This is a genomic window from Stenotrophomonas sp. ATCM1_4, assembly GCF_004348115.1.
Classification (GTDB): domain Bacteria; phylum Pseudomonadota; class Gammaproteobacteria; order Xanthomonadales; family Xanthomonadaceae; genus Stenotrophomonas; species Stenotrophomonas capsici.
Map to the genome: position 1 here is coordinate 1628178 of NZ_QPFB01000001.1, position 216319 is coordinate 1844496.

Annotated in this window: 150 protein-coding genes, 1 rRNA gene, 1 pseudogene and 1 riboswitch (2 of these 153 only partly in view); of the genes and pseudogenes, 68 read left to right on the forward strand and 84 right to left on the reverse strand. The window is 68.0% G+C overall.

From position 1 onward, the window contains the following. From ATCM_RS07705 to ATCM_RS07730, 6 genes are all read left to right on the forward strand, one after another. Window positions 1-450 carry the 3' end of a serine hydrolase domain-containing protein gene (locus tag ATCM_RS07705; RefSeq protein ID WP_165931147.1) on the forward strand. It extends 807 nt beyond the left edge of the window, so 450 of the gene's 1257 nt are visible here — the last part of the coding sequence; the start codon falls outside the window, past its left edge; the stop codon is at window positions 448-450. Further along, the gene (locus ATCM_RS07710; RefSeq protein WP_132863922.1) at window positions 447-1388 is read left to right on the forward strand and encodes a ribokinase; all 942 of its coding nucleotides are present in this window, start codon (window positions 447-449) and stop codon (window positions 1386-1388) included. The genes ATCM_RS07705 and ATCM_RS07710 overlap by 4 nt, the downstream gene beginning before the upstream one ends. 36 nt (window positions 1389-1424) lie before the next feature. Then, on the forward strand, window positions 1425-3614 hold the full coding sequence (locus ATCM_RS07715) for a formylglycine-generating enzyme family protein (RefSeq protein ID WP_132863924.1): 2190 nt from the start codon (window positions 1425-1427) through the stop codon (window positions 3612-3614). Continuing rightward, on the forward strand, window positions 3611-5467 hold the full coding sequence (locus tag ATCM_RS07720; RefSeq protein WP_132863926.1) for a beta-L-arabinofuranosidase domain-containing protein: 1857 nt from the start codon (window positions 3611-3613) through the stop codon (window positions 5465-5467). Before ATCM_RS07715 ends, ATCM_RS07720 begins: the two co-directional genes overlap by 4 nt. Window positions 5468-5655: 188 nt before the next feature. Continuing rightward, the gene (locus ATCM_RS07725; RefSeq protein WP_132863928.1) at window positions 5656-6849 is read left to right on the forward strand and encodes a CoA transferase; all 1194 of its coding nucleotides are present in this window, start codon (window positions 5656-5658) and stop codon (window positions 6847-6849) included. 14 nt (window positions 6850-6863) lie between these two features. Beyond that, complete coding sequence (locus ATCM_RS07730) at window positions 6864-7826, forward strand: transaldolase (RefSeq protein WP_132863930.1); 963 nt, start codon at window positions 6864-6866, stop codon at window positions 7824-7826. A gap of 436 nt (window positions 7827-8262) precedes the next feature. Here the strand turns inward: ATCM_RS07730 and ATCM_RS07735 are convergent, their stop codons facing one another. Beyond that, window positions 8263-9678 carry a coniferyl aldehyde dehydrogenase gene (locus tag ATCM_RS07735; protein ID WP_165931148.1) on the reverse strand — a complete coding sequence of 472 codons (1416 nt, stop codon included), beginning with the start codon at window positions 9676-9678 and terminating at the stop codon, window positions 8263-8265. Between the two features lie 185 nt (window positions 9679-9863). Here ATCM_RS07735 and ATCM_RS07740 point away from each other — a divergent pair, with 185 nt between their 5' ends. After that, complete coding sequence (locus ATCM_RS07740; RefSeq protein ID WP_165931149.1) at window positions 9864-12647, forward strand: TonB-dependent receptor; 2784 nt, start codon at window positions 9864-9866, stop codon at window positions 12645-12647. A 510-nt stretch (window positions 12648-13157) separates the two neighbouring features. Here the strand turns inward: ATCM_RS07740 and ATCM_RS07745 are convergent. From ATCM_RS07745 to ATCM_RS07780, 8 genes are read right to left on the reverse strand one after another with little or no spacing between them, the layout of a single operon-like run. Then, complete coding sequence (locus tag ATCM_RS07745; protein WP_132863935.1) at window positions 13158-15497, reverse strand: DPP IV N-terminal domain-containing protein; 2340 nt, start codon at window positions 15495-15497, stop codon at window positions 13158-13160. 25 nt (window positions 15498-15522) lie between these two features. Further along, complete coding sequence (locus tag ATCM_RS07750; RefSeq protein ID WP_132863936.1) at window positions 15523-16725, reverse strand: Xaa-Pro peptidase family protein; 1203 nt, start codon at window positions 16723-16725, stop codon at window positions 15523-15525. Continuing rightward, window positions 16722-18314, reverse strand: a complete 1593-nt coding sequence (locus ATCM_RS07755) for an aldehyde dehydrogenase family protein (RefSeq protein ID WP_132863938.1) — start codon at window positions 18312-18314, stop codon at window positions 16722-16724. The genes ATCM_RS07750 and ATCM_RS07755 overlap by 4 nt, the downstream gene beginning before the upstream one ends. A gap of 1 nt (window position 18315) precedes the next feature. After that, the gene (locus ATCM_RS07760; RefSeq protein WP_132863939.1) at window positions 18316-19221 is read right to left on the reverse strand and encodes a dihydrodipicolinate synthase family protein; all 906 of its coding nucleotides are present in this window, start codon (window positions 19219-19221) and stop codon (window positions 18316-18318) included. After that, a complete protein-coding gene (locus ATCM_RS07765) occupies window positions 19221-20525 on the reverse strand; it encodes an FAD/NAD(P)-binding oxidoreductase (RefSeq protein ID WP_132863941.1) in 1305 nt (434 codons plus the stop codon). Before ATCM_RS07765 ends, ATCM_RS07760 begins: the two co-directional genes overlap by 1 nt. After that, window positions 20522-20764, reverse strand: coding sequence for a (2Fe-2S)-binding protein (locus ATCM_RS07770; protein ID WP_132863943.1), 243 nt, complete (start codon window positions 20762-20764; stop codon window positions 20522-20524). The genes ATCM_RS07765 and ATCM_RS07770 overlap by 4 nt, the downstream gene beginning before the upstream one ends. Beyond that, complete coding sequence (locus ATCM_RS07775; protein ID WP_165931237.1) at window positions 20761-21903, reverse strand: FAD-dependent oxidoreductase; 1143 nt, start codon at window positions 21901-21903, stop codon at window positions 20761-20763. The genes ATCM_RS07770 and ATCM_RS07775 overlap by 4 nt, the downstream gene beginning before the upstream one ends. Beyond that, complete coding sequence (locus ATCM_RS07780; RefSeq protein ID WP_132863947.1) at window positions 21876-22820, reverse strand: proline racemase family protein; 945 nt, start codon at window positions 22818-22820, stop codon at window positions 21876-21878. The genes ATCM_RS07775 and ATCM_RS07780 overlap by 28 nt, the downstream gene beginning before the upstream one ends. Window positions 22821-22969: 149 nt before the next feature. On the opposite strand from ATCM_RS07780, the gene ATCM_RS07785 reads away from it, so the two are divergent. Continuing rightward, window positions 22970-23737: an AraC family transcriptional regulator gene (locus tag ATCM_RS07785; RefSeq protein WP_132863948.1), complete on the forward strand. Its 768-nt coding sequence runs from the start codon at window positions 22970-22972 to the stop codon at window positions 23735-23737. A gap of 235 nt (window positions 23738-23972) precedes the next feature. Then, a complete protein-coding gene (locus ATCM_RS07790; protein WP_132863950.1) occupies window positions 23973-25049 on the forward strand; it encodes a helix-turn-helix transcriptional regulator in 1077 nt (358 codons plus the stop codon). Window positions 25050-25062: 13 nt separating this feature from the next. On the opposite strand, the gene bla is transcribed toward ATCM_RS07790, so the two are convergent. The 5 genes from bla to ATCM_RS07815 all read right to left on the reverse strand — a co-directional run bounded on the left by bla (window position 25063) and on the right by ATCM_RS07815 (window position 32685). Then, window positions 25063-26091, reverse strand: coding sequence for a class A beta-lactamase (bla, locus tag ATCM_RS07795; RefSeq protein WP_132863951.1), 1029 nt, complete (start codon window positions 26089-26091; stop codon window positions 25063-25065). 71 nt (window positions 26092-26162) lie between these two features. After that, the gene (locus tag ATCM_RS07800; RefSeq protein WP_132863953.1) at window positions 26163-28883 is read right to left on the reverse strand and encodes a TonB-dependent receptor; all 2721 of its coding nucleotides are present in this window, start codon (window positions 28881-28883) and stop codon (window positions 26163-26165) included. A gap of 176 nt (window positions 28884-29059) precedes the next feature. Continuing rightward, window positions 29060-30781, reverse strand: a complete 1722-nt coding sequence (locus ATCM_RS07805) for a cation acetate symporter (protein WP_132863955.1) — start codon at window positions 30779-30781, stop codon at window positions 29060-29062. Next, a complete protein-coding gene (locus ATCM_RS07810; RefSeq protein ID WP_132863956.1) occupies window positions 30778-31095 on the reverse strand; it encodes a DUF485 domain-containing protein in 318 nt (105 codons plus the stop codon). Before ATCM_RS07810 ends, ATCM_RS07805 begins: the two co-directional genes overlap by 4 nt. Before the next feature lie 150 nt (window positions 31096-31245). Next, entirely contained in the window at window positions 31246-32685 is a 1440-nt protein-coding gene (locus ATCM_RS07815) for a DcaP family trimeric outer membrane transporter (RefSeq protein ID WP_132863958.1), read from the reverse strand. Between the two features lie 239 nt (window positions 32686-32924). Here ATCM_RS07815 and acs point away from each other — a divergent pair, with 239 nt between their 5' ends. After that, window positions 32925-34868 carry an acetate--CoA ligase gene (acs, locus tag ATCM_RS07820; protein ID WP_132863959.1) on the forward strand — a complete coding sequence of 648 codons (1944 nt, stop codon included), beginning with the start codon at window positions 32925-32927 and terminating at the stop codon, window positions 34866-34868. A 174-nt stretch (window positions 34869-35042) separates the two neighbouring features. Beyond that, complete coding sequence (locus ATCM_RS07825; RefSeq protein WP_132863961.1) at window positions 35043-35708, forward strand: response regulator transcription factor; 666 nt, start codon at window positions 35043-35045, stop codon at window positions 35706-35708. 129 nt (window positions 35709-35837) lie between these two features. On the opposite strand, the gene ATCM_RS07830 is transcribed toward ATCM_RS07825, so the two are convergent. Beyond that, window positions 35838-38330, reverse strand: coding sequence for a methyl-accepting chemotaxis protein (locus tag ATCM_RS07830; protein ID WP_165931150.1), 2493 nt, complete (start codon window positions 38328-38330; stop codon window positions 35838-35840). A gap of 206 nt (window positions 38331-38536) precedes the next feature. Next, a riboswitch (yybP-ykoY riboswitch) is annotated at window positions 38537-38693 on the forward strand. Between the two features lie 11 nt (window positions 38694-38704). Between ATCM_RS07830 and ATCM_RS07835 the strand changes: the two genes are divergently transcribed. After that, entirely contained in the window at window positions 38705-39283 is a 579-nt protein-coding gene (locus tag ATCM_RS07835; protein WP_132863963.1) for a manganese efflux pump MntP family protein, read from the forward strand. A gap of 223 nt (window positions 39284-39506) precedes the next feature. Here the strand turns inward: ATCM_RS07835 and ATCM_RS07840 are convergent, their stop codons facing one another. The 6 genes from ATCM_RS07840 to ATCM_RS07860 all read right to left on the reverse strand — a co-directional run bounded on the left by ATCM_RS07840 (window position 39507) and on the right by ATCM_RS07860 (window position 59919). Continuing rightward, complete coding sequence (locus ATCM_RS07840; RefSeq protein ID WP_132863965.1) at window positions 39507-42956, reverse strand: PAS domain-containing hybrid sensor histidine kinase/response regulator; 3450 nt, start codon at window positions 42954-42956, stop codon at window positions 39507-39509. 338 nt (window positions 42957-43294) lie between these two features. Continuing rightward, window positions 43295-44320: an OmpA family protein gene (locus tag ATCM_RS07845; protein ID WP_165931151.1), complete on the reverse strand. Its 1026-nt coding sequence runs from the start codon at window positions 44318-44320 to the stop codon at window positions 43295-43297. 10 nt (window positions 44321-44330) lie between these two features. After that, window positions 44331-47711: a hypothetical protein gene (locus ATCM_RS19085; RefSeq protein WP_165931152.1), complete on the reverse strand. Its 3381-nt coding sequence runs from the start codon at window positions 47709-47711 to the stop codon at window positions 44331-44333. Continuing rightward, the gene (locus ATCM_RS07850) at window positions 47708-56560 is read right to left on the reverse strand and encodes an SdrD B-like domain-containing protein (protein WP_132863968.1); all 8853 of its coding nucleotides are present in this window, start codon (window positions 56558-56560) and stop codon (window positions 47708-47710) included. The genes ATCM_RS19085 and ATCM_RS07850 overlap by 4 nt, the downstream gene beginning before the upstream one ends. Window positions 56561-56890: 330 nt before the next feature. Next, a complete protein-coding gene (locus ATCM_RS07855; RefSeq protein WP_132863969.1) occupies window positions 56891-57625 on the reverse strand; it encodes a winged helix-turn-helix domain-containing protein in 735 nt (244 codons plus the stop codon). A 149-nt stretch (window positions 57626-57774) separates the two neighbouring features. Further along, a complete protein-coding gene (locus ATCM_RS07860; RefSeq protein WP_132863971.1) occupies window positions 57775-59919 on the reverse strand; it encodes a S46 family peptidase in 2145 nt (714 codons plus the stop codon). A 210-nt stretch (window positions 59920-60129) separates the two neighbouring features. On the opposite strand from ATCM_RS07860, the gene ATCM_RS07865 reads away from it, so the two are divergent. Together ATCM_RS07865 and ATCM_RS07870 are read left to right on the forward strand one after the other, a co-directional pair. Next, window positions 60130-61815, forward strand: a complete 1686-nt coding sequence (locus ATCM_RS07865) for an Hsp70 family protein (protein WP_132863972.1) — start codon at window positions 60130-60132, stop codon at window positions 61813-61815. After that, the gene (locus ATCM_RS07870; protein ID WP_132863974.1) at window positions 61812-63299 is read left to right on the forward strand and encodes a hypothetical protein; all 1488 of its coding nucleotides are present in this window, start codon (window positions 61812-61814) and stop codon (window positions 63297-63299) included. Before ATCM_RS07865 ends, ATCM_RS07870 begins: the two co-directional genes overlap by 4 nt. 93 nt (window positions 63300-63392) lie before the next feature. Here the strand turns inward: ATCM_RS07870 and ATCM_RS07875 are convergent, their stop codons facing one another. From ATCM_RS07875 to glyQ, 4 genes are all read right to left on the reverse strand, one after another. Next, window positions 63393-67172, reverse strand: coding sequence for a translocation/assembly module TamB domain-containing protein (locus ATCM_RS07875; protein ID WP_132866107.1), 3780 nt, complete (start codon window positions 67170-67172; stop codon window positions 63393-63395). A 77-nt stretch (window positions 67173-67249) separates the two neighbouring features. Beyond that, the gene (locus ATCM_RS07880) at window positions 67250-69049 is read right to left on the reverse strand and encodes an autotransporter assembly complex family protein (protein ID WP_132863976.1); all 1800 of its coding nucleotides are present in this window, start codon (window positions 69047-69049) and stop codon (window positions 67250-67252) included. A gap of 305 nt (window positions 69050-69354) precedes the next feature. Further along, window positions 69355-71448, reverse strand: coding sequence for a glycine--tRNA ligase subunit beta (gene glyS / locus ATCM_RS07885; protein ID WP_132863977.1), 2094 nt, complete (start codon window positions 71446-71448; stop codon window positions 69355-69357). Beyond that, entirely contained in the window at window positions 71445-72356 is a 912-nt protein-coding gene (gene glyQ, locus ATCM_RS07890) for a glycine--tRNA ligase subunit alpha (RefSeq protein WP_132863979.1), read from the reverse strand. The genes glyS and glyQ overlap by 4 nt, the downstream gene beginning before the upstream one ends. 107 nt (window positions 72357-72463) lie before the next feature. On the opposite strand from glyQ, the gene ATCM_RS07895 reads away from it, so the two are divergent. The 3 genes from ATCM_RS07895 to ATCM_RS07905 all read left to right on the forward strand — a co-directional run bounded on the left by ATCM_RS07895 (window position 72464) and on the right by ATCM_RS07905 (window position 76181). Beyond that, window positions 72464-74254, forward strand: coding sequence for a GspE/PulE family protein (locus ATCM_RS07895; RefSeq protein ID WP_132866108.1), 1791 nt, complete (start codon window positions 72464-72466; stop codon window positions 74252-74254). Continuing rightward, window positions 74251-74979 carry a glutamine amidotransferase gene (locus ATCM_RS07900; RefSeq protein WP_132863981.1) on the forward strand — a complete coding sequence of 243 codons (729 nt, stop codon included), beginning with the start codon at window positions 74251-74253 and terminating at the stop codon, window positions 74977-74979. Before ATCM_RS07895 ends, ATCM_RS07900 begins: the two co-directional genes overlap by 4 nt. Before the next feature lie 302 nt (window positions 74980-75281). Next, entirely contained in the window at window positions 75282-76181 is a 900-nt protein-coding gene (locus tag ATCM_RS07905) for a BPSS1780 family membrane protein (RefSeq protein ID WP_132863982.1), read from the forward strand. 73 nt (window positions 76182-76254) lie between these two features. On the opposite strand, the gene ATCM_RS07910 is transcribed toward ATCM_RS07905, so the two are convergent. The 8 genes from ATCM_RS07910 to ATCM_RS07945 all read right to left on the reverse strand — a co-directional run bounded on the left by ATCM_RS07910 (window position 76255) and on the right by ATCM_RS07945 (window position 84797). Next, a complete protein-coding gene (locus ATCM_RS07910; protein WP_243693976.1) occupies window positions 76255-77250 on the reverse strand; it encodes a diguanylate cyclase in 996 nt (331 codons plus the stop codon). Further along, on the reverse strand, window positions 77247-77828 hold the full coding sequence (locus ATCM_RS07915; RefSeq protein WP_132863985.1) for a chemotaxis protein CheB: 582 nt from the start codon (window positions 77826-77828) through the stop codon (window positions 77247-77249). Before ATCM_RS07915 ends, ATCM_RS07910 begins: the two co-directional genes overlap by 4 nt. Next, window positions 77825-78691, reverse strand: coding sequence for a CheR family methyltransferase (locus tag ATCM_RS07920; protein ID WP_132863987.1), 867 nt, complete (start codon window positions 78689-78691; stop codon window positions 77825-77827). The genes ATCM_RS07915 and ATCM_RS07920 overlap by 4 nt, the downstream gene beginning before the upstream one ends. Next, window positions 78676-82281 carry a response regulator gene (locus ATCM_RS07925; protein ID WP_132863988.1) on the reverse strand — a complete coding sequence of 1202 codons (3606 nt, stop codon included), beginning with the start codon at window positions 82279-82281 and terminating at the stop codon, window positions 78676-78678. The genes ATCM_RS07920 and ATCM_RS07925 overlap by 16 nt, the downstream gene beginning before the upstream one ends. A gap of 101 nt (window positions 82282-82382) precedes the next feature. Further along, entirely contained in the window at window positions 82383-83135 is a 753-nt protein-coding gene (tatC, locus tag ATCM_RS07930) for a twin-arginine translocase subunit TatC (protein ID WP_132863989.1), read from the reverse strand. Beyond that, window positions 83132-83581, reverse strand: a complete 450-nt coding sequence (gene tatB, locus ATCM_RS07935; RefSeq protein ID WP_132863991.1) for a Sec-independent protein translocase protein TatB — start codon at window positions 83579-83581, stop codon at window positions 83132-83134. Before tatB ends, tatC begins: the two co-directional genes overlap by 4 nt. A 15-nt stretch (window positions 83582-83596) precedes the next feature. After that, complete coding sequence (tatA, locus tag ATCM_RS07940; protein WP_132863992.1) at window positions 83597-83824, reverse strand: Sec-independent protein translocase subunit TatA; 228 nt, start codon at window positions 83822-83824, stop codon at window positions 83597-83599. 73 nt (window positions 83825-83897) lie between these two features. Then, a complete protein-coding gene (locus ATCM_RS07945) occupies window positions 83898-84797 on the reverse strand; it encodes a YSC84-related protein (RefSeq protein ID WP_132863993.1) in 900 nt (299 codons plus the stop codon). A 189-nt stretch (window positions 84798-84986) separates the two neighbouring features. Between ATCM_RS07945 and hemH the strand changes: the two genes are divergently transcribed. From hemH to ATCM_RS07960, 3 genes are all read left to right on the forward strand, one after another. Beyond that, a complete protein-coding gene (hemH, locus tag ATCM_RS07950) occupies window positions 84987-85949 on the forward strand; it encodes a ferrochelatase (RefSeq protein WP_132863995.1) in 963 nt (320 codons plus the stop codon). Further along, window positions 85946-86809: an alpha/beta hydrolase gene (locus ATCM_RS07955; protein ID WP_132863997.1), complete on the forward strand. Its 864-nt coding sequence runs from the start codon at window positions 85946-85948 to the stop codon at window positions 86807-86809. Before hemH ends, ATCM_RS07955 begins: the two co-directional genes overlap by 4 nt. 292 nt (window positions 86810-87101) lie before the next feature. Next, window positions 87102-88910 carry a methyl-accepting chemotaxis protein gene (locus ATCM_RS07960; protein ID WP_132863998.1) on the forward strand — a complete coding sequence of 603 codons (1809 nt, stop codon included), beginning with the start codon at window positions 87102-87104 and terminating at the stop codon, window positions 88908-88910. Window positions 88911-89124: 214 nt separating this feature from the next. Here ATCM_RS07960 and ATCM_RS07965 read toward each other — a convergent pair whose 3' ends face one another. From ATCM_RS07965 to ttcA, 3 genes are all read right to left on the reverse strand, one after another. Continuing rightward, a complete protein-coding gene (locus ATCM_RS07965) occupies window positions 89125-89919 on the reverse strand; it encodes a SprT family zinc-dependent metalloprotease (RefSeq protein WP_132864000.1) in 795 nt (264 codons plus the stop codon). Between the two features lie 54 nt (window positions 89920-89973). Further along, window positions 89974-90882 (reverse strand): recombination-associated protein RdgC, encoded by a 909-nt coding sequence (locus ATCM_RS07970; RefSeq protein WP_132864001.1) that lies wholly within the window; start codon window positions 90880-90882, stop codon window positions 89974-89976. A 92-nt stretch (window positions 90883-90974) separates the two neighbouring features. After that, complete coding sequence (ttcA, locus tag ATCM_RS07975; protein WP_207911795.1) at window positions 90975-91880, reverse strand: tRNA 2-thiocytidine(32) synthetase TtcA; 906 nt, start codon at window positions 91878-91880, stop codon at window positions 90975-90977. A 69-nt stretch (window positions 91881-91949) separates the two neighbouring features. Between ttcA and ATCM_RS07980 the strand changes: the two genes are divergently transcribed. Further along, window positions 91950-92153 (forward strand): YdcH family protein, encoded by a 204-nt coding sequence (locus ATCM_RS07980; protein ID WP_165931154.1) that lies wholly within the window; start codon window positions 91950-91952, stop codon window positions 92151-92153. A gap of 77 nt (window positions 92154-92230) precedes the next feature. Here ATCM_RS07980 and ATCM_RS07985 read toward each other — a convergent pair whose 3' ends face one another. The 5 genes from ATCM_RS07985 to ATCM_RS08005 form a co-directional block, all read right to left on the reverse strand. Beyond that, a complete protein-coding gene (locus tag ATCM_RS07985) occupies window positions 92231-92611 on the reverse strand; it encodes a hypothetical protein (protein ID WP_132864006.1) in 381 nt (126 codons plus the stop codon). Next, window positions 92608-95232, reverse strand: coding sequence for a glycerol-3-phosphate 1-O-acyltransferase PlsB (gene plsB / locus ATCM_RS07990; protein ID WP_132864007.1), 2625 nt, complete (start codon window positions 95230-95232; stop codon window positions 92608-92610). The genes ATCM_RS07985 and plsB overlap by 4 nt, the downstream gene beginning before the upstream one ends. A gap of 8 nt (window positions 95233-95240) precedes the next feature. Next, entirely contained in the window at window positions 95241-96227 is a 987-nt protein-coding gene (locus tag ATCM_RS07995; RefSeq protein WP_132864009.1) for a hypothetical protein, read from the reverse strand. 377 nt (window positions 96228-96604) lie between these two features. After that, window positions 96605-97324 (reverse strand): orotidine-5'-phosphate decarboxylase, encoded by a 720-nt coding sequence (gene pyrF / locus ATCM_RS08000; RefSeq protein WP_132864010.1) that lies wholly within the window; start codon window positions 97322-97324, stop codon window positions 96605-96607. Beyond that, window positions 97321-98223 carry an HAD family acid phosphatase gene (locus tag ATCM_RS08005; RefSeq protein WP_132864011.1) on the reverse strand — a complete coding sequence of 301 codons (903 nt, stop codon included), beginning with the start codon at window positions 98221-98223 and terminating at the stop codon, window positions 97321-97323. The genes pyrF and ATCM_RS08005 overlap by 4 nt, the downstream gene beginning before the upstream one ends. Before the next feature lie 145 nt (window positions 98224-98368). On the opposite strand from ATCM_RS08005, the gene ATCM_RS08010 reads away from it, so the two are divergent. After that, complete coding sequence (locus tag ATCM_RS08010; protein ID WP_132864013.1) at window positions 98369-99028, forward strand: DUF480 domain-containing protein; 660 nt, start codon at window positions 98369-98371, stop codon at window positions 99026-99028. Between the two features lie 197 nt (window positions 99029-99225). Here the strand turns inward: ATCM_RS08010 and ATCM_RS08015 are convergent, their stop codons facing one another. Beyond that, on the reverse strand, window positions 99226-99933 hold the full coding sequence (locus tag ATCM_RS08015) for a PIN domain-containing protein (protein ID WP_132864015.1): 708 nt from the start codon (window positions 99931-99933) through the stop codon (window positions 99226-99228). 240 nt (window positions 99934-100173) lie between these two features. Continuing rightward, window positions 100174-100458 (reverse strand): hypothetical protein, encoded by a 285-nt coding sequence (locus tag ATCM_RS08020; protein ID WP_132864016.1) that lies wholly within the window; start codon window positions 100456-100458, stop codon window positions 100174-100176. Between the two features lie 122 nt (window positions 100459-100580). Here ATCM_RS08020 and ATCM_RS08025 point away from each other — a divergent pair, with 122 nt between their 5' ends. Further along, window positions 100581-101024, forward strand: a complete 444-nt coding sequence (locus ATCM_RS08025; RefSeq protein ID WP_243693977.1) for a nuclear transport factor 2 family protein — start codon at window positions 100581-100583, stop codon at window positions 101022-101024. A gap of 106 nt (window positions 101025-101130) precedes the next feature. Then, complete coding sequence (locus ATCM_RS08030) at window positions 101131-102303, forward strand: DUF3667 domain-containing protein (protein ID WP_132864018.1); 1173 nt, start codon at window positions 101131-101133, stop codon at window positions 102301-102303. On the opposite strand, the gene rlmF is transcribed toward ATCM_RS08030, so the two are convergent. Beyond that, on the reverse strand, window positions 102304-103293 hold the full coding sequence (gene rlmF, locus ATCM_RS08035; protein ID WP_132864020.1) for a 23S rRNA (adenine(1618)-N(6))-methyltransferase RlmF: 990 nt from the start codon (window positions 103291-103293) through the stop codon (window positions 102304-102306). Between the two features lie 61 nt (window positions 103294-103354). Beyond that, window positions 103355-103813 carry a hypothetical protein gene (locus ATCM_RS08040; RefSeq protein WP_132866110.1) on the reverse strand — a complete coding sequence of 153 codons (459 nt, stop codon included), beginning with the start codon at window positions 103811-103813 and terminating at the stop codon, window positions 103355-103357. A gap of 397 nt (window positions 103814-104210) precedes the next feature. Between ATCM_RS08040 and ATCM_RS08045 the strand changes: the two genes are divergently transcribed. Together ATCM_RS08045 and ATCM_RS08050 are read left to right on the forward strand one after the other, a co-directional pair. Beyond that, window positions 104211-106694, forward strand: coding sequence for a DEAD/DEAH box helicase (locus ATCM_RS08045; RefSeq protein WP_165931155.1), 2484 nt, complete (start codon window positions 104211-104213; stop codon window positions 106692-106694). Further along, window positions 106691-107758: a ribonuclease H-like domain-containing protein gene (locus tag ATCM_RS08050; RefSeq protein ID WP_132864022.1), complete on the forward strand. Its 1068-nt coding sequence runs from the start codon at window positions 106691-106693 to the stop codon at window positions 107756-107758. Before ATCM_RS08045 ends, ATCM_RS08050 begins: the two co-directional genes overlap by 4 nt. A gap of 128 nt (window positions 107759-107886) precedes the next feature. Here ATCM_RS08050 and ATCM_RS08055 read toward each other — a convergent pair whose 3' ends face one another. The 3 genes from ATCM_RS08055 to ATCM_RS08065 form a co-directional block, all read right to left on the reverse strand. Next, window positions 107887-109737, reverse strand: coding sequence for a M56 family metallopeptidase (locus tag ATCM_RS08055; protein ID WP_132864024.1), 1851 nt, complete (start codon window positions 109735-109737; stop codon window positions 107887-107889). A gap of 2 nt (window positions 109738-109739) precedes the next feature. Further along, window positions 109740-110126, reverse strand: coding sequence for a BlaI/MecI/CopY family transcriptional regulator (locus tag ATCM_RS08060; RefSeq protein WP_132864026.1), 387 nt, complete (start codon window positions 110124-110126; stop codon window positions 109740-109742). Window positions 110127-110259: 133 nt separating this feature from the next. Continuing rightward, entirely contained in the window at window positions 110260-111372 is a 1113-nt protein-coding gene (locus ATCM_RS08065) for a saccharopine dehydrogenase NADP-binding domain-containing protein (RefSeq protein ID WP_132864027.1), read from the reverse strand. Between the two features lie 164 nt (window positions 111373-111536). Here ATCM_RS08065 and ATCM_RS08070 point away from each other — a divergent pair, with 164 nt between their 5' ends. From ATCM_RS08070 to ATCM_RS08090, 5 genes are all read left to right on the forward strand, one after another. Next, complete coding sequence (locus tag ATCM_RS08070; protein WP_132864028.1) at window positions 111537-111860, forward strand: hypothetical protein; 324 nt, start codon at window positions 111537-111539, stop codon at window positions 111858-111860. A 76-nt stretch (window positions 111861-111936) separates the two neighbouring features. Beyond that, window positions 111937-112326 carry an I78 family peptidase inhibitor gene (locus ATCM_RS08075; protein WP_132864030.1) on the forward strand — a complete coding sequence of 130 codons (390 nt, stop codon included), beginning with the start codon at window positions 111937-111939 and terminating at the stop codon, window positions 112324-112326. A gap of 320 nt (window positions 112327-112646) precedes the next feature. Next, entirely contained in the window at window positions 112647-117101 is a 4455-nt protein-coding gene (gene gltB, locus ATCM_RS08080) for a glutamate synthase large subunit (RefSeq protein WP_132864032.1), read from the forward strand. A gap of 133 nt (window positions 117102-117234) precedes the next feature. Beyond that, a complete protein-coding gene (locus tag ATCM_RS08085) occupies window positions 117235-118680 on the forward strand; it encodes an FAD-dependent oxidoreductase (protein WP_132864033.1) in 1446 nt (481 codons plus the stop codon). Between the two features lie 64 nt (window positions 118681-118744). Next, window positions 118745-119620 (forward strand): methylglyoxal synthase, encoded by an 876-nt coding sequence (locus tag ATCM_RS08090; RefSeq protein ID WP_132864034.1) that lies wholly within the window; start codon window positions 118745-118747, stop codon window positions 119618-119620. A 191-nt stretch (window positions 119621-119811) separates the two neighbouring features. Here the strand turns inward: ATCM_RS08090 and ATCM_RS08095 are convergent, their stop codons facing one another. Next, window positions 119812-123618 (reverse strand): LamG-like jellyroll fold domain-containing protein, encoded by a 3807-nt coding sequence (locus ATCM_RS08095; protein WP_132864035.1) that lies wholly within the window; start codon window positions 123616-123618, stop codon window positions 119812-119814. Between the two features lie 139 nt (window positions 123619-123757). Continuing rightward, complete coding sequence (locus tag ATCM_RS08100) at window positions 123758-126505, reverse strand: TonB-dependent receptor (RefSeq protein ID WP_132864036.1); 2748 nt, start codon at window positions 126503-126505, stop codon at window positions 123758-123760. 274 nt (window positions 126506-126779) lie between these two features. Between ATCM_RS08100 and ATCM_RS08105 the strand changes: the two genes are divergently transcribed. Together ATCM_RS08105 and eda are read left to right on the forward strand one after the other, a co-directional pair. Then, window positions 126780-127802: a sugar kinase gene (locus ATCM_RS08105; RefSeq protein ID WP_132864037.1), complete on the forward strand. Its 1023-nt coding sequence runs from the start codon at window positions 126780-126782 to the stop codon at window positions 127800-127802. Further along, complete coding sequence (gene eda / locus ATCM_RS08110) at window positions 127789-128427, forward strand: bifunctional 4-hydroxy-2-oxoglutarate aldolase/2-dehydro-3-deoxy-phosphogluconate aldolase (protein WP_132864038.1); 639 nt, start codon at window positions 127789-127791, stop codon at window positions 128425-128427. The genes ATCM_RS08105 and eda overlap by 14 nt, the downstream gene beginning before the upstream one ends. Before the next feature lie 230 nt (window positions 128428-128657). Here eda and ATCM_RS08115 read toward each other — a convergent pair whose 3' ends face one another. Then, the gene (locus ATCM_RS08115; RefSeq protein ID WP_132864039.1) at window positions 128658-130514 is read right to left on the reverse strand and encodes a sigma-54-dependent Fis family transcriptional regulator; all 1857 of its coding nucleotides are present in this window, start codon (window positions 130512-130514) and stop codon (window positions 128658-128660) included. Between the two features lie 243 nt (window positions 130515-130757). On the opposite strand from ATCM_RS08115, the gene adh reads away from it, so the two are divergent. Both adh and adhP read left to right on the forward strand, forming a co-directional pair. After that, a complete protein-coding gene (gene adh / locus ATCM_RS08120; RefSeq protein ID WP_132864040.1) occupies window positions 130758-132287 on the forward strand; it encodes an aldehyde dehydrogenase in 1530 nt (509 codons plus the stop codon). Window positions 132288-132390: 103 nt separating this feature from the next. Then, window positions 132391-133419, forward strand: coding sequence for an alcohol dehydrogenase AdhP (gene adhP / locus ATCM_RS08125; RefSeq protein WP_132864041.1), 1029 nt, complete (start codon window positions 132391-132393; stop codon window positions 133417-133419). Between the two features lie 113 nt (window positions 133420-133532). Here the strand turns inward: adhP and ATCM_RS08130 are convergent, their stop codons facing one another. Together ATCM_RS08130 and ATCM_RS08135 are read right to left on the reverse strand one after the other, a co-directional pair. Continuing rightward, the gene (locus ATCM_RS08130; RefSeq protein WP_243693978.1) at window positions 133533-133928 is read right to left on the reverse strand and encodes a hypothetical protein; all 396 of its coding nucleotides are present in this window, start codon (window positions 133926-133928) and stop codon (window positions 133533-133535) included. Between the two features lie 143 nt (window positions 133929-134071). Next, a complete protein-coding gene (locus ATCM_RS08135) occupies window positions 134072-136198 on the reverse strand; it encodes a TonB-dependent receptor (protein ID WP_132864042.1) in 2127 nt (708 codons plus the stop codon). Between the two features lie 174 nt (window positions 136199-136372). Between ATCM_RS08135 and ATCM_RS08140 the strand changes: the two genes are divergently transcribed. After that, complete coding sequence (locus ATCM_RS08140) at window positions 136373-137575, forward strand: amino acid aminotransferase (protein WP_132864043.1); 1203 nt, start codon at window positions 136373-136375, stop codon at window positions 137573-137575. A 172-nt stretch (window positions 137576-137747) separates the two neighbouring features. On the opposite strand, the gene ATCM_RS08145 is transcribed toward ATCM_RS08140, so the two are convergent. Beyond that, window positions 137748-138980 carry a DUF4010 domain-containing protein gene (locus tag ATCM_RS08145; protein WP_165931156.1) on the reverse strand — a complete coding sequence of 411 codons (1233 nt, stop codon included), beginning with the start codon at window positions 138978-138980 and terminating at the stop codon, window positions 137748-137750. Window positions 138981-139146: 166 nt separating this feature from the next. Here ATCM_RS08145 and ATCM_RS08150 point away from each other — a divergent pair, with 166 nt between their 5' ends. From ATCM_RS08150 to ATCM_RS08160, 3 genes are all read left to right on the forward strand, one after another. Beyond that, entirely contained in the window at window positions 139147-140157 is a 1011-nt protein-coding gene (locus tag ATCM_RS08150) for a class 1 fructose-bisphosphatase (protein WP_132864045.1), read from the forward strand. A gap of 129 nt (window positions 140158-140286) precedes the next feature. After that, on the forward strand, window positions 140287-140988 hold the full coding sequence (locus tag ATCM_RS08155; protein ID WP_132864046.1) for a 2OG-Fe(II) oxygenase: 702 nt from the start codon (window positions 140287-140289) through the stop codon (window positions 140986-140988). A gap of 79 nt (window positions 140989-141067) precedes the next feature. Further along, a complete protein-coding gene (locus ATCM_RS08160) occupies window positions 141068-141391 on the forward strand; it encodes a hypothetical protein (RefSeq protein ID WP_132864047.1) in 324 nt (107 codons plus the stop codon). A 21-nt stretch (window positions 141392-141412) separates the two neighbouring features. On the opposite strand, the gene ATCM_RS08165 is transcribed toward ATCM_RS08160, so the two are convergent. Continuing rightward, entirely contained in the window at window positions 141413-142510 is a 1098-nt protein-coding gene (locus ATCM_RS08165) for a PA0069 family radical SAM protein (RefSeq protein WP_132864048.1), read from the reverse strand. A gap of 150 nt (window positions 142511-142660) precedes the next feature. On the opposite strand from ATCM_RS08165, the gene cls reads away from it, so the two are divergent. From cls to ATCM_RS08180, 3 genes are all read left to right on the forward strand, one after another. Next, entirely contained in the window at window positions 142661-144121 is a 1461-nt protein-coding gene (gene cls, locus ATCM_RS08170) for a cardiolipin synthase (RefSeq protein WP_132864049.1), read from the forward strand. A gap of 155 nt (window positions 144122-144276) precedes the next feature. After that, window positions 144277-144591: a hypothetical protein gene (locus ATCM_RS08175; protein WP_243693979.1), complete on the forward strand. Its 315-nt coding sequence runs from the start codon at window positions 144277-144279 to the stop codon at window positions 144589-144591. Continuing rightward, window positions 144588-145361 carry a pyridoxine 5'-phosphate synthase gene (locus ATCM_RS08180; RefSeq protein WP_132864050.1) on the forward strand — a complete coding sequence of 258 codons (774 nt, stop codon included), beginning with the start codon at window positions 144588-144590 and terminating at the stop codon, window positions 145359-145361. The genes ATCM_RS08175 and ATCM_RS08180 overlap by 4 nt, the downstream gene beginning before the upstream one ends. Before the next feature lie 1618 nt (window positions 145362-146979). Here ATCM_RS08180 and ATCM_RS08185 read toward each other — a convergent pair. The 12 genes from ATCM_RS08185 to dnaA all read right to left on the reverse strand — a co-directional run bounded on the left by ATCM_RS08185 (window position 146980) and on the right by dnaA (window position 160265). Continuing rightward, window positions 146980-147390: a biopolymer transporter ExbD gene (locus ATCM_RS08185; RefSeq protein WP_132864051.1), complete on the reverse strand. Its 411-nt coding sequence runs from the start codon at window positions 147388-147390 to the stop codon at window positions 146980-146982. Window positions 147391-147393: 3 nt separating this feature from the next. After that, window positions 147394-147819 carry a biopolymer transporter ExbD gene (locus ATCM_RS08190; RefSeq protein WP_132864052.1) on the reverse strand — a complete coding sequence of 142 codons (426 nt, stop codon included), beginning with the start codon at window positions 147817-147819 and terminating at the stop codon, window positions 147394-147396. Between the two features lie 46 nt (window positions 147820-147865). Continuing rightward, window positions 147866-148609, reverse strand: a complete 744-nt coding sequence (gene exbB, locus ATCM_RS08195) for a TonB-system energizer ExbB (protein WP_132864053.1) — start codon at window positions 148607-148609, stop codon at window positions 147866-147868. Window positions 148610-148696: 87 nt separating this feature from the next. Further along, complete coding sequence (locus ATCM_RS08200) at window positions 148697-149254, reverse strand: energy transducer TonB (protein ID WP_225591644.1); 558 nt, start codon at window positions 149252-149254, stop codon at window positions 148697-148699. 263 nt (window positions 149255-149517) lie between these two features. Next, a complete protein-coding gene (locus tag ATCM_RS08205; protein ID WP_132864055.1) occupies window positions 149518-150711 on the reverse strand; it encodes a DUF4032 domain-containing protein in 1194 nt (397 codons plus the stop codon). A 129-nt stretch (window positions 150712-150840) separates the two neighbouring features. Continuing rightward, complete coding sequence (locus tag ATCM_RS08210) at window positions 150841-151647, reverse strand: M48 family metallopeptidase (RefSeq protein ID WP_132864056.1); 807 nt, start codon at window positions 151645-151647, stop codon at window positions 150841-150843. A gap of 72 nt (window positions 151648-151719) precedes the next feature. Then, window positions 151720-152541: a type II CAAX endopeptidase family protein gene (locus ATCM_RS08215; RefSeq protein ID WP_243693980.1), complete on the reverse strand. Its 822-nt coding sequence runs from the start codon at window positions 152539-152541 to the stop codon at window positions 151720-151722. A gap of 80 nt (window positions 152542-152621) precedes the next feature. After that, window positions 152622-155081, reverse strand: a complete 2460-nt coding sequence (gene gyrB, locus ATCM_RS08220; protein WP_132864058.1) for a DNA topoisomerase (ATP-hydrolyzing) subunit B — start codon at window positions 155079-155081, stop codon at window positions 152622-152624. Between the two features lie 109 nt (window positions 155082-155190). After that, window positions 155191-156291, reverse strand: coding sequence for a DNA replication/repair protein RecF (recF, locus tag ATCM_RS08225; RefSeq protein WP_132864059.1), 1101 nt, complete (start codon window positions 156289-156291; stop codon window positions 155191-155193). Window positions 156292-156756: 465 nt separating this feature from the next. Beyond that, window positions 156757-157158 (reverse strand): hypothetical protein, encoded by a 402-nt coding sequence (locus ATCM_RS08230; RefSeq protein WP_132864060.1) that lies wholly within the window; start codon window positions 157156-157158, stop codon window positions 156757-156759. A 353-nt stretch (window positions 157159-157511) separates the two neighbouring features. Then, entirely contained in the window at window positions 157512-158609 is a 1098-nt protein-coding gene (gene dnaN / locus ATCM_RS08235) for a DNA polymerase III subunit beta (protein WP_132864061.1), read from the reverse strand. A gap of 324 nt (window positions 158610-158933) precedes the next feature. After that, entirely contained in the window at window positions 158934-160265 is a 1332-nt protein-coding gene (dnaA, locus tag ATCM_RS08240; RefSeq protein ID WP_132864062.1) for a chromosomal replication initiator protein DnaA, read from the reverse strand. A gap of 254 nt (window positions 160266-160519) precedes the next feature. Between dnaA and rpmH the strand changes: the two genes are divergently transcribed. From rpmH to ATCM_RS08280, 8 genes are all read left to right on the forward strand, one after another. Next, the gene (rpmH, locus tag ATCM_RS08245; protein WP_132864063.1) at window positions 160520-160660 is read left to right on the forward strand and encodes a 50S ribosomal protein L34; all 141 of its coding nucleotides are present in this window, start codon (window positions 160520-160522) and stop codon (window positions 160658-160660) included. A 38-nt stretch (window positions 160661-160698) separates the two neighbouring features. After that, a complete protein-coding gene (rnpA, locus tag ATCM_RS08250; RefSeq protein WP_192287192.1) occupies window positions 160699-161157 on the forward strand; it encodes a ribonuclease P protein component in 459 nt (152 codons plus the stop codon). After that, window positions 161157-162869 (forward strand): membrane protein insertase YidC, encoded by a 1713-nt coding sequence (yidC, locus tag ATCM_RS08255; RefSeq protein WP_132864064.1) that lies wholly within the window; start codon window positions 161157-161159, stop codon window positions 162867-162869. The genes rnpA and yidC overlap by 1 nt, the downstream gene beginning before the upstream one ends. Before the next feature lie 96 nt (window positions 162870-162965). Continuing rightward, entirely contained in the window at window positions 162966-165647 is a 2682-nt protein-coding gene (locus ATCM_RS08260; RefSeq protein WP_132864065.1) for a polysaccharide deacetylase family protein, read from the forward strand. A gap of 3 nt (window positions 165648-165650) precedes the next feature. Next, window positions 165651-167000 (forward strand): tRNA uridine-5-carboxymethylaminomethyl(34) synthesis GTPase MnmE, encoded by a 1350-nt coding sequence (gene mnmE, locus ATCM_RS08265; RefSeq protein ID WP_132864066.1) that lies wholly within the window; start codon window positions 165651-165653, stop codon window positions 166998-167000. Window positions 167001-167176: 176 nt separating this feature from the next. Beyond that, complete coding sequence (locus tag ATCM_RS08270) at window positions 167177-168790, forward strand: ATP-binding cassette domain-containing protein (protein WP_243693981.1); 1614 nt, start codon at window positions 167177-167179, stop codon at window positions 168788-168790. Window positions 168791-168915: 125 nt separating this feature from the next. Beyond that, complete coding sequence (locus ATCM_RS08275; RefSeq protein ID WP_243693982.1) at window positions 168916-169950, forward strand: glycerophosphodiester phosphodiesterase; 1035 nt, start codon at window positions 168916-168918, stop codon at window positions 169948-169950. 181 nt (window positions 169951-170131) lie between these two features. Then, entirely contained in the window at window positions 170132-171052 is a 921-nt protein-coding gene (locus tag ATCM_RS08280; protein WP_132864069.1) for a hypothetical protein, read from the forward strand. A 21-nt stretch (window positions 171053-171073) separates the two neighbouring features. Here the strand turns inward: ATCM_RS08280 and ATCM_RS08285 are convergent, their stop codons facing one another. Both ATCM_RS08285 and ATCM_RS08290 read right to left on the reverse strand, forming a co-directional pair. Beyond that, complete coding sequence (locus ATCM_RS08285) at window positions 171074-171856, reverse strand: rhomboid family intramembrane serine protease (RefSeq protein WP_132864070.1); 783 nt, start codon at window positions 171854-171856, stop codon at window positions 171074-171076. Window positions 171857-171950: 94 nt separating this feature from the next. Continuing rightward, complete coding sequence (locus ATCM_RS08290) at window positions 171951-172907, reverse strand: TerC family protein (protein ID WP_132866114.1); 957 nt, start codon at window positions 172905-172907, stop codon at window positions 171951-171953. Window positions 172908-173188: 281 nt separating this feature from the next. Between ATCM_RS08290 and ATCM_RS08295 the strand changes: the two genes are divergently transcribed. Both ATCM_RS08295 and ATCM_RS08300 read left to right on the forward strand, forming a co-directional pair. Continuing rightward, window positions 173189-174358 (forward strand): class I SAM-dependent rRNA methyltransferase, encoded by a 1170-nt coding sequence (locus ATCM_RS08295; RefSeq protein WP_132864071.1) that lies wholly within the window; start codon window positions 173189-173191, stop codon window positions 174356-174358. Window positions 174359-174527: 169 nt separating this feature from the next. After that, the gene (locus ATCM_RS08300; protein WP_132864072.1) at window positions 174528-175766 is read left to right on the forward strand and encodes a dipeptidase; all 1239 of its coding nucleotides are present in this window, start codon (window positions 174528-174530) and stop codon (window positions 175764-175766) included. 79 nt (window positions 175767-175845) lie between these two features. Here the strand turns inward: ATCM_RS08300 and ATCM_RS08305 are convergent, their stop codons facing one another. The 4 genes from ATCM_RS08305 to ATCM_RS08320 all read right to left on the reverse strand — a co-directional run bounded on the left by ATCM_RS08305 (window position 175846) and on the right by ATCM_RS08320 (window position 179028). Continuing rightward, window positions 175846-177276 (reverse strand): amino acid permease, encoded by a 1431-nt coding sequence (locus ATCM_RS08305; RefSeq protein WP_132864073.1) that lies wholly within the window; start codon window positions 177274-177276, stop codon window positions 175846-175848. A 152-nt stretch (window positions 177277-177428) separates the two neighbouring features. Continuing rightward, window positions 177429-177785 (reverse strand): DUF488 family protein, encoded by a 357-nt coding sequence (locus ATCM_RS08310; RefSeq protein ID WP_132864074.1) that lies wholly within the window; start codon window positions 177783-177785, stop codon window positions 177429-177431. A 58-nt stretch (window positions 177786-177843) separates the two neighbouring features. Beyond that, window positions 177844-178467: a leucine efflux protein LeuE gene (leuE, locus tag ATCM_RS08315; protein ID WP_132864075.1), complete on the reverse strand. Its 624-nt coding sequence runs from the start codon at window positions 178465-178467 to the stop codon at window positions 177844-177846. A 3-nt stretch (window positions 178468-178470) separates the two neighbouring features. Beyond that, window positions 178471-179028 (reverse strand): nucleoside 2-deoxyribosyltransferase domain-containing protein, encoded by a 558-nt coding sequence (locus tag ATCM_RS08320; protein ID WP_132864076.1) that lies wholly within the window; start codon window positions 179026-179028, stop codon window positions 178471-178473. Between the two features lie 80 nt (window positions 179029-179108). Between ATCM_RS08320 and rmuC the strand changes: the two genes are divergently transcribed. Beyond that, on the forward strand, window positions 179109-180650 hold the full coding sequence (gene rmuC / locus ATCM_RS08325; RefSeq protein WP_132864077.1) for a DNA recombination protein RmuC: 1542 nt from the start codon (window positions 179109-179111) through the stop codon (window positions 180648-180650). Window positions 180651-180772: 122 nt separating this feature from the next. Beyond that, on the forward strand, window positions 180773-181318 hold the full coding sequence (locus ATCM_RS08330) for a glutathione peroxidase (RefSeq protein ID WP_132864078.1): 546 nt from the start codon (window positions 180773-180775) through the stop codon (window positions 181316-181318). 105 nt (window positions 181319-181423) lie between these two features. Here ATCM_RS08330 and ATCM_RS08335 read toward each other — a convergent pair whose 3' ends face one another. The 6 genes from ATCM_RS08335 to ATCM_RS08360 all read right to left on the reverse strand — a co-directional run bounded on the left by ATCM_RS08335 (window position 181424) and on the right by ATCM_RS08360 (window position 185749). Next, on the reverse strand, window positions 181424-182437 hold the full coding sequence (locus ATCM_RS08335; protein ID WP_132864079.1) for a VacJ family lipoprotein: 1014 nt from the start codon (window positions 182435-182437) through the stop codon (window positions 181424-181426). A gap of 1 nt (window position 182438) precedes the next feature. Continuing rightward, a complete protein-coding gene (locus ATCM_RS08340; RefSeq protein ID WP_132864080.1) occupies window positions 182439-182747 on the reverse strand; it encodes an STAS domain-containing protein in 309 nt (102 codons plus the stop codon). Then, on the reverse strand, window positions 182737-183405 hold the full coding sequence (locus ATCM_RS08345) for an ABC transporter substrate-binding protein (RefSeq protein WP_132864081.1): 669 nt from the start codon (window positions 183403-183405) through the stop codon (window positions 182737-182739). Before ATCM_RS08345 ends, ATCM_RS08340 begins: the two co-directional genes overlap by 11 nt. Continuing rightward, the gene (mlaD, locus tag ATCM_RS08350) at window positions 183402-183929 is read right to left on the reverse strand and encodes an outer membrane lipid asymmetry maintenance protein MlaD (RefSeq protein WP_132864082.1); all 528 of its coding nucleotides are present in this window, start codon (window positions 183927-183929) and stop codon (window positions 183402-183404) included. The genes ATCM_RS08345 and mlaD overlap by 4 nt, the downstream gene beginning before the upstream one ends. Before the next feature lie 91 nt (window positions 183930-184020). Beyond that, entirely contained in the window at window positions 184021-184770 is a 750-nt protein-coding gene (locus ATCM_RS08355; protein WP_132864083.1) for an MlaE family lipid ABC transporter permease subunit, read from the reverse strand. Window positions 184771-184951: 181 nt separating this feature from the next. Continuing rightward, the gene (locus ATCM_RS08360) at window positions 184952-185749 is read right to left on the reverse strand and encodes an ABC transporter ATP-binding protein (protein ID WP_132864084.1); all 798 of its coding nucleotides are present in this window, start codon (window positions 185747-185749) and stop codon (window positions 184952-184954) included. 358 nt (window positions 185750-186107) lie between these two features. Here ATCM_RS08360 and ATCM_RS08365 point away from each other — a divergent pair, with 358 nt between their 5' ends. From ATCM_RS08365 to ATCM_RS08415, 11 genes and pseudogenes are all read left to right on the forward strand, one after another. Then, the gene (locus tag ATCM_RS08365) at window positions 186108-187199 is read left to right on the forward strand and encodes a PAAR domain-containing protein (protein ID WP_243693983.1); all 1092 of its coding nucleotides are present in this window, start codon (window positions 186108-186110) and stop codon (window positions 187197-187199) included. Further along, window positions 187196-187687 (forward strand): hypothetical protein, encoded by a 492-nt coding sequence (locus ATCM_RS08370; RefSeq protein WP_132864086.1) that lies wholly within the window; start codon window positions 187196-187198, stop codon window positions 187685-187687. Before ATCM_RS08365 ends, ATCM_RS08370 begins: the two co-directional genes overlap by 4 nt. An 82-nt stretch (window positions 187688-187769) precedes the next feature. Beyond that, entirely contained in the window at window positions 187770-191126 is a 3357-nt protein-coding gene (gene recC / locus ATCM_RS08375) for an exodeoxyribonuclease V subunit gamma (protein WP_132864087.1), read from the forward strand. Continuing rightward, complete coding sequence (gene recB / locus ATCM_RS08380; protein ID WP_132864088.1) at window positions 191123-194749, forward strand: exodeoxyribonuclease V subunit beta; 3627 nt, start codon at window positions 191123-191125, stop codon at window positions 194747-194749. The genes recC and recB overlap by 4 nt, the downstream gene beginning before the upstream one ends. After that, on the forward strand, window positions 194746-196767 hold the full coding sequence (gene recD, locus ATCM_RS08385) for an exodeoxyribonuclease V subunit alpha (protein WP_132864089.1): 2022 nt from the start codon (window positions 194746-194748) through the stop codon (window positions 196765-196767). The genes recB and recD overlap by 4 nt, the downstream gene beginning before the upstream one ends. Window positions 196768-196872: 105 nt before the next feature. Then, window positions 196873-197400 (forward strand): DUF3828 domain-containing protein, encoded by a 528-nt coding sequence (locus tag ATCM_RS08390; protein WP_132864090.1) that lies wholly within the window; start codon window positions 196873-196875, stop codon window positions 197398-197400. A 123-nt stretch (window positions 197401-197523) separates the two neighbouring features. Further along, a complete protein-coding gene (gene folE, locus ATCM_RS08395; RefSeq protein WP_132864091.1) occupies window positions 197524-198123 on the forward strand; it encodes a GTP cyclohydrolase I FolE in 600 nt (199 codons plus the stop codon). 23 nt (window positions 198124-198146) lie between these two features. After that, window positions 198147-199616, forward strand: a complete 1470-nt coding sequence (locus ATCM_RS08400; RefSeq protein WP_132864092.1) for a DUF3375 domain-containing protein — start codon at window positions 198147-198149, stop codon at window positions 199614-199616. Continuing rightward, window positions 199603-200319 (forward strand): DUF4194 domain-containing protein, encoded by a 717-nt coding sequence (locus ATCM_RS08405; RefSeq protein WP_132864093.1) that lies wholly within the window; start codon window positions 199603-199605, stop codon window positions 200317-200319. Before ATCM_RS08400 ends, ATCM_RS08405 begins: the two co-directional genes overlap by 14 nt. A 70-nt stretch (window positions 200320-200389) precedes the next feature. Beyond that, window positions 200390-203755 (forward strand): annotated as a pseudogene (locus ATCM_RS08410) (SbcC/MukB-like Walker B domain-containing protein); the annotation flags it as partial. A 253-nt stretch (window positions 203756-204008) separates the two neighbouring features. Further along, a complete protein-coding gene (locus ATCM_RS08415) occupies window positions 204009-204386 on the forward strand; it encodes an MAPEG family protein (protein ID WP_132864095.1) in 378 nt (125 codons plus the stop codon). Between the two features lie 149 nt (window positions 204387-204535). Here ATCM_RS08415 and ATCM_RS08420 read toward each other — a convergent pair whose 3' ends face one another. The 4 genes from ATCM_RS08420 to ATCM_RS08435 all read right to left on the reverse strand — a co-directional run bounded on the left by ATCM_RS08420 (window position 204536) and on the right by ATCM_RS08435 (window position 210963). Beyond that, window positions 204536-207406: a TonB-dependent receptor gene (locus ATCM_RS08420; protein ID WP_132864096.1), complete on the reverse strand. Its 2871-nt coding sequence runs from the start codon at window positions 207404-207406 to the stop codon at window positions 204536-204538. A 220-nt stretch (window positions 207407-207626) separates the two neighbouring features. Next, window positions 207627-208370 carry an SDR family NAD(P)-dependent oxidoreductase gene (locus tag ATCM_RS08425; RefSeq protein WP_132864097.1) on the reverse strand — a complete coding sequence of 248 codons (744 nt, stop codon included), beginning with the start codon at window positions 208368-208370 and terminating at the stop codon, window positions 207627-207629. Window positions 208371-208447: 77 nt separating this feature from the next. After that, window positions 208448-210082, reverse strand: coding sequence for an EAL domain-containing protein (locus ATCM_RS08430; protein ID WP_132864098.1), 1635 nt, complete (start codon window positions 210080-210082; stop codon window positions 208448-208450). 101 nt (window positions 210083-210183) lie between these two features. Beyond that, window positions 210184-210963, reverse strand: a complete 780-nt coding sequence (locus tag ATCM_RS08435) for a TSUP family transporter (RefSeq protein ID WP_132864099.1) — start codon at window positions 210961-210963, stop codon at window positions 210184-210186. 85 nt (window positions 210964-211048) lie between these two features. Between ATCM_RS08435 and ATCM_RS08440 the strand changes: the two genes are divergently transcribed. After that, on the forward strand, window positions 211049-211441 hold the full coding sequence (locus ATCM_RS08440) for a YchJ family metal-binding protein (RefSeq protein ID WP_132864100.1): 393 nt from the start codon (window positions 211049-211051) through the stop codon (window positions 211439-211441). 286 nt (window positions 211442-211727) lie between these two features. Next, window positions 211728-213887 carry a lytic murein transglycosylase gene (locus ATCM_RS08445; protein WP_343145182.1) on the forward strand — a complete coding sequence of 720 codons (2160 nt, stop codon included), beginning with the start codon at window positions 211728-211730 and terminating at the stop codon, window positions 213885-213887. Between the two features lie 152 nt (window positions 213888-214039). On the opposite strand, the gene ATCM_RS08450 is transcribed toward ATCM_RS08445, so the two are convergent. Then, entirely contained in the window at window positions 214040-215215 is a 1176-nt protein-coding gene (locus tag ATCM_RS08450) for a benzoate/H(+) symporter BenE family transporter (protein ID WP_132866116.1), read from the reverse strand. 742 nt (window positions 215216-215957) lie between these two features. Between ATCM_RS08450 and ATCM_RS08455 the strand changes: the two genes are divergently transcribed. Next, window positions 215958-216319, forward strand: a 16S ribosomal RNA gene (locus ATCM_RS08455); it runs 1261 nt beyond the window's last position.

The window sequence follows — 216319 nt, forward strand, 5'->3', positions numbered from 1 at the left end:
GACACGCTCAGCGCGCGCAATCCGGGCGTGCGCCTGAAAGGCTATGACAGCGGCGCCGGCGGTCTGTATTCCACCGCTGCCGACTACCTGAAGTTTGCCCACATGCTGCTCGACGATGGCCGCAGCGGGAAGCAACAGCTGCTCTCGCGCAAGACCGTCGAGCTGATGATGAGCGACCAGCTCGCTGGCTTCGAGCCGGCCATCAGCAGCTATGGCGCGGGCGAGGGCTTCGGCCTGGGCGGCTATGTCATCACCAACCCGGCTTACCGCGGCAAGCTCGGCAGCGTCGGCCAGTTCGGCTGGTCGGGCGCGGCGTCCACCTATTTCACCATCGACCGCAAGGAAAAGCTGGTGGCCATCCTGCTGATGCAGTACCTGCCCAGCGGTGACAAGGCGCTCGCCTCACCTTCCACCCGTTTCTACAACCTCGTTTACCAGGCCATTCCATGAGTTCCACCGTACTTGTCGCCGGCTCGGCCAACCTCGACTTCGTGGTCCGCGCCGCGCACGTGCCGGCGCCCGGCGAAACCGTGCTGGGCCGCGAGTTCCGCACCTTCCCCGGTGGCAAGGGTGCCAACCAGGCCGTGGCCTGCGCGCGTGCCGGTGGCGCCCGCACCCGGATGCTGCTCGCATTGGGCCAGGATGATTTCGCCACGCCGATCGAAACCTCGTTGCGCGATGCCGGCGTGCAGTTGCACGCGGTGCGCGATGCGCAGCTGCCGACCGGCACCGCCTTCATCTGCCTGTCCGACGATGCCGAGAACGCCATCACCGTCGCGCCCGGCGCCAACATGGCATTGAAGCCCGAACACCTGCCTGCGCTGGATGGGGTGCAATGGCTGCTGCTGCAGCTGGAAACCCCGCTCGACACCGTGCTGGCCTATGCACTGGCCGCACGTGCGGCCGGGGTCAAGGTCGCGCTCAACGCCGCACCGGCGCAGGTGCTGCCGGCCGAGCTGCTGGCGCAACTGGACATGCTGATCGTCAACGAGGGCGAACTGGACGTGGTCGCCGGCAACCCGCCGGACCTGGCCAGCGGCCTGGCGCGGCTGGACGTGCCGTGCGTGATCGTCACCCTCGGTGCGCGCGGCTGCCTGGCGCGGCACGAAGGCCGTACCCTGCTGCAGCCGGAGTTCGCCATTTCGCCGGTGGATACCACCGCCGCCGGCGATACGTTCTGCGGCACGCTGGTAGCGGCCTTGGCGCGTGGCGATGCGCTGCAGCAGGCGCTGCTGGCGGCCAGTGCCGCCTCCGCGCTGGCCTGCACGCGGCTGGGCGCACAATCCAGCATTCCCGACCACGCCGAGGTCACCGCGTTGCTGGCCGATGCCCGCCGTGTCCCCGGCACCGACGCCCATGCCGCGCTCGCGGCCTGGTGCGCGCTTTGACCGCTTGCTCCCCCTGTTTTTCGTTGGATGAATGCCATGACCACGCCGTACCCCACGCCTGATTACGACAACGACAGCCCCGACTACGGGCGCGAGGCGATCACCACCGAGTACAAGTTCTCGCACGTCACCACCGGCCGCTACCTGCCCACCCCGGGCAAGGCACCGGCCTGGCCGTTCGCCGACATCGGCAACTGGATGATCGATGCCAACGCCAGTGCCGGCGACTGGCTGACCGAGCTGAAGGACTGGCGGCGCGAGCACCTGGTGCGGATCGGCTACACCGACGTGAACTATCGTCGCCCCGAGCTGCAGTGGGCACAGCGCAACTTCGTGCACGCACAGATGATGGTCGAGGACCGCTACTTCTTCGACGTGGAGACCGCGCAGTACACCGTGGACAAATACCTGGACGACCTGGTCGCGCGCTTCGGCGGGCTGGACTCGGTGCTGATCTGGTACATCTACCCGAACATCGGCATCGACGACCGCAACCAGTTCGACCTGGCGCACACGCTGCCCGGCGGCCTGGAAGGGCTGACCGCTGCCGTGAAGGCCTTCCAGAAGCGCGGCGTGCGCGTGTTCCTGCCGGCCAAGCCGTGGGACCACGGTACCCGCGACCCGGGCGTGACCCACTGGGACGGCATGGCCGAGATCATCAAGGCCACCGGCGCCGATGGCATCAACGGTGACACCTTCAACGGCGTGCCGCGCGCGTTCTTCGATGCCTGCGACGCCAACGGCAACCCGGTGGTAGTGCAGCCCGAATCCACCATCAGCTCCGAAGAACAGCTGATCTGGAACGTGCAGAGCTGGGGCAAGAAGGCACCCGACGGCCCCGTGCCGCCGGTGTCCAAGTGGAAGTGGCTGGAGCCGCGCCACATGGTCAATTACGAAAACCGTTGGGGCCGCAACCGCAACCACGACCTGCAGTACTGCTTCTTCAACGGCATCGGCTACAACGCCTGGGAAAACATCTGGGGCATCTGGAACCAGTTCACCGCGCGCGATGGCGAAACCCTGCGCCGCATCGCCGCGATCTACCGCCAGTTCCCGCAGCTGGTGGTATCGCAGGACTGGGAGCCGTACCAGGTCTGCTACCAGGGCGGCATCTTCGCCAGCAAGTTCCCGGTCGATGGGCTGAGCCTGCACACCTTCATCAACCGCAACGAATACGCGGTCAACGGCGAGCAGATCGGCCTGCCGCACGTGGACGGCACCCGCTACTACGATGTGTGGCACGGCGTGGAACTGTCGCCGTCGATCCGCGATGGCGTGGCGGTGATCGAACTGCCGATGGAAGCACGTGGTTTCGGCGCGGTGCTGAGCGTGCAGCCGGGCGTGGTGCTTGAGGGCTTTGACGCCTTCATGGCCGACGCCGCCACGCGCGCCGCGCAGCCGCTCAACAGCCATTCCGGTGCATGGAAGGCGCTGGGCCAGCAGCTGCGCGAGATCCCGGCCACGCTGCCGCAGGCCAGTGCACCGGAAGGCATGGTCACCGTCCCCGCCGGTGAGTTCGTGTTCGCCGTCGGCGGCGTCGAGATCGAAGGCTTCAACTGGGCCGGACAGGACGTGCAGTTCCCGTGGGAAGACTGCCCGCGCCGCCACCATCGCAAACACATGCAGATGGCGTCCTTCCACATCGACCGCTTCCCGGTCACCAATGCGCAGTTCAAGGCGTTCATCGATGCCACCGGCTACCACCCGGCCGATGACATCAACTTCCTCGCCCATTGGGTGGACGGCGCGCCGCGCGCCGGCTGGGACAACAAGCCGGTGATCTGGGTCTCGCTGGAAGACGCGCGTGCCTATGCCGCGTGGGCCGGCAAGCGCCTGCCGCACGAATGGGAGTGGCAGTACGCCGCGCAGGGCAGCGACGGCCGCGCCTATCCGTGGGGCAACGACTGGGACGCCGCGCGCGTGCCGCGCGTCAACCGCGGCCGCCGCGTGCTGGCCCCGGCCGACGTCGACGCACACCCGCAGGGCGCCAGCCCGTTCGGCGTGCAGGACCTGGTCGGCAACGTGTGGCAATGGACCGACGAATTCGTCGACGAGCACACCCGCGCGGCGATCCTGCGTGGTGGCTCCAGCTACCAGCCGCAGACCTCGCACTGGTACTTCCCGCAGGCCTACCGCCTGGACCAGCACGGCAAGTACCTGCTGATGGCACCGGCCAAGGACCGCAGCGGCATGCTGGGCTTCCGTTGCGTGGTGGACGCGGCATGAGCGCAACCATCCACAACGGCCAGCAGCTAGTGACACCGGCGGCGGTGCAGCTCGATGGCCTGTTCGGGCAGATGCTGGCCGCCAACCGCAGCGGCCGGCTGAGCCACTTCATCGTCGACGAGGACAGCCCGTCGATCAGCATCTTCGGCCAGGCCCACAAGCAGCAGAACCAGGAAGGCGACTGGTACGGCGAGCATGCCGGCAAGTGGCTCTCGGCCACCGCCCGCGCGGTGGCGCAGGGCGGCCAACCGCAGCTGGAGGCGAACCTGCGCCGCGTCGCCGACTGGTTGATCAGCCAGCAGGATGCCGACGGCTACCTCGGCAACTATGCCGCCGACCGCCGCTTCACCGTGCCGCAGCCGCCCAAACCGGAAAGCTGGAACGGCGAGCCGGCGCTGCGCACCTGGGACATCTGGACCCACAGCTACCTGATCCTGGGCTTCCTGGAAACCTGGCGTGCATTGGGCGATGACAGCTACCTGCAGGCCGCGCGGCGCATTGCCGACCTGTGCTGGCAGGCTCTGGAATCGGGCATCGACATCACCACGCTGGGCAATCACCACGGCATGTCGGCCACGGTGCTGCTGGACCCGGCCGCCGACCTGTACCTGGTCACCGGCGAGCCGCGTTATCTGGCGCTGGCCGAGAAGATCCTGAAGCAGGCCAATGCCAACCCGCGCCTGGCCCTGCTCGACAAGGGCATCGCCGGCGAGGACGCGGCGTTCATCGCCACCGGCAAGGCCTACCAGCTGTCGTGGAACCTGGTCGGCCTGGCCAAGCTGTACAAGGCCACCGGCAAGCACGATTACCGCATCGCCATCGACAACCTGTGGCACAACATCCGCGCGCAGCACCTCACGCTGGGCGGTGGTCCGTGGGGCGGCGTGGCGCACCGCTCGCGCGAAGTGTTCAATGCCCCGCGCACGTTCTTCCCGCAGGCCTACGTGGAAACCTGCTCGGTGCTGGCCTGGATGCAGCTCAACCGCGAGCTGCTGGCCATCACCGGCCATGCGCGCTACGCCGAGGAACTGGAGCGTACCGCCTACAACGACCTGCTCGCGGCGATGGCGCCCAACGGCGAGGACTGGTGCTACTACACCTTCCCCAACGGCAAGCGCGTGCACACCACGTATTGGCGCTGCTGCAAGTCCTCCGGCGCGATGGCGGTGGAGGAACTGCCGCAGGTCGCCTATGGCGTCGCCGCCGATGGCGGCCTGCGGGTAAACCTGTACGGACCCGGCCAGGCCACGCTGTCGCAGGCCGAGGCCGGCGCGGTAACGCTGCAGCAGCACACCCGCTACCCGTTCGACGGCCAGGTCACGCTGCGCGTCTCGCCCGAGCGCAACGCGACCTTCAGCGTCGGCCTGCGCATCCCGGCCTGGGCCGAGGACGCACGCATCCAGGTCAATGGCATCACCGTGCCGGTGCAGCCCGGCGATGACGGCTTCGTGCAGATCCTGCGCGAATGGAAGGCCGGTGACCTGGTCAACCTGCGCCTGCCGATGCAGCCGCAGCTGCAGCGCGCGGCCAACATCAACGTGCAGGAATCGCGCGCACCCGACGGCTCGCCGGTGGCGCAGGAAGTGCTGCGCTGGGAGTACGTTGGCCTGACCTATGGCCCACTGGTCTACGCCACCGGGCTGATCGATGGCTTCAAGACCGACGAGACGGTGCGGTTGCCGCACGGCGACCCGTCGAAGTGGCTGCAGGTCGGTGAGGACCGGGGCGAAGGCGCCACGGTGACGATGCAGCTGGACTGCCGCGCGCCGCTGGTGTTCGAGCCCTACTACCGCTGCGGTGGCCGTGAGCACGGTGCATGGCGCCTGAGCTGGCTGTCGCTGGCGCCTTCGTGATCCACCCGCCGGTGCCGGCCACGCCAGGTGCGTTGCCGGCATCGGCAGGACGATGCGTCCCGTTCCATCACGGTGTCAGGGGCGCTCGATGGGCTGTGGAAGGTTTTTGTCCTCGCTGAAAATACCCGCACGATCTGTTTCTTCCGGTGGCACGGGAGGAAACTGCAAGCAAGGAATCGAGTAACCCCATGTCTGCAAGCCACACCCCTTCTCCCTTTGATGTCGCCACGCGCGAAGGTGCCACCGGTCCGCTCAGCGGCATCCGCGTGCTCGACCTGAGCGCCTACATCGCCGGCCCCTACGGCTGCACGCTGCTGGCCGACCAGGGCGCGGAAGTGATCAAGGTTGAACCGCCGGTGGGCGACAACCTGCGCAAGTACCCCTCCACGCTGGAAGCGGAAAGCCGGGCGTTCCTTGGCGTGAACCGCTCCAAGCGCGGCGTGGTGCTGGACCTGAAGGAACCGGACCAGCGCGCGGTGCTGATGCGGCTGGTGCGCGAGGCCGACGTGCTGGTGCACAACTTCCGCCCGAGCGTGCCGGCGCGGCTGGGCATCGACTTCGAGAGCCTGAACCGGATCAACCCGCGCCTGGTGTACTGCGCGGTCACCGGGTACGGCGAAGGTGGCCCGCTGAAGGACAAGGCCGGCTACGACCAGGTGCTGCAGACCATGACCGGCATGTGCGCGATGCAGGGCAAGCCCGGCGGCGCACCGGAGATCCTGTATGGCTCGGTGGTGGACTACTACGCCGCCGCGCTGGTCGCCGCCGGCGTGTCCTCGGCGCTGTACGAGCGCGAGCGCAGTGGTGAAGGCCAGTACGTGGGCGTGTCGCTGCTGCGCAGCGCGCTGACCATGCAATCGGCACGCATGATCTGGGCCGAGGGCGAGCCCGAGGGCGTGGGCCGCGACATGCGCTCGGGCGGCGTCACCGGCATCCATCCGACCGCGCAGGGCCACCTGTACATCTCGGCCAACACGCCGCGCTTCTGGCAGGCCTTGTGCGAGAAGACCGGCCTACCGGAACTGGCCACCGACCCGCGCTACGACAGCGTGCGCAAGCGCGCCGAGCATTCCGATGAACTGCTGGCCAAGCTGCATGCCGCGCTGGCCACGCGCAGTGCACTGGAGTGGGAAGCCCTGTTCGGCGAGGAAGTGCCGTGCGCGGCCGCGCGCAAGGTCGAGGACATGTTCGAGCACCCGCAGGTGCTGGCCGAGGAAATGATCACCACCCTGCCGCACCCGCTGCTGGGCAGCTACCGTGGCATCACCCGTCCCATCGTGTTCGGGCGCACCCCGGGCCCGCAGCCGTTTGCCGCGCCGGTGTTCGACCAGGACACCGCGGCTGTCATCGCGCGCATCGATGATGACGGCGCCACCGACTGACCTGGAGTACCCGCATGACCGCTGCATCCAAGCTCGCCCAGCTGCGTGAACTGTCCGTCGTCGTCGCCGACACCGGTGACTACGAGGCCATCAAGCGCCTGCGTCCGGTGGACTGCACCACCAACCCGACCCTGGTGAAGAAAGCCCTCGACCTGCCGGTCTATGCCGCGTTGATCGAGCGCGAGCTGCAGTGGGGCCGCGGCCAGCCCGGCGACGTGCAGGACGTGGCCAAGGCCGTGGTCGACCGCCTGACCGTGGGCGTGGGCACGATGCTGGCCGAGCTGGTGCCCGGCCGCGTCTCCACCGAAGTGGACGCCGACCAGGCGCATGACACCGCCGCCACCATCGCCAAGGCGCGCGAATTCATCGCCATGTACGAAGCGGCCGGCGTGCCGCGTAGCAAGGTGCTGATCAAGATCGCCGCCACCTGGGCCGGCGTGGAAGCGGCGCGCGTACTGCAGGCCGAAGGCATCGACTGCAACCTGACCCTGATCTTCAACCCGACCCAGGCGCTGGCCTGCTCGGAAGCCGGTGCGTTCCTGATCTCGCCGTTCGTCGGCCGCATCCTGGACTGGTACGTGGCCAACGGCCAGGCGCCGGCCAGCATCGACGAAGACCCGGGCGTGCAGTTCGTGCGCGGCGTGTACGCCGAGTTCAAGCGCCGTGGCTCGCCGACGGTGGTGATGGGTGCCTCGTTCCGCTCGACCGCGCAGATCGAAGCGCTGGCCGGCTGCGACCGCCTGACCATCTCGCCGGACCTGCTGGAGAAGCTGGACGCCGACTTCGGCGAGCTGCCGCGCAAGCTGGTGGCCGGTGCGGCCGAAGCCGTCAACGTGGCCGCCATCGATGAAGCCATGTTCGACGCCGACCTGGCCGCCGACCCGATGGCCACCGAGAAGCTGGCCACCGGCATCGACGCGTTCGCCCAGGACCTGCAGACGCTGCGCCAACGCATTGCCGACGAACTGGCGAAGTAAGCAGACCCACACGCAGCGCCAGCGAACCTCCCTTCTCCCCTGCAGGGGAGAAGGTGCCCCGAAGGTGCGGATGAGGGCGTTTTTGCCTTGCCGTAGCGTTTACATGCTTTCAAGGCGCCCTCACCCCAACCCCTCTCCCGTTCACGGGAGAGGGGCTTGAGCGGAAAGCCAGGGCACGCAATGCCCGAGAGCCTCCTTCCCCCGCCTTGCGAGAGAGGGGCTTTGGACACCACTTTTCGACACCGGCTCCCTCTCCCTTTGTGCCGGGTCATCCGTAACCGGCCGGTCCCCGGTCCGGTTACGGCTTTTCCTTTTCAGCAGCAGCGGCGGGAATGCAGCCAAGCCCCATCCGGGCACGCAATGTCGCAGGCCCTCCCTTCTCCCATGCAACGGGAGAAGGTGCCCCGAAGGGGCGGATGAGGGCGCTCGGGCAGCGTCAGCGCGAAATGAAGTCGATGAACTTCGCGACCTTGCTGTAGGGCGGCCGCAGCAGGTCACTGCCCGCACGCTTGGTCTGCCACAGCACCGGCAGACGCTTGCTCATCGCATCGAACCCGGCACGGCCGTGATACGCCCCCATGCCACTGGCACCGATGCCGCCGAATGGCAGGCCGTTGATCGCGAAGTGCAGCAGCGTGTCGTTGACGGTGACGCCGCCGGACACGGTACGGCCCAGGATCTTCTCCACCGTCGCCGCATCGTGGCTGAAGGGGTACAGCGCCAACGGCCGGTCGCGCCCGTTGATGGTGGCGATGGCGTCGTCCAGCGTGCGGTAGCCGCGAACCGGCAGGATCGGGCCGAAGATCTCCTCCTGCATCACCGTGGCGTCGTCGCCGGGCTGCAGGATCACCGTCGGCGGGAACAGGCGCTCGCGGCGCTGGCGCTCGGCATCGATCTGCGCCAGCTCGACCACCTGCAGGCCGCGCGCGCGCGCATCGCTCACGTAGCCCTTCAGGCGCGCGAACTGTGCGTCGTTGATGATGCGGCTGTAGTCGCTGGCATCGTCGAAGTTGCCATAGCGCGCGCCCACCTGTTCGCGCAGGGCCTGCACCAGGGCATCCACGCGGCCGGCGTCGACCAGCACGTAGTCCGGGGCGATGCAGGTCTGCCCGGCGTTGAACCACTTGCCCGTCGCCAGCCGCGCGGCGGCGGCCTCCAGCGGGTAATCGGTGGCCACCACCGCCGGCGACTTGCCGCCCAGCTCCAGCGTCAGCGGCGTCAGGTGCTGCGCGGCCGCGGCCATCACCTTGCGGCCCACGGTGGTGGAGCCGGTGAACACCAGGTGGTCCAGCGGCAACGCGGAGAATGCCGCCGCCACGCCCGCATCGCCCTGTACCACGCTCACGCGCTCGGGCGGGAACACCTCGGCCAGCAATGACTGCAGGAAGGCAGATGTCTGCGGCGTGTGTTCGGAAGGCTTGAGCAGCACGTGGTTGCCGGCCGCGATCGCGGTGGCCAGCGGCACCAGCGCGAGGTTGACCGGATAGTTCCACGGCGAGATCACGCCGACCACGCCCACCGGCACCGCGCGCACCTGTGCCCGCGCCGGCCAGAACCGCCAGCCCACGCCCACGCGCTCGGGTTTCATCCAGCCGCGCAGGTGCGCGAGCAGGTGGTCGATCTCGCCGGTGACGGTCATGCCATCGGCGATCACCGATTCATGCCGGGAGCGATGGCCGAAGTCGGCGGCGATGGCATCGCTCATCTGGCCGATGCGCGCCTTGAACGCGGCGCGCAGGCGCTGCAGGTCGTCACGGCGCTGGGCATGGTCCGGGCGCTTGTCCATCCACGCCTGGCGCAGCCGCGCCAGCGTCACCTGCAGGTCCTGATCCGGCGACCCCACTGCATTCATCGGCATCTCTCCCTTGGGACGGGAGGGGCCAGTGCGCGTTCCGGGCTGTGCGGAGTTCCGCATCGGTCACCGGCGTTTCGTGCTATCGGCCCTGCCCCGCCATCAACACCATGAAAAAAGGCGCATTGGGCGCCAGCGCACGGCGGCATCAGACCGCCAACCAGACACCACGCTCGGGAGGGAGTATGAGGGGTTTGCCACAACGCTGCACCATCGCCACGGCCATCGGCCTGGCATTGTTACCCGGACTGTCGCTGGCCCAGCAGGCCGCGAACGAGGCCGGGGCCAGGACCCTGGACAAGGTGGAAGTGACCGGGTCACGGATCAAGCGCACCGAGATCGAGGGGATCGATCCGGTGCAGATGATCACTGCCGAGGACCTGGAGCACCAGGGCTTCGCCAACGTCTATGACGCACTGTCCAACATCACCGCCAACACCGGTGTGTTCGTCGGCGAGGAGAACACCAACAACTTCAACGCCAACGCGCAGGCACTGAACCTGCGCGGCTTCGGCCCCGGCTACACGCTGGTGCTGCTCAATGGCCGCCGCATCCCCATGCTGCCCAAGCCGGCCGGCACGGTCAGCGGCAACGTCACCAACCTGGCGATGATCCCGACCTCGGCGGTGGACCGGGTCGAGATCCTGACCAGCGGTGCCTCGGCGATCTATGGTTCCGATGCGGTGGCCGGCGTGGTCAACGTGATCCTGAAGGACAAGGTCGAGGGCACCACGCTGTCCTACCGCCACGGTGACACCGTGCACGGCGGCGGCCGGTCCGAGCGGGTGTCGGTGACCACCGGCTTCGAGTTCGGCGACACCCAGGTGACCGCCGGCCTGGAATGGGACCGGCGCTGGCCGATCCAGGGCAACCAGCGCCGCTGGTTCGCCTCGCCAGACCGCTCGCCCGACCCGGACTACCGCGACCCCACCCAGGTCATGTCGTTCTGGGACCGCGAGAGCGGCTGGGACCTGCTGGACATCAGTGGCCGCTGCGACCCGCTCGGCTACGTGCCGGCCAAGCCCGGCAGCGCCACCGGCCCGGAGCGCTACTGCGGTGACAACGACTTCGACAGCTACACCGTGCGCAACGGCCGCAAGCGCCTGTTCGGCTTCCTCAACGCCACCCATGCACTGGGCGAGCACGAGCTGTACGCCACCGCGCTGAGCACGCGCTCGCGCGCCGATGCCGGCATGTACCGCTACGGCTACGCGGTCGACTACGAGGTGGTGGACGACATGCAGGCCGCGCAGCCCAACGCGGTGGCCTGGCGCCATGCCTATCGCACCTTCCGCAACAACGAGTTCCCGGGCAGCAACCAGAAGTTCAAGGAGAACAACGACGTCATCATCGCCGGCATCCGCGGTGCGGTGGGCCGCTTCGATTACAGCCTGAACTACAACTACGGCCGCTATCGCTACCGCGACACGGTCGAGCGCTTCAACGACAAGGCGATGATGGGCCTGCTGTTCGGCGAGGAAGGCCGCGACTGGTCGCTGCCGTGGGCCGGCAGCCGTTGGGTGCGCGTGGGCGCCGGCAGCCTGGACGCCAACCTGATGCCCAACGGCAACATCGACTTCTTCGGCCAGCTGTCGCCGGAAGTGTTCCGCGACGTCATGCACACCTCGGTGGGCGACGGGCGCTCCACCTCGCAGTCGTTCACCGCCGACCTGTCCGGCAACCTGTTCGACCTGCCGGCCGGGCCGCTGGCGTTCGCCGCGGTGGCCGAAGCCACCCGCGACAGCTACCGCTTCATCACCGACCAACCCACCGTCGATGGCGACATCTACGGCTGGAGCGGCATCCGTGGCAGCGGCAAGCGCAACCACTACGCGGTGGGCACGGAGTTCTCGGTGCCGCTGCTGGCGGCCGGCTCGGGCTTTGGCCAGTGGGATGCCAAGCTGGCCGCACGCTACGACCACTACGACGACGCCTCTGACGTCGGCGGCGCCTTCACCTGGCAGGCCGGGCTGAGCTGGCGCCCCAGCGACTGGCTGCTGCTGCGTGCCTCGCACGCGACCTCGTTCCGCGCGCCGGACATGCACGTGATGTTCGCCGAACGCAGCTCAGCCTATACCAGCGGCGTGGACTACCTGAGCTGCGTGCAGCAGGAAGGCCTGCAGCGCGGCCAGAGCTGGCAGGGCTGCGGTGACGACTATGGCACCGGCTCGATCCGCCAGTACTCCGAGGGTGACCCGGGGCTGCACGAGGAAAAGGGCAGCAGCGACACCCTCGGCATGGTCGCGCAGATCGGCCAGAACCACTCCTTCACCCTGGACTGGTACCGCATCAAGCTGGAGGAGCAGGTCGGCCTGATCGGCGCCGACGCGGTGCTGCGCTATGCCGCCGAATGCGCGCTGGGCTTCGATGCACAGGGCCTGGACGTGGACCCGAACTCGCCCAAGTGCCAGACCATGCTGGCGCGCGTGCAGCGCGGTGGCCGCAACGACAGCGTGCTGTCGGTGATCACCAGCCCGTTCAACACCGGCATGTACCAGCAGAACGGCATCGACGCGAGCTGGAGTTCCACCCTGCCCACCGACCATTGGGGCCGTTTCTCGGCACGCATCAGCTATACGCACATCCTCAAGACGCTCAGCCGCTACCTGCCCGAGGACGCCGTGGAGAACATCCGCGACCGGCAGTGGAACAGCGAGTTCCGCACCCGCTCGAACATGACCCTAGGCTGGGACTACAAGCGCTTCTCCAGCTACCTGCACTTCAACCGCCTAGGGTCCTCGCCGGTGCGCTGGGCCGACAGCTACGAGCGCTTCAGGCCGTGGATGACGGTGAACCTGTCGCTGGCCTACCGCGCCACCGAGCAGCTGTCCTTCAACCTGGCGGTGGTCAACCTGTTCGACAAGACACCGTACCGGCATGCCTCGGAGAAGTGGTGGCCGTACGCGGACATCACCAAGTACAACCCGGTGGGGACGGAGTACTTCATGACCGTGGAATACAAGCTGTAACAAGCGGTCCGCGTTTCCCTTCCGCCACCGCGGTGCGTTCTCGCCGCGGTGGTTCTTTTTTTGCACGTGGAACGCCCCAGATAGGACGCGGACATGCCTGGCTCGGCGCCGCCGCAGCACGGCCTGCACGCCGGTCTTCTGCGCCGGCGTGCAGGGACCTTCCCCGGCGGTGCAAGACGCCGACTACCGCAACGACAGCCCTTGCCCGCCTGCGCGCAAGGCCGGCTGGTACGATGCACGACGCCACCGGACCGCGTTGCGCAGCATATCGGCGGTGTTTCCCGTGAGGTGCATGGCGTGGCGTGCAGGCAACCGATCCGCGCCATCCTCCACTGCCGCGTGTGTCGGCTCGGCAGCGACCGCTGCGCGGTCGATCGCCGCGCAGCGGCGTGCACGCCGGCAAGCCTGCAATCCGGTGCTTCAATGCAGATCGCCGCCGGACTGCACCCAGTGCAGCCGGCGACGATGTGTCGGACAGGCGATCGCGACCGCGCAGTCGCGAGGGGCGCGTCAGCGCGTGCCCTGCTGGTTCCAGTCCGGCGTGGACAGCCCGCGCAGGTGGCGCACGAAGAAATCGAACTTGCGGCGCTGGATGTAGTCCACCGGCTCCTGCGAACGGCCCACGCCATGCCCGGTGCCCGGCACCGTGAGCAGGTCGAAGTCCTTGCCGGCACGGATCAGCGCATCGGCCACCTGGTAGGTCGAGGCCGGGTCCACGTTCTCGTCCTGTTCGCCCACGATCAGCAGCAGCTTGCCCTGCATCCGGTGCGCGTTGTCCACGCCCGAGGCGCGGCTGTAGCTGGCATCCACCGGCCAGCCCAGCCATTGCTCGTTCCAGCTGAGCTTGTCCATGCGGTTGTCGTAGCAGCCGTTGTAGGCCACCGCCACGGTGTAGAACTCCGGGTGGAACTGCAGCGCGTTGAGCGCGTTCTGGCCACCGGCCGATGCGCCGTAGATGCCGACGCCGCCACTGATGTCGTAGGAAGGATCACGCGCGGCCATGGCCTTGTGCCAGGCGATGCGGTCCGGGAAGCCGGCATCGCCCAGGTTCTTCCAGGCCACGTCGTGGAAGGCCTTGGAACGGTTCATGGTGCCCATGCCGTCGATCTCGACCACGATGAAGCCCAGGTCAGCCAAGGCCTGCAGGCCGATCAACCGCTCGTTGCTGGACTGCGAATCGAACGGCCAGAACTTCTTCTGCACCGAGGAATCGTGCGGGCCGGCATAGATGCTCTCGATCACCGGGTAACGCCGCGTCGGGTCATGCCGGGTGGGCCGCACCACCAGCCCGAAGATCGGCGTGCTGCCATCGCGGCCGGGCGCGGAGAAGGTTTCCGGCGCGCGGTAGCCAGCGGCGAACAGCGCGCTGGCGTCGCCGCGTTCCACGGTGTCCAGCAGGTGCCCGTCACGGGCGTCGCGCAGCTCGGTGATGTTGGGCTGGTCCAGCCGTGACCAGGTGTCCACGTAATGGTTCATGTCCGGCGACAGGCTGATCTCGTGCCAGCCATCGCCGGGCGTCATGTGCTGCAGGTTGCGGCCGTCGAAATCGACACGGTAGAAGTGCTGCAGGTAGGGGTCGCCCGGCTCGCGGCCGTTGGCGGCGAACCAGACCTGGCGGCGGGCTTCGTCGACCTTGACGATCTGCCGCACCACCCACGGGCCACGGGTCAGCTGCTGCAGCCGGCCAGTGCGGCCGTCGACCATGTACAGGTGGTTCCAGCCATCGCGCTCGGACATCCACACGATCTGCTCGCCGCGATTGCCCACGTCGTGGAACTCGGCGCGGTACCACCAGCTGTTGACGAAGGTCTTGCTGGCTTCCTCGACCACGCTGCGCGCCGCGCCGCTATGCGCGTCCACCTCGATCAGGCGCACGCGCTGGTGGCCACGCGCGGTGTAGCGGAATACCAGGGTGCGGCCGTCGGCGCGGAACTGCGGCGGGGTGATCTCGTAGGCGTTGTCGAACAGGGCGGTCGGCACGTCGATGCGACGGCCACCGGTCACCTCGAAGATCACCGGGCGATCGATGTCCACCGGGTCGCCGGGCTTGGGGTAGAGCTGGGTGCGCACCCGCGGCTGCACCTGGTCGCGCGGTGCGGTTTCCACCCGCGTCACCTGGCGTGCGAAGCCGGGCACCACGCGCAGTACCACGAAGCGCGAGGAGTCCGGCGACCAGACGATGCTCTCCGGGTCGTAGAAATCGGTGGCCGCGCCGTCGCGCGCCAACACCCGGGTCTGGCCGTCGGCGAGCTGGCGCAGCACCACGCTGCCCTCGCGCACCTGCGCCTCGTAGCGCCCGTCGGGCGAGCGCTGCGGCGTGTCGTCGGCGGGCACCGACAGGTCACGCACCACGCCCCAGCCACGCGGGCGCGGTTCCCGCTCCGGCGCGCTCCAGCGCGCGCAGCGGTAGGCATCGCCCAGCTCGCACCGCATCCAGCCGCCGTCGATCCAGGCACGCAGGGCACGGCCGTCCGCTTCCAGCGTGTAGTCGGAGAACGGCAGGCGCAGGGCCTGGACGCTGCGGCCCAGCAGCGGCGACAGCGCCGTGGCCAGCCGTGCCTGGTCGAACGCCGGCACCGCGCCGGCCTGGCCCACGCTGCGGCTGACGAACTCGAAGCCGCCCGGCGCGGTGCGCCGGTAGCGGTACTGCCGTGCATCGGTCCAGGTCGCCGGCCCGGCCAGGCCCTGGGTCAGGTACATCCACTGTTCGCGCAACTGCAGCGAGCGGTTGAACGCCGCCGCATCCGGTGCCGGCGGCGCATCGGCCCGGGCCAGCAGCGGTGCACCGGCGCAGGCCAGGCCCAACGCCAGGCTGCGGGCGTAATGGTGGATTCCCCTGGATCGAAGCATGCAGCGTGTCTCCTTGCGTATCAGGTCAGGCAAAAGGCCGGTCGATGGCCGGCGATGGCGGCGTGAACCATTGCGCGCCGTCGGCGGTGACATGGAAGTGGTCCTCCAGGCGCACGCCGAAGCGGCCCGGCACCACGATCATCGGTTCGTTGCTGCAGCACATGCCCGGTGCCAGCGGCAGGGTGTTGCCACGCACCAGGTACGGCGCCTCATGGATGGCCAGGCCGCAGCCGTGGCCGGTGCGGTGCGGCAGACCCGGCAAGCGGTAGTCCGGACCCAGCCCGGCCGCTTCGAGCACGTCGCGCGCGGCCTGGTCGACCACCTCGCACGGCACGCCGGGGCGCACCGCGTCGAAGGCGGCCTGCTGCGCGGCGCGCTCCAGTTCCCAGATGCGGCGCTGCTCGGCATCCGGCTCGCCGAAGATCCAGGTGCGGGTGATGTCCGAGTTGTAGCCCTGCACGGCGCAGCCGGTGTCGATCAGCACCAGTTCGCCGCGGCGCAGGTTCTGCACGCCGGGAATGCCGTGCGGGAAGGCGGTGGCATGCCCGAACTGCACGATGCAGAAGGTCGAGCCGCCGTCGGCGCCCAGCGCACGGTGTGCCTCGTCGATGAAACGCACCAGCGTGTCGGTGCCGATGCCCTCGTGGGCGATGCCGGCGGCCAGCTGCTGCACGAACAGCGTCATGTCGCAGGCCTGCTGCATCAGTGCCAGTTCGGCCGGCGACTTGCACATCCGGCAGCCATCGATGAGGGAGGCCGCCGACTGGATCGCATCGGCGCCCAGGTGCGCGGCCAGGCCGACCTGCACGCGGAACGGTGCCTCCGGGTCCAGCGCCAGCGTGCGCGCGCCGCGTTCGGCCATGGCCTCGGCCACCCGCGCGTACGGGTCCTGATGTTCCTCCCACAGGCGCTTGCCGGCCGGGATGCGCAGCACCGCGTCGAGCGAGCCTTCCTCGAACACCGGGCACACCAGCAGCGGCTCCCCTTCCAGGGTCAGCAGCATCGCCACCAGCCGTTCGCTGCCACCCCACGGCACGCCGCAGAACCAGCGCAGCGAGGTTCCGGCGGTGACCAGCAATGCGTCCACGCCCTGCGCCCGCATCAGCGCACGGGCCCGCTGCAGGCGTTGCGCATGCTCCTCGGCGCTGATGGCCGGTGCGCGCTGTGGCCACGGTGCCAGGCGTGTGCGTGCCTGTTCCAGGGTGAGGTGTCCGATCTGTGCATTCATGGCTGTGCTCCGATGTCATCGGTGGTCCAACGCCGGTCGATCCAGCGCGGCAATCCACCCGGGTTGCGGTCGCGCAGCTCCGGCGGGAGCAGCGCATCGGGCACATTGTCGTATGCCTGCAGCGCACTGAAGCGCAGGATCGCGGCCGGCAGGCCGACGGCGGTGAATCCCGGCTGCGTCGAGGCCGGGTATGGCCCGCCATGTTGCTGCGCCGGGCTGACCGCCACGCCGGTGGGCATGCGGTCGCAGATCAGCCGCCCCACGCGCGGCCGCAGCACGCCGGCCACGGCCTGCCACGCGGCATCGTCGCTGCCGTCGCCGGCGCGGTACAGCGTGCCGGTGAGCTGGCCCTCGAGCGTGGCCGCCACCGCCTGCATCTGGGCGACATCGCTGACCCGCAGCAGCAGGCTGCTCGGGCCGAACGCCTCGCCCTGGAACCGCGCGGGCGCGGCGAGGAACGCCTCGGCATCCACCTCGAACAGGGTCGGGGCATGGGTGATGCCCACGCTGCCCGGCGTACCGCCACACAGCAGGCGCGCACCGGCCTGGCGCAACGCTCCGATCGCGTGCTGCAGCGTGGCCAGCACCGCCGGCGACAGCAGCAGCTGCGGCGCGGTGTCGGCGAAACGGCCGGCCACCGCCGCGACGAACGCATCGCCAACGGCACCGCGCGGCACCAGTACCAGCCCCGGGTTGGTGCAGAACTGGCCACTGCCGAGCAGGCACGACGCGCTGAACGCCTCGGCCAGCGCTTCCCCGCGTTCGGCCAGCGCACCGGGCAGCAGGAACACCGGGTTCAAGCTGGACAGCTCGCCGAAGAACGGGATGCCCGCGGCATCGGCCGCCTGCTTCAAAGCCAACCCGGCGCCGCGGCTGCCGGTGAAGGCGATCGCGCCCAAACGCGTATCGCCGGCCAGCGCCCGCCCCAGTGGCGCGGGCATGTCGTACAGCAGCTGCACCGTGCCGGCGGGCAGGCCGGCCGCGTCCGCGGCGCGTTGCGCGTGTTCGGCCAGGCGCTGGCTGGTGCCCGGGTGCGCCGGGTGCGCCTTGGCGATCACCGGGTTGCGTGCGGCGATGGCGGCGGCGAAGTCGCCACCGGACACCGCGTTGAACGCGAACGGGAAATTGTTGGGGCCGAACACCAGGACCGGCTTGCCCAATGGCGCGTGGCACGAACGCAGGCCGGCGCCGGTGTCGATCACCGGCCGGGTCCAGCTGGCGCTGCGTGCGGCGCTGGCGGCCTGGCGCAACTGGTTGCAGGTGCGCGGCAGTTCATTGCCGCGCAGGCGGGTGGCGGCCGGCAACCCGGTCTCGGCATGCGCCAGCGCCACCAGCGCTTCGGCATCGGCTTCCAATGCATCGGCGTAGCCTTCCAGGAACGCGGCGATGCGTTCCGGGGCGAGCGCCGCCAACATCGGCGCGGCGGCGCTTGCCGCCGCCAGCGCCTGTTCCACCTCGGCCGCACCGCTTCGCGGGAACGCATCCCCGATGGCCTGCGCGGTGGACGGGTCCACCGCGCGGAAGCTGTCCGTGCCTTCCGCTGCCGGACGCCAGTGGCCGGCAATCAACAACGGCGCGACCGTGGCCATCTCAGCGCTTCCCGCGGGTGGCGATGGCGTGGTCGATCAGCTGCAGCGCCTGCGCGCGCTCACCGCCTTCCACCACCAGCCGCGGCGCGCGCACGCGCTCGCTGCCCAGGCCCACGCGCTCCTGCATCAGCTTGATCAGCTGCACGAACTTGGGAACGGTGTCCATGCGCAGCAGCGGCAACGACCACTCGTACAACTCGCGGGCCGCCGCGTAACCACCGCGCCGTGCCTGCTCGAACAACTGCACCGCTTCTTCCGGGAACGCGTTGACGGTACCGGCGATCCAGCCTTCGGCGCCCATCGCGATGCCTTCCACGATCAGGTCGTCCACGCCGACCAGCAGCACCAGGCGATCACCGAGCAGGGCCTTGATCGCGGCCAGGCGGCGGATGTCGCCGGAGGACTCCTTGATCGCCTGCACGTGCGGGAACTCGGCGGCGAACGCGGCCACCTGTTCCGGGCTGAAGTCGGTCTTGTAGGCGATCGGGTTGTTGTACAGCAGCACCGGCAGATCGGTGGAGGCGATGACTGCGCGGATGTACGCATCCATCTCGTGGCGGTCGCTGGAGTACACGTACGGCGGCAGCACCATCAGGCCACCGGCGCCGGCCTGCTTCACCGCCGCGGCCAGCGCGATGCCTTCCTGCGTCGACAGCGCGGCGATGCCGGCCACGATCGGCACGCGGGCACCCACCGCATCGACCAGGGTGCGCACGATGGCCACCTTTTCCTCGAAGCTCAGGGTGGCGCTTTCGCCCAGCGAGCCCAGCGGCACCAGGCCGCTGCAGCCGGCATCGACCAGGCGGCGTGCGTGCTCGGCCAGGAAGGCATGGTCCACCGTCCCGTTGACGGTGAAGGGAGTGGTGATGGCCGGCAGTACGCCGCGCCAGAAGTCTGCATTGCTCATCAAGGCTTACCTGGTTCGTATGGGTCGAAGGATGCATCTGCCAATGCAGCCAGGCTGACCGGGGTCATTGGCGGCCGCACGGCCGTGGGGGAGGTGGAAGGGGAGGTCAATCGCAGTTCGCGCAGCGCGGCGCCGCAGATGCGGCCCTGGCAGGCACCCATGCCGCAACGGGTGACCAGCCGCAGCTGGCGCGGGTCCGGGTGCGCGTGCACGTCGGCCATCGGCACGTCTTCGCAGCGGCAGACCAGGGTGTCGGGGTCGGCCAGCGTGCGGGCCTGTTCGCCGGGCTGGAAGCTCCGTGCCAGCAGCGCGGCATAGGCACGCTCATGTTCGCGCCGGTGGCGCAGTGCCTCGCCGCCGCGCACGTCGCCCAGGGCGAAGCACGCCGCCATCGCGCCTTCGATGCGGGCACAGTCGCGGCCGCCGATGCCGAGGCTTTCGCCGGCCACGTGGATGTCGGGATGGCTGCTGCGCAGTTGCAGGTCCACGCGCACCACCGGGTGCGTGCAGGAGGTGTCCAGTTCACAGCCCAGCAGCCGCGCCAGCTCCACGTTCGGCACCAGGCCCCAGCCGACCGCCAGCAGGTCGCAGGCCACGCGCGTGCGCGGGCCACCGGCAGTGACGATGTCCACGCCCTGCAGGCGCTGGTCGCCATGCGCGGCCACGACCGTGCTTTGCCGGTGCCATGGCACCGGCGCCAGGCCGGCGCGCAGTGCCACCGCCTGCGCCAGCTTGCCCGGCCAACGCCACAGCTGGCGGGCGAAGCCGTGCAGCTGCGCGGTGCTGGCCTGTTCATGGATGCCGACCAGCGTCGCGCCATGGCGCTTGAGCGTAGCGGCGGCCGCCAGCAGCAGTGGGCCGGTACCGGCCACCACCACCCGCTTGCCGGCCACTGGCAGGCCCTGCTTGGCCAGCGCCTGCAGGCCACCGGCGCCGGTGACGCCGGGCAAGGTCCAGCCCGGGAAGGGCAGCAGCAGCTCGCGTGCGCCCGTGGCGATCACCAGCTTGCGCCAGTGCAGCGCCACTGCGCCGTGCGCATGGACGGCGAGCAGCCGGTGCGGGTCGGCCAGGGTCACTTCGTGCCCGGCCAGCAGCGCGATGCCCGCGGCCTCCAGGCCTTCGATCTGCGCCCGCGCCATCGCCGGCACGCCGAAGCGCAGGTCGTGCCGCCATACCTGGCCGCCGGCGCGCGGCTGTGCATCGACCAACCCCACCCGCGCACCACGGCGGGCACCGGCATGGGCCGCGGCCAGGCCCGCAGGGCCGGCCCCGACCACCAGCAGGTCGTAATGATGCTGTTTCATCGCTGTGTCTCCACCCGCATGCCCGGGCGTGCCACCACCATGCAGGCGCGCAGCTGCTCGATCGCATCGATGCGGACCCGGCATTCGAAGCACAGGCCCATGCCGCACAGCGGCGCGCGCGGCTCGCCGCCGGGCGAACGCCGGAAGCTGCTGCGCACCTGCGCGATGGCGGCGGCGACGGTGGCGCCCTCCTCCACTTCCACGCGCAGGCCGTCCACACTCAGTACGACGCGGCTCATGCCACCTCCTGCTGCAGCCGATCCGGCCGATAGGGGTCCAGCGCAAGCGCCGGACTGCGACCGAGGAAGGCATCGACCAGCAGCCGCGCACTGCCCGGTGCGGCGGTGATGCCCAACCCTTCATGGCCGGCCGCCACCCATACCCGGTGACGGCCCGGCACCGCGCCCAGGTACGGCAAGCCGTCCGGCGTGGCCGGGCGGAAACCGCACCAGCTGCGCAGCGCACGCAACTCCTGCAGCACCGGGACGAAGTCGAACGCGCGGCGCAGCATGCGTTGCAGCAGCGCCATCGAGATACCGTTGTCCGCGGCGTCGTATTCGCGCGAGGACCCGATCAGCAGTTGGCCGTTCGGCCGCGGCTGCACGTTGAACGACACGCTGGCGGCATCGGCCCCATGCGCGGCGGCGGCATAGCCCATCTCGATCAGCTGGTGGCGCAGCAACGGCCGGTGCCGGTCGGTGATGACCAACTGCCCCTTGCGCGCGCGCATCGGCAGTTCCGGCAGCAACTCCGGCAATGCGCTGCCGGTGGCCACCAGCACCGGCCCACGCAGCACACGGCCATCGGCCAGCAGCACGCCGTCCTCGACCAGCTGCGTGGCACGGGCGCCGGCAAACAACTGCATGCCCTGCCGGCAGGCATCTTCGATCAGCCGCCAGGCCACCCGCGGCGGGTAGACCACCGCGTCGCCCGGTACGTGCATGCCACCGCACAGGCCCGCGGCAAGCTGCGGTTCGCGCTGGTACAGCCCCGCCGCATCCACCGCCACGGCCTGCACGCCGACCGCCGCCAACGCATCCACGCGGGCGGCCACGGTATCCAGTTCGTCGCCGTTGCGTGCCACCCACAGGGTGCCGCAGCGTTGGTATTCGGCCTGTGGCCAATCGGCCCAACGCTGCCACAGGCGCAGCGAATAGCTGCACAGCGCCAGCTCATGCGCATCGCCATCCATCGCCACCAGGTGGCCCATCGCGGCCGCGCTCGCGCCGCCGCCCACCGCGCCGCATTCCACCACCGCCACGCGCAGGCCGGCGGCCACCGCGGCTTCGGCGCAGGCGGCGCCGACGATGCCGGCGCCGATGATGATCAGCTCGAACGTACCGCCTGCACTCACGGCCGCGGACCGCCAATGCCCCAGGCGAACGGGTCGGCCGGGTCGATCCGCACGGTGGCACGCGCGGTGATCCACGCCTGGCCGATGATGCGCGGCAGAATGCCGCGCGTACCGGGCTGGTAGGACGCTTCGAACGCGGTACCCAGCACGCCCTGCTGCGTCCAGTGCTCACCCGCGCCGAGCTTGCCGTCGGCGGCCAGGCAGGCCAGTTTGGCGCTGGTGCCGGTGCCACACGGCGAACGGTCGTAGGCCAGCCCCGGGCACAACACGAAATTGCGCATCTGCCCGCTGCCGTCCGGTGCGGTGGCGTTGACTTCGATGTGGTCGATCTCGCCGTCCTGGCCGCGGATGCCGGCCTGTTCCAGCGCCACGCGGATGGCCTCGGTATAGGCGGTGAGCGTGCGCTGGTTGGCCAGCTCCACCGTGCACGGCGCCTGCGCGGTGATGAAGAACCAGTTGCCGCCCCAGGCGACGTCGCCGCGCACCGGGCCATGCCCGGCCACCTCGACCACGACATCGGCCTGGTACCGCCAGCTCTCGACGTTGTCGACCGCGACCCGGCCATCGGCGAACAGTTCCACGCACACCGTGCCCACCGGCGTCTCGATGCGATGCCGGCCCGCGCCGATGCGGCCCAGCTCGGCCAGCGTGCGGACCACGCCGATGGTGCCGTGGCCACACATGCCCAGGTAGCCGACGTTGTTGAAGAAGATCACCCCGGTGCACGCGGCCGGATCCTGCGCCGGCAGCAGCAGTGCGCCGACCATCGTGTCCGAGCCACGCGGCTCGCACGCCAGCGCCGCGCGCCAATGGTCGAACTGCCCGGCAAAACGCTCGCGGCGCTGCTGCAGGCTGCCTTGGCCAAGATCGGGAAATCCGCCAAGCACGACCCGGGTGGGCTCGCCTGCGGTATGCGAATCGATGATGTCTATCCGGTGCATGCGGCCATGCTCCCATTCGCCGCGCAGGCCCGAATAGCAGGCGATTGGGCGTGCTCATGCGGAATTCGGCACAGCCACCTGAACACGCGCAAACGCCTTCCGGCATGCGCTAGGATCGGCCGCACGCCACCCTGAAGGCCGCCACCGTGATGACGACGCCCCTGGATGCACGCCACTCCTCAAGCGATGTGCAGGACCTGTTCGATGCACTTCCCGACACCGTGTTCTTCATCAAGGACCGGCAGGGGCGCTATACGCACTGCAACCTCACCTTGGTGCAGCGGCTGGGCAGGAAGAAGCGTGGCGAAGTGATCGGGCGCTCGCCGCTGGAGGTGTTCCCCGCGCCGCTGGGCAACCGTTACCTGTTGCAGGACCAGCAGGTCCTCGGCGGCGACCCGATCGCCGACCGCCTGGAAGTGCACCTGTACCCGAACCGGCGCCCGGGCTGGTGCCTCACCCTGAAACGGCCGATGTACACCGATGGCGCCATCACCGGGTTGATGGGCGTCTCGCGCGACCTCGGCCGCCCCAACAGCCGCCACTCGGCGTTCGCCCAGCTCGACAAGGTGGTGGCGCACATGCAGCTGCATTTCGAGACCAACCTGCGCACGCCGCAGCTGGCCGAACGCGCGGGCATGTCGCTGGCGCAGCTGGAGCGCCACTTCCGCCACGTGTTCCAGCTCACCCCGCAGCAGTACATGATCAAGCTGCGCATCGAGATGGCGATGCGGCTGCTGCGCGGGGAGGGCAGCATCGCCGGCATCGGCCAGCGTTGCGGCTTCAGTGACCAGAGCGCCTTCGCGCGGCAGTTCAAGGCCACCGTCGGCATGACGCCCAGCGAGTATCGGGCACTGGACGAACGCTTCGGCATGACCGAACCGGCACCGGACAGCCGCATGGCCGAGCTCACCGACTGAGGCGCACCCACCGGCCCGGCAGCTGCACGCACGAGCGCATCGCGCTGCCGCACCCTGCCATCCCCGCCCTCAGCGTCGCCACGCCCGCCCGGGCGAGGCTTGCCTGCCCGCGCGACGGGGTGCTAGAAGGGTCCATGCCGGCCCCTGTCCGGGCCGGGCATCTGGCGCGGCACGACGTACGGGGATCACAGCGGTCACGGCCGCTGCGTTTTATGGCTCGGGGACATGCAACACCATGGTCGGACGTGAACATGACATCGCGGTGAATCCCGATGCCTGCCCGGTACAAGCCAAGCAGGACATGCTCCGGGCGCTGGACATGCATGCCCTGTGGCGCGCCTGCGTGGACCTGGTCAGCCAACGCCTGCCCTGCCATTCGTGCACGCTGATGTACGACATCACCTGCGGCTACCAGCCGCAGCGCAGCCTGCACTTCCTCGGCGAGACGCCTTCCGGCCTGCCACCGCCCCTGCGCAGCCTGGACGTGGCCGCGCCCTACCTGCAGCAGCATCCGCGCATCCATTGGTACACGCTGTCGCAGATCGCCTCCGGCGACGCACAGGCGCGGCAACGACTGCGCGCGCAGAACCCGGCGCCGGGCTGGCACGAGTTCATCCACATGGCGTTCTGGGGCGAGGACGGCCTGGAAGCGGTGCTGAGCATCCGCATGCGCGAAGGCCACGAACAGATCACCGACGGCCACCAGCAGTTCCTGGACGAGCTGCACCCGCTGATGTCCGCCGGACTGCAGCGCCTGCGCTCACTGCGCGACGAACGCCGCAGCGTCTACCAGGCACTGCTCGACCGGCAGAGCCTGCCGGAGCTGATCCTCGACCACGAGCTGCACCCGATCAGCCTGTCCCCCGCGGCGCAGCGGCTGTGCGCCGACTGGCTGGAACCGGACCGGTCCGGGCTGCCGGTTGTCATCGCCGCGGAACTGCGCCGCTGGCTCGGCCACCCCGGCGCAGTCGCCCCCGGCAGCAGCACGACGGTCAGCCACCCGCGATGTCCGGGCAAGGCGCTGCACATCCGCCTGGAAGCACAGCTGCCGGCCCATCCACTGCAACCGCTGTACCTGCTGTGCCTGGCCACGGCCGCGCCGGCGGGCAGCCAGCGGCCGGTATGGTCCAAGCTCTCGCCTACCGAACAACGCGTGGCCGAGCTGGTCGTCGATGGCCTGCGCAACGACGAGATCGCCCATCACCTGAGCCGCTCGCGCAAGACCATCGAAAGCCAGATCAGCGCGATCTACCGCAAGCTCGACGTCGGCCACCGCGCCCAGCTGGTGCGCCTGCTGAGCACCGCCTGCTGAGCACCACGCGCGCTCAGGGCACGAACAGGAAGTAGTCATGCGCCGCCCGCGCCAGCTGGGCGATGGCCGCGTCGCGCTCCTGGCTGCTGGCGCGCGACTGCACGAACACGCTGATCACCGCATGGCCGCGTCCGCCCGGCAGGGTGATCACGCCGACATCGTTGATCACGTCGCCCACCGTGCCGGTCTTGTGCGCCACCGGCGTGTCGCGCGGCAGCATGCCGGGCAGGCGCGCGGTGCCGGTGCGGGTATCGCGCATGATCGCCTGCAGCACGTCCAGGCTGGCCGGGCTCAGCACCTGCCCCTTCCATGTCTTTTCCAGCAGCAACGTCATCGCGCGCGCGGTACTGGTGTCGCGCGGGTCGGCGTTCCAGGCGTTGGTGTGGCTGCGCCGCTGCTCCTCGCTGCGCTCGCCGCGCGAGAGTTCGGCGTAGGCGGCCGGGCCCATCGGCTGGGCCTGCGAGGCAGCGTTGCCACGGTAGTTGGCCAGCAGCTCCCAGATGTAGCGGTCCACGCGCAGGCCGTCGATGCCCAGCGCGCGCATGCGTGCGTCCACCGCGGCAGTGCCGCCGCCGAGCCGGATCAGGATGTCGGTGGCGTTGTTGTCGCTGACGGTGATCATCATGTGCAGCAGGTCGCGCACGGTGATCGCCGAACCGGCGCTCAGGTGCAGGTCCATCGGCCCGCCCATCTCCGGATAGATGTCATCGGCCTTCAACGTGACCTGCTGCTGCAGCGACAGCGTGCCTTCATCGACCAGCGCGAGGATATGTACCGCCACCGGCACCTTCATCGTGCTGGCCATCGGGAACGGCCGATCACCGTTGATGTAGACGCTGCGCCCGCTTTCCAGGTGCACGATGGCCGCACCCAGCTCGCCCCCGGGCAGCAGGCTGGCCAGGCGTTGCGCCTCGGCCTGCAGCGGCGCCGCCGGTGCGCTGCGCGCCAGCAGCGTGCCGGGCAGCCACAGGCTGGCCAGCAACGCGGCGGCCAGCAGCGGACGGCGCGGATGCAGGCGGCGAGGAGAAGCGGAACGGGTCATGTTCAAGGGGGTTTCCTCCAGGGACGGGAAGCGCCGCGGCGGGACTGACGATCATCCCGCCGCGACCAGGCTCAGAAACGCATGCGGGCGCCCAGCGTGTAGTAGCGGCCGACCACGTCGTAGTACGGCGAGCCTACCGCGCCCAGCGGCGATTTCTTGTCGAACAGGTTGCTGATGTCGGCGTAGATCTCGAACTCGCGGTCCGCGGACATCGGCAGGCGCATGCGTCCACCCACGTCCCAGTACACGTAGGAACCGATGTCGCCGTTGGTCAGCTGCAACTGGTTGTTGTAGACGCCGGCGGACAGGTAACGCGCGCGCGCCTGCGCCGAATAGCGGTCGCCACGCCAGCCGAAGGTGGCGTTGCCGCGCCAGCGCGGCACGCCCGAGCCGCCGGTCAGGCCCTGCGAGGTGACGTACTCGAAGCTGTTCTTGCCGTCGTAGGTGGTCAGGCTGTCCACCCAGGTCGCCAGCACGCGGGCGTGGAACTGGCCCGGCATCGCGGCGAACAGCGTGGCCGCCGGCAGGCTGTACATCAGATCCACGTCCACGCCGTTGGTGCGGTACTCGGCCAGGTTGACGTAGTTGGAGTTGATCCGCTCGATCTCGCCGTTGCCGTCGCGCACCACGCGGCCACACATGGCCTGGTTGCCGGCGATGCAGCGCAGGACGGTTTCCTGCGCCGACACCTGGGTGATCACGTCCTTGATCTCGATGTCGAAGTAGTCCACCGACATGATCAGGCCCGGGGCGCGGGCCGGCGCCCAGGTGAAGCCGACGGTCAGCGTATCGGCCTTCTCCGGGTCCAGCCGCGGGTTGCCACCGCCGATCACCAGTGCGCTGAGCGAGGTACCGGTGAGCGGGTCGCTGATGGTCGACCAGCCGGTGGTGCTGGTGGTGTACATCTCCGACAGGTTGGCCGAACGGATGTCGCGCGAGCGGGTGAAGCGGCCGCGGAAGCCATCGAAGAACTCATTGGTCATGCCGTACTTCCACGACCAGATCGCACCGGAGCTGTTGTAGTCGCTGAAGCGCGCGGCGGCATTGACCTGCAGGTCGCGCAGCGCCGGCACGTCGCGCAGCAGCGGCGCGGCCACCTCGGCGAAGGCCTCGCGCACGGTGAAGCTGCCGGCCATCGGCGAGGAGCTCCAGGTGCTGAACGCCTTGGCCAGGTCCTGCGCCCCCACCTTCTGATCGATCTGCTCCTTGCGCGCCTCCAGGCCCACCGCCACCGATACCTCGCCGGCCGGCAGCGAGAACGGCTCGCCGCGCAGGTCCAGGCCGGCGGTGTCCAACCGGGTGTTGGTCATGCGCCGCGGCGTGCCGGTCACGTAGGCGGCCGCCTCGGCCGAGGGCGCGCCGTGGCCGAACAGGTTGATCGGCACGCAGCCGGAGCCGGGGTTGGTCAAGGTCACCCGGCAGACCACCTTGCCGCTGACCGGATCGATCACCGCGTCCACCGCGTCGCGGTAGTTGCTGGTCAGCAGGAAGCCCGGCGCGGCCAGGTCGGACTGGTTGTCGCCGTGGCTGTAGTAGCCGCCCCAGCGCCAGTTGTCGCCCACCACGCCATCCAGCGCGACGGTGAACTGGGTGGTGCGACGGTCGTAGTCGATGTCGGGGAAGGCGAAGTCGCTGTTGAAGCGGCCCAGGGTGAAACTGGTCTCTCCGGCCGCTTCCATCGCATCGCGCACCGCCGCCGGCAGGAACGCGTTGTCCACGCCAAGGCGCAGCCCGGTGCCGCGGTTGTGGTCGCCGAACCACGGGAAGCGGTTCCAGCTGCGCGAATGGCGCACGTCCACGGTCAGGCCGACGTTGTCGGTGAGGTTCCATGACAGCCGCCCCAGCACGTTGTAGCGCCGCTGCGGCGTCATCAGCGAGCTGATGTCATCGTTGCTCGGGCTCTCGCCACCCTGGATCAGCGATGCGCCGGTATAGCCGGGGAAGGGACGCAGGCTGCCGTCCGGGTTGAAGGCCATGCCGGCCAGTACGCCGCTGGTGATCAGGCCACCGATGGCGGCGTTGCCGTAGCCCACGTCGCCGACCATCGTGTAGGTGCCGTCGCCATTGGACAGTTGCGCGGTGCGGCCCAGCCAGCGGCGCGAGGTCTTGGGAATCACGCCGTCGTTGTTGAGCGCCTCCGCGCCGATCACCACATGGCCACGGCCCTGGGCGACCTCGAAGCCGGTGGCCGCCGAGACGTACTGCTTCTGGTTGTCCGAACGCGAGGACACCCCGCCCTGCACGTCGACCTTGGTCCCGACCAGCTGGCTGTCCAGCTGCACGTTGACCACGCCGCTGACCGCGCCCGAGCCCCAGGCCGCCGAGGCGCCGCCGGTGACCACGTCCACGCCACTGATCAGGATCGAGGGGATCGCGGCCAGGTCGTTGTCGCTGGAGAAGCGTCGCCCGTCCAGCAGCACCAGCGTGCGGCTGGTGCCCAGGCCACGCAGGTCGACCGGCGCGCGTGCCGCGTCCACGCCGGTGGTGTGGGTCTGCGGCGACACCGTGCCGCGGAACTGCGGCAGGTCGTTGAGCGCGGCGGCGATGTTGGTGTGGGTGGAGAGCTGCAGTTCCTCCGGCGTCACCTTCACCGTCGGCGTGGGCGCGTTGAAGCCGGGGCGGTCGATGCGCGAGCCCGAGGCGGTGACCTTGACGCTGGCGATGTCCACCACCTTGCCGTCGGCCGGTGCCGGTGGCGTGTCTGCGTTCTGGGCCGATACGGCGGGGATCGTTCCGACAAGGATCAGGGCGATGCCCGTGGACAACGCGGTTCTGGCGATACGAGACGACATACGGTTCCTCGCAGACGGCTGGAAGTGGATACGACGGACCTGTGATGCGGAACTCCCCTTGTCCGCATCTTAGGAAGCCGTCTTCCGACCCCGCATCAGGGAAAACCCCCATAGCCGACCCATAAACGACAACGGCCGGCGCAAGCGCCGGCCGTTGTTTCAAACGTTACCAATTATCAGTGCTCGGCCGCCTTGCTGGCACCGATGCCGGTCTCGGCACGCACTTCCTGCGCCGGATAGGCCGCACGTTCCTGCTGTGCGTTGCGGCTCTTGTCCAGCACCGAGAACAGCCAGATGCCGACGAAGGCGATGGTCATGGAGAACAGCGCCGGGCTGGTGTACGGGAACGGCGCGCTGCCGGCCGGGTTGCCCAGCGTGTCCACCCACACCGACGGCGACAGCAGGGTCAGCAGCAGCGACGAGGCCAGGCCCAGGAAGCCGCCGATCACCGCGCCACGGGTGGTGCAGTCCTTCCACAGCAGCGACAGGATCAGCACCGGGAAGTTGGCCGAGGCGGCGATGGCGAAGGCCAGCGACACCATGAAGGCCACGTTCTGCTTCTCGAACACGATGCCCAGCAGCACCGCGACCACGCCCAGTACCAGGGTGGTGATGCGCGAGACACGCAGCTCCGAACCCGGCGGCGGGTTGCCCTGCTTGAACACGGTGGCGTACAGGTCATGCGACACCGCCGAGGCACCGGACAACGTCAGGCCGGCCACCACCGCCAGGATGGTGGCGAAGGCCACCGCCGAGATGAAGCCCATGAACAGGTTGCCGCCCACCGCCTTGCCGACCAGCACGGCCGCCATGTTCGGGCCGCCCTGGATGGTGCCGGTCACCGGGTCGGCGTACTCGGGGTTGGTCAGCACCAGTGCGATCGCACCGAAACCGATGATGAAGATCAGGATGTAGAAGTAGCCGATCCAGGTGGTGGCCCACAGCACCGACTTGCGTGCCTGCTTCGCATCCGGGACGGTGAAGAAGCGCATCAGGATGTGCGGCAGGCCGGCGGTGCCGAACATCAGCGCCATGCCGAACGAGATCGCCGAGATCGGGTCCTTCACAAAGCCACCCGGGCCCATGATCGCCAGGCCGGCGCTGGCCGCTTCCTCGGCGCTCTTGCCGCCATTGGCCGCGATCTGGGTCTTCACCCGCACCGCTTCGCTGAACAACGCCTCGAAGCTGAAGTTGAACTTCCACATCACCATCAGCGCCATGAAGGTCACGCCGAACAGCAGCAGGCAGGCCTTGATGATCTGCACCCAGGTGGTGGCGGTCATGCCGCCGAACAGCACGTAGACCATCATCAGCACGCCGACCAGCGCCACGGCCACCCAGTAGTCCAGGCCGAACAGCAGCTTGATCAGCGCACCGGCGCCGACCATCTGCGCGATCAGGTAGAACAGCACCACCACCAGCGTGCCGGAGGCGGCGAACATGCGGATCGGCTTCTGCTGGAAGCGGTAGCCGGCCACGTCGGCGAAGGTGAAGCGGCCCAGGTTGCGCAGGCGTTCGGCCATCAGGAAGGTCAGGATCGGCCAGCCGACCAGGAAGCCCAGCGCGTAGATCAGGCCGTCGTAGCCATTGGCCATGACCGCCGCGGTGATGCCCAGGAACGAGGCGGCGGACATGTAGTCGCCGGCGATGGCCAGGCCATTCTGGAAGCCGGTGATGCCGCCGCCGGCGGTGTAGAAGTCCGATGCCGAACGGGTGCGCTTGGCCGCCCACTTGGTGATGCCGAGCGTGGCCAGCACGAACACGGCGAACATGGTGATCGCCGTCCAGTTGGTCGGCTGGCGCACGGTCTGGCCGATGTCGCCGCCGGCGGCCAGGGCTGCGCCGCTGGCTGCCATCAGCGCGAGCAGCGCGCCGGATCGCAGGAAGGAATGGCTCATCGGGTTTCCTCCACGATCTGCTGGGTCAGCTGGTCGAATTCCTTGTTGGCGCGGCGCACGTAGAAGCCGGTGATCAGGATGGTGAACACCATCAGGCCCAGCGCGATCGGGATGCCCACGGTGGTGATCTTGCCCGCGGCGATCGGCGTGGCCAGGAACGCCTTGTCGAAGGCGATCAGGCCGATGTAGCCGTAGTAGGCCAGCAGCATGAGCACGGTCAGGGTCCAGCCAAGCCGGTTGCGCATCTTGCGCAGGCGTTGGTAGAGCGGATTGGAGGCGATCCGCTCAACACGGGGATCGACGGAAGCATTCATCGGGATTCTCCAGACGTGGGAATACGAGCGCCTCGGCGCGGGGTACGCGCCTCGGCGGTGACATGAGTGCTCCCCGTGGGGGTAGGGAGATGGTACGGACTACATTCCTGCAGACGGTGCCGGCATGGCCTGCATGCCGGCACCGCGGGATCAGAAGCTGTACTTGGTGGTGAACTGCAGGCGGCTGATGTCGCCCTTCTGGCCGTTCTCGATCTCGCGCACGCCGTACATCAGCTCGGCGCCGATATCGACCTTGGGCATCGGGGTGTAGAACACGTTGCCGCGGATGGACTGCACGCTCTTGGTCACCAGGTTACCGGTGATCGAGGCGTCGTTGTCGTAGTCGCTGCGCGCGTAGATCAGGTTGGTGCGCAGCTTGGGCGAGAACGCATGGCGCCAGCCCACGTAGGCGGCGACCACGCCGGTCGGGTCGATCTCGTCGCGGATCGCGTCGTAGCCGCTGTCGGCGGTGATGCCCAGGCCGATGTAGCGCGAGATGCCTTCGCCACCGGTGAGCTGGTAGTGCAGGCTGTCGCTGTCGCCCATCACCCACTTGCCGCCCAGCGTCACGCCACCGGCGACCTTGGTGGCATCGGCACCGGTGGCCTGGTTGTCGACCTTGAGCTGGCGCACCAGGCCAGCCACGCCGAACGTGCCCCAGTCACCCTTCCAGCCGTAGCGGGCGGTGAGGTCCGGCAGCGAACCACGGTCGGAGTTGACCACCGACGGTACGTTCCACTTGCCGGTACCCGGGTTGTAGGTGCCGGTGAGGGTGGTGGTCTCCGGGTTTTCCAGGGCCACGCTGAAGCCGCCGTTGGTGTAGCGGACCTGGGCCTGGCGCACGAACACCACGCCGTCGGTCGGGCCGACGAAGTCCACCGCCTCGGGGATGGAGGCGGCATCCATGAAGTTGGACCAGGTCTGGCCGGCCAGCCAGTTGTTCCAGTACATGTAGGCATGGCGCAGGGTCACGCCGTAGGTGTTGGTCGCGGTCTGGTTGCCCAGCGAGTTGCCGAAGAAGTCCATCTCGACCATGGCGCCGGCTTTGTCGCCGTTCTCGGCCACGTGGTCCACGCCCAGGTTGAAGCGCGAGAACTTGGCGTGCGCGTTGTAGTCCACGTCCGAGGCCCTGCCCGAGCCGCCGGCACCGTGCACTGGCGTCTGCCCCGGCAGGTACAGCGCGCGGCCGGTGGCGTCGTCGGCGAGCTGGCCGTCGCCGGTGCGCGTGGCCAGGAAGTCGGCCTTGATGAAGCCGCCGAACTTGAACGTGGTGCCCGGCGTCGCGCCCGGTGTGATGCTGGTGACCTGGATCGGCTGCTTGCCGGCCGGCACCGTCGCCGCCGGCCGTGCGGCCAGGTCGGCCTGCGCGGCACGCACCTGGCCGACGTCGGTCTGGGTCTGCGTGATCACGCCCTGCTGTTGCTGTTGGGTGGACACCAGCAACTGCACCTGCCGTTCCAGTTCGGCCACGCGCGCTTCGAGCGCTTTCTCCCTGGCCGTCTCGGCCCACGCCATGCCCGGCGCGACCAGCGCAACCAGCAGCGCGGCGGCGAGCGGACGGCGGGCCGTCTTCAACACGGATGTATTCATTTTCAGTCTCTCTCCCGACTGGCGTTTGCGGCCGCACCAGCTGCACGGTCGCGGCCAGCGTGCGGTCGGCCGGCACGGGGCGGCTATTCGCCATTAGTCGTAAGTCGGCGTGCATTCGACCATCGTCTAATCCGGGGGGCAGCGCGCGGGGGGGTGGATACGGCACACTTGGGTTGTCCGGCCCTGTCGCGCAGACAAGGCCTTTTCATTGGTTACAAGTGCAAAGGTGAGGGGTTGCCATGACTGATGTTTATCCCGTTGATGCCGGGTTCGCCGCGAAGGCACGGATCAACAAGACCACGTACCAGCAGCAGTACCGCGAATCGGTGGAAAACCCCGACGCGTTCTGGGCCAAGGCCGCCGAGCGGCTGGACTGGTACGTCAAGCCCAGCAGGATCCGCAACGTCAGCTACCAGCTCGACGATTTCCGCATCAAGTGGTTCGAGGACGGCGAGCTCAACGTCAGCGTGAACTGCCTGGACCGCCAGCTGGCCACGCGCGGCGACAAGACCGCCATCCTGTTCGAGGCCGACAGCCCAGACAGCCCGGCGCAGAAGGTCACCTACCGCGAGCTGTACGAGCGCGTCTGCCGCCTGGGCAATGCGCTGCGCAACCTCGGCGTCAAGAAGGGCGACCGCGTCACCATCTACCTGCCGATGATCGTCGACGCCGCCGTGGCGATGCTGGCCTGTGCCCGCGTCGGTGCGATCCACTCGGTGGTGTTCGGTGGCTTCGCCGCCAACTCCATCGCCGACCGCGTCGGCGACTGCGGCAGCAAGCTGATCATCACCGCCGACGAAGGCCTGCGCGGTGGCAAGAAGGTGCCGCTGAAGGCCAACGTCGACGCCGCGCTGAAGCTGCCGGGCACCAACACCGTGGAAACCGTGCTGGTGGTGCGCCACACCGGCGGCGCGGTGGACATGCAGGCCCCGCGCGACCGCTGGTTCCACGACGTGGTGGACACCCAGCCGGCCGAGTGCGAACCCGAGCGCATGAACGCCGAGGACCCGCTGTTCATCCTGTACACCTCCGGATCGACCGGCAAGCCCAAGGGCGTGCTGCACACCAGCGGCGGCTACCTGCTGTACGCGGCGTACACGCACGAGGCAGTGTTCGACCTGCGCGAGGACGACATCTACTGGTGCACCGCCGACGTGGGCTGGGTCACCGGCCACAGCTACATCGTCTACGGCCCGCTGGCCAACGGCGCCACCTCGGTGATGTTCGAGGGCGTGCCCAACTACCCCAACACCTCGCGTTTCTGGGAGGTGATCGACAAGCACCAGGTCACCATCTTCTACACCGCGCCCACCGCCATCCGCGCGTTGATGCGCGAGGGCGAGGCGCCGGTCAAGCGCACCTCGCGCACGAGCCTGCGCCTGCTCGGCAGCGTCGGCGAGCCGATCAACCCGGAAGCCTGGCGCTGGTACTACGACGTGGTCGGCGATGCGCGCTGCCCGATCGTGGACACCTGGTGGCAGACCGAGACCGGCGGCATCCTGATCTCGCCGCTGCCCGGTGCCATCGACCTGAAGCCGGGCTCGGCCACGCTGCCGTTCTTCGGCGTGCAGCCGGCCCTGGTCAGCGCCGACGGCGAACTGCTGGAAGGCGCGGCCGAGGGCAACCTGGTGATCCGCGACTCCTGGCCGGGCCAGATGCGCACCGTCTACGGCGACCACCAGCGTTTCATCGACACCTACTTCCGCACCTACCCGGGCAACTACTTCACCGGTGACGGTTGCCGCCGCGACGAGGACGGCTACTACTGGATCACCGGCCGCGTCGACGACGTGATCAACGTCTCCGGCCACCGCATCGGCACCGCCGAGGTGGAAAGCGCGCTGGTCTCGCACCCGAAGGTGGCCGAAGCGGCCGTGGTCGGCTTCCCGCACGACATCAAGGGCCAGGGCATCTACGCCTACGTCACCCTGGTGGCCGGCGAGCCGCAGACCGACGAGCTGCTCAAGGAGCTGGTGACCTGGGTGCGCAAGGAGATCGGCCCGATCGCCGCGCCGGATCACCTGCAGTGGGCACCGGGCCTGCCCAAGACCCGCTCGGGCAAGATCATGCGCCGCATCCTGCGCAAGATCGCCGAGAACGCCCCGGACCAGTTGGGCGACACCTCCACGCTGGCCGACCCCTCGGTGGTCGCCTCGCTGGTGGAAGAGCGCAAGGTGCGGTAACCGCGGGTACGGCAAGCTGCGTGGCTTCACCTTCTCCCTCTGGGAGAAGGTGCCCCGAAGGGGCGGATGAGGGGAGGCGCGCAGCGCACAACGGGCTTGGCCTGTGTACCCTCTCCCCTACCCCTCTCCCGCAAGGAGAGGGGTTTCACTACTCCGCCAACTCCGATTTCCGCCATGCCTACCCTGCTGATCGCCGATGACCACCCGCTTTTCCGCGAAGCCCTGAAGGGCGCGGTGCAACGCGTCATCCCCGGTGTGCAGCTGCTGGAGGCGGACAGTGTCGAGGCCCTGTACACCCTGGCCGAACAGCATCCCGACGCCGACCTGGTGTTGATGGACCTGAACATGCCCGGCGCGCAGGGTTTCAACGCGCTGGTGCACCTGCGCTCGCTGCACCCGCAGCTGCCGGTGGTGGTGGTCTCCGCACGCGAGGAGCCCAAGGTGATGCGCCGCGCGCTCGACCACGGTGCCTGCGGCTTCATTCCCAAGTCTGCCGATTCGGACACCATCGGCCATGCCCTGGGCACCATCCTCGACGGCGAGCGCTGGGCCCCGGCCGAAGCGCACAACGTGCCACCCACCGACCATGAGGAATGCGAGGTCGGGCAGCGCCTGCGCGAGCTGACCCCGCAACAGTTCCGCGTCCTGCAGATGCTCGGTGCCGGCCGCCTGAACAAGCAGATCGCCTATGACCTGGGCGTCTCCGAGGCCACCATCAAGGCCCATGTCACCGCCATCCTGCGCAAGCTTGGCGTAACCAACCGCACCCAGGCGGTGCTGATGGCCGGCAAGCTGGCCATCGATGACGACGCCATCGTCGTCCCGCCGGAAGAAGACTGAGCCGCAACGCCGGTTCGGGGGCATTGCTGCGTTTGTGATCTGTGGCAGGTGATGCTGGGTTTGGGTGTGGAGCAAGAGCAAGAGCAAGAGCGCCCCCTCCCCGGCCCTCCCACTCAACCGCTCAACTCTTCACGCTGACCGTCGCAGCCCCCCGTTCCCCGCGACAGTCTTCGCAGCCTCCGACTCGGCCGCCACCACGAAGCGCTCCGCCGCCGCGGCCAGTTCCTGCGCCTGCACGCGCATTTCCGCCGCTGCCTGTGAGGAAGCGCGTGCGACATTGCCACTCTGTCGGGTGCCTTCGCCGATACGGCGCAGCAACCGTTCCACGTCATCGACCGCGCTCACCTGGCGCTCCGAGCCGGCGTCGATACGCGCCATCGCCGTCACCACCTGCTGCACCCGGCCGCTGATGTCGTGCATCACTTCACCGCTGGTATCCACCAACCGCGCACCGGCCTCCACCTGCTGCAGCGACGCATCGACCAGCACCCGGATCTGCTGCGAGGCCTCGGCCGAGCGCTGCGCCAGCATCCGTACCTCACCGGCCACCACCGCGAAGCCGCGCCCGTGGCTGCCGGCACGCGCGGCCTCCACCGCGGCATTGAGCGCCAGCAGGTTGGTCTGGAACGACAGGCTGTCGACGGTGGCGACGATCTCGCGGATGTGCCGCGATGACGCGCGCAGCTGTTCCATGCCGCTGATCGCCGCGGCGGTGGCCTCGCTGCCACGCGTGGCGGCCTCGCTGGCCGCTTCGGATACCGCCGCGCTGTGCCGCGCACTGCCGGCATTCTCGCGGGCCTCGCTGGCCACCGAGCGTACCCGCGCCAGCGCGTCATGCACGTCACTGACCTGCTGCTCGACCCGCCCGGACAGGTCGGCGGTGCCGCTGGCCATGTCGTCCACCGCGTCCTGCACGCTGCCGGCCGAGTGCTGGATGCTGGAGACGATGCCGCCCACCTGCCGCATCGCCACTTCCAGCCCCTGCCGCAGCTGCGCGTAGATGCCGCGGCCGTCATCGCGCATGCGCGCACTCAGGTCGCCGCGGGCGAAATGGCCGATCACGCGGGTGGCGTCGCCCAGCTGGGCCTGCACGCTGTCGAGCAAGGCATTGATGCGCTCGCCGAGCTGGTGGACGAAACCCTGCTTGTCGTCCAGCACGATCCGTCCCTGCAGCTCACCGGCAGCGGCCGCTTCGACCACCGCCGCCACCTCGTTGACGATCACCCGCTCCAGCCGGCGGTCCTGCCATTCCATCACCAGCCCCAGCACGCGCGACTGCTCCAGCACCGGGCTGACCCGCAACAGGAAGCCGGTGTTGCCCAGCGCCACGTCGGCGTTGACGCTGATGCCCTCCTCCAGTGCCTGCCGGGCCAGCACCTCCACCTGCACACCCAGTGCCTGCAGTTCGCACCCAGCCTCGACCACCCACCCGACGTCGGCCAGCGCGAACGAGTGCGCCAGCGCCGGATTGGCATAGACCACCCTGCCCTGCGCGTCGGTGACCAGTACCGCGGCGCTGGCCACGTCCAGGGCCTGGCGCACGCGCTGGTTGGCCTGCGCGGCCAGCCGCTCGCTGGCGATGCGTTCGCGCAGGCTGGACTGCATCTGCATCAGCGCGGTGGCCAGGCGTCCGATCTCATCGTGCGAATTGCGGACCACCAGCCGCCCGTCCAGGTCATCGTCGGCAATGGCGCGGGCGAACGCGGCGGCATCGGCCAGCGGTCGCTCCACCGCGCGCAGCAGCAGCACCAGCAGGCTCACCAGCAGCAGGCCGACCACCAGCACGGTGGCGGCGAAGGCGGCGTCCATCCAGCGGCGTGCCGCGGCCTGCTCGTCGCGCTGCCGGGCCAGGCTGCTGCGCTGTGCCTGCTGCAGGCCAGCGATCACCGGCACCACCTGTGCGGCGAGGTCGTCCATGGCCTGGGTTTCACTGTCCGCGCCATACCGCGCGGCGGCATAGGACAGGAATGCACCTTGATACCGCTGCATCGCCTCGCGCACCTGCCCGCGCACGTCCTCGGGCATGCGCGTGGACTGCAGCAACAGTTCGAACGGCATCACCTGCGCGCTGAGTTCATCGGCGTATTTCTGCTCGCGGCGCAGGATGAAATCCTTCTCGTAGCGGCGCATGGTCAGCATCGACACCTGCAACGCCGGTGCCTGGTAGTCGGCGATCAGGTTCTCCACCTCATGCACGGCACCGCGCAGCTCGCCCTGCATGCCGCTGTCGGCGTCGTGGCCGAGTTCGGTGATGCGTTCGTCCAGCGCCTGCCCGGATTCGACGTAGGCACGCAGCGGCTTGGCCAGCGCCTCGCTCCAGCCCGGACCGCCCTTGGCCGGCACCAGCGCGGCCTGCAGGCGGTTGTTGGCAGCGACAAAGGCCTGGCCGGCGGCAGTGGAAAACGACATGGCATATTCGGCCTGCGCGCGCCGTGCCTCGGCAAACGCAGCAGCCAGCGCTTCCAGTTGCGCGGCATCCTGCTGGTAACGTTGCAGGCGCTGGTCGGCGTTGCGCATGCCGACGCTGAGCCAGGCATAGGCCGAGCCGATCACGATCAGGCCGATCACCAGCGCCAACAGGCTCAGGCGCAGTTTCTGGGCGATACCGAGGGGGAACTTCATGGGCCGGTACTCCGGGCGTGGGGATGCCTCGAAATCGGCCAGCAAACGGGTTTCTTGAGCACCCGATGCCGCGGGGCAACCGGGCCGGCGCGCGGCACAGGGCCGGGCGCCCATCAGGCCACACGGCGGTTACAGGGGTATTGCATTGGCCTGTTCGGCCTCGCCTCACGGGCCCAGACGGTGGCCATGCTAGAATCCGCGCTCCCTTGGGGAGTAGCCTGCTTCCAGCGTTGGAAGCGCTCACGTCAACATACTCGGCCAGTGCGCCGTGGCGTGGGCAGCCAGACCCGGTTGGCGAGACCAGCGGCACGCGTGCGCAACGAATGGTTGGGCGCGCCGTGTGCCGTTTGAGTCCGCCCGGCCCGGTACTGAAGATGTCCCCACTTTCCATCCTGCTCGTTGGCTTTGCCATGTCCACCGATGCCTTCGCCGCTGCGGTCGGCAAGGGCGCGGCGATGAACAAACCCCGCCTTCCCGATGCGCTGCGCGCCGGCCTGATCTTCGGCGTGATCGAGGCAATCACCCCGATCATCGGCTGGCTGCTCGGCCGCGCCGCCTCGCAGTACGTGGAAGCATTCGATCACTGGATCGCATTCGTGCTGCTGGGCGCGCTTGGCATCCACATGATCGTCGCCGGCCTGAAGCCGGAGGAGGCCGAAGGCGAGGATTCCGCGGAAAAACCACGCCACGGCTTCTGGGCGCTGGCGGTCACCGGCTTTGCCACCAGCATCGACGCGATGGCCATCGGCGTGGGCCTGGCCTTCCTGGACGTGCACATCGGCGTGGTCGCACTGGTGATCGGCCTGTGCACGATGACGATGGTCACCGCAGGCATCATGCTCGGCCGCGTGCTCGGCAACCTGGCCGGCAAGCGCGCGGAGATCGTGGGCGGCGTGATCCTGATCATCATCGGCTGCACGATCCTGTACGAGCACCTGACCGCGGTGGGTTGAGTCCGGTGCCGGTGCCGTGGCAGCAGCAACTGCAGGGCCCTGCCCTTGCCTGCGGCAAACGGAAGCAGCTGGAGCGGCATTGCCGTGGTCTGACCGATCGCATGAAACACCTCCTCCCTTTGCCACAGGCAAGGGGAGGGCCGGGTAGGGGTTGCTGTTCGCCGCCACGCGCCGGCACCGAGCACGGCACGGCGCATTCCGCGCTTCGCGGCCGAGGCCGGTGCTACGGCTGCTGGCGCTGGCGCGGGGCGTTCATCGCCATCAGGAAGGCGCGCAGCGAGGCCGGCTTCACCGGCTTGGTCAGTACGCGGTAGCCACGCTCGCGCGCCAGCCGCTTGAGCTCGTCGCGGCCGTCGGCGGTGAGCAGTGCGCCATGCAACGGCCGGCCGGCGGCCTCGCGCAGCGCAACCAGTGCATCCAGGCCGTCCATGCGGTCGTGCAGGTGGTAGTCCACCAGCATCACGTCCGGCCGTTCGGCCAGCTTTTCCAGCGCCATGTCCACCGTGCTGGCGGCGATCACCTCGACCTTCCAGCGCCCCAGCAGGGCGCGCATGCCGTCGAGGATTTCCTGGTCGTTGTCCACGCACAGCACGCGCAGGCCGGCCAATGAATCATCCCCGCCGAACGCCGTGGCCTGGCGCGCCTCCACCAGCGGTGCGGCGGGCGCTGCCACGCGCGGCAAGGTGATCGAGAACATGCTGCCGTGGCCGGGCTGGCTGCGGGCATTCAGGCCATGGTCGAGCAGGCGCGAGATGCGCTGGCAGATCGACAGGCCCAGGCCCAGCCCCTGCTCGCCCCAGTCGAACGGCTGCTGGTAGCGGTGGAACTCGTTGAAGATCTGCTGCATGTGGTGCTCGGGAATGCCCGGGCCGGTATCCCACACCTGCAGCTCGACCTGCTCGCCGCGCACGCGCAGGCCCAGCACGATGCGGCCGGTACGCGTGTAGCGCAGCGCGTTGGCCATGAAGTTCTGCAGCACGCGGCGCAGCAGCCGGCGATCACTGCGCACCCACGCCGCGCGCGCGAACACATGCAGGCGCAGGCCGCGACCGGCCGCGACCGGCGTGTACTGCGCGGCCAGCTCGCGCACCAGCACGCTGGCGTCGAACTCGGTGATGGTCGGGCGCAGCCCGCCGGCATCCAGCCGCGAGACATCGAGCAGGCCGTCCAACAGCTCCTCGGCGGCGCGCAGCGAAGCATCCACGCGTTCGGCCAGGTGCCGTTGCTCGTCGGTCTCGGGCAGGCTGTCGCGCAGCGCCGAGGCGAACAGCCGCGCGGCGTTGAGCGGTTGCAGCACGTCATGGCTGATCGCGGCCAGGAAGCGGGTCTTGGACTGCTGCGCGGCCTCGGCTTCCTGCGAGCGTTCGGCCACGCGCTGTTCCAGCGTTTCGTTGGCTTCCAGCAGCGCCTGCTCGGCCTGCTTGAAGTCGGTGATGTCGTTGTAGCTGGTGACGTAGCCGCCACCGGGCAGGGCCTGGCCACGCAGCTCGATCACCTTGCCATCGGCGCCGGTGCGCTCGAACACATGCGGCGAACCGGCGCGCATGTAACCGATGCGGCGGTTGATCTGGATCTCGATGTCGCCCTCCCCCAGCTCGCCGCGCTCGGCGTTGTAGCGGATCAGGTCGGCCACCGGGCGGCCCACGTAGAGCATGCCGTCGGGGTAGCCGAACATCTGCTGGTAGCGGCGGTTCCACGCGGTCAGGCGCATCTCCGGGTCGACCACGCTGACCCCGGCGCTGATGTTCTCCAGCGTGGTGGACAGGATCTCGCGGTTGAAGCGCAGCTCCTGCCCGGCTTCGTCGAGCACGGCCACCACTTCGCCCAGGTCCATGCCCGAGCCACGCAGCAGGCTGGTCAGCAGCAGGCGCGCCGACGCCGCACCGATGGACGCGGCCAGCAGGCGTTCGGTGAACTGCACCCAGATCCGGTCGGCGGCCGCGGACGGCAGCAGTTCGCGCTGCAACACGATCGCCTGCTCGTTGAAGGCGCGCCGGGCGCGTGCATCACCGATCACGCGCGTGGCCAGCGCCAGCAGGTCGCGCACCTTGACGTGCGCCGGCCAATCGCCGGAGACCACCGGGCGCTTGGCGTAAGGATCCAGGAACGGCGCCGCACGCAGGCGTTCGGCCACGTCCGGGCGCCAGCGCACCGAGATCAGCAGCATGACGCCGGTGTTGAGCAGCAGCGACCAGAAGGTGCCGTGGGTGAGCGGATCCCAGCCCTCCAGCCCGAACAGCTGCTGCGGGCGCAGCCAGCCGATGCCGAACGGGCCACGCTGCAACAGCGAATCGTCCAGCCAGCCGCCGTGGCTCAATGCCGGCACCAGCAGCGTGTACACCCACACCGCGAAGCCGACCACCATGCCGATCTCCACGCCGCGCCGGCTGGCGCCGCGCCAGTACAGGCCACCGATCAGGCCCGGCGCGAACTGCGCCACCGCGGCGAACGCCATCAGCCCGTAGGTGGCCAGCATGGTGTCGTTGTTGCTGACGCGGTAGTAGCCGTAGGCGACCAGCGCCAGCAACACGATCGCCAGGCGGCGGATCCACAGCACGCTGGAGGCCACGTCGGCAGCCTCTCGGTGGTCGCCACTGCGGCGCAACAGCACCGGCATCACCAGGTCGTTGCTGATCATCGTGGCCAGGGCGATCGAGGAGACGATCACCATGCCGGTCGCCGCCGAGAAGCCGCCCACGTAGGCGACCAGCGCCAGCGCCACGCTGCCCTCGGACATCGGCAGGGCCAGCACCAGGGTGTCGTCGGAGGCCAGCCCGGTGCCGAACAGCGTCGCCCCGGCGCTGGCGATGGGGATGATCATCAGCGAGATCAGCACCAGGTAGCCGCCGAACATCCAGCGCGCACGGCGCACGTCGGCGGCGCTGCCGCATTCCACCACCGCCACGTGGAACTGGCGCGGCAGGCAGATCAGCGCCAGGAAGCTGAGCAGGGTCTGCGAGACGAAGCCCACCGGCGGCATGCCTTCGAACAGCGTGCGCGCGGACTGCACCACCGACTCGCCGCGGTCGGCGATCAGCAGGTAGGCGAACAGGCCCACCGAGATCATCGCCACCAGCTTGATCATCGATTCCAGCGCGATGGCCAGCATCATGCCGTGGTGGTGCTCGGTGGCATCGACCTGGCGGGTACCGAACAGGATGGCGAACAGCGCCATCAGCAGCGCCACGTACAGCGCCGGGTCGGTCAACAGGCTGCCGCCGCTGCTGTCGCCGCTGAGTACCTGCAGGCTCATCGCCACGGCCTTGTACTGCAACGCCAGGTACGGCACCACGCCGATCAGGGCGATCAATGCCACCAGCGCCGCCAGCCGCCGCGAGCGGCCGAAGCGCGAGGAGATGAAGTCGGCGATGGAGACCACGTTCTCGCTGCGCGCGATCAGCGCCAGCCGCTCGATGATGCGCCAGCCGAAGGCCAGCATCAGCAACGGGCCAAGATAAATGGGCAGGTAGCCGATGCCGTAGCGCACCGCCGTGCCGACGCCGCCGTAGAAGGTCCACGAGGAGCAGTACACCGCCAGCGCCAGGCTGTAGACCACCGGGCGCAGCCACAGGCGGTCCGGGTACAGCGGGCGGCGGTCGCCCCACCAGGCCACGCCGAACAGCAGCGCGGCGTAGCCGAGCGATACCAGGAGCAGGATCCAGCTGGAGACCAAGGGCGTACCCGTTTGGAGAAGCCGGTCGAGTGTAGCGATTTCCGTGGGGGATGGTTTTTCAGGTCATGCCGGAAGGGTTGCTGCGGGCATGGAGGCTACCCTCCCCAGCCCTCCCCTTGCCTGCGGCAAAGGGAGGGAGCAACAGCGGTGCTGCGACGACCTGACCGTTCACGGGAGCCGCCCCCTCCCTTGCGCAGCAGGGGAGAGTTGGGGAGGGGTGCCGTCGCTCTGCCCGGCCCTGCCCCGTCCAATGCCGCAGCCGGCCAGGTACCTCGTCCAGAAAGCAGAACGCCCCGGCATGGCCGGGGCGTTCCACGTCACCTCGTCCGCGCGGGCGCTTACCGGCCCAGCTCGAAGCGTACTTCCACGCGGCGGTTGGGCAGCAGGCATTCCAGCAGCGCGGCGCGCGGCTTGACGCCGTCGCACTGCTGCACCTGCTGGGTATCACCGCGGTACTCGTAGCGGATCTTGTCGGCGGCCACGCCACGACCGATCAGCAGCTCGCGCACGGTCTTGGCACGACGCTCGGACAATGCCTGGTTGTAGTCGAAGCCGTTGCCCTGCATGCGGTCGGCATGCCCGACCAGGGTGACGCCGGCCAGCTCGCGCTGCTCGCTGCTGATCGTGGCCAGTGCACGGTCCACGCTTTCCAGCGAGTAGGTGCGGATGTCCTTGTAGCCGTCGCGGTCGAACTCAAACAGCACGTTGGCGATCAGCGGGCCCGGCGCCGGGGTCGGCGCAACCGCGCCGGTCGGGTCGGCGACGCCACACAGGCGCGCGGCGGTCTCCGCCTCGTTGACCAGGTCCTCGGCGATCTGGATGTACGGCTTGGAGTGACGCCACTGCTGCTGGTTGAACTCGTTGCCGGCGTGCACCAGCTCCACTTCACCGCAGGCCACCTTCTGCGCGGCGCAGGCAAAGCCCGGGGTGCCGTGGATGACCTTCAGGCGCTGCCACAGGTCGGCACGCAGGTACTTGGCGTTGTTGACCAACGCGGTGTCGGTGGGGATCGGCGAGACGCCGTTCTCCATGTCCACGATCAGCTTCTCCGACTCGGTCAGTGCTTCCTGCGGGAAGGCGCTGCGGTCGTTGCGGGTGTACTCGTGGAAGGACACGTCCAGCCAGCACTGCGCCTTGGACAGGTGGTAGTCGCGGATCGGGCGACCGCCGTCGTTGAGCGCCTGGATGCGGCCCTGGGTGGCCTCGTAGGACTCCAGGTCGGCATGGATGGCCTCGTCGGTGATGCGCTTGGCCTGCGGGTTGAGCTGGGTCTGCTGCGCGGTGGCCACGCCACTGACAGCGGTCAGGACAGCGGCGGCCAGCAGGGTGCGGAACGAGCGGGTTTTCATAGGCGAAAGGGTCATGGTGTCATCCTCAGCGGGCCGGATCGCGGTAACGAACCGGGTCCCGACGGAAAAGATCTTCATCGAACTTGAAGCGCAGGCGCAGGAACGCACCCTGCTGCGTGTACTCGTAACCGTTGAGGTCGCTGTCGCCTTCGAAGCCGGTCCAGTTGTAACCGGCCGACAACCACAGGTTCTGGCGCAACAAGCGGCCCACTTCCAGACCGTAGGCGTACTGGTTGGCACCGTACTGCCCACGGAAGGTGGAACCCAGCACACCGATGTCCCAGTTCTCGGTGATGTCGTAGACCACGCGGCCGGACACCAGCACGGCATTGAAGCTGCTGTTGACGCGGCCACCGTCGCTGTAGGCGAACTGGTCGCGCTGCCACTTGCCGGCGATGCGGCCGGTCAGCCACCACGGACGCGACGGGTGCCAGTCGGCATGCGCCGAGACGATATGCGCGCGGGTGCGCACGTCCTGGCTGGTGCCATCCACCACCTCACCGTCGAGCAGGGTCAGGCCGCTTTCGTCGCGCTCGAGCTTGTACTCGTAGCGCATCAGCGCGTTGACCCGGTTGCGGTCGGTGTCGCGGTAGGCCAGGCCAAGCTGGAAGCGATCCTGCAGCACGTCACCACGGTCTTCGTAGTTGGTGGCCAGCAGGTAGTTGCGACCCAGCAGCGTCCAGTCGCGGCTCAACTTGCGCGCCACCATGAACTGCAGCAGCGTGGTGTTGAAGGCCTCGTTGGCAGTGGTGCCCGGCACGTCCTCGGAGATGCGGTGTTCACCACGGATGGCGCCGCGCCACAGCGGATTGGCGGTGTAGTCCAACGCCAGCGCCAGGCCGGTGCTGTCGCCGGTATCACCGGCCACCACGTTCACCCGTTCGATCGAGCTGCTCAGGCGCAGGCCCTGGGCGATGTCCCAGTTGTTGCGGATGCCCGAGGCCGCCTGCACGTCACGGCCGCTGATCGAGTCACGCATGCGGTACTCGGAGAAGGCCTGCGTGTCGCGGATGTAACTGCTGTCGATACCGAACACCAGCGCATCGGCCTCGCGGTCGGTGGTGGTGATGCCATAGGCGCTGGTCAGGCCGGTCTGCTTTTCGTAGCGACCGTACAGGCGGCTGCGCTCGAACACCTGGTAGTCCACGCCCGCGGCAACGCGGTTGCGGTCTTCACCGCTGACGCTCTGTTCGTACTCGGCACCGCCACTGAACTTGTCGCTGAAGCGGTAACCCAGGCCGATGCGTGCGCTGTCCGATTCCAGCTTGGTACCCACCGGCAGGTCGCTGGTGATCGGGCTGCCGCTCGAGGAACCGTTGATGACCATCAGGCCGGTGGCCGGGTCCAGTGCCTGCTGGCCGTAGCCCAGCGCACCGCCGCCGCCACCCGTGGCGAAGCCACCGGTCAGTCCGCCGGTCTGCCCGAACGGCGCACCGGACGACCACGGCGAGGTGACGCCGATGGTCTCGCGGATGCTGCGCAGGCCAAAGTCCACGGTCAGACGCTCGGTGGCACCGATGCGCACGCCTGCACCGCCAGCGTCACGCTTACCGCCATCCGGATTGCGGTCTTCGCTACGCATCCCTTCGACGTACAGCTCCAGGCGCGGGCCCACGGCGTAGGCCATGCGGGCGCTGTACTCGCCACGGCCGCCGTACAACGGCGAGGCGGCGTTGTTGAACTCCGGATCGGTGCGTGCGGCGAACAGGCGGGCGTCGAACTTGCCGCCGTCATGGGCGAATTCCACGCGCCATGCATCGCCTTCCACCTCGCCCACCACGTCCTTCAACCCCTGCGAGGTGACCTGGTTGAGCGAGTTGGTGTTGACCTCGCTGCGGGTGCGGGCGAACTCGGCGACCAGCATCGTGTTCTCACCGAAGCGGTAACCGGCGTTGACGCTGCCCATCTTGAACTCGGCGTACGGGTTGCGGTCTTCCACCGCCGAGGCGCCCACTTCGAGCTTGTCGGTCAGCTTGAACTGGCCATCGGCGCCCACCACCCAGAACTTCTCGGTCTGCTGGTCCAGTTCATAGGTGATGCGCAGCGACACCGGGTTGAGGTCGCTGTCGAACGAGGGCAGGAACTGGTTGAGCAGGATGCGGCCGGAGAACGGCTCGAAGCTGTAGTCCACCAGCCGCGCCAGCGGCTTCACCGAAACGATGCGCGTGGGCTGGTTGCGGTCGCGCACGATCATTTCCACGCGCTCGCTGCCTTCCAGCACGGCGTTGTTGCGCAACGCGTACGGGCCGCTGCCCTGGCTGCGGAACTCCTCGATGATCTGTCGCAGCGAATCTTCGATGGCGAATACGTTGGTACGCACGCGCTCGCTTTCGAAGTGCCAGCCCAGGCCGGTGGCGGTACGGTTGTAGGTGCTCAGGCTGCGCTGCGGGATCGGGCCGCTGCCACCGATGCCACTGGTGGTGGCCAGCGTGTCGCCGGTCTGGAAATCGCCGTACAGCAGGTAGCTGCGCTTGTTGTCGATGCGCACGTACAGGCGTTCGGCCGAACGTGCATCGAAGCCGCGCAGCGACGAGTCGCCGTACACCGGGTAGAACTCTTCCGGCTGGATGTCACGCAGCAGACGGCCCCGCACATCCTTGTCCGAATCGTAGGCGGCGGTGAGCAGGTACTCACCCTTGATCTGGCCCTTGACGAAGAACGCGGTGCGCGCGGCGGCATTGGCCTTGCCGTTGTTGAACGTCTTCTCCCAGCGACGGATGTCACGGTCGAAGGCGTCGTTGTACTGCACCGGCGAGATCAGGCTGGCGTTGGACTTGTTGCGGAAATTGACGATGCCTTCAATCAGGCCGGTCGCCAGCAGCTCGCGCATTTCCGGCAGGAAGCCGATGGTGCCTTCGGCGGTCTGGCCGCCGGCGGTGATGCGCAACAGCACATCCTGCGGATCATGCGGCGCGACCAGGTCGAACTCGGCCACGCCGTTTTCCACTTCCACCTGTACGCCCGGCATCACTTTGTCGGCATCGGCCGCGCCCGGACCGAATTCATCGGTGCGCGAGCCCGGCAGACGCAGGCGGCCACCGCTGTTTTCGATGGTGGCGTAGCTCTTGCCGGCCAACGGCTTGCCGTCGGCACCGAGCAGGCGCACGGTGATATGCACCGGCGTCTGGCCATCGGCCGGGATGCCGTCGCGGTCCACTTCCACCGACACGCGGTCCACGCCGACGTTGCCGCTGTAGTCGGCCTGGCCCGAACGGGCAGCCACGACTTCCGGCGGCGTATCGGTGGTGACCAGCGAGCGCGGATACAACGTGGTGGCATCACCCAACACCGGCGTGAAGCGCGAGCTAGTACCCACGTTCTGTGCCATGACCGGCAGTGCGGCGGTGGCCAGCGCGCAGGCCAGCAGACTCATGCGCGGCATCTTGCGCAGGCAATGACGGCTCATGGCTGCACCTCCTGCGAAGCGGATGCCGAGGGCGGGTTGGGTCGCGGATGCACGATCGGTCTCTGGTTGGCCGAGTCCGTGGCCTGCTGCGGCGCACGGGCGGGCTTGCTTTCAAAACGCAGCGGCGACTGGCCGGTTTCGGTTTCCGGCGCACGCACCTCGCCCTGGGTACGACGGGCCTTGACCTGTTCCAGCAGCGGGTTGGAGCAGCTGCCTTCGATGAAGTCGGCGCGATGCAGCTCGCCGTTCTTCAGGTCCAGGAACAGGCTGTCGGCATCGCCTAGGTTGCGGTTGCTGCTGGTGGTCAGGCGCGAGCCGGCCGGCAGGGTGGACGGATCCACCTTCAGCGTGTGGCTCTGCGGGGTCAGGCCGCAGTAGCTGTACTTGCCTTCCGAATCGGAGATCACCCAGGTGCCGTTGGAGAAGTACAGACGCACGCCCGGGATGCCCAGCTCTTCGTTGTCCTGCACGTGGTTGTTGTTGCAGTCCACGAACACCTTGCCCAGCACGCAGGCTTCCTCGGTGAACACACCACCGGTGACGCGCACGCGGTACTGCGCCTGGTTGGACGGCACCGAGCCCGGCACCGGCGTCATCGAACCCGGATCGATACAGCCACCGGTGATCGAGCAGCCATGGGCCTGCGCGCGGTTGATGCCATCGCCCTGCTGCGCACCGACGCCGACGCGCACGCGGTAGGTCAGCACCAACTGCTGGCCGACGTTGATCGGGCCCAGGTTGAAGCCCAGGCGCGGGCCCGGCTTGCCGAACGGCTCATCCAGCGCGCGGCCGCCGACACGGGCGGTGCCATCGATGTAGGTGAAGCCACGCGGCAGCGTATCGACGATGTTCACCGTCGCCATCGCACTGCCGGAGGTCTGGCGCACGGTGATGCTGTACTGCACGGTGTCACCGATCTCGGCGGTCTGGCGGTCACCGGTCTTGGTGATGACCAGTCCGGTACCGGCGGAGGTGTCCAACGGCAGGTGGTTGTGGACGATGCCGGCGGTTGCCGAACCGGCAAACACGGTCAGCCAGTACTGGGTGGGCGTGCCCACCGCACCGGTCGGCGCATCAGCCTGCGGCTGCACCAGGTGGCTGGTGCCGGCTGCGCCCAGCGGCGACAGCGAACCTTCCTGCGGCGGAATCAGCGACGACACGAACTGGTAGCCACCCGGCGGCGTCACCGTCAGCTGGAACTCGCAACGTGCCGGCGCGGCAGGGCCGAACATGAACTGGTAGTAGCCGCTCGTACCCACGGTCATCGACACCGCGTTGCCTTCCACGCGGTAGCCACCGGCACCGGCGTTGAGGATGGCGGTCTTCGGGTCGTAGCCGTTGCACACGCCCACCGGGGTCAGGGTCACGATGGAGCCCGGCACCGGATCACGGGTGATGGCGTCGTAGACCACGCCCGACGGATCCACCGGCAGGCTCTGCTGCGGCAGATGCTGGCCGGCTTCGAGCACGACCTGCAGCTGGCTGGTGCCGTTCTCGGTGATACGGCAGGCGCTGCTGCTGCCATCGCTGATGGCACGCGTGGCGTCACAGGACACGCCCATGCCACCGGCGGTTTCCTGGTTCACCGGCCACGCCCACAACACGCCCGACGCAGGGTCACGGAACTGGATGTTCCACTTTATGCCCGGCACCACGTCGCCGAAGCGGTAGCTCCCGTCCACGGCGGTGGTGGTGGTCTTGGCAACCTGGCCGGTCGCCGCATCCAGCAGTTCCACGATCCACGACTGCAGGCGCGTATCGCCGCTGTCGAGGAAGGCATCGTCGCTGCCGATGTCGTACCACACGGTACCGCCGACCGATGCGGACAGCTGTACCTGGTTGGGCACGCGGCACACGTTCTGGGTGATGGCCGCATCGCACACCGGCAACTGGGTCACGTCGCCTTCGAACGTGTTGCGCTCGGTGGTGGTCGGGGTGCGGAACTCGTTCTCACCGCCGCCTTCCACCAGCACGGCGTTGTTGACGGTGCCGGCCTGCGCGGCCTCGGCGGTGACGTTCACCTTGACGGTGATGTCCGAGGTGGAGGTTGCACCGGCGTTGACCACTTCCGAACTGCGGCATTCAAAGCGGGCATCGCCCACCGCGCCGGAGCAGGTCCAACCATTGCCGGACGGAACTTCCGCCAGGTTCAGGCCAGCCGGCAGGCGGTCCTTGACGATGTACTCGCCCGTGGATGCCTGCTGCCCGCCATTGCGCACGCGGATGGTGTACGTGGCGACGTTGTTGACGGTGAACTTCACCGTGTTGGACGACTTGCTCACCAGCATGTCCGGCGAATCGCCGATCTCGCCGAAGTTGTTGTCCACCGACTTGTCGCCCGGCTTGAGCACGATGCCGGTGATCTCCGAGGTGGTCGTCGACGGATTGCCGCCCGTGCCGCCCGTGCTGCCGGCGGTGGTCTTGCCGTTGAGCGTTTCAGCCGGCTGGTTCGGTTCGGTCACCACATAGGTGCCCGGACGCAGGTTTTCGAAGGTGTACTTGCCGTTGGCGTCGGTGGTGGTGGTCAGCGTGACCGGGTTGCCCAGGTCGTCGGTGCCGGTCAACTCGACGGTGACGTTGGCAAAGCCGCCTTCCTCAGGCTGGCGGATACCGTCGTCGTTGCTGTCGTTGTAGACGTTGCCGGAAATGCTGGCCGCCGGCACTTCGCCGAAGTTGTTCTCGACCGACACCTGGCCCACGCCAACGGTGATCGTGCCGATGAACGACGGGTTCTGCGCGGTGGCGCTGCCTTCGGCCGAGCCGTTGCCCATCGGCGTGCCGCCGATGTTGCCCGGCTTGGTCTTGCCGTCATTGGTGCCGGCCGGCTGCTGCTTCTCCACCACCTTGTATTCGCCCGGGGGCAGGTTGAGGAAGCTGTAGCTGCCATCGGCACCGGTGGTGACGGTGATCGGGGTGATCGGGTTGCCGTTGATGTCGGTGCCGGTCAGTTCCATTTCGACGCCGGCAATACCGTCCTCGCCCGGATCGACCACGCCGTCATTGTTGGCATCCATCCACACCTTGCCGGTGATGCCGCTGTTGGTCGGCACCTCGGCGAACAGGTTGTCGCTGGAGAAATCACCCGGGCGGGTCAGGTCGATGTTGGTGATCTTGCTCGACTCCGGTGCCGCACCATTGCTGGCGGTACCGCTGTTGCCCTTGGTGCTGTCCAGCTGGCCTGCCGTGGTCTTGCCCTGCGCGGTGCCGGCCGGCTGGGTCGGCTCGATCAGGGTATAGGTGCCCGGACGCAGGCCTTCGAAGCTGAAGGTTCCGTCGGCGTTGGTCTGCAACGGCAAGTCAACCGGGTTGCCCAGGTCGTCGGTACCGGTCAGACGGATATCCACGCCACCGATGCCAGCGTCGCCCGCTTCCTTCACGCCATTGTTGTTGAGGTCGAAGAACACCACGCCCGAGGCGGACACCGGCAGGATCTCGCCGAAGTGGTTGTCCACCGACTTGCCGCCGGCATTCAACACCACGCCGGTGATGGCACTGGGGGTGGCGCGCACGGTCGTGGCCACACCGGCGACGCCGTCGATGACGGTACCGGCGGTAGTGATGCCATTGAGCGTGGTGACCGGGGTGCCGCCGGCCGGGGTGTAAACCGGCTGCGCCACCTGCTGGGTGACGATGTAGTCACCGGCCGGCAGGTCGATGAAGGCATAGCTGCCGTCGGCGGCGGTATTCAGCACCGACACGGTGTTGCCCAGCACATCGACCACCGGCTGGCCGTCACGACGGCTCAGGGTGACCTGCACGTTGCCCAGGCCGGGATCGCTGACGGTGTGACCGTCATTGGCCTGGTCCAGGTACACGCGACCGGACAGCGAGGCGGCCAGTTCGCCGAAGTTGTTGCCGGCCGAACCGGTCGGCGGCAGCTGCGGGATATGAATGACGTTGGAGGGGTTCTCCTTGCCATCCTTCAGGCCGGTCGGCTGGGTCTCGGTGATGGTGTACTCGTGGCCGGCGATCAGGCCCGGCACGCTGTAGTCGCCATTGGCGTCGGTGGTGCCGGTCCACACCACGGCGCCACTGGAATCGGTGACGGTGATGGTCACGCCCGGAATGCCCGGTTCGTTGCCGTTCTGGAGGCCGCTGTCGTCACGGTCCAGGTAGACCTTGCCGGACAGCACGGTGGTCAGGTTCTCACCGAAGTTGAACTCGGTGCCGTTGCCGGCGACCAGCTTGATGCCGCTGATGCGGTCCTCGCTGCCGGTGGTGCTTGCCGTGCAGGCGGCGGCGCACAGCACGCCACCGATCTTGCCCGGGTTGACCGCCAGCGGCTGGTTCACCAGGCCGGCCGGCGTGGCCGGCAGTGGCTCGCTCAACTCGTAGGTCTTGCCGGCGGTCAGGCCGGTGAACTGGTAGAAGCCCTGGGCATCGGTGGTCGCGGTCAGGGTACGGCCGGTCTCCACTTCCAGCAGGTTGACGGTGGCCTGGCCGATGCGGGCATCGGCGCTGCCCAGGACGTTGTTGTTGTCCTGGTCGATGTACACGTAGCCGGACAGGGTGCGCTCGGCCGGCTCCGGGAAGTCGAACTGCACGCCCGTACCGCCAGCGCCCAGCACCACGCCGCCGATCACGCTGGTGGTGGCGGTGTTGCTGGTGGTGTAGCTGCCGCTGACATTGTTGCTGGTGCCGTTGCGCACCGTACGCGGGGTGTTCGGCTGCGGCGCGCCATTGGCGGCATAGCCGCTCGGCTGGGTCTGGGTGATGGTGTAGCCGGCCGCGTCGGACGGCGCCAGGTGAGTGAACTGGTAGTCACCGGCGGCATCGGTGGTGGCCTCCAGCAGCACGGTGTTGCCGTACAGGTCCACGCCGCTCAGGGTCACCTTGACCCCGGCGATGCCGGTGTCGCCGCTGTCCTGGTCACCGTTGTCGTTGTCATCGGCGAACACACGCCCGCCCAGGCTGGCGTTCTGCACCTGCGTGGTCGAGGTCTTCTCGTTGTTGGTTGGCACCAGGTCCACCGAGGTCGGTTCGTCGTTGTCGTCACGACCCGGTTCGATGCTGGCCTTGTTGGTGTGGTTGGTCGGCGCATAGGCACCGGTGAACACGCCCGGCACGGTGCGCGCCCACAGGGTCAGCATCAGCGTGTTCGCGCTGCCCGACGGGAAGCTGCCGCCCAGGTCGCAGGTCACGGCCTGCTGTTGGGTCATCGCGGTGATCGACGCCGGGCCTGCGGACAGGTAGCAGACGTTGTCGGTGCCGGCGGCCGGCTTGCTGGCCACGGTGTTCACGCTGCCCGACAGCGTGGCGGCGCTGCCGCTGTTGACGGTGACGGTCAGCGGATGGGCGGCGTCATGCACCCACTCGAAGCCGGCCGGCAGGGTGTCGGTGACGCGCATCTTCTCCACGCGGCTGCCCAGCGCGTTGCGCACCACGATGTCGTAGCGGATCGGCTGGCCCACATCGACCGGACCAGCGGTCACGGTGGTCTTGCTTGCCACTTCCAGATCGGCCGACGGGAAGAGCACGTCGTTGACCTGCTCCAGGTTGTTGCCGGCATCGCCTGCGTCGGCGCTGCACTTGCCCTGGCTTTCGTAATTGGTGGTCTCGTCGCCGCACACGTAGGCGATGTTGTTGAACAGCACCGGCTGGCTGGAATCACCGGCGATGGTGAACAGCACATCGAACGCCACCATGTGTTCCTTGTCCAGGCGGTTCAGCGCCGGCACGGAATTCAGCAGGCAGACCAGTTCCGCGCCCTGCTGGCTGCAGGTCACATCGACGTCGGTCTTGTAGACATAGCCACTCACCGGCGCACCGGTGTTGACGTTCTCGATGCGGTCGAAGGTAGCGGTGAAGCCCGCCGGTGCGGTAATCCGGTCACGGACCTCCACATTCTCGGCCTGCGACGGCCCCAGGTTGAAGGTGCTCAGGCGGTAGCGCAGCTGGTCGCCGACCACGAAGGTGTTGCGGCCGTTCGGATAGACCTGGGTCTTCTTCTGCTGCAGGTCGATGGTCGGCACGCGGACCTCGAAGGTCACGTCGGCACTGTTGTTGCTGTTGGAAGCGGCGTCGTCGCAGCTGGTCGAGGCGCCCGGCAGCCACTGGCAGACAGCGCCGAGGCTGGCGACCGACGCCTGGTTGGTGACCGACGGATAGACCACGCCACCGGCAGCGACCTGCAGGTTGGCCGGCTTCTTGACGCGTGCGCTGATCGTCACCGTCTCGGTGGTCTGCGCGGCGATCGCGCCGCGGCTGTTGACGCAGGAGATGGCGCCGGTGGCCTTGTTGCTGGCCGAGCAGTCCAGCATGCTGCCGGACGGCACGGTCACGTCGATGATCTCGTAGGTGGCACCGGCCATCGTCGCCGTCCCGGTCGGGAGGGCGTCGGTGATGTGGAAGTCGTTCTGCGGCGCCTCGTCCGGGCCGTGGTTGCGCGCGGTCAGGGTGAAGGAGATCGGCTCGCCGATCAGCACCGTGCCGCTCGGGGTGACGGTCTTGCTGGTCATCCGGTAGTCGGTGCGCGGCAGGACCTTCACCGCCGCCGAGTCGGAGTACAGGCCATCGGCGCGCAGGCTCGACAGCACCGCGTTGGGCGAGGTCAGCGTTGCGGTGTTGGTCAGATCGCTGCCGCCGCTGGTGGACTGCAGCGGACGATCCACCGCCAGCACCACTTCGATCTCGGTGCCCGGTGCCACATTGCTGAACGTACAGGTCTGGTTGCGCGCACCGGACCCCAGCGCGGGACAGCTGACGGCACCTGCGCTACCGCTGATCGCGGCCGCCGACAGCACCCGCACCTGGCCCTTGAACACCGAGGTGTTGAGCACGCCCGGCACGTTGTCGGTGAGGTTCAGGGTCGGGATGGTCTTCTGGTTGGGCTTGTCCGTGGTGCTCGGGGTGGACACCAGGATCTTCCAGTACACCGTCTCGGCGGCGCCGGACAGGGTCGGGGCGTCGGCCACGTCGTCGTGCCAGGTGATCTGGTCGACCGAGGAGTCCTTGCGGATGTTGACCCAGGCCGTGTCATTGATGACGTCGGTCAGGTTCAGGCCGGTGCCGGCGGTGGCGCAGTCATTGGTGGCACTGCGGTCGGCCGGCTGCGCGGCGTCGGCCGCGTTGACACCCAGCTGGCCCAGCGCGGTGATGCCGGTGCAGGCACGGTTGGACAGGTTCAACTGGCCGACGATCGCGGTGGCGCGGGTCTGGAACGACAACGGCAGGCTGCCGCCGCGCGCGACCGTGCCGGTACCGGTGGTCTTGCAGGTCACCTGGGTGGTGAAGGCAGCAGAGATGCCGGTCGGCGGGCTCACGTTGCGCTGGACCGTGCACTCCCAGCCCGGGGTGACGTTCGCCAACCCGTTCACACCGTAGCTGGCGTCCATTTCCTCCGGGCGCATGTAATCAACCACGTACAGCGGCTGCGCCGGCGTGTAGCTGGCCGCGCTGGTGCTGTTCATGCCATTGCTGACCGAGAACGAGGAGGTGATCGGCGCGCCGGGGCTGACCGGGCCACTGGACGGGTTCTTCGTCTTGGTCAGGCCGATGTCGGTGTAGGGCTCGTTGATCTGGTACGGCGCGAGCACGCTGTTGTTGGCTTCGTTCCAGTCCTTCAGCGCGGCCGGCGGCGTGGCCACGACCGGGAAGCGCCCGTCGGTGCCGGTCTGCGGCATCGTCAGCGGAATGGTGAAGGGCTTGCTGCTGCCGGAAGCGACCACGCCGGCATCGCAGGTCACCAGCGTGCCGGGATACACGGTGCCGGAGACGGTCAGCTGCTGGCCGGCCTCCAGGCTGCAGCCCGCCGGCAGGGTGCCGATGACGAAGCCGTCGGGAACGATGGTGCTCACGGTGCCACCGGCCGTGCTGGTCTGCGGGCCGTTGTTCTTGTAGGTCAGCACCAGGTTCTGCGCGGTGCCCACTTCCAGCGGCTGCGACGGGAAGCTCACCAGCGCTTCGATGTCCGTGCCCAGCACGATGTTGTAGCTGGCGCTGTCGGAGTTGTCGTTCGGGTCCGCGTCGAAGTAGTTGTCGTTCGCGGTGGCGATGGTCGCGTTGTTGGTGTGCGTGCCCAGGCCGTTGGTACGCAGGGTTACCGTGACCTTGGCGGCGTCGAGCTGGGCCAGGCTCATGGGGCCGTTGTAGGTACAGCTGAACGCACGGGCGCTGTTGGCCTGGGCCACGGTCTCGCACACGGCGCTGTTGGCCGGTGAGGGGGTGATGGCGGTGACCACGTTGGCGGTGTCGGTCGGCAGCTGGTCGGTGATGACGATGCGCGCGCCGCTGGGCAGTGCGCTGCCACCGGAGGCGATGCGCGGATGCAGCTCGAACGTGGCGGTGCCGCCGGTCGCGCCCTGGCCGTTGTCCGGCGTGATCAGGGTCTTCTCGACCTGCAGGTTGCCGGTCTCACGGACGGTGGTGGTGCCGGTCGCAGGCGTCGCGCTGTTACTCGAGGTCGCGGTCAGGTTGAAGCTGCCCAGCTGGCGCGCGCGGATGCTGAAACCCACCGAACCGCTCGGGGCAGTGGCGGTGTTGCCCGGGGCGACCGGGCACGACACGGTACGGGTGGCAGCCGTGTACACGCAGTCGCTGGCGCTGGGCGATGCCGGCGGCACGAAGTCCACGGTGGGCGGCAGCACTACCGAGATGTTGGTCTGGGTCGCGTCGGTGGCGGTGCGCAGCCAGCTGATGGTCAGCGGTGTGTCGATGCTCTCGCCCATGTTCGGCGGCAGATTCACGTTCTGCGGCACGACCGTGGCAAATGCGGCCGCAGGCAGCAGGCCCAGCACCAGTGCCGCTGTGGCACGGGCGATGGGCGCGTACCACGGCGAGCGGCCATGTCCATGATGACTACCGGCGGTATCACCCGCACGGACCGTGTACTGCTGAAGTTGTTTTTTCACCGGAGAGCCTCTGCAAGCGCGCGCTCGGGCTGCCCGTCCAGGCAGTCCGTTTGGTTTCGTTGAGCTTCGAAACAGCGACCCGCCCCAAAACGGGTCGCAATTCAGCACCGTGAGGTGCGTGTGACGGCGCGGATTCTCACTGCGCTCTTACGCGGAAACAGTGCCGCCGCATGACGGATACTTTCACTTCCTCACATCACACAAATAATGTGATCTGGCTCACATCACCATCATCTTGTTTTCACAGGGAAATCACGGTGCATCCGCGGAACTCGGCTGAATGCGCGAAATTTCAAATTCGTGAATTTATTCTGAACGAAATTTATACATTCAGACCGTCAAGCGGTAGCCACTTCCCCGTACTGCGCGGATCGGCAGGGTATGGCCGGTGGCCATCCGCACGCGGTTGCGCAGCCGGTGCACGAGCACTTCGATGCGGTGCGGGTCGAAGCTCCAGGGCTGGTCGGTCAGGGCTTCGATCAGGCGCTCACGCGCCACCGTCTCAGAGGGAGACGAGAACAACAGGGACAGAAACGCCCGTTCTGCTTCGGTCAGGGCCAGCAGGCTGCCCCCCGGCGCGCGCAGGTCCCAGGCATCGGATTCCAGCATCCAGCCCTGTTCCGGCAGGCGGGCGGCACTGGCCTCCACCACCTGCGCCGGCTCGCCGGGCAGGCGACGACGCAGGCTGTACAGCTTGGCCGCCAGCACGTTGGACGAGGGCCGCTGCGGCAGGCAGGCGTCGGCGCCGGCCCACAGGCCTTCGGCCACCGCCTCGGGGGTGGCCGGGTCGACCAGCAGGACCACGCCGAGGTCATCGCGACGGCGCAGGTGGGCGACGGTGCTGGCCACGTCCTCGCGGATCTGCGAGGTGTCGATCAGCACGATGTCGCACGGCACGATGGCCAGCTCGCGGTACAGCGCGTCGATGCTGTCCAGCGCATGCACCTGCGCGCCATGCCAGACCAGCGGCTGCACCACATCCAGGCTGCCGACGATCCATATCCGCAGTGGCGCCAGGGCCAGCTCCCGCTCGACGCCCACCATGATGTTGTCCTGTTGCTGCACCGATCACTCCTGTTCGAAGGCATACCATTGCCTACGTATGTCGGATTCTAGCCCAGCGTAATACCAGTTACGGGAGGGTACATGTGTCAGAAGATTAAACAGTAACGGGGCCCGTAGGCCCCGTTACAGTTCTGCCGGTGCGGCCGGGCTTACTGCGCCGGCACGCCCATCTCCTGCAGCAGCGCCGGTGCCGGGTAGACCTTGGCCAGCAGCCAGCGCAGGTAGCGCATGTCCACGTGCACGGCACGCTTGTAGCGCGGGTCGAACCACCAGCTGGCGCTGACCGACTCCCAGTTGGAATCGAAGTTCAGGCCGATCAGCTCGCCCTTGGCATTGAGCACCGGCGAACCGGAGTTGCCGCCGGTGGTGTCCAGGTTGGTCAGGAAGTTGACCGTCTGCGTCTTCAGCGCCGGGTCCGCGGTACTGCCGAAGTCACCCTTGGCGATGGCCGCCAGCAGCGGCTTGGGCGCATCGAACGGCACCGTGTTGGTGTTCTTCTCGACGATGCCGGCCACCGTGGTCACCGGCGAATAGCTGACCGCGTCGCGCGGGTGCAGCGCCTCGACCTTGCCGTAGCTGATGCGCAGCGTGCTGTTGGCATCCGGGTAAACCGCCCGGCCCTGCTTTGCACGCCAATCGAACAGGGCCTGCATGTACGAAGGCCGCAGGCGCAGCTGCTCACCCTCGCGCTCCTTGCTTTCACGCTCGGCATTGAGCTGCGCCATCACCAGCGCCGACGCCACCGACACCAGCGCGTCGCCCTCGATGAATCCCCCCTTGCGCGCCGATTCAAAGCGCGACAGGCGCTGCGCCTCGTCGCCCAGGCGGGTCTGCGCATAGATCTCGTCCAGGTGCCGGGCCAGCTCTGCCGGGGTGCGGCCGAACAGGTTGTCGTAGTGCGCGTCGCGCTGTGCATCGGGCAGCTGCTGGTAACGGGTCAACAGCGCGGTGAGGATGGCCTTCTCCACCGTCGGGTCGTAGCGACGCTGCACCTGCTTGAGCACGCCTTCGATCAGCGCCTGGTCGCGCTGCTGGTAACCGCTCTCGCGCTCGGCGTCGGGCTTGGCCGACTCGATGCGCAGGCGCTCGAGCAGCATGGCCGAGCGCAGCAGCTGGGTCTGGCTGGACATCAGCGTCACCAGGAACTCGCTGGCACCGGCCTGCTCACCGGCCGCCAGCGAGGCGAACAGCGCATCGATGTCGGCGTTGTACTTGCGGTCGGTGGCGGCCAGCATCGCCTGCTCGTCCTGCGCACGCTGGGTCTTGGCATCGCTGCGCAGCAGCCCTTCCAGCTCGCCGGCGGCGCGCTTGCGGTTGTTCTTCAGCGACTGCAGCTGCGAGGCGTAGCGCGTGCGTGCATCGGCATTGTCCTTGCCGATCGCCTCGATGGTGTCGATCAGCTGCTGGAACACCGCCACGCGGCGCGGCAGCACCGTATCGATCTGGTTGGCGAACTCGGCGGCGGTGCGCAGCCGGTAGGTGGTGCCCGGGTAACCGGCCAGCATCGCGTAGTCGCCTTCCTTCGGCCCGTCCAGCGACATCGTCAGGTGTGCCGGCGGGTGGTACGGCACGTTGTCCTTGCTGTACGGCGCCGGCTTGCCGTCCTTGCCCACGTAGGCACGCAGCAGGGTGAAGTCACCGGTATGGCGCGGCCACATGAAGTTGTCGATCTCGTCGCCGTAGTTGCCGATCGCGCGCGGCGGCGCATAGACCAGGCGGATGTCGGTCAGCTCCAGCTGGCGGATGCGGTAGAAGTCGCTGCCGTAGTACATGTTGGCCACCGAGCAGCGCACGCCGCTTTCGGCCTCGCAGTCGGCGACGATGCGCTTGCGCGCATTCTCCACCGCATCGTAGTAGGCGCGGCCGGTCTTGCCGCGTGCGTCCTTGAGCACGTCATCGGTGACCTTGTCGAAGCCCACCGTCACCAGCACGCGGTAATCCGGGTTGGCGGCGCGCTCATCGGCACGGCCCTGGGCGATGAAGCCCTCGTCGATGATGTTGTGTTCCTTGCTGGCGTTGTACTGGATCACGCCATAAGCCACGTGGTGGTTGGTCAGCAGCAGGCCGTCGCCGGAGACGAACGAGCCGGTGCCGCCACCGACCCGCACCACCGCGCTCAGCGGCGGCGCGGTGACGTCGGCCAGTTCGGCCGGATTGCCCTTGAACCCCGCGTCCTTCAGCGTGTCGGCCAGGTCAGGCAGCTGCGTCGGCATCCACATGCCTTCGTTGGCATGGGCGGCGGTGGCCAGGGACATGCCCAGCGCCAGGGCGGCGGCAAGCGGTTTGCGGGTCATGGGTACTCCAGCGGAATGCAGAACAGGGCCAGACAGTAGCCGTGCCAGCCAACAGCGGCAACCGCCAGCGGTCATGGTCGGCGCCCCGATGCCAGCGCCGGCATGCAGGCCCGTGCTGCATGCCGATCCATCACCCGGTTGCACGGCGTGTTTCCGCATCGCGGTGGCTTGCCTACAATCGCAATGACAACTTGAACAGGGGCATCAGGGATGATCGTCGGCATTGATCTGGGCACAACGCACTCGTTGATCGGCATGCACGGTGCCGACGGCCCGGTCCTTTTTCCAAACCCGCACGGCCAGGTGTTGACGCCTTCGGCGGTCAGCGTCGCCGATGGCGCGGTGCTGGTCGGCCAGGCCGCACGCGACCGGCTGGTCAGCCATCCCGGCGACAGCGTGGCCCACTTCAAGCGCTGGATGGGCACCGACCGCGAGACCCGGCTGGGCAGCCACCGCTTCCGCCCGGAGGAGCTGTCCGCACTGGTGCTGCGCGCACTGCTGGCCGACGCCGAGGCCGCGCTCGGCCACAAGGTCGAGGAGGCCGTCATCAGCGTGCCGGCCTATTTTTCCGACGCACAGCGCAAGGCAACCCGCACCGCCGGCGAATTGGCCGGCATCCGCGTCGAGCGCCTGATCAACGAGCCGACCGCCGCGGCCCTGGCCTATGGGCTGCAGGAACGCGAGCGCGAGGGCCGCATCCTGGTGCTGGACCTGGGCGGTGGCACCTTCGACGTATCGATCCTCGAGCTGTTCGACGGCATCGTCGAGGTCCATGCCAGCGCCGGCGACAACTTCCTCGGCGGCGAGGACTTTCTGCAGGTACTGGCGCACGCCTTCCGGCAGGACATGAAACTCGACCCGGCGACGCTCGATGCCAGCGAGCAGGCGCAACTGCTGCACCGCCTGGAGCAGCTCAAGCGCGAGCTCAGCGCGCGCAGCGCGGTTGACCTGCAACTCACGCTGGGTGGCCGCGAGCTGCACTGGCACATGGATGAAGCCCGCTATGCGCAGCTGTGCGAACCGCTGCTGCAACGGATGCGCACGCCCATCGAACGCGCCATCCGCGACGCGCGGCTCAAGCCCGAGGCACTGGACGACATCATCCTGGTCGGCGGCGCGGCGCGCATGCCGATGGTCGTGCGCCTTGCCACGCGCATGTTCGGGCGCCTGCCACTGCGCCATATCCACCCGGACCAGGCCATCGCCCTCGGCGCGGCCGTCGCCGCCGGCATGAAGGCGCGCGACAGCGCGCTGCGGGAAGTGGTGTTGACCGATGTCTGCCCGTACACGCTGGGCACGCAGGTGTCGCGGATGGGCCCGGACGGCAAGGAGCGCACCGGCTACTTCCATCCCATCATCCAGCGCAACAGCGTGGTGCCGGTCAGCCGCGAGGACGTGTTCCATCCGGTGCATGCCGAGCAGAAAGTCCTGCGCTTCGATGTCTACCAGGGCGAAAGCCCCACGGTGGACAGGAACATCAAGCTCGGCGAACTGCAGATTCCGCTGACCAACCACGGCAATGAGGACCGCTCGGTCACCACCCGCTTCACCTACGACGTGGATGGCATCCTGCAGGTCGAGGTCACCGAGAACGCCACCGGCAAGCGCCACGAGCTGGTGCTGGAGCAGAACCCCGGCGTGCTGGCCCCGGACCAGATCCAGCAACGCCTGCAGGCACTGCAGGCGTTGAAGGTGCACCCGCGTGACCATCAACCCAACATTGCGCTGATCGCGCGCACCGAACGCCTGTACTCCGAACACGTGGACCAGCGCGAGCAGTTGCAGGGCTGGCTGCTGCAGTTCCGCGAGGCGCTGGAAAGCCAGGACACGCAGCGCGTGGAGCGCCACCGGCGCGAACTCGGCCGGGCGCTGGACGAGCTGGAGGGGCTGCAGTGAGCTGGGCGCTGGAAGTACTCGAGCTCGACGCCAGCGCCGACGAGCGCGCAATCAAGCGCGCCTATGCCCGGTTGTTGCGCAGCAACCGCCCGGACGATGACGCCGCGGCCTTCCAGCGCCTGCACGAGGCCTACCAGACCGCCCTGCACTGGCAGCGCCATCAACAGGCGTTGGCGACCACCGACGCCGAAGCACCGGACGATGGCCAGGACCCATGGCCGACGGCGCAGCCGGATGCACTGGAGATCATCATCGAGCCGCAGTCGTTGGCCGACGTGCTGGCCGGTGCCGCACCCGCGGCCGTCGCGCCCACCCACCCGTACGCCGAACCGACCTGGCTGGCACAGGACAGTCTGGTCCTGCCGCCGGCCATCGACCTCGACGCGCTGGTCGCGCGCATCATCGACGCCGCCGGCACGCAGCCACCGGACCGCTTCCAGGTTTGGCTGGACACGTGCCCGGAGCTCTGGTCGTTGAGCGGCAAGGCCGATGCCGGTGGCGAGCTTCTCGGCCGCCTGTACCACGGTGGCGACGCCATCGGCGGCGCCAATTTCGATCTGCTCGCCACGGCGTTCGGTTGGGACCAGGTGGGCACGCATGTCGACCCGGACACGTTGGCCGGCATGCGCGAGACGCTGCGCCAGCGTTGGATCTGGCAGGCGGGCAACGAAGCGGCATTGGCACTGGAACTGCAGACCGACCAGGACGCACCGGCGACACTGCCCGACACACGGCGGTGCCGCACGCTGCTGACCCGTCCGTGGCGCCACCTGCAGGCACTGCTGAGCGCGGCAAACCCGGCCCGCCTGCACATGATGCGCAATGCGCTGCGGCACCTCGGTGACGCGGCCGCTTTCCTGCCCTGCCCGCCGCTGCACGAGATGCAGGTCAGGTTCTGGCGCGCGGTCACCGACGACGGGCGGCTCAGCCAGGATCGTGTGCTGCTGGGGCTGATCCGCGGCATCGGCCTGTCCGCATTGTGGTTGCTGCTGCCCGTCGCGGTGTACGTGACGAAAGCCAGCGCCGACCTGGATGCAGGCCTGGGCTGGCCGTCGCCAGGTGAGCTGATGCCCTTGGCCCTGACCGGTACGGCGGTCGCGCTGCTGCTGGGCATGGGCGTGCTGCCGTGGAAGTTGCTGATGCATTGGCTGCCCACGCCTGCAGCGATGCGGCTGTGGCTTCCGCTGCTTGCCGTGGCCGCCATCGCGCTCAGCTCCACGCCGCTGGGATTCCTGGGCATGCTGTTGGGCGGTGCCGCGCTGTGGCTCGCCGTGCGGCGTGCGCTGCGCGCCTCGGCGCGGCTCAACCAGATGCTGCCCCTGCTGGCGATCGGCCTGTTCTTCGCCGCGCCATTCGTCATGCGCGGCTTGAACCTGTCCTACGGCGCGCTGAGCGGCGGCCTGGCGCTGGGCCTGTGCCTGTTCGACCTGGGCCGCCTGCATCGCACGCGCGGCGAGCGGATACCAACGGAAGACGCCCCGTAGTGCCGAGCCACGCCCGGCACGCATTTCCCCGGTAACGCCGCGCGCGGCATGGCTGCGCGACCGGCCCATCCCCGGCGTTGCACGGCCGGGGGCTTACTTCTCGGTACGCCAGTTCACCGAACCACGGTTTTCCACCGTGGACGATTCCACTTCGATGTCGAAGCCACGGCGCAGCAGGTACTTGAGCGTGATCACCGAGCCGCTGCCGACCAGCGAGACGCCGTAGCCAACGTAGAGCTTGGGCGTGATGTACTTGCCCACGCCGATCACCGAACCGCCCAGCGCACGCGACTGGCTCACGCCGGCGTCGTCCAGGCCCAGCTTGGCACCCACCTGCGCGGCCAGCAGGCCGCTGCCCGCCGACAGCGCCGCCGAGGCCGCGTTGACCTGCTGCGCCTGGTCGCTGCTGGCCATGCTCAGGCTGCGGCCCAGCACCAGGTAGGCCAGGGCTTCGGACTGGGACATGGCCGGCTCCGACCACACGTCCACCTTCGGCGCCTGCGCGCGGCCGGTGACGTGGATGCCGGCGGTGACGTCGCCGATCTCGCGCTGCGCCTTGATGTTGATGCGCGGGTCCGAGACGATGCCGTAGTTCCACAGCAGCGTGCCGTCGGTGATGGTCAGGTCCTGGCCGTAGGCCTTGTAGCGACCGCTCACTTCCAGCCCGCCGTTGGCGGTCATCTCGCGGCCCGGGCGCGCGCGCACCTGCATGCGTCCGGTCAGCGCGCCCTTGAGGCCGAAGCCGTTCATCCGGACCTTGTCGCCGAGGCTGACGGTCAGGTCCATGTCCAGCGGCGAGGACGGCGCTTCCTCCGGGTCCACCGGGTCCAGCACCACGATGTCCTCCGACACCGAGGTGCCGCGGTCCAGGCGCTCCAGGTCCAGGTCAGCCTCCGGCACGTGCACGCTGCCCCGCAGTTCCATCGCGGTGCCGGCCAAGGTGAAGTTCAGGTCCGGGTTGGCCACCACGCGCATCTCGCTGGTGTTGGCGAGCAGCACGTTGTCACCGTGGATATGCAGCTGCAACGGCTGGGCATCGCCGAACCACGACAGCCCGCCGTCGATCTTCAGCGCGCCTTCGCCGCCGGTCTTGGCCGAGGCGCTGATGCGCGCCGAGCCATCGGGCTGCGCGGTGAAGTTGCCCACGCCTTCGCTCAGGGTCAGGCCAAGCGCGGGGAACTCGCCGGTGAAATCGCTCAGCTTGGCCTCACCGCCCAGCGTGGGCTGCGAGCGCGTGCCGCGCAGGCTCACGTGGCCTTCGACCAGGCCCTTGGGCCGCACCAGGTCCGGCGAGAACAGCTCCATCCAGTACAGCCGCGACATGTTCAGGTACAGCTCGCCGTTGAGCGCGGCGTTCGGCTCCCAGCCGGTCTGCACCTTGGCGTCGATGAAGCCATCGCCCTGGAAGCCTACACCGAGGTAGCCCTTGATGCTGTTGGGCTGCATGTCCACGTTGATCGAGAAGTGGTCGTAGCGCACCAGTTCACCGCGGGCGTTGTCGCCCAGGCGGATGCCACCCTCGGCCGAGGCCACCTTGAAGCTGCCTTCCCAGGCATTGCCACGCGGGCGGATGTTGCCGTCCAGGGTGATGTCGCCACGCAGATGGATGCGACGGCCCGAGTTCGGCGGCAGCCACGGCTGCACCAACGCCAGCGGCAGTGCATCACCGCGCAGCAGCAGGCCCTCGCGCGGCCAGTTGGCGGCCACGCACAACGCGCCACCGGTGTCCGAGCCCAGGCAGGCATCGCCCAGGGTGAAGGCGCTGCCCTGCACGCTGAACGCCGCGGGCTGGCGCAGCTGCCACGGTGCGCCCTTGATCGGCGCGATCCGCAATGCCCCCAGTTCGCCACGCCACGCCTGACCGGCCTGGCGCAAGCTGCCACTGAGTGCGAGCGCGCCCAGGTCGTTGCGCGTCTCCGCGTCCAGCCGCAGGTTCTGCAGGCTGCCGCGTGCGTCCACGCGCACGTGGTCGAGCAGCATGCCCACCTCCAGCGCGCTGCCCTGCACCTGCAGGTTGCCGTTGTCGCCGGCCCACGGCAGGCGGCCGTTGATGCTGACCTGGCCGGCCTTCCAGTCGTCCCATTGCAGGCTGCTGCCCTGCAGGTTGGCGGTGATGTCCGGCTGGCTGGGCGTGCCGCGCAGCTGCACGGTGCCGGCCAGGCTGCCGCTGCCGCCGGGCAGCAGGTCGGACAGGTGCAGCGGCTCCAGCCGTGCATCCACGTCGATGCGGTCGCCGACCTTGCCCTTGGCCTCGATGCGGCTCTGGCCCAGCACCAGCCGCACGTCGCCCTCGCCCTGCGTCCCCTGCACGGCCAGCTTGGCGCGTGCGTCGACGCTGCGGCCACGCAGCCGGCCGCTGATCTTCGGCGCATCCAGCGTGGCCTCGAAACGCAGGTCGTCGGTGCCGGCCGGCGGCGGCAACTGCTTGCCGCGGGACGCCAGCGTGCCGGACAGGTCGCCGTCCCAGCCCGGTGCGAAATAGCCCGGGTCGAAGTTGGCCAGCCGCGCATCCACGTCCCACGCCAATGCGGGGGCCCAGGCGGCCGAGCCGACCAGCTCCAGTGCACCGCCCGGCGTGGTCGCCTTCAGGTGTTCGATCTGCGCCTGCTGGTCATTGCCGCGCACGTCGAAATCCAGGCTGGCGTCCTGCTGGTCGCGGGCCACGTCGGCCTTGCCGATCGCCGCCCATTGCTTGAGGTTGCCGGCCACGCCCAGCCGCGCTTCCTTCAGGTGCATCGGCACCGGCGTGCTGTCCGGTGCGGTCGGGTCCGGCGCGGGCGTCCAGGTCAACTGGTTGGCCACCACCGCGAAGCGGAAGCCGGGGTTCTGCGCATCGGTGAAATCGGCCTTGCCCTGCAGGCGCACGGTGCCGCCGAAGGCCTCGGCCACCAGCGGCGCGACGGTCAGCACCTGGTTGTCGATGCTGACATTGGACGGCGCCAGCACCAGTTCCTGTTCGCCCTGGCGCACGCGCCCCTGCAGCTGCGCGTTGCCGCCACGGCCCCGCGCGGTGAAGTCCAGCGCCAGCGGTGCGGGCGCTTCGGCCATGAACTGCGCGGGCACCAGTTGGCCCAGGTCCAGCTCCTCGCTGCGCGCGGCCAGCTTCCAGACCGGGTCGTTGCGACCGTCCAGCACCAGGCTGGCGTGCAACGGCTTGGGCGCGTAACCGGCCAGCGCCACTTCCATGTGCGCCAGGTCGCCGCGTGCCACCAGCCCCAGCCGCGCCGCGGCCTGGCCCGGTCGCGGCGGCATCAATGCACGCACGGTCAGGTCGGTCCGGTAGTCCTTGCGCGGCAGGTAATGGCCGTCGATGCGGAAGTCACCCAGGTTGCTGTTGACCTTGAGCTGGGTGGCGGTGAATTCGCCGTCGGCCGCCTCGATGCCACCGCGGACGCGGGTGATGTCGATGATCGGTTCCTGCAGCTGGGTGATGCGCAGGCCATCGACCACGATGGTGTCCGCCTGCAGCGCGAGCGGCAGCTCGATGGCCGGCAGCACGTCCGGCCAGCGCGGCAGTTCGAATGGCTTGTCCTCCGACGGGCCCAGCTCCAGGTGCGCGTCGCGGATGCGCAGCGCGTCCAGGCGCAGCTTGCGGCCCAGCAGCGGACGGATGTCCGGGTCCAGGTAGGCTTCGGCGGCGCTGAAATGCAGGTCGTCGTAGCGGAAATCCAGGTCGTGCAGGATCAGCGGGCCGGCCAGCGGGCCCTCGGCCTTGCTCCAGGTCAGCGACGAGCCGGCCGGCAGGCGTGCCACCACCTGCGCCAGCAGCACTTCGCGGCCGGCCACGGTCTGCAGCAGCCAGTACAGGCCGAACAACCCCAGCAGCACCAGCACGGTGAGGGTGATGCCGCTGCGCACGGCCAGCGTGCGCATGCGCGCCCTGCGCCGCGCCCGCAGCTCGGCGATGCGCGCCTCGCGCTCTTCCGGGCTCACCTCTTCCGGACGCCGGCTCACAGGTCCGCTCCGATGTTGAGGTACAGCTGGAACTGCGAGTCAGGGCTGTTCAGGCCGTGCGCGATGTCGATGCGCACCGGGCCCACCGGGGATTTCCAGCGCACGCCCAGGCCCACGCCGGTATGCAGGTCGATGGTGTTGTCGAAGGCGCTGCCGGTATCGACGAACACCGCCGCGCCCCACGGGCCGCCGCCGAAGTAATGCTCGTACTCGGCCGAACCGACCACCAGGTTCTTGGCACCTAGGGCGAACTTGTCCGGGGCCGGCGTGCGCGGGCCCACTTCACGGTAGGCGTAACCGCGGATGGAGCGGTCACCACCGGCGAAGTAGCGCAGGCTGGGCGGCATCGCCACCAGGTCGCTGGTCCAGGTGGTGCCGGCCTGGCCGCGCAGGATCAGGCGGTCACTCTCTCCCACCGGCACGTACCAGCGCACGGTCGCATCGGCCTGGACGAAGCTGGTGTCCGAGCCGACGCCCTCGATGCCGGCGCGCATGGTCGCGTTGCCGCTCAGGCCCCGGCGCGGGAAGCTCTTGTCGTCCACGTCCACGTAATCGGCGGTCAACTGCGGGTAGACCAGCGTGGAGTACTGGTACACGGCGCTGTTGAACTGGTTGCCGGAGCTGTAGCGCCAGCGCTCGCGCAGGGCGTTCATCGAGACGATGGCATTCCAGTGCTCGTTGATCTCGCCGCTGCGGCTGGCGATCAGCTTGAAGTTGCGCAGGTCGATGTAGTCGGTCTGCTCGTCATAGACGCTCACCGCGTAGGTGTACCAGCCATCGAGCCAGCGGAAGCCCGGCACGCGGTAGCTGGTGATCAGGCTCTTGCGCTTCTGCGCGTAGTCGACCTGGGTGTTGAGCTTGTGGCCGCGGCGGTTGACGTAGCGACGCTCCACGCCACCGCGTACACCGGCACCGCTCTCGCTGCCGTAGCTCAGGCCCGCGGTGTAGATGGTGCGCTTGGCGCGGGTCAGCTTCACGTCCACCGGCACCTCGCCGCTCTCGTCAGCCTGCTCCGGGTGCGGCTGGATGTCGATGACGCTGAAGTAATCCAGCTTGGTCAGCGACTCGCGCAGGCGGTCCAGCTTGCCTTCGTGCCAGTAGCTGCCCTGCTCCCAGTACACCAGCGGCTCGAACAGGTCCTGGCGGAAGTAGTCCTGCTGGAAGTTGATCGGCCCCATGTTGTAGCGGCGGCCGCTGTCCCAGGTGAGGAAGATGTCGGCGGCGTTCTCGGCACGGGTGACTTCCACCTTGCGCTGGGTGAAGTCGGCGTCGAAGTAGCCACGTTCGGCCAGGCGGCGGGTGATGGTGATCTTGCTGGCTTCGTAGTTGACCGAGTCGAAGGGCTGGCCGCGCTTGGGCTGGAACGCCTCCAGGTCCTCCATCAGGTAGCGGTCGCGGCCGGCCGGGCCGGTGATGGCCAGTTCTTCCTGGCGGACCCGGATCTGCTCGCCCTTCTCCACGCGCACGACCACGCGCACGTTGTCGCCCTCGCGCGGGCTTTCGATGGTGATGTTGGGGTTGTAGAACCCGAACGGCTCCAGCGCCTTGCGGGTCTGGCTCTCGGCCTGGGAGAGCAGGTATTCCAGCCGGGACTCGCCCTGCTGCTTGCCGATGACGTCATAGAGCGAGAGCGAGGCCTCGATGTTCTCGATCATCTCGGCGTCGTCGCCCTTGTCCAGGCCCTTGATTTCGACTTTCTGGATGGTGCCGCGGGCATGGGCGAGGGGCGCCGCCAGAAACAACGCGGCAGACAGGAGAAAAAGGGTGATTCGGGAAGGCTGCATGCACGCCAGCATACCGGGCTGGAGATGACTGGCAAAATCACAATGTGGCGGTTTTGCCACATGTGAAAGCGATGTAAATCCCAGGCGCGCTTGTGCCGGACGTCGCCGGTGGGCCTGCACTGCCGATCAGGCCGGAGCTGCCTCGGCCGCGAAGTCAGCAGCCCCTGCAACACCGACAACGGCCGCAACTTCATCGGCACACCGGCCCTTGCATGGACCGCCTTCGTGCGTGCTTCGCGGCCGGGGCCGCTCCTGCCGGAAGAAGAACGACGAAGGCCCGCTCGTGCGGGCCTTCGTCTGCGGCATGTCGCCCGCGATCAGTTGGACAGGTGCTCGATCGCCGCGACGCTGCCCAGGCGGTCACCCAGCGTGCGCAGCAACGCCAGGCGGTTGCCGCGCAGCGCCGGGTCCTCGGCGTTGACCATCACCGCATCGAAGAACGCATCCACCTGCGGGCGCAGGCGAGCCAGGCGGCCGAGCACGGCCACGTAGTCCTTGTGGTGCAGGCTGGTGCCGGTGTCGTCGATGGCCGCGGTCACCGCCTCGGCCAGCTCGCTCTCGGCCGGCTCGCGCAGCAACGCCGGGTCGATCATGCCCGGGATGTCGCCCTCGGCCTTGCGCAGGATGTTGCGGATGCGCTTGTTGGCCGCGGCCAGCGCCTCGGCTTCGGGCAGCTGGGCGAAGGTGCCGATGGCATCGATGCGGCGGTCGAAGTCGTACAGCGAGGCCGGCTTCAGTTCGGCCACGGCGTTGAAGTGGGTGGCCGGCACGCCCTTGTCGGCGTAGTAGCCCTTCAGGCGGTCGATGATGAAGTCGTACAGATCAAGCCCAAGCGTCTCGGTATTGAGATCGGCACTGGGCTGTACCGCAGCGGGCAGCCCCTTGATCGCGGTAGCCAACAGCGTACGCAGGTCCAGATCAAAGCCCGACTCGATGACCGTGCGCGCCAACCCCAGCGCATTGCGGCGCAGTGCGAACGGGTCCTTGTTGCCGGTCGGCTTCAGGCCCGCGGCAAAGCCGCCGGCCAGCGTGTCCAGGCGCTCGGCGATGGCCAGCACCTTGCCCAGCGGGCTCAGCGCGATGTCGTCACCGCCGAAGCGCGGCTGGTAGGCCTCGTCGATGGCCAGCGCCACGGCGGGCGACTCGCCACCGGCCACGGCGTAATGGCGGCCGGCGATGCCCTGCAGCTCCGGGAACTCGTTGACCATGCGCGACTGCAGGTCGTTCTTGGCCAGCTCGGCGGCACGCCGTGCCTGCGCCAGGTCCACCTCGACCTGGGCGGCGATGTGCTGGGCCAGCGTCGACACGCGCTGCACCTTGTCGGCCACCGTGCCCAGCTTGGCCTGGTAGGTCACGCTCTTCAGGCCCTCGCCCATCGCGGCCAGGCCCTGCTTGAGGTCCTCGTCGAAGAAGAACTTGGCATCGGAGAAACGCGGACGGATCACGCGCTCGTAGCCCTTGGCCACCTCGGCCACGTCCCTGGACTCGATGTTGGCGATGCCGATGAACTTCTCGGTCAGCTTGCCGCCGTCATCCAGCACCGGGAAGAACTTCTGGTTGATCTCCATCGTCTCGATCAGCGCTTCCTGCGGCACCGCCAGGAACTCGCGCTCGAAGCTGCACAGCACCGCCGACGGCCACTCGACCAGGTTCACGACCTGCTCCAGGTTGTCCTCGGTGATGCGCGCCACGCCGCCGGCCTGCGCGGCCGCGGCATTGACCTCGGCGACGATGCGCTCGCGGCGCGCGTCGGCATCGACCAGCACGCTGGCGGCCTTCAGCGACTCGACGTAGTCGTTCGGGTGGCTCAGCCACACCTGCTTGTCGGCCATGAAGCGGTGGCCACGGCTGAAACGGTCCGATTTCAGGCCCAGCAGTTCAGCCGGCACCACGTCATTGCCATGCAGCACCACCAGCCAGTGCACCGGGCGGGCAAAGGCGTACTCGTGGTTGCCCCAGCGCATCGGCTTGGGGATCGGCATCGCGGCGATGGCCTCGCGCACGATCTCCGGCAGCAGCGCGGCGGTCTGTGCGCCCGGGCTGACCGAGCGCAGCACGAAGCGCTCGCCCTTGGCGTCGGTGGTGCGCTCCAGCGCGGTCCAGTCGATGCCGGCCTTGGCGGCGAAGCCCTGCAGCGCCTTGGTCGGCGCGCCGTTGGCATCCAGCGCGATGTTCAGGTACGGGCCGAACACCTCCGAATGCTGCTCGGGTTGTTCGGTTTCCACGCCCGGCAGCAGCACCGCCAGGCGACGCGGGGTGGACAGCGGCTTGGCGCCCTCACGGTCAAACGCGATGCCGCGCTTGGCCAGCCCGTCGATCACGCCATCGAAGAATGCCTGCGCCAGGCCCGGCAGCGCCTTGACCGGCAGCTCTTCCACGCCCAGTTCGATCAGCAACGGCTGCATGCTCATGCCTGCACCTCCTTGGCGGCCACCGCTTCGATGCGCTTGGCCTCGTACAGCTTGGCCACGGCCTGGGCCAGCGCGCGCACGCGCAGGATGTAACGCTGGCGCTCGGTCACCGAGATGGCGCGGCGGGCGTCCAGCAGGTTGAACGAATGCGAGGCCTTGCAGACCTGTTCATAGGCCGGCAGCGGCAGGCCGGCCTCGACCAGCTTCTGCGCTTCCTTCTCGCAGGCGTCGAAGCGATGGAACATCTCCTCCACGTCGGCGTACTCGAAGTTGTAGGTGCTCTGCTCCACCTCGTTCTGGTGGTAGACGTCGCCGTAGCTGACCGGCGTGCCGTCCGGGCCGTAGGTCCAGACCAGGTCGTAGACGTTGTCGCAGTTCTGCAGGTACATGCACAGCCGCTCCAGGCCGTAGGTGATCTCGCCCAGCACCGGCTTGCACTCCAGGCCACCGGCCTGCTGGAAGTAGGTGAACTGGGTGACCTCCATGCCGTTGAGCCAGACTTCCCAGCCCAGGCCCCAGGCGCCGAGGGTCGGCGATTCCCAGTTGTCCTCGACGAAGCGCAGGTCGTGCACCAGCGGGTCGATGCCCAGCGCCTTGAGCGAATCCAGGTACAGCTGCTGGATGTTGTCCGGGCTCGGCTTCATCGCCACCTGGTACTGGTAGTAGCGCTGCAGGCGGTTGGGGTTCTCGCCATAGCGGCCGTCGGTGGGACGGCGGCTGGGCTGCACGTAGGCCGCGTTCCAGCTTTCCGGGCCGATCGAGCGCAGGAAGGTGGCCGGGTGAAAGGTGCCGGCGCCCACTTCCAGGTCCAGCGGCTGGATCAGCACGCAGCCCTGTTTTGCCCAGAAATCGTTGAGGGTCTGGATCAGGCCCTGGAAGGTGATTGGAACGGTGGGGGTCGCGGACATGCTGCCTGAGCCATGCGAAAGGGGTGCGCTAGTATAGCGAGCGGCCGCTCTTTGGCCGCGCCAGCAAGGGGTTCGGGGTGGAGCAACAGGCTGCAGGCAGCGCGCAGATAACACCGGTTCCGGTGCCGATCACGCCCGGTAAGCTGCAATTCTCCAACGTCGCCGCCGCCCTGCTGGGCGATGGCCTGGTGGCCGCGCACGACCAGGAGCGGATCCGCTTCTCGGCCCAGGGCGCGCGCAATCCCAGCGAGATCCATCCGCTGGTGCTGCTGGCCAACCTGAAGCTGGCCGCCGCGCCACCGGCCCGGGGCGAGCTGGCGCTGGAGCGGCTGACCGAATGGCTGGCCGGCCGCACCCACACCCGCTACCTGCGCATCGACCCGACCCGTGTGGACGTGGCCGCCGCCACCTCCGTGGTCTCCCACGCCTATGCCCGCCGCCACCGCATCCTGCCGCTGGGCGTGGACAGCGAGCGCGTGCTGGTGGCCACCAGCGAGCCTCTGGCACGCGACTGGGTGCCGGACCTGCAACACCTGAGCCGGCGCCGCATCGAGGTGGTGCTGGTCAACCCGCTGGACCTGCATCGCTACACGATGGAGTTCTTCGGCGTCACCCGCTCGATCCGCAATGCCCGCAACGATTCACGGGACGGCGGCAACGCCACCACCCTGCCCAGCTTCGAGCAGCTGGTCGAGCTGGGCAGCTCCGGCGACGTCAACGCCGACGACCACCACGTGGTCAGCATCGTCGACTGGCTGCTGCAGTACGCCTACGAGCAGCGCGCCAGCGACATCCACATGGAACCACGGCGCGACATGGGCCGGGTGCGGTTCCGCATCGACGGCGTGCTGCACAAGGTGTTCGAGATGCCGCCCTCGGTGATGACCGCGGTGGTCAGCCGGGTCAAGGTGCTCGGCCGCATGGACCTGGCCGAGCGCCGGCGCCCGCAGGATGGCCGCATCAAGACCCGCTCGCCGGGCGGGCGCGAGGTGGAGATGCGCCTGTCCACCATGCCCACCGCGTTCGGCGAGAAGTGCGTGATGCGCATCTTCGACCCGGACTCGGCCTTCAAGAGCATTGAGCAGCTGGGCTTCAGCCCGGAGGAAGCGGCCGGCTGGAATGAACTGGTCGCCCGCCCGCACGGCATCGTGCTGGTCACCGGCCCGACCGGCTCGGGCAAGACCACCACGCTGTATTCCACGCTCAAGCGGCTGGCCACCCCGGACGTGAACGTGTGCACGGTGGAAGACCCGATCGAGATGATCGCGCCGGAATTCAACCAGATGCAGGTGCAGGCCAACATCGACCTGGACTTCGCCGCCGGCGTGCGCACCCTGCTGCGCCAGGACCCGGACATCATCATGATCGGCGAGATCCGCGACCTGGAGACCGCGCAGATGGCGGTGCAGGCCTCGCTGACCGGCCACCTGGTGCTGTCCACCCTGCACACCAACGACGCGCCCTCGGCGATCACCCGCCTGCTCGACCTGGGCGTGCCGCACTACCTGATCGGCTCCACCGTCAACGGCGTGCTCGCCCAGCGCCTGGTGCGCACCCTGTGCCCGCACTGCAAGGTGCCCGACACGCTGGAAGCGGCCGATTGGGCCCCGCTGCGTGATGCCCATGACGCATTACCTGATGTCATCACCGCATATGCGCCGGTCGGCTGCCTGGAGTGCCGGCGCACCGGCTACATGGGCCGGATCGGCCTGTATGAGCTGCTGCCACTGGGTTCGCGGCTGCGCGCCCTGATCACCCGCGACATGGACCTGGCCGGATTCAGCCGCGCCGCACGCGCCGAAGGGCTGCGTACCCTGCGCCGCACCGGGCTTGAAAAGGTGGCGCAGGGGCTGACTACAATCGAGGAAGTCCTGTCAGTACTGCCTCCCGCGGAATGAAGTCCCAGCCGTTCCTGATCGTTGAAACCGGGCAACCGTTCCCGACCCTGCGCCGTTACGGGCGCTTCCCGCACTGGATCCGCGTCGCCGCCGGGCTGGAGGAAGCCGAGACCGTGGTGGTCAACGTCGAGCACGGCGAGGCGCTGCCGGACCGCGGCGGGTTCGCCGCCACCATCGTCACCGGTTCGGCCGCCTTCGTCACCGACCGCGCCGACTGGAGCGAGCGCAGCGCCGACTGGCTGCGCGATGCCGCCCATGCCGGCATGCCGCTGCTGGGCATCTGCTATGGCCACCAGCTGCTGGCCCACGCACTGGGCGGCGAGGTGGCCTACAACCCGGCCGGGCGCGAGTCCGGCACGATCCGCCTGGAGCTGGAAGCACCGGCCGCGGCCGATCCGCTGTTCGCCGGCCTGCCGGCCACCTTCCCGGCCCACGCCACCCACCTGCAGACGGTGCTGCGCGCCCCCGAAGGCGCCACCGTGCTGGCGCGCTCGGTGCAGGACAACTGCCACGCCTTCCGCTGGGGCGAGCAGGCCTGGGGCCTGCAGTTCCACCCCGAATTCGCGACCCATCACATGCGCGGCTACGTGCGCGCACGCGCCGACTGCATCGCCCGCCATGGCGGCTGCGCACGCAGCGTTGCCCGCGAGGTCAGCGCCGCGCCGCTGGCCCGCCAGCTGCTGCGCCGTTTCGTGCGCCACGTGCGGCGCAGCGAGCACCACTAAGCAGGGGATACGCGACCGGGGCGGTTCCCCGGCGTGGCACGTTCCCTGCTGCCATCAGAAGCCCCCTCCCCAACCCTCCCCTTGCCTGCGGCAAAGGGAGGGGCAGGAGCGAGGCGTTGCCACGACCTGTAAAGCGCGCGCAAAGCCACTCCCTCCCTTTGCCGCAGGCAAGGGGAGGGTTGGGGAGGGGTGCCTGGCTCCGGCGCCGCACCGTCCCATCCGCTCATAACGCCACGACACGTTTCAAGCGATAATCCGCATACGTCGGCATGACCGACGCTCCCCCCTGTTTCGGAACTGCAATGAGCGAGATTCGCAAGGTGTCGGCCTCCGCCGGCGCGGAATGGCTGCTGACCGGCTTTGGCCTGCTCAAGCGCGCGCCGCTGGCGCTGGGCTCGCTGGGCATCCTGTGGGGTCTGGGGACCTCGCTGGTGCTGTCGCTGTCGCTGCTGGTGCCCGCGCTGGGCACGCTGCTGCAGTTCCTGCTGCTGCTGGCCGGCCCGTTGTTCATGGGCGGCCTGCTGTGGGCCGTGCGCGAAGTCGACCAGGGCCGCCCGGCCCGTCCGGCACACCTGCTGCAGGGCGTGCAGGAAGGCCGCGCGCCGCACCTGCTGGTCGCCCTGCTGCCGCAGCTGGTGGGCGCGTTGCTGCTGGGCACACTGCTGCTGGTGCTGGTCGGCGGACCGTCCGGCTTCCAGCACCTGTCCGAGGTGATGCTCAAGCTCAACGAGCTCAGCCAGTCCGGCACGCAGCCGGACCCGGCGCAGATCGAGGCGCTGGTCGCCACCTTGCCGGCCGGTCGCATCCTGTTGTGGCTGCTGCTGATGCTGGCCACCTTCGCCGCGTTGACCCTGGCCCTGTTCGTGATGCCGCCGCAGGTGATGTTCCAGCGCGCCACCGGCGTGCATGCACTGCGCCAGAGCCTGCGCGCCAGCATCCACAACCTGCCGGCGATGCTGGTGTTCTTCGTGCTGGCCTTCATCGCCATCTTCGCGATCTATTTCGCGGTGATGATCGTGGCGCTGGTCATCGGCCTGATCGCCGGCCAGGCCGCGGCGATGGCCGTGGCCCAGCTGTTGTTGATGGCGGTGCTGATGCCGGTGTTCGCCGGCGCGGTCTACGCCGCCTGGAAGCAGATGCTGGCCCCGGCCGATGCCGGCAGCACGCCGCCGCCGTCCAGCGGCCACGTGTTCGAGGCCTGAGTTTGGACCCGCCTCCCGGCCCGGCAACGGCGGGAGGCATCGGCGGCGCCGGGGGAACCCCGGCCCGGCACGATCACGCCGTGTCGCGGCTGCGCTTGGTCAGGTACATGGCCTGGTCGGCGGCATGCAGCAGGGCATTCACCTCCGCGCCATCGGCCGGGTAGGCGGCCAGCCCGATGCTGGCGGCAATGGTCAGGGCCACGTCCTCGCCATCCCGCAGGCGATAGCACATCGGCACCTCCAGCGCCTTGCCCAGCCGTTCGAGCAGGCGGTGCGCGTCGCTGATGTCGTCCAGTTCCTCCAGCACCAGCGCGAACTCGTCGCCGCCGAGGCGGGCCACGGTGTCGTTCTCGCGCAGCGTGCCGCGCAGGCGCGCGGCCAGCTCCACCAGCATCGCGTCGCCGGCGCCATGGCCCCAGGTGTCGTTGACGTCCTTGAAACGGTCCACGTCCACGTAGACCAGCGCGAACATGCCGTTGTGGCGCGAGGCGCGGTGGTGTGCGCTCTCCAGGCGGTCCATGAACAACGCGCGGTTGGGCAGGCCAGTGAGCATGTCGTGCATGGCCAGGTGGCGCATCTCCTGCTCCATCTGCTTGCGCTGCTCGACCTCGATCTCCAGCTGCCGGTTGCGCTCGGACAGCTCGCTCAGGGCATCGCGCAACGCCACCCGGTGCCGGTACAGCTCCAGGAACACCTGCACCTTGGACAACAGGATGGTCGCCTCCAGCGGCTTGGCCATGTAGTCCACCGCGCCGAAGCCGTAGCCCTTGAGGCGGTGCACGTCATCGGCGTAGGTGGCGGTGACGAAGATGATCGGGGTCTGCCGGGTGGTCTCCTCCTGGGACAGGATCTCGGCCACTTCGAAGCCGTTGATGTCCGGCATGTAGACGTCCAGCAGCACCAGCGCGAACTCGTCGTCCAGCGTGGCCTTGAGTGCTTCGTTGCCGGAGGACGCCTCGATCACGTCCACGTCCAGCTTGGCCAGCACGCGGCGGATCACCAGCAGGTTGGCGGGGTTGTCATCCACCGCCAGGATCTTCGGGCGCTGCGGGGCAGGCGGCTTGGTCACGAACATAGGGTTTCCAGCAATTTGGGAATTCCGGGCAGCGGCAGGCAATGGTCGGCCCCCGCCAGTTCCAGCGCGGCGGCCGGCATCACCGGTACCTGCGCGGTATGTGGATCCTGCACGATCACCGTACCGCCTTGGCCGCGGACGCGCAGGCAGCCCTCGGCGCCATCGGAATTGGCCCCGGTGAGCAGCACGGCAAGCAGGTGTTCACGCCAGACGCCGGCAGCAGATTCGAACAGGACATCGATGGAGGGGCGGGAGAACGACACCCTCGGATCGACACTCAAAGCGAAACGGCCGTCACGTTCCAGCAGCAGATGATAGCCCGAGGGCGCGACATAAACCGTGCCGGGCCGGGGCTGTTGGCGTTCCTCGGCCTCCACCACGGTCTGGCCGCTGCGGCCGGCGAGCAGTTCACAGAACAGCCGCATGTCCTCCGAACCGCTGTGGCAGACCACCACCATCGGCACCGGCAGCGGCCCGGACAGCCCGCCCAGCAGGACGTGCAGGGCCTGCAGCCCGCCCGCCGAGCAGCCCACCACCACGGCCTGCGGCTGCGGGCCGGCGGGGCGGTTCACAGCGTGCCCCCGGCATTGCGGTAGAGCCGCAGCTCGGCGTCCAGCGGCACGAAGTCGCGGGCGCTGGGCGCGAACCGGATCGACTCGCGGTTGCCCAGGCACAGGAACCCGCCGCGGCTGAGGCTGCTGCGGAACAGCCCCAGCACCCGGTCCTGCAGGGCGTCGGAGAAATAGATCAGCACGTTGCGGCACAGGATCAGCTGCGCCTCGCAGAACACCCCGTCGCAGACCAGGTTGTGGTTGGCGAAGGTGACCCGCTCGCGCAGCCGCGCGTCGAGCTTCATGAAGTCGTAGCGGGCGTGGTAGTAGTCCGACAGCGTCTGCCGGCCACCGGCGGCCAGGTAGTTCTCCGAGTACAGGCGTGCGTCGCGGATCGGGAAGATGCCCTCCTGCGCGCGCGCCAGCGCCTCGTCGCTGAAATCGGTGGCGTAGATCTGGCAACGGTCGTACAGCCCGGCCTCCTTGAGCAGGATGGCCAGCGAGTACACCTCCTGCCCGTGCGCGCAGCCGGCCTGCCAGATGTTGATCTGCGGGTAGGAGGCCAGCACCGGGAACACTTCGTCGCGCAGCTTCCGGAACACCGCCGGGTTGCGGAACATCTCCGACACCGGCACCGACAGGCGCGAGATCACCTGCGAGACCATCTCGTCGTCGCGCAGCACGCGCGCGGTCAACTCGCCGATGTGCGGCATCTCCAGCGTCTGCACCAGCGCCTGCACCCGGCGCTTCAGCGAAGCCGGGGCGTAACCGGAGAAATCGTAGCCGTGCCGCCGCGCCATCGCCTGGATGAAGGCATCGACTTCGATGTCGTCGATCTCATCGCGACTGGCAAGGGGAGCATCGGGGCCTACTTTTGCAGCCATACGCGCATCATCGACAACAGCTTGTCCAGGTCCACCGGCTTGGTCAGGTAATCGTTGGCACCGGCATCCAGGCACTTGTCGCGGTCACCGTGCATCGCCTTGGCGGTGACCGCGATGATCGGCAGGTTGGCCCATTCCGGCCGCTTGCGGATCTCGCGGGTGGTCTCGTAGCCGTCCATGCCCGGCATCATGATGTCCATCAGCACCAGCTCGATGGACGGGTTTTCCTGCAGCTGCTGCAGCGCCTTGTAGCCGTCCTGGGCCATGATCACGTTCATGCCGCGCGCGCGCAGCGACTTGGACAGGGCGAACAGGTTGCGCATGTCGTCGTCGACCAGCAGCACCTGGCGGCCGCCCAGGTTCTGGTCGTCCGAAGGGGTGGCGTTGGCGCCGCGCGAACCAATGCTGTGCAGGAACAGGCTCACCTCGTCGAGCAGGCGCTCGGGCGAGCGCTGGCCCTTGATGACGATGCTGTCGGTGTACTGGCGCAGCTTCAGGCTTTCCTCGCGGCTGAGGTCCTGGCCGGAATAGATCACCACCGGCGGCACCGCCACCAGGGTGGCGGCCTTCTCCAGGAATTCCACGCCCGAGATCCCGCCCAGGTTGAGGTCCAGCACGATGCAGTCGTAGCTGTGGGTGGCGATGCGCTCCAGCGCTTCCTCGCCGGAGGCCACCTGGTCGATCTCGACGTTGTCGGCCTGCAGCAGGCGGGTCAGCGCCAGCCGTGAATCGGCATCGTCATCGACCAGCAGCAGCTTGCGCACGATCTTGCCGGCCACGTCGAGCAGGTGGTCGAAGGCGGCGATCAGCGCCGGGCGGTCCACCGGCTTGGTCAGGTAGCCGACCGCGCCCAGCGCCACGCCCTTGGCCGCTTCGTCCACGGCCGAGATGAAGTGGACCGGGATCGCCGCGGTGACCGGGTCGTGCTTGAGGTGCTGCAGCACCGACCAGCCGTCCATGCCCGGCAGCATCACGTCCAGCAGGATGCCGGTGGGACGGTAGCGACGGGCCAGCTCCAGGCCGCTCTCGCCGTCGGCGGCGGCCAGCGCGCGGTGGCCCTTGCGGCGGATCAGGTCGACCAGGATCCGCGCGAACGCCGGGTCATCCTCGACGGTGAGGATCACCGTCTCGCCGGCGGCGATGTTGTGGCGGTCGTCCGGGATCCAGTCGATCAGCTGCGCGGTGGCCGCACGCGCCGGCGTCGCCGCCGGGCGTCGCTCGAGCGGTGCCGGCGCCGCGTCGCCGGTGGCGGCGGTGCTGCTGACCGCGGCCGACAGCAGCGGCAGCACCAGGGTGAAGCAGCTGCCCTTGTCCGGCTCGCTCTCCACCACCAGGTGGCCGCCGAGCAGCTGCGCCAGGCGGCGGGCGATGGCCAGGCCCAGGCCGCTGCCACCGTAATGGCGGCTGGTGCTCGAGTCGACCTGCTCGAAGGCCTCGAAGATCGAATCCAGGCGCTCCGGCGGAATGCCGATGCCGGTGTCCTGCACCGACAGCGCCATGTACTGCTCGCCGGCGGCCACGCCGATGCGGGTCAGCATCGCGTGGTCGGCCAGCGCCAGGCGCAGCGTCACCTTGCCCTCGCGGGTGAACTTGAAGGCGTTGCCGAGCAGGTTGTTGAGCACCTGCTGCAACTTGGAGCGGTCGGTGACCAGCACTTCCGGCACCGACGGGTCCAGGTCGATGGCGAATTCGAGCCGGTTCTCCACCGCCATGTGGCGGAAATGGCGCAGCACCTCGCGGGTGACGCCCTCGATGCGCACCTCCTCGCGGTGCACGTCCATCTTGCCGGCTTCGATCTTGGACAGGTCCAGGATGTCGTTGATCAGGCGCAGCAGGTTGGAGCCGGAGTCGTGGATGACCGCGGCGGCCTCCACCTCCTCCACGTCCAGATGGCCGCTCTCGTTCTCGGCCAGCTCCTTGGACAGGATCAGCAGGCTGTTGAGCGGGGTGCGCAGCTCGTGCGACATGTTGGCCAGGAAGTCGGTCTTGTACTGGCTGGCGCGTGCCAGTTCCTGCGCCTTGAACTCGGTCTCGCGCTGCAGCACCTGCAGCACGTCCTTCTGCTCGTTGAGCACCTCGGTCTTCTGCCGCAGCTCTTCGTTGGAGGCCTGCAGTTCCTCGGCCTGCACGCGCAGCTCCTCCTCCGAGGCGGACAGGCGCTGTGCCTGCTCCTCCAGCTCGACGGTCTTGCCCTGCAGTTCCTCGTTGGTGGCGCGCAGTTCCTCTTCCTGGGCCTGCAGGGCCACCTGCGAGCGCTGCAGTTCCTCGGCCTGGGCGCGGGTGCGTTCGAGCAGGGTGCGGGTGCGCTCGGAGGCGCGGATGTTCTCCAGGCCGAGCGCCGCCTGCGGCAGCACCGCGTCCAGGAAGGCTTCCTGGGTGTGCGTGAACTGGCCGAAGGTGCCGAACTCCAGCACGCCGAGCAGGCGCCCCTGCAACAGCAGCGGCACCGCCACCAGCTGGCGCGGCTGCGCTTCGCCCAGCGCCGAATGCACGCCGAAGAAATCATCCGGCACCTGCTGCACGCTGATGCGCTTGCGCTCCAGCGCGGCCTGGCCGATCAGGCCATCGCCCATGGCATACCGCAGGCCCAGGTGCTTGCGCCGCTGGAAGCCATAGCTGCCCTGCAGGCGCAGTTCCTGTTCGTCCTCGTCCCAGAGGAAGAACACGCCGATCGGCGCGTCGATGCGCGGCGCGATCTGCGACACCAGCGCCTGGCCGTAGGTCTCGGCCTCCTGCATGGCCTGCAGCTCGGCGCCGACCTCGCCCACGCTGAGCTTGACCCAGTTGGCATCGCGCGAGGCCACCGAATTGCGCCGGAACACCTCCAGCGCGCGGGCGATGGCGCCGATTTCGTCGCCCCGCTCCAGCCCGCCGATCTCCACCTCCAGGTCGTCGTCGGCCAGCCGCGTCATCTTGCCGGTCAGGCTGTTGATCGGGGCGACCACCACCCGCGCGATCATCCACAGCGTGCCGACGATCACCGCGAAGCCGATCACCAGCAGCAGCAGCGATACCTTCTGCGCGCGGTCGATCCACTTGCTCATCTCCTCGCGCTCGGCCAGCAGCGTGCGGATCTCGCTGTCGTAGATGTTGCCCAGCATCACCACCAGCGCATTGGCCTGCCCGGTGTTGACCCGCTCCAGCTTGCGCCGCGCCTGTTCGAAGGCGTCCGCACCGGTGGCCGGCTCGGCCAGCACCGACTCCACCATCTGGTCCCAGTTGTTGGCGGCCTGGGTCGCAGTGCGGATCTGCTCCACGTGCGCGGCGTTGCCGGCCTTGCTGGCCGCCTCCAGCGCCGCGTCGCGCCGGTCCCCCTGCTCGCGCAGCGCGACCCGCTCGTCCTCGCCCTGCCCCAGCAGGTAGTTGCGCAGGGCCAGCTGCTGCAGGCGCACCGCCTGCATGGCGTCCTCGACGTGGCGGATGACCTCGATCTGCTGGCTTTCACGTTTCCGCGCCAAGTCATCCTCGCTGGCGGTCCGGTAGCTGATGCCACCGGCGACGAGGAAACACAGGAACACCAGCGCAAACGCCGCGACCATCTTCCCGAGTAGCGGCAAGTTATTGATCCAGCTTTCTTTTTTGTCCGTCACTCTCAATTCCCCCGGCGCCGTCCCGGCCACTGTAACCGGACCTGGCCTGTATTCATCGGGAAAGGTATCTCAGAACCTGTGCCAGCGCGGTGAGGCAGGACTTAGGAGGCCGCGCGCTTGCTGTCCTGGTCACGTGGCTGCAGCCAGCGCGCGGCATGGATGCCCAGCTCGTAGAGGAAGCACATCGGGATGGCCAGCATCAGCTGCGACACCACATCCGGCGGGGTCAGGATCGCGGCCAGCACGAAGATGCCGACCACCGCGTAACCGCGCCCTTCGCGCAGCTGCTGCGGGGTCACCCAGCCCAGCAGCACCAGGATCACCATCGCCACCGGCAGCTCGAAGCTGGCCCCGAAGGCGAAGAAGATCGCCAGCACGAAGTCCAGGTAGGCATTGGCATCGGGGGTGATGGCGATGACTTCCGGGCGGAACGTGGTCAGGAAGTGGAACACCGCCGGCAGCACCAGGAAATAGGCGAAGGCGCAGCCGATGTAGAACAGTGCCACCGCCGAGGCCAGCAGCGGCACCGCCAGCCGCTTTTCGCGGGCGTACAGGCCCGGGGCCACGAACGCCCAGGCCTGGTAGAGCAGCCACGGCACGGCCACGAACACCGCGGTGAAGAAGGTCAGCTTCAGCGGCGCGAAGAAGGCGCCGGCCGGGTTGGTGGCGATCATCGTCTGCCCGGCCGGCAGCTGCGAGATCAGCGGCGTGGCCAGGTGGCTGTACAACGTGCGCGAGAACGGCAGCAGCGCCAGCAGCACCACGCCCAACCCCAGCAGGCCGCGCACCAGCCGCGCGCGCAGCTCGATCAGGTGCTCGATCAGGGGGCTTTCGTTGAAGTCGGCCCCGCTCATCGCGACGGCTCCTGCGCGGGCGACGCCGGGCCTTCCTGCGTCAGGGCACGGTCGGCCGGTTCCTGCGCCGGTGCTTCAGCGGTGGTTTCTGCGGCAACCGGGCGCGGCGTGACCGGCCGCGGCTCGATGAACGTTTCCGTTTCCGTACCTGGCACCTGTTCGACCTCGCGGCCGAGCGCATCGGCGCCGTCCTGCACCTGTCGGGCCTGATCGCGCAGCCCGCTCTCGGCCTGCTGCATCGACTGCCGCACGTCCTGCAGGTTGCGCTTGAGTTCCTCGGCGTGCAGTTCGCGCTCGAGCTCCTGCTTGACCGAATCCCACTGGTTGCGGGCGCGGCGCACCCACAGCCCAGCGAACCGCGCGGCCTTGGGCAAGCGCTCGGGACCGAGCACCACCAGGGCCACCACGGCGATCAGCAACAGCTCGCCAAAACCGATATCGAACACGCCCGGAACTCCGGATCAGCGCGCTTCGCGGTCGTGCTCGGCCTGCGTTTCGGCGCTCTTCTCGGCCTTGCGCGAGTCATCGCCCAGCTGTGCGGCGGGCTTGTCCTCCTCGCGCATGCCTTTCTTGAATTCCTTGACCGCGCTGCCCAGATCCTTGGCGCCGCTCGTCAGCCGCTTGGTGCCGAACACCAGCAGGACGATGACCAGCACGACCAACCAGTGCCAGATGCTGAAACTGCCCATGATCCGCTCGCGTTATGTGTGGAAGGTTGTTGAGCATAGCGCACCGGGCATGACCCGATCGCTATGCCGAAGGTCAGTTGCCACCGTCCAGCGATTCGGTGCGGATCTCGCCCTCATTCACCGGCTGGAAGCCCTGCTGCGGCGCGGTTTGAGCCGGTGCCGGCTGGATCGGGGCGGTGGTGGCGGTATCGCTGCCCGCTGCGACCGGTGCCGGCACGCTGACCGCATCGGCGCGCGGCGCGGTGGACGCCACCGGTGCCACCGTGCCCTGGGTGCCGCGCTTTTCGCGGGCGGCATAGGTGGATTCCTCCAGCCGGTCGCGGAAGGCGACCACGTCGCTGGACGGCGCGCTGGCCAAGCGGCCTTCGATGATCATGCGCGGGGTGGTGCCCTGCCCGTAGGCATCGAGGTTGGCGGCATCGTCGATCTGCAGCGCCGCGCCATCCAGCGCCACACCCGCGAACAGGCCGCGCGCGCGCGACCACGACCAGATCTCGGCCTTGAGCTGGCCATCGGTGGCGGCGGCGGCATTGCGGCCGACCGGGCCGGCGGCCACGCCGGCGTCGGCGCCGAGGGTGAACTTGCCGTTGACGATGTTGTCCAGGCTGCGGTCGTTGCGGAACACCAGGATCACGTCGGAGGACTGCACGCCGGCCTGGAAGCCGATGCTGCCGCCGGTGAGCTTGATGAACACCGGGTTGGACCAGCTGCCATCGGGCGTCTTGACCGACATCAGGCCGTGGCCACGACGGCCACCCAGCACCAGGCCGGCCTTGATCGTGTCGGGGATGACGATGATCGCGCGACCTTCGTCGAGCAGCTTGTCCGGGATCGCCTGTTCGGGGATGTCCTGGATTTCACTGAGCACGCGCACGGCATTGCGTGCGCGCTGGTCTTCCTGTGGGCCGGCAACGGCGTTGGCGGACAGGAGGCTGGCGGACAGCAACAGGGCGAGGCACGGCAGGCGGCGCATGGTGAACTCCGTAGGTCGGTGCACAGAAAGATAACGCAAGTGCCTGAAATTAGGCGCGGCGGGATGAATCGGTGGTGAGCGGAAGCCTGTGGCGGGTGCGTGCAAGCCGATGCCACGGTTTCCCCCTCCCAACCCTCCCCGGCCACCGCGCGTCGTCCCCAACCGCCCAAGACCTGCGAAAATACCCGGATGTCCAACGCCCCCACCACCGCGTTGCTCGCGGTCAACCTAGGCACGCCCGACACCCCTACCGCGCCGGCGGTGCGCCGTTACCTGGCCGAGTTCCTCGGTGACCGGCGCGTGGTGTCCATTCCCCCCCTGCTGTGGAAGCCGCTGCTGCATGGCCTGATCCTGCCGCTGCGCGGGGGCCGTTCGGCGCACAAGTACGCGCAGGTATGGCTGCCGGAAGGTTCGCCGCTGGCCGTGCATACCCGCCGTTTGGCGCAGGGCATCCAGCAGCTGCTGCCGGACTGGCGCGTGCGCGATGCGATGCGCTACGGCAACCCGGCGCTGCGTCCGGCACTGGATGCGCTGGCCGCCGAAGGCGCGCGCCGCATCGTGGTGCTGCCGCTGTACCCGCAGTACTCCACCACCACCACCGCCTCGGTCGAAGACGTGGTGCTGCAGTGGCAGCAGCGCCACCCGAAGGTGAAGGTGCAACTGGTCCGCGACTACGCCGAAGACCCGCAATGGGTCGCCGCCGTGGCCGCGTCCATCACCGCCTACTGGCAGCAGCACGGCCGCGCCGAAAAGCTGGTGTTCTCCTTCCACGGCATCCCGCAGCGCCTGGCCGACGCCGGCGACCCCTACCCGCAGCGCTGCGAAGCCAGCGCCCGTGCCATCGCCGCCGCGCTGGGCCTGTCCGACGAGGCCTGGACGCTGGCCTACCAGTCACGCTTCGGCCGCGAACGCTGGCTGCAGCCGTATGCCGAGCCCACCCTGTGGGCCATGGCCGAGCGCGGCGTCCGCCAGATCGACGTGGTCTGCCCGGGCTTCGCCACCGACTGCCTGGAAACGCTGGAGGAAGTCGCGCTCGGCTTCACCGCCACCCTGGCCGAACGCGGCGCGACCATGCGCTACATCCCCTGCCTCAACGACAGTGCCGCCCATGCCCGTGCCCTGGCGGCACTGGCCACGGCGCAGACGGCATGAGTGCCACCGCGTTCGAACTGCGGGTCGACGGGCAACGCCTGGCCGGCCTGCGCAGCGGCACCCCGGGCGGGCTGAAGGTGCTGGCCCTGCATGGCTGGCTCGACAACGCCGCCAGCTTCCTGCCCCTGGCCGCCCACCTGCCGACGCTGGACCTGGTGATGATCGACCTGCCCGGCCACGGCTTCAGCGAGCACCTGCCGCTGACCACGCCGTACACCACGCCGCAGGCCATCGTGCACACCCTGGCCATCGCCGATGCGTTGGGCTGGGACCGTTGCGTGCTGCTCGGCCACTCGATGGGCGCGGCCATCGCCAGTCTGGTCGCGGCGGTGGCCGGTGAGCGCGTGCAGGCGCTGGTATCGATCGAGGCACTGGGCGGGTTGGCCGCGCCGGCCACCGAGACCGTGCAGCGCCTGCGCACCTTCGTCACCGCCGCGTCCAGGCTCGATGACAAACAGCTGCGCGTGTTCCCCGACCTGGCCACGCCGGTGCGGGCGCGGATGATGGTCAACCAGCTCAGCGAGACCTCGGCGCGGCTGCTGGTCGAGCGCGGGGTCAAGCCGGTCGATGGCGGCTGGAGCTGGCGCAGCGACCCGCGCCTGATGCTGCCCACCGCCGTGCGCATGACCGAGGACCAGGTACGGGACGTGGTCAGCGCCATCAGCTGCCCGGTGCAGGTGATCTATGCCACGCCGGCGCAGGACTACTTCCCCGAACCGCAGCGCAGCCAGCGCGCCGCGCTGTTGCCCGACGGTCGCCTGCACAGCCTGCCTGGCCACCACCACGTGCACATGGACCAGCCGGCCGCGGTGGCGGCGATCATCGAGCGCTTCATCGCCGGTTTGCCCGACGCCAGCTGAATCCCGGCACCGCAATACGGCCTTGGTCTGGTTCAGAGGCCCGTGGCGCCGCCGCTAACGGGGTTACGACCGTTACAGGGAATGAAGTAACGCAGGCCCGCGATGGGCCCTGCGCGTCCGATCGCAGCATGCTTTCCCGCCTTTCCCGCCGCGGCCCCCTGTTCCCGGGCCGGATCCTCCCGCGCACCGCTGCCGGCCACGCCGGCCGCGCGCCTGCGCGTGCGGGCCGGCAACGGCCGCTGTGATCGTCCATCCCGTCGTCCTTCCCCCGATTGCCTGACCCGGAGTTGCCATGCATCCACGTCCCCACCCCGTCGCCCAGCCCCCCGATCCGTCCGCACTGCAGCTGGCCTGGGCAGGCCAGCGCGGCACGCTGTTGGCGGCGCTGGTCCTGTGCGTGGCCACCGTCGCGATCGCGGCGTGGTCGCGGCAATGGCTGCTGCTGGTGCTCTGCCTGTGCGGGTTGCCGTTGCTGACGGTCACCTTGCTGCGCCCGCTGCGGGCCCTGGGCGATACACCAGCCAGCCTGCGCGCGCAGCTGGATGCGGTTGCCGGCGACGGCACTGGCATTGGCACCACACGCACGCTGGCCGCCAGCGTGGCGGCGCTGCAGGCACGCGTGCAGCAGCGCTGGCAGCAGGAGCAGGCCATGCACCAGGAGAACGCGCAGATCCGCGCGTCGCTGGACACCTCGCGCACCGGCATGATGATCGCCGACAACGACCACATCATCCGCTACGTGAACCGCTCGGTGGTGGCGCTGCTGCGCAACCAGCAGGACACCCTGCGCAAGGCCTTCCCGGATTTCGACGTGGACACGCTGGTGGGCAGCAGCATCCACCGCTTCCACGCCAACCCGGCGCGCATCCGCGGCATCCTCGACCAGCTGCGGCAGCCCCACAACGGCCGCATCCAGATCGGCGGCGTGCATTTCAGCCAGGTGGTCACGCCGGTGTTCAACGCCGACGGCAGCCGCAGCGGCTTCGCGGTGGAGTGGCACGACCGCACCCAGGAGCTGCAGCTGGAGAACAGCGTGGCCGGCATCGTCGCCGCGGCCAACGCCGGCGACCTGGGCAAGCGCCTGCAGCCGGTGGCCGAGGCCGGCTTCATCCAGACCCTGACGCTGGGCATCAACCAGCTGCTGGACACGCTGGCCGGCACCACCGGCCAGGTCCGCGCGATGCTGGCCGCCCTGGCCGAAGGCGACCTGGACCACCGCATCACCGGCGAGCATGCCGGTGACTTCGAGGCGATGAAGAACGATGCCAACCTGACCGCCGAGCGGCTGGCGGCGATCATCGACCAGATCAAGCACTGCTCGCAGGCCATCACCGTCGCCGCCGGCGAGATCGCCAGCGGCAACGACGACCTGTCCCGGCGCACCGAGCAACAGGCGGCCAGCCTGGAGGAAACCGCCGCCTCGATGGAGGAGCTGACCTCGACCGTGCGCGAGAACGCCGAATCCGCCCGCGATGCCAACCGGCTGGCGATCGGCGCGGCCGGCGTGGCCGAGCGCGGCGGCCAGGTGGTCGGCCAGGTGGTCAGCACCATGCAGGCCATCGAGCAGGCTTCGCATCGGATCGCCGAGATCATCTCGGTGATCGACGGCATTGCCTTCCAGACCAACATCCTGGCGCTGAACGCCGCGGTGGAAGCGGCGCGCGCCGGCGACCAGGGCCGTGGTTTCGCCGTGGTCGCTTCGGAGGTGCGCTCGCTGGCACAGCGCTCGGCCACCGCCGCGCGCGAGATCAAGGGCCTGATCGAGGATTCGATGGGCAAGGTGGACGACGGCGCCCGCCTGGTCACCCAGGCCGGCAGCACGATGGACGAGATCGTCACCGCGGTGAAGGAGGTCACCGACCTGATGGCGCGCATCGCCGCCGCATCGCAGGAGCAGAGCGTGGGCATCGAACAGGTCAACCACACCGTGACCCAGATGGACGAGACCACCCAGCAGAACGCGGCGCTGGTGGAGGAAGCCAGCGCGGCGGCGCGTTCGATGGAGCAGCAGGCCGAGGCATTGGCCGGCGCGGTGTCGGTGTTCCGTTATGCCGGTGCCAATGACGTGCGCGAGCGGTCGTCGCGGCGACGGATCGGCTGACGCGCGCCGGTCCAGCCACTGGGGCGAGGCATGGCGTCCTGGCGCTTGGCTTTATCGGGCAAGCCCGGAAGCACCCCTCCCCAGCCCTCCCCTTGCCTACGGCAAAGGGAGGGGACGGTTCACGCGATGTGTCGGATGGCAGCCATGCCGCTTTTGCCCCCTCCCTTGCGCAGCAGGGGAGGGTTGGGGAGGGGTAAGCCCTTCGTCTTCGCCCCTACGCCCGCACCTGCAGCAACTGGTGCAGCGTGCCCTTCAAGCGCCGCCCTTCCAGCCGCAGGTAATCACGTTCCTGTTCCCAGTACGGGAAGCGCGCCTGGACCTCGGCCCAGAACGCCGGCGAGTGGTTGGCCTGAAGCAGGTGGCAGAGCTCGTGCACCAGCACGTACTCGAAGGCCGAGGGCCGGCCCAGCACCAGCGCCAGGTCCAGCGCCATCGAACCGTCCGGCGCCAGCGAGCCCCATTGCGAGGACATCACCTTCAGCCGCAGCCGTGCCGGCGCGCGCGCCAGCCCCGGCAGGTACTTCGGCAGCCACTGGCCGACGTCGGCGCGGGTCTGGGCTTCGTAGAACTCGCGCAATGCACGACGCAAGGCCGCTTCCCCGGCACGCGCGGACAGCTGGATATGCGCCCCGGCCTCGTCCACTTCGATACGGGTGAAGCGCCCGTCTTCCCAATGCACCGGCAGCAATGCACCACGCAGCGGCAGCACGCCGGGCTCGCGCAGCAACAGTGGCGGCGCCAGCAGGCCATCGTCGCTGAAACGCGCCAACTGCTGCTGCAGCCATTGCCGGTTGGCCTGCAGGAAACGCTCGCCGGAGACCAGGCTCGCGCGCGTGGGCAAGGTCAAGCGCGCGCCACGTTCATCCACGCTGAGCTTGAGCCGGCGCGCACGCGGGTCGCGCACGCGCAGCACCTCGATCTCGGCCGCGTCATCCAGGCGCAGGCGCACCGTGTCGCGCTGGATACCCGGCGCGGTGGGGGCGATCAGACGGCGAAGCAGGCGGGCCATGGCCACAGCATAGACCCGGCCGGGTTACCGCGCCGGGACGACGCCGGTTCCGGTTCAGCTGTCGGCCTTGCTCAGCTTGAACGCCTTTTCCAGCAGCAGGAACAGGCGGCGGATTTCACCGCTCTGCAGCGCGAAGCGCGCATCCAGCTCGGCCCGGCGGCCGTCCTCGTCGATGTGCTCGAGCTGGTCCAGCGCACCGTCCAGGAACTTGAGCTTGCGCACGATCAGGTCGTCGCCGAGCACGAAGGACAGGTTGTCCTCGAACACCAGCGCCAGCTTGGTGACCTGCTTGCCGGCGTCCAGGTGCTTGTCGATCTCGTCGCAGCGCAGTTCCTGGTGCTGGCACTTGACCACCGCGCCCCCCTCCACCGGGTCCTTCATCTCGCACTCTTCGCCCAGGCTCAGGCCCTCGGGCAGCGGCTCACCGGCGATCCACGCGGTCAGGATCGAACGCGGCGCCACTTCGGCGTTCAGCGGCATCGCCGGGAAGCTGCCGAGCATGCCGCGGATGTCGCTCATCACGTTCTCGCCGGTCTTGCGGCTGGAGCTGTCCACCGCGACGTAGCCGTGCTCCAGGTCCAGCAAGGCATCGGTGCGCGAGCTCTTGACGAAGGCACGCGGCAGCAGCTCGTGCAGCAGGTCGTCCTTCATGCGCTTGCGCTCGCGGCCACCGGGCTTGCGGCCTTCCTTCTCCTCGATTTCCTCCAGCTTGCGGGCCAGCAGGTCGTTGACCACCACGCTCGGCAGGATCTTCTCCTCGCCGCCAACGGTCAGCCACAGCGCGTCGCCGATGCGGTGCGAGAACACGTTCTTCTCGTCGCGGCCGAACGGCGAGATGAAGCCGCGCGAGGTCATTTCCAGCGCGCCGACCGGCTTGAGCACCACGTGCGGCAACAGCGTGTCGACTTCGGAGAAATCAATGGAAGTGGGGAAGCGGAACAGCGTCAGGTTCTTGAAAAACATGAATTGGAAGCCGGAAAAGGAAAGAGGGAAAACGGGAATGCAACAGACGGCGGCGGGGCCGGACCAGGCCCGACCTGCGGGGCATCAGGGGATCAGGGGTCCGCGGGCTCCGGACCCTGCTCGCCGCCGGCAAGCCACGCATGCGCGTCCGGCAGCGGGGCTTCGTCGCGGCGCCCCAGCGCCATGAAGTCGAACAGCCGCGGGTCGGCCAGCTGCGAGGGCCGGACATCGCCCAGCGCGCGCGCGATCTGCTCGATGCGGCCGGGGTGGTCCTTCTCCCATTGTTTCATCATCAGCCCGACCTGCTTGCGCTGCAGGTTCTCCTGGCTGCCGCACAGGTTGCACGGGATGATCGGGAACTGCCGTGCCACGGCGTAGTCGATGATGTCGCTTTCGCGCACGTAGGCCAGCGGCCGGATCACCACGTGCTTGCCGTCATCGCTGAGCAGCTTGGGCGGCATGCCGGCGGCCTTGGCATGATTGAACAGGTTCATGAAGAACGTGGCCACGATGTCGTCGCGGTGGTGGCCCAGCGCGATCTTGGTGAAGCCGTTCGCCTCGGCGTAGTTGTACAGCGCGCCACGACGCATGCGCGAGCACAGCGAACACATGGTCTTGCCTTCCGGGATCACCCGGCTGACCACCGAATAGGTGTCCTGCTCGATGATGTGGTACGCCACGCCGAGGCCGGCCAGGTACTCCGGCAGCACGTGCTCGGGAAAGCCCGGCTGCTTCTGGTCCAGGTTCACCGCGACCAGCTCGAACGGCACCGGCGCCTTCTTCTGCAGCTGCAGCAGGATGTCCAGCAGGGTGTAGCTGTCCTTGCCGCCGGACAGGCAGACCATCACCTTGTCGCCGGCCTCGATCATGCCGAAATCGGCGATGGCCTGGCCCACCTGGCGGCGCAGGCGCTTGGCCAGCTTGTGGTGTTCACGTTCGGCCAGGCGCGGGTCGCGGGCACGCGGGGCGGGATCGGGCAGGGGGATGACGGCACTCATTGCCGGCATTCTACCGGCTCGGCGGCGCCCCTCCTCACCGGACACGGCAACCGGTTATGCTCAGCCCCCGTGGAGACCATGACGCCCGCCGAGATCAGCCAGCGCATCGCCGTCCTGCGGAGTGAACACCGCAGCCTGGACGATCGCATCACCCGCCTTGCCGCCAACCCGGACGACGAGCTGGAGGCCAAACGGCTGAAGCGGCGCAAGCTGCAGCTCAAGGACTGCATCACCAAGCTGGAAAGCATGTTGATCCCGGACGAGCCGGCGTAGGCCTGCCCCCCGTCACTCCGCGCCACCCAAGCATATGCATCACCGGCGATGATGTCGGCGCTCCCGCACGGCCGGCGTCAATCGGCGACCGGCACTCCGGGGTGCTCCGGCAGCTGTCCTTTCCAGGCATCGCGCTCGTCCACGCGGATCTCGCAGGTCAGGCCGTCTTCGCTGCACTGCAGGCCCAGCGCGTGCCCGGCCCAGTCGGCGACCGCGCCGCTGCGCACGCTGGCGATGTCCGCCTGCAGGCGCTCGACGCCGGCGATGGACAACACGTAATGGCGCTGTTCGCCTTCGCCGGCCACGCACAACCGCAGCGGCGCACCGGTGAAGCGGCCGGGCAGTTCGTCCTCAGCACAGCGCCCCGCCTGCGTTGCTGCCTGCAGCGCAGGCAACAATGGCAACAGCGCCGCGAAAAGCGGCACACCCACGAACGCGTGGATGCACCGGCGGCTCATTTGCCGACCGGGGCTTCCGGCTTCACCGCTTCCGGGCTGACCCGTTCGATGGTGTGGCGCAGCTCGCGGCCGAGGATGAACTTGGCGTCCTTGGCCCAGGCGTCCAGGCGCTCGTCGAACAGCAGCTTGCTGTTTTCGTCCGGCCACACCAGGCGCAGTTCGCGCATCTTCTGGATGAAGCCACGGAACAACGACTTGTCGAAGAACTCCGGCGCGGCCGGTGCGTACAACAGGCTCAGGCGCTGCGCGGCCTGCTGGCACAGGCTCTCCAGCTCGGCGGCGCCAAGCGTGCCGGGGCCGTTCTTCACCAGCACCGCGATGGCGATGTAGTAACGCTCGAACGCCTGTTGCAGCGAATGGCCGATCGCACGCAGGCGGAACACCTCGTCGGTCTGGCCGGTGCTGCGCGCCAGCATGCCGCCGTCGTCCTCGCCCACGTGCTGCAGCAGGCCCTCGCGCACGAACACGCTGATGGTCTGGTCGATGCGCGCGGCGAACTCGTCCTCGCTCCACGGCAGGAACAGCTCGGCCTGCAGGAACGGATACAGCCCGCGGCCCAACCGCAGCAGGCCGCCACGGCTCATGCGGCGGTTGTTCTGGAAGCAGCAGGCCACCCACGAGGAGGCGGTGAACAGATGCAGCACGTTGTTGCGGAAGTAGCTCAGCAGCACCGCGGTGTCGCCGCTCACGCTCAGCACGTCGCCCAGCGGGTGCTTGATGCGGGTGAGGACGTTGATTTCCTCGGCATGGGCGATGATGCGCTCGGGCGAGTGCGGGGTGACCGTGACGCGGTCGGAGTACGGCATCTCGACCAGCAGCTTCTTGCTCAGCTCGATCTGCGCGATCAGGTCGGCCTCGCCCATCGCGTGCTTGGGCGTGGACAGCAGCGCCAGCGCCAGCAGGTTGATCGGGTTGACGTCGGCGGCGCCGTTGATGCGCACCTGGATCTGCTCGGCCAGGGTATCGACCGCGCTGGACAGCCAGCTCGGCTTCTCGTCCTCGCCGACCGGCTGGCCGTTCCAGTCCGGTGCCTTCTGCGCCAGCACGTCGTTCAGCGCGATCGGCTCGCCGAAGTTCACCACCACCTGGCCGAAGTTCTGCTTGAGCACCTTGGGGATGCCCCACAGCAGCGCCCAGATCGATTCCTTCTCCTTCGGCCGGCCGGACAGCTCGTCCAGGTAGCTGCCGCCCTCCATCAGCTTTTCATAGCCGATGTAGATGGGCTGGAACAGCACCGGCTTGCGCGGCTGGCGCAGGAAGGCACGCAGCGTCATCGAGATCATGCCGCCCTTGGGTTGCAGCAGGCGGCCGGTACGCGAGCGCCCGCCCTCGACGAAGTACTCGATTGAATAGCCGCCGGCCACCAGCTGGGCGACGTATTCGCTGAGCACGGCCGAGTACAGCGCGTTGCCCTTGATCGAGCGGCGGATGAAGAACGCGCCGCCCTTGCGCAGCAGCGTGCCGACCACCGGCAGGTTGAGGTTGATGCCGGCCACGATGTGCGGCGGCACGATGCCGCGGTCGTACAGCAGGTAGCTCAGCAGCAGGTAGTCCATGTGGCTGCGGTGGCTGGGCACGTAGACGATCTCGTGCCCGGGCGCGGCTTCCTTGAACTTGTCCAGGTGGTGCACCAGCACGCCGGCGTAGATGCGGTTCCACACGTGGCTGAGCATGAAGCTGGCCGAACGCACCACCGGGGTGGAGTAGTCGGCGGCGATCTCCCAGGCGTAGCCCTGTGCCTTCTTCCAGGCGTCGGTGGTCTTGGAGTTGTCGCGCTTGGCCTGGGCGGCGATGGCTTCGCGCACCGGGTCGGCGGCCAGCACCTTGTCCACCAGCAGGCGGCGGGTGGACAGGTCCGGGCCGATGATCGATTCACGGATGCGGCGGAAGTGCGTGCGCAGCACGCGCTGCAGCTTGCGCACGGTGCGCTCGGGCTCCAGCCCTTCGTCCACGGTTTCGCGCAGCGATACCGGCGGGGCGAAGCGGACGATGGTGTCGCGGCCGTTCAGCAGCACCGCCAGCAGGCGGCGGAAGCGGCCGACCAGCGCCCAGTTTTCCGAGAACAGCACCGCGAACCAGCCGCTCTGCTTGTCCGGCGCGCGGCCGACGAAGATCGACACCGGCACCAGGTGCACGTCCAGCGCCGGGTTGGCGCGGTGCGCCTGCAGCAGCTTGGCCAGCGAATCGGAGTGGGTCTTGGCACCGCGCTGCTCGGGGATCAGCGCGTTGTTGCTGGAACGCCGCGACAGCGCCACGTAGGCACGCTTGCGGCCGAGCAGGTCACCGGCCAGCGGCACCAGCGGCGAAGGCAAGCCGGCGTCGCGGCAGGCCTTGTCCAGGATCAGCGCGTTGGACAGGCCGTAGTCCTCCAGCACGTAGACCACCGGGCGGCCGTCGTCGTACTCGCCGGCCTGTTCGGGTTCGATCTTCAGGCCCAGCCAGGGCTCGACCAGCTTGCCCAGCAGGCGCGCCCAGAGCGGGCGACGGCCGGCGGGCCGGGCGGGTACGGCACGGCTGGGGGTGCCCGGCACGATGGCGGCAGGCGGGGCGGGCGGCGCCGCGTGGGCATCGTCCGGCGGAAGCAGGTCGCCCTGTTCGGGTTGGGATTTCTGTTTCGACATCTGGACCATTATGGCTTAGCCGCCGTTTTGGCGGTGTCTGGCCGATCGCTGCCCGGCGCCGTGGCCGGGTCCGTTGCGGTCGCGGCGGCCTGTGCGGCTTCCACCCGGGCCTGTTCGGCGGCCTGGGCCGCGGCGATCACCTGGTCGGCTTCGGCCACGGTACGGGCCAGGTACCAATGCCCGTCGCGGCGCACCAGCGCGACCTGCAGGTCCACGTCCTTGCCGGCCAGCGGGTACTGCACGCGGACCAGCGCGTTGTCGCCGTCCTGCGAGACCAGGCCGGTACGCATCTGCGCCACGCTTTCGTCCAGGGCCAGCCCGTAGCTGGCCAGCACCTGCTTGAGCGCCGCCGCGAACGGCACCAGCCGCTGCAGGCTGCCGCTCATGCCGGCGTCCTGGAAGGCTTGCGCGCTGCCCAGCCCGGTGGCGCGCGCGGCGGTGGTCAGCGTGCCGATGTTGGTCCGCGCCAGCTTGGCATCGGACAGCGGTGCCGATTGCGCCCAGCCGCTGAGCACGTTGACCAGCTGCACGTAGTGATCCCGCTCGGCCGGGGTGTAGTCGCCCTGGTGGGTGATGTACTGCACCCCGAACAGGCCCAGTGAATGCGCGGCCTGGCGGACGCTGGCGGCCTGGCCCTCGAACTGCGCGCGGAAGGCGCGCTGCAGCTTCTGCTCGGCACCGGGTTCGGACAGGGCCCCGAGCAGGTCGGGCAGCTTCTCGTCCAGCGGCAGGTCGGTCAGTGGCCAACGGCTGTGCCCCTGCGCCCAGGCGGTTTCCAGCGCGGCGTACTGGGCCGGGGTGACCGAGGCCCTGGCGTAGCCGGGCAGGTCGTTGTCATGCAGGTACTGGGCGAGCTGGCGCACGGTGGCCGCCGGCTCGGTGGCCGCACCGGGCAGCGGCGCGCTGTCGCGCTTGCAGGCAGCCCCCAGCAGCGCCACCGCGCAGACGGACAGGAACGCGAGCTGCTGGCAGGTACGTAAAGAACGGCGTTGCATGGCGTCGTTGGTCCTCTCCCCCGTGAGCGGGCTGATCTTGAAGCCTGCCCGGTGACAGCGGCAAGCACGGCCGTCACGGCTGGGTGGATGGGGCTGGAGCGGAGGCGGGGTGCCGCTGATGGCAGAAGCCTCCCCTCCCCGGCTCTCCCCGTGCCTTCGGCAAAGGCAGGGGCGGAGCGGCGCCCTTGCACGGTGCATCGCCGCTGGAAACGCACATAAAAAAAGAGGCCGCCCCGTTGCCGGTGGCGAACCTCCTCAAGCCGGCGTGAGCCGGTAGACATGTTTGACACATCGACCGGCAGGGCCGGACGACGCGTAGCCTACGCGCCCACTTCAGTTAAAGCAATACTTTATTAATCATCAAATAAGTTATTGATTTATTTGAATACATCTGCGATTTCGCGCTGCATCGCCAAGGCCGCGGCACGCGGATCGGCGGCCAGCCGGATGGGGCGGCCGACCACGATGGCATCGGCGCCGTCGGCAAAGGCCTGGGCCACGCCCACGGTGCGCTGCTGGTCATCGCCCACCGGGCCACCGGGGCGGATGCCCGGGCAGACGATGGAGAAACCGGCGCCGGTGGCCGCGCGGATCGGCGCAGCTTCCTGGCCGGAGGCGATCACCCCGTCGATGCCGGCGCGCTGGGCGGCCAGCGCGCGCTCGACCACCACGTCCACCGGCTCGCGGTCGATGCCCATCTGGGCCAGGTCCGGGCGCCCCATCGAGGTCAGCACGGTCACCGCCAGCAGGCGCATGTCCGAACGGTTGGCGGCCGCGGCGGCGGCCATCATCTCCGGGTGCCAGCCATGGATGGTGCAGTAGCTGACCGGCCACTGCGACAGGCGGCCGATGACACCGGCGATGGTGGCCGGGATGTCGAAGAACTTCAGGTCGACGAACACGCGCTTGTCGCGCGCGGCCAGTGCATCAAGCACGTCGAAATACTCGCCGGAGGCCAGCAGTTCCATGCCGATCTTGTAGAAGGACACCGCATCACCCAGCCGCTCCACCCACTCCAGCGCCTGCACCTTGCCCGGTACGTCCAGCGCGAAGATCAGCCGTTCATCGGTGCGCAGCGGCAGCGGGGCACGGCTCATCGGGCCACCTCCAGCGCGGCGCGCTTGGCGGCGTTGCGCTGCTCGGCCGGCAGCGACCAGGCGTTGTTGAACGCGGCGCTTTCCCAGCCGCCGTAGGTCGGGTTGGGCAGGATCCACCAGCGCGAGCCGATCCAGCCCTGGTACTTGTCCAGCAGCGCGTCGCGCGCGTCCAGGGTGTTGTCCTGGACCTGCAGGAAATCGGTGAACTGGTCGCCGACCTGCATCAGCACCCGGTACTGCTGCGCCACCAGCAGACGCCGGCAGCCCTTCTCGCTGCCCACCTGGCGGCAACCCGGCACCTCGGTGCCCAGGCCCAGGTAGACGCTGTCGTCGGCCACCGGGAAGCCCAACTTGCGCAGGTTGGCCAGGGTGGCGTCCTTCATCGCCGAGGTGCGGTTGCTGATGTAGATCATGGTCACGCCCTTGGACGCGGCCAGCTGTGCGAACCGCACCGCGCCCGGCACCGGCTCGGCCTTCTGCTCGTCGACCCAGGCCGCCCAGCCAGCGTCGCTGTAGCTGCCTTCGTCGTGCACCAGGCGCGCCTGGAACGGCGAGTTGTCCAGCACGGTCTCGTCCACGTCCACCACCACGGCCGGCTTCAGCCGGGCCGACTGGTGGGTGCCCCCTTCCTCCGGCAGCAGCGCGGTCCAGGTCGGGTCGGCCAGGGCGCGGTCCAGCTGTTCACCGGCCAGCTTCCAGGTCTGCAGGGCGCTGGCGCGGTACTCCTGCGAGCGCTGCACCCACAGCACGGCGTTGAGGTTGTCATTGGCCACCAGGGCCTGGACCACCGCGGCCGGGGCGACCGGCGCCGACGGGCGCTGCAGGCGATCAGGGGCGGTGCAGGCGGCCAGCGACAACGCGGTGCCGGCCAGCAGGACGAGGGCGGGGAATCGGGACATGAAGACTACCGGGATCAGCGAAAACCGGCCAAGTTTACCGGCTCCCCGGTTTGCCCGCCCCGGCGGCAGCCGCGCCGGACCGGGCCTGACTCCGGTTTTGCCGCCTCGGCTATCCTTGCGCCCCCGCGTGACCGGAACACCCACCATGACCGACGACAGCCCGCAGACCCCCAGCTTCCCGATCCTCGACCCCGTGCAGGCCCGCACCCTGGGCTGCCTGATCGAGAAGGAAGCCACCACCCCGGACGCCTACCCGCTGACCGTCAACGCCACCCAGGTGGCGGCCAACCAGAAGACCGCGCGCGAGCCGGTGATGAACCTGGACGCGGGCAAGGTGCAGCACGCGCTGCGCCAGCTCGAGGGGCTGGGCCTGGCCCGCCAGCATTTCTCCTCGCGTGCCGAGCGCTATGAGCACCTGGCCGGCACCAAGCTGGACCTGCCGCGCCAGCAGGTTGCCCTGCTCGGCCTGTTGCTGCTGCGTGGCCCGCAGACCGTCGGTGAACTGAGCACCCGCAGCGAGCGCATGGCCCGGTTCGCCGACGCCACCGACCTGCGCCACCAGCTCGACCGCCTGCAGCAGCGCGGCCTGGTCGTGCAGTTGCCGCGCGCCGGTGGCCAGCGCGAGGACCGCTTCATGCACCTGATGGGCGGCCCGCTGGACCTGGACGCCCTGGCCGAGACCTACAAGGCTGCACCGGCGGCGGTCAGCGACAGCGCGCTGGAAGCCCGCGTGCAGCAGCTGGAAGCCACCGTGGCCGAACTGCAGGAGCAACTGGCCGAACTGAAGGCCGCCATCGGCGGCTGACCCGTCGCCCTCGGTAGGAACGGCCCAGGCCGCGAAGCTCATGGCCGTTCAGCGGTACCGGCTTCGCGCCCAAGGCCGCTCCTACGGGGGCCACTGCTTGTGAGGGTGCCTTGCTGCGTATGTGCCGCAGTGTTTCCCGGCATTCCCAGCATTGCATGAGCACCGTACGCCTCACATCACGAAGAAAACCTTGCGCTTCATCTGTAGTGCACCTTCGTACCTTGGAGTTTGAGCGCACCTGCTTTCTCCAGGCTAGCAATGAGGGCGTCCAAATCATCGGCCTTCAGTTTGTTCTGAAACTGGGCAGACACGTGCTTTTTCAGCGCGGTCAATGTGGCCGGTTTGCTTCCGTCCATTTTTTTCAGCAATTGCTTCATCCGAGCCAACCGTTGCGCGGCGGTTGTCAGTGTGGAGGCTGTCGCCTGCCCATCGCCTTTTGCCTTCCCAGGTGCCTTTGCCACGGTTGGAATAGCGGCTGGCTTGGCGGCGGCCGGCACCTCCGCCGTTCTGAACAACGGCATCAGGCTGATGGATGCTGACCGACAAGCAAACACCTTCCTCGTTTTCAGATGCTCCACCAGCGGATCAAACCCAGTGTCCCTGGAGATGATGTGGAAGAATCCCCGCGCGTCATCCTTCACCAATTGCCCGATATAAAAAGCAACGTGGAAATCCAGCGCATTGCTGCCATTTCCTGAAATACGCACGTAGGCAGCGCGCTCATGCATTGCCTGCATCTGGATGGCGAGTTCGGAGGAGATTCTCACCTGTCCGGCACCGACGAAAACCCAGAGGCGCACATCCTCTCGGTCAAGCAAGGCCAGATCGGTTGGCTGGACATTCTCATGGTCAATGAGAACGTAGTTGATACGCCGATTTTCCAGCGGGGCTACCTTCGATTCCATTGCGGTAAACGCTTCCTGCGCTTCCTGTTCGAGCCGATCATCACCCAGTAGCAGGGGTGTGCCAAGTGGAGAAATGCTTGGATTCGCTCTTACGATGCCAATGTCGATGACCCGGCACGCAGGGGCATGGGATCCCCTGGATTCCATCCCAGCCTATGGCGCGGATCTCAACCGGTAGGAGCGGCCTTGGCCGCGAAACACGCAGGCTTCCAGCCCTACCGATCGCGGCCAAGGCCGCTCCTACAGCGAGGCCACCAGCAGCCCCAGCAGCGGCAGGCCGTTGAAGAACAGCGCGGTATAGCCCAGCCAGGCATTGGATTCACGGCGCCAGCGCGAGACCAGGGCCAGCAGGCACCCCATCACGCAACCACCGATGCCGACGATCAGCATGGCAGCCAGTTCCTCCAGCCCCCCGTGGATCACCGCCACCGCGATGCTGCCGACCAGCAGGCTGACCAGCGGCATCAGCAGCGCGGCCAGGCCGAAACGATAGGACGGGTTGGCGGAGCGGGGGGCGGCTTCCATCGGCAGTGATCTCCCTGCAGGCATTGGCCACACGGTAAGGCATGGCCTCCGGGGTGACCACCGGCCCATGGCACCGGCCACGACCACTGGCAGGCTGGGCCATCAACCATCGGGAGTGGGCCATGCGAACGGGTGCGATGCGGGTAGTGCTGCTGGGCATGCTGTGGGTGACCGGCGCGGCATCGGCGGCGCCGGACGCGGCGACCCTGCAGGCCATCGAGGCCACTGCCCATGACTACATGGACGGCCAGCTGGAAGGCGACGTGGCGCGGGTGACACGCGCCCTGCACCCGGACCTGGCCAAGCGCAACGTGGTGGCCCACCCGAACGAAACACTGGGGCTGGGACGGATGAGCTCGGACGAGCTGATCCGCTACACCCGCGAAGGCGCGTTGAAAACACCACGCGACCAATGGCAGCGCAGCATCACCGTGCTGGCGGTGGATGAGGACATCGCCACCGTGCGGCTGGAAAGCCCCTGGTTCATCGACCATCTGCAGCTGGGGCGGTTCGACGGGCGCTGGGTGATCGTCAACGCGCTGTGGCACCGCAAGAAGCGCGGCTGACGCGGTACCGGCGACCGGCGCACGGCCGATTTCGATGACTGGCAACTGAACAGGAGAGGCAAACCCCGCTATCGTATGCAGCTTCTGTTCGCTGCCTGCCCCGCCCATGAACCCACCCGACGCCCTGCCAGACGCCCCGCACGCCCACGGTGCCTGCGAGAACTGCGACACCTCGCTGCAGGGGCACTATTGCCACACCTGCGGGCAATCCGCGCACAACCCGCTCAAGCACGTCGGGCATGCGATCGAGGAAGTGTTCGAGTCGTTCTGGCACCTGGACGGGCGCATCTTCCGCACCCTGCGCGACCTGCTGGTCCCGGGCCGGGTGGCGCTCAACTACCTCCGCGGCAAGCGGGTGGGTTACGTACAGCCCCTGCGGTTGTTCGTGATCCTCACCCTGTTCACCTTCTTCGTCGGCAAGTTGACCCTGCATGCCGATGACTTTGGCGGGCACGTCAAGGGCACCACGCTGTTCGATACGGCGCAGACCGCCGACGAGGTGGAGGCGCGACGCGATGCCGAGCTGACCCGGCTGGGCCAGCAGTTCAACGACGGTGCCACCGGTGGCCCTGCGCTGGGCATCGGCATCGGTGCGATCAACGCCGCCGCCGAGCAACGCCTGGCCGAACTGGCGAAGACTGCGCCGCAGGGCGCGGCGGGCACCGCCGTGCAGCGTGCCACGGCGGTGGCCGGGCGCACCGCCCAGGGCAGGGGCGGCAGCTTCTTCAACCACCAGGTCGGTGGCAAGCCCTGGGATCCGGAGACCAACCCGATCGTGATCGACAGTTGGCCGGGGTTCGCCAACAAGTGGCTCAACCATCGCCTGGACAACGCCAACGCCAACGTCGCGCGCATGGGCGGCAAGACCGACCTGTACGTGCAGGCCGTGCTCACCGCCCTGCCCGGCGCGCTGTTCTTTCTGATGCCGGTGTTCGCGCTGGTGCTGCGCGTGGCCTACCTGGGCCGCGGCATCGGCTACCTGGAGCACCTGGTGGTGGCGCTGTACAGCCATGCCTGGCTGATGCTGGTGCTGCTGGCCACCTTCCTGGTCGCCGGGCTGGGCAACGCGCTGGCCGGCCCGGTCGTCAACGCCACCACCGACGTGGTGTACGTGCTGTTGTGGCTGTCGGTGCCGGTGTACCTGATCTGGATGCAGCAGCGGGTGTACGGTGGCAACGTCGTGCTGACGCTGCTGCGTTACCTGTTCATCGGCAGCATCTACACCGTGCTGGTGTCGCTGGTGGTCACCTATGCGGTGCTGGCCGGCATCTCGTCCTGATCAATCGCCCCGCAACGCGGCCCGGCGCTGCCCGGCCGCGTGGAAGCTCCATGCCAGGAAGCGGCTCTGCTTGTTGCCCTGGGCCATGCCGACCTCGCGCACCTCGACCGCGCCGGCCTTGGCCAGCTGCCGGTGCAGGTCGGCCAGGTGCTCGCGCTTGGCCACCAGCGAGCTGAACCAAAGCACCTGCGCCTGCACATCGACGCTTTCGCGCACCATCCGGCGCAGGAACGAAGCCTCGCCGCCGGTGCACCACAACTCGTTGGCCTGGCCCCCGAAGTTCAGCGCCGGCGCCTTGCCACGGGGGCTGGCCGCCCCGCCCAGGTTGCGCACCTTGCGCTGGCTGCCCTGCGCGGCTTCCTTGGCCGAGGTGTGGAAGGGCGGGTTGCACAGGGTCAGGTGGAAGTGGTCGTCCGGACGCAGCACGCCCTCGAACAGCTGGCCACGCGCGTGCTGCTGGCGCAGTTCGATCACGCCCTGCAGGCCATTGGCGCGCACGTTGGCGCCCGCCGACTGCAGCGCGCCGGCATCGATGTCGCTGCCGACGAACGACCAACCGTATTCGGCCTGGCCCAGCAGCGGGTAGATGCAGTTCGCGCCCACCCCGACATCCAGCACGCGCAGCGCCGGGCCGCGCGGGACGCTGCCACCGGCATCGGCAGCCAGCAGGTCGGCCAACCCGTGCAGGTAGTCCACGCGACCGGGCACCGGCGGGCACAGGTAACCCTCGGGGATATCCCAGTGCGCGATGCCGTAGTCGCTGGCCAACAGTGCGCGGTTGAGCTCACGCACCGCGACGGGGTTACTGAAGTCGATGCTCTGGCTGCCGGCCGGCGTGCGGACCAGGTGGGGGCGCAACGCCGGGTTGACGGCCACCAGCCGCGCCAGGTCATAACGGCCCTGGTGACGATTGCGCGGGTGCAGGGGGCTGGCGGGCGCCGACTTGGCAGCCGCCTGCCGCTGCGGCGGACGTTGGTGCGGGGGATTCATGCGCGTATTAGACGCCAGGAGGACAGCGATGCGCACCGCGGCCAGCGGCCGGCATCCTGCGTCAGCGGCCCTCGGCCGGCTGCACGCAGTCCTGCTGCGCGCAGAAGGTGGCCGCACGCCGTTGCTGCTCCGGCGTCAGTTCCGGCGGGGGACGGGCAATGGCCGACTGGATCTGCGCCGGTGCATGGGTCAGCTTGTTGAAGCCCTGCGCCGCCTTGGCCAGGCCGTAGTAGATGCCCATCATCACGTAGCCGCCGCTCAGGCTGACCTCCTCCACCGTGGGCGGCTCGCTCCAGTTCTTGCTGAAGCGGTTGGGCTCGACCTGCACGGGGTTCTTGAACCGGTACAGGTCCAGCGGCTGGTCGTCCTCGGGCTTGATCGCGCGGACCTCGCCCAGCGTGGTGACATTGCCACCGGCGGTAGTCGGCGGCGGCGATGGCAACGCCGTTCCATCCACGGACGGCGGGCTGAGCGCCGGCTGGGCCGCCTGCTGCGCCGATGCCACGCCGGCCAGCATCATGCCGACCACCACGGTTGCTCCCTGCCATCCACCTGTTGCCACCACAGCATCCTCATGCGCGTTACCGGTCATGCGCAGGATACGGATGCGAGCTTCAGAATTCGTTGCGACGGGCCAGCCGGCACCTTCAAAGCCATCGCCGCGGCCCATGCCGTGCAATGGGTGCGGTCCGAGCAGGGGTCCCTCCAGCGGAACCCGTTCAGCCTGCAGGCGCGAATCGTGCCGGCCCGGCATCGCCAGGCGGCCCCCACCCGGACAACCCTGGCGCTTCTGACGCCACTCGCCGGCGCGGCAACCTGAGATCACGCCGTGCATCGCCAAGCCAACGCACAGCGGCGTCTCACAACATGAGACGCCGCTGTGCTTTGATGCCGTCCTTTGATCGGCAGTTGCGTGCATGGCGTTCTCCCTCGCTCCCCGCACCGAAGCCAGCGAACGGGCGCTGGCAACCACCGACGGCCTGCCCTCGCGTGATGGCTCGCTGCTCGGCAAGCGGTTGGCCAAGCGCTACAGCGACCGGGTCACCGGCAGTTTCACGATCCCGGGCCGCGAAGGCAGTTACGCGCCGATTCCCGATGACGTCCCCGAGGCGCTGAAAGCCGCGCTCAAGGCGCGCGGCATCGAGCAGCTGTATTCGCACCAGGCCGAGGCCTGGGACGCCAGCCAGCGCGGTGAGCACGTCGCCATCGTCACCCCCACCGCGTCGGGCAAGTCGCTGTGCTACACGCTGCCGGTGGTGAGCGCGGCGATGCAGGGCAACGCCAAGGCGCTGTACCTGTTCCCGACCAAGGCGTTGGCGCAGGACCAGGTGGCCGAGCTGCTGGAGCTCAACCGCGCCGGCGACCTCGGCGTGAAGGCCTTCACCTTCGACGGCGACACCCCCGGTGATGCGCGCCAGGCGATCCGCCTGCACGGCGACATCGTGGTCAGCAACCCGGACATGCTGCACCAGGCGATCCTGCCGCATCACACCAAGTGGGCGCAGTTCTTCGAGAACCTGCGCTACGTGGTGATCGACGAGATCCACACCTACCGCGGCGTGTTCGGCAGCCACGTCACCAACGTGATCCGCCGGCTCAAGCGCATCTGCGCGTTCTACGGCGTGCAACCGCAGTTCATCCTGTGCTCGGCCACCATCGGTAACCCGCATGCGCATGCCGAGGCACTGGTGGAGGAACAGGTGCATGCGATCACCGAGAGCGGCGCACCGGCCGGGCCCAAGCACGTGCTGCTGTGGAACCCGCCGGTGATCAACCCTGACCTGGGCCTGCGCGCCTCGGCGCGTTCGCAGGCCAACCGCATCGCCCGCATCGCGATCAAGAGCGGCCTGAAGACGCTGGTGTTCGCGCAGACGCGGTTGATGGTGGAAGTGCTGACCAAGTACCTGAAGGACATCTTCGACAACGACCCGCGCAAGCCGGCGCGCATCCGCGCCTATCGCGGCGGCTACCTGCCCACCGAGCGCCGCGAGGTGGAGCGCGCGATGCGCGCCGGCGACATCGACGGCATCGTCAGCACCTCGGCACTGGAGCTGGGCGTGGATATCGGCGCGCTGGACGTGGTGGTACTCAACGGCTACCCCGGCAGCGTGGCGGCGACCTGGCAGCGCTTCGGCCGCGCCGGCCGTCGCCAGCAGGCGGCGCTGGGCGTGATGGTGGCCAGCAGCCAACCCCTGGACCAGTACGTGGTGCGGCACCCGGACTTCTTCGCCAACGCCACGCCCGAGCACGCGCGGATCGCGCCGGACCAACCGCTGATCCTGTTCGACCACATTCGCTGCGCGGCGTTCGAACTGCCGTTCCTGGCCGGTGAGCCGTTCGGTCCGATCGACCCGCTGGTGTTCCTGCAGGCGCTGGCCGAAACCGAGGTGATCCACCAGGAAGGCGACCGCTGGGAGTGGATCGCCGACAGCTACCCGGCCAACGCGGTGAGCCTGCGCGCGGTGGCCGACGGCAACTTCGTGGTGGTGGACCGCAGCGACGGCAAGCAGCAGATCATCGCCGAGGTGGACTACTCCGCCGCCGCGCTGACCCTGTACGAAGGCGCGATCCACATGGTGCAGAGCACGCCCTACCAGGTCGAGCGGCTGGACTGGGACGGGCGCAAGGCCTACGTCACCCGCACGCACGTGGACTACTACACCGACAGCATCGACTACACCAAGCTCAAGGTACTGGACCGCTTCGACGGCAACGTGGCCGGGCGCGGTGATTCACACCACGGTGAGGTGCACGTGGTGCGGCGCGTGGCCGGCTACAAGAAGATCCGCTACTACACGCACGAGAACATCGGCTACGGCCCGGTCAACCTGCCCGACCAGGAGCTGCACACCACCTCGGTGTGGTGGCAGTTGCCGCAGGCCACGCTGCTGCGCAGCTTCGCGCAGAAGCAGGACGCGCTCGATGGCTTCCTCGGCGCGGCCTACGCGCTGCACATCGTCGCCACCGTGGCGGTGATGGCCGATGCGCGCGACCTGCAGAAGGCGGTGGGCAACGGCGACGGCGCGTGGTTCGCGGTGGCCGACCAGACCGGTCGCGGCCAGCTGCGTGGCGTGGAAGACGGCGAAGGCGCGGTGGAGCTGATGCAGAGCTTCGTGCCGACCGTGTACCTGTACGACAACTTCCCCGGCGGCGTCGGCCTGAGCGAGCCGCTGTGGCTGCGCCAGGGCGAGCTAGTGCAGCGCGCGCTGGAACTGGTCGAGCGTTGCGACTGCACCGCCGGCTGCCCGGCCTGCGTGGGCCCGGTGCTGGCCGCGCAGGAAGAAGGCAACGGCGTCACCCCGCGCGCGCTGGCGTTGCGGGTGCTGTCGCTGCTGTCGGACGAACGTTGTGAGCAGGTGCAGGCCGTCGTGATGGATGAGGCGCTCGACTTGCTGCCATGAGCATCAGCCTGGACAAGCTCAGGGCACTGCGCAGGCAGGCCGGCCATGCAGCGCAGGCCCCTGCGGTGAAAACGCCCTTGGGCGCGAAACCGGCGCCGGTCGAAGCCGCGGCCACACCGGCGGTTGCACCAGGCACTTCGTTGGCTGCGGATGCACCTACGGCGTCATTGCCAACGCCGCCCCAGCGACAGGCGGACCAAGGCGGTTCGGTGTTCGGCTGGGTCGATGCGATCCAGCACAAACCCAGCCCGCCGCGCGCGCAGGACGGTGATGCGCTGCGCAGGCTGCTGGCCTCACGCAACCGCGCGATCACGCCCACCCCACGCGCCGAGCGCAGCGGGCCGGTCGACCGCAGCCTGCCCGGCACCGAGGTCGCGCCCGGCCTGCACCTGATCGAAGCCTTCATTCCGCAGGCCATTCCCGCCCAGCCGTTGTCACTGGCCTTCAGCAAGCGGCCGGATGAAACGGTCGCCGCGCAGGACCTGTTGTTCTTCGATACCGAGACCACCGGCCTGGCCGGTGGCACCGGCACCCGTGCTTTCATGATCGGTGCCGCCGACTGGTACCGCGACGCACTGCGCGGCGAAGGCCTGCGCGTGCGCCAGTTGTTGATGTCCACGATGGCGGCCGAAGGCGCGATGCTGGAGCGGTTCGCCAGCTGGTTGTCGCCGTCCACCGTGTTGTCCAGCTACAACGGCCGCAGCTACGACGCCCCGTTGTTGAAGACCCGCTACCGCCTGGCGCGGCGCGGAGACCCGATCTCGGCGCTCGACCACGTGGACCTGCTCTACCCGACACGGCGTCGCTATCGCGGCACCTGGGAGAACTGCCGGCTGGCGACCATCGAACGCCAGCTGTTGCGCATCGCGCGCGAGGACGACCTGCCCGGTTCCGAGGCACCGGCGGCGTGGCTCAACTACCTGCGCGGCGGCAGCGCGCGCAACCTGCGCCGCGTCGGCGAGCACAACCACCAGGACGTGGTGACGCTGGCGCAGCTGTTCCTGCGGCTGGTGCAGGCCGAGGCCGACGAGCGCGCGGCGCTGGCGTTGACCGGGCAAGGCTGACCCGCAGGCATCGGCAGGCGGCGTTACCGCGTGCTGCCGTCCTGCCGGTGGATGGGATGGATGCCGGGCATGCGGCGGCGGCACGACGCAATGGGCCGGCACCGCAACGCGGGCCGGCCCATGCACCCTCAACCGTTGATCGGCCGCGCGATGCCGTTACGGATGACCTGGTCGATCAGGCGCTCGACTTCCTGGCGGGCGCGCTGGCTCGCCGCAGCCTGCTGCCGGCCGAGTTCACTCTGCTGGCGGCCCAGCTCAGCTTGTTGGCGCGCCAGCGATCGCATCTCCTCGCGCATCGCCGGGTTGTCCATTTCCGCACGCGCCTTCTCCGCTTCGCGGCGCGCGTCTTCCATCGCCCGGCGCGCCGATGCGTCGTCCCGGCGCGCCAGCGCGAGCTCGGCCTGGCGCGCGGCGATCTCACCGATACGCTCGCCGATCTCCCCCATGCGCTCGCCGATTTCACCCTGACGCTCACCCAACGCGCCCTGGCGGTCACCCAGCTTGCCCTGTTCGTCGGCGATGCGCTGCGTCTCCTGGTGGATCTGCTGGAAGCGCGACAGCGTGTCGGCATCGTGCACCACGTAACGCTTGCCGTCGCGGCGCAGCAGGATCACGCCATTGCCATCGTTGAGCCGCTGCGCCTGGTGCAGGTCGGCGAGCGTGCCGTTCATGATGCTTTGGTTGCCTTTGACCAGCACGTAGCTGTTGCGGCCGCCGTCATCACTGAGGTGGATCACGCCTTGCGTGCTCAGCGATCGCGCCGGTGCAACCGGTGCAGCCGGCGCTGCAGGAGCGGCCGGTGGCTTGGCCGCGCGGGGTGCGGGCGGAGCGGGCGGTGCCGGGGGCACCGGCAGGTCATCCAGGTCACCGTTGGTACGGATCACGGTGTGCTCCACCGACGCGCCGGCTGCCGGTGCAGGCGGTACCGGCGGCGGCGGCGGCGCCAGCGGGGCTGCAGGCGGCGCCGGGGGTGCGGGCGGGCCCGGCATGGCGACCAGGCGCATCGGCAGCACTCCCGCCAGCGCGACCGCGGCCAGGATGAGGCCCGCGCCGACGCGCGGGAACGAAGAGGTGTTCTGCAGCATGAGCAATCTCCGCTTGAGGCTGAGGAAGGTCGGCGAAGCACTGGCAAGGCCAGCACCGGGCCGGGGTGCGACGCCCAGCTGCAGCAGCAGGCGCCCGTAGTGCTGGCGGCAATGGCGGTCGCCGGCGACCACCGCTGCATCCACCGCGGCTTCGCGGGCGATGGCGTATTCGCGCGCCGCCAGATGCACCAGCGGGTGGAAGAAGAACAGGTGTTGGGCCAGGGCCGGCATCAAGCCCAGCCACAGGTCGTGGCGCTGCAGGTGCACCAGCTCATGGGTCAACGCCATGTCCAGATCGTCGTCACGCATGCGCGGCAGGCCACGCGCCGGCAACAGCAGCACCGGCCGCCAGGGGCCGATCAACTGCGGCGAGTCGATGGCATTGCTGAGCATCAGCCGCGGTGCACGCGACAGGCCATGGGCCTCGGCGGCCAGCTTCAGGGCCGCGTTGAGCTTGTGGTCCTGGCACGGCTGGGCGTGGCGCAGCAGCGCGCGGCTGGCACGCCAGGCCACCCAGGTGCGCAGCGCCATCACCAGCACGCCGGCCAACCACACCGCCATCACCACCTGCAGCCAGGACCAGCCGCTCTCCAACGGCAGTGGCTGCATCACGATCACCGGTGCGGCGTTGGCCTGCGGCGGTGCGGCAGCGGCGGCCTGTTGCACCACGTTGACGGTGCTGTCCATCGCCGGCAGCACCGGCAGCTGCAGCGGTGCGCTCCAGACCAGGCCGACCACCGCCTGCAGCGCGACCAGCCACCACAGCGCGCATTGGGTGCTGGCCGGCAGGCGCCGCACGAAGCGGCACAATGCCCAGACCAGCGCGGTGAGCACGACGGTCTGCACGCTGGTGGCGAGCAGGCGGTTGCCCAGCAGTTCGAACAGGCTGTCCATGATCAATCCTCCCGGCGCTGCGACTGCAGCTTGCTGACCAGCGCTTCCAGTTCGGCCAGCTCGTTGTCGCTGACGGCGGCCTTTTCCGACATCCACGCCACGAACGGCGAGATCGACCCCTGCAGGGTCTTCTCCACGAAGCTGCCGACCGCGCTGTTGACCACGTCCTGCTGCTCGGCGGTGGTGTGGTAGCGGTACACGCCGTCCTGCTGGGCGCGCTGCAGGTACCCCTTGGTGCGCAGCCGCTCCATCATGGTCAGCACGGTCGAGCGGGCCAACCCGCGCGCCTCGCCGAACGCCGTGGCGACCTCACCGACACTGGTGGGTTCGTTCTCTCCGATGTACTGCAGCAGGGCCAGTTCCTGGTCCCCGATGGTCTTGCGGCGCATGGCCAGCTCCGGTGACTACACGTGTCGTCACGGTAGGCCTGACTACAAATGTAGTCAATAGCCCGGTCGGCACCCTGCCGCATGGCCACATGAACGCTTCAGCCAAACCGTGGGCGGCATAAGCTCCGCCGGTTCAGGAGGCTGCGCTTTCGATCTGCCAGCGCACGAACTCGCTCTCGAACTCGGCCAGGGTGAGCAGGCCGACGCAGGCGTGGGCGCCGGTTGGCAGAGGCTCGCCGCGGGCGAAGCGGCGCGCCAGCAGCACCGCGGCGAAGGTCGGGATCTCCGGGCCGTGCAGCATCGGTGCGGTCAGGTCCCAATGCGCGGTGTGGGTAACACCGCCGCGCAGCCCGCGCAGGGTCACGCGCATGCCGCCCAGGTCGGTGCCAAAGCGGTCGAACCAGCGTCCTGCACGGGCGAAGACGCCGGCCATGGCCTCCATCGGCAGTGGCAACCCGCAACGACGCAGCCAGGCGATGCCGGCCAGGCAGCGCGACAGGAACGGCAACTCCAGCGCGGCGCGGAAGCGCACTGTCAGCACGCCCGGATAGCGCTGCACCAGCAGGTCGTGGTCGGGCACGTCGCAGGCCGCGGCCAGGCGCGGTGCAATCTGGGCGAAGCACACCGGCTGCGGGTCGGCCCAACCGATCACCGGCTGCCAGCGGCCATCGATCCAGCAATCGAACGGCTTGCCGCAGTACGACAGCACCGCGCGCACGGTGGCCATGCCCAACGGCGTGGCCTGGGCGGGCGCGATGACCATGTCGATGCCCTGCAGCCGCTCGAACTGCGGTGCCAGCGCATCGACCACCGCACTGGACAGCGCCGGCAGCGTGCTGGCGCCGCTGATCGCACTGCGGCCGGCGGCATGTGCCGGCGCATCCACCTTCAAGGGGAAATCACGGACGAATTCCCGCCCGTCGGCAAGATCGATGTAGTGCATGCCGGCCTGCAGGCACGCGAGCGCAACGTCATAGCCCTGTCCCTGGAATGGCCCGGCGGTGTGGATCACCAGCTGCGCGCCGGTGGCGGCCAGTTGGTCGGCAAATGCAGGATCGGCGGTATCCAACCGGCACAGCTCGATACGCGACAGATCCACCCCCGGCAGGTTGGCCGGTGCCTGCGCGGGATTGCGGCCGGCGGCGATGACGGTGATGCCCGGCGTGGTGGCCAGCGCACGCACGATGCGTGCACCGAAGTGGCCGTACCCGCCGAGGACCAGAACACGACAGCTTTCCTGCTGCATCAAGACGTCCTGCGAGGTTGGATGCGGGGATTATCCGGGAAGTGGACGTTGGGTTTGTCGCCGGAGGCACCCTTCCCCAGCCCTGCCCGGGAACCGCTCCCTTTCACCCGCTGCTTACCCCCGCCATCGCAGGCTGGACCTCCCCCATCGAAGCCGAGCGCGCCATGCACCGCATTGTTCTTCTGGCTGGTCTCTCCTTGGCCTGCGCCGCCTGCAGCACCGCACGGGTCACCCAGGTGCAACCCATCGACGGCGTCATCTCGGGCCAATGCCACACCGACAGGGTGCGCGGCGCGGTCGGCCTGGCCGCCGGCCCTGGCACGGTGGAGCGCGCGCGGGTGGACAGCGACAGCCTGCACGTCAGCGTGGTGCGGGGTTCCGATGGCACCACCACCGCCTCCGAACCGGCACCGGCCAGCAGCGGTGGCGACCACCTGACCATCGAAGTCGGCCGCACCAACAACATCACCGCACTGCGCTGCGGCTGAATCCGTTCACCGGAAGCGGCACAGGTACGGATGCAAGCGATATGCTTGCTCCGTCTTCACATGCCTTGGAGTACCGATGCAATTCCCGTCGACGCCGCGCGCCCTGCGCCGCCCCGCCGCCCTGATTGCCACCACCGCACTCGTGTTGCTGCTGGGCGCCTGCAAGGGCCCACCCCCGGAGGAGCAGGACCAGGTCCTGGACCAGGCCCAGCAGGCCGCCCAGGCCGCTGCCGCCGATGCCGATCCCACCCCGCCGCCGCCGGGCAGCTGCGACGCCAGCCAGGTGCAGGGTCTGGTCGGCCAGACCTATTCCGACGCCATGCAGGCGCAGGCCAAGGAAGACGCCGGCGCCAACGATGTTCGCCTGCTCAAGCCCAACCAGCCCATCACCATGGAGTTCATCGGCGAACGCCTGAACATCGAAGTGGATGACAAGGGCGTCATCAGCGGCGTCCGCTGCGGCTGAACAGGAAACCGCCAAAGCCTTGTCCTGCAAGGCTTTGGTTGCGCAAGCAACGATGTATTGCGGCGTCGCAACATGTGTGATCTAGTCGATCGCATCCGGTGACCTTCAGGTGCGCTCCAGGAAGAGCACATCGTGTGCACTGGGTGAGCGCGAGGGCGCCTGCGCTGGTAACGAACGCCGTGACGGCGACCACCTCCAGCCTTTCCCCAGACAAGCCGAGCGATTGCAGTACGTGCGGCGCGCCTCACCCCCGTGTGCATGGCGTGCTTGGCGAGCGGGCGGAAGTGTCGCCGCTCACCTGACATCGCTACGAGGCACAGATGGCCGCCGGTACCCCGCAAGGGCTTTACGACCCGCAAGACGAACGCGACGCCTGTGGTTTCGGCATGGTCGCCCAGCTCGATGACCAGCCGTCCCGCCTGTTGGTCGACACCGCCATCGCCGCGCTCTCGCGCATGACCCACCGCGGCGGCGTGGCCGCCGACGGGCTCACCGGCGACGGCTGCGGCCTGCTGCTGCGCAAGCCCACGGTGTTCCTGCGCCAGCTGGCCGAGGAAGCCGGCATCCGCATCGGCCCGAACTTCGCCGCCGGCGTGGTGTTCCTGCCGCACGACGCCGACGCCGCGCAGCGCTGTCGCGACGAACTGGATGCCCAACTGCGCAGCGCCGGCTGCCACCCGCGTGGCTGGCGCGAGGTACCCACCGATGCCAGCGTCTGCGGTGAACTGGCCCGCGATACGCTGCCGAAGATCGAGCAGGTATTCGTTGATGCCGATGCCAGCCAGGGCGCCGAGCAGTTCGCGCTGGCGCTGTTCCTGGCGCGCCGCCGCAGCGAGCAGCAGCTGCGCGAGGTGGCCGACTACTACGTCACCACGCTCAGCGCCGACGCCATCAGCTACAAGGGCATGGTGCTGCCGGACAAGCTGAGCAGCTTCTACCCGGACCTGCAGCGCCACGAACTGGCCGCCAGCGTGGTGGTGTTCCACCAGCGCTTCTCCACCAACACGATGCCGCGCTGGCCGCTGGCGCACCCGTTCCGCATGCTCGCCCACAACGGCGAGATCAACACCATCGAAGGCAACCGCCACTGGGCGCAGGCGCGCAGCAAGGTGTGGAAGACCCCGAAGTTCGACATCGCCCAGTTCGACCCGGTGATCTCGATGCACGGCTCGGACTCGCAGAGCATGGACAACATGCTCGAGCTGATGGTCGCCGGTGGCATGGAGCTGATCCAGGCGCTGCGCATCCTGGTACCGCCGGCGACCCAGTCGCTGGAGTTCAAGGACGCCGACCTGGCCGCGTTCTACGAGTTCTACGGGCTCAACACCGAGCCGTGGGACGGCCCGGCCGGCATCGTCGCCTGCGATGGCCGCTATGCCGCCTGCACGCTGGACCGCAACGGCCTGCGCCCGGCGCGCTGGCTGCTAACCTCCGACCGCCACTTCCTGGTCGCCTCCGAAGCCGGCGTGTGGGAAGTGCCCACCGAGCGGGTGGTGCGCAAGGGCAAGCTGGGCCCGGGCCAGATGATGGCCATCGACCTCAAGCGCGGCGACCTGCTCGACTCCGACGCGATCGACCGCATCAACCGGGCGCGCGCGCCCTACAAGCAGTGGCTGCACCAGGGCGTGACCTACCTGCAGACCGAGCTGATCGACCCATCGCTGGCCGAGGAGCCGTTCGACGAGCCGACCCTGCGCAGCTACCACAAGCTGTTCCAGCTCACGTCCGAGGAAGTGGAGCAGGTGCTGCGCCCGTTGGCCGAGACCGGCCAGGAAGCCACCGGCTCGATGGGCGATGACACCCCCATCGCCGTGCTCAGCCGCAACACCCGGCCGCTGTACGACTACTTCCGCCAGGCCTTCGCACAGGTTACCAACCCGCCGATCGACCCGCTGCGCGAAGACTGCGCGATGTCGCTGAGCACCCAGCTGGGCAAGGAGACCAACATCTTCCATGCCGGCCCGGAGACGGTGAACCACGTCATCCTCAACTCGCCGGTGCTCAGCCAGCGCAAGCTGCGCCAGCTGGTGAAGATGCCGCAGTACGTCGACCGCAACCGGTTGATCGACCTGTCCTACAGCGTCGAGGAAGGCATCAAGGCCGGCATCGAGCGGATCTGCGCGCAGTGCGAGCAGGCCGCGCGCGACGGCATCGTGGTGCTGCTGCTGTCCGACCGCTACCCGGTGCCGGACCGCCCGATGGTGCATGCGTTGCTGGCCACCAGCGCGGTGCACCACCACCTGTCCAAGGTGGGCCTGCGCTGCGACGTCAACCTGATCGTGGAGACCGGTACCGCGCGCGACGCGCACCACATGGCCTGCCTGCTCGGCTACGGTGCCACCGCGGTGTACCCGTACCTGGCCTACCAGACGCTGTTCGACATGGGCCGGCGCGGCATCCTGCAGCTGAAGAAGGGCGGTGAGGTCTCGCAGATCGGCCGCAGCTACCGCAAGGGCATCTACAAGGGCCTGAGCAAGATCATCTCCAAGATGGGCATCTGCACCGTGGCCAGTTACCGCGGCGCGCAGTTGTTCGAGATCATCGGCCTTGATCCGGATGTGGTGCAGCTGTGCTTCCCGGATGCCACCGCGCGCATCGGCGGCGTCAACCTGGCGCGGCTGGATACCGAGGCGCGTGAACTCACCGCGCGTGCGTGGAACGAACTGGCGCCGGCCGAAGTGGGCGGCCTGCTCAAGTACGTGCATGGCGGCGAATACCACATGTACAACCCGGACGTGGTGCTGACCCTGCAGCGCGCCGCGCGCACCGGCAAGGCCGAGGACTGGCGCAGGTACATGGACGCGGTGCATTCGCGCCCGACCTCGGCGCTGCGCGATCTGTTGCAGCTCAAGCCGGCGGCCACGCCGGTGCCGCTGGAGGAAGTGGAACCGGCCGAGGCGCTGTTCAAGCGCTTCGACACCGCCGCCATTTCGCTGGGTGCGCTGTCGCCCGAAGCGCATGAGGCGTTGGCAATCGCGATGAACCGCCTCGGTGGCCGTTCCAACTCCGGCGAAGGCGGTGAAGACCCGGTGCGTTACGGCACCGAGAAGCGTTCCAAGATCAAGCAGGTGGCCTCGGGCCGCTTCGGCGTCACCGCCGAGTACCTGGTCAACGCCGAAGTGCTGCAGATCAAGGTCGCCCAGGGCGCCAAGCCCGGCGAAGGCGGCCAGCTGCCCGGCCACAAGGTCAACGAACTGATCGCGCGGCTGCGTTACGCCAAGCCGGGCATCGGCCTGATCTCGCCGCCGCCGCACCACGACATCTATTCGATCGAGGACCTGGCGCAGCTGATCTACGACCTGAAGCAGGTCAATCCGGACGCACTGGTATCGGTGAAGCTGGTCAGCCATGCCGGCGTCGGCACGATTGCCGCCGGCGTGGTCAAGGCCGGCGCCGACCTGATCACCGTGTCCGGCCATGATGGCGGCACCGGTGCCTCGCCGATCAGCTCGATCCGCTATGCCGGCGTGCCGTGGGAACTGGGCCTGGCCGAGTCGCACCAGGCATTGATCGGCAACGACCTGCGCAGCCGCACCATCCTGCAGACCGATGGCGGCTTGAAGACCGGCTTGGACGTGATCAAGGCCGCACTGCTCGGCGCCGACAGCTTCGGCTTCGGCACCGGCCCGATGATCGTGCTGGGCTGCAAGTACCTGCGCATCTGCCACCTCAACAACTGCGCCACCGGCGTGGCCACCCAGGACGAGCGCCTGCGCGAGGGCTACTTCACCGGCCTGCCCGAGCGCGTGGAGAACTTCTTCCGGCTGCTGGCAGAGGAAGTGCGCGAGTGGCTGGCGCTGCTGGGCGCGCGTTCGCTGGACGAGATCGTCGGCCGCACCGACCTGCTGGAGCAGTTGGAAGTCTCGCCGCGCGAAGGCGTCAAGGTCGACCTGTCGCGCCTGCTCGCGCCGGCGCAGTACGCAGGCTCGCACTGTGCCGCACAGCGCCTGTACCAGTCACCGGACAGCCTGGCCACGCAGATGGACGACCTGCTGGCCGACGCCATCGCGCACAAGCGCGGCGGCGAGCATCGCTTCCTGATCCACAACACCGACCGCTCGGTGGGCACGCGCCTGGCCGGCGCCATCGCCCGCGCGCATGGCAACCACGGCATGGCCGAGGCACCGCTGAACCTGCGCTTCCGCGGCACCGCCGGGCAGAGCCTGGGCGCGTTCAACGTCGATGGCCTGAACCTGGAGGTGGAAGGCGAAGCCAATGACTACGTCGGCAAGGGCATGGCCGGTGGCCGGCTGGTGGTGCGTCCGCCGCGTGGTGCGCGCTTCGAGGCCCGCAACACGGCGATCATCGGCAACACCTGCCTGTACGGCGCCACCGGCGGCGAGCTGTTTGCCGCAGGCCGTGCTGGCGAACGCTTCGGCGTGCGCAACTCCGGCGCGCTGGCGGTGATCGAAGGTGCTGGTGACCATTGCTGCGAGTACATGACCGACGGCATCGTCGCCGTGCTCGGCAAGGTCGGCCTGAACTTCGGTGCCGGCTTCACCGGCGGCCTGGCCTACGTGCTGGATATCGACCGCGATTTCGTGGACCGCTACAACCACGAGCTGATCGACATCCACCGCATCTCGGCCGAGGGCTTCGAAAGCTACCGCCAGCACCTGCACACCTTGATCGGCCGTCATCGCGAGATGACCGGCAGCATCTGGGCGCAGCAGATCCTGGACGAGTTCCGCGACTACGTCGGCAAGTTCTGGCTGGTGAAGCCCAAGGCGGCCAGCATCGAATCGCTGGCTGCCGCGCTGCGCAACGCTGCCTGATGCACTGTCCCCCTCTCCCGTCTACGGGAGAGGGCCGGGGTGAGGGCGCTTTGAAAGCCTCCCTCATCCGCCCCTTCGGGGCACCTTCTGCCGCACGCGGGAGAAGGGAGCCTCCCAGACGCAATGAGTTCCCATGAGCCGCAAGCAAGCCTTCCAGTTCCTCGACCTCCCCCGCACCATGCCGCAGCGCATCCCGGTGGAACTGCGCACGTCCGGCGATTGGGGCGAGTTGTACGGCAAGTTCGACAAGGCCGACGCGCAGTATCAGGCCGGCCGTTGCCTGGACTGCGGCAACCCGTACTGCAGCTGGAAGTGCCCGGTGCACAACGCCATCCCGCAGTGGCTGCAGCTGGTGCAGGAAGACCGCATCCACGAAGCCGCGACACTGTGCCACTCAACCAATCCGCTGCCCGAAGTGTGCGGCCGCGTCTGCCCGCAGGACCGCCTGTGCGAAGGCAGCTGCACATTGGAGGAGTTCGGTGCGGTCACCATCGGTGCGGTGGAGAAGTACATCGTCGATACCGCACTGGCCACCGGCTGGAAGCCGGACCTGCACGCGGTGCAGTCCACCGGCAAGCGCGTGGCCATCGTCGGCGCCGGCCCGGCCGGGCTGGCCTGTGCCGACCGCCTGGCGCGCGCCGGCATCCAGGCGGTGGTGTTCGACCGCTATGAACAGATCGGTGGCCTGCTGCAATTCGGCATCCCCAGCTTCAAGCTCGACAAGAGCGTGATTGGCCGCCGCCGCGAGATCCTCGAAGGCATGGGCGTGGAATTCCGGCTGGGCGTGGAGATCGGCCGCGACATCACCGTCGATCAACTGCAGGCCGACTACGACGCGGTGTTCCTCGGCACCGGTGCGTACCGCTACACCGATGGCGGGCTGATCGGCCAGGACCTGAAGAACGTGCTGCCGGCGTTGCCGTTCCTGGTGCAGAACAGCCGCATCGTCGGCGGCGACGATCCGCATGGCCGACCGATTGCCGGCTGGGAGGACCAGATCGCCCTGCCCGACCTCAACGGCAAGCGCGTGGTGGTGCTCGGCGGTGGCGACACCGGCATGGACTGCGTGCGCAGCGCGATCCGCCTGGGCGCGGCGCGCGTCACCTGTGCCTACCGCCGCGACGAGGCCAACATGCCGGGCTCGGCGCGCGAAGTGGCCAACGCGCGCGAGGAAGGCGTGCGCTTCCTGTTCAACCGCCAACCGCTCGCCATCGAAGCCGGTGCCGACGACGAAGTGATCGGCGTGACCGTGGTCGAGACGCAACTGGGCGCGCCCGATGCCAATGGCCGCCGCAACGCCGAGCCGATCGAGGGCAGTGAATCGCTGCTGGAGGCGGACGTGGTGATCATTGCGTTCGGCTTCTCGCCGACCTTGCCCGAGTGGCTGGGTTCGCAGGGCGTGGAAGCCACCGGCAATGGCCGCATCATCGCCGGGGGTGCCGGCCGCCTGCCCTACCAGACCCACAACCCCAAGCTGTTCGCCGGCGGCGATGCGGTACGCGGTGCGGACCTGGTGGTGACCGCGGTGGCCGAAGGCCGCGACGCAGCCGAAAGCATCGTCACGCTGCTGCAGGCCTGAGCCGCTTCGCGGTAACGGAGCACGCCGTACACTAGCGGCGTCTCCCTTCCGGATGTTTCCCGTCATGCGTATCGGCCTGGCCGCCAACCGACTGCACCATGAAAGCACCGACGCGGCGCTGTTCCGTTGGCTGCGTGCCTGCGAGGGCGGCATCCGCGAACTGGGCCTGGAACTGCATGCGGTGGGCCGCACCCATGACGCCATCGTCGGCGCCGGCCCGCTGGCCGACTACCCTGCCCTGCACCGCTACCCGTATGGCCGCGAGGGCGGGTTGATGAAGCTGGTCGCCGAGGTGGTCGGCATGGGCTCGCCGGAGCGCACGCTCGATGGCGCGATCTACTTCATTGATCCGGTGGACCCGTCGTCGATCTTTCCCGAGGCCATCGCGCTCAAGCGCCAGTGCGTGATCCACGGCAAGCCCTTCATCTCGACGGTGGCCACCGCGCGTGACTGGATCGAGATGGAGCGCATCCACGCCGGCCTGGCGCCGGACCCCGGCGCGGACGACCTCAATGACTTCGGCAACCAGTGCCTGGCGTTGATCGCGCACGACGCGCGCAAGCCGCAGATGCTGGCCTTCGCCGCCGAGCACTTCGACGTGCTCTCGCAGTTCGCCGAACGCGTGGGTACCGGCACCACTGGCCAGCGCTTGAACGAGATGGCGTGGAGCCGCGGCTGGCCGCGCGAGAAGGAATGGGTGCAGCGTTTCCAGAGCGGTCCGCTCGGCGGCGATGCACAGATCGCCGACCGCGTGCTGGAGCACCGCTGCCAGCGCGCGATCTTCTTCGAGGACCCGCACGTGGCGCGCCAGCATGAGGCCGACATCCAGTTGCTGGAGCGTGCGGTAACCACCGTGACCGACGAGGCGGTGTGCATCACCGCGCCGAACATCGCCGCGCGTTGGGCCCAGGCCGCGGTGCTGCGTCGCTGGCGGGGGTGAGCGTCCCGACGGGCCGGGCTTCTCGCTGAAGCCCCTTCAAGCGACCTCTCCCCAGCCCTCCCCTTGCCTGCGGCAAAGGGAGGGGGCGGTTCTGCTTAGTGCTGTCAGTTCGCGATGAAGCCTGCTCTTGCCCCCTCCCTTTGCCATCGGCAAGGGGAGGGATTGGGGAGGGGTGCTCTTCGCGATTCTCCTCAGTTCAGCAGCAAACTGTTGTTACGCAGCGTCACTTCGCTGCCCTGCCCGTCCTGCATCACCCGCACCCGCGCGCCGCTACGGTTGAAACCTGCCGGCAACGGCAACGCCACCTGCACGGTGCGCGGCACCAGGTCCAGCGGCGCTTCCAGTGCCGGAATCGCCACCCGCGCCACTTCACGCCCGCGCGCATCCTCCAGCAGCGCATGCCCGGTGCGCGTGGCCACGTGGCCCAGGCTGTGCACGGTCAACAGCACGCGCTCGCCTTCCACGCGCAGGTCGCCGCGGCCGATGCCCAGGTCCGCACGCGTCTCCACCGGCTCGCCCGGCGTGACCAGGGTGAATTCGAACACCTGGGTCTGCTTCGGCAGGAAGCGCAGGCCGGTGCCGACGCTCTTCTCCAGCAGCACCTCGCGCACCTGTGCGGTGCCATCGATGACGCCATCCCCGTCACGATCCACGCCACTGCGGATCCGCCAGGTGCCCGGCGCGATGTTCCAACCGGTCAACGTCGCATCCTGCGGCGTGCTGCTCACGTTGTAGGCAATCACCTTGAAGGCCTCACGCGACGGCGCATGCACCGCCAGCGCCACCTGCTCCGCGCCGTCGGGCTGCGCGAACGACCAGCTCAGGGTGTGGCCCGGCCAGCTCTGGTTGCGCTTGAGCGCGATGCCGCCCAGGCGCACGCGCTGCAGGAACTCGCTGGGTGCTTCCACGCGATCACTCCACCAGTGGCCCTCGGTGTTCATGTACTCGCGCTGCGCCTTGGCCTGGATGCCATCGGCGTGCAGTTGCTGCAGGTACTTCATGTCGCCGGTCAGCTGCCAGGCGGTGATGTTGGCAAAGCCGCCGGCCCCCTTGTCGGCCTCGGCCAGCAGTTGCCTGCCCCAGTCCTGCTGGCGGCCGAGCACATCGATGTAGTTCTCGCCGAGGTTGGACAGCACGCCCGGGCCGCCACGCGCCACGCGGTAGTCCAGCCCCTTGAGGTAGCGGTCATCGCCGCTCCAGCGCCAGGCCGCCCAGAACAGGTGCATGACATCGCCACTGCCCGAGCCCTGGTTCAACTCGCCGCCGCGGGTCTTGCCGGTCGCCCAGTGGATTTCGTTGGGCAAGGCCCAGCGTCCCTTGTCGTCGGTGTAGGCATGGGCCAGGTAGCTGTCGGCCAGGCCGGTGACCAGCTTGCGACCGGTCGGGTCGGCGTTGTACTCGCCGACCAGGAACGCCGGGTGCAGCGCGGGGAACGAGTACGGCTTCTGCCACTGCCAGTTCGGCTCGCGGTAGACCTTGTTGCCGCCGTACCAGTTGCTGGAGAACAACAGGTGGCCCTGCGGATTGGGCAGGATGATGCGTTCATCGAAGGCCTTCACCGTCTCCATCAGGCGCTCCACGGTGAGCGGGTCGCCCCAGTTGAGGTACAGCATCGCGCTGTTGGTGTTGATGCCCTCCTCGTAGGCATGCAGCTCGTCGGTCTCGATCGTGCTCAGGCCATGGGAGAACATGCCGTTGCGGTACACCGCGTCGGACAACGCGGTCAGCGAGGCGTTGAGCTTGTCCGGCTGCACGCCCATCAGGGCCAGCCCCGGCCACTGCTGGGTCAGGTCGGAATCGTCGGAGATGCCACCGCCGAAATCGCCGTACGCCACCTGCCGTTCGTCGATCCACCAGTCGACGAAGCGGCGCACGTGCTTGAGGTCCTCGAGCTGGTTGAACGCCCACGCCGGCACGCCCTTCGGCGCTTGCGGTGTGGTGAACGGCGGCCTGCCCTGGCTGTTGTAGCTGATGTAGTTCCAGTACAGGCGGCCGAGCGCATGGTCCGGGTCCACCCGCAGCAGGTCACTGAGGTCGGCGTAGACGCGCGCGTAAAGGCGCTGCCGCTTGGAGGTGGTGTGCTCCTCGACCAGGAAGCCCCAGTTGTCGCGCACCTGGTTGAAGCGGTCGGCGACGTGCTCCTTGATCGCCTCCTTGCGGTCCTTGAAGACCAGGCGCACTTCGGCCCCGTCCAGCGAGGTGGCGTTGAAGCCCGGTGCGGCCGAGGCGATCGACAGCCACAGGCTGTCGGCGGTGAGGATGCGATCACGCAGGTCCAGCCACAGCGTGCGGGCCTGGCCCGGCTTCACCGACACCGAGACGTCGATCATGTCGCGCGCCGGCCAGATCGGGTCCTTGATGCGGATGTTGAGCGGGATCACCTTCCCGTCCGGGCCGTCATGCGTGGCCGGCAGGTCGAGCGCGGGGATGTCGATGGCCACGCCATCCAGGCCGTCGTGCATGTTCTCCCAGCTGTAGGCCCAGCTGCGGATCAGCGGCTGCGCCGCCGGCGCATCGCCCACCCCGGAGGGGATCAGCACGTGCACGATCGGTGCCGGCGTGGATGGCAACGTGTCGGCGCCACGCTTGCGTGCGCCCGCCCCTTTGGGCAGCGCCATCACCGTGCTGCGCTCATCGGCGGCGAAGCGGCCGTCGATGTAGTCGCGCAGGGTGGCGATGTTGGTGTAGTCCGGCAGCACGCTGCTGTCGATCAGGTAGCGCTGCTTGACCGTGCCTTCCGGCTCGGCTGCGTCGCTGACGTGGTAGCCCCAGAGTTCCTGGATCGGCGTCTCCTGCTCCAGGTTGCTGAAGTGCAGCACCCCGCCGCGCTGCTCGGCGAAACCGTCCACGCTGCGCACCACGCCCTTGGGGCGGGTTAACAGGGTGCCGGCGGTGCCGGCCAGCGTGCCGAACGCCGCGCCGCGGATCTCCACGCGGTTGATGCGTTCGCCTTCGGGTACGGTCAGGTCCAGCCGCTGCCCGCCTTCGACGTAGGTGTTCCAGTCCGGCAGCTGGAAGTAGTCATTGCGCCCGGGCAGGCGCGAGCGGTTGTAGACGCCGGGCCAGGTCGTCTCGGCGATGCCGTCGGTGCCCTTCCACATCCACTGCTGCTTGTCCTTGACGTCGGCGAACTCGACCTTGCGGACCGTGGTCACCGGCGTGGACAGCAACGGCGGTGGCGCGCCATCCCAACCGTGGCGGTGCCACCACGCGCGTTGCGAACCGGTCCCCTCCCCGGCGATGCGCGGCTCGGCATTGCGGGCCAATGCAGCGACGGCGGTGACATCGAGCAGGCGGTCGTAGACGCGGATCTCGTCGACGTCGCTGCCGCGCAGGAAGTTGTAGCGACTCTGTACCTGGTAGGGCGCCATCACCCGCCCGGCCAGGCCGAACTGGTCCAGCGCCGCGTCATAGTCACCGGTGGTTTCGGCGCGCGCCACTTCGCGGCCATCCACGAACAGCCTCACGCCGTGGTCCTCGTCCCAGCCGAAGGCGATGTGCTGCCACTGCTCGGGACGGGGGATGTGGTCGAGCTTGAACGAGACACGGGTACGCGCCAAGTTGGCGTCGGTGACGAAGGCGTCGAAGCCCTGCCCGTTCCAGTCGATGCGCAGCCAGGCCATGTCCCAGCTGCTGTGGTCGGCGTAGCCGACGCGGAAGATCACGAACGGCGCCTCACCCACCGCGTAGCGCGCGCGCCAGAAGAACGACAAGGTGCCGCGCGCGGCCTGGATGTTGCCCGGCGCGTTCCAGGACAGCACGCCGTCGTCCTGCCATTGGATGGCGCGTCCGTGCGCGCCGTCATCGACCAGGCTCACCTTGTCCTGGAAGTTCGGTACCGGGTCGCCCTGGGCGCTGTCGGCGACGAAACCGTTGTCGGCCGATACGCGGAACAGCATGCCCGGCGAAGAAGCCCGCGCTACCACCGGGAGAGCAGCAAGCAGCGCGGAAGCCAGGAGCAACGGGGGCAGTACGGAAACAATGGAGCGTGGGGACATCGGGCGTCTCTTGGAAGCATGCAGCGGCGGAACGGTTCCGCATGCGGGGGGCCAAGTTAGCGACGCCAACGCGTCTTCACATCCTGCGTCGCACCATCATTGCCCCGCCCCGGTCTTGCACCGGGGCGGGTTTGCAGCATCAGAACTTGTAGCGCAGGCCCAGTGTGTACTGGCGCCCGGTCTCGCTGTACTCCAGCGGCAGCGACACCGAGGGGTTGGACACCCACGACTCCTGTGCCTCGTTGGTCAGATTGGCGCCTTCCAGGCTGATCTCCAGCTGGTCGCTGATGCGGTAACGGATCGAGGCATCGAGGAAGGTGGTGCCGCTCTGGCCGTGCACGCCTTGGGCAGCGCTGTTGAAGCCGGCCTCGGTGCCCGGTACCTGGATCAGGTAGTCGTCACGGTTGGTGGCCGAGACACGCCCGGACCAGCGCTCGCCTTCGTAGAACAGCGTGGCATTCCACGCGTTCTTCGACAGGCCGGTGAGGTCGGTCTTCTGCGCCGCGGCGCCGGAGCTGGTCAGGTACTGGATCTTGGATTCGACGTAGGTGTAGTTGAGCTGCATGCCCAGGTTCGACCACTTGCCCGGCAGGAAGGTGAACGGCTGGGTGTAGTTGAACTCCACGCCGGTCAGGTCACCGCCCGGGGTGTTGATCGGCACGGTGAACACGAACTCGTCGGTGACGCTGGCGGTGGTGCCATCGAGCAGGTTGGCCGGCAGGCCGCTCTGCGAATAGATGCGGCTTTCGCGGGTGTTCTGGATGAAGCTCTCGATGTCCTTGTAGAACACCGCCACGCCCAGCATCGCACCGGCGTTGAAGTACCACTCGAAGCCCAGGTCGGCGGTCTTGGCACGGATCGGGTCGAGCATCGGGTTACCGCCGCTCACCGTGCGGGCACTGCCGCTGACATTGACCGTCACGCCGGGAGTCAGGCTGCCCAGGCCCGGACGCGACATCACCTTGGCCGCGCCGAAGCGGACCAGGAAGTCCGGGGTGATCTCCGCCACCAGGTTCAGCGACGGCAGGAAGTCGTTGTACTCGCGGCCGACCGTGGTGCTGATCGGCGTGCCGCTCGCGGTGGCCACGCCTGTGGAGCTCTGCTTGGTCTTCACGTAACGGGCACCGATGTTGCCCGATACCGGCACCGAGCCGATGTCGAAGCCGAACGTGCCCATCAACCAGGCGCCGCGGTCCTGCTCGGTGACGCTGCGCATGCTGGCCGCGTAATCGACCAGGGCGTAGTCGCCGGTGCCGTTGAGGATGCCGTAGGCATTGACGATGGCGTCGAAGTTGGGGACCACCCACTTGCCCGGCGAGCCGCTCATGCCCTGCAGGCTGGCCTGCTCGGTCATGTCAGCCGGCACGATCTTGCTGCCGTTGAAGGTCGGCACGTTGGTCTCGGTGGCGGCACGGCGGCGTTCGATCGAATCGAAGCGGAAATTCTTGGCCTGGATGCCGCCTTCCAGCGTGAACGACGGCGCGATGGCCCAGGAGAATTCAAGCTGGCCGTTGTCGAAGTCGTTGGAAACGTAGTTCTGGCGCAGGCGCACGGTGGACAGCGTCCAGCCGTTCGGGTCGGTCGGATCGATACCGTAGTTGAACACCGGCTTGTTGGCGTTGCCACGGTAGTCGTAGCTGTAGCCCTTGACGTTGAGCTTGTCCATCATGATCGTGGCCTGGATCGGGTTCTCGTGCTTGGAGCGCGAGGTGCCGACCTTGCCGGTGATCGTGAAGTTGTCGCTCAGGCGGTGCTCGCCGTCCAGGCTGACCTGGTAGAACTCGGTGCTCCACTCGTCGTGGCGGTTCTCGGCGCGGATGTCGACGTTGTCCATCTGCGCATAGACCAGCGCGCCGTTGCGCACCTCGCCATCATTGACCAGGATTTCCTTCTTGCCGTCGTTGCTGGACTTGCTCAGGCCATTGGCCTCGATGTACTTCTCGTCGCGCTTGGCGTCGATCTTGGAGTACAGCGCATCCAGGCTGAAAGTGGTGCGGTCACTGGGCTTGAACTGCAGCGCGCCGGTCACGCCCAGGCGTTTCTGGTCATGCTCCATCAGCGTGTAGCGCGGGAAGCGCGGCGAGTATACGTCCGCACGCAGTGCATCCTTGAACGCGGAGGCCGGGTTGAAGCCACCGTTGGTATTGCCACCGGCCCAACGCACGGTGCCGGTGCCCTCTTCCACCGTCTCGCGCTCGGAATACGCCACCGACAACAACGCGCCGAACTTGCCGTCGGCCCAGTTGTTGGAAATCAGGCCGGCGAAGCGCGGCATCGCCGACTGCGAGGCATCGTTGTAGCCGGCCTGCACGTTGCCGACGATGGTCAGGCCGTCGTAGTCGAACGGACGCGCGGTGCGCAGGTCGACGGTAGCGCCCAGCGAGCCCTCTTCCACGTCGGCCGAGGCGGTCTTGCGCGCGATCAGCTGCGAGAACAGGTCCGAGGCGAACACGTTGAAGTCGAAGCCGCGGCCGCGGTTGGTGCCGCCCTGGCCATCGCTGCTGCCGACCGTGCTCAGCGCTTCCAGGCCGTTGATGCGCACGCGGGTGAAGTCCGGGCCCAGGCCGCGCACCGAGATGTTGCGGCCTTCGCCGCCGTCACGGGTGATCACCACGCCGGGGATGCGCTGCAGCGATTCGGCCAGGTTGCTGTCCGGGAACTTGCCGATGTCCTCGGCGACGATGGCATCGACCATGCCGGTTTCGCCGCGCTTGATGTCCAGGGCCTTCTCGACGCTGGCGCGGTAGCCGGTGACGGTCACCGCATCCAGTTCGGTCGCCGCGGTACCCGCGTCCTGGGCGGCGGCGGTGCCGGCCTGCAGAGCCAGGCCGATGCCCAGCGCGAGCAAGGTAACCGGTGTCTTTTTTGATGCGTTACGTGGATCCATGTGCTTCCCCTCTCCAAGGTCTACATGCGAATCGGCTGATCGTTATGTACTGCTGAGCGCGGATGACACCGCTAGTCAAAATGGAAAGTAACAGCTGCGTGAAGGCGGGGCATCTTGCACTGCAACAGGCCGCAAGACCCTTGCAATACCTTGTCCCAAGGACATTCCCGCCCATTGCGGCGACGGGACAGGAGGACAGAAACGGTGAAATGACACCGATAGCCAATTTCCCGTGCCATGATGCGCGCCGGTTCGACGATGAGCAGGAGTCCCGATGAATTCCCCCCGCGTTGTCTGTTTCGGTGAGCTGCTGCTGCGGCTGGGCGCCCCCGGCCACCAGCTGCTGCTGCAAAGCCCTTTCCTGGAGGTGCACTGCGGTGGCGCCGAAGCCAATGTCGGCGTGTCGCTGGCCCACTTCGGCCATGACGTGGCCATGGTCAGCGTGGTCGCCGACAACCCGCTCGGTGCGGCGGTCACCGGCGAGCTGCGCCGCCACGGCGTGGACACCGGCCGGGTGCGCCGCGCCGAAGGCCGCATGGGCCTGTACTTCCTGACCACCGGTGCCGGCCATCGTCCCAGCGAAGTGGTGTACGACCGCGCCGATTCGGCCTTCGCCAGCGCGCGCGCCGACAGCTACGACTGGCCGGCGCTGCTGCAGGGCGCGCAGTGGCTGCACCTGTCCGGGGTGAGCCCGGCACTGGGGCCGGAGGCGGCGCAGGCCACGCTCGACGCCGCGCGCGCGGCCTGCGCGCTGGGCATCAAGGTCTCCTTCGACGGCAACTTCCGGCCCAAGCTGTGGGAACGTTGGGGCGGGGACGCCAAGGCGATCCTGCGCGACCTGTTCGACTGCGCGCACATCGTGTTCGCCGACTACCGTGACATCGGCGTGGTGCTGGGCGGCGAGTTCGCGCAGGCCGACGCGCAGGCGCGCGTGGACGCGGCCGCGGCGATGGCCTTCGCCGCCTTCCCGCGCCTGCAGTACATGGCCTGCACGCAGCGCACCGCGCACAGCGTGGGCCACCATTCGATCGGTGCGATGCTGCTCGGCCGCGATGGCACGCGCGCGCTCGCACCGGTCGAGGAGCTGACCGATATCATTGACCGCATCGGCGGTGGCGACGCGTTCGCTGCGGGCGTGCTGCACGGGTTGATCGAGGGCCTGGATGCCGACACCACCCTTCGCTTCGGCCTGGCGGCCGGTTGCCTGAAGCACTCGATCCCCGGTGATTTCAACCCGGTCGGCGTGGCCGACGTGATGGCCCTGATGGGCGAAGGAAAATTCGATGTCCGGCGCTGATCCGCGCGTCCGCGCAGTGCTCAAACTGGCCCCGGTGATCCCGGTGTTCACCCCCGGGAACGTGGACGATGCGGTGCAGGTGGCGCATGCCTTGTTCCGTGGCGGGCTGCCGGTGATCGAGGTGACGTTGCGCACGTCCATCGCGCTGGACGCGATCAAGGCGATGGTCGAGGCGGTGCCCGATGCGGTGGTGGGCGCCGGCACGGTGCTGAGCGCGGCGCAGATGGAACAGGTCAAGGCGGTTGGCGGCCGCTTCGCGGTATCGCCGGGCGCCACCGACCGGCTGTATGCCGCCGCGCGCGACACCGACCTGCCGTTGCTGCCGGGCGTGGCCACCTCCTCGGAGCTGATGCGCGGGCTGGAGCAGGGCCTGGATACGTTCAAGTTCTTCCCCGCGGTGCAGGCCGGTGGTGCGGCCATGCTCTCGGCCTGGAACGGCCCGTTCGGCGACGTGCGCTTCTGCCCGACCGGCGGCATCAGCGCGCAGACCGCCGCGCAGTTCCTGCACCTGCCCAACGTGCTGTGCGTGGGCGGCAGCTGGCTGACCACCCGTGAGCTGCTGCAGGCCCGCGACTGGGCCGGCATCGAGCAGTTGGCGCGACAGGCGTCGGTGTTGCCGGGTTGATTGGAAGACGGGGCAGGGCGCTTCCCCCTCCCCAACCCTCCCCTTGGCTGCGCCAAAGGGAGGGGGCGGTCATGCGAGGTCTTTCAGATAGCAGCGATTGCCGCTTTTGCTCCCTCCCTTTGGCACAGCCAAGGGGGTGAAGAGGGGCGTTTGCACGCCACGGGCGTGCGACCCGATGAACGCCCGAGGCTGTGCCGCAGGGCCGGACGGGTTGGGGAGGGGTCTGGCTCCTAAAGCTTCAACCGCCGATACAACGTACTGCGATTCACCCCCAGCCGCTTCGCCGCCTGGCTGACATTGCCATCGCACGCCGCCAGCGCCTGGCGCATCACCTCCAGCGTCATCTCCTGCAGGCTGCCATCGCCGGCCGGGACGACGGCAGGCGTGGGCACCACAAGCAGATATTCCGGCAAGCACTCCGCCGCGATCACCGCGGTCGGCTCGCTCAACGCCACCAACGTGCGCAGGCAGGCCACCAGTTGCCGCAGGTTGCCCGGCCAGTGGTAGGCCGCCAGCTTCTGCAGGGCCTGGTCCGACAACGTGCGCTGTTGCGCCAACGGCGCCCATAGCGCCTGCACCAGCGCGGTACGGTCCGCTTCCTCGCGCAACGCCGGCAAGCGCATCACGTGGTCGGCGATGCGGTAGTACAGGTCCGAACGGAAACGACCTTCATCCATCGCCTGCTGCAGGTCGCAATGCGTCGCGCAGACCAGCATGAAATCCAGCTTGACCGGCTTGCCGCCCCCCAGCGGTGACAGTTCGCGGTCCTGCAGCACCCGCAGCAGGCGTGGCTGCAGGGCCAGTGGCATGTCACCGATCTCGTCCAGGAACAACACGCCGCCCTGTGCCTGGCGCAGCAGGCCCGGGCTGCCCTGGCGACGCGCGCCGGTGAAGGCGCCTTCCTCGTAGCCGAACAGCTCGGCCTCGATCAATCCTTCCGGCAGCGCTGCGCAGTTCACCGCGACGAACGGCTTGCCGGCACGGCTGCCACGCGCATGCAGCGCGCGCGCCGCAACCTCCTTGCCAGTGCCGGTCTCGCCCTGCAGCAACACCGGCAGACCGGCCTCCAGCACGCGGCCGGCGCGCGCCAGCTGCTGTTCCTGCGCCGCACTGAATACCGTGCCGGCCGCCGGCAAGGGCAGGGCGGGGCGCGCCTGCGGCACCGGCACGGATACCGCCTGCGCACGCGCCACGCGCGCCGCCGACGCCTCCAGTTGGCCGTGCAGGATGCGGCCACTACGGTCCTGCAGCATGCCGTCATCGCGCATGCGCGACAGCGGTGCATCGAACAATGCCTCATACGAGGCGCGGCCGATGTCACCACGCTCCAGCCCGAACAGGCGCAAGCCCACGCCGTTGGCCGCCACCAACCGTCCATTGCGGAAACCGAGCACCCCTTCACCGGCGGTCCCCAGCAGCGCGCGGTCGTGGTGCAGGCGCAGCAGCTCGCAGCTGTCCATGCCGTTCTCGAAGAAGCGGTGCTCGATGCGATTAGCCGCCAACCGCGCCAGGCCCAGCGCATGCATCTGCTGCACGCTGGCCGGTCCGGTGAAATCCAGCACGCCGACCAGTTGCCCATGCGGGTCATGGATGGGCGTGGCCGCGCAGCTGAGGATGCCGTGCGGTGCGAAGAAGTGCTCGCCGCCGCGCACCTCGATGGCCCGTCCTTCGACGATGGCGGTGCCGATGGCATTGGTGCCCACCGCCGCTTCGCTCCAGCACACGCCGGGCATCAACGCGACGCGGCCGGCCCTGTCCAGGAAACCGGCATTGCCCTCGGCATTGAGTATCCAACCGGATTCGTCGGTGAGCAGCACGATGCTGTCGGTGCTGGCGGCATGCGCGGCCAGGCCATCGAGCTCGGCCCGCGCCAGGTGCCACAGGCGCTCGTGGCGCTCGCGCAGTTCACGCAGGTTGGCACCGGGCAGCGGTTCCAGCTGCGGCTGCGCATCGACCGCCAGGCCGCTGCGCTGGCAACGTCGCCACGATTGCAGGATGGCATCGGGCACGGTGCCGACGGGCAGGGTGCCCCGCTCGAAGAACGAACGCCGGGCGTTGCCCACGCGGTGTTGCGGTAGCTGTGCCATGGAAACTCCTGTGTCGCAGATTGCGACAGGTGTCCGTTTGCCTGTTCCGATTAACAGCACAGTGCCGCGGCCACTGCAACGTCCGGGGCTGATGCGGCGCAACACCGGCCGCCCCGCGGCGCCGTCCCGGCGGCATTTGCCGCGTGCGGCAACGCAGCACGGCGAAGTTGGCACTGCTCTTGCGCCTTGCAGGGACCACCGCCGCGCGCGGTCCATCCCATTGCTGATCCCGGAGATGCACGCATGAACGCAGTCCTGTCCACCAAGCCCATGGCCACCGACCCGCAGTCGCTGTTCAAGCCCCGCTATGGCAACTACATCGGCGGCCAATGGGTGGCGCCGCGCAGCGGCCAGTACTTCGACAACATCACCCCGGTCACCGGCAGGGTGTTCACCCAGGTGGCGCGCTCCAACGCCGAGGACATCGAACTGGCACTGGATGCCGCGCATGCCGCCAAGGACGCCTGGGGCAAGACCTCCAGCACCGAGCGCGCCAACCTGCTCAACCGCATCGCCGACCGCATCGAGCAGAACCTGGAGCTGATCGCCCACGCCGAGACCTGGGACAACGGCAAGCCGATCCGTGAAACGCTCAACGCCGACGTGCCGCTGATGGCCGACCACTTCCGCTACTTCGCCGGTGCCCTGCGCGCGCAGGAAGGCAGCCTGTCGCAGCTGGACGAGGACACCGTGGCCTACCACTTCCACGAGCCGCTCGGCGTGGTCGGGCAGATCATCCCGTGGAACTTCCCGCTGCTGATGGCCGCCTGGAAGCTGGCCCCGGCGCTGGCCGCCGGCAACTGCGTGGTGCTCAAGCCGGCCGAACAGACCCCGGCCTCGATCCTGGTGCTGATGGAGATCATCGGCGACCTGCTGCCGCCGGGCGTGCTCAACATCGTCAATGGCTTCGGCCTGGAGGCCGGCAAACCGCTGGCCAGCAGCCCGCGCATCGCCAAGATCGCCTTCACCGGCGAAACCGGCACCGGCCGGCTGATCATGCAGTACGCCAGCCAGAACCTGATCCCGGTGACGCTGGAGCTGGGCGGCAAGTCGCCCAACATCTTCTTCGCCGACGTGATGGCCGAGGACGATGACTTCCTGGACAAGGCGGTGGAAGGCTTCGTGATGTTCGCCTTCAACCAGGGCGAGGTGTGCACCTGCCCGTCGCGTGCGCTGATCCAGGAGTCGATCTACGAGAAGTTCATGGAGCGCGCGTTGGCACGCGTGGCGGCGATCGTCCAGGGCAACCCGCTGGACCCCAACACCATGGTCGGCGCGCAGGCCTCGAAGGAGCAGCTGGACAAGATCCTGTCCTACATCGAGATCGGCAAGGCCGAAGGCGCGCAGGTGCTGATCGGCGGCGAGCAGAACACCTTGCACGGTGGCCTGGAGGGCGGCTTCTACGTCAAGCCGACCGTGTTCAAGGGCCGCAACGACATGCGCGTGTTCCAGGAGGAGATCTTCGGGCCGGTGGTCTCGGTGACCACCTTCAAGACCGAGGAAGAAGCCCTGCAGATCGCCAACGACACGCTCTACGGGCTCGGTGCCGGGCTGTGGAGCCGCGATGCCTCGCGCCTGTACCGGATGGGCCGCGCCATCCAGGCCGGGCGGGTGTGGACCAACTGCTACCACGCCTATCCGGCGCATGCCGCGTTCGGGGGCTACAAGCAGTCGGGCATCGGCCGCGAGAACCACAAGATGATGCTCGACCACTATCAGCAGACCAAGAACCTGCTGGTCAGCTATTCACCGAAGAAGCTGGGCTTCTTCTGACTCCACATGCCCGGCACGCCAACGTGCCGGGCGTGATCACGATCAATGCGCCGGACATGGGCCGGCGTCAGAGTAGGGCTATCCCCCAGTAAGGAGATCGACGATGGACAAGACGATGAAAGCTGCGGTGGTTCGTGAATTCGGCAAGCCGCTGACCATCGAGGAAGTCCCGGTGCCGCGCCCGGCCGCCGGTGACATCCTGGTCAAGATCGAAGCCTGTGGCGTCTGCCACACCGACCTGCACGCCGCCGAAGGCGACTGGCCGGTCAAGCCCAACCCGCCCTTCATCCCCGGCCATGAAGGCGTTGGCCACGTGGTGGCGGTGGGTGCCGGCGTCACCCACGTGAAGGAAGGCGACCGCGTCGGCGTGCCGTGGCTGTACTCGGCCTGTGGCTACTGCGAGCACTGCCTGGGCGGCTGGGAAACCCTGTGCGAGAGCCAGCAGAACACCGGCTACTCGGTCAACGGTGGCTTCGCCGAGTACGCGCTGGCCAACGCCGGCTATGTCGGCCACCTGCCGGCCAACGTCGGCTTCGTCGAGATCGCCCCGGTGCTTTGCGCGGGTGTCACCGTGTACAAGGGCCTGAAGATGACCGACACCAAGCCCGGCGACTGGGTGGTGATTTCCGGGGTTGGCGGGTTGGGCCACATGGCGGTGCAATATGCCAAGGCGATGGGCCTGAACGTGGCCGCGGTGGACGTGGACGAGGCCAAACTGACCCTGGCCAAGCGCCTGGGCGCCACCGTCACCGTCAATGCCCGTACCACCGACCCGGCGGCATTCCTGAAGAAGGAGATCGGCGGTGCCCATGGTGCGCTGGTCACGGCGGTCTCGCCGAAGGCCTTCGAGCAGGCGCTGGGCATGGTGCGGCGTGGCGGCACGGTATCGCTCAACGGCCTGCCGCCGGGCGATTTCCCGCTCAACATCTTCGGCATGGTGCTCAACGGCGTGACCGTGCGCGGCTCCATCGTCGGCACCCGCCTGGACCTGCAGGAATCGCTGCAGTTCGCCGCCGACGGCAAGGTCGCCGCGACGGTGAGCACCGACACGCTGGAGAACATCAACGACGTGTTCGCGCGCATGCGCGCCGGTGCCATCGAAGGCCGCGTGGTGCTGGATTTCAGCGCCTGATGCATTGCCCCCGCCTGCGCCGAAGGTGCAGGGGAGGATGGAAGCCATGAACACCCCTCCCTTGGGCGCAGCCCAGGGGAGGGCCGGGGAGGGGTCGCTTTGAGCTTTCTCCCTCAGCCCGCCCGCACGTGCACCGCGGCGGTCGGCATCCGATCCAGCGCCAGCCACGCATCCTCGATCACCCCGCGCACCTTCTCCCAGCCCAGCCGCGATTCACCACGGCTCTGCTCCCAGTGCGCGGCCAGCTCGGCTTCGGTGTCGGCACTGCCGCGCGGCCAATCCGCAGCGTGCGTGACCAGCGCGAAGGCATAGGCCGGCTGCAGGTCACGCCAGCGCAGTGCGCCACGACGGCGACGCGCGTAGTCATCCAGGCTGTACTGCACGAAGTCCTGCGCCACCTCGTCGGCGGCATGCGCGCTGCGCTGCAGTCGCCCGCGCCGGATCACGCTCGGATCAGCCCGAAACAACGTCGGGGCGGGGCGGTGTTCGACACGGTCAGGGCGGTACATGGCACGACCCTCCTCCTGCGGGGCAGCCACAATTACGCCCCCTCCCGTCAGTTCGCCGTGAGCTGGCTGTTAGCGAACAGTGAGAGACGGCCGGTGAATGGGGCAGGGCAGAGCGGGGCCCTGGACGGCTGCCCGCCGCAGGCTCAGGAACCCCGGTCCCACAACCATTGCAGCCCCAGCGTGACGCCGCGGTCCGGTCCCGGCTCGTAGTAGCGCAGGTTGCCGTCGTTGACGATGACCGAGCCGATGTAGCGCTGGTCCAGCACGTTGTCCACGCGCGCGAACACCCGCAGCGGGCCGCGCGTGGTCGGCCATTCCCGTGCCGCCTCCAGGTTCAGCAGGGCATAGCCCGGTGCGCGCGCATCGGCCAGGTCGTTGACCACCATGTCGCTGGCCGCGACCACTTCGGCAGCCCACTGCCATGCCCCCGGCTGCCACTGCCAACGCGCGGACAGCTGCTGGCGCGGCACGCCCGGCAGGCGGCTGCCGGGCGCCACCCGGTTGGTCGGTACCCGGCATGGCGCGGGCAGGCCGGTGCAGGTCAGGTAGCCGTCACGCACGCTGGCCTGCAGCCAGGTCCAGGCCAACTGCAGGTGCTGGCTTTCGCCGATCGGCTGCTGCCATCCCAGCTCCACGCCCTGGCGGCGGGTGGCGCCGATGTTGCGGTAGCTGCTGCGCCCACCGCTGTTGGTCGCCACCGCCAGTTCGTCATCGGTATCGGCGCGGAACAGCGCCAGTTCCAGGCGCGCCCCGCTCTGTGCACGCCACTTGGCGCCCAGTTCGTAGTTGCGGCTGGTCGAGGAGGACAGGTCCAGCGCCATCCCCGCACCGCCATCGGCACGGTAACCCAGCTCATTGAAGGTGGGGCTCTCGAAGCCGCGGCCCGCCGAGGCGTACAAGCGCAGGCCGTCATTGGCGCGGAACACCAGTCCGCCGACCGGCGTGGTCGCCGCATAGTCGCGGCGGCCGCTGTCATCCGGGTTGCCGGCGGTGAGGTAGTGGTCCTGCGAGCGGAACCGCACCTGCGTATGCCGCGCACCGACCAGCGCCGACCAGCGCGGGCTGAACTGCCACCACGCCTGCGCGAACTGGTCCACGTTCTGCACCTGGTCGCGCTGGTCACGGCGCAACCGGCCCTTGATGCCGTAGGTGGTGCCGATGAAGTTCTCGTAGCCGGTGCGGTGCTGGCGCTGGCGGTCGGCATTGGCGCCGAGCACCAGCTCCAATGGCCGGCCGGCAAGCGCGCCATGCCAGGCCCAGCGCGCGTCCACGCCGCCGTAGTTGCCGTCCAGGTCGATCACGCCGCCGGAATGCAGCGGGTTGCCCTGGGTCGCCGGCGGGATCGCCAGGAACTGTTCGACCGCACGCTGCCCGGCATAGCCCATCAAGCGCCAGGTCTGGTGTCCCCGGTCCAGCGTGTAGACCAGCCCGGCCTGGTTCTGCCGCACCGATTTGCGGGTGTCGTACTGGGAGGCGACCGCCGTGGCCTGGTGTGGATCGGCCTGCACCTGCGCACGGGTCAGGCCCAGCGGGTCCTGCGCGTGCGGGGCATCGAAGCCGTTGAGCAGCAGGTCCAGGCGCTGCCCCGGGGCCAGCACAAACCCCAACCGCGCCGCGAGCGACTCCCGTCGCGCCGCACTGTGGTCACGCCAGCCATCGGTGCGGAAGTGGTTGACTGCCACGTTGTAATGCATCGCCCCCGTCTTGCCCTTGAGCTGCACGCCGGTGCTGGCGCTGCCATTGCTGCCGGCGCTGCTACGCAGCCGCCACGGGTCACCGGCCTGGCCATCGGCGCTCCACAGCTGCAGCACGCCACCGGAAGAGTTGCCATGCAGCGCCGAGAACGGACCGCGCAGCACCTCGATGCGGTCCGCGCCGAGCAGGCTGAAATGCGACAGTTGGCCTTGCCCATCGGGCATCGTCGCCGGCACCCCATCGACCAGCAGGCGCACGCCTCGCACGCCGAAGGTGGAGCGCGCGCCAAAGCCGCGGATCGACAGCTGGGTGTCCTGGGCAAGGTTCTGGCGTTCGCGCGCCGACAGGCCCGGCACGCCGCCCAGCGCTTCGCCCACCAGCGCGCCGCGGCCATTGCCAGCAGTACCCACGTCCACCGTGGTGCTGGAGGCGGGCAATTCGAAGTCATCCACCGCATGCACCTTGGCCGCCTGTACCTCCACGGCACGCAGGGTTTCCGGCACCGGTTCGGCGGCGTGGACGGGATCGGCAAGAAACAGGCCGGAAACGATCAGGAACGGGGCAGGGGTGCGCATCCGTTCATGATCGCGCAGGTGGTGCCTGCGACGCGTGCATGACTGCCGCTGTAGTTCCAACTGAAATCCTCCGGCCATCACGGCGCCACCCTGCTACGATGTGGCGGTTCTGGCCGCCGTGCGTGATCCGCGCCGGACACCCCCACTCCCCGCCACTCTGAAACGAGTACCGCCGTGTCCTTCTTTGCAAACGTGGAACAGGTTCCTGGCGACCCGATCCTGGGTCTGACCGAGGCATACAACGCTGACAGCCGCCCGACCAAGGTCAACCTTGGCGTCGGCATCTACTACGACGAAAACGGCCGCATCCCGCTGCTGCGTGCCGTCAAACAGTACGAGCAGCAGTTGGTGGCCGAGGCCAAACCGCGTGGCTACCTGCCCATCGACGGTCTGCCGGCCTACACCCTGGCCACGCAGAAGCTGGTGTTCGGCGAAGGTTCGGACCTGCTGGCCGCCGGCCGCGTGGCCACCTCGCAGACCATCGGCGGCAGCGGTGCGCTGCGCGTCGGCGCGGACCTGCTGCGCACGCTGCTGCCGCACGCCACCGTGGCCATCAGCAACCCGAGCTGGGAAAACCACCGCGCCGTGTTCGGCGCCGCCGGTTTCGACGTGGTCGATTACACCTACTTCGACAACGCCACCCACGGCCTGGATTTCGCCGGCATGGTCGCCGACCTGCAGAAGCTGCAGCCGGGCACCGTGGTGCTGCTGCACGCCTGCTGCCACAACCCGACCGGCGCGGACCTGAGCACCGAGCAGTGGAAGCAGGTTGCCGCGCTGCTGAAGGACCGCCAGCTGTTCCCCTTCATCGACATGGCCTACCAGGGCTTCGACAAGGGCATCGAGCCGGACGGCCAGGCCGTGCGCATCATCGCCGAGGCCGGCATCGACAGCTTCATCGTCGCCAATTCGTACTCCAAGTCGTTCTCGCTGTACGGCGAGCGCGTCGGCGCGTTGTCGGTGGTGGGCCCGGATGCGGCCTCGACCAAGGCCGTGCAGTCGCAGGTCAAGCGCATCATCCGCACCATCTACTCCAGCCCGTCCACCCACGGCGCCGCCCTGGTGGCCGGCGTGCTGGGCAGCGCCGAGCTGCGCGGCCTGTGGGATGCCGAACTCACCGAGATGCGCGAGCGCATCCACGCCCTGCGTGCGGGCATGGTGCAGAAGCTGGCCGCCCTGGGCGCGCCGGAGTTCAGCTTCATCGAGAAGCAGGCCGGCATGTTCTCGTACTCGGGCCTGAGCAAGGCGCAGGTGGACCGGCTGCGTGACGACTACGGCATCTATGCCGTGGGCACCGGCCGCATCTGCGTGGCCGCGCTGAGCCAGAAGAACCTGGACTACGTGGCCAAGGCCGTCTACGAGGTCAGCCGCGGCTGATCGGCCGTCGCTGTCCTGTTGAAAAGCCCGGGGAAACCCGGGCTTTTTTAGTGCCGCGCTAGGGCGCTTTACCTCTCCCCAACACGCCCTCGGTGAGCCGAAAGCCAGCGGCCAAATGCCTGATGCGTGGGGTTCCGCAGGATCGCAAAGCCCTTCCGCTCCCCGACGTTCCTCATCCGACCAGCCAGGCCACCGCCGCCGCGCCAACCACCATTGCACCCAGCCCCACGCTGACGATGCCGCCATAGCGTGCACCACCACTGAGGAAGGCCAGCACCGACTTGGCCAACGACGCCGACGCCAGCAGGGCAATCACGCCCCAACGCGCCTGGCCCAGCTCCAGCCCGCCGGACGTGGTCAGGCTGGCGATGCTTGCCGCCGCCGCATGCAGTTCACCCAGCGCCGCCACCGTCGCGCCCACCAGCGCCCCGGCCTGGCCGAACAGCTGGCGCAGCCCTTCCGATACCAGCAGCACCGCGGCAATCGCCACCGCGATCATCAGCGCATGCTGCAGCTGGAATGCCTTGGCCGTCGAAGTCTCGGGCACCGCTTCATCCGGCACATGGCGCAGGCCCAGTGCCGCGAACCCCAGCAATACCAGCGCGCCGGCCAGCAATGGCCATGCACTGGCGCGCAGCAGGGCCGGCGAGGTGGTGCCGATCACCGCCGCGAACAGCAACAACGAGGCCAGGTTGGCCAGCAAGGCGGCCGATGCCGAAGGCGGGACCAGCGCCGGTGCCGCCCGGCTGCTGCGCCCGAACCCCGCCACCGAAGCGGTAGAGGAGGCAAAACCGGAAAAGAAGCCGGCCACCGGCAGGCCCCAGCGCGCGCCCACCGCACGCAGCGCGACATGCCCAAGCATGCCGGTGCCCATCACCAGCACCACGATCTGCCAGAGCTTGTACGGCACCAGCACGCCCCAGGGATCCACCGCCTCGGACGGCAGCATCGGCAGCACCACCAGCGCGCACGCCGCCAGCAGCAACGCATCGCGCACCTCCTGGTCGGTGATGACTTCGCGGCTCAACCGCGCCAACGGCGCCTTGGCCCACAGCAGGATCGCCACCACCACGCCCAATGCGGCGGCCAGCGCCGGTTGCTCCAGTGCCAGCCCGCCGAGCAGCACCGTGGTCAGCATGGTGATCTCGCCGGTCAGCCCCGGGTCGTCGGCCGCGCTGATGCGGTAGCTGGTCCAGGCCAGGGCGGCGGCGGCCAGCAGTGCCACCAGGAACGCCGGCAAGCCCAGCAGCATCGCCACCGCTCCCATCAGCGCCAGCAGGGCGTGCGTACGCACGCCGGCCTGCAGCGTGCGGGTCGTGCCGTGCTGGCGCTCGCGCACCGCACCGATCAGCAGCCCGATGCCCAGGGCTGCCAACAAACCATGTGTCACCTGATTCCAATCCATGCCACTCCCCTCCGGGCCTCCATGGTACGGACCCTGTGGGTAAAGCCAACGGCAGCGCCGCATGGCTGCTTTTGTCCGCAAAAGGACACGGCATGGCCATCAGCTCGAAAAAAGCAGGACAACCCGCGACAATAGCGCTCCTTTTGTCTGAAGGTAGCTCCCGTCCATGTCCCGTACGTCGCTGACCCGCTTCCTGATCGAGGAAGAACAGAACAAGCGCATCAACGCCGACCTGCGCCAGCTGGTCGCGGTGGTCGCCCGCGCCTGCACCTCGATCGCCATCGCCGTCAGCAAGGGCGCCCTGGGGGGCGTGCTGGGCGATGCCGGCACCGGCAACGTGCAGGGCGAGGCGCAGAAGAAGCTGGACGTGATCTCCAACGAGATCCTGCTCGAAGCCAACGCCTGGGGTGGCCACCTGGCGGCCTGCGCCTCGGAGGAGATGGACCACAGCCAGCCGGTGCCGTCGGAATACCCGCAGGGTGACTTCCTGCTGCTGTTCGATCCGCTCGATGGCAGCTCCAACATCGACGTCAACGTCTCGGTCGGCACCATCTTCTCGGTGCTGCGCGCCCCGGCCGGCGTGAAGCAGCCCGGCGACGAACACTTCCTGCAGCCGGGCGTGCAGCAGGTGGCCGCCGGCTACTGCATCTACGGGCCGAGCACGATGCTGGTGCTGACCGTCGGCCATGGCACCCACGCCTTCACCCTGGACCGCGAGACCGGCGCCTTCATCCTGACCCAGCGCAACATGCAGGTCCCAGCGGACACCAAGGAGTTCGCGATCAACATGTCCAACCAGCGCCACTGGGAAGCGCCGATGCAGGGCTACGTGGCCGACCTGCTGGCCGGCAAGGAAGGCAGCCGCGGCAAGGACTTCAACATGCGCTGGATCGCCTCGATGGTGGCCGACGTGCATCGCATCCTGACCCGCGGCGGCATCTTCATCTACCCGTGGGACAAGAAGGACCCGGGCAAGGCCGGCAAGCTGCGCCTGATGTACGAAGCCAACCCGATGGCGCTGCTGGTCGAGCAGGCCGGCGGCGCGGCCACCAACGGCCGCGAGCGCATCCTCGACCTCCAGCCGACCCAGCTGCACCAGCGCGTGCCGGTGTTCCTCGGTTCGAAGAACGAGGTGGCGCAAGCCACCCGTTACCACACCGACCACGACGCCAACTGATCACCGCTCGCTGCAGCGGGGCCACGCTCCGCTGCAGCCCTCCCGGCAATGCACCGCCGGGAGGGCCTGGCACTACCCAAAGCAGGTGTTCCACGCCACCATCGGCCTCAGTTCTCCTGGGAACCACCGATGAGCGACGTGGATTTCATCGAGGTTTACGACGACGCGCTGTCCGCGCAGGACTGCGCGGCGATCGTGCAGCGCATGCAGCACAGCAACCAGCTGCGACCCGGCCGCGTGGGCGGCGGCGTGCATCCGGACCTCAAGCACAGCCGCGACCTGCGCATCAGCGGCAGCGAGGATTGGCGCGATGTCGACCAGCGCCTGCAGGTCGCCGTCTTCAATGGCCTGCTGCGTTATCTACGACGTTATCCACAGGCCCTGATCTCGCCGCTGATGTTGCAGGTCCCCGGCAGCGACGGCCAACCGCGCCGCCTCACCGCCGATGATTTCCCCGCCATGGACGAGCGCGCGTTGTCCGACCTGGCCCGCACCTGCCTGCGCCCGGGCGCGATCAACCTGCAGTGGTACACCGCGGGCGAGGGCGGCTACCCGTACTGGCATTGCGAGCTGTTCCCGCGCGACGCCAGCGGCGAAACCCTGCACCGTCACCTGCTGTGGACGCTCTACCTCAACGACGGCTTCGACGAAGGCCAGACCGAGTTCCTGTTCCAGCAACGCAAGGTTGCCCCGCGCACCGGCAGCCTGCTGATCGCACCGACCGCCTTCACCCACACCCATCGCGGCAACCGCCCGCAGGGCGGCGACAAGTTCATCGCCACCAGCTGGATCCTGTTCCAGTCCGCCCAGCGGCTGTACGGGCAGCCTTAGGCGCCACGTCCCCCTTCACGCGGCAGGCATTACGCTGCCCCGCACCCGGCCCGCATCACGCGAACACTGGAGCTCACCGATGAACTGGATCGCGCTTGCCGCGCTGTTGCTCGTCCTGGTCAATCTCGTCGCCACCGGCGCGGTGTTCCGTGTGCCGGACCTGTCCGCCTCGCAGCGCGTGCTGCAGATCGCCACGATCTGGCTGCTGCCGGTCATCGGCGCGGTGTTGTGCCTGAGCTTCGCCAGCACCCAGGCCAATGCCGCCGCCACGCCACGCGATGACACGTTCACCGCATCCGACGGCGGCGGGCCGATCCTGGGAACCGACGCCTATGCCAGCGAGTGCAGCGGCGATGCGGGCAGCTGCGATGGTGGCGGGGACGGTGGAGGTGGCGGCGATTGACCCGGCAACCGGCCTGCCCGCTCAGAACAACTCGCCCTGCAGCGACGGTTTCTTCGGCGGGGCCGGCGCGATGAAACGGCTGCAGTCCAGCTTCGGCCAATGGCTGTTCTGGGCATCGAACCCCAGCCGCTTGCGCGCCAGCTTGAAGCGGTTGGAAAGCAGGTCGGCGTATGCTCCTTCGCCCCGCATGCGCTTGCCGAACTGGCTGTCGTAATCCTTGCCGCCGCGTAGCTGGTTGATGGTGCTCATCACGTGTTCGGCACGCTGCGGGTAGTGCGCCTGCAGCCAATCGCGGAACAGCGGTGCCACTTCGTAGGGCAGGCGCAGCAGCACATAGCCCGCGCTGCAGGCCCCGGCATCGCGGGCCGCCTCCAGCACCGCTTCCAGCTCGGCGTCGTTGATCCACGGGATGACCGGCGCCACCATCACCCCCACCGGGATGCCGGCCTGGCTCAGCCGCCGCATCGCGCGCAGGCGGGCATGCGGGGCCGAGGCGCGCGGCTCCAGCTTCGCCGACAGGTGTGGGTCCAGCGAGGTCACCGAGAAATGCACGCTCACCAGCTGCTGCCCGGCCAGCGGGGCGAGCAGGTCGATGTCACGCTCCACCAGCGCGTTCTTGGTGATCAGCGAGAACGGATGCCGGGTCTCCAGCATTACCTCGATCAGCTGCCGGGTGATGCCCAGCTTGCGCTCGATCGGCTGGTAGGCGTCGGTGTTGATGCCCAGCGCGATCGGCTGCGGCACGTAGCCCGGCCGGGACAACTCCCGGCGCAGCACATCGGCCGCGTTGACCTTGGCGAAGATCTTGGTCTCGAAGTCCAACCCCGGCGACAGGTTGAGGTAGGCATGCGTGGGGCGGGCGAAGCAGTACGAACACCCGTGCTCGCAACCGCGGTACGGGTTCACCGACTGGCTGAAACCCACGTCCGGCGAGGTGTTGCGGCTGATGATGCTGCGCGCGGTTTCCGGGCGTACGTCCGTGCGCAGCCGGGCCTGGGCGAACTCCTCGCTCTCGTCTGTCGCCCAGCCATCGTCCACGGCTTCGGTGAGCTGTGTCTCGAACCGGCCGGGCAGGTAGCTGCTGGCACCGCGGCCTTTGATGGGGGAGGGGGTCGACATCGGCCTACGCTAGCGCGCGCCTGTCTCACTGTCAGCGACTGGCCACATTCAGCTGCCCGGCGCTTCAGCCGGCCTTGCACAAGGTGATCGACCGGCGCCATGGGCGGCTTTTGTCCCTCGCGTGCGCCGTCGGATGGCTAGAATCGGCGAATGCGCGATGCCTTCCACAGCCTCTGGGCCAGCTTGTCCAGCCTTCCCCACCTCGGCCAGATCCTGGCCGCCACCTACGTGGTCTACCTGGTCCTGCTGGCCTGCTACATCGTGCTGCAGAAGCGCGAACCGGTGGCCACGTTGAGCTGGATCCTGTCTTTGGCGGCACTGCCCTACATCGGGCTGTTCGTGTTCTACCTGTTCGGCCCACAACGCATCGTCCGCCAGCGCCTGCGCCGCGGGCGCTCGCGCGAGGGGCTGGGCACCTACGACGCGGTCGGCGCGCAGGATGACACCTGCACCGAGCTGGCGCGGGTCGGGCAGGCCACCACCGGCCTGCCGCCCAGCACTGCCACCGAAGTCGACTGGCTGGTTGATGGCGCGGCCACCTACGCGGCGATCATCGCCGCCATCGGCCAGGCACGTCGCCACGTGAACCTGGAGTACTACATCTTCGAGCCCGACCACGCCGGCACCGCCATGCGCGATGCCTTGGTCGAACGCGCCAAGGCCGGCGTCACGGTGCGCCTGCTGCTCGATGCGGTGGGTTCCTCGCGCATCGGCAAACGCTTCCTGCAACCGCTGCTCGACGCCGGCGGCGAAGTGGCCTGGTTCCACCCGCGCCAGTTGTTGAAGCCGTTCAAGCGCCCGTGGCTGAACCTGCGCACGCACCGCAAGCTGGTGGTGGTGGACGGCGAGATCGCCTTCACCGGCGGCATCAACGTCACCGACGAGGAAGACGACAGCCGCAACCCCAATGCGTATCGCGACCTGCACATGCGCATCCGGGGCCATGTGGTGCACAGCCTGCAACTGGTGTTCCTGGAAGACTGGATCTACGCCACCGGGCGGGGCGCGGGCAACTTCCGTCGCGAGGACCTGTTCCCGCCCGACGTGCCGCGGCGCGACCAGGGCACGATCCGCGCGCAGGTGCTGGTCTCCGGACCGGATTCGGCATGGGAGGCGATCCACCGCCTGCACGTGGCCGCCATCCAGGAAGCCCGCCACCGCGTCTGGCTGGTCACCCCGTACTTCGTGCCCGGCGAAGCCGCCCGCATGGCGTTGACCTCGGCTGCGCTCGGCGGACTGGACACGCGCTTGATGGTCCCGCGGCAGAGCGATTCGAAGTTCGTCACCCTGGCCGCCCGCTCCTACTTCGACGAGTTGCTCGAGGCCGGCGTGCGCATCTTCGAGTACGGCCCGCGCATGCTGCACAGCAAGGCCTTCATCGCCGATGACCACACCTGCATCGTCGGCACCGCCAACTTCGACCACCGCAGCTTCCGCCTAAACTTCGAGCTGTCGATGATGTACAACGACCGCGGGCTGACCGCCGAGCTGGACGCCATCCTGCAGCAGGAGTTCGACATCGCCACCGAGGTGGTGCCAAGCAGCCAGCGCCCCCTGTGGCGGCAGCGGCTGCCGGAGGCCGTGGCCCGGCTGGCCTCACCACTGCTCTGAAGACTGCACGCACGTCCCATCCGTCGTCGCTGAACCGGCGGCGGCTGGGAGCGTTTCGCCGTCCATGCCCTCCGCCGTTCCGCCCATGCTCAAACCCATGGAACCGGGCTTGCAGCGGCCGTTAAACTGCAGTTCTCTCCGGGGAGGTCGAGACCATGTACTGGTTGTTCCTGTTGCTTGCGTTGGCTGCATTCGTGTTCGCCCTGTCCACGACGAACATGGCCCTGCTGGTGCTGTCGTTGGTGGCGGCGCTGGTGTTCATGCTGCTGTGGGTGAAGGGGCTGTACGCGGCCAAGTTCGACGGCGTGGTCAACGATGTCCCGCGGCCACTGCACGCGGCCGAACTGCAGGCGCTGCGCGAGCAGCTCCGTCCCGCGGCCACTGCCGACGCCGCGACCACAACGTCCCCTTCGCCGGCGCCGGCAGCGGCTCCCGCCCCCCCGCAGCTGCAGGACCCCAACCAGCCATGACCCAGCTCAGCGTCAACGTCAACAAGGTCGCCGTGCTGCGCAATTCGCGTGGCGGCAGCGATCCGGACGTCGTGCGTGCCGCGATGACCTGCCTGCGCGCCGGCGCGCACGGCATCACCGTGCATCCGCGCCCGGACCAGCGCCACATCCGCGCCGACGACGTCTACGCATTGTCCGAGCTCACCCGCCAGCATGGCGTGGAGTTCAACATCGAAGGCAATCCGTTCGCGCCGCCGCGCGAGGGCTATCCCGGCCTGCTGCCGCTGTGCGAGCAGACCCGTCCGGCGCAGGTCACCCTGGTGCCCGACGGCGACGGCCAGCTCACCTCCGACCATGGCTTCGATTTCGGCCGCGACAGCGAACGCCTGCGTCCGTTGATCGCCACGCTCAAGGGATATGGCTGCCGGGTCAGCCTGTTCGTCGATGCCGGCAATCCCGACCTTGCCCAGGCCGCAGCCCTGGGCGCTGATCGCATCGAGTTGTACACAGGCCCTTACGCCGAGGCCTTCGCCACCGGCCCGGTGGAACCGGCGTTGGCCCTATTTGCCGATGCCGCACGCCGCGCGCAGGCCGCCGGGTTGGGCGTCAATGCCGGACATGACCTGTCGCAGGCAAACCTGTATCACTTCCTGACCCAGGTCCCCGACGTGCTGGAGGTCTCCATCGGTCATGCACTGATCGGCGAGGCCCTGTACGAAGGCATCGAAGCCACGGTGGCGGGCTACCTGACGATCATCGAGCGGGCAGGGGAGCCAGCCGTCGACGCCTGATCCAGGTCGGAGGCGGGGTACCCGGCGATGGACAACATGCGCATGCGGCATGAGCACATGATCATTCACATGGTTATCCACAGGCCGGGCGATGGCTTTCACAGACATCCACTGCCATCCCCTCAAGTGCGGGCCCTGCCCGGCTGATGCCGGAGCGGGGTAGGAACGCCGGGCCACCCGAAGAGGACTTGCAGGACACGCGGGGGGTGTAGCAGGAAGCGGATGCTCTCCTGGGCCCCTGACGACGATGCCCTGTGGATGGATTCGCCGTATCGAAAAGGGCAGTTTCGGCGGTTATCTTCTCCTAAATTCTACCAATAGGCAGACAAGTAGCCTGATTTTCCCGGGCGCCGCGTACTTCCGGCCCGTACTTGTCCACAGCTGCAACGGTTCATGTACAGGCAACCCGCCTGATCCGGACAGCGCCTGTGGATAGATCAGATGTCGTCCGGGTCACGAAGCATACCGGAGGCCTGCGAAGCCGCTTATCCCCAGATTGCTGTGGATAAGCAGACACCCCTCGTCGCTTGAACGCATTTTTATCAACAAACGGGAGCATCCGGGGCCATTCGGGGCATTGATGCGGCGCTGCTTTGCCCTTCTCCTGTGGATAAACGCCGGTTCGATGGCAACCGGCAGCCCTCCCGCTGTTCTGTTGTGGATATCCGGCGCCCGGTACGTTGAGAGGCATGACTTATCCACCGGCCCCCCTGTAGCGCTCCTGGACCTGCCACGCCGGGGTGGGGCAGGCCAGCCTGACTCCGCTCGCGCCCGATGCTCGGGCATTCCTGATCCCTCAGGCTTCAGGCGTAAAAATCGCTGAATGTCGCTCAATTTCTGTAGATTCTCTGAAATCCGGCTGTTCTGGCAGTGATAGCGCTTCGCGGGGTGTAGCAGGAGTTATCCACAGCTAGACCGATCATCTGCCCGGATCCGCCTTGGCAGAGTGACGCCACTCGCTTGCGGTTGTGGATAAGCGCCATCCGGCATCCCTAAACGGATGCACCATGGCCTGTGGATAACCCTGGAATCCGCGTTCACCAGGCTGGAGAGAATCGAACCGTTCAGCGCAGGAGCTGTGGATAACAACGCCTCCTGATGGCCTGCAATCGCGCATCCGGACGATGCATCGGATTGGATGAGGCTGCAGTTTCATCCACAGCCTGCGCCGCATCTGTGGATATCCCAACAGGCAAGCCGTGTTTCTCCGATCGATGACGCCGAATCTGGCTCGGTGCCAGGCATTCTGCAGCGCAACCCCACGTGGAACCCAGCGATCTTCCGGACACGTACCTCGCCCGGCACATGTTTATCCACAGCGGGAGGTTCGCGACGCAGGGTTTTCCGGCGCAACGCAATCTGCACGCCGCCACGCGCTTCCCCTTCCAGATGCGCTACCGCGGCCGCCTTCTGCTTCGTTTATCCACAAGCCCGTCGCTCGATGCCACCCAGCGCCTGGCGCTCGTGTCCAACCGCTCCTTGCCGGTGCACTGCAGGGCAGGGCAGCGGCGCCCCATCCCGTTTCCACCGCTGCGCTCCATTACGATTCGCGAAGCAAAAAAAACGCCCCCGTTTCCGGGGGCGTTTTCCAGTCGCGTCATGACTTGGTGTTGCAGTATTACTGCACGAAGCCAATCTTCTTCATCTGAGCATTCTTGGCCTGGGCAAGGATCTTGGCCATGACTTCATACTCCGAATCCGGGCTTGCTTCGATGCGAAGTTCCGGCTGGTTGGTCGGATCCTTCTGTACCTCTTCTTCCATCTTCTGCTGCAGGTCAGCCACGTTCACCGGACTGTTGTTCCAGAAAACCTGGTTGCTCGCATCCACGCGCAGATCGATCGGCGGCGGCGGCTCGCGCAGCTGCGGCGGCGGGTTGATGACCCGCTGCGGCAGATCCACGGCAATCGGGTACGTCATGATCGGCGCGGTCACGATGAAGATGATCAGCAGCACCAGCATCACGTCCACGAGGGGCGTGACGTTGATGTCGGCCATTGGGCCCTTGTTGTTGCCACTACTGAATGCCATCGCTTATTGCCCCTTTTCTTTGGTGGCAACGAAACCGACGTCCAGCATGCCCTGACCCTGCGCGATCTTGGTCACTTCGTTGATCACGCTCATCTTGGTGGTCTTGTCACCACGCAGATTCAGCGGCGGCTGCGGCGTCTGCTGCGCAGCGGTGGCGAAACGCGATTCCAGGGTCTCCTTCGAGACCGGCTCGTCGTTCCAGTAGAGCGAACCGTCTTCCTTGACGGCAACCGTGATCGGATTCGGACGCTTTTCAGCATCGTCCGGATTCTGGATCAGGTTGGCCTCGGGCAACTCCACCTTGACCTTGTGGGACATCAGGGGAGCCGTGATGATGAAGATGATCAGCAGCACCAGCATGACGTCCACCAGGGGCGTCACGTTGATGTCGGCCATCGGGCCGCTGCTGTTACCACTACTGAAAGCCATAACGGGCTCCGTCTATATCGTTGCGAGGACTGCTCGGCTTACTGGCTCAGCGAACGCGCGAGCCAGTGGCGAAGAAGTCGTGCAGATCGTGCGCGAAGGTATCGAACTTGCTGATGGTCGCGCTGTTGATCTTGCTGAAGAAGTTGAAGGCGAACACGGCCGGGATAGCCACGAACAGACCGATGGCGGTCATGATCAGCGCTTCACCCACCGGGCCGGCAACGGCGTCGATCGAGGCCGAACCGGTTGCACCGATCTTGATCAGCGCGCCGTAGATGCCCCACACGGTACCCAGCAGACCCACGAACGGAGCGGTTGCACCGACGGTGGCCAGCAGGATCATGCCGCCCTGCAGCTTGTTGGACTCGCGGGTCACGGCCTGACGCAGGGCGCGATCGACGAACTCCGAACGGCTCAGGGTCTCGGCGGCACCGGCCTGCTGGTGGTGGGCAGCAGCCTGGGCAGCGTCCAGGGCGATCTTCGAGAACGGCTCGGAAGCCGGCTGTTCTTCCATGGCGCGGATGGCGTCCTGGGCGTTCGGGGCATCCCAGAACAGGCTCGGAACGCGGCCAGCGGCCGACTTCAGGCGGGCGGTACGGAAGATGTTGATGACAGTCCAGTACCAGGACATGGCCGACATCGCCACCAGGGTGATCAGCACGACCCAGGAGACGGCGAAGTCACCCGGCTTGGAGGTCATTTCGTGGATCAGGTGCTCGAAGCCCATCTGCGAGAGGGCGTTGTTTGCGTTGCCCCCGGCAGCAGCGGCGATGAAAATTTCCTGCAGCATGACGCTTACCTTTGTTGTGTGTGGTGTTAAAGGGTGTAGCTAAAGTTGAACCGTTCCAGCAGCGGCCAGTCCTGGCCGCCACACGGATCAGCTCAGCGCAAAGTTGACCGGGACGCGGACGCGACCAGCCGCCTTCTGTCCACCGCTTGAGGCGGGGTTGAACTTCCACTTGCGCGCCGCTTCCATGGCAGCACGGTCGAGGTCACGGTTGCGGCTGGACTTCTCGACGGCCACATTGGTGACGTTGCCGTTGGCATCGACATCAATGATCAGGATGACCTCGCCCTGGATACCGGCGCGGAAAGCGGCCGGCGGGTAACGCGGCGGGTTCATGTTCTTGGACGAGATGTCCACGCTGGCCTGGATGTCGACCGGCGGGGCGGGCGGAGCCGGCGGGGCCGGCGGCGTCACCACGTCATTCGGGCGCGGTTCCGGCACGTCGATCACCGGGGCTTCCGGCGGCGGCGGCAGCGGCGAGGGCTTCGGCGGCGCCAGGTTCTTGACCGGCGGCGGCGGGATGTCCTGCGGCGGCGGCGGCGGCGGCGGTGGCGGCGGCGGCGGCGGGGCGTCGACCAGCGTCACCATGACGTTGCGTTCCTTCTCCGCAGCGGCCTTCGGGGCCACGGCCGGGATCAGAAGCATCATCAGGGCTGCCAAGTGCAGTGCGATTACAAAGGCGATGCCAGCGATACGGGGCCAGCTCAGACCCTTATCCTTATCGCTGTCGTCGTACCTGTGGTGGAAGACCAATTGTTCCGTCATGCGCCAAGAGCTCTGTAGTGAGGCGGGGCAAGCATTACTGTCGCCCCTGAGATTCAGCGGTGCATGACACCGCAGGAACCTCCAAGCTTATACCAATCCTGACCAGCTGCGCATCTCAAAAACAGCTGTTCAGGCGTTATTCCTGCTTACTTCAGGTTGATGATTTTGTCGGCATCAGCCGGGTTTTTGACACCCTTGGCTTTTGCGTCCCGGGCAGCCTGCTTTGCTTCCGGGATACGGCCTTCCGAATGCAAAACCTTTGCCAGGTTCAGGTACGTCTCACCATCCTTGGACAGCGGAGCGGCCTTCTGCCAGGCCTCGATCGCCTGGGGGATCTGCTCGCTGTAGTAGTACGACTGCGCCAGGGCCAGGTAAACCTGGTAATCCGGCTTGAGGATGCCTTTCTCCAGGCCCTCGTTGATCACCGCAATGACGTCCCGTTCCTTGTTCTCGGTGTTTGCGTAGATCGAGTACAACTGCTTGTACTCGCGCTCTTCGGTGAGCTGTCCGGACGCACGCAGCTTGTCCATCACTGCGGCGGCCTTGTCCATCTGGTCGGCCTGCATGTACATGCTGGCCAGGTTGAGCTGGGCCTTCTTGTCCGAGGGGTTGCGGCTGGCCAGCGCCTCGGCTTCCTTGACCGCTTCACCGGTCTGGCCGGCTTCGGCGTAGGACGCCATCAGCAGCTGGTTCCAGTTGTCCTTCGGCTCGGGCGAGGCGGCAATGGCGGCACGCAGCACCGGGATGGCCTCGGCGTACTTTTCGGTCTGGTACAGGGCCTGGCCCTTGATGATCAGCTCTTCGGGCTTGTTGGACTTGGACTCGGCGAAGTACTTGTCCAGGTTGGCCAGGCCTTCGGCGTACTGCTCGTCCTGGATCTGCAGCTGGGCCAGCATCAGCAGTGCCTGGTAGTGGCCGTTGTTGTCCAGCTGGTTCAGGGTAAGCGCCTGCTGCAGGTACTGCTTGGCGCCGGCGTTGTCGTCCAGGTTGTAGGCGGCCTGCGAGGCCAGCTGGTTGGCCACGGCCTTGTCGTAGTCGTTGGCAGCCTCGGCGGCGATGATTTCATCGGCCAGCGCACGGGTCTGCTCGAACTCGCTTTTGTTGTAGGCCTCGAACAGCTTCTGCAGCTTGCCGCTCATCTTCGAGGAAGCCTTGCCGTTGGGCTCCTGGCGGGTCGCCTCCGGGAACAGCACTTCAGCCTTGGCGCTACCACGGCCACCGCGACGCTCGTTGCGATCGGACGAACGCGACTGTGCAACGGCATCAGCCACCACAACACCACCGAGCGCGGTCGCGATAAGGACGGAAAGCACGGCTTGTTTATGGCTGCGGAAGATCATGGTTCACCTCGATGGGACCGCTTGGGAGCGGAGTTCGGACTATTCGGAAAGAAACCGAGCACGCAAACGTAGCAGAAAATATTTGACGGAGAAATCACTTCCGTTGGTGTACTGCAGCAATGTCCCGGGTCATCCGCACCGCGGGACCCGCCCGGCCTGGCGGGCCTGCTGGAAAACAGGCATCAGCGCCGGCGCATCGCGCTGCAGTTCACGGATGCGGTTGGCCGGGTCCGGGTGGGTGGAAAGCCATTGCGGGGAGCGGTTTCCGCTGGCCGCCATCATGTTCTGCCACAGGTTCACCGCCTGCGAAGGGTCGAACCCGGCCTGGGCCATCAGCCGCTGGCCAACCACGTCGGCCTCGCTTTCCTGGGTGCGCGAGCCGGGCAGCAGGAACATGGTCTGCGCGCCCATGCCACCGAGCTGGCTGACCGTGCTGGCCGCGCTTTCACCGTAGGCGGCGCCGGCCAGCACGCTGGCCACCTGCAGGAGCCCGGAGGCGCCCATCTGCTTGGTGATGCGTTCTTCATGGTGGCGCGAAATGACGTGGCCGATCTCATGGCCGATGACGGCCGCCAGCTGGTCCTGGTTGCGGGCCACGCTGAAGATGCCCGTGTTCACGCCGACCTTGCCGCCGGGCAGGGCGAAGGCATTGGGTTCCTTGTCGACGAACACCGCCGTTTCCCAACGTACGCCATGGTACTGGGAGGGCAGCTGGGCGACGAGCGCGTTGACCACGCATTGCACGTAGGCGTTCTGCCGGGCGTCGCGATTGACGGTTTCCTTGGCCTTGGTTTCGGCGAAGGCCTGCGCGCCCAGCTGGTCCAGCTGTTGCTGGGAAACGCCACCAACGACCTGGCGACGCCCGGTCGGCGACGTGGTGGTCGCGCAGGCGCCGAGCAGCAGGATGGCAGTGATGGCGAAAGCAGCGGCTTTCATGATGGATCCCCCACATTCATGGCTGCAGTGTGCGAGCGTCCTGCTTAATTTTTCGTCAACCGCGCGTTCGGCTTACTGCGCGCCGAACCAGACCAGCGCGCCGAGCGCGATGGCGTTGTTGATCGCATGCGCGGCGATGGCCGCCCACAGCGTCCCGGTCTTGCGGTACAGCCAGGCAAAGGCGATGCCCATGCCCCCGTAAATCAACCACAACAGCAGCATCTCCGGCAGCCCGTTGGGGCTGGTGCCGGGCACCTCGTGCACCAGCGCGAAAGCCGCGCCGCTCAACAGCATGCCCAGCCATGGTCGGCCAGCGGCCCACAGGCGGCCGAACAGGACGCGCCGGAACAGCAATTCCTCATAGGCCGGGGCCAGGAACACGGCGAAGACCACCAGCAGCAGGGGATAGTTGGCCAGTGCCTGTTCCATCAGCGGCAGGTTGGTCGGGGCCGGCTCGATGCCGAACTGCTTGCCGATCCAGCTGATCAGGCTGCTGCCAATGAACACGCAGGCCGCTACCAGCAGCGTCCAGCCCCAGGTCGTGCCGCGGCGGGCATTCCGGTGCGATTGCGCGCGCTCGGCCGGCGTGGCGCGACGACGCCAGAAGTACAGCACCAGTGCCGCGCCGCCGGTGGATATCAGGGCGATCAGGATCTGCGCCAGCGCGCCCGGGTCACCCAGCAGGCCCGACAATTCCTTGCCGGCCGGCATGCCATTGCCGTTCTTCGCGGCCTCCATGCCCACCATGACGCCACGCCACAGGCCCCAGGCCAGGCCACACGCCAGGCTCAGGCACAGCAGGAAGCCCGCGGCGAGCAACAGGTCCGCGATGAAGCCGATGACCGGCGATTGCTTGCGTGCCATGGGCGGGGAGAGCGGGGGAGGAACGGACATCGCGGGCCTTTGCAGAGCAGGCGGTGGGCAGAAGACGGGCGCCATGGATGCCTGGCGCCCGGGTCTTGCGGCTGGATCTCTCAGATATCCAGGTTCATGACCTTCAGCGCGTTGTCCTCGATGAAGTCGCGGCGCGGTTCAACCACGTCGCCCATCAGGGTGCTGAAGATCTGGTCCGCTTCCACCGCATCCTCGATGCGTACCTGCAGCAGGCGGCGGGTATCCGGGTTCACGGTGGTGTCCCACAGCTGTTCCGGATTCATTTCACCCAGGCCCTTGAAGCGCTGGATCTGGCGGCCCTTCTTGGCCTCTTCCATCAACCAGGCCTGCGCCTGCGCGAAGCCGGTCACCTCGGTGCTCTTGTTGCCACGGCTGATGGTCGCGCCCTCGCGGATCAGGCCATGCAGCAGCTGCGACGCCTGGTGCAGCGGACGCAACTCGCCGGACTCGAACGCGGACAACGGCAACACCTGGATGTGCTCCTCGCCCATGTGGCGACGGGTCACCAGCACGGCCGCCGGCCGCTGCTCGTTCGGTTCCTGCAGGGTCAGGGTGAAACGCGGCGTGCCCAGGCTGCCCTGGTTGAGGTGCTTGGCCAGCGCATCCAGGCCTTCGCCCTCACCGGCGCTGCGCAGGTGCTGCAGGTCCATCGGGGTGAAATCGACCAGCGCCTCGAGCAGACCGCGGTCATAGCGGTGCGCGTTGCGCTCGATTGCATCCTGCGCGCCGGCGTAGACCATCAGCAGCTTTTCCAGCGCCACGCCCTCGATCGGCGGCTCGCCGGTGGCCGGTACCAGGGCGGCGTTTTCCACCGCGCTGTTGGCCAGGTAGGCATCCAGCGCCGGGTCATCCTTGAGGTACAGCTCGGTCTTGCCCTGCTTGATCTTGTACAGCGGCGGCAGGCCGATGTAGACGTAGCCGCGCTCGATCAGCTCCGGCATCTGCCGGTAGAAGAACGTCAGCAGCAGGGTGCGGATGTGGGCGCCGTCGACGTCGGCGTCGGTCATAATGATGATCTTGTGGTAGCGCAGCTTGTCCGGGTTGTACTCGTCGCGGCCGATGCCGGTACCCAGCGCGGTGATCAGCGTACCGACCTGGTCCGAGGCCAGCATGCGGTCGAAGCGTGCGCGTTCCACGTTGAGGATCTTGCCGCGCAGTGGCAGCACCGCCTGGTTCTTGCGGTTGCGGCCCTGCTTGGCCGAGCCGCCTGCCGAGTCACCCTCGACGATGAACAGTTCCGACAGCGCCGGGTCCTTTTCCTGGCAGTCGGCCAGCTTGCCCGGCAGACCGGCAATGTCCAACGCGCCCTTGCGGCGGGTCAGGTCACGCGCCTTGCGGGCGGCCTCGCGGGCACGCGCGGCATCGACGATCTTGCCGGCGATGACCTTGGCTTCGTTCGGGTTTTCCTGCAGGAACTCTTCGAGCTTGGCGCCGAAGGTGCTTTCCACCGCCGGCTTGACGTCGGAGCTGACCAGCTTTTCCTTGGTCTGGCTGGAGAAGCTCGGGTCCGGCACCTTGACCGACAGGACCGCGATCATGCCTTCGCGCATGTCATCGCCGGTGAAGCTGATCTTGGCCTGCTTGGCGATGCCGTTCTGCTCGATGTAGTTGTTGAGCGTACGGGTCAGCGCGGCACGGAAACCGGCCAGGTGGGTGCCGCCGTCCTTCTGCGGGATGTTGTTGGTGAAGCAGTACATCGTTTCCTGGTAGGAATCGGTCCACTGCAGCGCCACTTCCACCACGATGCCGTTGGACTCGCCGGTCACCGCGATCACGTTCGGGTGCAGCGGGGTCTTCACCTGGGCCAGGTGTTCCACGAAACTCTTGATGCCGCCTTCGTAATGGAAGTCATCCCGACGGCCTTCGCCGCGTTCGTCGACCAGGGCGATCTTGACGCCGGAGTTGAGGAACGAGAGTTCGCGCAGGCGGCGCGCCAGGATCTCGTAGTGGAACTCGACGTTGTTGTTGAACGCGACCACCGACGGCCAGAAGCGCACGGTGGTGCCGCGCTTGTCGCTGGTTTCCAGCTTTTCCAGCGGACGCACCGCCGCGCCGTGGCTGAACTCCTGCTGGTAATGGAAGCCGCGCTGGAAGATATCCAGCATCAGCTTCTCCGACAGCGCATTGACCACGCTGACGCCGACGCCGTGCAGGCCGCCGGAAACCTTGTAGCTGTTGTCGTCGAACTTGCCGCCGGCGTGCAGGACGGTCATCACCACTTCGGCCGCGGACACTTCGCGGTCGAGCTTCTTGCTCATCTGCTCGTGCTTGCCGACCGGGATGCCGCGGCCGTTGTCCGACACCGACACCGAACCGTCGGCGTGGATGGTGACGGTGACGTTGTCGGCGTGACCTGCCAGCGCTTCGTCGATAGAGTTGTCGACAACCTCGAACACCATGTGATGCAGACCGGTGCCGTCATGGACGTCGCCGATGTACATGCCGGGGCGCTTGCGGACCGCTTCCAGGCCTTCCAAGGCGGTAATGCTGTTGGCGTCGTAATTGCCGTTCGTGGCCGGGGTGTTCTGTTCTTCGCTCATTGCGCTTGCCGTAGGCTCCGCAGGTCATGCACTGCCGGTACGGCAGGGGCATGAGGGGTAGGGGTGACGTTCCGATTATACCTACCGGGCAGATTTCCGCCCTGAAGGCTCAAACCACGGCCTGGAGCGTGCCGTGTTCCACGTGGAACATTGCCGCCGGGCGCAGCTCTTCTTCCAGGGCTGCCGGTACTTCGGTGGCGGTGATGAACACCTGGGCCGGCACCTGCGCCAGGCGGTGCAGCACCCGCCGCTGGTGATTGCGGTCCAGTTCCGAGCCCAGGTCATCCAGCGCAATGACCGGCCATTCACCGCGCAGGGCAGCGTAGTCCTCGGCCTGGGCCAACAGGCAGGCCAGTGCGGTCAGCTTTGCCTGCCCGCGGGACAGCGCGTCGCGGCCTGGGATCTGCGCAAAGCCCACATCCCAGTCCGCGCGATGTGGTCCCACCGACGTGAAGCCGGCATTGCGGTCACGTTCGCGGGCCAGCAGCAGGGCATCCCCCAGCGATACCTCGTGGCGGCGCCACCCCGGCAGCAGTTCCAGGGTCTGCAACTGCAAGGTCGGGGCCAGATCGGCAGCAATGGCAATGGCCCGCTCCTGCAGACGTTCCACGTAGTGCTGGCGGCGCGAAGTCAGCGGCACGCCCGCTTCAACCAATTCCCTGTCCCAAGCATCAAGCTGATAGCCCGGGGCCCCGGCCTTGAGCAGCGCGTTGCGTTGCTTCAACGCCCGGGTGTAACGCCGCCACAGGGGGAGAAAGTCCGGTTCCACGTGGAACAATCCCCAATCGATGAAGCGACGACGGGGCTCGCTCCCCCCGCTGACCAGGGCATGGCTGCCCGGTTCGAAGGTCACCACCGCCAACGCGGCGCACAATGTGCCCAGTTGCGCGACATCCTCGCCATCCAGACGGCCCTTCCAGCTCTGGCCACCATGACGCAGCCCAGCTCGGCGGGGAACTACGGTCTCACCGCCGGCTCCGCGCTCTTCCCATTCCACAAAGACATCCAGGCTGTCCGCACCTTTCTGGACCAGGCCATCGCGTACGCGCCCGCGGAAACTGCGGCCGTAGGCCATCAGATGCAGCGCTTCCAGCAGGCTGGTCTTGCCAGCGCCATTGGCGCCGGTAATCAGGTTGATGCCAGGGCGGGGCGCCAATTCCACCGAATCGAACCGACGGACGCGGTTCAGGGCAACACGGACGATATGCATTGACGCTCAAGTACCCAACCACCGCGCCATCCGCGGCGGACAAGGGCGCAGCTTAAAGCATCTGCCAACGGGGTGCGGGCAATACGCTCGCCCAGGCGCTCCACGTGGAACACCTGCAATTTCGCGAATTCTGCAGCATCCAACCCTTCACGCCGTTTCAGATTTCACGAAATAAGGCCCCGCTCCCGGTGGGCCGTTCTTGGGGGTTTTTCCTCGCGGGACAGCTCTGGGGGAAAGGTCTGTGTATAACTTTGGCAATCTGTGGATAAATTTGGCACTTTTCCACAGGAACCACCTTATGCACAGATATCCACAGGCTTGAAGGCTACTTTTCAAGGGGGTTTCGAAGCTAATATATCCATCTAAAACAGTCACTTAGCGTAGTTCTACATGAAATCCAGCTCTACCAGCACCACCAAGCTTTAGATTTATTCTCAGATTTAAAGCATAGAGCTGCGAAAAGCGTCACCGCAACAGGGCCGGGACAAAGCGGCTCAAATGGCGAAATCCGGGAGTCCTGCACGCCACCTGACTTTCAGATTTGAAGAAATCCCCGGGCGCAGAGCTGGCTTCGAAGGCGCCGCGTGGAACCTGGCGGCCTTCTCGCCCCACGCTGGTATTTCGAAACCTCGGATATCGCCGTTTCTGAACTGGTCGTGCGGCCCGATTACCGGCAGAAGTCAACGAAACCAAGGCCAAATGGTGGACGCTGGGCGACGCGGCATCCGGGATCTGCTGCTTGCACGCTTCGCTTTCCGGCCGAACGGCTGCGGAACTGGCGAAATCTGCGGTCCCATGGCTGGCCAAGCTCAACGGAACAACCCGCTTGCCGAGCTTCTGCGGGGAAATGGCGTTCTCGATACCCATCAGCCGGGCAACCAGAACTGCAGCATCTCCCGTTGCTCCGAAGATGGCCTCCAAGCCCGGGCCATCTGAGCCCGGAATCGGATCACCGTTGGAAGAACCCGGTGCTTGGGGCAGGTCCCTTTGCCAGAAATCGAGATCCAGAAAAGAAAAAAATCAGGTGGCGCGACGGCTGATGCGAAGTGCCCTGGGCCTCTGAGAGGAAATTGCGCAAGACCGGCTGCAATGGCGGTCCATTGCCACCATTGCGAACGGCTTCCGAAACGTCCGCCCCGGAATCAGGTTCCACGTGGAACCTTGCAAGAAAAAAAGCCCGGCATTCGCCGGGCTTCTTCATGTTCCACGTGGAACGCCGGTCAGAGACGAAGCGGCATCACGACGTGGCGCGACTTCTCGCTGCTGGCTTCGCGCACCAGCGCCGAGGAGTTCGAGTCGCGCAGCTGGATGACCACATGCTCGTCGCGCAGTGCCGACAGGGCGTCGAGCAGGTAGTTCACGTTGAAGCCAATGGCCAGATCATTGACCTGGGTATCGGCCTCGACTTCTTCCTGCGCTTCTTCCTGTTCCGGGTTATGCGCGCTGATCTTCAGCTGCCCCGGGGTCACCTCGACGCGAACGCCGCGGTACTTTTCGTTCGACAGGATGGCGGCGCGCTGCAGCGAAGCACGCAGGCTTTCGCGCTCGATCTTCACTTCGCGGTCGGCACCGATCGGGATCACCGCTTCGTAATCCGGGAAGCGGCCGTCGATCAGCTTCGAAGTGAAGGTCACATCGTCGCGCTTGACCCGGACATGGCTGCGGCCGACTTCCAGTTCCACCTCACGATCGCCGCCTTCCAGCAGACGCTGCAGCTCGGTCACGCCCTTGCGCGGCACGATGATCTGGCGCTTGCCGGTGCTGCTTTCCAGCTCGGTTTCGCACAGCGCCAGGCGATGACCGTCGGTGGCCACGCAACGCAGGGTCTTGTCGCGCAGGTCGAACAGCAGGCCGTTGAGGTAGTAACGCACGTCCTGCTGGGCCATTGCGAACGCGGTGCGTTCGATCAGTTCCTTCAACGCCGCTTCCGGCACGGCAACGCGCTCGGTGGCTTCGACTTCGTCAACCGACGGGAAGTCGTTGGCCGGCAGGGTCGCCAGGGTGAAGCGACTGCGGCCTGCCTGCACCGTGATCTTTTCGCCGGTCTGCGAAACGGTGATGCGGCTGCCATCAGGCAGGGCGCGGATGATCTCGAACAGCTTGCGCGCCGGAATGGTGGTTTCACCATCCTGGGCGTCTTCGACCGCGATGCGGGAGACCATCTCCACTTCCAGGTCGGTACCGGTCAATGAAAGCTGACCACCCTGCACCTGGACCAGGAAATTGGCCAGAACCGGCAGAGTCTGGCGGCGTTCAACCACGTTGACGACCTGGGCCAACGGCTTGAGAAAGGCTTCGCGCTGCAGTGTGAAACGCATGTGGTTTCGTGCCCCTATGCTTTTAAAAGATGTGGGTTAAATCAAAAGCTTGGTGGTGCTGGTAGAGCCAGATTTGGTTTAAAACACACCCAAGTATTTGTTTTCAAAAGGTTTCTATGCACTGAAACCCTCTGTACTACTGGCCCGGAACGGGTGGGGAATGCTGTGGATAACTTTTCGCGTTTTTGGAGACGCGTTTTTATCCACAACTTCCTCAACGTCTGCCCCCGAATCATGCACCGTTTTGTGCGATGACGCCTCTGCGGCGTCGGTGCATGATTCGTCCGGCTTCTTCCCTACGACCTATCCGGTGCCCCGAATGGCTTACTCACTCAACTTGCGGATGAGCTTGTCCCAGTCCTCGCGGAGCTTGCCGTCGGTTTCCATCAGCGTCTTGATCTGGCGGCAGGCGTGAAGCACGGTGGTGTGGTCACGGCCGGCGAAGGCATCGCCGATTTCCGGCAGGCTGTGCTCGGTCAGCTCCTTGGTCAGCGCCATGGCGACCTGGCGCGGACGGGCCAGCGAACGGGTGCGGCGCTTGGACAACAGGTCCTTGATCTGCAGGCCGTAGTAATCAGCGACGGTCTTCTGGATGTTGGGAATGCTGATCGCCTGCTGCTGGGCACGCAGCAGGTCGCGCAGGGTTTCCTGGGCGAACTCGGTGGTGATCGCGCGGCCGGTGAAATTGGCACGGGCGGTCAGGGTGTTGAGTGCCCCTTCCAGGTCGCGCACATTCGAGCGCATCTTCTTGGCGATCAGGAACGCCACGTCATCCGGGATCTCGGCACCGCGTTCGCGTGCCTTGGCCAGCACGATGGCCGCACGGGTCTCGAAATCCGGCGGTTCGATCGCCACCGACAGGCCCCAGGCCAAGCGTGATTTCAGGCGCGCTTCCAAGCCTTCGACCTCGCGCGGGTAACGGTCGCAGGTCAGGATGATCTGTTGCTTGCCGTCGAACAGCGCGTTGAAGGTGTGGAAGAACTCTTCCTGGGTGCGGTCCTTGCCGGCGAAGAACTGGATGTCATCGATCAGCAGCGCGTCCACCTGCTGGAACTGGCGCTTGAACTGGTCCATGGTCTTTTCCTGCAGCGCCCGGATCATCGCGCTGAAGAACTGTTCCGAACGCAGGTACAGCACCTTGGCCCCCGGGTTGGCCTGGCGCATGGCATTGCCGGCGGCCAGCATCAGGTGGGTCTTGCCCAGGCCGGTGCCACCGTACAGCAGCAGCGGGTTGTGGGCGCGGTCGCCGGGCTTCTGTGCCGCCTGGAACGCGGCGGCCAGGCCCAGCTGGTTGCTGCGGCCTTCCACGAAGTTGGTGAAGGTGTAGTGCGCATCCAGGTTGCCGTTGAACGGCACCACCGGTGCCGATACCGGCGCCTGGACGCCGCTGCTCACCGGCAGCGGGGCCGGCTCGGCCACGCGGGGGCGCGAGCCGATCTCCAGGATGACCTCGGAAAAACCGGCGAAATGGGCGAGCAGCTCGGAGATGCGCGACAGGTACCGCTCGCGCACCTGCTCGACGATGAAGGCATTGGGCGCGTACAGCACCAGGCTGTCAGCGCGCTGGTCGGCCTGCAAGGGCTTCAACCAGGTGTGGACATCTTCCGGCGGGAATTCCGCTTCAAGACGTTCAAGACAAAGAGACCAGGCATCCATCAGCAATAATCATCAAAGGCCTTGTCGGCAAGGCGCAGGAAGCCGCCGGGCCACAGGCCGGAACAGGGAAAAGTGGATGGCCCAGACTACCACCGCAGACCGGATGCGGGAATGCTTGTCCCGGATTTATTCACAGGCTCATCCACAAGCTGTGCACCGGCCTGTGAATATCCGTCGTTTCGCAAGCTTGACGGGGTGGGGGGCGCTTCTATAGAATTTCCGGTTCTTTCCGTCCCATTCATACAGGTGCCCCCATGGCCACCAAGCGCACGTTCCAACCCAGCAACCTCAAGCGCAAGCGCGATCACGGCTTCCGTGCCCGCATGAAGACCGCTGACGGCCGCAAGGTCCTGTCGCGTCGCCGCGCCAAGGGCCGCAAAGTCCTCAGCGCTTGATTGCGTTGCCGCTCTCCGCGGCACATGCAACTTCAATCGTGAGCAGTGCCTTCCCGCGCAAGCGATTCCCTCGCTCTGCGCGGGTTCGTACGCGCGCTGAATACTCTACGGTCTTCAACGGCGCCCGCCGTGTGTCCGACCCGCTGATGACACTCCACTGGCTGAAAGGGGATGCCCCCGCTCGGTTGGGCATGGCCGTGTCACGGAAGGTGGATACGCGTGCGGTCGGCCGTAACCGTATCAAGCGTGTGTTGCGCGATGCAACACGCCATCTTTTGCCGTGCTTGGCCGGTGGCGATTTCGTCGTCGTTGCCCGCTCGGCGGCCAAGACGGCCAGCAATCAACAGATCCGCGAGGCGTTCGAACGCCTGCTGCGCCGTGCCGGCGCATTGCCCGCTGCGGGCGCGGACGGCACAATGCCGCCGCGCAAGGGCGCTGAACCCACTCCTTTGAACGCGCCGGATGCTTCGTCCGGCCGAGCCGAGCCAGCCTGCTGATGAACCAGACCCGTGTATTCCTGATTTTCGCCTGGCTGATGGTGGCCGTGCTGCTGTGGATGGAATGGGGTCGCGAGAAGAACGCGCCGGATCCGGCCACCGTGGCCGCGACCCAGCCGGCCGTGCCGGTGTCCAACGATGCCGACCTCGCCGTGCCCGGCACCGGTACTGTGCCGCAGGCCACCGTCCCCGGCCATGAGGCTCCGGCCGCCCCGGCGGTTGCCGGCGTCGAAGCGGCCAGTGCCGCACCGCGCGTGACCGTCACCACCGACGTCCTCAAGCTGGTGCTGGATGGCCGCAGCGTGCTCGACGCCGACCTGCTGCAGTTCCCGCAGACCAAGGCCGCCGGCAGCCCGCCGGTGCAGTTGCTGACCGAGGACAAGGCGCACCCGTATACCGCCACCGCCGGTTGGGCCAGCCAGTCCGGTTCGCCGGTACCTGGCGCCGCCGGTTTCCAGCCGGCCGGCAACGCCACCGAGGTGGTGCTGGCCGACGGCCAGAACCAGGTGCAGGTGCCGTTCGTGTGGAATGGCCCCAACGGCGTGAGCATCCACCGCACCTATACCTTCACCCGTGGCGAGTACGCCGTTTCGGTGAAGGATGAAGTGAGCAACGCCGGCAGCGCGCCGTGGCAGGGCTACGTGTTCCGCAAGCTGGACCGCGTGCCGTCCATCGTCACCCGCGGCATGACCAACCCGGACTCCTTCAGCTTCAATGGCGCCACCTGGTTCAGCCCGGAAGAAGGCTACCAGCGCCGTGCGTTCAAGGACTACATGGATGACGGCAACCTCAGCCAAACCATCACCGGTGGCTGGGCGGCGATGCTGCAGCACCACTTCTTCACCGCGTGGATCCCGCAGGCCGACCAGGCCGCGCTGTACCGCCTGTCGCAGAACGGCCCGCGCAACGTGATCGAAGCCAGCGGCCCGGGCTTCACCGTGGCACCGGGGCAGAAGGTCAGCACCGAGGCGCGCCTGTGGGTGGGCCCGAAGCTGGTCAACCAGATCGCCAAGGAAGACGTGAAGGGCCTGGACCGCGTGGTCGACTACAGCCGCTTCTCGATCATGGCGATCATCGGCCAGGGCCTGTTCTGGGTGATGAACCAGGTGCACAAGCTGGTCGGCAACTGGGGCTGGTCGATCATCGGCCTGGTGATCCTGCTCAAGCTGGCGCTGTTCCCGTTGGCCAATGCGCAGTTCAAGTCGCAGGCCAAGATGCGCAAGTTCCAGCCGCGCATCGCGCAGTTGAAGGAACGCTATGGCGATGACCGCCAGAAGTTCCAGACCGCGATGATGGAGCTGTACAAGAAGGAAAAGATCAATCCGATGGGCGGCTGCCTGCCGCTGCTGATCCAGATGCCGATCTTCTTCGCCCTGTACTGGGTGCTGGTGGAGTCGGTGGAACTGCGCCAGGCCCCGTGGTTTGCCTGGATCCAGGACCTGACCGCGCGTGACCCGTACTTCATCCTGCCGGTCATCAACATGGCGGTGATGTGGTTCACCCAGAAGCTGACGCCGGCCGTGGGCATGGACCCGATGCAGCAGAAGATGATGCAGTTCATGCCGCTGGTGTTCGGCGTGATGATGGCCTTCATGCCGTCCGGCCTAGTGCTGTACTGGGTGGTCAACGGTGGCCTGAGCCTGCTGCAGCAGTGGTACATGATCAAGAAGCACGGCGAGGACACGCTGCCGGCCAAGGTCGAAGCCAAGTAAGTCGAGGAGCCCGCCGCAAGGCGGGCTTTTCGCATGTGGCGTTAGAATCGCCCCGCGTTCGCGCCCCTTCCACCGTTTCCCGTCGTCGAGCCCGCCATGCCCCGTTCGCTGCCTTCGTACCGCGCGCTGTTGTCGCCCCTGTTGCTGGCCTGCGTGCTGGCCTCCGGTTGTGGCAGGCAGCAGGAACCGGCCGGCAAGGCACCCGTCACCCAACCCAGCGCCGCCGCGGCGGCGGCGACGGATCCAGCAGCGGCACCGCTGCTGGGCGCGTTGCAGAAGCAGTTGGATGGCCATCGCCGCATCGTCGTGCTGCTGGCCGATGAGGCACAGCAGACGCCGGCCGATCGCACCACCTCCAGCCGCATTGGCCAACAGTTGTTCCATGACGGGCTGGAGCAGCGCGAGGCCATCGCCGCGCAGTTCGATGCGTTGCTGCGCGAGAGCAGCCCACAACGCTTCGCCACGCTGGGCACGGTGCTGGACTACATCGAATCGGCACCGGAGCTGTACGACGCCGACCGCCTGGCGTTCCGCGAAGTGTTGCGTGACCTGCACGAGCGGGTCGGCAAGGACTCCTCGTTGCCGGCGGTGAAGCTGCACCAGCGCATCGGCGAGGACCTGGAGGCGCTGGACGAGATCGAGCGCAACTACAACCAGGAAATCACCCGGATCTTCAGCCGTTTCGATCGCACCCGAGCCATCACGCTCAAGCGCGAGAAATGGGACGACTACATCGCCCACCTGCGCACGCAGTACAGCCGCGAGGCGATCCTGCGTGACTACGGGGTGATCGAGCCCTACCCGATGTCGATGAAGGACAGCGAGCGCGAGATCTTCGGCCGCGACCTGCCGGCCAAGACCGTGGTGTTGACCTTCGATGACGGCCCGCACAAGGCCTATACCGATGAAGTGGTGGCCATTCTCAAGCGCTACGACGTGCCGGGCGTGTTCTTCGAGGTGGGCCGAAACCTGGGCGCGATCCAGCCCGATGGCAAGGTCACGCTCGGGCCGATGGCCGGCATCAGCCGCAACCTGATGGAGCAGGGCTACGCGGTGGGCAACCACAGCCTGACCCATGCACAGCTCTCGCGGACCAGCGGTGACGCGCTGCGCGAGCAGGTGCTGGGCACCGACATCCTGCTCAAGGACGTGGATAGCCGCCGCGCGCCGTTGTTCCGCTTCCCGTATGGCGCGCGCAACGCCGAAGGCCTGCAGCTGCTCGGCGAGGCCGGCCTGAAGTCGATCATGTGGAACATCGATTCGATGGACTGGGCCGACCCGGTGCCCGAGTCGATCGTGCAGCGCGTGGTCGAGCAGGTGCAGAAGGAACAGAAGGGCATCATCCTGTTCCATGACATCCACGACCGTGCGGTGAAGGCGTTGCCGCAGATCCTGGACCGGCTGATCGCCGACGGTTACCAGTTCGCTGGCTGGAACGGCCGTGACTTCAGCGTCAGCCGCCCGCGCAAGGGCGCCACCAGCGACGCCACCGTGACCACCGGCTACGAAAAATCCTGGGCCATCGTGATCGGCATCGACGACTACGCCAGGTGGCCCAAGCTCGAGTACGCCAGCCATGACGCGCAGGCCATCGCCGATACCCTTACCGGGCAGTTCGGCTTCCCGTCCTCGCAGGTGATCGTGCTGAAGAACGAACAGGCCACGCGCAACAACATCCTGGCCGCCTTCCACGACCGCCTGGCCGATGACCGCACCGGCCGGAACGACCGCGTGTTCGTGTTCTTCGCCGGCCATGGTGCCACCCGCCAGCTCGCCTCCGGGCGCGACCTGGGCTACATCATCCCGGTGGACTCGGACCCCAACGAGTTCGCCACCGACGCGATCGCGATGACCGACATCCAGAACATCGCCGAGAGCATGCGCGCCAAGCACGTCATGTTCGTCATGGATGCCTGCTACAGCGGCCTGGGCCTGACCCGCGGCGGGCCGTCCTCGTCGGCGTTCCTGCGCGAGAACGCGCGCCGCAGCGCCCGCCAGATGCTGACCGCCGGCGGTGCCGACCAGCAGGTGGCCGACAGCGGCCCGAACGGGCATTCGGTGTTCACCTGGGTGCTGCTGCAGGCGCTGGCCGGCAAGGGCGACCTCAATGGCGATGGCCTGATCACCGGCACCGAGCTGGCCGCGTACGTGGCGCCGGCGGTGTCGGCGGTGTCGCAGCAGACCCCGGCATTCGGCAGCTTGCCCGGATCGCAGGGCGGCGAGTTCGTGTTCCAGGTACCGGACAGCCAAGAATACCTGACCGCCGATACCCGCCAGCTCTCGGCCGACGCGATCGCGCTCAACAACCGCGTCGATGCCGCCCAGGATGCCAAGGGCGAGGCCGAGGCACCGGTGACCGTGACCGACCTGCAGGGTGGCAGGAGCACGCTGGTGGTGCCGGCGGCCGGGGCGGTGTCCGACCGCCAGCGTGCCCAGCAGGCCAATGACCGTGGCCTGCAGCTGTACCGCGAGAAGCGCTACGACGAAGCCGTCACCCAATTCACCGAGGCCCTGAAACTGCGCCCGGACTTCGCGCAGGCGGCCAACAACCTGGGCTTCGTCTACTACCGCCAGCAGCGCTATGCCGAAGCGGCGCGCTGGCTGGAGAACACCTTGAAGATCGATCCCTCGCGTGCGGTGGCCTACCTCAACCTGGGCGATGCGTACTTCAATGCCGGCGACAAGGCCAAGGCCGGGCAGGCCTACAGCACCTACCTGGAGCTGCAGCCGCAAGGCAGCGGCGCGGCCCAGGCGCGCGCGCAACTGCAGAAGCTGTAGCGGATGAGCGCGTTGTCCACCGGCCAGACCATCGTTGCCATTGCCAGCGGCGCCGCTGCCGGCGGCGTCGGCATGCTGCGCGTCTCCGGGCCGCGGTCATTGCAGATCGCCGTTGCCCTCGGTTGCCCGATGCTGCAGCCGCGGCATGCGCACTACGCCAGGTTCCGCGATGCAGGCGGCGAGGTGATCGATGACGGCATCGCGTTGTACTTCCCCGGCCCGCGCAGCTTCACCGGCGAGGACGTGGTGGAACTGCAGGGCCACGGTAGCCCTGTCGTATTGCGACAACTGCTCGCGCGCTGCATCGAACTGGGTGCGCGCCAGGCGCGTGCCGGTGAGTTCAGTGAACGCGCCTTCCTCAACGGCAAGCTCGATCTGGCCCAGGCCGAAGCCATCGCCGACCTGATCGCGGCGGGCGACGTGCGCGCCGCACGCGCCGCGCGGCGTTCGCTGGATGGCGTGTTCTCGCGGCGGGTGGAAGAGGTCGGCGAACAACTGGTGCGCCTGCGCATCCACGTCGAAGCGGCCATCGACTTTGCCGATGAGCCACTGGATACGCTGGGCGGTGCGCAGGTGCGCGCCGGCATCGAACAGGCGCGTGCGCTGCTGGAGCAACTGCGCATCGACGCCGAGCGTGGCCGCAAGCTGCGTGATGGCCTGCACGCGGTGCTGATCGGCCCGCCCAATGCAGGCAAGAGTTCGCTGCTCAATGCCCTGGCCGGCAGCGAGCGCGCCATCGTCACCGACATCGCCGGCACCACCCGCGACACGCTGCGCGAAACCATTCGCATCGATGGCCTGGAGCTGGAACTGGTGGACACGGCCGGCCTGCGCGAAGGTGGCGATGCCATCGAACGCGAAGGCATGCGCCGCGCCCGTGCCGAAATGCAGCGCGCCGACCTGGCCATCGTGGTGCTGGATGCGCGTGATCCGGACGCGGGCAAGCAGGCCATTGGCGATGCCGCCGCCCAGGCCGCGCGGCAGCTGTGGGTATTCAACAAATGCGACCTGCTGCCACAGTGGCCGCAGGACCTGGGGGCCGACAGCATCGCGTTGTCGGCGGCCAGCGGGGCAGGGCTGGAGCAGCTGCACGCGCGCCTGCGCGCCATCGCCAGCGACGGTGCCGGGGAAGGCATGCAGGGCGAGTTCTCCGCGCGCCTGCGCCATGTCGAGGCCATCGCCAGTGCCGCAGGGCACCTGGAAACCGCCGACGCGCAGCTGCACCACGACCAGCTCGAACTGGCTGCCGAGGAGCTGCGGCTGGCCCACGATGCACTGGGCGAGATCACCGGCCGGATGACGGCCGACGATCTGCTGGGGCGGATTTTCTCGAGTTTCTGCATCGGCAAGTGATGCCCCGCGTGGGGTGACACATTCAGCCTGCGCGCAGTAGGCTATGCGCCGTTACGGGATCCCCCCGCCTGCGGAGCCAGTCCAATGCGCCATTGATGCCACCGTCGCAATGACGGTCCCTTCCAGTCCCTGCTGCCGTTGGCGGCCGGGTGCTTCGGGCATCGATGGAACCACGCATGACCACTTCCGTATCCGTGACGCTGGATGGCGTCGCTTGGCACACGCCCGATGGGCGCTGCCTTTTTTCTGATCTCACTGCACGCTTTGATGGACGGCTGACCGGCCTGGTCGGCCGCAATGGCGTGGGCAAGTCCGTGCTGGCGCAGATGATGGCCGGGCTGCGCGTACCCAGCGCCGGACACTGCCGGCGCATGGGCCGCGTCCACTACCTGCCGCAGCAGGTGGCGGTGATTCCCGGGCAGCGGGTAGCCGAGCTTGCCGCTGTGGATAACGTGTTGGCGGCGCTGCTGCGGATCGAGGCGGGCAGCACCGACCCGGCCGACTTCGACGCGGTGGGCGAACAGTGGATGCTGCGCGAAACGCTGCAACAGGCGTTGCTCGACGCGGGACTGGAGGGTATCTCTGCGGACATGCCTGTGGATAAGCTCAGCGGCGGGCAACGGATGCGGGTGGCATTGGTGGGCGCGCTGCTGCAACCGGTGGAGCTGCTGATCCTGGACGAGCCCAGCAATCACCTGGACCTGGCTGGCCGGCAGTGGCTGGCCGCGCAACTGCGGGCACGGGGGCAGGGCGTGCTGCTGGTCAGCCACGACCGCCTGCTGCTGGCCGAGGTGGAGCGCATCGTCGAATTGTCGCCGCAGGGCCTGCGCAGCCACGGTGGCAACTACGCCAGTTATGCACAGGCGCGCGCTGCCACAAGGGCGGCGGCCGAAACCCTGTTGCAGCAGCGTCGCCATGAACGTCGCAAGGGCGAGCAGGAGTTGCGCGTCCAACGCGAACGGCTGGAGCAGCGCAGCGCGCGTGGCAGCCGCGATGCGGCCAGGGCCAACCAGGCGCCGATCCTGCTGGGCCTGCAGCGCCAGCGTGCCGAAGCCAACGCCGGCAAGGCACGACAGCAGCTCCAGCAACGGCATGCGGGGCTGGACGACGCGGTGCGGCAGGCGCATGCGCAGCTGGATGCGCCACCACCGGTGTTGCTGATGCCGGCGCTGCTCCCCGGTGGCCCGGAATGGGTAGTGCGGTTGGAAGGCGTGCGTCTGCCGTGGAGCGACCCGGCGCAGCCCGCGCTGGACCTGTCGCTGCGCCGGGGCCAGCGCCTGGCCGTGAGTGGAGCCAACGGCACCGGCAAATCCACCTTGCTCAAGCTGCTGGCCGGTCAGTGCGAAGCGGTGGCGGGGAACGTACAGGTTGCGGTGCCCGCAGCGCTGCTGGACCAGCAACTGGCGGTCCTGCCGCCGCAATGCAGTGCGCTGCAGGGGCTGCGCGAAAGCAACCCCCTGCAGGAGGAAGCCGTCTCTCGCAGCCGTCTCTCGCTGCTGGGCCTGGACGCCGCGCAGGCGGTGCTGCCCTCGGCCCGGCTCAGTGGTGGGCAGCGGCTCAAGGCGGCGCTGGCCTGCGTGCTCTACGCGGACCCGCCGGCGCAGCTGCTGTTGCTGGACGAGCCGGGCAACCACCTGGACCTGGAATCACTGGAAGCCCTGGAAGGCCTGCTGCGGCAGTACCGCGGCACGCTGGTGGTGGTCTCCCACGATCCGGCCTTCCTGCAGGCCATTGGCATCGATGCCACGTTGCAGCTGGACAGGGATGGCTGGCGATTGCAGCCGGCCTGAGGCTGTTCTTTCTTTCGCCGGTCACATCGCAGCGGCATCATTGCGCCTTCGTTTTTTGATGAAGGTGCGGTGCGATGTCCAGGTGGGGATGGTTGATGATGGCAGGCATGGCATGCTGCCCGGTAATGCACGCCAACGCCGCCCAGAGTTATCCACACGTTTCGGTCTACGCGCACCGTGGTGCCAGCGCATTGCTGCCCGAACACACCCTGGCCGCGTACGCCCAGGCCATCTCCGACGGCGCCGACTACATCGAGCCGGATCTGGTGATGACCAAGGACGGCGTGCTGGTGGCACGCCATGAGAACGAGATCGGCTCGACCACCGATGTCGCCGCGCATCCGGAATTCGCCGAGCGCCGTACCATCAAGGTGATCGACGGGAAGAAGATCGACGGTTGGTTCACCGAAGACTTCACCCTGGCCGAGTTGAAGACCCTGTACGCCCGCGAGCGCCTGCCACAGGTGCGCGGCACTGCGTTCGACGGGCAATTCCGCATTGCCTCGCTGGACGAGATCATCAACTTCCTGGTGCAGCAGGCCGGCCGCGCCAACCGCGGCATCGGGCTGGTGCCGGAGATCAAGCACGGCAGCTATTTCCGCGGCATTGGCCTGCCGATGGAAGACAAGCTGCTGGCCGCGCTGCAGGGCAATGCCTATACCAAGGTGGCGCCGGTGATGGTGCAGTCCTTCGAGACCGCCAACCTGCGCGCGCTGCGCGCCAAGCTGGGCCGCGATTCCAACATCCGCCTGCTGCAGCTGCTGGATGCTGCCGGCGACATGCCGGCCGACGTGGTGCTGGCCGGCGGCACGCTGACGTATGCGCAGATGGCGACGCCGGCCGGGCTGAAGGAGATCGCCGGCTACGCCGACGCCATCGGCCTGGAACGGCGCATGGTGATCCCGTGGAACGCGCAGGGGGGCCTGGCTGCGCCCACCGCACTGGTCGGGGATGCGCATGCCGCCGGCCTGCAGGTGGTGGTCTACACCTTCCGCCCGGAGAACCCGTTCCTGCCGCCGGCACTGCGCCAGGGTGCGGAGAATGCGCGCAACCCGGAGGCATCGGTGGCCGAGATGCGCGAGTACCTCAAGGCCGGCATCGATGCGTTGTTCACCGACGATCCCGCACTGGGCCGCCGCGCGGTGGACGGCACTCCGTAAGGAGCGGCCTGCACCGCGACGCCGCAGCTGCTTCGGCCCGGGCCGCCGCGGGTTGGCGGCACCGGATCGATCACGTGACGCCCTGTCATCGTTTGCCAGTCACGGCGGTGCCCAAAGGGAGGGCGGTTGTCCTGTGTGAAAATGCCGGCAGTGGGCATTGGCAGGATCATGGAGGGACGCTTTGCTGATCGGTTACCGGTTCGAGGAAGGCGCCGTGCTGCGCATCCATTCGCGCAACGCGGTGGCGACGGTACTGCTGGTCGCTTTCAGCCTGGTCTTCACCATCGGCCCCGTGCTGCTGCTCTTTTCGCGCGACCTCCATGGCACGGGGATGGATCCGGTGCTGGCAGGGCTGGCATCGGCTTTGATGATCGCCATGGCGCTGGCTTCGCTCTGGTATTTCCGTCTGCGCGAGACGCTGGTGTTGGATAGGCCCGGCAACCAGGGCATCCGCATCTCCCACAACCTGTTTGGAAGGGCGCGGCGCGTCGATGCGGCGTTCGTGCTGGCGGGTCAGCCTCGCCTGCAGCTCCGGCGCCATGGCGATAGCGCCCGTGCCCCCGTGCGGCTATGGCTGATGCACGCCGATGGAAGCGAGCACCAGCTCAGTTTCGAAACGATCGCCGTGCGGCCGGGCAGCGGCGTCACCGGCGAATGGCTGCAACGGATCGCCACGCATCTGCAGGTGGAGGCTCCGGCCGGGATCGTGGTCGTGCCGCTGAACTCGCCGGCAGCCGCGCCCCGGCACCGGCCCCCACGGCAGGCCAGCGTCGTGGAGGACGCCCCTGGAACGCGACCGCGCGCCCCTCGACAGGACGATGCCCTGCCGGCAGGCGTCCGCGTCGTCATGGCGCTGATCGGGGCATTCCTCGCCGTTCTGGCGCTCAGCCAGGCCTGGGTGCTGTTGCACGCACTGAGCAGTGGAACGCTCCGCGTGAGCCACTGGCGGGGCAGTGGTTCGGTGGTTTATCACTGGGGGGCCGAACCCTACGGCTTCCTGCTGCAGCTCTTCATCGCGGTGCTGGAAGTACTCGTGCCTGCCGCCTTGGCATGGGGCGGGTTGCGCCTGGCCATCGTGGGGCGCTACTCGCGGCAGGGGTAGGTCTGACGGCCCGGGCCGCACTTACGCGGGGTTATTCGGGTCGCGCCGGCGCAGCGGCACCACCACTTCGTAATCGCGGCCCTCGCGAGGCTGCCACAACACCGGTACCTGCCGCGGGGACGGTGGCTCGAGCTCATCGGCGTCGGCCAGCACCTCGTCTTCCTCCTCGTCTTCCCAGCTGTAGCGCTTGCGGGGGGCCATCGGGTCGGCGTGGCGGAACATCAGCGCGGCGATGACGCCGGCGGCGGCACCGCCCATGTGCGATTGCCAGGACACGCCCGGCTCATGCGGCAGGATGGTGATCAGCATGCTGCCGTAGAACAGGAAGGCGATCATGCCGGCGGCGATGGCCGGCCGGTCGCGGCGCAGCAGGCCCAGCACGAACACCAGGAACATCAGGCCGTGGGTCACGCCGCTGGCACCGAGGTGATGGCTGCCGGGCTCGCCCAGCAACCAGGCACCCAGCCCGGAACCCACCCACAGCAGCGGCAGCGCGCGCACGGTGGCCTTGGGGTAGACGCTGCCGGCCAGCGTGCCGAGGATCAGCAGGGCCACCGCATTGGCACCGAGGTGCTCGATCGAGCCATGCAGCAGCGGGGCGCCCAGCAGGCCCCACAGGCCCTTGGCTTCCAGGGGCGCCACCGACCAGGCGCGCCAGTCCCAGCCGCTGCTCTGCACGGCGAACACGGCCACCAGCAGCAGCACGAAGCCCAGGCTCAGGTTGAAGGCGCGCAGCACCCGGTTGCGGTCGCTGCGGTCATTGGCCGGCGAGGCGCCGGTGGCGGGGACGTTTGGCGTATCCATGTCATTGGGATTGCGGCGGGTCCCCGGTTTGCAAGGGGGACGGGCATGGGAACCGCTGTGCCGCCAACGGGACAATCCCGCTGGCGGCGGTGGATCAGCCGTGCTTCTGCTTCGGCGGGATCTTCAGGCTCAGGACCATGGTGGTGACCAGGATCGCGGCGACCACGCCCAGCGACACCGGCACCGGGATCTTGTACAGGTCGATCAGCAGCATCTTGGCGCCGATGAACGCCAGGATCACCGCCAGGCCGTACGGCAGCAGGTGGAAGCGGTCGGCCATGCCGGCCAGCAGGAAGAACATCGCGCGCAGGCCCAGCACCGCGAACACGTTCGAGGTCAGCACGATGAACGGGTCGGTGGTGATGGCGAAGATGGCCGGGATCGAGTCCACCGCGAAGATCACGTCGGTGACCGCGATCAGGATCAGCACCACGAACATCGGGGTGAACCAGCGCACGCCGTCCTTCTCGGCGACCAGCCGGTTGCCGTTGTACTCGTGGCTGATGCGCAGGTGCTTGCGCATGAACTTCAGCGCCGGGTTGTCATCCAGGCTGGGTTCCTGGCCCGCGGCGAACCACATCTTCCAGCCGGTGAACAGCAGGAACGCACCGAACACGTAGAGCAGCCAGTGGAACTGGTTCACCAGCACGGTGCCGGCGAAGATCATCACCGTGCGCAGCGCGATGGCGCCGAGGATGCCGATGATCAGCACGCGCTGGCGCTGGGTCTCGGGCACCGCGAAGTAGCCCATGATCAGCAGGAACACGAAGATGTTGTCGACCGCCAGCGCCTTCTCGATCAGGTAGCCGGTCAGGAACTGCAGGCCGATCTCGTTGGCCACCGCGGTGCCGGCGGTCTCGTTCAGGTAGTACCAGAGGCCGGCATTGAAGGCCAGGGCCAACGCCACCCAGCCGATGGACCACAGCAGGGCCTCCTTGAAGGTGACCTTGTGCGGGCCGCCGTGGCGCATCAGCACCAGGTCGATCAACAGGGCGGCGATGACGACGGCGATGAAGCCGCCCCAAAGCCAGGGATTACCGATTGTCTGGATCATGGGAAATTCCGGTCGTTAAAAGGGTTCTCGGAACCACACAGGCCAAGAGCTGGACACGGAATCGGGGAGACCGGGGACAGAGCTTCGCCAATGCGGCGAAGGTCTTGCTCACAGTACCGGAGGCCGGAACTGCCGTTGCACCGGAGCCTTGCGGCTCGAACTGACGGCGACAACGTCTGGGAGCTACTCCCCTTCTGGGGCTGAATACTGCCGGCTGCGCCCCGCACAGTCAATGAGAGCACCGCGGGAGCGGCCCCCGGCGCGGCTACAATAGCGGCATGAATACCCCACTCCCCGTCGTACGCCTGAAGAACGCGTGGCGCTCCAGCCACCCGTGGATTTTCCAGAAACTGGTCGAGAAGCCGACCGTCAAGCCGAAGTCCGGCACCATCGTCGACGTGGTCGGCGTGGACGGTGAGTGGATTGGCCGGGGCTTCTACAACGGTCATTCGCGGATCGCCGTGCGCATTCTGGAAACCCATCCGGAGGTGGCGGTGGATCAGGCCTGGTTCAGCCGCAAGATCGCCGAGGCGGTGTCGCTGCGCCGTGACGTGCTCAAGCTGGACCAGGTCTCCAATGCCTGGCGCGTGGTGCACAGCGAGGGCGACGGCCTGTCCGGGCTGGTGGTGGACCGCTACGACGACCTGATCGTGGTCGAGTTCTTCGCCGCCGGCATGTTCCGCCACCGCGAGTGGATCTACGAGGCCCTGCGCGAACAGTTCCCGGGTTGCCGTTTCCACAGCTTCGCCGACGAGCACGTGCAGAAGCAGGAAAGCTTCGACTTCCACGGCAACACCACCACCGAACCAGCGGTCATCACCGAGTACGGCATCAAGTTCCGTGCCGACCCGGCCGGCGCGCACAAGACCGGTTTCTTCGCCGACCAGCGCGAGAACCGCGAGTGGCTGAGCCAGCAGGTGGAAGGCAAGAGCGTGCTGGACCTGTGCTGCAACACCGGTGGCTTCGCCGTGTACGCCGCCGCGCGCGGCGCCAGCGACGTGCTGGGCGTGGACATCGACCAGGACGTGATCCAGATCGCCAAGGGCAATGCACGCCTGAACAACGCCAAGCCGCGGTTCGTGCAGGCCGACATCTTCCCGTGGCTGCGTGATGCGGCCAACCGCGGCGAGCAGTACGACGTGGTGATCCTGGACCCGGCCAAGATGACCCGCGACCGCGACCAGGTCATCAATGCGCTGAAGAAGTACCTGGACATGAACAAGCTGGCGCTGGGCGTGGTCAAGCCCGGTGGCCTGTTCGCCACGTTCTCCTGCACCGGCCTGGTGGCCGAGGACCAATTCCTGGACATGCTGCGCCGCGCCGCGTTCTATTCCGGCCGCACCATCCAGATCCTGAAGGTGGCCGGTGCCGGCCCGGACCATCCGTTCATGGCGCACGTGCAGGAATCGCGCTACCTCAAGGCGGTGTTCTGCCGCGTGGTGGATTGATCCGGGACTAGCGGGAGGGCCTTACCCCTCCCCAGCCCTCCCCTTGGCTGCGCCAAAGGGAGGGGGCGGACCGCGCGCGGCGGGTGTCCGGCGCGCCCATGCCGTCCGTCACTGGCCGCGACCGGTAGGCGGGGCTAAGGTCGGGCCTTTCCACCCCTGGTGAGGCCTCATGACGCTGCGTCCCCTGTCCCTGTTGGTATCCCTGTCGCTGTGCTTCCCGCTGGCGGCCTCGGCCGTGGAGTTCAGCCAGGCCGAACTGGCCAAGGCCAGCGAACTGCAGCGCCGCCTGCTGACCCTGGACTCGCACCTGGATACCCCGGCCAACTTCGCCCGGGCGGACTTCAACATCATGCAGCGCCACGACCACAACGCGCTGTCGCAGGTGGACTACCCGCGCATGGTCGAAGGCGCGCTCGATGGCGGCTTCTTCGCCATCTACACCGACCAGGGCGACCGCACCCCGGCCGCGCACACCGCCGAGCGCGACCATGGCCTGCAGCGCATGCTGCAGATCCACGAGATGCTGGCCGCCAACCCGGACAAGTTCCAGCTGGCGCTGAGCGCCGATGACGCGGCGCGGATCAAGGCCGCCGGCAAGCGCGTGGTCTACATCAGCATGGAGAACGGCAGCCCGCTGGTGGCCGACCCCTCGCTGCTCAGCTTCTACTACAAGGCCGGCCTGCGGTTGATGTCGACCGTGCATTTCGCCAACAACGAGTTCGCCGATTCGGCCACCGACCCCAAGGGCGCGGAGTGGAAGGGCCTGAGCCCGGCCGGCAAGGCGCTGGTCAACGAGGCGGTGAAGCTGGGCATCGTGATCGACCAGTCGCACGCGTCCGATGCGGTGTTCGACAACCTCATCGAGATGATGCCGGTGCCGTTCATCCTGTCGCACAGCTCGGCCAAGGCGGTGTTTTACCACCCGCGCAACCTCGACGACGCGCGCCTGCGCCAGCTCGCCGCCAAGGGGGGCGTGATCCAGGCCAATGCCTATGGCGGCTACCTGATCGACGAGACCAAGACCGCCGAGCGCAAGCAGGCCGAGGAAGAAATCGGCAAGCGCCTGGGGGGCTGGGACGACATGAGCATGGCCAAGGGCGTGGAACTGGCCCGGGCGATGGCCGAGCTGGACCAGAAGTACCCACGCCGCAAGGCGACGCTGGATGACTTCTTCCAGCACCTGGGCCACATGCTGGACGTGGTCGGGCCGGACCACGTGGGCATCGGCATGGACTGGGATGGCGGTGGTGGCGTGATCGGCATGGAAGACGCCGCCGACCTGCCCAAGATCACCGCATGGTTGCAGCGCCGTGGCCTGAGCGAGGCGCAGATCGCCAACATCTGGAGCGGCAACGTGCTGCGGGTGATGCGCCAGGCGCAGGACTACGCGGCCAGGCAGGCTCGGTAACGCAGGTAGGCGGGGATGTAGTCCCACAAGCACAAGGCGGGCCGAAGCCCGCCTTGTGTCATCCACATGGAGCGGTGGATTACCGCTTGCCCAGCACCGCATTGCGGCGGCTGTACACCGCGTAGACCACCAGGCCCAGTGCGTTCCACGCCAGGAACCACATCTGGGTGCGGGTGGGCAGGCTGAAGAACAGGTAGATGCAGCCCAGGATGGCCACCGGGCCGACGATCCACGCCAGCGGTGCGCGGAACTTGCGCTCGCGGCCGGCCTCGCGCTTGCGCAGCACCAGCAGGCACAGGCCCACCGCGGTGAACGCGGCCAGGGTGCCGGCGTTGGCCAGGGCGGCGATCTCGTCCAGGCGCGCCACGCCGGCCAGGGCGGCGACCAGCACGGCGGTGAACAGGGTGATGACCACCGGCGTGCCGGTGCGCTGGTTGACCTTGGACAGGCCGCGCGGCAGCAGGCCATCGCGCGACATCACGAAGAAGATGCGGCTCTGCCCGTAGAAGAAGGCCAGCAGCACGGTCGGCAGGGCGATGATGGCGACGATGCCGATCACCAGCGCGGCGGTGCCGTGGCCCAGTTCGCGCATGATCAATGCCAGCGGCTCGGCGCTCTTGCCGAACACCGTGTAGCTCATCGCGCCGACCGCGGCAGCGGCCACCAGCAGGTAGATGAGGGTGCAGCCGACCATCGAGCCGATGATGCCGATGGACAGGTCGCGCTTGGGGTTCTTGGTTTCCTCGGCGGCGGTGGAGATCGCGTCGAAGCCGTAGAAGGCGAAGAAGATGATTGCCGCCGCGGCCATCACGCCGCGCTCCACGCCGTCGGCGCTGACCGACTTGGGGAAACCGTAAGGCATGAACGGCTGCAGGTTCTCGGCGTTGAAGGCCGGCAGCGCGACGGCCACGAACACCGCCAGCGCGATCAGCTTCAGCACCACCAGCACCGCGTTGACCGTGGCGCTCTCGCGCGTGCCCAGCATCAGCATGCCGGCCACCAGGAAGGTGATGACGATGGCCGGCAGGTTGATCACGCCACCGGCGTGCGGACCGGCGGCCAGCGCCTGCGGCAGCATCACGTTCCAGCCGAAGGAGGTGTGCAGCCACTCCAAGAAGCCGACGAAGTAGCCCGACCAGCCCACCGCCACGGTGCTGACCACCAGCGAGTACTCCAGGATCAGGCTCCAGCCCACCACCCAGGCGATGGTCTCGCCCAGCGCGCTGTAGCTGTAGGTATAGGCACTGCCGGCGGCCGGCATCATCGTCGACAGCTCGGCATAGGCCAGCGCCGCGCAGGCGCAGATCACGCCGGCGATGATGAAGGACAGCAGCACCGCGGGGCCGGCCTTGTCCGCGCCCACGCCGATCAGCGTGTAGATGCCGGTACCGACGATGGCGCCAATGCCCAGTGCGACCAGGTGGGGCCAGCTCAGCGAGGGGATCAGGCGGCGGCCTTCTTCGTGTTCGGTGAGCTGGTCGATGGGCTTGCGCCGGAGCCAGGACTGCATGCGGACCTCACGGTTCGTGGTGATTCAGGAAGTCGGCGAGTGTCGCCGAATGCAGTGCAGCAAAGCCAGAAAGATGCGCGGCTTCAGCGGGCTTTGGCGATTGCCATTGGCATCGCTGCCGGAACCGGCACAAAACCGGGGCCGCGCGCTGATCATGAATGGCGAGGGTGGGCGAGCAGGTAATCCCGCAGCGCCACTGCCTGGTTGTACCGGGTGTCGCGCGCGCCGTAGACCAGCGTGACCGGGCCGGCGTCGAGGGCGTCGCGCAGCGGCTTCAGGTGTTGCGGGGAACCGGCCAGTTCCGCGGCATAACGGTGCTCGAACGCCTCCCAGCGCTCGGGCTGGTGGTCGAACCACTGGCGCAATGCGGTGCTCGGGGCCACGTCCTTCAGCCAGGTGGCCTGCAGCTTCTCGCGGCTGACGCCGCGCGGCCACAGGCGATCGACCAGGAAGCGCTGGCCGTCGTCGGCGCTGGCGGCCTCATAGGCCCGTTTGCAGGAGATCTTCATTGCCCGCCTCGCACAGCCTGGGTTGTCGGCCGATCGTACCGCTCTGGCGCAGCGGCTCCTATTCCAGGCCCAGCCGCACGCCGAACACCATCAGGCACACGCCGACCGCGCGGCGCAGCCAGACCCCGACCCGTGGATACCCGGCCAGGCGCCGGGCGATGAACTGCCCGCCGAAGATCAGCACCGAGCACCAGCCGATGCTCAGCACGGCGATCAGTACCGCCATGGTCGCCAGGGTCAGCGCGCCACGTTGTCGGGCCGGGTCGATGAACAGCGGGAAGAAGGCCATGTAGAACAGGATGGCCTTGGGGTTGAGCACGCCGACCAGCAAGGCCTGCCGGAACCAGCGCCGGCCGTGCTGGACCGCGTCGCTGCCGTTGCTGCCGGCGGCCGGTTCACGCAGCAGCTGCACGCCTACCCAGATCAGGTAACCCGCACCGAGGTAGCGCAGGCCGGCGAACAGCGCCGGGTGTGCCTGCAGCAACGCGGCCACGCCGGTGGCGGCGATGGCGATCAGGATCTGGTCGCCCAGCATCAACCCGCCCAGCGTCGCGTAGCCGGCGCGCACGCCGCCGCGCGCGGTGGCGGTGAGCAGGGTGAAGGTGCCCGGGCCGGGCAGCATCAGGAACAGGATCACCGCCACCATGAAGGTGCCGACGTCGTTGATGCCCATCCACGGCATGGCTCAGGTCCCGGGCTGGGCCGCGCGCTGTGCGGCCAGGCGCCGCTTCACCGCGGTGATCAGCGCCGGCAGGTCGTCATGGCGCGGCACGCCGTAGCGGTCACCGGTGATGTCCAGGTTGCCCTTGCGCCAGAAGCCGGCCGGTGCGGCGACCAGCAGCTTGCCCGAGCGCGCGTACAGCCCGAACTCCAGCAGCGTGATCGGGCTCTGCGTGCCCGGCGTGAAGTACATCAGCACGATGTCGGCCTGTTCCAGCGCGGCCAGCTCCCATTCCACCTGGCGGCGGAACTCGGGTTCATCCGCTTCCGGGCGCCAGGCCGGGTTCCAGTCGGCGCGGCGCGGGTTGAGCATCAGCACGCCTTCGTCGGCCAGTGCCTGCTGCACCTGCTGCTGCCAGTCGCCGGCCTTGCCCATCTCGATGCTGCCGGCCAGGAACACCTTGGGACGGGTGTCGTGGGTGGGCAGTGCGTGGGGGGAGGTGACGGTCTGCGAGGGCGCGGCCGGTACCGGCAAGGGCGCCAGGCAGGCCAGGCCGAGCAGCAGGGAAAGCGACGGCTTCATGGGAAATGGGTGGTGCAGGGGGCCTACATGATCGCAGATGCGGCGCAGGCGGTGAGATCGACGGGGCTACACTTGCATGCATGCAAACCGAAACCCTGATCCTGGCGGCCCTGGTGCTGGTCGTCCTCGTGCTGCAGCTGGTGCTGCTGTTCCGCCGCGCCGACAATGCCACGCTGGAGAATGCGCTGCGCGAGGAGCAACGCATCGGCCGCGGCGAACTGCGCGAGCAGCTGGAGGTGATGACCCGCCAGCAGGACGCGCGCATGGACGGCTTCGGCCGCAACCTCACCGACCTGTCCACCCGCACCGACCAGCGACTGGACCTGCTGCGCGACAGCCTCAACGACGACGCACGCAAGGGCCGCGAGGAAAACAACGTGCTGCAGCAGCAGCTGGCGCAGCTGCTCGGCGCGCGCCTGCAGGAAGTACGCGACCAGCTTGATGCCTTCGGCCAACAGCAGCAGGGGCGCATGGACGTGTTCGCGCGCCAGCTGGCCGGCCTGCAGCAGGCGCTGGTCGAAGACACCCGCAAGGGCCGCGAGGAGGGCGTGCAGCTGCAGCAGCGCTTCGGTGAACTGCTCGGCCAGCGGCTGGTCGAGCTGACCCAGCGCAACGAGACCGGCATCAACGAGATGCGGCAGACGCTGGAAGCGCGCCTGAAGGACCTGCAGGGCGACAACGCCACCCGGCTCGAGCAGATGCGCCAGACCGTGGACGAGAAGTTGCAGAGCACGCTCAACACGCGCCTGGATTCGTCCTTCAAGCTGGTCTCCGAGCGGCTGGAGCAGGTGCAGCGCGGGCTGGGCGAGATGCAGCAGCTGGCCACCGGCGTGGGCGACCTCAAGCGGGTGCTGAGCAACGTCAAGAACCGCGGCGGCTGGGGTGAAGTGCAGCTGGACAACATCCTGGAGCAGACCCTGACCGCCGAGCAATACGCGCGCGGGGTGAAGGTGCGCCCGGACAGCGGCGAGATGGTCGACTTCGCGGTGCGCCTGCCCGGGCGCGGCGACGACCAGGCGCCGGTATGGCTGCCGATCGACTCCAAGTTCCCGCGCGAGGACTACGAACGCCTGCTCGATGCGCAGGAAGCCGGTGACCTGGAGGCGGTACGTGGCAGCGGCAACCAGCTCGAACGGGCCATCCGCGTGCAGGCCAGGTCGATCAGCGAGAAGTACATCGTGCCGCCGCACACCACCGACTTCGCGGTGATGTTCCTGCCGACCGAAGGCCTGTATGCCGAAACCATCCGCCGGCCGGGCCTGGTCGACGCGCTGCAGCGCGAGCATCGCGTGGTGATCGCCGGCCCGACCACGGTCACCGCGCTGCTCAACAGCCTGCAGATGGGCTTCCGCACGCTGGCCATCGAGCAGCGTTCTTCCGAAGTGTGGAGCCTGCTGGGCGCGGTCAAGGGCGAGTTCGGCAAGTTCGCCGGCATCCTGGAGAAGGCCGAGAAGCAGATCAACACGGTCGGCAAGAGCCTGGGCGATGCCAGCCGCAAGACCCGCACCATCGAGCGCAAGCTGCGCGGCGTGGAATCGCTGTCGGCCGACGCCTCGCAGGCGCTGCTGGGCGATCTCGGCGGCGAGGATGAGGCCGAAGACACGGGTGCCGACGAAACCTGATCGCAGGCGACGCCGGGCATTACCGGCACCACTGGAACAGCGCGTAACGGGCACCCCGAGGTCGTGCCAGCGCCATCCACGCCCGCTATGCTTGCCCTCCCCAACCCCCGCAGGAAACCGCAATGACTGCTTCCGTGTATGACACCGCGCTGACCACCATCGACGGCGCACCGGCCACGCTGGGCGACTACCGCGGCAAGGTGCTGCTGGTGGTCAACACCGCCTCCAAGTGTGGCCTCACCCCGCAGTACGAAGGCCTGGAAAAGCTGTACCGCCAGAAGAAGGGTGACGGCCTGGAAGTGCTGGGTTTCCCGGCCAACAACTTCAACGGCCAGGAGCCGGGCAGCGAGGACGAGATCAAGCAGTTCTGCGCGCTCACCTACGACGTCAGCTTCCCGATGTTCTCCAAGATCAGCGTGGCCGGCGCCGACATCCACCCGCTGTACCAGCAGCTGACCGCGGCCCAGCCGGTTGCTACCGGTGATGGCCCGCTGCGCGAGAAGCTGGCCAGCCTGGACATCCCGACCAACGCCGCGCCGGCGATCCTGTGGAACTTCGAGAAGTTCGTGATCGGCAAGGACGGCAGCGTCGTCGCCCGTTTCTCGCCGGATACCCCGGCCGACAACGCGGCGCTGCTGGCGGCCATCGATACCGCCCTGGCGGCGTGATGCGCGGGGCCGGGATCGCCTCCCGGCCCTGCTGCGTAACGGGTTCCAGCGGCACGAAAAAGCCCGGGTTTCCCCGGGCTTTTTCTTTTGCGGCATCAGCGGCGATCAATTGCCCCAATCGGGCATCGGCATCGCATCGACCGGGATCGTGGTCGGGTCATCGTCGTCGTCGCCGCGGTTGTGGCGCAGGTCGCGCTCGATCTGGTACGTGCGGCGCTGCAGCCATGCATCGCGGGTCAGGGCGTATTCGTCGACCGCGGTGTCACGCAGCGAGTCCACCGCCATCAGCTGGGCACGCGTGTCGACCAGCTGCAGGCCCTGCAGGCCGATGCGGACCTTGTCCATCTCGATCTGGCGGATCGGCGAGAGTGGCATGTCGCCGGCCAGGCCGAATACGTCACGCACCGTGCGCGGGCCGAAGAAAGGCAGTTCCACGTAGCGCGACTGGCGCCAGCCCCAGGTGCCCAGGGTCTGGCCGAAGTCTTCGCTGCGCTTGGGCACCATCGCCTTGCTGGCCGGGTCGAACAGGCCGCCGATGCCGAAGGTGCTGTTCATCAGGAAGCGGCCCAGCGTGTCCCAGGCGTCATCGGCATGGCCCTGCAGCAGCTGGTTGACCATGGTCAGCGGCGAGCGCAGGTTGCTGAAGAAGTTGGTCACGCCGGTGCGCGCGAACTGCGGCACCACCTTGGTGTAGGCGGTGGCCAGCGGACGGGCGACGCTGCGGTCCACGGCATTGTTGAAGCGGTGCACGCCGCGGTTGTACTTCTCCCACGGGTCGTAGGACGGCGATGCGCCGGTGGCTTCCTCCGCGCCGGTGCTGGGCGACGGGCCGCCGTACAGCGCAGCGAAGTCGTCCTCGGCAGCGGTGGGGGCCACCTCTTCGCTGGCGGTGCCCGCACTGGCCGCGGCCGGCGGTGGCGTGTCGTGCCCGGAGGTTTCGGTGTCGACGGCGGGGGTTTCCGCCGCCGCCGGCACGTCATTGGCCGCCACGGGCTGTTCGATGGCCTGCGACGGTTCGACCAGGCGAGAGGCCGGCGCGCTGTCGCGTGCCGGCTTGCCGGCACAGGCGGCCAGCAGCACGACGCAGGCCAGGAGGGGGAGGGTGCGGATGAGGCTCATGTCAGCTTCCTGCTGCGGTCGCATTGAAATCGAGTGACGGGGACAGCCGGTAGGCTGCCCGCAGTTCGTCCAGCCCTGCCGGCGCACCGAGGACCTGCACTGGCCCATGCGCGCGCAGGCGTGCGGCGAGCTCGCCCAGCACGGCCAGCCCGGCGCTGTCGACACGTTCCAGCAGCTGCAGGTCGAGCTGGCGCAACGTGCCCGGCACGCGCGCCAGCTGCGGCCACAACGCCGTTACCGCAGCGCGGTCGAGCACGCCTGCCAGGTGCAGGGTGTCGCCCTCGATGCGGGCGCTGGCGTTACTTGCCACGGGGAGCCGGGCCGGCGTTGGCCTGGATGCTGCCGCTGCGCAGCTCGGTGGCCACCTGGCGGATCGACTTCTGGCGCAGCGGGGCGTCGAACTGGTTCTTGAAGGTCTGCACGTAGGAGATGCCTTCGATCATCACGTCGAAGATCTTCCACTGGCCGCCGACGTTGCGCATCAGGTACTCCACCGGGGTCGGCTCGCTGCCCGAGCGCACCAGTTCGGTGGTCACCTTGACGCCGCGGTTGCCCGGCAGCGCGGTTTCGCCCTTGTAGCGGAAGCTCGGCTTGCCCTGGATGTCGAGCAGGGTCGAGCCGTAGCGCGACATCAGGTTGTCGGCCATGGCGTCAGCGAACAGCTTCACGTCCTCGTCCGACGCGCCGCGGCCGTGCACGCCCAGCACCAGGCGGGCGGCGTAGTCGCGGTCGAAGCCACGGCTGAGCTCGCCGTCGATGAAGCTGCGCAGGGCGGCCGGGTTGCTGCGGAACTCGCTGCGGCGGGACTGCAGCGTGTCGATGATGCGGGTGCTGGAATCCAGCACGGTGCGTGCGGCCGGCGACGGCTGGGCCGCGGTGGCGGCCGGGCGCGCCTGCGCGCTGACCAGTGCCGGGGTGGAGGCCAGCAGGGCCGAAGCAAGCACGGCGCCGAGCAGTTTCACGTTCATGGTTGCGGTTCCATTGCGGGCGCGTCTGCGCCGGGGGTTTCGTGGGTCTCGGCGCCGGCGGCATTGCCGCCACCGCTGAACATGTACTTGCCAACCAGCTGGATCAGGTCCACCGCCGGCTGGGTGAAGACGATCTCGTCACCGGACTTGAGCGGTTCCGGGTCTCCACCGGGCTGCAGGCCGATGTAGCTTTCGCCCAGCAGGCCACTGGTGAAGATGCCTGCCGAGGTATCGGCGGGCAGATCCTTGAACTTGCCGTCCAGGGCCAGGGTGACGATGGAGTCGTATTTAACCGGGTCGAGCTGAATATCAGCCACTTGGCCGATGGTCACGCCGCCGACCTTCACTGGCGCCTGCTTGCGCAGCTGGCCGATCTGGGTGAAGCGGGCCTTGAGCACATAGTCACCGCCGCCCACGCCGAAGCGCTGGTTGGTCGATGCCACGGCAAGCACCAGCAGCGAGGCCAGGGCCAGCAGCAGGAAGGCGCCGACGGAAAATTCGAGTCTGGGTCCACGGATGGCCATGTTGTTATCTCACTCCTGATCCATCTGGTGCTTCGCCGCGGCGAAGCCGTTCGGGTTCTGTTCCCACGCGACCGGCGCGGGGCGTGGGGTATTACTGGAAGAGCAGTGCCGACAGCACGAAATTGAACATCAGCACCAGCAGCGAGGCGTTGACCACCGCGCGGGTGGTCGCCACCGAGGTGCCTTCGATGGTCGGCTCGGCGTGGAAGCCGACGTAGGCCGCCACCAGCGCCGCGGTGCCGCCGAAGATCGCCGACTTGAGCAGGGCCACGGCGAAGTCATCCCAGAAGTCGACGCTGCCACGCAGCCCCGACCAGAACGTGCCGTTGTCCTGGCCCAGCACATGCACCGCCTCGAAGTAGCCACCGGTGATGGCCAGCGAGCAGAAGATGCCGGTCAGCAGCGGCACGGTCAGCACCGCCGCCCAGAAGCGCGGTGCCACCGCCTTGGCGACCGGGTCGATGGCCATCAGCTCCAGCGCCTTGATCTGGTCGGTGGCACGCATCAGGCCCAGTTCGGCGGCGATCGAGCTGCCGGCGCGGCCAATGAACAGCAGCGCGGTCAGCACCGGCGCCAGCTCGCGGTACAGCGACAGGCCCAGCAGCGTGGACAGCGCATCGGAAGCACCGAAGGTAGTGAGCGTGCGATAGCCCTGCAGGGTCAGCACCAGGCCGACGAACGCGCCACCAACGGCAATGATCGGCAGCGAACGCGCACCGATCTTGTAGATTTCGCGGGTCAGCTCGGCCAGGAAGTCGCGGGTCGGCAGCGAGCCACGCAGTACGGTCAGCGAGAACAGGCCGGCGCGGCCGAGCGAGCGGATGGAGGAGGCGAAGGGCATCAGAGAGCGACTCCTGAAGTGTTGGAGGTGCAGAAGCCGCTGTTGTCCTCCTCCCGATTGCCGGGGGAGGTGCCCGAAGGGCGGAGGGGGGCAGTCTTGCGCGCAGAAGCGCCCTCTCCCCAACCCTCTCCCGCCATGCGGGTGAGGGGGCAGGAATCACGCATTTCGTGCATCGGCACCATCACGCGTTCTCCAGCCCGTAGTTGCGCGCCGGCGCATCGAACGGGATCGGGCCGTCCGGCTGGCCGTGCAGGAACTGGCGCACCAGCGGGTCCTGGCTGGCCTGCAGTTCGTCCGGCGTACCGGAGAACACGATGCCGCCGTTGGCGATCACCACCGCCTGGTCGCTGATCGGCAGGGTCTCGTGGACGTGGTGGCTGACGATGATGCTGGTCAGGCCGAGGCTGTCGTTGAGGCGCTGGATCAGGCTCATGATCACGCCCGAGGCGATCGGGTCCAGACCGGTCAGCGGCTCGTCGTAGATCATCAGCGGCGGGTCCAGTGCCAGCGCACGGGCCAACGCCACGCGCCGCGCCATGCCGCCGGACAGCTCACGCGGCCAGGCGTCGGCGGCGGCCAGCAGGCCGACCGCATGCAGCTTCATCTGCACCAGTCGGCGCAGTACCGGCTCCGGCAACCGGGTATGCGCGCGCAGCGGCAGCGCCACGTTCTCGGCCACGCTCAGGTCGGTCAGCAGGCCGTTGCCCTGCAGCAGCACGCCGACGTTCTTGCGCATCTCCAGCAGGGCGCGGTTGCCGTGCGGGATGTCCTGGCCGAACAGCTGCACATTGCCGCTCACAGGACGCAGCTCGCCGGTCAGCGCCGCCAGCATCGTCGACTTGCCGCTGCCCGACGGGCCCAGCACCGCGGTGATGCTGCCGCGCGGCACCTGCAGCGAGACGTCGCGCAGGATCGTGCGCCCGCCGCGGTCGATGCGTACGTTGGACAACTGCACCAAGGGTGGCGGGTTCGAGGGCATGGTGGCCTTTAACGGAAAAACAACGTTGTAGGATTATCAGACGCGGCTGAACAAAAGCGAACTGGTCCGTGCAGTATTGTCGCATCCGCCGGGCGAACCATGGGTGATGAGCAGTCCCGGGAGCAGCAACACAGTGTCCGCCGGTTGGCCCAATCCGTACGGGGTCGCCGGGCCGCTTGCCCGGAACACCGGGACGCGCGGCAAGTGGAACTGCCCTGTTGCCAGCCCCGCGCGTTGTCATGCCAGTGATCCCGGACCAACCTCGCCGCCCCTGATCATCCCGCCGCATCCCTGCACTAAGGTCCGCCGCTGATTTCCCTGAAGGATCGGCCAGGGAGGCCGAACGGCGATGTCACGGATGCTCATCGTGGTGGGCGATGCCCTGCAGCGCGGAGGCGCGGTGCTGTCCGGCTCGCCGCACACCGATATCGACGGCCGCGCGGTGGCGCGAGTCGGCGACAGGGTCCTGTGCACCCGGCATGGCGCCGGCGCCATCGTGACCGGTGACCCCACGCTCCTGATCGACGGGCAGGCCGTCGCACGGAATGGGGACAAGGCCAGCTGTGGTTGCGTACTGCTGGCCGGGAAGCAGCCATTGGTGCATGTCAAACATGGCGGCGATGTCGGGAGTGCTGTCGCTGCAACAGCGCCCAAACGGGCCAGTAATGTGATTGCGTCGTCACCGAGCCCCATAGCGCCTTCTGATGCTCCCACCGAGGAGGCGTCGGATCCGGGTTGTTGGGTCCAGGACCACGACGTGCGGATCAGTGGTGATGTTGATGGCCGCTACTACGAGGCCTATGACAGTACGGGTGAAAGACACAACTATTCCTTCCCCGTCAGCTACCGGATCGAGGTGCCACTGAAGCCACAGGCCGATATCGTGGTCTCCATCGAGGTGAAAGTGGTGCCGATGCCAGGCATCACGGCGGGTGAAGTGGCGAGTGTCAAACAGCGTATGGCCGAAGGGATCTCGCGCTACTGGAACGGAAAGCTCGTGTTGGGGATCAGGGATCCTGAGTGCGGTAGCCGGAAACGTCCGATCCGCTACGAGGTCCGTTGGGTGGATGGGGGTGGCGACTACATGTTGTTCATTCACCGCAGATATGAACGCGAGCAGGTGAGCTACCCGGATATTGATGTTTCCGTCAGTACCACTGTATGGACCTTTGCGCATGAGTTTGCGCATTGCATCGGTCTTCCAGATGAGTATTCGTACAATGATCCGGACGAAGAAACCGTCCGTTACATAAAGCCAGACGGTAGCTTCGACCCTGAAACGCTTGTGGCCAAGCCAGATTCGCGGGAATTATCGGATCCAGATGCAACGATCATGAACGCGGAGGATTGCAACGCAATCAAGCCACGCCATGCCTGGAACATTGCACGCGAGGTTCAGGAACTACTGCGCCATGAGATCGGCAGGGAAATAACATGCACCGTAGAGTGACCCAGCTGTTCACCACGATGTTGATTGCCGTAGTTCCGGCCGTAGCGCAGAACAAGGAGCCTGACCCAATGATCGAACTGCATGCACGCTGCGTGGATGATGCACATTGCCGCTTCCACGAAGGGGTAACGCTGAACATTGAGCTGGAGTTACGCAACGGTGGTTCCGAGCCTGTGAGCCTGCCGTTGGAGTACATCCGCCAGCGGGGGCCATCGGTGAGGGTCCATGACAACCACACCCAAAGAACCACGTCGCTGCGAACCACGCTCGCTGCGGCGGCATTGCGCGAACAATTGCAGGTACTGGCCCCTGGCCAATCCATCCGCTTCTCGATTCCGGTAAAGCCCCAGGACATCAGTCGATTCGCGTTGCGCCCCGTCGATGTTTCCCTGGAATTCTCCATCAATCTGACGCCCGGCTTGAGCGGAGAGGACGCAGACATGGTGAGCAGCCGGCTGCGGGTAGTCGGGGCAGTGAGTTCCAGCTGATGTGACCGGGGATCGGGTGCTGCCGGTGCGTCGATCAACATAATGTTGGCGGGCAGTAGTTCGGCTACGGCAAGATGGCGCGATGACCGCCGTACCCGATTTCCGCCTCTATCACTCCAATGCCCTGGACGTGCTGGCCTCGCTGCTGGCCCATGCCCTGCGCGAACCTGCGCCCGGCCAGCCGCTGCTGGCCGCCGACACGGTGCTGATCCCGCAGGTGGCGATGCGGCGTTGGCTGCAGTCCACGCTGGCGGCTGAGTACGGCATCGCCGCCAACCTGGAGTTCCTCACGCCCGGCGAGTTCGTGGCGCGCGCGCTCAACGCCAACGTCAGTGGTGAAGCCGACGACCTCGGCGCCAGTGGCCTGCATTGGCGGCTGTACGCGGCGTTGATCGATCCGGCGCTGATGGCCCGGCCGCCGATGGCCGCGCTGCGCGCCTACCTGGACCGCGACGACCCGCTGCGGCCGTGGGCGTTGGCCGGCGAGCTGGGCGGGGTGTTCGAGAAGTACCAGGCCTGGCGCCGCGACTGGCTGCTGGACTGGGAGCAGGGCGGCGAGCCCAACGATCCCCAGGCCATCCTGTGGCGGGCCATCGCCGGCGGCCACCAGTACCGCGCACGCCGCATCGATGACTACCTGCGCCGCTTCGAGGGCGAGGGCAAGCCGTTGCCGCAGGGCCTGCCGGGGCGGCTGTTCGCCTTCGCCACGCTCAATGTGTCGCCGGACGTGCTGCGTGTGATCGCCACCCAGGCGCGGGTCGGCACGTTGCACTTCTACATGCCCACGCCGACCCGCTCGTACTGGGGCGACCTGCAGACGCTGGGCGAGAAGCTGCGTAGCGGCGAGGCCGATCCGTTCGGCGCGCCGGCCGGCGAGAACCCGCTGCTGCAGGCCTGGGGCGCGGCTGGGCGCGACTTCATGGCGGTGCTGGGCAGTTACGAGGTGGTGCACCCCTCCGGCGAGATCGCCGCCTACGTCGACCCGGAAAGCGAGGCCGGCCCCGGCCTGGATGCCGGTGGGCTGGGGGACAGCCTGCTGCACCGCCTGCAGGCCGACCTGTACCACCGCCGCGCGCTGCCCGGACCGCCGCTGCGCGAGCGCCTGCGCGTGGACGACCCCAGCATCCAGGTGCATGCCTGCCACACCCGCCTGCGCGAGATGCAGGTGCTGCACGACCAGTTGCGCGCGCTGCTGGAGGACCCGCGCTTCGATCCGCCGCTGCAGCCGCGCGAGATCGCGGTGCTGGCGCCGGACATCGACCCCTACGTGCCGTACCTGGAATCGGTGTTCGGTGGCCGCGGCGGCAGCGACGAACACATCCCGTGGGCGCTGGCCGATGCCAGCCCGCTGCAGGGCGAGCCGCTGGCCGAGGTGTTCGTGCAGTTGCTGGGCCTGCCGGTGTCGCGCTTCGGCCTCAATGAAATCCTCGACCTGCTGGCCAGCGCGCCGCTGGCCGCCGCCGCCGGGCTGGACGCGGCCGCCTTCGAACGCCTGCACGCCTGGCTGCAGGCCGCCGGTGCCCGCTGGGGCCTGGACGCTGCGCATCGCGCGGACCCGCACCAGGCCCCGCGCGACGATGCCTACACCTGGCAGTTCGCGCTGGACCGCCTGCTGCTCGGCCATGCCAGCGGCAGCGACGAGGACATCGGTGGCGTCGCGCCGTGGCCGGAACTGGAAGGCGGTGCGTTGGCCGCGCTGGATGCGCTGATCCGCCTGCTGCGGGTGCTGGCCCGCCACCAGAAGACGTTGGCCGATGCGCTGACCCCGGCGCAATGGCGCGAACGCCTGCTCGGCCTGCTGCAGGCGCTGCTGCCCGAGCCCCCGGCCGAGCCGTCCACCCAGCGCGCGCTGGACCGCCTGCGCAAGCTGGTCAGCGAGTTCGCCGAGGACGCGGACACGGCCGGCTTCGCCGCCAGCGTGCCGGCCGAGGTGGTGCGCGCGCACTTCGCCGCGGTGCTGTCCGAGGCCGATACCCGCGCCCCGCTGCTGACCGGCGGCATCAGTTTCGGCCGCATGGTGCCGATGCGCCTGCTGCCGTTCCGGGTGATCTGCGTGCTGGGCCTGAACGATGGCGACTTCCCGCGTCGCGACCCGGCCGCGGGCCTGAGCCGGCTCACCGCCGAGCTGGGCACCACGCGCCGCCGCCATGGCGACCGCTCGCTGCGCGAGGACGACCGTTTCCTGTTCCTGCAGCTGTTCGCCTCCGCGCAGGAGGTGTTCTACCTGAGCTACCTGGGCGCCGATGCGCGCGATGGCAGCGTGCGCGAGCCCTCGGTGCTGGTCAGCGAACTGATCGACGCGGCGGCCGCCTACCACCTGGACCCGGCCGCAGTGCGCCGGCAGCTGGTGGTACGCCACCCGCTGCAGCCGTTCGCGCCGACCGCGTTTGGTGGCGAGGAGCCGCGCCGTTTCAGCTATCGCCAGCAATGGCACCCGGCCGCCGGTGCGGTCGGTGGCAACCGCCGTGCGCTGGCGCCGTGGTTCACCGGCCTGCAGGCCGCGCCGTTGCCGGCCGCGCTGGAGGACGATGCCTTGTCGCTGGACAGCCTGCGCCGCTTCCTGTCCGACCCGGCCGGGCAGTTCCTCGGCCAGCGGCTGGGCCTGCGCCTGGCCGGCGAGATCGACCACAGCGAAGACACCGAGCCGCTGGTCGTCCCCGGCGGTGGCCGCGAGCATTCGGCCTTGCAGCAGCAGGTGTTGACCGCCTTGTTGGAAGGCCGCGAACAGGGGCTGTACCAGCGCCTGCGTGCGCGCGCGCTGTTGCCCTCCGGTGCGCTGGGCCAACAGCAGTTCAAGCGCGTACTCGGCCGGGTCCGGCCCAGCGCCGAAGCCTTCGCGGCCTGGTACGACGGCCAGCCGTTGCGCTCGGAACTGTACGAAGTAGAGATCGATGGCCTGCGCCTGCACGGACGGGTCAACCAGATTCATCCACAGGGGCTGGTGCGCCTGCATGCCGGTGCGCCCGGGGTGGCCTACGTGCTGCGTGGGGGGCTGGACTGGTTGCTGGCCAATGCCGCCGGTGCCGGCCTGCCGCTGCTGCAGTTCCACGACGGCGGGCAGGACGGGCACGGCCCGCACGCCCTGCCGGCGCCCTCGCCGGAAGCGGCACAAAATGCCCTGAAAGCCTTGCTGCAGCTACGTTCCGACGGTCTGCAGGCGCCGCTGCTGTTTGCCCCGTACACCGGTTGGGAGATCTACAACGCCGCTGCCGAAAACCGCGAAAAGTCTGCACACGCGCGCTGGTACGGCGGCGACTACAGCTGGGGCGAACGCGACGGCGAAGCGCTGCGGCTGGCCCTGCGCGGCAGCGATCCGTTCGCCGCCGAAGACACTACTCACAGATTTATCCACAACAGCCTGTTGATATTTTCGGCCCTGCGCGAGGGCCGGGTACGGGCCGAACCGGGCCCGACCGGGCGCACTGGAGGTGCGGCATGAACACCGCCGTACACGACCCCTACCTGGACCTGCCGCTGGATGGGCTGCGCCTGATCGAAGCCAGCGCCGGCACCGGCAAGACCTTCACCCTGGCCACGCTGTTCACCCGCCTGGTGGTCGAGCGTGGCCTGCGCATGGGCCAGATCCTGGCGGTGACCTTCACCGATGCCGCCACCCAGGAGCTGCGCAAGCGCATCCGTGAGCGCCTGGACCTGGCGGCGCGCCTGGTCGGGGTGGCGCCGGACGCCAGCGACACCCCGGAAACCGCGCTGACCCACGCCGTCCTGCAACGCCACCTGGATCAGGGCGGCGAGAGCGCGGCCCAGCTGGGACGGCGCCTGCGCGCGGCCGCCGAGGAAACCGACCTGGCGGCGATCTTCACCATCCACGGCTTCTGCACCCGCGTGCTCGGCGAATACGCGCTGGAAAGCGGGCACACCTTCGCCGCGCCGGAACTGCTGGCCAACACCCGCGAACTGCATGCCGAACTGGCCGCCGACCTGTGGCGCCTGCATGCCGGCCAGGGTGAGCAGCTGGAGGCCCTGCTGGGCCTGTGGAAAAGCCCCGATGCGCTGGCCGCCGACCTGGACAAGCTGGCTGGCGAGCTGCCGCTGCTGCCCGAGGTGCTGGACAGCCTGGTCGAGGACGCCCGTCCATTGCGCGATGCCGCCGTGCAGCGCCTGGCCGCCGGCCTGATCGAACACGGAGCGGCCTACCTGCAGCAGCTGCGCGAGGCCATGGAGGGTGGCGTACTCAACAAGGCCAGCTACAAGCCGGACTGGGTCAACACCATGTTCCTGCAGCTGGAGCAATGGAGCCGCCATCCCGACCCGGAGGTTGAACTCGACGAACGGCTGGAGCGGCTCACGCTGGAGGCGCTCACCGCCAAGACCAACAAGGCCAAGGCCGGCAGCACGCCGGTGTCGCCGTTGCAGCCGCTTGTGGCCGACTACCTGCAGGCGACGGCGCAGGTCACCCGCTGGCAGCGCCAGCAGTCGATCGCGTTGCTGCACCAGCTGCGCGACGAAGCCCGCCAGCGCCTGCGCACGTTCAAGCAGCAACGCCGGCTGCAGACCTACGACGACCTGATCGACAACGTCGCCCATGCCCTGCAGGGCGAACACGGCGCGGTGCTGGCCGCGCGCCTGCGCGCGCAATACCGCTTCGCGCTGGTGGATGAGTTCCAGGACACCGACCCGCGCCAGTGGGACATCTTCCGCAGCGTGTTCGCGCCGGGCGATGGCAGCGAGGCCGCGTTGTTCCTGATCGGCGACCCCAAGCAGGCCATCTACGGCTTCCGTGGCGGCGACGTGCACACCTACCTGCAGGCCAAGGCATTGGCCGAGGCGGCACCGGCGCTGGACCGCAACTTCCGTTCGCGCCCCGGCGTGCTGCGTGCCATCCAGGCGCTGTACGACAACGCCGGCAGTACCGCCTTCCTCGATGAGCGCATCCAGTTCGAACCGGTGCTGCCGGGCAGCAAGCGCAACGATGCCGACTACCTCATCGATGGTGCGCCGGCGCCGGCGTTGACCGTGTGCGTGATCCAGGGCGATGCCGACGGCAAGCCGCTCAAGGCCGACGATGCCCGCGAGGCCGCCACGCTGGCCTGCGTCGGTGATATCCACAGGGTATTGAGTGCGTCGCGCGAGGGCCGCGCGCAGGTGGATGGCGCGCCGGTGCAGCCCGGCGACATCGCCGTGCTGGTGCGGTCGCACAAGGAGGCCGCGCGTATCCAGCAGGCCCTGGCGGCGGTGGGTATCCCGGCGGTGGCGGCGGGCAAGCAGAGCCTGTTCTCCAGCGCCGAGGCGCACGAGGTGCGGTTGCTGTTGCTGGCCTTGCTGCAACCGGCCGACGAAGGCCGGCTGCGCGCGGCGCTGTCCACCGTGCTGCTGGGCGAGGACGCCGCCGCGATCGCGGCGATGGAGCACGAGGGCGACCGCCAACGCGCGCACCAGGAACGCCTGCTGCAATGGCGCGAGCGCTGGCAGCGCGGTGGCGTACTGGCACTGCTGTCCGACCTTGCCGCCGAGCAGGCCGAACGCCTGCTGGCGCTGGTCGATGGCGAGCGCCGCCTGACCAACTATCTGCAGCTGGGCGAACAGCTGCAGGAAGCCAGCAACCGCAGCATCGGCCTGCATGGCCTGCTCGACTGGCTGCAGACACGCATGGCGCACGCCGATGAAAGCGACGAGACCCAGCTGCTGCGGTTGGAATCGGACGCGCGCCGGGTGCAGATCATCACCCTGCACAAGAGCAAGGGCCTGGAGTACCCGCTGGTCTACCTGCCGTTCGTCGGCATCGCGACCAACGCGCCGGATACGTCCAACCACCGCACCGTGCATGACGGTGCGCAGCGCGTGCTGCATTGGAAGATCGACAAGGACGACCCGCAGTGGAAAGCCGTCGGCCAGCAGGTCAGCGCCGAAGAGGAAGCCGAAACCGCGCGCCTGCTGTACGTCGGCCTGACCCGCGCCGAGCATGCCCTGTGGATAACCGGGGGTGCACTGACCGGCCTGGCGTCCTCGCGGCTGGGCCCGATGCTGCAGGACATGGCGGCGCTGGCCGCGCACGCGGATATCCACATCGTCGATGGTGGCCCGCACAGCCTGCCGCCGCGCCTGCCCGCCGAGCGCGAGCAGGCGTTGCCGCCGGTGCGCGCGGTGCAGCGCGTGGTGCCGCACGACTGGTGGGTGTACAGCTTCACCCAGCTGGCCCATGCCGACGGCGGGCAGGACACCTCCGCCGCGGCCACCGAGGAAAAGGGCGGCGCCTCCGACGAACCGGCGCAGGTGGACGTGGAAGCCGAACCGGCCGTGGTCGACACGCCGGCCGAGGTATTCGACCCCCGCTTTGCCGGCAGTCGCTTCGGCAACGTGCTGCATGCCGCGCTGGAGAACGTCGACTTCGCCGCATGGGGGCACTGGCAGGCCGGGGAGGCTGCGCCGGACGGGCAGGGCGCCATCATCGCCAAGGCCCTGCGCGACGACGGCTATGTGGAGGAAGACATCGCCGACGGCGTCAGCCTGCTGACCGGCCTGATCGGCCAGACCCTGACCGTGACCTTGCCCGAGGGCGGCGCGCTGCATTCGCTGGCCATGGGTACGTACAGCGCCGAGATCGAATTCCACTTCGCCATGCAGGCCACCACCGTGCCGGCCCTGTTGCGGGTGCTGCATGTGCACGGTGTGGTGCGTGACCGCCACGGCTTTGGCCTGCGCCGCCAGCTGGAGGGGCTGATGACCGGCAAGATCGACCTGACCTACGTGCGCGACGGACGCTGGTACGTGCTGGACTACAAATCCAACCGGTTGCCGGACTACGCGCCGTCGCAGTTGGAGGCGGCGATGCAACACAGCGAGTACGACCTGCAGGCGCTGATCTACACCGTGGCCCTGCACCGTTGGCTGCGGTTCCGCATCGGTGTCGGCTACGACTACGCGCGCGACTTCGGTGGCATCCGCTACCTGTTCTGCCGCGGCCTGGACGCCAGCCGCACGCCGTCGCCGGGGCTGTACGCGCACCGCTTCGCGCCGGAGCTGGTGCATGCGGTGGATGAATTGTTCGCCGGTGGCCGCGAAGGTCATGCGGCCCTGTTGGCGCGCCTGGAGGGCGAGGCATGAGCCTGCTCAAGGCCTTGAACAACGCCGGTGCCCTGCGCGCGCTGGACCACGCACTGGCGCAGAGCCTGCGCCGGCTGGACCCGGACACGCCGGATGCGGTGCTGGCCGCTGCCGCGCTGGCATCGCTGGCGGTATCGCAGGGCCATGCTGGCTTCGATCCACGCCAGCCGCAGCGGCTGGTCGACGTGGGCGTGGAGTGGCCGGACCCGGCGCAGTGGAGCGCACAGCTGGCGGCCTCGCCGTGGATCGTGTCGGCGGCCGATGCGCGCGAGGCCAGCGCGCAGTCGCTGCTGGTCTGGGAGAACGGCCTGCTGTACCTGCGGCGTTACCGCGAGTACGAGCGGCGCCTGGCGCTGGGACTGCAACGGATCGGTGGCGTGCGCCCGCCCTTGGCGGCGCTGGGCGGCGTGGCGGCGCTGTTCACGCGGTTGTTCCCGGGCGAGGTGCTGCCGTTGGCGGCAACGCAGGGGGATTTGTTTGGGATGCCCTCACCCCAGCCCTCTCCCGCAGGCGGGAGAGGGCGCCAAGCGCAGCACGTTGAGCGTCAGTCCTCCCTTCTCCCGCAAGCGGGAGAAGGTGCCCGAAGGGCGGATGAGGGCAACAAACCCCTCGCCGGCAACCTCCAGGCCCGCGCCGCCGCCGTCGCCCTGCGTCACAACCTGCTGCTGGTCACCGGCGGCCCGGGCACCGGCAAGACCACCACCATCACCCGCCTGCTGGTGCTGCTGGCCGCGCAGGCCCGGGCCGAAGGCAAGCCGGCGCCGCGCGTGGCCCTGGCCGCCCCGACCGGCCGCGCCGCCGAACGCATGGCCGAAAGCCTGCGCAACGCCCTGCAGGTGTTGCCCGGTGCCGGTGTCGATGCCGCCTTGTGCGAGCAGTTGCCGACCACCGGCACCACCCTGCATCGCCTGCTCGGCGTGATTCCCGATTCGCCGCGTTTCCGCCACCACGCCGACAACCCGCTGCCGTACGAGGTGGTGGTGGTCGACGAGGCCTCGATGATCGACCTGCCGCTGATGACCAAGCTGGTCGAAGCGGTGGCCGACGGCACCCGGCTGGTACTGCTGGGTGATCCCGACCAGCTGCCGTCGGTGGAAGCCGGCGACGTGCTCAGCGCCATCCTGCGCGCCGCCGGCGACGGCCAGCGCATCGCCGCGGCCGATGCGCAAGCGCTGCAGCCACTGCTCGGCAGCCTGCCCACCGAGGCCATCGAAACCACCCCGAGCGCCTTTGCCGGTGCCCGCGTGCAGCTGCAACGCGGCTACCGCCAGAGCGACGCCCTGCAGCTGGCGCCGCTGGCCACGGCGATGCGCGAGGGCGATGCCGCACAGGCGCTGGCGCTGCTGCGCGGGAAGACCCTGGCCGGCGTGCACTTCCATGAAGGCGAGGTTGATCCGCTGGCGGCGTGGCGGGGTCCGCTGCAGCAGTACTGGGAGTCCCTGGCCACCGCCAGCAGCCCGGCCGAGGCCTTGGCCCTGACCGGCCGCCTGCGCCTGCTCACCGCGGTGCGCGAAGGCCCGCAGGGCGCGCGTGGCCTCAATGCCCGCATCGAGGAACGCCTGGCCGGCGCGTCCCGCCGCGGCAGTGCCGGGCCGGGTTACTTCCATGGGCGGATGTTGATCATCACCGAGAACAGCTACCGCCACCGTCTGTTCAACGGCGACATCGGCATCTGCCTGAGCGATGGCGGCAGCCGTGGCACCACGGCCTGGTTCCCCGGCGATGATCCGTACTCGCCGCGCGCCTTCCACCCGGCCGCCTTGCCAGCGCACGAGAGTGCCTTCGCGATGACCGTGCACAAGGCGCAGGGCTCGGAGTTCGACCAGGTCTGGTTGCAGCTGCCACGCCGCGACAACCGCGTGCTCAGCCGCGAGCTGCTGTACACCGGCATCACCCGCGCCCGGCATGGGCTGCACCTGTCCGGCAGCGCCGAGATGATCGAGGCGGCCCTGGCCCGGCATGCCAGCCGCTGGTCGGGCCTGGCGGAGCGGTTGCTGGGCGGAGCTGCTCCAGCGTGATCGACCCGGCCGCATGAACCGCCCCCTCCCTGGCGCCGAAGGCGCAGGGGAGGGCGGGGAGGGGTAAGCTCCCGCCAAGCCATCCCCACCCATCAGGACAGCACGATGAAGAACACATGGACGTGGGCCCTCGCCCTGGCGTTGGCCGGCTGCAACGCCCCGCCGGCCAACGCCCCGCAACCGGCAGCCACGCCCGCCGCCGCGGGTACTGCCGCCGACCTCGACCAGGCCCGCACCTTCCTGGCCCACGTCTACGCCACGTACTACCCGGACGTGCCGCTGGAGGACGTGCTGCCCGACGATCAGGTCTACGCCCCGGCGCTGCTGGCGGCGATGGAGGCCAACAGCCAGGCCAATGACGGCGAGGTCGGCTACCTCGACGCCGACCCGCTGTGCCAGTGCCAGGACACCGCGCAGGACCTGCGCCAGCTGGCCTTCACCCTCACCCCGCTGGATGGCGGCCGGCTGCGTGCCACCGCCCAGATGGCCGATCCGGTCGCACCGCTGGCGCTGGATCTCACCCTCAGCCGTTCGCAGGGCCAGTGGCGCATCGCCGATATCGCCAGCCCGGCCGAACCCAGCCTGCTGAAGGCACTGGAGCGGGATACCGAAACGGCCCGGCAGCGGCCCTGAGGGCGGCTGAACCTGAACACAGGCCATGAACAGGGAGGCCCCGGCCACCGTGAACCCGCCGTGCTGCCCCCTCCGGGGCCCGGCTGGTAGCATGTCCACCCCGTAATCCAAGCGCTGTCTGTAATGACCGATTCCAAGAACCCGCCCGTCACCCAGGCCCAGGCCGAAGACGCCGTGCGCACCCTGCTGCGCTGGGCCGGTGAAGATCCCGCCCGCGAAGGCCTGCTGGATACCCCGCGCCGGGTGGCCGAGGCCTACGGCGACTGGTTCAAGGGCTACCAGGACGACCCGCGCGAGTACCTGGCACGTACCTTCGAGGAAGTGGCCGGCTACGACGAGATGATCGTGCTGCGCGATATCGAGTACGAAAGCCACTGCGAGCACCACATGGCGCCGATCCTGGGCCGTGTCCACGTCGGCTACGTGCCCAACGGCCGCGTGGTCGGCATCTCCAAGCTGGCGCGCGTGGTCGAGGCCTATGCCCGCCGCTTCCAGGTGCAGGAGAAGATGACCGCGCAGATCGCCGATGTCATTCAGGACGTGCTGCAGCCGCTGGGCGTGGGCGTGGTGGTGGAAGGCTCGCACGAGTGCATGACCACCCGTGGCATCCACAAGCGTGGCGTGTCCATGGTCACCTCGCGCATGCGTGGCACCTTCCATGACGACGCGCGCACCCGCGCCGAGTTCCTGCGTTTCATCGAAGTCGGCCACGCCCGCCGCTAAGCCCAAGGACCCGCGCGCTGTCGATGAAGTACCCCAAACGTATTGCCGGCTATCAGCGCCTGCGCGAACAGCCGCTGTGGAAACTGCTGGCCTCCGACCGCGCGCCCGTCCTTATCGGCCTGCTGCAGGGCCTGTTGCTGGAAACCGACCGGCGCGTGCCGGGCTCGATCCTGGCCGAGCGCCTGCAGCAGCAGCTGGACGCGCTCAACGCCGAGGAACTCGACGTCGAGCTGCCGCGCACCGCGCAGGCCTACATCGCCTACTGGCTGTCGCAGGGCTGGCTGGAGCGGCGCCTGCCCGAAGGGGCGAGCGAGGAGGAATACGAGCTCTCGCGCCAGACGGTGCAGGCCATCCGCTTCATCGCCGGGGTCGAGCACAACGCCAGCCTGGCCACCGAAAGCCGTTTGTCGATGGTCATGCAGCAGCTCTCGCAGCTGGCCCAGCAGACCGAGACCAACCCCGAGGCACGGCTGGCCGCGCTGCGCGCCGAGCGTGAGCGCATCGACGCCGAGATCGCCCAGGCCGCCAGCGGCAAGGTCGCCACGCTCGACGGCAAGCGCGCGCTGGAACGCACCCGTGACGTGATCCGCCTGGCCGATGACCTGGCCGAGGACTTCCGCCGCGTGCGTGATGACTTCGAGCAGCTCAACCGCCGCTTCCGCGAGCGCATCATCGACGACGAAGGCGCGCGCGGCGACGTGCTCGACCGCCTGTTCAGCGGCGTTGATGTGATCGGCGAGTCCGATGCCGGGCGCAGCTTCCAGGGGTTCTGGGACCTGCTCAACGACCCGCGCCGCAGCGCCGAGCTCGACGCCGCGCTGGACGCGGTGCTCGAGCGTGGCTTCACCCGCAAGCTGGACCGCAACGAGCGCAACTTCCTGCGCAACTTCACCAGCACCCTGCTCGAGCGCGGCGGCCAGGTGCACGAGGTGATGCAGCACTTCGCGCGCAGCCTGCGTGGTTTCGTGCAGAGCCGCGGCTACCTGGAACAGCGCCGCCTCAACCAGCTGCTCAAGCAGGCCCAGGGCCAGGCGCTGCAGCTGCGCGACGACATGCACCCCACCGCCGCCACCGGCTTCGTGCTGCCGCTGTCGGCCGCGCGCCTGCGTTCGATTGGCCAATGGCGCCTGCATGACCCGCGCAGCCACAAGGTCGAGACGTCGATCTTCATGGCCGATGCGGCCGAGATCTCGCTGGACAGCGTCGGCGACCTGGTCGCGCAGTCGGAGATCGACGTGCGCACGCTCAAGGACAACCTGTTCATGCTGCTTGGCACCCGCCCGCAGCTGTCCATCGCGCAGGTGCTGCGCGAGCGGCCGGCGCGGCAGGGCCTGGGCAGCGTGATCGGCTATCTCTCCATCGGCACCCGCCACGGCATGGTGGTGCGCGATCAACTGGAAACCGTGGAATGGACCGGCGGCGACGGCAGGGCACGGCGTGCCCGCGTGCCGCTGGTGTGGTTCCTCAAGGAAAGACGCGATGAACTGGTCTGAGACCGAAATCGAGAACGAAGGCGAAGGTCAGGCCGCACTGGCACCCGCCGCGCCGGCCATCAACAAGGACACCGGCGCGCTGTTCCTGGGCGACACCGGCCGCCTGCCGGCCGAGGCGCGCCGCGCGCTGTGCCAGCTGCTGGCTGGCCCCAGCGTCGATGCGCAGCGCCAGCCGACCCAGTGGACCGCGTTGCTGCGCCACGAAGACGCGGTGCGCAGCCTGCTGTGCGAGCTGTTCCTGGAGCTGGTGCTGGACCGTGACGGCGGCATCGCCTTCACCCGCCAGGCCGATACCGCCGAGCTGGATTCGCCGACCCTACTGCGCAGCGCGCCGCTGACCTTCATCGAGTCGGTGCTGTTGCTGCACCTGCGCCAGCAGTTGGCCGAGGCCGATACCCGCGGCGAACGCGCGGTGGTGGAGGAGCTGGAACTGGTCGAGGCGATGAGCATCTACCAGAAGAACGTCTCCACCGACCAGGCCGGCTACGGCAAGCGCGTGGCCGCGGCGATCGCCAAGATGCGCGAGAACCAGCTGCTGTCCAAGCTGCGCGGCAGCGAGGACCGCTACGAGATCTCGCCGGCCTTGAAGCTGCTGTTCTCGGCCGAGGACGTGCAGACCCTGGGCGAGGCCTACCGCCAGCTGCGCGAAGGCGAGCCGGCGCCGGCCGAGGCCGAAGCCGCCGGCGAAGATGCCGACGAATGACGCGCACGCGCGTCGAATCACATTTGTTTGTCGCCGTCGCGCCAGGCGCGGCGGTTGAAGGATGAGCCGCATGGACACCGCTTCCCACACCCTGCTTCCCGCCGCCGCGTTGTTCAATGACCCGGCCAGTGATGCCCGCGCGAACCAGTTCCGCATGCGCCGCCTGCAGGTGCTCAACTGGGGCACGTTCTCGGGCCTGACCGAAGTACCGATCGCCGAGCGCGGCTTCCTGTTCGTCGGCCGTTCCGGTTCGGGCAAGTCGACCCTGCTTGATGGCATGAGCGCGCTGCTGACGCCGCCGAGCATCGTCGACTTCAACGCCGCCGCGCGCGAAGCCGAGCGTTCCGGCCGCGACCGCTCGCTGGTGTCCTACGTGCGTGGCGCCTGGGCCGACCAGCAGGACAGCGCATCGGGCGAAATCGCCACCCAGTACCTGCGCAAGGGCGCGACTTGGACCGCGCTGGCGCTGGAGTACCACAACGGCCGCGGCGATGCGGTGTCGATCATCCGCATGTTCTGGATCAACGGCGCCGGCACCTCCGCCAACGATGTGCGCAAGCACTACATGGTGGTGCCGCGCCGCTTCGACCTGGCCGAACTCGATGGCTTCGACCTGGACCTGCGCAAGCTGCGCCTGCGCCTGGGCGAGGACGTGGCCCACTTCGACAGCTTCGCCGGCTACGCCGAGCGCTTCCGCCACCTGCTGGGCATCGGCAACGACATGGCGCTGCGCCTGCTGCACAAGACGCAGTCGGCCAAGAACCTGGGCGACCTCAACGCCTTTCTGCGTGGCTTCATGCTGGAAGAGCCGCGCACCTTCGAGGCGGCCGACCGCCTGGTCGAGGACTTCTCCGAGCTGGACGGCGCCCACCACGCGGTGGTGACTGCACGCCGCCAGGTCGAGACGTTGACCCCGGCCCGCGACTACCACCAGGACCTGACCGAGCTGCGCAAGGGCGTGGCCAACCTGCGCGACCTGCAGATCGGCATCGATGGCTTCCGCGAGGAAAAGCGTCTGGAGCTGGTCAACGACCGCCTCAAGGAAGTGGAGGTCGCCGACCGCGGCCTGATGGGCGAGGAAGGCCAGCGCCGCCAGGCGCTGGACAACCACGAGCAGAAGCTGGTCGAGCTGGAACGCCAGCAGCGCGAACAGGGCGGCGAGCGCATCGAGGAGCTGGAGCGCGAACGCACCCGCGTCGAGCGCGAGGTCGAGGAACGCGCGCGCCGCCGCAAGCAGCTGGAAACCGCGTGCCGCCAGCTGGGCATGTCGCTGGCCGACACCGCTTCGGTGTTCGCCGAGCAGGTCGAGCAGGCGCGTGCGCTGATCGACGGCAGCCGTGACGGTGCCGGCACCGTGGACGATGCCATCGCCGAGCGCATGGCCGAGCGTCGCGATGACGAGAAGCGTTTCAATGCGCTGCGCGTGGAGCTGGAATCGCTCAAGTCCGCGCCCAGCTCGATCCCGGCCCCGCTGCAGCAGATGCGCGCCCGCCTGTGCGATGACACCGGCCTGCCCGAATCGGTGCTGCCCTTCGTCGGCGAGCTGATCCAGGTGCGCGAGGACCAGATCGGTTGGCGCGGCGCGATCGAGCGCGTGCTGCACGGCTTCGCGCAGTCGCTGCTGGTCGATGAGAAGCACCACAGCCAGGTGGCCGAGTGGGCCAACCGCACCCACCTGGGCACCAAGCTGGTCTACTTCCGCGTGCGCGACAACGAGTCGCTGCATGCGCGCGAGCCGGACAAGCGTTCGCTGATCCACAAGCTGCAGCTGCGCGACCACGTGTTCGGTGACTGGGTCCATAACGAACTGCTGCGCCGCTTCGATTACACCTGCGTGGAGAACGCCAGCCAGCTGCGCAACGAAGACCGCGCACTGACCCGCGAAGGCCAGATCAAGCACCCGGGCGATCGCTACGAGAAAGACGACCGCCACGCGGTCAACGACCGCAAGCGCTGGATGCTGGGCCACGACAACCGAGACAAGCGCCGCGTCTACGAACGCGAGGCGCAGGAGCTGGCGCAACGCATCGCGCGCAGCGAGTCGGACGTGGCCATGCTGCGCAAGCAGCGCGAGAGCGGGCAGGAAAAGCAGCTGGCCGCGCGCGTGCTGGTCGAGCGCGACTGGGACGAGATCAACGTCGGCCCGCGCCTGCAGCGCCTGGCCGACATCGACGAGCAGCTGGTGGACCTGCGCGAGGGCGACAACGCATTGGCGCGCGTCGGCCAGCAGATCGAGCTGACCCGCGGCCTGCGCGACCAGGCCAAGCGCACCTACGAGGACGTGCGGCTGGAACGCGCGCAGCTTTCGCGTGAGCGCGTGCGGCTGGAACAGCAGCGTGACAATGGCGCCGCCCGCGTCGCCGGTGCGCCGCTGACCGATGCCCAGCGCGACGGCCTGGGCGAGCGCCTGGAGGCGCTGCCGGGCTTCAACCTGGACACGCTGGAAAGCCACTTCCGCGTGATCGAGCGTGGCCTGGCCGAGGAGCTGGGGCAGAGCCAGAGCCGCGACGCCAAGCTCACCCAGCACCTGCTCGACTGCTTCCGCAAGTACTGCCAGCAGTGGCCGGAGGACTCCGGTGACTTCACGGTGTCGCTGAGCAGCGCCGATGACTTCCTGGCACGCCTGCAGCGCCTGGAGAGCGACGGCCTGCCACGCCACGAAGGCCGCTTCTTCGAGCTGCTGCAGACCCAGAGCAAGAACAACCTGCTCGCCCTGCAGCGCCACACCGCCGAGGCGCACAAGGCGATCAAGCAGCGCATGGACGAGGTCAACGCCTCGCTCGAGCAGGTGCCGTTCAACCGCGGCACCGTGCTGGCCATCGACGTCAGCGACCGGCGCCTGCCGGAAGTGCAGGACTTCCAGCTGCAGCTGCGCGCGGTGCTGACCCACCAGCAGACCGAAGACCGTTCGCTGGCCGAAACCCAGTTCAACGTGCTGCGTGACCTGGTGCGCCGCCTCGGTGCACAGGAACCGGAGCTGCGCCGCTGGCGCGAGCAGGTGCTGGACGTGCGCCAGCACGTGGAGTTCTACGGCGTCGAGCTCGACGGCGAAACCCGCGAGCAGGTCGAGATCTACCGCAGCGGCGCCGGCAAGTCCGGTGGCCAGCGCCAGAAGCTGGCCACCACCTGCCTGGCCGCGGCGCTGCGTTACCAGCTCGGTGGCGAAGATGGCGAACTGCCGCGCTACGCGGCCGTGGTGCTCGACGAAGCCTTCGACAAGGCCGACAACGAGTTCACCGCGCTGGCGATGAACATCTTCGAGAACTTCGGCTTCCAGATGGTGGTGGCCACCCCGCTGAAGTCGGTGATGACGCTGGAGCCGTTCATCGGCGGTGCCTGCTTCGTCGAGATCAGCGGTCGCCACGATTCGGGCGTGCTGCTGATCGAATACGACGACGAGGCCAATCGCCTGAAGCTGCCGGCCCGCGCCCGTGGCGCCGCCGCCCGCGAACAGGACCAGGCCGGTGACGGGGAAGTCGTGGTAGCCGATGCCGAAGCCGCACCGAAGAAGAAGCCGGCAAGGAAGAGCACGGCCACCGAGCAGTAAGTCCGGCATTCCTCCCTTGCCACTGGCCAGGGAGGAAGCACGGCAGGAGCGGGTCCAGCCGCCAAGCCCATGCCACATCCGCTCGCACCACCCCGCGCGCACCTCCGTTACAGTCCCCTCAAACGCCTCCGAGGATTCCCCCATGCATTACGTGGAAATCGTCGCCATGCTGGTCGTGGTGCAATACCTGTTCTTCACCACCCTGGTCGGTCGCGCCCGTGGCCGTTACGGCGTGAAGGCGCCGGCCGTCACCGGCCATGAAGGTTTCGAACGCGTCTACCGCGTGCAGATGAACACCCTGGAGCTGATGGTCGCGCTGCTGCCGTCGTTGTTCGTCGCCGCCCGCTTCTGGCCGGCCGAATGGGTGGCGGGCATCGGTGCGGTCTACCTGGTTGGCCGCTTCATCTACTGGCGCGCCTACGTCGCCGCGCCGGCGGGGCGTGGCCTGGGTTTCGGCCTGTCGATGCTGCCGGTGCTCGCACTGCTGCTGATGGCCCTGGCGGGCGCGATCCTGCGCTGATTGCCCGGTCGCGAAGCCGACGGCCCATCCCGTCGCGCAGAGGCGGGCTACGGAAGCAGTGTCGGCTTCCAGCCAATCCCGAAACCGAATACCCATCGCCAACGACAAAGGGAGCCTTGCGGCTCCCTTTGTCGTTTCCCTCACCCGGCTCAGAAATCCAGGCTGAGCTTGGCGTAGCTGTAGCGCCCCGGCAGGTCATAGGTGCCCGGGTCGTAGCCATTGAGCGTGCAGCTCAGGCAGATCGGCGGGTTCTTGTCGAACACGTTGTTGACGCCCACGGTGACCTTGACGCCCTTCATCCACGCATCGGTGCGCCAGCTCACCTGCGCGTCGTGGTACGTGGTGGCGCCCAGCCAATGCTGGTCGTTGGCGCTGTCGGTACAGATGTCGAAACCATTGGCCCCGGCGCAGCGTTCGCGCAGGCGGTCGATGTAGCGCATCGTCCAGCTCGCGTTCCAGTTGCGGAAGTCCCAGTTGGTGGTCAACGTCGAGCTCCACTCCGGGATCGCGCTGTCGTTGATCTCCACGCCTGGCGCCTTCGGTTCGGCCTGGCCGGATTCGTTGATCAGCTCGTAACGGGTGACCCAGGTGGCCTTCCAGTCGAAGCCGAGCTGGCCCCAGCCGGTCTCCGGCAGCAGCCAATGCGCGGTGAAGTCCCAGCCACTGGTGTTGATGGTGCCCAGGTTGGCCAGGATGTCCTCGAAGCGGATGATCTGCCCGCGGTCGTTGCGCGTGTAGCTGGCACAGGCGGTGGCATCGCGGGTATCGATGCAGCGGTCGAGGATGGCCTGCGCATCCGGTGCCTGGATCGCGTCATCGATGGTGTGGCGGTAGAACGTCACGCCCAGGTCCAGCTTGCTCGACCAGCTGCTGTTCTCGGCCCAGCCCGGGCTCCACACCGCACCGGCCATGAACGAGCGGCTTTCCTCCGGCTGCAGGTCGCGGTTGCCGGAAGTGACCACCGAGATCTGCGGGTTGGCCTGCTCGTAGCCGGCCGGCACGCCATCGGCCACGCACTTGGGCGTGGTGGAGGCGGCGTTGTTGCACGGGTCCACCAGGGTCGCGTCGAAGCGGCTCAGCGTGCCGTACAGCTCGCCGATCGACGGTGCGCGGAAGCCCTGCGCGTAGGACATGCGCAGCAGCAGTTCGTCGGCCGGCTGCCAACGCAGGCCGATCTTGCCGGTGCCGGTGCCGCCGAAGGTGGAGTAGTCCGAATAGCGGCCGGCGATGCTCAGGTCCAGGCTCTTGCCCCAGAAACCGCCACGCGCCAGCGGCACGTCGAATTCCGCATAGGCTTCCTTCACCGTATAGCTGCCAACTGTGATGCCCGACGGCACGCCGTTGTACTCGCCGGCCACGGTGATCGGGTCAGGGTGGTATTCGCCCTTGTAGCGGCGCCACTCGGCACCGGCGGCGAAGGACACCGGCCCGGCCCAGTTGTCGAACAGCTCGCCGGTGATGTTGGCCGAACCCAGGCTCAGCGTGTTCTTGCTGCGGTCGCGCACCAGCGGCGAGATCCAGGCCAGCATGTCCGGGGTGATGGTGCCCGGCCCGCCGAAGATGTTCAGCGGCACGCAGCCGGCGATCGCCGCGCAGGCGGCCGGGTCGCCCAGCGCCTGGTTGATGTGCTTGATGTTGTAGCTGCCGGTGTTGGTCTGGGTGGCCTTGCTTTCACTGGTCATCGCGTTGATGTCCCAGTTCCAGGTGCGCTGGTTGACCTCGAAGGTGCCGTCCAGCCCGGCCGCCGCGTACCAGGTCTTCACCTTCTGCTCGTAGCGGCGCGGCCCGCCTTCCACCGGGCGTCGCCCGATCAGGAACAGGTTCGGGTCGCTGCCCATTGTGGTCAGGTCGAAGCCGAACGGGTTGTAGGGGTTGTTGGCCGAGATCACCAGGTTCTTCTCGGCCCAGTCGTTGTAGACGCCGGCGTCGGTACCCAGGAAGAACGGTTCCGGCGCGGCCTGGTTGGCCGACTCGCGCTCGCTGTACAGGCCACGGAACCAGCCGCTGACGGCCGGGGTGAATTCGAAGCGCACCTGGCCGAACACCGACTTGCGCTCATTCGGGGTCAGCAACAGGTTGTACGGGGCGAAGTTGAAGCGGTCCGGGGTGCCGAAGCAATGGTAGTCATCGGTGCGCGCGCAGCCGGTCTGGCTGGGATCGAACTGCGGCGAGGTGACGCCGGTGTTGGAGGTGATGTTGAACACGTTGCCGCTGGGGTCGGCGAACACCAGCCGTCCCTGCGGCGTGGCCGAGCTGCCATTGGCCAGGCCGGTGCCCGGCACCGGCTCGCGCGCCCACTTGTACTCGTTGGAGCCGATCTCCTTCTGCTTGAACCACGAGCCGCCCACGATCCACTGCGCACGTTCGCCGCTCTTGCCGAAGCTGAAGTCCACCCCGGTCGTGCCGCCACCCTTGAGGTTGTAGTCGCCGTACTGCACCTCGACGTGGCCACCGTCGGCGCCCTTCTTGGTGATGATGTTGACCACGCCGGCGATCGCGTCGGAACCGTAGATCGACGAGGCACCGTCCTCCAGCACTTCGATGCGGTCCACCAGCGCCAGCGGAATGGTGTTCAGGTCGACCGACGAGCCCACCCCCGAGCCGGACGATTCGTTGACCCAGCGGATGCCGTCCACCAGCACCAGCACGCGCTTGGGGCCGAGGTGGCGCAGGTCCACCGTGGCCGCGCCGGCACCCACGCCGCCGCCATCGGGCGGGAAGCCGAAGTTGCCGCTGGAGTTGAGCTTGGTGCTCAGCGAGGCGCCGCTGGCGGTGAGGTGCTGGACCACATCGGCCACCGAGGTGTAGCCGGTGCGTTCGATGGCCTCGCGGGACAGCACCTGCACCGGCACCTGGGTTTCCAGTTCGGCCTTCTTGATGCGGGTACCGGTGACCTGGATCGTGTCCAGGGTGCGCGCGTTCTCGGTGGCGTCCTGGGCGGCCGCCGTGGCGGGGAGCAACAACAGGGAAAGCCGTACGGCGTGGGCAAGGCGTTGCGTGCGTAGCGAAGACAACTTCATCGGAAAGCTCCTCTGAATGCCGGACTACTTCTGGTGGGCCCGCCGCAGGGGCGGGTGCCACCGACTTGTAAACAATTCGTTAGGCGGCGGCAACAAGAAGGCGCCACAAAGCCGCATTCATGTGCCAACGGATGGCACTTTGGCGAAATCCGGCACAAAAAAAGGCAGGGCCAGGCCCTGCCAAACACACAATGTCAGGTGCGCCCCGGCGGCGCGGCGGTCAGCGGGCGGAGTAGCCGCCGTCGACCAGGTGGTAGCTGCCGGTGATGAAGGAGGCCTTGTCCGAGAGCAGGAAGCAGGTCAGCTCGGCCACCTCGTCGGCCGTGCCCAACCGCCCGGCCGGGTGCAGCGCCACCAGCCCGGCGTAGGCCTGCGCGTCCATGCCCTGCAGCAACGGCGTGTCGATGAAGCCGGGGCCGACCGCGTTGACCCGCAGGCCCTGGGCCGAGTACTCCAGCGCCGCGCTCTTGGTCATGCCGACCAGGGCGTGCTTGGCGGCCACATAGGCGGCCGAGCCGGCCCAGCCGTTGCTGCCCAGGATCGAGGCCATGTTGACGATGGCGCCGCCACCGGCGGCCAGGATCGCCGGCACTTCGTATTTCATCGCGTAGAACACCCCATGCAGGTTCACGCCCAGCACGCGGTGCCATTCCTCCAGCGGGTAATCGGCGGTCTGCAGGCTGGCCCCGCCGATGCCGGCGTTGTTCACCGCCAGGTGCAGTGCGCCGAAACGCTCCACGCAGGCCTGCACCATGTGGCGCACGGCATCCGGGTCGCTGACGTCCACGCGCAACGGCATCACCCGATCACCCAGCGACATCGCCACCGCGGTGGCCGCGTCACCGTCGATGTCGGCGGCCAGTACCTGCGCCCCGCGCGCGGCCAGCTGGCGGACCACGGCTTCGCCGATGCCCGAAGCCGCGCCGGTCACCAGCGCGATGCGTCCCTGGAAATCCTGCTGCATGGCACTGCTCCACGACCGCGGCCATCCCGCGACGAAGCCAGCATCGCCGCATCAGTGGAGCAATGCATTGAGGTCGATCAATCCGGTGTTGGCCGGCGCCGGGGCAGGGGGCCAACCGGTGCCGGCCGGGCATGCTGGTCCGGGCGCGAATGCGCGGGCACGAACGCGAACAGCTCCGCCGCACCCAGGGGCTTGCTGAACAGGTAGCCCTGGCCGTAGCGCACGCCGCGTTGGCGGAAGAACGTGGCCTGCTCGCGGGTCTCGATGCCTTCCACCAACGTCCGCATGCCCAGGCTGCGGGCCAGGTCGATGATGTGGTCGGCCACGCTGCTGGTCACCGATTCGGTGCAGGCGGTATGGGTGAAGCTCTTGTCGATCTTAAGGATGTCGAACGGGTACGTGGTCAGGTAGGAGAGGCTGGAGTAGCCGGTGCCGAAGTCATCCACCGCCAGCTCGATGCCCAGTCCGCGGATCGCCAGCAGCACTTCCAGGGCGCTGGTCCTCTCCAGCAGGCCGCGCTCGGTGGCCTCGACCACGAAGCAGCCGCACCCCGGGCCGATCGCCGCCTGCATGTCGGCCAGCAGGCGCGGGGTGCGCGGCGACTGCAGGTCCTGCGGGGACAGGTTCACGCTGATGTGGAAGCCCGGATGCTGGCGCAGGAAGCCGCTCAGGTCCTTGACCACCAGTTCCAGCACGCGTCGGCTGACCAGGTGGATCAGCCCGGCGTCCTCGGCGAAGGGAATGAACAGGTCCGGCGTCACCACCTTGCCGTCCTCGTGCTGCCAGCGCAGCAGCGCCTCGGCACCCACGCAGGTGTCATCGACCAGGTCGAACACCGGTTGGTACAGCAGGAACAGGTGCCCCTTGTTGATCGCATGCAGCAGTTCGGCACGGGCCGAGAGCTGGCGCCGGCTGATCAGCCAGGCCGCGCCGAGCACCACCAGCCCGGCCAGCACGCCGGCCGGCAGGAACCAATGCGCGAACTGCGACACGCGCGTGTCGATCGACGCCAGCGGGCTGGCCACGACCGTGCCGGTGGTCCCCGGCGGCACCACCCGCCGCACCACCATGTAGCCGCTGTCCATGTCCAGGTAATGCGCCTGGCCGGCGGCCGGGCCGTTGGCCGCGGCCCAGGCTTCCTGCAGGTGCCCGTAGCGCGCCAGCCACGCGCCGGTGTGGGTGCTGAACAACCCCATCGACACGTTGGGGCGGGAGAACGGCGCGATCAGGCCGTCCGGGTACGCCAGCAGCCCGTAGCCATCCTTGACCAGCAGCACGTATTGCCGCTGCGCTATGCCGCGGATGCGCACCTGCGAATGGATCAGCGTGCCGTCGGGCTGGACCACCGGCGGCGGCCCGAGCAGCAGGTTGTTGGTCACCGCGCTGTTGGAGGAACAGAGCACCCGGGTGCCGTCCAGGAACATCGCGCTCTTGACGATCTGCGAGCTCATCACGAACCGCTGCATCAGCGCCACGCCTTCGGCACTGCAGGGGTCGTCGCTGCGGGCATGCATCTGCTGCCGCAGTTGCCGCAGCAGGCTGGCGGTATCGCGGACCTGGCGTTCCAGGTGCGCGGCGGTGTCATCAAGCTGGGCAAACCGTTCCCGGATTGCCTGCTTGCGCGCCTGCTGCGCCGAAAACAGTACCGGCAGGCAGGCCAGCAGCATGCCGGTGAGCAGCAGCAATGCGGCAATACGATATCGGCTCTTCATCCCAAGCCCTTCCCTGCGTCCGGCGGCGGATCCTCGGCCGCGACTATGTGATGGATCCGGCGGAATTTCAGCGGCCGGGATTCAGCCATGTGCAGGCGCTGTCACGGGCCGCTGAAGGTGTCCCAGGCCATGCGCGTGATCAGCACCACCACCAGCACCAGGAAAAGTTTACGGATCAACGGGGTACCGCCGCGCAGCGCCAGCCGGGTGCCGGTCACCGCGCCCAGCACGTTGACCACGGCCATCGGCACGGCGAACACCAGCAGCACGTTGCCACTGGGCAGGAAGAACGAGATCGCCGCCACGTTGGTGGCCAGGTTCACCACCTTGGAGGCGGCCGAGGCGCGCAGGAAATCCAGCCCGAAGAAGCGCACGAACAGGAAGATCAGGAAGCTGCCGGTGCCCGGGCCGAAGAAGCCATCGTAGAAGCCGATCACCCCGCCCATGACCAGCGCGATCACCAGCTCCCGGCGCCCGACTTCGCGGGGCCGGTGCATCGCGCCGAAATCCTTCTTGGCCAGCGTGTAACCCAGCATCACGATCAGCAGGGTCAGCACCAGCGGACGCACCGCATCCTTGGACAGCAGCGTCACCGCAGTCGCGCCCAGGAACGAGCAGGCGAATGCCGCCGCCGCGGCCAGCAGCACCGGCCGCCACGGGAAGCGCACCGAGCGCGCATAGCGCCAGGCCGACGCGCCGGTGCCGAACATCGAGCTGAACTTGTTGGTGCCCAGCAGGGCCGCCGGGGTGTGCTGGGGCAGGGTGGTGAACAGTCCCGGCAGCTGGATCAGCCCGCCGCCGCCGACCGCCGCATCCACCAGCCCGGCGATGAAGGCGATCACCAGCAACCAGGGCAGCTCGGGCGGCAGCAGTTCCAGCATGGGGATTCCGGCGCAGGGCGCGACAGCATACGCGCCCTTGCCGGGCCCGCTGGAGTGGCAGGTGGCATCGGTGGGAAAATGCGCCATGCAGATCACACCGACCTCACCGTGCCCCTGCGGGCAGGCGTTCACCTACGCCCACTGCTGCGGCCGCTACCACGCCGGCGAAGCCGCTCCCGATGCCGAGGCACTGATGCGTTCGCGCTACAGCGCCTACGTGCTCAAGGACGTGGACTACCTGCTGGCCAGCTGGCACCCGGACACCCGCCCGCAAACCCTGTCGCTGGAAGACGCACCCGGCCAGCGCACCCAATGGCTCGGCCTGGGCGTGAAGCGTCACCTCGTCACTGGCGAGGCGACGGCCGAGGTCGAATTCATCGCCCGTTACCGTGTCGGTGGTGGCAGCGCGGTGAAGATGACCGAGCACAGTCGTTTCCAACGCATCGACGGCCGCTGGTACTACCTCGACGCCGTGTAACCTCAAAGCCCGCTTCTCAACCCCTCCCTTTGGCAAAGCCAATGAGGAGGGCCGGGGAGGAGTCGCTTTCAGCAGGAAGGCTCCAGCGCCCCGCGCTCTTAAGTCCCCTCCCATTGGCAACGCCAAGGGGAGGCCGGGGAGGGGGCGCTTCCAGCGCTGACCACCCAACGCAGCACACGACGACGGCGCAACAGGAGCCGCGCGGCTCCAGTCACCCCAACTCCTGGACAGCCAGCCCCTTCCATCGCTCCGCGTATCATCAAGCCCCACGCAAGGAGCCCGGCCGATGAAAGCACCCCTGATGATGCGCGCAGCCTCGGCACTGGCCGTCCTCACCCTGGCCACGTCCGCGGCGGCGGCCACCAGCGACTTCGGCAGCTGCGGCACCGCGTTGCGGACCAGCGCCGCCGCCCAGGGCATCCGCGCCGAACGCTTCGACCAATGGTTCGCCGACGTCAGCCCCGATCTCAGCGTGCTGCCGCTGCTCGACGCCCAGCCCGAGTTCACCACGCCGATCTGGGACTACCTGGCCTCACTGGTCGACACCCAGCGCATCACCGACGGTCGCGCCCGCCTCACCGAGCACCGCGCGCTGCTCGAGCGCATCTCGGCCCAATACGGCGTCGATCCTGCCACCGTCGTCGCGGTCTGGGGTGTGGAGAGCGACTACGGCCGCGTGTTCGGCAAGCGCCCGCTGCTGCAGTCGCTGGCCACGCTGTCCTGCAACGGTCGCCGCCAACCCTTCTTCAAGGGCGAGCTGCTGGCCCTGCTCAAGTTGCTCGACAAGGGCGACCTCAATCCGGCCGGCCTCACCGGGTCGTGGGCCGGCGCCTTCGGCCATACCCAGTTCATGCCCTCCACCTACGCCCGCATCGCGGTCGACGGGGATGGCGATGGCCGTCGCGACCTGGTCGCCAGCATCCCCGACGCACTGGCCTCCACCGCCAACTACCTCAAGCAGTCCGGCTGGCGCACCGGCCAGCCCTGGGGCGTGGAAGTACGCGTTCCGGCCGGCTTCGATGCCAGCCTGGCCGGACGCACCCAGCGCAAGCCGCTGGCGGACTGGCGCACACGCGGCATCACCCTGGTCGATGGCAGTCCACTGCAGGTCCCGGCCATTACCGATGACGCCAACGCCGCGCTGCTGCTGCCAGCCGGCGCCAAGGGCCCAGCCTTGCTGGTGTTCCGCAACTACGACGCCATCTATTCCTACAACGCCGCCGAAAGCTATGCGCTCGCCATCGCCACCCTGGCCGACCGCCTGCATGGCGGCAGCGGCCTGCGCGCCGCCTGGCCCACCGACGACCCGGGCCTGGGCCGTGACGAGCGCCGCCAGTTGCAGACCCTGTTGCTGGCACGCGGCCATGCCATCGGTGCGGCCGACGGCATGATCGGTACCGCCAGCCGTCGCGCCATCCAGCTCGAACAGCAGCGGCTGGGCTGGAAGTCCGCCGACGGCCGTGCCGGCACCCGTATCCTGCAGGCGCTGCGCGACGCCAAACCGGCGGCGCCCACGGCGTTCCAACTGCCGGCCAACTACCCCCAACTCGTCCAATCCCCGATCGTACGGAGCAATCTCGCAATGAAGGATGTGCAGGGCCTGAGCACAGGCGATTTCAACGGCTTCACCGCCTGGAAGGTGGAAACGCCGTTCTCGACCGCCGCCATCAGCGTGTTCGGTGGCCAGCTGCTGTCCTTCGTGCCCAAGGGCGGCCAGGACGTGATGTGGCTCTCGCCCAGCGCCAAGCAGCCGCCCACGCCCATCCGCGGTGGCAGCCCGGTGTGCTGGCCGTACTTCTCGCGCCAGGGGCAGGGCAACGACGTGCCTTCGCACGGCTTCGTCCGCACCGTGGCTTGGGAACTGCGCGATGCCCGCCGCGAGGCCGATGGCAGCGTCGTGCTGACGCTGGCGCCGCCGCCGCTGGACAACCTCAACCTCAAACTGCAGATGGTGCTGCGCATCGGCCGCACGCTGGAGCAGGAGCTGACCACCGAGAACACCGGCACCCAGCCCACCAGCATCACCCAGGCGCTGCACAACTACTTCAACGTCAGCGATGCACTGAAGGTCGACGTCACCGGCCTGGACGGCCTGACCTACCTGGACAAGCTCGACAACGGCAACGCCCACGTCCAGCAGGGCGACTGGAACCTGCGCGATCCGCGCGACCCGGGCCGCAGCGACCGCATCTACACCCAGGCCGCCGGCCACTACGTCCTGCGCGATCCTGGCTTCAAGCGCGCCATCGACATCACCACCAGTGGCAGCCGCAGCGCCGTGGTCTGGAACGCCGGCCAAGCCCAGGCCGCGAAGATGGACGACATCGGCGACGCATGGCGCAACTACGTCTGCGTGGAGGCTGGCAACGTCGGTCCGGACGTGATCGAACTGGCCCCCGGCGGCCGCCACACCCTCAAGCAGGTCTTCGAGGTAAAGCCGCTCTAACGCAGGCGCTGTCTCAAGCCTTTGCTCAAGCCCCGCTTCCGCAAGCTCAAGCTTCTGCTTAAGCCCCTCTCCCGCAAGCGGGAGAGGGGTTGGGGAGAGGGCAGCCGCTCAGGCCCTTTCGCGCAGAGCACAAGACGCGGGCAGCATCCCCCTCACCGCCGCAACACCAGCAGCGTCACCACGCCCGCCACCAATCCCCAGAACGCCGATCCAATCCCGGCCATCGACAACCCGGAAGCGGTCACCAGAAACGTCACCAGCGCCGGCTCGCGTTCCACTTCCTCGCGCATCGCAACGGCCAGGCTGTTGCCGATCGTGCCCAGCAAGGCAATGCCGGCCAGCGCCGCCACCAGTTCCTTCGGAAACGCCGCGAACACCGCCGCCACCGTCGCACCGAACAGGCCGACCACGATATAGAACGCACCGGCGCTCACCGCCGCCGTATAGCGCCGCGCCGGGTCCTCATGCACGTCACGGCCCATGCAGATCGCGGCGGTGATCGCCGCCAGGTTCAAGGCATAGCCGCCGAACGGCGCCAGCACCATGTTGACCGCACCAATCCAGCCCACCACCGGCGACACCGGCGCGTCATAGCCGGATGCCTTCAGCACCGCCACTCCGGGCACGTTCTGTGAGGCCATGGTCACGATGAACAAGGGCAGGGCGATGCCGAACACCGCCGCCCATGACAGCGTCGGCACGGTGAACACGGGGCGCGCCAGTTGCAGCTGCACCTGATCCACATGCATCAATCCCTTACTGGCGGCAATCGCAACACCGACCAGCAAGGTTGCGATCACCGCATAGCGTGGCAGCAGCCGTCGCCCCAGCAGGTAGGTCGCGAGCATCGCCAGCACCAACAGCGGTTGCGTTCCCACCGACACGAATACATCCAGCCCAAAGCGCAACAAGACGCCGGCCAACATGCCCGACGCCAGCGAGACCGGAATTCGCCGCATCGCCTTTTCGAACACACCGGAGAAGCCGGCCACCGTCGCCAGCAACGCTGCCAGCACAAACGCACCAATGGCATCGGACAAGGGCAGCGTGCTTGCGCCCACCACCAGCATCGCCGCGCCTGGCGTGGACCACGCCGTCACCACCGGCATGCGGTAGCGCAACGACAGCCCGATGCAGGTCACGCCCATACCCAGCCCGAGCGCCCACATCCACGAGGCTATTTCGGCTTGGTCGGCTCCAACGGACTGTGCTGCCTGGAACACGATCACTGCTGAACTGGCGAAACCCACCAGAACGGTGATGAAGCCGGCAATCACTGCAGGCAGCGAAATGTCTTTGAAGAACGAACGAGCAGAAGAGTCAGTCATCAGTCGCACAACCCCGGATCAACCCGCATTGTGGCCGACGAAAGCCGTCAGAGCCCCTCTCCCGCCCTGCGGGAGAGGGGTTGGGGTGAGGGCAGAACGAAATCGCAGCACCAAAGCACCCACAAGCAAGGCCGAAGCAGCGCCAGCAGCTGGGCCCGCCAGGGCGTGGCCACCCATATAGAGAAACGCTCCGTCATCCGATTTCGCTCTCAATCAGTCCAAAACCTTGCCGAATCTGGCTTCAGCAAGTAATTTGCTGCAAAGGCACACAAAGTGATTGCGCTTTTCACAAAGATGTCTAGAATTCGCTCCCTCGCTTCAACGCGCCGGCCACTTCGGTGACCACCGCCAAGAAGCAGCGTCAACCGCCTCGAAATGAGGTGTTGACGGAAACGAAAAGCCTGCTAAAGTAGGCGGCTCGCTTCAACGAGATGCCTTCGGGCGACGGAGAAGTAGTTGAGTCAACTTCCTCGAAACGAGGTGTTGACGAAACGGAAAAGCCGGCTATAATGGGCGGCTCGCTACGACGGAAACGTCGCAGCCTACGAAGATGGCGCTGAGGCCTGATTCGAAGTTCTTTGAAAGTATGCGCAGGTATCTTGTGAGGGCGCCTGCAGGAGTGGATGACTGTCCATCTTGCAGACGTTTAATCAAGCAATGATTCAATTGTTTTAATGCAAGCGAAACGTTGCCAGTGGTTGAATTTCTGCAGCTAAAGTTATTGTCTTCGGACATGTAGTTTTAAGTGAAGAGTTTGATCCTGGCTCAGAGTGAACGCTGGCGGTAGGCCTAACACATGCAAGTCGAACGGCAGCACAGGAGAGCTTGCTCTCTGGGTGGCGAGTGGCGGACGGGTGAGGAATGCATCGGAATCTACTCTTTCGTGGGGGATAACGTAGGGAAACTTACGCTAATACCGCATACGACCTACGGGTGAAAGCCGGGGACCTTCGGGCCTGGCGCGAATGAATGAGCCGATGCCCGATTAGCTAGTTGGCGGGGTAAGAGCCCACCAAGGCGACGATCGGTAGCTGGTCTGAGAGGATGATCAGCCACACTGGAACTGAGACACGGTCCAGACTCCTACGGGAGGCAGCAGTGGGG

Excerpts from the sequence above, each read along its gene's own strand:
- ATCM_RS07710 (WP_132863922.1), top strand. The coding sequence starts at position 447 with ATGAGTTCCACCGTACTTGTCGCCGGCTCGGCCAACCTCGACTTCGTG.
- ATCM_RS07715 (WP_132863924.1), top strand. The coding sequence starts at position 1,425 with ATGACCACGCCGTACCCCACGCCTGATTACGACAACGACAGCCCCGAC.
- ATCM_RS07720 (WP_132863926.1), top strand. The coding sequence starts at position 3,611 with ATGAGCGCAACCATCCACAACGGCCAGCAGCTAGTGACACCGGCGGCG.
- ATCM_RS07725 (WP_132863928.1), top strand. The coding sequence starts at position 5,656 with ATGTCTGCAAGCCACACCCCTTCTCCCTTTGATGTCGCCACGCGCGAA.
- ATCM_RS07730 (WP_132863930.1), top strand. The coding sequence starts at position 6,864 with ATGACCGCTGCATCCAAGCTCGCCCAGCTGCGTGAACTGTCCGTCGTC.
- ATCM_RS07735 (WP_165931148.1), bottom strand. The coding sequence starts at position 9,678 with ATGAATGCAGTGGGGTCGCCGGATCAGGACCTGCAGGTGACGCTGGCG.
- ATCM_RS07740 (WP_165931149.1), top strand. The coding sequence starts at position 9,864 with ATGAGGGGTTTGCCACAACGCTGCACCATCGCCACGGCCATCGGCCTG.
- ATCM_RS07745 (WP_132863935.1), bottom strand. The coding sequence starts at position 15,497 with ATGCTTCGATCCAGGGGAATCCACCATTACGCCCGCAGCCTGGCGTTG.
- ATCM_RS07750 (WP_132863936.1), bottom strand. The coding sequence starts at position 16,725 with ATGAATGCACAGATCGGACACCTCACCCTGGAACAGGCACGCACACGC.
- ATCM_RS07755 (WP_132863938.1), bottom strand. The coding sequence starts at position 18,314 with ATGGCCACGGTCGCGCCGTTGTTGATTGCCGGCCACTGGCGTCCGGCA.
- ATCM_RS07760 (WP_132863939.1), bottom strand. The coding sequence starts at position 19,221 with ATGAGCAATGCAGACTTCTGGCGCGGCGTACTGCCGGCCATCACCACT.
- ATCM_RS07765 (WP_132863941.1), bottom strand. The coding sequence starts at position 20,525 with ATGAAACAGCATCATTACGACCTGCTGGTGGTCGGGGCCGGCCCTGCG.
- ATCM_RS07770 (WP_132863943.1), bottom strand. The coding sequence starts at position 20,764 with ATGAGCCGCGTCGTACTGAGTGTGGACGGCCTGCGCGTGGAAGTGGAG.
- ATCM_RS07780 (WP_132863947.1), bottom strand. The coding sequence starts at position 22,820 with ATGCACCGGATAGACATCATCGATTCGCATACCGCAGGCGAGCCCACC.
- ATCM_RS07785 (WP_132863948.1), top strand. The coding sequence starts at position 22,970 with ATGACGACGCCCCTGGATGCACGCCACTCCTCAAGCGATGTGCAGGAC.
- ATCM_RS07790 (WP_132863950.1), top strand. The coding sequence starts at position 23,973 with ATGGTCGGACGTGAACATGACATCGCGGTGAATCCCGATGCCTGCCCG.
- bla (WP_132863951.1), bottom strand. The coding sequence starts at position 26,091 with ATGACCCGTTCCGCTTCTCCTCGCCGCCTGCATCCGCGCCGTCCGCTG.
- ATCM_RS07800 (WP_132863953.1), bottom strand. The coding sequence starts at position 28,883 with ATGTCGTCTCGTATCGCCAGAACCGCGTTGTCCACGGGCATCGCCCTG.
- ATCM_RS07805 (WP_132863955.1), bottom strand. The coding sequence starts at position 30,781 with ATGAGCCATTCCTTCCTGCGATCCGGCGCGCTGCTCGCGCTGATGGCA.
- ATCM_RS07810 (WP_132863956.1), bottom strand. The coding sequence starts at position 31,095 with ATGAATGCTTCCGTCGATCCCCGTGTTGAGCGGATCGCCTCCAATCCG.
- ATCM_RS07815 (WP_132863958.1), bottom strand. The coding sequence starts at position 32,685 with ATGAATACATCCGTGTTGAAGACGGCCCGCCGTCCGCTCGCCGCCGCG.
- acs (WP_132863959.1), top strand. The coding sequence starts at position 32,925 with ATGACTGATGTTTATCCCGTTGATGCCGGGTTCGCCGCGAAGGCACGG.
- ATCM_RS07825 (WP_132863961.1), top strand. The coding sequence starts at position 35,043 with ATGCCTACCCTGCTGATCGCCGATGACCACCCGCTTTTCCGCGAAGCC.
- ATCM_RS07830 (WP_165931150.1), bottom strand. The coding sequence starts at position 38,330 with ATGAAGTTCCCCCTCGGTATCGCCCAGAAACTGCGCCTGAGCCTGTTG.
- ATCM_RS07835 (WP_132863963.1), top strand. The coding sequence starts at position 38,705 with ATGTCCCCACTTTCCATCCTGCTCGTTGGCTTTGCCATGTCCACCGAT.
- ATCM_RS07845 (WP_165931151.1), bottom strand. The coding sequence starts at position 44,320 with ATGACCCTTTCGCCTATGAAAACCCGCTCGTTCCGCACCCTGCTGGCC.
- ATCM_RS19085 (WP_165931152.1), bottom strand. The coding sequence starts at position 47,711 with ATGAGCCGTCATTGCCTGCGCAAGATGCCGCGCATGAGTCTGCTGGCC.
- ATCM_RS07860 (WP_132863971.1), bottom strand. The coding sequence starts at position 59,919 with ATGACCCGCAAACCGCTTGCCGCCGCCCTGGCGCTGGGCATGTCCCTG.
- ATCM_RS07865 (WP_132863972.1), top strand. The coding sequence starts at position 60,130 with ATGATCGTCGGCATTGATCTGGGCACAACGCACTCGTTGATCGGCATG.
- ATCM_RS07875 (WP_132866107.1), bottom strand. The coding sequence starts at position 67,172 with ATGCGCACGCTGGCCGTGCGCAGCGGCATCACCCTCACCGTGCTGGTG.
- ATCM_RS07880 (WP_132863976.1), bottom strand. The coding sequence starts at position 69,049 with ATGCTGGCGTGCATGCAGCCTTCCCGAATCACCCTTTTTCTCCTGTCT.
- glyS (WP_132863977.1), bottom strand. The coding sequence starts at position 71,448 with ATGAGCATGCAGCCGTTGCTGATCGAACTGGGCGTGGAAGAGCTGCCG.
- glyQ (WP_132863979.1), bottom strand. The coding sequence starts at position 72,356 with ATGTCCGCGACCCCCACCGTTCCAATCACCTTCCAGGGCCTGATCCAG.
- ATCM_RS07900 (WP_132863981.1), top strand. The coding sequence starts at position 74,251 with ATGAAGTCCCAGCCGTTCCTGATCGTTGAAACCGGGCAACCGTTCCCG.
- ATCM_RS07905 (WP_132863982.1), top strand. The coding sequence starts at position 75,282 with ATGAGCGAGATTCGCAAGGTGTCGGCCTCCGCCGGCGCGGAATGGCTG.
- ATCM_RS07920 (WP_132863987.1), bottom strand. The coding sequence starts at position 78,691 with ATGGCTGCAAAAGTAGGCCCCGATGCTCCCCTTGCCAGTCGCGATGAG.
- tatC (WP_132863989.1), bottom strand. The coding sequence starts at position 83,135 with ATGAGCGGGGCCGACTTCAACGAAAGCCCCCTGATCGAGCACCTGATC.
- tatA (WP_132863992.1), bottom strand. The coding sequence starts at position 83,824 with ATGGGCAGTTTCAGCATCTGGCACTGGTTGGTCGTGCTGGTCATCGTC.
- ATCM_RS07945 (WP_132863993.1), bottom strand. The coding sequence starts at position 84,797 with ATGCGCCGCCTGCCGTGCCTCGCCCTGTTGCTGTCCGCCAGCCTCCTG.
- hemH (WP_132863995.1), top strand. The coding sequence starts at position 84,987 with ATGTCCAACGCCCCCACCACCGCGTTGCTCGCGGTCAACCTAGGCACG.
- ATCM_RS07955 (WP_132863997.1), top strand. The coding sequence starts at position 85,946 with ATGAGTGCCACCGCGTTCGAACTGCGGGTCGACGGGCAACGCCTGGCC.
- ATCM_RS07960 (WP_132863998.1), top strand. The coding sequence starts at position 87,102 with ATGCATCCACGTCCCCACCCCGTCGCCCAGCCCCCCGATCCGTCCGCA.
- ATCM_RS07965 (WP_132864000.1), bottom strand. The coding sequence starts at position 89,919 with ATGGCCCGCCTGCTTCGCCGTCTGATCGCCCCCACCGCGCCGGGTATC.
- ATCM_RS07970 (WP_132864001.1), bottom strand. The coding sequence starts at position 90,882 with ATGTTTTTCAAGAACCTGACGCTGTTCCGCTTCCCCACTTCCATTGAT.
- ttcA (WP_207911795.1), bottom strand. The coding sequence starts at position 91,880 with ATGAGTGCCGTCATCCCCCTGCCCGATCCCGCCCCGCGTGCCCGCGAC.
- ATCM_RS07985 (WP_132864006.1), bottom strand. The coding sequence starts at position 92,611 with ATGAGCCGCCGGTGCATCCACGCGTTCGTGGGTGTGCCGCTTTTCGCG.
- plsB (WP_132864007.1), bottom strand. The coding sequence starts at position 95,232 with ATGTCGAAACAGAAATCCCAACCCGAACAGGGCGACCTGCTTCCGCCG.
- ATCM_RS07995 (WP_132864009.1), bottom strand. The coding sequence starts at position 96,227 with ATGCAACGCCGTTCTTTACGTACCTGCCAGCAGCTCGCGTTCCTGTCC.
- pyrF (WP_132864010.1), bottom strand. The coding sequence starts at position 97,324 with ATGAGCCGTGCCCCGCTGCCGCTGCGCACCGATGAACGGCTGATCTTC.
- ATCM_RS08005 (WP_132864011.1), bottom strand. The coding sequence starts at position 98,223 with ATGTCCCGATTCCCCGCCCTCGTCCTGCTGGCCGGCACCGCGTTGTCG.
- ATCM_RS08010 (WP_132864013.1), top strand. The coding sequence starts at position 98,369 with ATGACCGACGACAGCCCGCAGACCCCCAGCTTCCCGATCCTCGACCCC.
- ATCM_RS08015 (WP_132864015.1), bottom strand. The coding sequence starts at position 99,933 with ATGGAATCGAAGGTAGCCCCGCTGGAAAATCGGCGTATCAACTACGTT.
- ATCM_RS08020 (WP_132864016.1), bottom strand. The coding sequence starts at position 100,458 with ATGGAAGCCGCCCCCCGCTCCGCCAACCCGTCCTATCGTTTCGGCCTG.
- ATCM_RS08025 (WP_243693977.1), top strand. The coding sequence starts at position 100,581 with ATGCGAACGGGTGCGATGCGGGTAGTGCTGCTGGGCATGCTGTGGGTG.
- ATCM_RS08030 (WP_132864018.1), top strand. The coding sequence starts at position 101,131 with ATGAACCCACCCGACGCCCTGCCAGACGCCCCGCACGCCCACGGTGCC.
- rlmF (WP_132864020.1), bottom strand. The coding sequence starts at position 103,293 with ATGAATCCCCCGCACCAACGTCCGCCGCAGCGGCAGGCGGCTGCCAAG.
- ATCM_RS08040 (WP_132866110.1), bottom strand. The coding sequence starts at position 103,813 with ATGATGCTGGCCGGCGTGGCATCGGCGCAGCAGGCGGCCCAGCCGGCG.
- ATCM_RS08045 (WP_165931155.1), top strand. The coding sequence starts at position 104,211 with ATGGCGTTCTCCCTCGCTCCCCGCACCGAAGCCAGCGAACGGGCGCTG.
- ATCM_RS08050 (WP_132864022.1), top strand. The coding sequence starts at position 106,691 with ATGAGCATCAGCCTGGACAAGCTCAGGGCACTGCGCAGGCAGGCCGGC.
- ATCM_RS08055 (WP_132864024.1), bottom strand. The coding sequence starts at position 109,737 with ATGGACAGCCTGTTCGAACTGCTGGGCAACCGCCTGCTCGCCACCAGC.
- ATCM_RS08060 (WP_132864026.1), bottom strand. The coding sequence starts at position 110,126 with ATGCGCCGCAAGACCATCGGGGACCAGGAACTGGCCCTGCTGCAGTAC.
- ATCM_RS08065 (WP_132864027.1), bottom strand. The coding sequence starts at position 111,372 with ATGCAGCAGGAAAGCTGTCGTGTTCTGGTCCTCGGCGGGTACGGCCAC.
- ATCM_RS08070 (WP_132864028.1), top strand. The coding sequence starts at position 111,537 with ATGCACCGCATTGTTCTTCTGGCTGGTCTCTCCTTGGCCTGCGCCGCC.
- ATCM_RS08075 (WP_132864030.1), top strand. The coding sequence starts at position 111,937 with ATGCAATTCCCGTCGACGCCGCGCGCCCTGCGCCGCCCCGCCGCCCTG.
- gltB (WP_132864032.1), top strand. The coding sequence starts at position 112,647 with ATGGCCGCCGGTACCCCGCAAGGGCTTTACGACCCGCAAGACGAACGC.
- ATCM_RS08085 (WP_132864033.1), top strand. The coding sequence starts at position 117,235 with ATGAGCCGCAAGCAAGCCTTCCAGTTCCTCGACCTCCCCCGCACCATG.
- ATCM_RS08090 (WP_132864034.1), top strand. The coding sequence starts at position 118,745 with ATGCGTATCGGCCTGGCCGCCAACCGACTGCACCATGAAAGCACCGAC.
- ATCM_RS08095 (WP_132864035.1), bottom strand. The coding sequence starts at position 123,618 with ATGTCCCCACGCTCCATTGTTTCCGTACTGCCCCCGTTGCTCCTGGCT.
- ATCM_RS08100 (WP_132864036.1), bottom strand. The coding sequence starts at position 126,505 with ATGGATCCACGTAACGCATCAAAAAAGACACCGGTTACCTTGCTCGCG.
- ATCM_RS08105 (WP_132864037.1), top strand. The coding sequence starts at position 126,780 with ATGAATTCCCCCCGCGTTGTCTGTTTCGGTGAGCTGCTGCTGCGGCTG.
- eda (WP_132864038.1), top strand. The coding sequence starts at position 127,789 with ATGTCCGGCGCTGATCCGCGCGTCCGCGCAGTGCTCAAACTGGCCCCG.
- ATCM_RS08115 (WP_132864039.1), bottom strand. The coding sequence starts at position 130,514 with ATGGCACAGCTACCGCAACACCGCGTGGGCAACGCCCGGCGTTCGTTC.
- adh (WP_132864040.1), top strand. The coding sequence starts at position 130,758 with ATGAACGCAGTCCTGTCCACCAAGCCCATGGCCACCGACCCGCAGTCG.
- adhP (WP_132864041.1), top strand. The coding sequence starts at position 132,391 with ATGGACAAGACGATGAAAGCTGCGGTGGTTCGTGAATTCGGCAAGCCG.
- ATCM_RS08130 (WP_243693978.1), bottom strand. The coding sequence starts at position 133,928 with ATGTACCGCCCTGACCGTGTCGAACACCGCCCCGCCCCGACGTTGTTT.
- ATCM_RS08135 (WP_132864042.1), bottom strand. The coding sequence starts at position 136,198 with ATGCGCACCCCTGCCCCGTTCCTGATCGTTTCCGGCCTGTTTCTTGCC.
- ATCM_RS08145 (WP_165931156.1), bottom strand. The coding sequence starts at position 138,980 with ATGGATTGGAATCAGGTGACACATGGTTTGTTGGCAGCCCTGGGCATC.
- ATCM_RS08150 (WP_132864045.1), top strand. The coding sequence starts at position 139,147 with ATGTCCCGTACGTCGCTGACCCGCTTCCTGATCGAGGAAGAACAGAAC.
- ATCM_RS08155 (WP_132864046.1), top strand. The coding sequence starts at position 140,287 with ATGAGCGACGTGGATTTCATCGAGGTTTACGACGACGCGCTGTCCGCG.
- ATCM_RS08160 (WP_132864047.1), top strand. The coding sequence starts at position 141,068 with ATGAACTGGATCGCGCTTGCCGCGCTGTTGCTCGTCCTGGTCAATCTC.
- ATCM_RS08165 (WP_132864048.1), bottom strand. The coding sequence starts at position 142,510 with ATGTCGACCCCCTCCCCCATCAAAGGCCGCGGTGCCAGCAGCTACCTG.
- cls (WP_132864049.1), top strand. The coding sequence starts at position 142,661 with ATGCGCGATGCCTTCCACAGCCTCTGGGCCAGCTTGTCCAGCCTTCCC.
- ATCM_RS08175 (WP_243693979.1), top strand. The coding sequence starts at position 144,277 with ATGTACTGGTTGTTCCTGTTGCTTGCGTTGGCTGCATTCGTGTTCGCC.
- ATCM_RS08180 (WP_132864050.1), top strand. The coding sequence starts at position 144,588 with ATGACCCAGCTCAGCGTCAACGTCAACAAGGTCGCCGTGCTGCGCAAT.
- ATCM_RS08185 (WP_132864051.1), bottom strand. The coding sequence starts at position 147,390 with ATGGCATTCAGTAGTGGCAACAACAAGGGCCCAATGGCCGACATCAAC.
- ATCM_RS08190 (WP_132864052.1), bottom strand. The coding sequence starts at position 147,819 with ATGGCTTTCAGTAGTGGTAACAGCAGCGGCCCGATGGCCGACATCAAC.
- exbB (WP_132864053.1), bottom strand. The coding sequence starts at position 148,609 with ATGCTGCAGGAAATTTTCATCGCCGCTGCTGCCGGGGGCAACGCAAAC.
- ATCM_RS08200 (WP_225591644.1), bottom strand. The coding sequence starts at position 149,254 with ATGATGCTTCTGATCCCGGCCGTGGCCCCGAAGGCCGCTGCGGAGAAG.
- ATCM_RS08205 (WP_132864055.1), bottom strand. The coding sequence starts at position 150,711 with ATGATCTTCCGCAGCCATAAACAAGCCGTGCTTTCCGTCCTTATCGCG.
- ATCM_RS08210 (WP_132864056.1), bottom strand. The coding sequence starts at position 151,647 with ATGAAAGCCGCTGCTTTCGCCATCACTGCCATCCTGCTGCTCGGCGCC.
- ATCM_RS08215 (WP_243693980.1), bottom strand. The coding sequence starts at position 152,541 with ATGTCCGTTCCTCCCCCGCTCTCCCCGCCCATGGCACGCAAGCAATCG.
- gyrB (WP_132864058.1), bottom strand. The coding sequence starts at position 155,081 with ATGAGCGAAGAACAGAACACCCCGGCCACGAACGGCAATTACGACGCC.
- recF (WP_132864059.1), bottom strand. The coding sequence starts at position 156,291 with ATGCATATCGTCCGTGTTGCCCTGAACCGCGTCCGTCGGTTCGATTCG.
- ATCM_RS08230 (WP_132864060.1), bottom strand. The coding sequence starts at position 157,158 with ATGGGTATCGAGAACGCCATTTCCCCGCAGAAGCTCGGCAAGCGGGTT.
- dnaN (WP_132864061.1), bottom strand. The coding sequence starts at position 158,609 with ATGCGTTTCACACTGCAGCGCGAAGCCTTTCTCAAGCCGTTGGCCCAG.
- dnaA (WP_132864062.1), bottom strand. The coding sequence starts at position 160,265 with ATGGATGCCTGGTCTCTTTGTCTTGAACGTCTTGAAGCGGAATTCCCG.
- rpmH (WP_132864063.1), top strand. The coding sequence starts at position 160,520 with ATGGCCACCAAGCGCACGTTCCAACCCAGCAACCTCAAGCGCAAGCGC.
- yidC (WP_132864064.1), top strand. The coding sequence starts at position 161,157 with ATGAACCAGACCCGTGTATTCCTGATTTTCGCCTGGCTGATGGTGGCC.
- ATCM_RS08260 (WP_132864065.1), top strand. The coding sequence starts at position 162,966 with ATGCCCCGTTCGCTGCCTTCGTACCGCGCGCTGTTGTCGCCCCTGTTG.
- mnmE (WP_132864066.1), top strand. The coding sequence starts at position 165,651 with ATGAGCGCGTTGTCCACCGGCCAGACCATCGTTGCCATTGCCAGCGGC.
- ATCM_RS08270 (WP_243693981.1), top strand. The coding sequence starts at position 167,177 with ATGACCACTTCCGTATCCGTGACGCTGGATGGCGTCGCTTGGCACACG.
- ATCM_RS08275 (WP_243693982.1), top strand. The coding sequence starts at position 168,916 with ATGCACGCCAACGCCGCCCAGAGTTATCCACACGTTTCGGTCTACGCG.
- ATCM_RS08285 (WP_132864070.1), bottom strand. The coding sequence starts at position 171,856 with ATGGATACGCCAAACGTCCCCGCCACCGGCGCCTCGCCGGCCAATGAC.
- ATCM_RS08295 (WP_132864071.1), top strand. The coding sequence starts at position 173,189 with ATGAATACCCCACTCCCCGTCGTACGCCTGAAGAACGCGTGGCGCTCC.
- ATCM_RS08300 (WP_132864072.1), top strand. The coding sequence starts at position 174,528 with ATGACGCTGCGTCCCCTGTCCCTGTTGGTATCCCTGTCGCTGTGCTTC.
- ATCM_RS08305 (WP_132864073.1), bottom strand. The coding sequence starts at position 177,276 with ATGCAGTCCTGGCTCCGGCGCAAGCCCATCGACCAGCTCACCGAACAC.
- ATCM_RS08310 (WP_132864074.1), bottom strand. The coding sequence starts at position 177,785 with ATGAAGATCTCCTGCAAACGGGCCTATGAGGCCGCCAGCGCCGACGAC.
- leuE (WP_132864075.1), bottom strand. The coding sequence starts at position 178,467 with ATGCCGTGGATGGGCATCAACGACGTCGGCACCTTCATGGTGGCGGTG.
- ATCM_RS08320 (WP_132864076.1), bottom strand. The coding sequence starts at position 179,028 with ATGAAGCCGTCGCTTTCCCTGCTGCTCGGCCTGGCCTGCCTGGCGCCC.
- rmuC (WP_132864077.1), top strand. The coding sequence starts at position 179,109 with ATGCAAACCGAAACCCTGATCCTGGCGGCCCTGGTGCTGGTCGTCCTC.
- ATCM_RS08330 (WP_132864078.1), top strand. The coding sequence starts at position 180,773 with ATGACTGCTTCCGTGTATGACACCGCGCTGACCACCATCGACGGCGCA.
- ATCM_RS08335 (WP_132864079.1), bottom strand. The coding sequence starts at position 182,437 with ATGAGCCTCATCCGCACCCTCCCCCTCCTGGCCTGCGTCGTGCTGCTG.
- ATCM_RS08345 (WP_132864081.1), bottom strand. The coding sequence starts at position 183,405 with ATGAACGTGAAACTGCTCGGCGCCGTGCTTGCTTCGGCCCTGCTGGCC.
- mlaD (WP_132864082.1), bottom strand. The coding sequence starts at position 183,929 with ATGGCCATCCGTGGACCCAGACTCGAATTTTCCGTCGGCGCCTTCCTG.
- ATCM_RS08355 (WP_132864083.1), bottom strand. The coding sequence starts at position 184,770 with ATGCCCTTCGCCTCCTCCATCCGCTCGCTCGGCCGCGCCGGCCTGTTC.
- ATCM_RS08360 (WP_132864084.1), bottom strand. The coding sequence starts at position 185,749 with ATGCCCTCGAACCCGCCACCCTTGGTGCAGTTGTCCAACGTACGCATC.
- ATCM_RS08365 (WP_243693983.1), top strand. The coding sequence starts at position 186,108 with ATGCTCATCGTGGTGGGCGATGCCCTGCAGCGCGGAGGCGCGGTGCTG.
- recC (WP_132864087.1), top strand. The coding sequence starts at position 187,770 with ATGACCGCCGTACCCGATTTCCGCCTCTATCACTCCAATGCCCTGGAC.
- recB (WP_132864088.1), top strand. The coding sequence starts at position 191,123 with ATGAACACCGCCGTACACGACCCCTACCTGGACCTGCCGCTGGATGGG.
- recD (WP_132864089.1), top strand. The coding sequence starts at position 194,746 with ATGAGCCTGCTCAAGGCCTTGAACAACGCCGGTGCCCTGCGCGCGCTG.
- ATCM_RS08390 (WP_132864090.1), top strand. The coding sequence starts at position 196,873 with ATGAAGAACACATGGACGTGGGCCCTCGCCCTGGCGTTGGCCGGCTGC.
- folE (WP_132864091.1), top strand. The coding sequence starts at position 197,524 with ATGACCGATTCCAAGAACCCGCCCGTCACCCAGGCCCAGGCCGAAGAC.
- ATCM_RS08400 (WP_132864092.1), top strand. The coding sequence starts at position 198,147 with ATGAAGTACCCCAAACGTATTGCCGGCTATCAGCGCCTGCGCGAACAG.
- ATCM_RS08405 (WP_132864093.1), top strand. The coding sequence starts at position 199,603 with ATGAACTGGTCTGAGACCGAAATCGAGAACGAAGGCGAAGGTCAGGCC.
- ATCM_RS08415 (WP_132864095.1), top strand. The coding sequence starts at position 204,009 with ATGCATTACGTGGAAATCGTCGCCATGCTGGTCGTGGTGCAATACCTG.
- ATCM_RS08420 (WP_132864096.1), bottom strand. The coding sequence starts at position 207,406 with ATGAAGTTGTCTTCGCTACGCACGCAACGCCTTGCCCACGCCGTACGG.
- ATCM_RS08425 (WP_132864097.1), bottom strand. The coding sequence starts at position 208,370 with ATGCAGCAGGATTTCCAGGGACGCATCGCGCTGGTGACCGGCGCGGCT.
- ATCM_RS08430 (WP_132864098.1), bottom strand. The coding sequence starts at position 210,082 with ATGAAGAGCCGATATCGTATTGCCGCATTGCTGCTGCTCACCGGCATG.
- ATCM_RS08435 (WP_132864099.1), bottom strand. The coding sequence starts at position 210,963 with ATGCTGGAACTGCTGCCGCCCGAGCTGCCCTGGTTGCTGGTGATCGCC.
- ATCM_RS08440 (WP_132864100.1), top strand. The coding sequence starts at position 211,049 with ATGCAGATCACACCGACCTCACCGTGCCCCTGCGGGCAGGCGTTCACC.
- ATCM_RS08445 (WP_343145182.1), top strand. The coding sequence starts at position 211,728 with ATGAAAGCACCCCTGATGATGCGCGCAGCCTCGGCACTGGCCGTCCTC.
- ATCM_RS08450 (WP_132866116.1), bottom strand. The coding sequence starts at position 215,215 with ATGACTGACTCTTCTGCTCGTTCGTTCTTCAAAGACATTTCGCTGCCT.